General features: G+C 65.4%; 213 protein-coding genes, 3 tRNA genes, 1 other RNA gene, 1 pseudogene and 2 riboswitches (2 of these 220 only partly in view). Of the genes and pseudogenes, 108 read left to right on the top strand and 110 right to left on the bottom strand.

Features of this window, described 5'->3' with window-relative positions:
- The 13 genes from MRB47_RS14145 to gyrA all read right to left on the bottom strand — a co-directional run.
- On the bottom strand, positions 1-278 hold the 5' end (the start) of the coding sequence (locus MRB47_RS14145; protein ID WP_088887029.1) for a monovalent cation/H+ antiporter subunit D. 1,459 nt of this gene lie to the left of the window's left edge; the window shows 278 of its 1,737 coding nt (coding positions 1-278); it begins with the start codon at positions 276-278; its stop codon lies beyond the left edge, outside the window.
- Positions 275-640, bottom strand: a complete 366-nt coding sequence (locus MRB47_RS14140; RefSeq protein ID WP_011805675.1) for a Na+/H+ antiporter subunit C — start codon at positions 638-640, stop codon at positions 275-277. Before MRB47_RS14140 ends, MRB47_RS14145 begins: the two co-directional genes overlap by 4 nt.
- Positions 640-3,594: a monovalent cation/H+ antiporter subunit A gene (locus MRB47_RS14135; RefSeq protein WP_252101000.1), complete on the bottom strand. Its 2,955-nt coding sequence runs from the start codon at positions 3,592-3,594 to the stop codon at positions 640-642. Before MRB47_RS14135 ends, MRB47_RS14140 begins: the two co-directional genes overlap by 1 nt.
- A 111-nt stretch (positions 3,595-3,705) precedes the next feature.
- Positions 3,706-4,050, bottom strand: a complete 345-nt coding sequence (locus MRB47_RS14130) for a ComEA family DNA-binding protein (RefSeq protein WP_252100999.1) — start codon at positions 4,048-4,050, stop codon at positions 3,706-3,708.
- Positions 4,051-4,058: 8 nt separating this feature from the next.
- Positions 4,059-5,216 carry a lipopolysaccharide assembly protein LapB gene (lapB, locus tag MRB47_RS14125; protein WP_252100998.1) on the bottom strand — a complete coding sequence of 386 codons (1,158 nt, stop codon included), beginning with the start codon at positions 5,214-5,216 and terminating at the stop codon, positions 4,059-4,061.
- Entirely contained in the window at positions 5,206-5,532 is a 327-nt protein-coding gene (locus tag MRB47_RS14120) for a lipopolysaccharide assembly LapA domain-containing protein (RefSeq protein ID WP_252100997.1), read from the bottom strand. The genes lapB and MRB47_RS14120 overlap by 11 nt, the downstream gene beginning before the upstream one ends.
- Before the next feature lie 129 nt (positions 5,533-5,661).
- On the bottom strand, positions 5,662-5,973 hold the full coding sequence (locus MRB47_RS14115; protein WP_011805670.1) for an integration host factor subunit beta: 312 nt from the start codon (positions 5,971-5,973) through the stop codon (positions 5,662-5,664).
- A 121-nt stretch (positions 5,974-6,094) separates the two neighbouring features.
- Positions 6,095-7,798 carry a 30S ribosomal protein S1 gene (rpsA, locus tag MRB47_RS14110; protein ID WP_094766865.1) on the bottom strand — a complete coding sequence of 568 codons (1,704 nt, stop codon included), beginning with the start codon at positions 7,796-7,798 and terminating at the stop codon, positions 6,095-6,097.
- Positions 7,799-7,953: 155 nt separating this feature from the next.
- Positions 7,954-9,975 (bottom strand): bifunctional 3-phosphoshikimate 1-carboxyvinyltransferase/cytidylate kinase, encoded by a 2,022-nt coding sequence (locus MRB47_RS14105; RefSeq protein ID WP_252100996.1) that lies wholly within the window; start codon positions 9,973-9,975, stop codon positions 7,954-7,956.
- A complete protein-coding gene (locus MRB47_RS14100) occupies positions 9,975-10,859 on the bottom strand; it encodes a prephenate dehydrogenase (RefSeq protein ID WP_252100995.1) in 885 nt (294 codons plus the stop codon). Before MRB47_RS14100 ends, MRB47_RS14105 begins: the two co-directional genes overlap by 1 nt.
- 9 nt (positions 10,860-10,868) lie before the next feature.
- Entirely contained in the window at positions 10,869-11,984 is a 1,116-nt protein-coding gene (gene pheA, locus MRB47_RS14095; RefSeq protein ID WP_252100994.1) for a prephenate dehydratase, read from the bottom strand.
- A 116-nt stretch (positions 11,985-12,100) separates the two neighbouring features.
- Positions 12,101-13,210, bottom strand: a complete 1,110-nt coding sequence (gene serC, locus MRB47_RS14090) for a 3-phosphoserine/phosphohydroxythreonine transaminase (RefSeq protein ID WP_041838989.1) — start codon at positions 13,208-13,210, stop codon at positions 12,101-12,103.
- Between the two features lie 69 nt (positions 13,211-13,279).
- A complete protein-coding gene (gyrA, locus tag MRB47_RS14085; RefSeq protein ID WP_252100993.1) occupies positions 13,280-15,913 on the bottom strand; it encodes a DNA gyrase subunit A in 2,634 nt (877 codons plus the stop codon).
- 226 nt (positions 15,914-16,139) lie between these two features.
- Between gyrA and ompA the strand changes: the two genes are divergently transcribed.
- Positions 16,140-16,796: an outer membrane protein OmpA gene (ompA, locus tag MRB47_RS14080; protein WP_011805663.1), complete on the top strand. Its 657-nt coding sequence runs from the start codon at positions 16,140-16,142 to the stop codon at positions 16,794-16,796.
- A gap of 563 nt (positions 16,797-17,359) precedes the next feature.
- On the opposite strand, the gene MRB47_RS14075 is transcribed toward ompA, so the two are convergent.
- Complete coding sequence (locus tag MRB47_RS14075) at positions 17,360-19,267, bottom strand: hypothetical protein (protein WP_252100595.1); 1,908 nt, start codon at positions 19,265-19,267, stop codon at positions 17,360-17,362.
- 132 nt (positions 19,268-19,399) lie between these two features.
- Here MRB47_RS14075 and ubiG point away from each other — a divergent pair, with 132 nt between their 5' ends.
- The 3 genes from ubiG (at position 19,400) to ssrA (ending at position 21,179) form a co-directional block, all read left to right on the top strand.
- Positions 19,400-20,113 (top strand): bifunctional 2-polyprenyl-6-hydroxyphenol methylase/3-demethylubiquinol 3-O-methyltransferase UbiG, encoded by a 714-nt coding sequence (gene ubiG, locus MRB47_RS14070; RefSeq protein WP_011805662.1) that lies wholly within the window; start codon positions 19,400-19,402, stop codon positions 20,111-20,113.
- Positions 20,110-20,787: an HAD family hydrolase gene (locus MRB47_RS14065; RefSeq protein WP_252100992.1), complete on the top strand. Its 678-nt coding sequence runs from the start codon at positions 20,110-20,112 to the stop codon at positions 20,785-20,787. Before ubiG ends, MRB47_RS14065 begins: the two co-directional genes overlap by 4 nt.
- A gap of 13 nt (positions 20,788-20,800) precedes the next feature.
- Positions 20,801-21,179, top strand: a transfer-messenger RNA (tmRNA) gene (gene ssrA, locus MRB47_RS14060).
- A gap of 487 nt (positions 21,180-21,666) precedes the next feature.
- Here ssrA and MRB47_RS14055 read toward each other — a convergent pair.
- Positions 21,667-22,623: pseudogene (locus MRB47_RS14055) on the bottom strand (beta-ketoacyl-ACP synthase II); the annotation flags it as partial.
- A gap of 115 nt (positions 22,624-22,738) precedes the next feature.
- Between MRB47_RS14055 and istA the strand changes: the two are divergent.
- The 4 genes from istA (at position 22,739) to MRB47_RS14035 (ending at position 27,335) form a co-directional block, all read left to right on the top strand.
- Positions 22,739-24,283, top strand: coding sequence for an IS21 family transposase (istA, locus tag MRB47_RS14050; protein WP_252100662.1), 1,545 nt, complete (start codon positions 22,739-22,741; stop codon positions 24,281-24,283).
- A 36-nt stretch (positions 24,284-24,319) separates the two neighbouring features.
- Positions 24,320-25,057: an IS21-like element helper ATPase IstB gene (istB, locus tag MRB47_RS14045; protein ID WP_011805003.1), complete on the top strand. Its 738-nt coding sequence runs from the start codon at positions 24,320-24,322 to the stop codon at positions 25,055-25,057.
- 444 nt (positions 25,058-25,501) lie between these two features.
- Positions 25,502-26,521, top strand: coding sequence for an IS30 family transposase (locus tag MRB47_RS14040; protein ID WP_252100635.1), 1,020 nt, complete (start codon positions 25,502-25,504; stop codon positions 26,519-26,521).
- A 661-nt stretch (positions 26,522-27,182) separates the two neighbouring features.
- A complete protein-coding gene (locus tag MRB47_RS14035) occupies positions 27,183-27,335 on the top strand; it encodes a DUF3096 domain-containing protein (RefSeq protein WP_011805007.1) in 153 nt (50 codons plus the stop codon).
- A gap of 6 nt (positions 27,336-27,341) precedes the next feature.
- On the opposite strand, the gene MRB47_RS14030 is transcribed toward MRB47_RS14035, so the two are convergent.
- Together MRB47_RS14030 and gloB are read right to left on the bottom strand one after the other, a co-directional pair.
- Positions 27,342-28,856, bottom strand: coding sequence for a transglycosylase SLT domain-containing protein (locus tag MRB47_RS14030; protein WP_252100991.1), 1,515 nt, complete (start codon positions 28,854-28,856; stop codon positions 27,342-27,344).
- Entirely contained in the window at positions 28,853-29,632 is a 780-nt protein-coding gene (gene gloB / locus MRB47_RS14025) for a hydroxyacylglutathione hydrolase (protein WP_252100990.1), read from the bottom strand. The genes MRB47_RS14030 and gloB overlap by 4 nt, the downstream gene beginning before the upstream one ends.
- Between gloB and MRB47_RS14020 the strand changes: the two genes are divergently transcribed.
- Positions 29,631-30,410: a class I SAM-dependent methyltransferase gene (locus MRB47_RS14020; RefSeq protein ID WP_011805010.1), complete on the top strand. Its 780-nt coding sequence runs from the start codon at positions 29,631-29,633 to the stop codon at positions 30,408-30,410. The genes gloB and MRB47_RS14020 overlap by 2 nt on opposite strands.
- 38 nt (positions 30,411-30,448) lie before the next feature.
- Entirely contained in the window at positions 30,449-30,895 is a 447-nt protein-coding gene (rnhA, locus tag MRB47_RS14015; protein ID WP_015913473.1) for a ribonuclease HI, read from the top strand.
- Between the two features lie 26 nt (positions 30,896-30,921).
- Here the strand turns inward: rnhA and MRB47_RS14010 are convergent, their stop codons facing one another.
- The 4 genes from MRB47_RS14010 to moaA all read right to left on the bottom strand — a co-directional run bounded on the left by MRB47_RS14010 (position 30,922) and on the right by moaA (position 34,556).
- The gene (locus MRB47_RS14010) at positions 30,922-31,257 is read right to left on the bottom strand and encodes a thioredoxin family protein (RefSeq protein WP_011805012.1); all 336 of its coding nucleotides are present in this window, start codon (positions 31,255-31,257) and stop codon (positions 30,922-30,924) included.
- An 82-nt stretch (positions 31,258-31,339) separates the two neighbouring features.
- Positions 31,340-32,698, bottom strand: a complete 1,359-nt coding sequence (gene glp, locus MRB47_RS14005) for a gephyrin-like molybdotransferase Glp (protein WP_252100989.1) — start codon at positions 32,696-32,698, stop codon at positions 31,340-31,342.
- Between the two features lie 26 nt (positions 32,699-32,724).
- On the bottom strand, positions 32,725-33,360 hold the full coding sequence (gene mobA, locus MRB47_RS14000; RefSeq protein WP_252100988.1) for a molybdenum cofactor guanylyltransferase MobA: 636 nt from the start codon (positions 33,358-33,360) through the stop codon (positions 32,725-32,727).
- 59 nt (positions 33,361-33,419) lie between these two features.
- A complete protein-coding gene (gene moaA, locus MRB47_RS13995) occupies positions 33,420-34,556 on the bottom strand; it encodes a GTP 3',8-cyclase MoaA (RefSeq protein WP_252100987.1) in 1,137 nt (378 codons plus the stop codon).
- Between the two features lie 146 nt (positions 34,557-34,702).
- On the opposite strand from moaA, the gene MRB47_RS13990 reads away from it, so the two are divergent.
- Positions 34,703-35,437, top strand: a complete 735-nt coding sequence (locus MRB47_RS13990) for a type IV pili methyl-accepting chemotaxis transducer N-terminal domain-containing protein (protein ID WP_252100986.1) — start codon at positions 34,703-34,705, stop codon at positions 35,435-35,437.
- A gap of 492 nt (positions 35,438-35,929) precedes the next feature.
- Here the strand turns inward: MRB47_RS13990 and MRB47_RS13985 are convergent, their stop codons facing one another.
- Positions 35,930-37,837, bottom strand: a complete 1,908-nt coding sequence (locus MRB47_RS13985) for a hypothetical protein (protein WP_252100595.1) — start codon at positions 37,835-37,837, stop codon at positions 35,930-35,932.
- A gap of 143 nt (positions 37,838-37,980) precedes the next feature.
- Here MRB47_RS13985 and MRB47_RS13980 point away from each other — a divergent pair, with 143 nt between their 5' ends.
- A complete protein-coding gene (locus tag MRB47_RS13980; RefSeq protein ID WP_011804390.1) occupies positions 37,981-40,245 on the top strand; it encodes a RelA/SpoT family protein in 2,265 nt (754 codons plus the stop codon).
- A 13-nt stretch (positions 40,246-40,258) separates the two neighbouring features.
- Here the strand turns inward: MRB47_RS13980 and greB are convergent, their stop codons facing one another.
- The 3 genes from greB to MRB47_RS13965 form a co-directional block, all read right to left on the bottom strand.
- A complete protein-coding gene (gene greB, locus MRB47_RS13975; protein ID WP_252100985.1) occupies positions 40,259-40,819 on the bottom strand; it encodes a transcription elongation factor GreB in 561 nt (186 codons plus the stop codon).
- A 78-nt stretch (positions 40,820-40,897) separates the two neighbouring features.
- Positions 40,898-40,974, bottom strand: a tRNA-Arg gene (locus MRB47_RS13970).
- A gap of 146 nt (positions 40,975-41,120) precedes the next feature.
- The gene (locus MRB47_RS13965; protein WP_252100984.1) at positions 41,121-41,393 is read right to left on the bottom strand and encodes a hypothetical protein; all 273 of its coding nucleotides are present in this window, start codon (positions 41,391-41,393) and stop codon (positions 41,121-41,123) included.
- A gap of 248 nt (positions 41,394-41,641) precedes the next feature.
- Here MRB47_RS13965 and rpsO point away from each other — a divergent pair, with 248 nt between their 5' ends.
- The 22 genes from rpsO (at position 41,642) to MRB47_RS13855 (ending at position 62,110) form a co-directional block, all read left to right on the top strand.
- Positions 41,642-41,908: a 30S ribosomal protein S15 gene (rpsO, locus tag MRB47_RS13960; RefSeq protein ID WP_011804393.1), complete on the top strand. Its 267-nt coding sequence runs from the start codon at positions 41,642-41,644 to the stop codon at positions 41,906-41,908.
- 215 nt (positions 41,909-42,123) lie between these two features.
- Positions 42,124-44,307: a polyribonucleotide nucleotidyltransferase gene (gene pnp, locus MRB47_RS13955; protein WP_135148621.1), complete on the top strand. Its 2,184-nt coding sequence runs from the start codon at positions 42,124-42,126 to the stop codon at positions 44,305-44,307.
- Between the two features lie 99 nt (positions 44,308-44,406).
- Positions 44,407-45,411, top strand: coding sequence for an NAD(P)H-quinone oxidoreductase (locus tag MRB47_RS13950; protein WP_015912607.1), 1,005 nt, complete (start codon positions 44,407-44,409; stop codon positions 45,409-45,411).
- Complete coding sequence (gene tpiA, locus MRB47_RS13945) at positions 45,408-46,160, top strand: triose-phosphate isomerase (protein ID WP_252100983.1); 753 nt, start codon at positions 45,408-45,410, stop codon at positions 46,158-46,160. Before MRB47_RS13950 ends, tpiA begins: the two co-directional genes overlap by 4 nt.
- Positions 46,161-46,198: 38 nt before the next feature.
- Positions 46,199-46,579 carry a preprotein translocase subunit SecG gene (gene secG, locus MRB47_RS13940; RefSeq protein ID WP_015912609.1) on the top strand — a complete coding sequence of 127 codons (381 nt, stop codon included), beginning with the start codon at positions 46,199-46,201 and terminating at the stop codon, positions 46,577-46,579.
- 128 nt (positions 46,580-46,707) lie between these two features.
- A tRNA-Leu gene (locus tag MRB47_RS13935) sits at positions 46,708-46,792 on the top strand.
- Positions 46,793-46,868: 76 nt separating this feature from the next.
- Entirely contained in the window at positions 46,869-47,228 is a 360-nt protein-coding gene (locus tag MRB47_RS13930) for an NADH-quinone oxidoreductase subunit A (RefSeq protein WP_015912610.1), read from the top strand.
- Between the two features lie 24 nt (positions 47,229-47,252).
- Positions 47,253-47,732, top strand: coding sequence for a NuoB/complex I 20 kDa subunit family protein (locus tag MRB47_RS13925; protein WP_011804399.1), 480 nt, complete (start codon positions 47,253-47,255; stop codon positions 47,730-47,732).
- 10 nt (positions 47,733-47,742) lie between these two features.
- Positions 47,743-48,351 (top strand): NADH-quinone oxidoreductase subunit C, encoded by a 609-nt coding sequence (locus tag MRB47_RS13920; RefSeq protein WP_015912611.1) that lies wholly within the window; start codon positions 47,743-47,745, stop codon positions 48,349-48,351.
- 26 nt (positions 48,352-48,377) lie between these two features.
- Positions 48,378-49,631, top strand: coding sequence for an NADH-quinone oxidoreductase subunit D (locus MRB47_RS13915; RefSeq protein WP_011804401.1), 1,254 nt, complete (start codon positions 48,378-48,380; stop codon positions 49,629-49,631).
- Positions 49,628-50,119: an NADH-quinone oxidoreductase subunit NuoE gene (gene nuoE / locus MRB47_RS13910; protein WP_011804402.1), complete on the top strand. Its 492-nt coding sequence runs from the start codon at positions 49,628-49,630 to the stop codon at positions 50,117-50,119. Before MRB47_RS13915 ends, nuoE begins: the two co-directional genes overlap by 4 nt.
- The gene (nuoF, locus tag MRB47_RS13905; RefSeq protein WP_015912612.1) at positions 50,116-51,477 is read left to right on the top strand and encodes an NADH-quinone oxidoreductase subunit NuoF; all 1,362 of its coding nucleotides are present in this window, start codon (positions 50,116-50,118) and stop codon (positions 51,475-51,477) included. The genes nuoE and nuoF overlap by 4 nt, the downstream gene beginning before the upstream one ends.
- A gap of 15 nt (positions 51,478-51,492) precedes the next feature.
- On the top strand, positions 51,493-53,625 hold the full coding sequence (nuoG, locus tag MRB47_RS13900) for an NADH-quinone oxidoreductase subunit NuoG (RefSeq protein WP_252100982.1): 2,133 nt from the start codon (positions 51,493-51,495) through the stop codon (positions 53,623-53,625).
- Positions 53,622-54,698, top strand: coding sequence for an NADH-quinone oxidoreductase subunit NuoH (gene nuoH, locus MRB47_RS13895; protein ID WP_015912614.1), 1,077 nt, complete (start codon positions 53,622-53,624; stop codon positions 54,696-54,698). Before nuoG ends, nuoH begins: the two co-directional genes overlap by 4 nt.
- A gap of 12 nt (positions 54,699-54,710) precedes the next feature.
- Positions 54,711-55,223, top strand: coding sequence for an NADH-quinone oxidoreductase subunit NuoI (gene nuoI / locus MRB47_RS13890; RefSeq protein ID WP_015912615.1), 513 nt, complete (start codon positions 54,711-54,713; stop codon positions 55,221-55,223).
- A gap of 44 nt (positions 55,224-55,267) precedes the next feature.
- Positions 55,268-55,933, top strand: coding sequence for an NADH-quinone oxidoreductase subunit J (locus tag MRB47_RS13885; protein ID WP_015912616.1), 666 nt, complete (start codon positions 55,268-55,270; stop codon positions 55,931-55,933).
- Positions 55,930-56,238, top strand: a complete 309-nt coding sequence (gene nuoK, locus MRB47_RS13880; RefSeq protein ID WP_015912617.1) for an NADH-quinone oxidoreductase subunit NuoK — start codon at positions 55,930-55,932, stop codon at positions 56,236-56,238. Before MRB47_RS13885 ends, nuoK begins: the two co-directional genes overlap by 4 nt.
- Positions 56,239-56,271: 33 nt before the next feature.
- Positions 56,272-58,287 carry an NADH-quinone oxidoreductase subunit L gene (nuoL, locus tag MRB47_RS13875; RefSeq protein ID WP_015912618.1) on the top strand — a complete coding sequence of 672 codons (2,016 nt, stop codon included), beginning with the start codon at positions 56,272-56,274 and terminating at the stop codon, positions 58,285-58,287.
- A 13-nt stretch (positions 58,288-58,300) separates the two neighbouring features.
- On the top strand, positions 58,301-59,776 hold the full coding sequence (locus tag MRB47_RS13870; protein WP_252100981.1) for an NADH-quinone oxidoreductase subunit M: 1,476 nt from the start codon (positions 58,301-58,303) through the stop codon (positions 59,774-59,776).
- Positions 59,777-59,800: 24 nt separating this feature from the next.
- Positions 59,801-61,294 carry an NADH-quinone oxidoreductase subunit NuoN gene (nuoN, locus tag MRB47_RS13865; RefSeq protein ID WP_015912620.1) on the top strand — a complete coding sequence of 498 codons (1,494 nt, stop codon included), beginning with the start codon at positions 59,801-59,803 and terminating at the stop codon, positions 61,292-61,294.
- An 18-nt stretch (positions 61,295-61,312) separates the two neighbouring features.
- On the top strand, positions 61,313-61,636 hold the full coding sequence (locus tag MRB47_RS13860) for a DUF2818 family protein (RefSeq protein ID WP_252100980.1): 324 nt from the start codon (positions 61,313-61,315) through the stop codon (positions 61,634-61,636).
- A gap of 12 nt (positions 61,637-61,648) precedes the next feature.
- Positions 61,649-62,110: a DUF1178 family protein gene (locus MRB47_RS13855; RefSeq protein ID WP_252100979.1), complete on the top strand. Its 462-nt coding sequence runs from the start codon at positions 61,649-61,651 to the stop codon at positions 62,108-62,110.
- 51 nt (positions 62,111-62,161) lie between these two features.
- On the opposite strand, the gene MRB47_RS13850 is transcribed toward MRB47_RS13855, so the two are convergent.
- The gene (locus MRB47_RS13850; protein WP_252100978.1) at positions 62,162-63,964 is read right to left on the bottom strand and encodes an ABC transporter transmembrane domain-containing protein; all 1,803 of its coding nucleotides are present in this window, start codon (positions 63,962-63,964) and stop codon (positions 62,162-62,164) included.
- Between the two features lie 30 nt (positions 63,965-63,994).
- Complete coding sequence (locus tag MRB47_RS13845) at positions 63,995-64,363, bottom strand: hypothetical protein (RefSeq protein ID WP_015912624.1); 369 nt, start codon at positions 64,361-64,363, stop codon at positions 63,995-63,997.
- Positions 64,364-64,411: 48 nt separating this feature from the next.
- Here MRB47_RS13845 and MRB47_RS13840 point away from each other — a divergent pair, with 48 nt between their 5' ends.
- Both MRB47_RS13840 and MRB47_RS13835 read left to right on the top strand, forming a co-directional pair.
- Positions 64,412-65,068, top strand: a complete 657-nt coding sequence (locus tag MRB47_RS13840) for an ATP-binding cassette domain-containing protein (protein ID WP_015912625.1) — start codon at positions 64,412-64,414, stop codon at positions 65,066-65,068.
- 43 nt (positions 65,069-65,111) lie between these two features.
- Positions 65,112-65,741, top strand: a complete 630-nt coding sequence (locus tag MRB47_RS13835; RefSeq protein WP_015912626.1) for a LysE family translocator — start codon at positions 65,112-65,114, stop codon at positions 65,739-65,741.
- Between the two features lie 64 nt (positions 65,742-65,805).
- On the opposite strand, the gene gdhA is transcribed toward MRB47_RS13835, so the two are convergent.
- From gdhA to MRB47_RS13820, 3 genes are all read right to left on the bottom strand, one after another.
- Positions 65,806-67,149, bottom strand: a complete 1,344-nt coding sequence (gdhA, locus tag MRB47_RS13830) for an NADP-specific glutamate dehydrogenase (RefSeq protein ID WP_015912627.1) — start codon at positions 67,147-67,149, stop codon at positions 65,806-65,808.
- A 331-nt stretch (positions 67,150-67,480) separates the two neighbouring features.
- A complete protein-coding gene (gene mutL / locus MRB47_RS13825; protein WP_252100977.1) occupies positions 67,481-69,454 on the bottom strand; it encodes a DNA mismatch repair endonuclease MutL in 1,974 nt (657 codons plus the stop codon).
- 43 nt (positions 69,455-69,497) lie between these two features.
- Positions 69,498-69,749 (bottom strand): glycine zipper domain-containing protein, encoded by a 252-nt coding sequence (locus MRB47_RS13820; RefSeq protein ID WP_011804420.1) that lies wholly within the window; start codon positions 69,747-69,749, stop codon positions 69,498-69,500.
- A gap of 213 nt (positions 69,750-69,962) precedes the next feature.
- Here MRB47_RS13820 and MRB47_RS13815 point away from each other — a divergent pair, with 213 nt between their 5' ends.
- A complete protein-coding gene (locus tag MRB47_RS13815; RefSeq protein WP_015912629.1) occupies positions 69,963-70,625 on the top strand; it encodes a DedA family protein in 663 nt (220 codons plus the stop codon).
- 108 nt (positions 70,626-70,733) lie between these two features.
- Here the strand turns inward: MRB47_RS13815 and MRB47_RS13810 are convergent, their stop codons facing one another.
- From MRB47_RS13810 to tsaE, 4 genes are all read right to left on the bottom strand, one after another.
- Complete coding sequence (locus MRB47_RS13810; RefSeq protein ID WP_015912630.1) at positions 70,734-70,964, bottom strand: glycine zipper domain-containing protein; 231 nt, start codon at positions 70,962-70,964, stop codon at positions 70,734-70,736.
- A gap of 120 nt (positions 70,965-71,084) precedes the next feature.
- Complete coding sequence (locus tag MRB47_RS13805; protein ID WP_252100976.1) at positions 71,085-71,417, bottom strand: cupin domain-containing protein; 333 nt, start codon at positions 71,415-71,417, stop codon at positions 71,085-71,087.
- A gap of 34 nt (positions 71,418-71,451) precedes the next feature.
- Positions 71,452-72,900, bottom strand: a complete 1,449-nt coding sequence (locus tag MRB47_RS13800; protein WP_252100975.1) for an N-acetylmuramoyl-L-alanine amidase — start codon at positions 72,898-72,900, stop codon at positions 71,452-71,454.
- A complete protein-coding gene (gene tsaE / locus MRB47_RS13795; protein ID WP_376748839.1) occupies positions 72,897-73,406 on the bottom strand; it encodes a tRNA (adenosine(37)-N6)-threonylcarbamoyltransferase complex ATPase subunit type 1 TsaE in 510 nt (169 codons plus the stop codon). Before tsaE ends, MRB47_RS13800 begins: the two co-directional genes overlap by 4 nt.
- 12 nt (positions 73,407-73,418) lie before the next feature.
- On the opposite strand from tsaE, the gene queG reads away from it, so the two are divergent.
- Positions 73,419-74,474 carry a tRNA epoxyqueuosine(34) reductase QueG gene (queG, locus tag MRB47_RS13790; RefSeq protein ID WP_252102633.1) on the top strand — a complete coding sequence of 352 codons (1,056 nt, stop codon included), beginning with the start codon at positions 73,419-73,421 and terminating at the stop codon, positions 74,472-74,474.
- A 54-nt stretch (positions 74,475-74,528) separates the two neighbouring features.
- Here the strand turns inward: queG and MRB47_RS13785 are convergent, their stop codons facing one another.
- A complete protein-coding gene (locus tag MRB47_RS13785; RefSeq protein ID WP_011804426.1) occupies positions 74,529-75,446 on the bottom strand; it encodes an AEC family transporter in 918 nt (305 codons plus the stop codon).
- A 152-nt stretch (positions 75,447-75,598) separates the two neighbouring features.
- Here MRB47_RS13785 and MRB47_RS13780 point away from each other — a divergent pair, with 152 nt between their 5' ends.
- Together MRB47_RS13780 and MRB47_RS13775 are read left to right on the top strand one after the other, a co-directional pair.
- Entirely contained in the window at positions 75,599-76,561 is a 963-nt protein-coding gene (locus tag MRB47_RS13780) for a tripartite tricarboxylate transporter substrate binding protein BugE (protein ID WP_047349579.1), read from the top strand.
- Positions 76,562-76,680: 119 nt separating this feature from the next.
- The gene (locus MRB47_RS13775) at positions 76,681-78,588 is read left to right on the top strand and encodes a hypothetical protein (protein WP_252100595.1); all 1,908 of its coding nucleotides are present in this window, start codon (positions 76,681-76,683) and stop codon (positions 78,586-78,588) included.
- Between the two features lie 552 nt (positions 78,589-79,140).
- Here MRB47_RS13775 and asd read toward each other — a convergent pair.
- The 19 genes from asd to grpE all read right to left on the bottom strand — a co-directional run bounded on the left by asd (position 79,141) and on the right by grpE (position 98,264).
- Positions 79,141-80,271, bottom strand: coding sequence for an aspartate-semialdehyde dehydrogenase (gene asd / locus MRB47_RS13770; RefSeq protein ID WP_015913943.1), 1,131 nt, complete (start codon positions 80,269-80,271; stop codon positions 79,141-79,143).
- A 277-nt stretch (positions 80,272-80,548) separates the two neighbouring features.
- Positions 80,549-81,322: an SDR family oxidoreductase gene (locus tag MRB47_RS13765; RefSeq protein ID WP_252100974.1), complete on the bottom strand. Its 774-nt coding sequence runs from the start codon at positions 81,320-81,322 to the stop codon at positions 80,549-80,551.
- 162 nt (positions 81,323-81,484) lie between these two features.
- Positions 81,485-82,558 (bottom strand): 3-isopropylmalate dehydrogenase, encoded by a 1,074-nt coding sequence (leuB, locus tag MRB47_RS13760; protein WP_252100973.1) that lies wholly within the window; start codon positions 82,556-82,558, stop codon positions 81,485-81,487.
- 96 nt (positions 82,559-82,654) lie between these two features.
- The gene (gene leuD / locus MRB47_RS13755; protein WP_252100972.1) at positions 82,655-83,305 is read right to left on the bottom strand and encodes a 3-isopropylmalate dehydratase small subunit; all 651 of its coding nucleotides are present in this window, start codon (positions 83,303-83,305) and stop codon (positions 82,655-82,657) included.
- A gap of 41 nt (positions 83,306-83,346) precedes the next feature.
- On the bottom strand, positions 83,347-83,754 hold the full coding sequence (locus MRB47_RS13750; protein WP_011806352.1) for a hypothetical protein: 408 nt from the start codon (positions 83,752-83,754) through the stop codon (positions 83,347-83,349).
- A gap of 32 nt (positions 83,755-83,786) precedes the next feature.
- Positions 83,787-83,909, bottom strand: a complete 123-nt coding sequence (locus tag MRB47_RS13745) for an entericidin A/B family lipoprotein (protein ID WP_011806351.1) — start codon at positions 83,907-83,909, stop codon at positions 83,787-83,789.
- A gap of 13 nt (positions 83,910-83,922) precedes the next feature.
- Entirely contained in the window at positions 83,923-85,344 is a 1,422-nt protein-coding gene (leuC, locus tag MRB47_RS13740) for a 3-isopropylmalate dehydratase large subunit (RefSeq protein ID WP_011806350.1), read from the bottom strand.
- A 40-nt stretch (positions 85,345-85,384) separates the two neighbouring features.
- Positions 85,385-86,341, bottom strand: coding sequence for a LysR family transcriptional regulator (locus MRB47_RS13735; protein ID WP_047350751.1), 957 nt, complete (start codon positions 86,339-86,341; stop codon positions 85,385-85,387).
- Between the two features lie 187 nt (positions 86,342-86,528).
- Positions 86,529-87,893 (bottom strand): MBL fold metallo-hydrolase, encoded by a 1,365-nt coding sequence (locus tag MRB47_RS13730; protein WP_252100971.1) that lies wholly within the window; start codon positions 87,891-87,893, stop codon positions 86,529-86,531.
- 44 nt (positions 87,894-87,937) lie between these two features.
- A complete protein-coding gene (locus MRB47_RS13725) occupies positions 87,938-89,098 on the bottom strand; it encodes a cytochrome P450 (RefSeq protein WP_047350750.1) in 1,161 nt (386 codons plus the stop codon).
- A 63-nt stretch (positions 89,099-89,161) separates the two neighbouring features.
- A complete protein-coding gene (gene ubiD / locus MRB47_RS13720; RefSeq protein ID WP_252100970.1) occupies positions 89,162-90,646 on the bottom strand; it encodes a 4-hydroxy-3-polyprenylbenzoate decarboxylase in 1,485 nt (494 codons plus the stop codon).
- A 56-nt stretch (positions 90,647-90,702) separates the two neighbouring features.
- On the bottom strand, positions 90,703-91,290 hold the full coding sequence (locus MRB47_RS13715; protein WP_011806345.1) for a UbiX family flavin prenyltransferase: 588 nt from the start codon (positions 91,288-91,290) through the stop codon (positions 90,703-90,705).
- Positions 91,287-91,685 carry a putative zinc-binding protein gene (locus MRB47_RS13710; RefSeq protein WP_015913934.1) on the bottom strand — a complete coding sequence of 133 codons (399 nt, stop codon included), beginning with the start codon at positions 91,683-91,685 and terminating at the stop codon, positions 91,287-91,289. Before MRB47_RS13710 ends, MRB47_RS13715 begins: the two co-directional genes overlap by 4 nt.
- Entirely contained in the window at positions 91,682-92,200 is a 519-nt protein-coding gene (locus MRB47_RS13705; protein ID WP_135148583.1) for an SCP2 domain-containing protein, read from the bottom strand. The genes MRB47_RS13710 and MRB47_RS13705 overlap by 4 nt, the downstream gene beginning before the upstream one ends.
- Positions 92,201-92,225: 25 nt before the next feature.
- Entirely contained in the window at positions 92,226-93,128 is a 903-nt protein-coding gene (locus tag MRB47_RS13700) for a U32 family peptidase (protein ID WP_252100969.1), read from the bottom strand.
- Between the two features lie 108 nt (positions 93,129-93,236).
- Entirely contained in the window at positions 93,237-94,283 is a 1,047-nt protein-coding gene (locus MRB47_RS13695) for a peptidase U32 family protein (protein ID WP_252100968.1), read from the bottom strand.
- A 190-nt stretch (positions 94,284-94,473) separates the two neighbouring features.
- On the bottom strand, positions 94,474-95,604 hold the full coding sequence (gene dnaJ, locus MRB47_RS13690) for a molecular chaperone DnaJ (RefSeq protein WP_015913930.1): 1,131 nt from the start codon (positions 95,602-95,604) through the stop codon (positions 94,474-94,476).
- A 95-nt stretch (positions 95,605-95,699) separates the two neighbouring features.
- Positions 95,700-97,640: a molecular chaperone DnaK gene (gene dnaK, locus MRB47_RS13685; protein WP_252100967.1), complete on the bottom strand. Its 1,941-nt coding sequence runs from the start codon at positions 97,638-97,640 to the stop codon at positions 95,700-95,702.
- Positions 97,641-97,727: 87 nt separating this feature from the next.
- Positions 97,728-98,264: a nucleotide exchange factor GrpE gene (gene grpE / locus MRB47_RS13680; protein ID WP_011806338.1), complete on the bottom strand. Its 537-nt coding sequence runs from the start codon at positions 98,262-98,264 to the stop codon at positions 97,728-97,730.
- A gap of 246 nt (positions 98,265-98,510) precedes the next feature.
- Here grpE and rpsF point away from each other — a divergent pair, with 246 nt between their 5' ends.
- The 5 genes from rpsF (at position 98,511) to dnaB (ending at position 101,571) form a co-directional block, all read left to right on the top strand.
- Positions 98,511-98,888, top strand: coding sequence for a 30S ribosomal protein S6 (rpsF, locus tag MRB47_RS13675; protein ID WP_011806337.1), 378 nt, complete (start codon positions 98,511-98,513; stop codon positions 98,886-98,888).
- Between the two features lie 25 nt (positions 98,889-98,913).
- Positions 98,914-99,204: a primosomal replication protein N gene (gene priB, locus MRB47_RS13670; RefSeq protein WP_011806336.1), complete on the top strand. Its 291-nt coding sequence runs from the start codon at positions 98,914-98,916 to the stop codon at positions 99,202-99,204.
- A gap of 18 nt (positions 99,205-99,222) precedes the next feature.
- On the top strand, positions 99,223-99,504 hold the full coding sequence (gene rpsR / locus MRB47_RS13665; protein WP_011806335.1) for a 30S ribosomal protein S18: 282 nt from the start codon (positions 99,223-99,225) through the stop codon (positions 99,502-99,504).
- A 14-nt stretch (positions 99,505-99,518) separates the two neighbouring features.
- Entirely contained in the window at positions 99,519-99,971 is a 453-nt protein-coding gene (gene rplI / locus MRB47_RS13660) for a 50S ribosomal protein L9 (protein ID WP_011806334.1), read from the top strand.
- 181 nt (positions 99,972-100,152) lie between these two features.
- The gene (gene dnaB / locus MRB47_RS13655) at positions 100,153-101,571 is read left to right on the top strand and encodes a replicative DNA helicase (protein ID WP_252100966.1); all 1,419 of its coding nucleotides are present in this window, start codon (positions 100,153-100,155) and stop codon (positions 101,569-101,571) included.
- Positions 101,572-101,642: 71 nt separating this feature from the next.
- Here the strand turns inward: dnaB and MRB47_RS13650 are convergent, their stop codons facing one another.
- The 4 genes from MRB47_RS13650 to MRB47_RS13635 all read right to left on the bottom strand — a co-directional run bounded on the left by MRB47_RS13650 (position 101,643) and on the right by MRB47_RS13635 (position 104,955).
- A complete protein-coding gene (locus MRB47_RS13650; RefSeq protein WP_015913927.1) occupies positions 101,643-102,008 on the bottom strand; it encodes a hypothetical protein in 366 nt (121 codons plus the stop codon).
- The gene (locus tag MRB47_RS13645; RefSeq protein WP_015913926.1) at positions 102,008-103,771 is read right to left on the bottom strand and encodes a PhoH family protein; all 1,764 of its coding nucleotides are present in this window, start codon (positions 103,769-103,771) and stop codon (positions 102,008-102,010) included. Before MRB47_RS13645 ends, MRB47_RS13650 begins: the two co-directional genes overlap by 1 nt.
- A 155-nt stretch (positions 103,772-103,926) precedes the next feature.
- The gene (locus MRB47_RS13640; RefSeq protein WP_011806330.1) at positions 103,927-104,415 is read right to left on the bottom strand and encodes a peroxiredoxin; all 489 of its coding nucleotides are present in this window, start codon (positions 104,413-104,415) and stop codon (positions 103,927-103,929) included.
- 165 nt (positions 104,416-104,580) lie between these two features.
- Complete coding sequence (locus tag MRB47_RS13635) at positions 104,581-104,955, bottom strand: Mth938-like domain-containing protein (RefSeq protein ID WP_252100965.1); 375 nt, start codon at positions 104,953-104,955, stop codon at positions 104,581-104,583.
- A gap of 152 nt (positions 104,956-105,107) precedes the next feature.
- Between MRB47_RS13635 and MRB47_RS13630 the strand changes: the two genes are divergently transcribed.
- The 6 genes from MRB47_RS13630 to moaD all read left to right on the top strand — a co-directional run bounded on the left by MRB47_RS13630 (position 105,108) and on the right by moaD (position 111,350).
- Positions 105,108-106,340 carry a pyridoxal phosphate-dependent aminotransferase gene (locus MRB47_RS13630; protein WP_015913924.1) on the top strand — a complete coding sequence of 411 codons (1,233 nt, stop codon included), beginning with the start codon at positions 105,108-105,110 and terminating at the stop codon, positions 106,338-106,340.
- Between the two features lie 70 nt (positions 106,341-106,410).
- Positions 106,411-107,772, top strand: a complete 1,362-nt coding sequence (locus tag MRB47_RS13625) for a homoserine dehydrogenase (protein WP_252100964.1) — start codon at positions 106,411-106,413, stop codon at positions 107,770-107,772.
- Between the two features lie 15 nt (positions 107,773-107,787).
- Entirely contained in the window at positions 107,788-109,218 is a 1,431-nt protein-coding gene (thrC, locus tag MRB47_RS13620) for a threonine synthase (RefSeq protein WP_252100963.1), read from the top strand.
- Between the two features lie 79 nt (positions 109,219-109,297).
- Positions 109,298-109,849, top strand: coding sequence for a molybdopterin-guanine dinucleotide biosynthesis protein B (mobB, locus tag MRB47_RS13615; RefSeq protein WP_252100962.1), 552 nt, complete (start codon positions 109,298-109,300; stop codon positions 109,847-109,849).
- Positions 109,846-111,090 (top strand): gephyrin-like molybdotransferase Glp, encoded by a 1,245-nt coding sequence (gene glp, locus MRB47_RS13610; RefSeq protein WP_252100961.1) that lies wholly within the window; start codon positions 109,846-109,848, stop codon positions 111,088-111,090. The genes mobB and glp (MRB47_RS13610) overlap by 4 nt, the downstream gene beginning before the upstream one ends.
- Positions 111,087-111,350, top strand: coding sequence for a molybdopterin converting factor subunit 1 (gene moaD / locus MRB47_RS13605; protein ID WP_047349457.1), 264 nt, complete (start codon positions 111,087-111,089; stop codon positions 111,348-111,350). Before glp (MRB47_RS13610) ends, moaD begins: the two co-directional genes overlap by 4 nt.
- A gap of 6 nt (positions 111,351-111,356) precedes the next feature.
- On the opposite strand, the gene MRB47_RS13600 is transcribed toward moaD, so the two are convergent.
- From MRB47_RS13600 to MRB47_RS13590, 3 genes are all read right to left on the bottom strand, one after another.
- Positions 111,357-111,686 (bottom strand): hypothetical protein, encoded by a 330-nt coding sequence (locus tag MRB47_RS13600; RefSeq protein WP_011806322.1) that lies wholly within the window; start codon positions 111,684-111,686, stop codon positions 111,357-111,359.
- Positions 111,687-111,764: 78 nt separating this feature from the next.
- Positions 111,765-111,905 carry a DUF3149 domain-containing protein gene (locus tag MRB47_RS13595; RefSeq protein ID WP_015913920.1) on the bottom strand — a complete coding sequence of 47 codons (141 nt, stop codon included), beginning with the start codon at positions 111,903-111,905 and terminating at the stop codon, positions 111,765-111,767.
- Positions 111,906-112,015: 110 nt separating this feature from the next.
- Complete coding sequence (locus tag MRB47_RS13590; protein WP_011806321.1) at positions 112,016-112,270, bottom strand: hypothetical protein; 255 nt, start codon at positions 112,268-112,270, stop codon at positions 112,016-112,018.
- A gap of 66 nt (positions 112,271-112,336) precedes the next feature.
- Between MRB47_RS13590 and moaE the strand changes: the two genes are divergently transcribed.
- From moaE to MRB47_RS13575, 3 genes are all read left to right on the top strand, one after another.
- Positions 112,337-112,813, top strand: coding sequence for a molybdopterin synthase catalytic subunit MoaE (moaE, locus tag MRB47_RS13585; protein ID WP_252100960.1), 477 nt, complete (start codon positions 112,337-112,339; stop codon positions 112,811-112,813).
- 68 nt (positions 112,814-112,881) lie between these two features.
- The gene (gene clpB, locus MRB47_RS13580; RefSeq protein WP_252100959.1) at positions 112,882-115,485 is read left to right on the top strand and encodes an ATP-dependent chaperone ClpB; all 2,604 of its coding nucleotides are present in this window, start codon (positions 112,882-112,884) and stop codon (positions 115,483-115,485) included.
- Positions 115,486-115,549: 64 nt separating this feature from the next.
- Positions 115,550-115,855: a hypothetical protein gene (locus MRB47_RS13575; RefSeq protein ID WP_252100958.1), complete on the top strand. Its 306-nt coding sequence runs from the start codon at positions 115,550-115,552 to the stop codon at positions 115,853-115,855.
- Between the two features lie 83 nt (positions 115,856-115,938).
- Here MRB47_RS13575 and MRB47_RS13570 read toward each other — a convergent pair whose 3' ends face one another.
- The gene (locus tag MRB47_RS13570) at positions 115,939-116,343 is read right to left on the bottom strand and encodes a GFA family protein (RefSeq protein ID WP_011806317.1); all 405 of its coding nucleotides are present in this window, start codon (positions 116,341-116,343) and stop codon (positions 115,939-115,941) included.
- Positions 116,344-116,458: 115 nt separating this feature from the next.
- Between MRB47_RS13570 and MRB47_RS13565 the strand changes: the two genes are divergently transcribed.
- From MRB47_RS13565 to MRB47_RS13550, 4 genes are all read left to right on the top strand, one after another.
- Positions 116,459-117,895, top strand: coding sequence for a coniferyl aldehyde dehydrogenase (locus tag MRB47_RS13565; RefSeq protein WP_252100957.1), 1,437 nt, complete (start codon positions 116,459-116,461; stop codon positions 117,893-117,895).
- A gap of 155 nt (positions 117,896-118,050) precedes the next feature.
- Positions 118,051-118,572, top strand: a complete 522-nt coding sequence (locus MRB47_RS13560) for a GNAT family N-acetyltransferase (RefSeq protein WP_015913914.1) — start codon at positions 118,051-118,053, stop codon at positions 118,570-118,572.
- An 8-nt stretch (positions 118,573-118,580) separates the two neighbouring features.
- A complete protein-coding gene (locus MRB47_RS13555) occupies positions 118,581-119,753 on the top strand; it encodes a methyltransferase (protein WP_252100956.1) in 1,173 nt (390 codons plus the stop codon).
- A gap of 95 nt (positions 119,754-119,848) precedes the next feature.
- Positions 119,849-120,859 (top strand): tRNA dihydrouridine synthase, encoded by a 1,011-nt coding sequence (locus tag MRB47_RS13550; protein ID WP_252100955.1) that lies wholly within the window; start codon positions 119,849-119,851, stop codon positions 120,857-120,859.
- Here the strand turns inward: MRB47_RS13550 and MRB47_RS13545 are convergent.
- From MRB47_RS13545 to MRB47_RS13510, 8 genes are all read right to left on the bottom strand, one after another.
- On the bottom strand, positions 120,819-122,489 hold the full coding sequence (locus tag MRB47_RS13545; protein WP_252100954.1) for a phospholipase D-like domain-containing protein: 1,671 nt from the start codon (positions 122,487-122,489) through the stop codon (positions 120,819-120,821). The genes MRB47_RS13550 and MRB47_RS13545 overlap by 41 nt on opposite strands.
- A gap of 182 nt (positions 122,490-122,671) precedes the next feature.
- A complete protein-coding gene (ribD, locus tag MRB47_RS13540) occupies positions 122,672-123,784 on the bottom strand; it encodes a bifunctional diaminohydroxyphosphoribosylaminopyrimidine deaminase/5-amino-6-(5-phosphoribosylamino)uracil reductase RibD (protein WP_252100953.1) in 1,113 nt (370 codons plus the stop codon).
- 31 nt (positions 123,785-123,815) lie between these two features.
- A complete protein-coding gene (locus tag MRB47_RS13535) occupies positions 123,816-124,280 on the bottom strand; it encodes a type IV pilin protein (RefSeq protein WP_411275698.1) in 465 nt (154 codons plus the stop codon).
- A complete protein-coding gene (locus MRB47_RS13530) occupies positions 124,280-127,882 on the bottom strand; it encodes a pilus assembly protein (RefSeq protein WP_252100952.1) in 3,603 nt (1,200 codons plus the stop codon). The genes MRB47_RS13535 and MRB47_RS13530 overlap by 1 nt, the downstream gene beginning before the upstream one ends.
- Before the next feature lie 50 nt (positions 127,883-127,932).
- Positions 127,933-128,742, bottom strand: a complete 810-nt coding sequence (locus MRB47_RS13525) for a PilX N-terminal domain-containing pilus assembly protein (protein ID WP_252100951.1) — start codon at positions 128,740-128,742, stop codon at positions 127,933-127,935.
- Between the two features lie 13 nt (positions 128,743-128,755).
- Positions 128,756-129,652, bottom strand: a complete 897-nt coding sequence (locus tag MRB47_RS13520; protein WP_252100950.1) for a prepilin-type N-terminal cleavage/methylation domain-containing protein — start codon at positions 129,650-129,652, stop codon at positions 128,756-128,758.
- Positions 129,653-129,662: 10 nt separating this feature from the next.
- Positions 129,663-130,349 carry a type IV pilus modification protein PilV gene (gene pilV, locus MRB47_RS13515; RefSeq protein WP_252100949.1) on the bottom strand — a complete coding sequence of 229 codons (687 nt, stop codon included), beginning with the start codon at positions 130,347-130,349 and terminating at the stop codon, positions 129,663-129,665.
- Between the two features lie 2 nt (positions 130,350-130,351).
- Positions 130,352-130,954 carry a GspH/FimT family pseudopilin gene (locus MRB47_RS13510; RefSeq protein ID WP_252100948.1) on the bottom strand — a complete coding sequence of 201 codons (603 nt, stop codon included), beginning with the start codon at positions 130,952-130,954 and terminating at the stop codon, positions 130,352-130,354.
- Positions 130,955-131,081: 127 nt separating this feature from the next.
- Here MRB47_RS13510 and cbiB point away from each other — a divergent pair, with 127 nt between their 5' ends.
- The 3 genes from cbiB to MRB47_RS13495 are packed head-to-tail and all read left to right on the top strand — an operon-like array spanning position 131,082 to position 134,534.
- On the top strand, positions 131,082-132,059 hold the full coding sequence (gene cbiB, locus MRB47_RS13505) for an adenosylcobinamide-phosphate synthase CbiB (RefSeq protein WP_252100947.1): 978 nt from the start codon (positions 131,082-131,084) through the stop codon (positions 132,057-132,059).
- A complete protein-coding gene (locus tag MRB47_RS13500) occupies positions 132,052-133,056 on the top strand; it encodes an aminotransferase class I/II-fold pyridoxal phosphate-dependent enzyme (protein WP_252100946.1) in 1,005 nt (334 codons plus the stop codon). The genes cbiB and MRB47_RS13500 overlap by 8 nt, the downstream gene beginning before the upstream one ends.
- On the top strand, positions 133,053-134,534 hold the full coding sequence (locus tag MRB47_RS13495; protein ID WP_252100945.1) for a cobyric acid synthase: 1,482 nt from the start codon (positions 133,053-133,055) through the stop codon (positions 134,532-134,534). The genes MRB47_RS13500 and MRB47_RS13495 overlap by 4 nt, the downstream gene beginning before the upstream one ends.
- 30 nt (positions 134,535-134,564) lie before the next feature.
- Positions 134,565-134,757, top strand: a riboswitch (cobalamin riboswitch).
- Positions 134,758-134,785: 28 nt separating this feature from the next.
- Here the strand turns inward: MRB47_RS13495 and MRB47_RS13490 are convergent.
- Positions 134,786-135,650 (bottom strand): IS5 family transposase gene (locus MRB47_RS13490; RefSeq protein ID WP_252100767.1). Its coding sequence is split into 2 segments (ribosomal slippage): positions 134,786-135,233 and positions 135,232-135,650, totalling 867 coding nucleotides; the frame shifts between segments, so codons are not numbered across the junction.
- A gap of 85 nt (positions 135,651-135,735) precedes the next feature.
- Here MRB47_RS13490 and bluB point away from each other — a divergent pair.
- Positions 135,736-136,359: a 5,6-dimethylbenzimidazole synthase gene (gene bluB / locus MRB47_RS13485; protein ID WP_252100944.1), complete on the top strand. Its 624-nt coding sequence runs from the start codon at positions 135,736-135,738 to the stop codon at positions 136,357-136,359.
- A gap of 3 nt (positions 136,360-136,362) precedes the next feature.
- Here the strand turns inward: bluB and MRB47_RS13480 are convergent, their stop codons facing one another.
- On the bottom strand, positions 136,363-137,382 hold the full coding sequence (locus MRB47_RS13480) for an IS30 family transposase (RefSeq protein ID WP_252100635.1): 1,020 nt from the start codon (positions 137,380-137,382) through the stop codon (positions 136,363-136,365).
- 40 nt (positions 137,383-137,422) lie between these two features.
- Here MRB47_RS13480 and MRB47_RS13475 point away from each other — a divergent pair, with 40 nt between their 5' ends.
- The 8 genes from MRB47_RS13475 to MRB47_RS13440 all read left to right on the top strand — a co-directional run bounded on the left by MRB47_RS13475 (position 137,423) and on the right by MRB47_RS13440 (position 147,957).
- Positions 137,423-137,611 (top strand): hypothetical protein, encoded by a 189-nt coding sequence (locus MRB47_RS13475; RefSeq protein ID WP_252100943.1) that lies wholly within the window; start codon positions 137,423-137,425, stop codon positions 137,609-137,611.
- A gap of 105 nt (positions 137,612-137,716) precedes the next feature.
- A complete protein-coding gene (gene cobT / locus MRB47_RS13470; RefSeq protein WP_252100942.1) occupies positions 137,717-138,775 on the top strand; it encodes a nicotinate-nucleotide--dimethylbenzimidazole phosphoribosyltransferase in 1,059 nt (352 codons plus the stop codon).
- A 278-nt stretch (positions 138,776-139,053) separates the two neighbouring features.
- Positions 139,054-140,208 carry a non-hydrolyzing UDP-N-acetylglucosamine 2-epimerase gene (wecB, locus tag MRB47_RS13465; protein ID WP_252100941.1) on the top strand — a complete coding sequence of 385 codons (1,155 nt, stop codon included), beginning with the start codon at positions 139,054-139,056 and terminating at the stop codon, positions 140,206-140,208.
- A gap of 12 nt (positions 140,209-140,220) precedes the next feature.
- Positions 140,221-142,434 carry a cyclic di-3',5'-guanylate-activated glycosyltransferase NrfB gene (nrfB, locus tag MRB47_RS13460; protein ID WP_252100940.1) on the top strand — a complete coding sequence of 738 codons (2,214 nt, stop codon included), beginning with the start codon at positions 140,221-140,223 and terminating at the stop codon, positions 142,432-142,434.
- A 13-nt stretch (positions 142,435-142,447) separates the two neighbouring features.
- Entirely contained in the window at positions 142,448-144,145 is a 1,698-nt protein-coding gene (locus MRB47_RS13455; protein ID WP_252100939.1) for a tetratricopeptide repeat protein, read from the top strand.
- 61 nt (positions 144,146-144,206) lie between these two features.
- A complete protein-coding gene (locus MRB47_RS13450) occupies positions 144,207-145,220 on the top strand; it encodes a bacteriophage N4 adsorption protein A (RefSeq protein ID WP_411275754.1) in 1,014 nt (337 codons plus the stop codon).
- A gap of 155 nt (positions 145,221-145,375) precedes the next feature.
- Positions 145,376-147,109 carry a DUF2334 domain-containing protein gene (locus tag MRB47_RS13445; RefSeq protein ID WP_252100938.1) on the top strand — a complete coding sequence of 578 codons (1,734 nt, stop codon included), beginning with the start codon at positions 145,376-145,378 and terminating at the stop codon, positions 147,107-147,109.
- Positions 147,076-147,957: a hypothetical protein gene (locus MRB47_RS13440; protein ID WP_411275697.1), complete on the top strand. Its 882-nt coding sequence runs from the start codon at positions 147,076-147,078 to the stop codon at positions 147,955-147,957. The genes MRB47_RS13445 and MRB47_RS13440 overlap by 34 nt, the downstream gene beginning before the upstream one ends.
- 37 nt (positions 147,958-147,994) lie before the next feature.
- Here the strand turns inward: MRB47_RS13440 and nth are convergent, their stop codons facing one another.
- Entirely contained in the window at positions 147,995-148,645 is a 651-nt protein-coding gene (gene nth / locus MRB47_RS13435) for an endonuclease III (protein ID WP_047349476.1), read from the bottom strand.
- Positions 148,646-148,749: 104 nt separating this feature from the next.
- Between nth and MRB47_RS13430 the strand changes: the two genes are divergently transcribed.
- The 5 genes from MRB47_RS13430 to MRB47_RS13410 all read left to right on the top strand — a co-directional run bounded on the left by MRB47_RS13430 (position 148,750) and on the right by MRB47_RS13410 (position 151,967).
- Positions 148,750-149,952, top strand: a complete 1,203-nt coding sequence (locus MRB47_RS13430) for a PLP-dependent aminotransferase family protein (protein ID WP_252100937.1) — start codon at positions 148,750-148,752, stop codon at positions 149,950-149,952.
- Between the two features lie 5 nt (positions 149,953-149,957).
- The gene (locus MRB47_RS13425; RefSeq protein ID WP_011806292.1) at positions 149,958-150,173 is read left to right on the top strand and encodes a SlyX family protein; all 216 of its coding nucleotides are present in this window, start codon (positions 149,958-149,960) and stop codon (positions 150,171-150,173) included.
- A gap of 76 nt (positions 150,174-150,249) precedes the next feature.
- Positions 150,250-151,251 carry an aldo/keto reductase gene (locus MRB47_RS13420; RefSeq protein ID WP_015913887.1) on the top strand — a complete coding sequence of 334 codons (1,002 nt, stop codon included), beginning with the start codon at positions 150,250-150,252 and terminating at the stop codon, positions 151,249-151,251.
- An 18-nt stretch (positions 151,252-151,269) separates the two neighbouring features.
- Positions 151,270-151,716: a CopD family protein gene (locus MRB47_RS13415; RefSeq protein ID WP_011806290.1), complete on the top strand. Its 447-nt coding sequence runs from the start codon at positions 151,270-151,272 to the stop codon at positions 151,714-151,716.
- A complete protein-coding gene (locus tag MRB47_RS13410) occupies positions 151,716-151,967 on the top strand; it encodes a DUF3820 family protein (RefSeq protein WP_015913885.1) in 252 nt (83 codons plus the stop codon). Before MRB47_RS13415 ends, MRB47_RS13410 begins: the two co-directional genes overlap by 1 nt.
- A 113-nt stretch (positions 151,968-152,080) precedes the next feature.
- Here MRB47_RS13410 and ytfE read toward each other — a convergent pair whose 3' ends face one another.
- Complete coding sequence (gene ytfE, locus MRB47_RS13405; protein WP_252100936.1) at positions 152,081-152,803, bottom strand: iron-sulfur cluster repair protein YtfE; 723 nt, start codon at positions 152,801-152,803, stop codon at positions 152,081-152,083.
- An 89-nt stretch (positions 152,804-152,892) separates the two neighbouring features.
- Between ytfE and MRB47_RS13400 the strand changes: the two genes are divergently transcribed.
- On the top strand, positions 152,893-153,393 hold the full coding sequence (locus tag MRB47_RS13400) for an RrF2 family transcriptional regulator (protein ID WP_252100935.1): 501 nt from the start codon (positions 152,893-152,895) through the stop codon (positions 153,391-153,393).
- A gap of 54 nt (positions 153,394-153,447) precedes the next feature.
- On the opposite strand, the gene MRB47_RS13395 is transcribed toward MRB47_RS13400, so the two are convergent.
- Positions 153,448-154,359, bottom strand: a complete 912-nt coding sequence (locus tag MRB47_RS13395) for an HTH-type transcriptional regulator ArgP (RefSeq protein WP_047349479.1) — start codon at positions 154,357-154,359, stop codon at positions 153,448-153,450.
- Between the two features lie 70 nt (positions 154,360-154,429).
- On the opposite strand from MRB47_RS13395, the gene MRB47_RS13390 reads away from it, so the two are divergent.
- Positions 154,430-155,065, top strand: a complete 636-nt coding sequence (locus tag MRB47_RS13390) for a LysE/ArgO family amino acid transporter (protein ID WP_015913881.1) — start codon at positions 154,430-154,432, stop codon at positions 155,063-155,065.
- A gap of 566 nt (positions 155,066-155,631) precedes the next feature.
- Here MRB47_RS13390 and MRB47_RS13385 read toward each other — a convergent pair.
- A complete protein-coding gene (locus MRB47_RS13385; protein ID WP_252100595.1) occupies positions 155,632-157,539 on the bottom strand; it encodes a hypothetical protein in 1,908 nt (635 codons plus the stop codon).
- A gap of 91 nt (positions 157,540-157,630) precedes the next feature.
- Between MRB47_RS13385 and MRB47_RS13380 the strand changes: the two genes are divergently transcribed.
- Positions 157,631-157,771 carry a hypothetical protein gene (locus MRB47_RS13380; protein ID WP_252100934.1) on the top strand — a complete coding sequence of 47 codons (141 nt, stop codon included), beginning with the start codon at positions 157,631-157,633 and terminating at the stop codon, positions 157,769-157,771.
- 411 nt (positions 157,772-158,182) lie between these two features.
- Here the strand turns inward: MRB47_RS13380 and MRB47_RS13375 are convergent, their stop codons facing one another.
- The 3 genes from MRB47_RS13375 to MRB47_RS13365 form a co-directional block, all read right to left on the bottom strand.
- Entirely contained in the window at positions 158,183-158,743 is a 561-nt protein-coding gene (locus MRB47_RS13375) for a DUF2889 domain-containing protein (RefSeq protein WP_015913468.1), read from the bottom strand.
- 74 nt (positions 158,744-158,817) lie between these two features.
- Positions 158,818-160,251: an aldehyde dehydrogenase family protein gene (locus MRB47_RS13370; protein ID WP_047351344.1), complete on the bottom strand. Its 1,434-nt coding sequence runs from the start codon at positions 160,249-160,251 to the stop codon at positions 158,818-158,820.
- A 107-nt stretch (positions 160,252-160,358) separates the two neighbouring features.
- The gene (locus MRB47_RS13365) at positions 160,359-162,443 is read right to left on the bottom strand and encodes a sodium-translocating pyrophosphatase (protein WP_011805021.1); all 2,085 of its coding nucleotides are present in this window, start codon (positions 162,441-162,443) and stop codon (positions 160,359-160,361) included.
- 238 nt (positions 162,444-162,681) lie between these two features.
- Here MRB47_RS13365 and ppa point away from each other — a divergent pair, with 238 nt between their 5' ends.
- Together ppa and MRB47_RS13355 are read left to right on the top strand one after the other, a co-directional pair.
- A complete protein-coding gene (gene ppa / locus MRB47_RS13360) occupies positions 162,682-163,212 on the top strand; it encodes an inorganic diphosphatase (protein WP_015913465.1) in 531 nt (176 codons plus the stop codon).
- Between the two features lie 214 nt (positions 163,213-163,426).
- Entirely contained in the window at positions 163,427-163,933 is a 507-nt protein-coding gene (locus tag MRB47_RS13355) for a chemotaxis protein CheW (RefSeq protein ID WP_011805023.1), read from the top strand.
- Positions 163,934-164,001: 68 nt separating this feature from the next.
- Here the strand turns inward: MRB47_RS13355 and MRB47_RS13350 are convergent, their stop codons facing one another.
- Positions 164,002-165,222 carry a GNAT family N-acetyltransferase gene (locus tag MRB47_RS13350; protein WP_252100933.1) on the bottom strand — a complete coding sequence of 407 codons (1,221 nt, stop codon included), beginning with the start codon at positions 165,220-165,222 and terminating at the stop codon, positions 164,002-164,004.
- A 305-nt stretch (positions 165,223-165,527) separates the two neighbouring features.
- On the opposite strand from MRB47_RS13350, the gene MRB47_RS13345 reads away from it, so the two are divergent.
- Together MRB47_RS13345 and MRB47_RS13340 are read left to right on the top strand one after the other, a co-directional pair.
- Positions 165,528-167,192 carry an NAD+ synthase gene (locus tag MRB47_RS13345; RefSeq protein ID WP_252100932.1) on the top strand — a complete coding sequence of 555 codons (1,665 nt, stop codon included), beginning with the start codon at positions 165,528-165,530 and terminating at the stop codon, positions 167,190-167,192.
- A gap of 68 nt (positions 167,193-167,260) precedes the next feature.
- Complete coding sequence (locus tag MRB47_RS13340) at positions 167,261-167,599, top strand: P-II family nitrogen regulator (protein ID WP_011805026.1); 339 nt, start codon at positions 167,261-167,263, stop codon at positions 167,597-167,599.
- A 50-nt stretch (positions 167,600-167,649) separates the two neighbouring features.
- Here the strand turns inward: MRB47_RS13340 and MRB47_RS13335 are convergent, their stop codons facing one another.
- The 6 genes from MRB47_RS13335 to MRB47_RS13310 form a co-directional block, all read right to left on the bottom strand.
- Complete coding sequence (locus tag MRB47_RS13335) at positions 167,650-168,243, bottom strand: TIGR00730 family Rossman fold protein (RefSeq protein ID WP_011805027.1); 594 nt, start codon at positions 168,241-168,243, stop codon at positions 167,650-167,652.
- On the bottom strand, positions 168,236-168,637 hold the full coding sequence (locus MRB47_RS13330) for a diacylglycerol kinase (RefSeq protein ID WP_047351338.1): 402 nt from the start codon (positions 168,635-168,637) through the stop codon (positions 168,236-168,238). Before MRB47_RS13330 ends, MRB47_RS13335 begins: the two co-directional genes overlap by 8 nt.
- Positions 168,638-168,733: 96 nt before the next feature.
- Positions 168,734-169,294, bottom strand: a complete 561-nt coding sequence (locus MRB47_RS13325; RefSeq protein WP_252100931.1) for an RDD family protein — start codon at positions 169,292-169,294, stop codon at positions 168,734-168,736.
- A gap of 30 nt (positions 169,295-169,324) precedes the next feature.
- On the bottom strand, positions 169,325-170,149 hold the full coding sequence (locus MRB47_RS13320) for a DUF3106 domain-containing protein (protein ID WP_411275696.1): 825 nt from the start codon (positions 170,147-170,149) through the stop codon (positions 169,325-169,327).
- A gap of 13 nt (positions 170,150-170,162) precedes the next feature.
- The gene (locus tag MRB47_RS13315) at positions 170,163-170,624 is read right to left on the bottom strand and encodes a DUF3619 family protein (RefSeq protein WP_011805031.1); all 462 of its coding nucleotides are present in this window, start codon (positions 170,622-170,624) and stop codon (positions 170,163-170,165) included.
- Positions 170,621-171,187, bottom strand: coding sequence for an RNA polymerase sigma factor (locus MRB47_RS13310; RefSeq protein ID WP_011805032.1), 567 nt, complete (start codon positions 171,185-171,187; stop codon positions 170,621-170,623). The genes MRB47_RS13315 and MRB47_RS13310 overlap by 4 nt, the downstream gene beginning before the upstream one ends.
- 286 nt (positions 171,188-171,473) lie before the next feature.
- Here MRB47_RS13310 and MRB47_RS13305 point away from each other — a divergent pair, with 286 nt between their 5' ends.
- The 7 genes from MRB47_RS13305 to MRB47_RS13275 all read left to right on the top strand — a co-directional run bounded on the left by MRB47_RS13305 (position 171,474) and on the right by MRB47_RS13275 (position 180,651).
- A complete protein-coding gene (locus MRB47_RS13305; RefSeq protein ID WP_011805033.1) occupies positions 171,474-173,270 on the top strand; it encodes an acetolactate synthase 3 catalytic subunit in 1,797 nt (598 codons plus the stop codon).
- Positions 173,271-173,410: 140 nt separating this feature from the next.
- On the top strand, positions 173,411-173,902 hold the full coding sequence (gene ilvN / locus MRB47_RS13300; protein ID WP_011805034.1) for an acetolactate synthase small subunit: 492 nt from the start codon (positions 173,411-173,413) through the stop codon (positions 173,900-173,902).
- A 57-nt stretch (positions 173,903-173,959) separates the two neighbouring features.
- A complete protein-coding gene (gene ilvC / locus MRB47_RS13295) occupies positions 173,960-174,976 on the top strand; it encodes a ketol-acid reductoisomerase (protein ID WP_011805035.1) in 1,017 nt (338 codons plus the stop codon).
- A gap of 175 nt (positions 174,977-175,151) precedes the next feature.
- Complete coding sequence (gene pssA, locus MRB47_RS13290; RefSeq protein WP_015913458.1) at positions 175,152-175,985, top strand: CDP-diacylglycerol--serine O-phosphatidyltransferase; 834 nt, start codon at positions 175,152-175,154, stop codon at positions 175,983-175,985.
- 221 nt (positions 175,986-176,206) lie between these two features.
- A complete protein-coding gene (gene leuA, locus MRB47_RS13285) occupies positions 176,207-177,880 on the top strand; it encodes a 2-isopropylmalate synthase (RefSeq protein WP_252100929.1) in 1,674 nt (557 codons plus the stop codon).
- 35 nt (positions 177,881-177,915) lie between these two features.
- Complete coding sequence (locus tag MRB47_RS13280) at positions 177,916-179,454, top strand: 2-isopropylmalate synthase (protein ID WP_135147787.1); 1,539 nt, start codon at positions 177,916-177,918, stop codon at positions 179,452-179,454.
- A 114-nt stretch (positions 179,455-179,568) separates the two neighbouring features.
- The gene (locus MRB47_RS13275) at positions 179,569-180,651 is read left to right on the top strand and encodes a serine hydrolase (protein ID WP_252100928.1); all 1,083 of its coding nucleotides are present in this window, start codon (positions 179,569-179,571) and stop codon (positions 180,649-180,651) included.
- Between the two features lie 67 nt (positions 180,652-180,718).
- Here MRB47_RS13275 and MRB47_RS13270 read toward each other — a convergent pair whose 3' ends face one another.
- From MRB47_RS13270 to MRB47_RS13245, 6 genes are all read right to left on the bottom strand, one after another.
- On the bottom strand, positions 180,719-181,531 hold the full coding sequence (locus tag MRB47_RS13270) for an IclR family transcriptional regulator (RefSeq protein ID WP_011805040.1): 813 nt from the start codon (positions 181,529-181,531) through the stop codon (positions 180,719-180,721).
- 232 nt (positions 181,532-181,763) lie between these two features.
- Complete coding sequence (locus MRB47_RS13265) at positions 181,764-183,038, bottom strand: acyl-CoA dehydrogenase family protein (RefSeq protein WP_015913454.1); 1,275 nt, start codon at positions 183,036-183,038, stop codon at positions 181,764-181,766.
- A 31-nt stretch (positions 183,039-183,069) separates the two neighbouring features.
- Positions 183,070-184,155 carry a phosphotransferase gene (locus MRB47_RS13260; RefSeq protein WP_252100927.1) on the bottom strand — a complete coding sequence of 362 codons (1,086 nt, stop codon included), beginning with the start codon at positions 184,153-184,155 and terminating at the stop codon, positions 183,070-183,072.
- A 124-nt stretch (positions 184,156-184,279) separates the two neighbouring features.
- Positions 184,280-184,999 carry a Crp/Fnr family transcriptional regulator gene (locus MRB47_RS13255; protein ID WP_011805043.1) on the bottom strand — a complete coding sequence of 240 codons (720 nt, stop codon included), beginning with the start codon at positions 184,997-184,999 and terminating at the stop codon, positions 184,280-184,282.
- A 202-nt stretch (positions 185,000-185,201) separates the two neighbouring features.
- Positions 185,202-185,969: an oxepin-CoA hydrolase, alternative type gene (locus MRB47_RS13250; RefSeq protein WP_252100926.1), complete on the bottom strand. Its 768-nt coding sequence runs from the start codon at positions 185,967-185,969 to the stop codon at positions 185,202-185,204.
- 22 nt (positions 185,970-185,991) lie between these two features.
- Positions 185,992-187,512 carry a 3-hydroxyacyl-CoA dehydrogenase gene (locus tag MRB47_RS13245; RefSeq protein WP_252100925.1) on the bottom strand — a complete coding sequence of 507 codons (1,521 nt, stop codon included), beginning with the start codon at positions 187,510-187,512 and terminating at the stop codon, positions 185,992-185,994.
- 25 nt (positions 187,513-187,537) lie between these two features.
- On the opposite strand from MRB47_RS13245, the gene MRB47_RS13240 reads away from it, so the two are divergent.
- The 3 genes from MRB47_RS13240 (at position 187,538) to MRB47_RS13230 (ending at position 190,823) form a co-directional block, all read left to right on the top strand.
- Entirely contained in the window at positions 187,538-187,897 is a 360-nt protein-coding gene (locus MRB47_RS13240; RefSeq protein WP_252100924.1) for a hypothetical protein, read from the top strand.
- A 157-nt stretch (positions 187,898-188,054) separates the two neighbouring features.
- The gene (locus tag MRB47_RS13235; RefSeq protein ID WP_011804582.1) at positions 188,055-189,017 is read left to right on the top strand and encodes an IS110 family transposase; all 963 of its coding nucleotides are present in this window, start codon (positions 188,055-188,057) and stop codon (positions 189,015-189,017) included.
- 393 nt (positions 189,018-189,410) lie between these two features.
- Complete coding sequence (locus tag MRB47_RS13230) at positions 189,411-190,823, top strand: hypothetical protein (protein WP_252100923.1); 1,413 nt, start codon at positions 189,411-189,413, stop codon at positions 190,821-190,823.
- A 30-nt stretch (positions 190,824-190,853) separates the two neighbouring features.
- Here MRB47_RS13230 and MRB47_RS13225 read toward each other — a convergent pair whose 3' ends face one another.
- From MRB47_RS13225 to MRB47_RS13210, 4 genes are read right to left on the bottom strand one after another with little or no spacing between them, the layout of a single operon-like run.
- Positions 190,854-191,783, bottom strand: coding sequence for a thiamine phosphate synthase (locus MRB47_RS13225; protein WP_252100922.1), 930 nt, complete (start codon positions 191,781-191,783; stop codon positions 190,854-190,856).
- Positions 191,784-191,785: 2 nt separating this feature from the next.
- Positions 191,786-192,598, bottom strand: coding sequence for a thiazole synthase (locus MRB47_RS13220; protein ID WP_252100921.1), 813 nt, complete (start codon positions 192,596-192,598; stop codon positions 191,786-191,788).
- An 11-nt stretch (positions 192,599-192,609) separates the two neighbouring features.
- Positions 192,610-192,807, bottom strand: coding sequence for a sulfur carrier protein ThiS (gene thiS / locus MRB47_RS13215; protein ID WP_011805049.1), 198 nt, complete (start codon positions 192,805-192,807; stop codon positions 192,610-192,612).
- Entirely contained in the window at positions 192,804-193,928 is a 1,125-nt protein-coding gene (locus MRB47_RS13210) for an FAD-dependent oxidoreductase (protein ID WP_252100920.1), read from the bottom strand. The genes thiS and MRB47_RS13210 overlap by 4 nt, the downstream gene beginning before the upstream one ends.
- Before the next feature lie 60 nt (positions 193,929-193,988).
- A riboswitch (TPP riboswitch) is annotated at positions 193,989-194,111 on the bottom strand.
- Between the two features lie 109 nt (positions 194,112-194,220).
- On the opposite strand from MRB47_RS13210, the gene thiD reads away from it, so the two are divergent.
- Positions 194,221-195,072, top strand: coding sequence for a bifunctional hydroxymethylpyrimidine kinase/phosphomethylpyrimidine kinase (thiD, locus tag MRB47_RS13205; RefSeq protein WP_047351324.1), 852 nt, complete (start codon positions 194,221-194,223; stop codon positions 195,070-195,072).
- 67 nt (positions 195,073-195,139) lie between these two features.
- Here the strand turns inward: thiD and MRB47_RS13200 are convergent, their stop codons facing one another.
- The 11 genes from MRB47_RS13200 to MRB47_RS13150 form a co-directional block, all read right to left on the bottom strand.
- The gene (locus tag MRB47_RS13200) at positions 195,140-195,538 is read right to left on the bottom strand and encodes an SH3 domain-containing protein (protein WP_253940149.1); all 399 of its coding nucleotides are present in this window, start codon (positions 195,536-195,538) and stop codon (positions 195,140-195,142) included.
- A 336-nt stretch (positions 195,539-195,874) separates the two neighbouring features.
- Positions 195,875-196,939, bottom strand: a complete 1,065-nt coding sequence (locus tag MRB47_RS13195) for an NAD(P)/FAD-dependent oxidoreductase (RefSeq protein ID WP_252100919.1) — start codon at positions 196,937-196,939, stop codon at positions 195,875-195,877.
- 25 nt (positions 196,940-196,964) lie between these two features.
- A complete protein-coding gene (gene fdxA, locus MRB47_RS13190; protein WP_011805054.1) occupies positions 196,965-197,288 on the bottom strand; it encodes a ferredoxin FdxA in 324 nt (107 codons plus the stop codon).
- A gap of 102 nt (positions 197,289-197,390) precedes the next feature.
- Positions 197,391-198,779 (bottom strand): sulfate adenylyltransferase subunit 1, encoded by a 1,389-nt coding sequence (locus MRB47_RS13185; protein ID WP_252100918.1) that lies wholly within the window; start codon positions 198,777-198,779, stop codon positions 197,391-197,393.
- Positions 198,779-199,711 (bottom strand): sulfate adenylyltransferase subunit CysD, encoded by a 933-nt coding sequence (gene cysD / locus MRB47_RS13180; RefSeq protein WP_252100917.1) that lies wholly within the window; start codon positions 199,709-199,711, stop codon positions 198,779-198,781. The genes MRB47_RS13185 and cysD overlap by 1 nt, the downstream gene beginning before the upstream one ends.
- Before the next feature lie 61 nt (positions 199,712-199,772).
- Positions 199,773-200,414, bottom strand: coding sequence for a phosphoadenosine phosphosulfate reductase family protein (locus MRB47_RS13175; protein ID WP_015913441.1), 642 nt, complete (start codon positions 200,412-200,414; stop codon positions 199,773-199,775).
- On the bottom strand, positions 200,411-200,806 hold the full coding sequence (locus MRB47_RS13170) for a DUF934 domain-containing protein (protein WP_088886600.1): 396 nt from the start codon (positions 200,804-200,806) through the stop codon (positions 200,411-200,413). The genes MRB47_RS13175 and MRB47_RS13170 overlap by 4 nt, the downstream gene beginning before the upstream one ends.
- Positions 200,807-200,831: 25 nt before the next feature.
- Entirely contained in the window at positions 200,832-202,619 is a 1,788-nt protein-coding gene (locus tag MRB47_RS13165) for a nitrite/sulfite reductase (protein ID WP_011805059.1), read from the bottom strand.
- Positions 202,620-202,772: 153 nt separating this feature from the next.
- Positions 202,773-204,692, bottom strand: a complete 1,920-nt coding sequence (gene mnmC, locus MRB47_RS13160; RefSeq protein ID WP_252100916.1) for an FAD-dependent 5-carboxymethylaminomethyl-2-thiouridine(34) oxidoreductase MnmC — start codon at positions 204,690-204,692, stop codon at positions 202,773-202,775.
- A gap of 36 nt (positions 204,693-204,728) precedes the next feature.
- Positions 204,729-205,394 (bottom strand): trimeric intracellular cation channel family protein, encoded by a 666-nt coding sequence (locus tag MRB47_RS13155; protein WP_252100915.1) that lies wholly within the window; start codon positions 205,392-205,394, stop codon positions 204,729-204,731.
- Between the two features lie 220 nt (positions 205,395-205,614).
- Positions 205,615-205,887 (bottom strand): oxidative damage protection protein, encoded by a 273-nt coding sequence (locus MRB47_RS13150; RefSeq protein ID WP_011805062.1) that lies wholly within the window; start codon positions 205,885-205,887, stop codon positions 205,615-205,617.
- A 138-nt stretch (positions 205,888-206,025) separates the two neighbouring features.
- On the opposite strand from MRB47_RS13150, the gene MRB47_RS13145 reads away from it, so the two are divergent.
- From MRB47_RS13145 to MRB47_RS20010, 5 genes are all read left to right on the top strand, one after another.
- Positions 206,026-207,045 (top strand): sulfate ABC transporter substrate-binding protein, encoded by a 1,020-nt coding sequence (locus MRB47_RS13145; RefSeq protein ID WP_252100914.1) that lies wholly within the window; start codon positions 206,026-206,028, stop codon positions 207,043-207,045.
- 210 nt (positions 207,046-207,255) lie between these two features.
- Positions 207,256-207,945 carry a glutathione S-transferase family protein gene (locus MRB47_RS13140; RefSeq protein WP_252100913.1) on the top strand — a complete coding sequence of 230 codons (690 nt, stop codon included), beginning with the start codon at positions 207,256-207,258 and terminating at the stop codon, positions 207,943-207,945.
- A 43-nt stretch (positions 207,946-207,988) separates the two neighbouring features.
- Positions 207,989-209,455, top strand: a complete 1,467-nt coding sequence (locus tag MRB47_RS13135) for a cryptochrome/photolyase family protein (protein WP_252100912.1) — start codon at positions 207,989-207,991, stop codon at positions 209,453-209,455.
- 113 nt (positions 209,456-209,568) lie between these two features.
- Positions 209,569-209,658, top strand: a tRNA-Ser gene (locus tag MRB47_RS13130).
- 113 nt (positions 209,659-209,771) lie between these two features.
- Complete coding sequence (locus MRB47_RS20010; protein ID WP_411275695.1) at positions 209,772-209,987, top strand: DUF6538 domain-containing protein; 216 nt, start codon at positions 209,772-209,774, stop codon at positions 209,985-209,987.
- A 290-nt stretch (positions 209,988-210,277) separates the two neighbouring features.
- On the opposite strand, the gene fabI is transcribed toward MRB47_RS20010, so the two are convergent.
- Positions 210,278-211,078, bottom strand: a complete 801-nt coding sequence (gene fabI / locus MRB47_RS13125) for an enoyl-ACP reductase FabI (RefSeq protein WP_015913435.1) — start codon at positions 211,076-211,078, stop codon at positions 210,278-210,280.
- An 89-nt stretch (positions 211,079-211,167) separates the two neighbouring features.
- Between fabI and MRB47_RS13120 the strand changes: the two genes are divergently transcribed.
- From MRB47_RS13120 to otnI, 6 genes are all read left to right on the top strand, one after another.
- Positions 211,168-213,042, top strand: coding sequence for an extracellular solute-binding protein (locus MRB47_RS13120; protein WP_252100911.1), 1,875 nt, complete (start codon positions 211,168-211,170; stop codon positions 213,040-213,042).
- Between the two features lie 7 nt (positions 213,043-213,049).
- Complete coding sequence (locus tag MRB47_RS13115) at positions 213,050-214,087, top strand: microcin C ABC transporter permease YejB (RefSeq protein ID WP_196995475.1); 1,038 nt, start codon at positions 213,050-213,052, stop codon at positions 214,085-214,087.
- Between the two features lie 3 nt (positions 214,088-214,090).
- Positions 214,091-215,188, top strand: a complete 1,098-nt coding sequence (locus MRB47_RS13110; protein WP_252100910.1) for an ABC transporter permease — start codon at positions 214,091-214,093, stop codon at positions 215,186-215,188.
- A 21-nt stretch (positions 215,189-215,209) separates the two neighbouring features.
- Positions 215,210-216,847 carry an ABC transporter ATP-binding protein gene (locus MRB47_RS13105; protein WP_252100909.1) on the top strand — a complete coding sequence of 546 codons (1,638 nt, stop codon included), beginning with the start codon at positions 215,210-215,212 and terminating at the stop codon, positions 216,845-216,847.
- Positions 216,848-217,177: 330 nt separating this feature from the next.
- A complete protein-coding gene (locus MRB47_RS13100) occupies positions 217,178-218,344 on the top strand; it encodes a DUF4382 domain-containing protein (RefSeq protein WP_252100908.1) in 1,167 nt (388 codons plus the stop codon).
- A 77-nt stretch (positions 218,345-218,421) separates the two neighbouring features.
- Positions 218,422-219,249: a 2-oxo-tetronate isomerase gene (gene otnI / locus MRB47_RS13095; RefSeq protein WP_252100907.1), complete on the top strand. Its 828-nt coding sequence runs from the start codon at positions 218,422-218,424 to the stop codon at positions 219,247-219,249.
- A gap of 117 nt (positions 219,250-219,366) precedes the next feature.
- Here otnI and MRB47_RS13090 read toward each other — a convergent pair whose 3' ends face one another.
- Complete coding sequence (locus MRB47_RS13090) at positions 219,367-220,233, bottom strand: universal stress protein (RefSeq protein ID WP_088888505.1); 867 nt, start codon at positions 220,231-220,233, stop codon at positions 219,367-219,369.
- A gap of 147 nt (positions 220,234-220,380) precedes the next feature.
- The gene (locus MRB47_RS13085; RefSeq protein ID WP_252100906.1) at positions 220,381-221,313 is read right to left on the bottom strand and encodes a LysR family transcriptional regulator; all 933 of its coding nucleotides are present in this window, start codon (positions 221,311-221,313) and stop codon (positions 220,381-220,383) included.
- Positions 221,314-221,409: 96 nt separating this feature from the next.
- On the opposite strand from MRB47_RS13085, the gene MRB47_RS13080 reads away from it, so the two are divergent.
- The 4 genes from MRB47_RS13080 to MRB47_RS13065 all read left to right on the top strand — a co-directional run.
- The gene (locus tag MRB47_RS13080) at positions 221,410-222,762 is read left to right on the top strand and encodes an acyclic terpene utilization AtuA family protein (protein WP_252100905.1); all 1,353 of its coding nucleotides are present in this window, start codon (positions 221,410-221,412) and stop codon (positions 222,760-222,762) included.
- Positions 222,763-222,771: 9 nt separating this feature from the next.
- Positions 222,772-223,134: a hypothetical protein gene (locus MRB47_RS13075; protein WP_011805082.1), complete on the top strand. Its 363-nt coding sequence runs from the start codon at positions 222,772-222,774 to the stop codon at positions 223,132-223,134.
- 198 nt (positions 223,135-223,332) lie between these two features.
- Positions 223,333-224,532: a tyrosine-type recombinase/integrase gene (locus MRB47_RS13070; protein ID WP_003056225.1), complete on the top strand. Its 1,200-nt coding sequence runs from the start codon at positions 223,333-223,335 to the stop codon at positions 224,530-224,532.
- On the top strand, positions 224,529-225,426 hold the 5' portion of the coding sequence (locus MRB47_RS13065) for a YhcG family protein (protein ID WP_003056224.1). The gene runs 239 nt beyond the window's last position; the window shows 898 of its 1,137 coding nt (coding positions 1-898); its start codon is at positions 224,529-224,531; its stop codon lies beyond the right edge, outside the window. The genes MRB47_RS13070 and MRB47_RS13065 overlap by 4 nt, the downstream gene beginning before the upstream one ends.

Here is a 225,426-nt window from a genome sequence, read left to right as displayed (position 1 = left end):
AGCCGGTCCAGCACCAGCACGATGCCGAACGGCGCCGGCCAGTTGCCCGGCAGGTACACACCCATGGTCGCGGGTGCTCCGGATTCGTGCGACCACAGCAGCAGCGCCACGGCCACCAGCAGCCCGAGCAGGGTGGACAGGATGTTCAGGCCCAGCTTCAGGCGCTGCTGCTCTTCCTTCATGGTGAGCAGCAAAGCGGCCGTGAGCATCGGCAGCCCGATGGGCGCCAGCATCAGGTGCGGCATGAGCAGGGAGGTCAGCTCCGCGATGCGGCTCATGGCATCTCCTGCGTTTCACGCGAGTGCGAGCCGTCCACGTGGTCGGTGCCCGACATGCCCCGCGAAGCCAGCAGCACGACGAGGAACAGTGCGGTCATGGCAAAGCCGATCACGATGGCGGTGAGCACCAGCGCCTGGGGCATGGGGTCGGCGTAATGCTGCAGATCCTGCGGCACGCCGGGCACGAGCACGGGCTCCTTGTCCACGGCCAGGCCCAGGCGACCCATGCTGAAGATGAACAGGTTCACGGCATACGACAGCAGCGACAGGCCCATGATGACCTGGAAGGTGCGGGGGCGCAGCAGCAGCCAGACGCCCGAGCCCGTGAGCACGCCGATGGACAGAGCCAGCACGATTTCCATCAGACGGCTCCTTGTGTGGCCGGGACGGCTGCTTGCTCGCTGGCCGCTTGTTGTTCTTCTTCCATGAGACGGGCGTGGTAACGGTGGCTGCGCACCGACTGGTGGGCGATGGCCGTAAGGATGAGCAGCGTGGAGCCGACGACGAGCGCGAACACGCCCATGTCGAAGAACATGGCGCTGGCCACGTGGAGGTCCCCGATCAGCGGCAGGTGCAGGTGCGCGGTGTGGCTGGTAAGGAACGGATAGCCCAGCGCCACTGCGCCCAGTCCGGTGCCCAGCGCCAGCAGCAGGCCGGAGGCAATCCAGCGCCGCGGATACAGGGGCAGGTGCGCCTCGACCCACGATGTGCCCGAAATGATGTACTGGAGCACCAGCCCCACCGAGAACACCAGCCCCGCCACGAAGCCGCCGCCCGGCTGGTTGTGCCCGCGCATGAAGAGGTAGAAGGCCACCAGGGCCGAGAACGGCAGCAGCAGCCGCACCAGCACCGCGGGCACCATCAGGTAACCGATGGCCGTGTCGTTGGCGTTGCGCGGGTTCAGCAGGTCGGTCTGTAGATCGGCCGGCAGGTAGCGCTGCTGCTCGGGCAGGTCCATGGTTTCCACCGCGGGGCGAAAGCGCCGCAACAGCGCATACACCGTGAGCGCCACGATGCCCAGCACCACGATCTCGCCGAAGGTGTCGAACCCGCGGAAGTCCACCAGCATGACGTTGACCACGTTGGTGCCGCCGCCCTCGGTGAGGGCGCGCTCCAGGAAGAACGTGGAGGTGCTCTGCGCGAAGGGCCGGCTCATCATGGCAAATGCCAGCCACGCCATGCCGCCGCCCGCGGCGACGGCCAGCAGCAGGTCGCGTACGCGCCGCGTGCGCGCCAGCGCGGCGCTGGCGGGCGAGGCGGGCAGGCTTTCGTCGCGCTTGGGCAGCCAGCGCAGGCCCAGCAGGATCAGGATGGTGGTGACCAGTTCCACGGCCAGCTGGGTGAGTGCGAGATCGGGCGCAGAGAACCACAGGAAGGTGATGCAGACGCACAGCCCTGCACCGCCCATGAGGGTCAGCGCCGCCAGACGGTGGTACTTGGCCTGCCAGGCCGAGGCCACGGCGCAGACCATGCCCAACGCCCAGATCAGTACGAAAGCGGGCGACAGCGGCAGCGTGCCCCGGTCTCCCAGCTGCAAGCCACGTGTGTACAGCGGCATGGCGGCGCCCACGAGCGTGACGAGCACCAGCCACAGCATCTGCCACTGCAGGCGGCGCGTGGACAGCAGGCGCCGCCCGCTGTGCCCCCAGCGCGTGATCTGCACCAGCACTGCCTCGAACACGCCGCGTCCGCTGACGCGGTGCATCAGTGGGGCGGCGTTGATGCGGCCTTGCTTGCGCTCCCAGCGCAACACCATGTACAGGGCGGTGCCGCCGACCAGCGCCACCAGGCTCATCATGAAGGGCGTGTTGAAGCCGTGCCAGACCGCCAGGCTGAAGGCCGGCAGTTCGCCCCCCACCACCGGCAGCGCCGCGGCATTCAGGTACTGGCCGATCGACCACGCGGGCAGCACGCCCACCACCAGGCAGGCGCAGACCAGCAGCTCCACCGGCACGCGCATCCAGTGCGGCGGCTCATGGGGCTCGTGCGGCAGATCGGTGGCGGGGGGGCCCCAGAACACATCGACGATGAAGCGCAGCGAATAGGCCACGCTGAACATGCCCGCGACGGTGGCCGCGATCGGCAGTATCTGGGCCACGGCCGGCGCAGCGTCGAAGAACACCGTCTCCGCGAAGAACATCTCCTTCGACAGGAAGCCGTTGAGCAGCGGCACGCCCGCCATGGCGGCGCTGGCGACCGTGGCCAGCGTGGCGGTGACGGGCATCATGCGCCGCAGGCCCGAGAGGCGCCGTATGTCCCGCGTGCCGCTTTCGTGGTCGATGATGCCCGCGGCCATGAACAGCGACGCCTTGAACGTGGCGTGGTTCATGATGTGGAACACGGCGGCCACGGCGGCCAGCGGGCTGTTGAGGCCCAGCAGCAGCGTGATCAGGCCCAGATGCGAGATCGTGGAATACGCCAGCAGGCCCTTGAGGTCGTTCTGAAACATGGCCGCGTAGCCGCCGATGAGCAGCGTGGCCAGGCCCGCGCCGCCCACCAGCCAGAACCACGGCTCGGTGCCGCCCATGACGGGCCACAGCCGTGCCAGCAGGAAGACGCCCGCCTTCACCATGGTGGCCGAGTGCAGGTACGACGACACGGGCGTGGGCGCAGCCATGGCGTTGGGCAGCCAGAAGTGGAACGGAAACTGCGCACTCTTGGTGAACGCCCCCAGCAGCACCAGTACCAGCGCCGTGAGGTACATGGGGTGGTCGCGCACCAGCTCGGCTGCGCCCAGCACGCGGTCCAGGTCATAGCTGCCCACGATGTGGCCCAGCACCAGCATGCCGGCCAGCAGGCACAGTCCACCCGCGCCCGTCACGGTGAGGGCCATGCGCGCGCCCCGGCGGGCGTCTTCGCGGTGGTGCCAGTAGCCGATGAGCAGGAACGAGAACAGGCTGGTGAGCTCCCAGAAGAACACCAGCTGGATGATGTTGCCCGACAGCACCACGCCGGCCATGGCGCCCATGAAAGCCAGAAAGAACGAGAAAAAGCGCGGCACCGGGTCCGCCGGCGACATGTAGTAGCGTGCATACAGCACCACCAGCGTACCGATGCCGAACACCAGCATGCTGAACATCCAGGCGAACCCGTCCATGCGGATGACCAGGTTCAGGCCCAGGGCAGGCAACCAGGTGATCTCCTCGCGCAACACGCCCGCTTCGGCGATCTGGGGGAAGTACAGCGCCGTTTGCACCGTGCAAAACAGCGCGACCAGGCCCGCGAGCGTGGACTCGGTATTGCGCGCATTTGCGGGCAGCACGGCCGCCAGCAAGCTGCCCACAAAGGGAAGAAGAATGAGGAGGGTCAGAGGCATCAGCGTCTGATTCTAGGGCGTCGCCCCTTCCTGCATGCTATGAAAACCCGAGCAAGTGGCGGCGAATACGCTGCCGTCCAGCGCGTTATGGCGCGCGGCTGCCGGTGTGCGTCAGCGTGAGAAGGGGCTGTCGCCGGCCCCCGCGCTGGAGGCTGCAGGCGCGCCCGCGGGCGTTGCTACGGTTGGATAGGCGGCGCCATTGACGGTGAGCCCCTGCGCCGACAGCCGGGCGGCGGCCGCGGGGCCGATGCCCTTCACGCGTGCGATCAGGTCGCTCCAGTCCTGAAAGGGCCCGCGTGCCCGCTCTGCCAGGATGCGCGACGACATCGCCGGCCCGATGCCCCTGACGCCATCCAGGTCCGCTTCGCGTGCGTGGTTCACGTCCGCGCCGGCCAGCGCGACGGCGGCATGCAGCAGCACGAGCGCTACGCTCGCATGCCGCAGGGCCGCAGGCATGCGCACGGCTACAGCTCCTCGACGCGCCGTGCCGGATAACTGTCCCAGGTCTGGCAGCCCGGGCATTGCCAGAAGTGCTGGCGTGCCTCGAACCCGCAGGCTGCGCAGCGGTAGCGCGTGAGCGGCTTTGCCGCCTGCTCCAGCGCGCGCTGGATCTGCGGGTGGAACTGCTCATGGGTCAGCGTCTCGCCTGCCAGCCACTTCGTCGCGGCGACCAGGGAGGGCTCGCGCTCCAGGTGGCGCACGTACCATTCGCGCCCAACGGCCGCAGTGTTCGCGTTGGCAGCCTCCAGCGCCACCACCGCTTCCAGCAGATCCAGGGATGGCATGTCCTCGTAGTGGTGCTGCAGCAGCGCCTGGGCCTGCGGCGCTTGTCCCGTGGCGGTGGCGGTCTCCACCAGCAGCGGTGCGGCCAGCGGCAGCGCGGCGGGTGCGGCCTGGGCGAGCACTTGCAGGGTGTCGAAGGCCGCTTCGGGCTGGCCCTGGCGCTGCTGCAGCCGCGCCAGCTCGATGCGCGCGCGCGGCGCCTGGGGCGCCGTGGCCAGGGCCTGCTCCAGCAGCGCCTGGGCGGCGGGCAGTTCGCCATGGGCTGCCAGCGCCAGCGCCTGCTCGCACAGGTAGTGCGCCAGCCGGGTGCTGAAGTCGCCCTGCTGCGCATCGTGCATGCGCCGTGCAATGTCCGACGCCTGTGGCCAGTCGCGCGAACGCTCGTAAATGGCCAGCAGGGCCATGCGTGCCTGGCCCTCGAAGGCGCTGCCCTCCAGGCGGCGCAGTGCGTCTTCCGCGCGGTCGAGCAGGCCTGCCTTGAGGAAGTCCAGCGCCAGTGCATGCTGTGCGCGCTCACGGTCGGCGCGGCTCAGGTCGCCGCGCGACAGCAGGTGCTCGTGTACCCGCACGGCGCGGTTGTACTCGCCGCGGCGGCGAAACAGGTTGCCCAGGGCGAAGTGCAGTTCGGTGGTGTCAGGGTCGTTCTGCACCGCCTCGATGAAGGCATCGATGGCCTGGTCTTGCTGCTCGTTGAGAAGGTAGTTCAGGCCCTTGAAGTAAGCCTTGGGTGCGCGGCGGTTCTCCTCGCGCATCTGCCGCAGGTCGAAACGCGAGGCGAACCACCCCAGCCCGAAGGCCAGCGGCAGCCCCAGGAAGATCCAGCTTAGGTCAAATTCCATGGACGGGTGGCTGCGGCAGGGCGGGGTCGACCGCCGCCGGAGATGCGGCAGGGGACGCGGGGGCGGGCGCGGCGGGGCGCGGCAAGGCCTGGTGCGCGCGGCGCGCAGCGCTGCGGTGGCGCCACCAGCGCGGCACCATGCCCAGCACGCCTACGGCCACGCCAAGCGCGAAGGCCGTCAGCACGATCAGCACGGCCGGTGCCGTCCACTGCGTGCCGAAGAAAAAGTACACCGTGGCGTCCTGCTGGTTGTTCAGCGCGAACGCGAACAGGGTAAAAAAAATGGCTGCCTTGAGCAGCCACAGGAGGTATTTCATGCATCTCCCCAGTGGTGGCGAGATTCTACGGGCAGCGTAGCGGCCTGAGCGGCAGGCGGCAGGCCATCCGTTGGCCTCAAGCCAAAAACGGCTCTAGCGCCCGCCCAGCAAGCGTGAACAGCTATGGTTTTATTGCGCCTGTACGCCCTGCAGTTCAGCGGTGCGCTGGTCCACGGTTTCGCGCAGGGCCTTGCCAGGCTTGAAGTGGGGAACGCGCTTTTCGGGGATATGCACCGCCTCGCCGCTGCGCGGATTGCGGCCCATGCGCGGGGGGCGGCGGTTGACCGAGAAGCTGCCAAAGCCGCGGATCTCGATGCGGTGCCCGCGCACCAGTGCATCGCTCACGGCGTCCAGAATGGTCTTGACGGCGTATTCGGCGTCGCGCTGGGTGAGCTGCCCAAAGCGGGCAGCCAGTTCTTCGACGAGGTCAGATCGGGTCATGGGACGGCATTCGGGCAGAGGTTGATGTGACAGCGGGCGCTACCAGAGCGCCCGCTGTGTGTGGTGTGCCGCCACCCGCAGGTGGAGGCACACCGGCGCCTGCAGGGCAGGCCGCGACGGATTACTTGTCGGAGTTGTCCAGCTTGGCGCGCAGCAGGGCGCCCAGGCTGGTGGTACCGGCGTTTTCCTTCGCGGACTGGGCCGACAGGTGCGCCATGGCTTCCTGTTGGTCAACCATGTCCTTTTGCTTGATGGACAGCTGGATGTTGCGGGTCTTGCGATCCACGTTCACCACCACGGCCGTGACTTCGTCGCCTTCCTTCAGCACGTTGCGGGCATCTTCCACGCGGTCGCGGGAGATTTCCGAAGCGCGCAGGTAGCCCACGATGTCTTCGCCCAGATCGATCTCGGCGCCACGGGCGTCCACGGTCTTGACCTTGCCGGTCACCGTCTGGCCCTTGTCGTTCACCGTCACGAAGGTGGTGAACGGGTCGCCGTCGAGCTGCTTGATGCCAAGGGAGATACGCTCGCGGTCCACGTCCACGGCCAGCACGATCGCCTCGACTTCCTGGCCCTTCTTGTAGTTGCGCACGGCGGATTCGCCGGGCTCGTTCCAGGACAGGTCGGACAGGTGCACCAGGCCGTCGATGCCGGCAGCCAGGCCCACGAACACGCCGAAGTCGGTGATCGACTTGATCGGGCCCTTGACGCGGTCGCCGCGCTTGGTGTCCTGCGCGAATTCTTGCCAGGGGTTGGCCTTGCACTGCTTCATGCCCAGGCTGATGCGGCGCTTGTCTTCGTCGATCTCCAGCACCATGACTTCGACTTCGTCACCCAACGACACGAGCTTGGAAGGAGCCACGTTCTTGTTGGTCCAGTCCATTTCGGAGACGTGCACCAGGCCTTCGATGCCGGGCTCCAGCTCGACGAACGCACCGTAGTCGGCGATGTTCGTGACCTTGCCGAACAGGCGCGTGCCCGAGGGGTAGCGGCGCGATACGCCCAGCCACGGGTCGTCGCCCATTTGCTTGAGGCCCAGCGAGACGCGGTTCTTCTCGGTGTCGAACTTGAGGATCTTGGCCGTGATTTCCTGGCCGGCGGTGACCACCTCGGAGGGGTGGCGCACGCGGCGCCATGCCATGTCGGTGATGTGCAGCAGGCCGTCGATGCCGCCCAGGTCCACGAACGCACCGTATTCGGTGATGTTCTTGACAACGCCGTTGACGATGGCGCCTTCCTTCAGCGTTTCCATCAGCTTGGCGCGCTCTTCGCCCATGGAGGCTTCCACCACGGCGCGGCGGCTCAGCACCACGTTGTTGCGCTTGCGGTCCAGCTTGATGACCTTGAACTCCAGGGTCTTGTTTTCGTACGGAGTCAGGTCCTTGACGGGACGGGTGTCGATCAGCGAACCGGGCAGGAAGGCGCGGATGCCGTTGACCAGCACGGTCAGGCCGCCCTTGACCTTGCCGGAGGTCGTGCCGGTCACGAATTCGCCGGATTCCAGCGCCTTCTCCAGCGACAGCCAGGAGGCCAGACGCTTGGCGGTGTCGCGCGACAGGATGGTGTCGCCGTAGCCGTTTTCGATCGAGCCGATGGCCACGGACACGAAGTCGCCCACTTGGACTTCGATCTCGCCCTGGTCGTTCTTGAACTCGTCGATCGGCACATAGGCTTCCGACTTCAGGCCAGCGTTCACCACGACGAAGTTGTGCTCCACGCGCACGACTTCAGCGGTGATGACTTCGCCGGGACGCATTTCGGTGCGTGTCAACGACTCTTCAAAAAGGGCGGCAAAAGATTCAGACATGTAGTTCCTTGCCCGCATGCAGGTTTCCGACGGCACCATTGCCTTCGTTTCTAAGACTGCCTGCGGAGGTTGTGCGGCATCACACCGCGGGGTTGAGGTTGTAAGAACCACACGGCCAGTGCGCAGTCAGGGCGCGGCGGGAGCCGTGTGGGCCATGTACCGGCCGTCAGCGCTTACGCGCCGAACGGCTGGCGAGCCTGCCACCAGTCAATCACCTGCATCACGGCCTCGTCGATCGTGTGCTCGGAGTTGTCCAGTACCAGGGCGTCCTGCGCGGGCTTCAGGGGCGAGGCACTGCGGTTTGCGTCCCGCGCGTCCCGCGCTTCCAAGTCTGCGCGAAGGTCGGCGATATTAGCCGAAATTCCCTTGGAAATCAACTGCTTATAGCGGCGCTCGGCCCGGCACGCGGCGCTGGCCGTGAGGAAGACCTTGAGCGGGGCCTGCGGGAAGATCACCGTGCCCATGTCGCGCCCGTCGGCCACCAGGCCCGGCAGGCGGCGAAAGCCATGCTGCAGCGCGACCAGGGCGCCGCGCACCGCCGGCAGCGCCGACACGCGCGAGGCGTTCATGCCGGCCTGCTCGGTGCGGATGGCGTCGGTGACGTCTTCCTCGCCCAGCCAGATGCGGTTGCCCGCGAAGCGCACGGGCAGTTGCCGCGCCAGTTCGGCGATGCGCGGCTCGTTGTCGGGGCTGATCTCCAGGCCCGCACGGGTCGCCGCGAGGGCGGTGATGCGGTACAGCGCCCCCGAATCCAGGAAGTGGTAGCCCAGCGCACGCGCCACGGCAGCGGCCACCGTGCCCTTGCCCGAGGCCGTGGGGCCGTCGATGCAGATCACGGGGATGCGGTCCGCGTCGGTCTGCGCCACCTGGAACAGGGCCTCGAAGTAATCCGGGAAGGTCTTGGCGACGCACTTGGGGTCTTCGATGCGCACGGGCAGTCCGGCCGGGTTGAAGGCCGCCAGCGAAAAGCACATGGCCACGCGGTGGTCGTCGTAGGTGTGGATGCTGGCGGCGCGCCAGTCGCCGGACTGGGCGGGTGGCGTGACGCGCAGGTAGTCCGCGCCTTCCTCCACCGTGGCGCCCAGCTTGCGCAGCTCGCAGGTCATGGCGGCAATGCGGTCTGTTTCCTTGACGCGCCAGCTTGCGATGTTGCGCAGCACGGTCGTGCCCTGCGCATACAGCGCCATGACGGCGAGGGTCATCGCTGCATCGGGGATGTGGTTGCAGTCCAGGTCGATCGCCTTGAGCGGCCAGATGTCGCGGGCCACCTCCAGCCAGTTGGGGCCGCCGGTGACGCGTGCGCCCATGGCTTGTGCGGCCTCCACGAAGCGGATGTCGCCCTGGATCGAGTCCAATCCGACGCCCAGGATCTTGATGCCGTTTTGGCCGCTAGCGCCCGCAGCGATTGCGCCAGCAGCTATGAAATAGCTAGCAGATGATGCATCCGCCTCCACATGGATCAGCCCCGGCGATTGGTACCGGCTGCCCGCGGGAATGGTGAAGCGCTGCCACTGCTCATGCCGCACGGCGATGCCAAAGCGCGCCAGCAGCTCCAGCGTGATGTGGATGTAGGGCTTGGAGATCAGCTCACCCACGACTTCGATCACCACGTCCTGCTGCCGGGCCACCAGCGGCAGCGCCATCAGCAGCGCGGTGAGGAACTGGCTGGACACGTCGCCGCGCACGCGGATCGGCGCCTGCAGCTGCAGCGGCGGCAGACCGCCCGCGTGGGCGATGCGCAGCGGTGGAAAGCCGTCGTTGCCCAGGTAGTCGATGCGGCAGCCGAGCTGGCGCAGGGCGTCCACCAGGTCGCCAATGGGACGCTCGTGCATGCGCGGCACGCCCGACAGCTCGTACTCGCCGCCCAGCAGCGCGAGTGCCGCGGTGAGCGGGCGCATGGCCGTGCCGGCGTTGCCCATGAAGAGCTGCGTGGGCGAGGGCGGCGTGGACGATCCCAAACCCGTGATGCGCACGGTGCCGCCTCCGGCTTCGTCGACCGTGCAGCCGAGCTGGCGCAGCGCATCCAGCATCACGCGCGTGTCGTCGGAGGCCAGCAGGTCGCGCACCTCGGTCGTGCCCTGGCTCAACGCGGCCAGCAGCAGCACGCGGTTGGAGATGCTCTTGGAGCCCGGCAGCTGCACGCTGCCCTGCACGCTGGCCAGGGGCGGCAGGTCGAGGAACGCGGTGGAGAACATCAGTGGTCCTTGTGCTTGCGGGGCGCGCCCATGCGCCAGTGCGCGCGGGTGTGACTGGCGAGCGTGATGAGGTCTTCCAGCGCCTGGTCGTTGTCGGCCTGCATGGCCTCCTCCAGCGTCTGCAGTGCCTGCTTGAACACGCGCGACTGGGCCAGCACCTCGTCGCGGTTGGCGCGCAGGATGTCGCGCCACATCTTGGGGTCGCTGGCGGCGATGCGGGTGAAGTCGCGAAAGCCGGGTCCGGCGAGCGCGAGCAGTTCGTCCGCGTTGGGCTGCGCGGTGATGCCCGAGATCATGGCGAACGCGAGCATGTGCGGCAGATGGCTCACTGCCGCGAAGCTGGCGTCGTGCGCCTCGGGCGACATGCTGCTCACGTGGCAGCCCAGGGCGCGCCACACTTCCTCCGCGCGGTGCATCTGGGCGGTGAGGGTGCGCTCGGTGGGGGTCAGGATCACCTGGCGGCCGGTGTACAGATCGACATCGGCATGTTCCACACCCGATACCTCGCGCCCCGTGATCGGGTGCGCCGGCACGAACGAGCCGATCTGGTCACGCAGCGCGCGGCGCGCGGCCTGCACCACGTCGGCCTTGGTGGAGCCCACGTCCATGAGCAGCATCTGCGGCGTAACCAGATGCTTGATGGCCTTCAGGGTGGATTCGGTCGCGGCCACGGGAACGGCCAGCAGCACGATGTCGGCACCCGCGGCGGCCAGCAGCGCGGAGGGCGCCTCAACGTCGATCACGCCGAGCTGGCGCGCCCGATCGGTGGTGGAGGGCGACTTGCTGTAGCCCACGACGCGCTTGACCAGCCCCGCCTTCTTCAATGCCAGGGCGAAGGAGCCGCCCATGAGGCCGCAGCCGATCAGTCCCAGTTGTTCAAACATGCTGCCCCCTCACGCCGGAACGGGGTAGGTGCCCAGCACCTTGTAGAAGGCGCACAGCTGCTGCAGCTCGGCCAGCGCGGCGGCCACGTTGGGCTGGGCGGGGTGGCCTTCGATGTCGATGTAGAAGTAGTACTCCCACTGTCCGGTGCGCGCGGGGCGGGATTCAAAGCGCGTCATGGACACGCCGTGCTTCTTCAAGGGTACCAGCAGGTCGTGCACCGCACCGGGACGGTTGGGCACCGAGATGATGAGGCTGGTGCAGTCCCGCCCCGTGGGCGCGGGCGTGGCCAGCGTGTGCGGCAGGCAGATCACGGCAAAGCGCGTGCGGTTGTAGGCGTCGTCCTGGATGGCGTGGGCCACCACATGCAGGCCGAACTGCTGCGCGGCGCGCTCGCTGGAGATGCCGGCCCACGCCGGGTTGGTGGCGGCCAGGCGTGCGCCTTCGGCATTGCTGGACACGGGCCGGCGCTCGGCGTGGGGCAGGTGCTTGGACAGCCAGCCCTGGCACTGTGCCAGCGCCTGGGGATGGGCCAACACGGCCTCGATGTGCTCGGCGCTGTTGATGGAGCGCAGCAGGTTGTGGCGCACCAGCAGGCTGACCTCTCCGACCACATGGCAGGGGGTGTGCAGGAACATGTCCAGCGAGCGCGTGACCACACCCTCGTTGGAATTCTCCACGCCCACCACGCCGTACTGCGCGCTGCCCGCGGCCGTGGCGTGGAACACCTCGTCGAAGCTGTTGCAGTACATCAGGTCGGCCGCGCCGCCGAAGTACTCGATGGCTGCCTGCTCGCAGAACGTGCCCTCGGGGCCCAGCACGGCCACGCGCTGGGGCGATTCCAGCGCCAGGCAGGCCGACATGATCTCGCGCCAGATGGCGGACACGTGTGCGCCCTTGAGTGGTCCGGGGTTGGCGTTGGTGATCTTCTCGATCACCTGGGCGACGCGGTCGGGGCGGAAGTAGGGCGTGCCCTCGCGCTTCTTCAGCTCGCCCACCTGCTCGGCCACGCGGGCGCGCTGGTTGAGAAGCTGCAGCAGCTGGTGGTCCAGCGAATCGATCTGCACGCGCAGATCGGCCAGCGCGGGGCTGGCCTGGGGTGTGGGGCTTGAAGCGTTGTCTGCCATGGATTTGATAGCTGCCCGCGCTTGTCTGTTCTGTGTTTGAGTGGAGAAACTATCTCAAACCCAGGTACATCAAGCGCGCGCAGCTCACATTTTTATGAAAGGGCCGTGCCGTGGCTTCAGGCAGCGGTGCGTTCGAAGTCCTGCAGATAGTCCACCAGCGCCTGCACGCCCGCCAGAGGCATGGCGTTGTAGATGCTGGCGCGCATGCCGCCCACGGACTTGTGGCCCTTGAGCTGCAGCAGGCCGCGCTCCTTGGCGCCGGCCAGGAAGGCGTCGTTGCGCGACTCGTCGCGCAGGAAGAAAGGAATGTTCATGCGCGAGCGGCAGTTGGCCGCCACCTTGTTCACGTAGAACTGCGACTGGTCGATGAAGTCGTACAGCAGCCGCGCCTTGGCGATGTTGCGCTGCTCCATCGCGGCCACGCCGCTGGCCGCGCCCTCGCGCTGGCGCTTGAGCCACTGGAAGGTGAGGCCGGCCATGTAGATGCCCCAGGTGGGGGGCGTGTTGAACATGGAGTGGTTCTCGGCCACGATCTTGTAATCGAAGGCGCTGGGGCAGGCGGGCAGGGCGTGGCCCAGCAGGTCCTCGCGCACCACCACCAGCGTCAGGCCTGCCGGGCCCAGATTCTTCTGCGCGCCGCCGAAAGCCAGGCCCACGCGGCTCCAGTCGACGGGGCGCGACGCCACGTGCGAGGAGAAATCGATCACCAGTGGCGCATCGCTGCCCAGGGCGCGCAGGTCGGGCAGCTCCTGGAATTCCACGCCGTGGATGGTCTCGTTGCTGCAGATGTGCACGTAGCTGGCGCCGCGGCTCAGCTGCCAGCCGGCCGGGTCGGGCAGGGTGGTGAACTGGCTCTCTTCGCCGGAGGCCGCGGTGCGCACCTCGGCGGCGTATTTGGCTGCCTCCTTGCGCGACTTCTGGCTCCAGCTGCCGGTGACCACGAAGTCCACGGTGGCTGCGCGCGAGAGGTTCAGCGGCACGATGGCGTTCTCCGCCAAGCCACCGCCCTGCATGAACAGGATCTTGAACTCCGGCGGCACCGCCAGCAGCTCGCGCAGGTCGGCTTCGGCCTGCTCGTAGATCGCGATGAACTCCTTGCCGCGGTGACTCATCTCCATCACGCCCATGCCGCTGCCGTGCCAGTCCAGCATCTCGGCGGCGGCCTGCTGCAGCACTTCCTCAGGGATGGCGGCCGGACCGGCCGAGAAGTTGTAAGGGCGATTCATGGTCATGGGTCAAATGTGCTGCCAGCGCTTGTCAGTCAAGCGCTGGCAGCTATCGTTTTGGAAGCGGTTTCAGGCGTCAGCAGGCGGCGGGGCGTCGGCTGCATCGAGATCGGCGGCGTTCGCGTCGTTCTCCACGATGCGCTGCAGTCCGCTGAGCTTGGCGCCTTCGTCCAGCGAGATCAGCGTCACGCCCTGCGTGGCGCGGCCCAGTTCGCGGATCTCGGACACGCGGGTGCGCACCAGCACGCCGGTATCGGTGATCAGCATGATCTCGTCGTCGGCATGCACCAGCGTGGCGGCCACGACCTTGCCGTTGCGCTCGCTTTGCTGGATGGCGATCATGCCCTTGGTGCCGCGCCCATGGCGGGTGTACTCGACGATGCTCGTGCGCTTGCCGTAGCCGTTCTCGGTGGCGGTGAGCACGCTTTGGTTCTCATCCTCAGCCACCAGCATGGCAATCACGCTCTGGCCGTCCTCCAGCATCATGCCGCGCACACCGCGGGCCTGGCGGCCCAGGGGGCGCACATCGTTCTCGTCAAAGCGCACGGCCTTGCCGCCATCGCTGAACAGCATCACGTCGTGCTGGCCGTCGGTCAGCGCCGCGCCGATGAGGTAGTCGCCGTCGTCCAGGTTCACGGCGATGATGCCGCCCTTGCGGGGGTTGCTGAACTCGTCCAGTGCGGTCTTCTTCACAGTGCCCATGCTGGTCGCCATGAACACATAGTGGTCGGCGGGGAAGGTGCGCATGCCGCCCGTCAGGGGCAGCACGACGTTGATTTTTTCGCCCTCGGCCAGCGGGAACATGTTGACGATGGGGCGCCCGCGCGAGTTGCGCGAGCCGGAGGGCACTTCCCACACCTTGAGCCAGTACAGCCGGCCGCGGTTGGAGAAGCACAAGATGTAGTCGTGCGTATTGGCAATGAAGAGCTGGTCGATCCAGTCGTCTTCCTTGGTCGCCGCCGCCTGCTTGCCGCGCCCGCCGCGCTTTTGCGCCCGGTACTCGGACAGCGGCTGGCTCTTGATATAGCCGGTGTGCGACAGCGTGACCACCATGTCGGTGGGCGTGATCAGGTCCTCGGTGGACAGGTCCTGGGCACTGTGCTCGATGGTGCTGCGGCGCGCACCCACCTTGGACTGGCCGAACTCCTGGCGCAGCGTGGAAAGCTCTTCGCCGATGATCGTGGACACGCGCGCGGGCTTGGCCAGGATGTCCAGCAGGTCCTCGATGACCGACATGACGTCCTTGTACTCGGCCACGATCTTGTCCTGCTCCAGGCCCGTCAGGCGCTGCAGGCGCATCTGCAGGATTTCCTGGGCCTGCGTGTCCGACAGGCGGTACAGGCCGCCATCCTGCATGCCGAACTCGCGTTCCAGCCCTTCGGGGCGGTAGTCGTCGGCGTTGACCACGCCGCCATCGGCGCGCGTGCGCGTGAGCATCTCGCGCACCAACTGGCTGTCCCAGGAACGCGCCATCAGTTCGGCCTTGGCCACGGGCGGCGTGGGCGACTCACGGATGATGCGGATGAACTCGTCGATGTTGGCCAGCGCCACGGCCAGGCCTTCCAGCACGTGGCCGCGCTCGCGGGCCTTGCGCAGCTCGAACACCGTGCGGCGCGTGACCACTTCACGGCGGTGCTGCAGGAAGACCTCGATCAGGTCCTTCAGGTTGCACAGCTTGGGCTGGCCGTCCACCAGCGCCACCATGTTCATGCCAAAGGTGTCTTGCAGCTGGGTCTGCTTGTACAGGTTGTTGAGCACCACCTCGGGTACTTCGCCGCGCTTGAGCTCGATCACCAGGCGCATGCCGGATTTGTCCGACTCGTCTTGGATGTGGCTGATGCCTTCGAGCTTCTTCTCGTGCACCAGCTCGGCCATGCACTCCTGTAGCGTCTTCTTGTTGACCTGGTAGGGCAGCTCGTCAACGATGATGGCCTGGCGCTGGCCCTTGTCGATGTCCTCGAAGTGGCACTTGGCGCGCATCACCACCTTGCCGCGGCCTGTGCGGTAGCCTTCCTTGACCCCGTTGATGCCGTAGATGATGCCGGCCGTGGGGAAGTCGGGCGCGGGGATGATCTCCATGAGTTCGTCCACCGTCGCGTCAGGCTGGCGCAGCAGGTGCAAACAGGCATCCACCACCTCATTGAGGTTGTGCGGCGGGATGTTGGTTGCCATGCCCACCGCGATGCCGGCCGATCCGTTGACCAGCAGGTTGGGCAGCTTGCTCGGCAGCACCAGCGGTTCCTTCTCGCTGCCGTCGTAGTTCGGGCCGAAATCGACCGTTTCCTTGTCGATGTCCGCCAGCATCTCGTGCGCTATTTTTGACAGGCGGATTTCGGTATAGCGCATTGCCGCGGCGCTGTCGCCGTCCACTGAGCCGAAGTTGCCCTGACCGTCCACCAGCATGTGGCGCAGAGAGAAGTCTTGCGCCATGCGCACGATCGTGTCGTATACCGCGCTGTCGCCGTGGGGGTGGTACTTACCGATCACGTCACCAACGATACGGGCGGACTTCTTATAAGGCCGGTTCCAATCATTGTTGAGCTCGTGCATGGCAAACAGCACGCGCCGGTGCACAGGCTTCAGGCCATCCCGCGCGTCGGGCAGGGCGCGCCCGACGATCACGCTCATCGCGTAATCCAGGTAACTGCGCCGCATCTCCTCTTCGAGACTGATGGGCAGGGTTTCTTTGGCAAACTGGGTCATGTCGACGGAGGGGTGGCGGCAGGAAGCGGCCATTTTAGGTGCAACGCCCTGTAGTAGCTGAGCAACACATCCCCGGGATTGCGCTTTTGTCCTACGGTTTGCACCTCGTCAAAGCAGCCCCGGCCTTGTTACGTATGGCACAATCATTTCAACGTTTTTGGTGATGGTCACTGACGACGTCCCTGATTCGCAGCGCGGCTGCGGCTTTTTCCCCAAGAGGAGAACCATGAAGAAACTGAACAAAGTGGCGATGTTGTTGGCCTCTGCTGTGCTTGCTACCTCGGCTGTTGCTCAAGTGAAGGCGGCAGACGGCGGTAAGGTCATCGATAACTGGCAAAACGGCTCGGGTGAGCTGGTCTGGAAGAACGGCACGAATGAACTGTGCTGGCGCGACGCCAACTGGACCCCCGCAACCGCTGCCGAAGGTTGCGACGGCGCTCTGGTGAAGGCTGCTGCTCCTGCTCCCGCAGCTGCACCCGCTCCTGCAGCCGCAGCTCCTGCCGCTCCTGCCCCCGCACCTGCTATCGCTAGCAAGGTGACCTATGCAGCCGACGCTTTCTTCGACTTCGACAAGTCCGTCCTCAAGCCCGAAGGCAAGGCCAAGTTGGACGACCTGGTTTCCAAGGTCAAGGGCATCAACCTGGAAGTGATCATTGCCGTGGGTCACACCGACTCCATCGGTACCGACGCATACAACCAGAAGCTGTCCGTGCGTCGCGCTGAAGCCGTGAAGGCTTACTTGGTGTCCAAGGGCATCGAAAAGAACCGCGTCTACACCGAAGGCAAGGGCGAAAAGCAGCCCGTGGCGGACAACAAGACCAAGGAAGGTCGCGCCAAGAACCGCCGTGTGGAAATCGAAGTGGTTGGTACCCGCGCCAACTGATCGATCCATCGGTCACAAAAAAGCCCCGGCAACGGGCTAGCCGTTCCGTTAAGGTGTTGCTAAGCCCTTGATTCAAGCCCCTCTGCTTCGGCACGAGGGGCTTCGTTTCTTTGGTCGCTATAAGGGACATGCTGAATTTCAAGCCCCTTTCCCTAGGCGTCGCGCTCGTGTGTGCCGCCAGCTTCCTCACTGCCTGCAACGACGAGCCCGCTCCGGACTTCAGGGGCAGCACTCCCGTGGCATACGGCAATCGGACTGTCTCTCTGAGCGTTGAGGCTTGGCGAGACAATGGCAGCCAGCCTTGTCGTGTCCTTATCAGAGGCGCTGAAGTAACAAATTGGGTCAAACCAACCGGTATTCTGCCGCGGATGACCCTAGCCCCGGCAGTAGTGCTGGCCTGCACAGGGCGGAGCCCGTACCTTTCCTCGGTGAGCGGCGAGGGTGAAGGGGGTGTAGCCGAATGGGAAGAGTCCTCGGGGCCTGAATCGGGAGCCCCCCTCTCTGTCTACCAAGTGCGAGTGAGCTCCCTGACTGCGGACCAAGCTCACCTCGAACTACGGGTCCTACGCGGCAAGTGACTCGCTTGCGTGAGCCACGGGGCCGGAGGGCTTGAGCGACCGAGCGGCAGGCGCGCGGCGTCTTTCGGGCGGTTCGGGAGTGAAATAGATGATGTCTTCGGGCGCTATGGGTCCGCGCGCCAGCCCCAGCCGCATTGCCGGCGTTTTCCCGTCCCGGCCAACCTCGCAGTAGTTGAAGTACGTCCGGAAGATGCCGAGCACCTTCACCAGGACTTCGGGGTTGTAGGCGCTCTTCCCGAACCAGAGACGTCGGTCGGTGTTGGCGCTGGCCACCGCGCGTTCTGCCAGCGTGAGGCCTCGCCGGACCTGCATAAAGAAGCGGTCGACAGCGGTAAGGGTGGCTTTCAGGTGCAGTAGCGCCTGGTGGCTAAGCTGGAGCCGACGCTTGTCCGGTTCGGTTTCGACCGGGTCGATATCGGTCAGCCAGCAAACGGATTTCTCAGGCTCACGCATCTCCGATATGGGATGGCGGAACCAGCGGTCCCCCCACTTGCCGATGGCAACCATGCGCGCCAGTTCTTCCTCGGCAGCCAGAAGTTCTGCAGCCTCAGGGGTTACCCCGTATTTCTCCGCTAAGCGCGCCAGACGCCGCTTGGTTGCACCAACCAGCGCGCGCTTCATGTCCACTGACATATCTTTGAGCACCTTGACATAGAAAGCGTCAGCCGTCCGGTCCAGAACCCTTTTCGGCACGGCCGTCAGAATGGCCGCACGTATGCCCGACTCCTGGTCTGTGAAGAAGCGAATCTTCTTGGCACGGCAGAGCAGTCGAGTGACAAGCTGGATGTGGGCGTACATCACCACTTGCTCATGCAGCAGCATGCCCTTTACGGGGGCACGGGATGAGTTCGCGGGGCCTTCACCATCTTCTATATCGGGGCGACCTAAGGCTGCGTCGTACGTCTCTTCGATGACCGATTCCATAGGCTTTCGGGAGGTACCTCCGCGAGGCGCCGCCCTCTCAGCCGCAGCATTCCAATCAGCCGGTAGCCAGACTCTCGCGTAGCGGCGAAACGCTCTGGCAAGTGCATGGTCGCCAAAGCGAACCATGTCCTTCTCTACGTCAGCAGAGTCCAGCGCAGGGTCAAAGTTGACGTTGACCCCGAACACATAGCCCGTAGCCTGGTCGGCCGTTGCAATGGACAGCAAAAGTGTGTTCTTTCGCACCTTCTTAGAGTGCCAGTTCACCACCAGCTTTTGCCGGTCAACCGACAGATATCTTGAGCCTAGGTCGTCGCGTCCCATGAGGGTTCGCTCACGCTCGCCGGCGAACATCTGGGCCTGCTCATAGAGGAAGTCGATGCGGTCGTATAGCTGGCTGGGGGAGATATCGAGGACCTTGATGATGCGCCGCAGCGGCATGGCGTTCATCAGATGCACCAAGATATCGCGATTGGAGTGACTGCGACGTTGGCGCTTGGTTGACCGGCCGCCGAAGGAGAACGCCTTCTTGCAGCCGACACACTTGAACCGGGGAGTTCCGTGGGCGTTGGTGCCGAAGCGAGTCACATTCTCAAGGGATGGCGCCCCCTCCGATAGAGAGCAGGCCTCGTTCGGACACTGCGGGAGTACTGGTTCAAGGTACTCCGACATGCGCATAAGCTCCTCGGCAATCGCCAAGTTGCTCTGCATAGGGGTGATTTCCTCGCACAGGCGGCACTTCAGTGCCGGCTGGTCCTTACCGGTAGCGACCACGGTGTAGTCGCCTGGGCCAACGGAAGAAGCTGGAGTACCGGCCCCGCCTCGGGCAACCGCAAGCTTGGGCGGTACGCCGAAGTTACCGCACTTGGGGTTCTTGCAGTGATTGACTTGAATACCCGCCGCGGCCGGCGGAAATCTAGGCGGCCACTTAGTCGGCTTTACTGAAGTTGGATGAGATTTTTCCTTGGACAAAGAAACGCCCTAGTCGTTGACTAGGGCGGAATTTTGAGCCATTACAGCTTTCTTAGCAACACTTTAACAGAACGGCTAGCGGCAACGGGGCTTTTTTTATGCCTTGCTCGTTGCAGATGGGACAATGAAAACATGACTGTTTCTGTAAACGCCGATCCCGCTGAGTTGGCCAAGTTTTCGGAACTGGCCCATCGCTGGTGGGACCCCGACAGCGAATTCCGTCCGCTGCACCAAATCAACCCGTTGCGGCTGGATTGGATCAATCAACTCTCGCCTCTGGAAGGGCGCAAGGTTCTCGACGTGGGGTGCGGCGGGGGAATTCTGTCGGACTCCATGGCCCGCAAGGGGGCAGAAGTCACGGGGATCGACCTGGCGTCCAAGGCATTGCGCGTGGCGCGGCTCCATGCCCTGGAGGCGGAAACGCCGCGCGTACAGTACCGGGAGATCAGCGTCGAGGAGTTGGCAAACGAGTGTCCTGGGTCGTTCGACACGGTCACCTGCATGGAGATGCTGGAGCATGTGCCCGATCCCCAGTCGGTCGTGGCCGCATGCGCGCGCCTCGTCAAGCCAGGCGGATGGGTGTTCTTCTCTACGATCAACCGGAATGCGAAGGCCTTTGCGTTGGCGATCGTGGGGGCGGAATACCTGCTCAAGATGCTGCCCCAGGGAACGCATGAGTACGCCAAATTCATCCGCCCTAGTGAGCTGGCATCCGCATGCCGCCAGGCGGGCCTTGATGTGTTGCATACGCGCGGCATGCAGTACAACCCCGTAACCGGCCGCTATTGGCTGAGCGGGGATACCGATGTGAATTACCTGTTCGCTACCAGGCGACCCACTGCATGAGCGAGGTGTCTTTCACGGCGGTGCGCGGGGTGTTGTTCGACCTGGATGGCACCTTGATCGACAGTGCGCCTGACCTGGGCTTTGCTGCGGACCAGTTGCGGTCCGTCCGCGGGCTCCCTTCGCTGCCGCTGCAGGCCTATCGTCCCCTGGCCGGCGCGGGCGCGAGGGGTATGTTGTCGGTGGCATTTGGTATCACGCCGGACCATCCGGACTTTCCCGGCTTGAGGGAAGAGTTTTTCACCAACTACGAGCAATGCATCCACGATCAAACGGCATTGTTTCCTGGCATCCAGGAATTGGTGGCTACTCTTGAGCATCGTCCGTTGAAATGGGGTGTGGTGACCAATAAAGCGGAGCGTTTTACCTCGCTCATCGCCCAGCGCGTGGCGCTTTTCGCCAATGCAGGGGCTATCGTCAGTGGAGACACCACTGCGTATTCCAAGCCCCACCCAGAGCCTTTGTGGGAGGCTGCACGGCGCCTGGGGCTGGAGCCGCACGAGTGCATTTACGTCGGTGACGACGAAAGAGATATTCAAGCAGGGCAAGCCGCAGGTATGAAAACCGTGGTGGCCATGTACGGCTATCTTGGCTCGGGCGCCTCCCCGAAGAGTTGGGGCGCGGATGCAGAGATTTATTCCCCCCTTGATCTCTTGAAATTGGTGGGCCTGGACTAAAATAGTCTTCCAAGGGGCTGTCCCGGTTTCGACGTGGGTTCGGAATCGGAGCGGTGCATGTCGAGCTTGAGTGACGCTCGTAAATCTCCATTCACTAAACTAACTGCAAACGACGAACGTTTCGCACTCGCCGCTTAAATACCGGTGAGCCTTGCAACAGCACGCTGATGGGCTGGGCAAGGGGGCCGCAAGGCCTCCCGGCTGCAAGGGAATTTACATCAGCTGGTGGCATGCCGGGCACCTTGGCGTGGTACGAGATTCAAGGGTGCTGGCATCTTGCGTAGCGTGTGCCTGCGCGATGTGAGATGTGAGATTCAAAACAGAGCACTAAACATGTAGATCTGCCCGAAGAAGGCTTGCGGACGCGGGTTCAATTCCCGCCAGCTCCACCACTCAAGACACCGCCACACTCTGGAGAACTGTGGCGTAAGGCATAAAGTGGCCATCTGGCCACATTTGACGTTTGGCCAAATTTTGCTTTATGCAAAATTTGTGCTAGGAACCTTGGAAGAAGTTCCGCACGAGGTGGCTACGTGGCTACCTTGTGGATTTGTGGATTGGTTTCGCGTAAATGGATACGCCCGCGAGCGCATGCTCGCGGGCTTTTTTTGCGCAATGTGCGGGAAGTCTTTGGGACGTGCCCCTTGAGACCTCAGGCTGTGCATCAGATCGCTTGTCGCACCGCAAGCGCAAAAAAGGCCGCGAAGAGCGGCCCGGTAACGCTTCAAGCCACGGGGTTCAGCGCGCCATCCCAGGCTTTGGTGATTCAGTGCAATCGTTGCTCCCGGGGACGGAGAGGCACTTACCCAACGTGCTGCAAAACCTCATAGACGTGGCATGTGTGATGTTGTCTATTGAGGCTTCTGGTCAAGATATGGGTCAGGCTGTAAATCGCTTCAGAACCAGAGACGCATTCACACCGCCAAAACCAAATCCGTTGAGCATGGCGTGCTCTATGGCATGGGCACGCGCACTCCCAGCGATCAGATCCAGGCCGTCGGCCAATGGATCTGGATGTTCTAGGTTGAGCACAGGTGGCGCCATTTGGTCGCGCAATGCCAATACGGTAAAGATCGCAGCGGCCCCGCCAGCGGCTCCCAGCATGTGACCCACGGCGGATTTGGTGGCTGTGATGGATGGGCCAGAGCCGGCTCCAAACACTTGTCGAATGGCTGCCAACTCGCCTCGGTCTCCCACGAGAGTGGAGGTCGCGTGCGCATTCAGGTGTTGAATATCCCAAGGCTGCAGCTGTGCCTGGCGCAACGCGGCGCGCATTGATCGTGCGGCGCCAGAGCCATCCTCCGGCCCGGAGGTGACATGGTATGCATCGGCGGAGGTGCCGTAGCCCACAATCTCGGCCAGCGGCGTGGCACCACGCGCCAATGCATGATCCAGGACCTCCAGCACCAACAGACCCGCACCCTCCGCCATGACAAAGCCGTTCCGAGCCAGGTCAAAGGGGCGTGAAGCCTTTGCGGGATCGCCGTCACTGTAGGTCGTTACTGCTTTCGCGGCGGCAAAGCTGCCCAGCGCAACCCGGTCAATGGTGGCTTCGCTGCCGCCGCAGAGCGCCATATCCGCTTCGTCATTGCGAATCAGCCGTGCTGCATCGCCAATGGCTTGAATGCTGGCCGCACAGGCCGTCACCGGAGCACCCAACGGACCCTTCAGCCGGTGCCGGATCGACACCTGTCCGGCCGCCAAATTGGCCAGGAAAGCGGGTACGGTGAAAGGCGACAAGCGTTTTGGCCCCTTGCCATCCGTCGTGCGCACCGCTTCTGCGATGGTGCTAAAGCCGCCCACGCCGGAGCCGATGATGGTCGCCGCACGCTCTTGCTGCGTATTCCACGCGATGGCGGACAGCATTCCAAACTGATGGCGGACACCTGCGGGGTGTTCTGAGTGACCCGAACGCGGCATACGCTGCCCGGTTTTTTGACCGGAACCAGCGATGCCCACACCCAGGGTCACCATGAGCAAACTACGACACACACTGCAACTGCTGCACCGCGGGGCCTTGAGCACCCGTCAAATCGGTGCCGCCCTCGGCATCTCCAAATCCACTGTCAGCGAGATAGCCAGCTACGCGCGCGTGGCCGGCGTGGACTGGGCACTGGCCCAGAGCCTGAACGACGACGAACTCCAGGCCCGGCTCTACAAGCCACCCGTGGCGCGCGAGTCCCGGCACCTTGAACCCGACCACGCCCACATCCACCGCGAACTGCGCCGACCTGGCGTGACGCTGCAGTTGCTTTGGGAGGAATACCAGCAACAGCACAGCGGGCAGGCGTACAAGTACAGCGCCTTCTGCGAGAAGTACAAGGCCTGGGCCCGGCGCCTGCAGCGCTCCATGCGCCAGACCCACACGGGCGGTGACAAGCTCTTTGTGGACTACGCCGGCCAGACCGTTCCCGTGGTGGATGCCGACACTGGCGAGATACGCCAGGCCCAGGTCTTCGTGGCCGTGCTGGGCGCATCGAACTACACCTACGCCTGCGCCACCGCCAGCCAGAAGACCACCGACTGGGTGGCCAGCATCATTAGCGCGCTGGAGTTCATCGGCGGCGTGCCCCGCCTGCTGGTGCCTGACCAGCCGCGCGCCCTCATGGCCCGACCCGACCGTTACGAGCCCACCGCGCACCGCCTGCTCGAAGAGCTCTGTGCGCACTACAGCCTGGCCGTGATGCCCGCGCGCCCGGCCAAGCCACGCGACAAACCCAAGGTGGAGGTCGCTGTGCAGGTGGTCGAGCGCTGGATTCTGGCCAGGCTGCGCCACCAGACCTTCTTCAGCCTGGCCGAGCTCAACCGGGCGATTGCCGCCTTGCTGGTGGACTTGAACCAGCGCGCGTTCAAGAAGCTGCCGGGCAACCGCACTAGCGCCTTCGCCGAACTCGACCGGCCAGCCCTGCGCCCCCTGCCGCCGGTGCGCATGCCCATCGCGCGCTTCAAACCCGCCCGCGTCAACATCGATTACCACGTTGAGCTCGATGGCCACTACTACTCGGTGCCCCACGCCCTGGTGGGTGAGCCGGTGGAGTTGCGCATCACGGCCGGCACGCTCGAAGTCCTGCACGGCAGCAAACGCGTGGCCGCCCACGCCCTCAATCCCCGACGGGGTGCACACACCACCACGCCCGAGCACATGCCGGCCTCGCACCGGGCGCACCTGCAGTGGACGCCGGCCAAGCTCATCGCCTGGGGTGAGCGCGTGGGCGCGGCCACCGCCGCCGTGGTGCGCTGGCAGATGGAGCACCGCCAGCATCCCGAGCAGGGTTACCGCTCCTGTCTGGGCCTCATGCGCCTGGGCCGTGAGTACGGGGCTGACCGGCTGGAGGCCGCCTGTGCGCGGGCGCAGTCGATTCGCTCACCGTCCTACAAGAGCATCGCCTCCATCCTGGGCTGCGGCCTGGACCAGCGGCCGCTGGATGCGCCGATGGCCGCACAGGCGAGCCTGCCGCTGCACGAGAACGTGCGCGGGCCGGGCTACTACCACTGAACTCCAACGTGCAAGCAAACCTAACAAGGAAGAACCATGCTCAACGAACAGACCTTGAACCAACTGCGCGCCCTGCGCCTGGACGGCATGGTGGCCGCCCTCAGCGACGCGGCCACCCACATCACGGCCAGCGAGCTGCCCTTTGAACAACGCCTGGCGCTGCTGGTGCAGCGCGAGGTGGACTGGCGTGACAGCAAGCGCCTGGAGCGCCTGTTGAAGGCGGCCCGCCTGAAGGTCTCCAGTGCCTGCCTGGAGGACATCGACTGGCGCGCCAGCCGGGGCCTGAGCCGAGAGGTCATCACCAGCCTGGCCGGCGGGGACTGGCTGCGCCATGGCCACAACGTGCTGCTCACCGGCGCCACCGGGTGCGGCAAGACGTGGCTCGCCTGCGCACTGGGGCAGCAGGCCGCGCGCCTGGGCTTCTCGGTGCTCTACACCCGCGCGCCACGGCTGCTGCAGGAGCTGCACGTGGCCCACGGCGATGGCAGCCTGGGCAAACGGCTGGCGCAACTGGCGCGGCTGGACCTGCTCATCCTGGACGACTTCGGCATCGCGCCGATTGCCGCGCACGAGCGAAACGACCTGCTGGAATTGCTGGACGACCGGGTGGGCACGCGCTCGACGCTCATCACCAGCCAGTTGCCGGTGACGGCCTGGCACGCCTGGCTGGACGAGCCCACGCTGGCCGACGCCATCCTGGACCGCATCGTGCACGGCTCGCACAAGATAGCCCTCAAGGGCGAGTCGATGCGCAAGCTCACCAAGGCCGTCTGAGCCGGCCGCGCCGACCGCCATTCCACGCTGATGGCGGACACTTCGGCTACGATTTGAGCGTCACTCAGGACACCCGCGCAACGTGTCCGCCATCGCCTGGAACGCTGTCCGCGATGGGAATGGAATCACTGTCCGCCATCAGTGGAATGCGCAGTCAGGGGCTTTGACTGGCGCCGCAAAGGTATGTTTTTGGTCACTCATAAAACGTAGCTCCAACGTAGCTGCAGACAGCAAAATTTAGCTACGCTTGGCACCCGGTGACATGGTGCGTGCGTCTGAAAGCCGTGGTTTAGGACTTGGAAAAAGGGCCGGGTAGCCTCTTTTAATCCGTTGGTCACAAGTTCGAATCTTGTACGTCCTACCAAGTTTCAAAGGCTCTGTAGCGATACAGGGGGCGGTCTCAAATCTGAAGTGCAACACCCTCACCAAGGGTAATGTACGCAAATGGGAACGAGATACGAGCACTTGCAGCCAGAAGACAGAGTGACGCTGGCATCGCTGCGCCAGCAGGGCTGGAGCATCAGGGCCATAGCCCGCCTTCAAGGCCGCAGCCCCAGCACCATCAGCCGTGAGTTGCGGCGCAACGCCTGCCACGGCGGTTACGCCAGCGCGCCTGCGCAGCGTCTGTGCCAGCTGCGGCGCATTCAGGCCAAGCCATACCCCAAGCTGCACAGCTGCGGGGCGTTGTGGACTCTTGTGACCACCATGCTGTGCTGGCTGTGGTCGCCCCAGCAGATTGCACGCACACTCCAGCGCATGTATCCCCAGGACCCAACCATGCATGCCTCGCACGAGAGCATCTACACCGCCATCTATGCATACCCACGCGGTGAGTTGCGCCGCCAGCTCATCGCACTGCTGCGCCAAGGCAAGAGTACACGCCGCCCGCGTTCAGCAGGCTCTGATCGGCGTGGTCAGATTCCAGACATGGTCTCTATCCATGTTCGCCCACCCGAGGTCAATGATCGCGTGATCCCGGGGCATTGGGAGGGGGATCTGATCAAGGGTGCTGGCAACCAATCGGCGGTGGGTGTGCTGGTAGAGCGCTCAACGCGCTTGGTGCTGCTGTGCAAGATGCCTGACGCATCCGCAGACAGTGCGCTGGCCGCGTTCACCAACAAGCTGCGCCAGATCGCACAGCCGATGCGCCAGACGCTCACCTACGACCAGGGCAAGGAGATGGCCCGGCACAAGGAACTCGCCCAAGCCCTTGGCATGCGGGTGTACTTTTGTGATCCGCACAGCCCTTGGCAAAAAGGCAGTTGTGAGAACACGAATGGGCTGCTGCGCCAGTTCATGCCCAAGGGCACAGACCTGAGCATGCATGACCAGGATGCGCTGGACTCCATGGCCGATCTGATGAACAACCGTCCTCGTCAGACTCTCGGCTGGGATTCTCCCTACCAGGCTTTTCAGCGATTCATGGCGGCTATCGCCGAGAAAAGCTCCGCTACCATTCATTGAATATCAACCAGCGGTGTTGCACTTCAGATTTGAGACCGCCGGGCCTTTTTTGTTTTTGCTTGGCCAATTGTGAGGGTAGGGGTGCGCCAACGTTTTGCCCCCCAATAGTTCCATGATCAGCATAGAAGGCACCCATGACCTGACTGCTTACCTTTGTCGCTGTGCTGGCGATGAGTAGTACAGCGTCGTATTACTCCACCGTACGAGTTTCAATCAGTCCGGGAACAACGGGGCGCTTCTAAAATGCCTCGACGTCCATCCACATTTTCAGCCATGAAGACTCTGCTTGCCATTGTGGTTGCTGCATTCACGCTTTCCGGTTGCGCGGTCTATCACGACCATTACGACAACCGTGGAGCGGGTCCCAAGAGCCACCCGCACGGGTGCCCTCCCGGTCAGGCGAAAAAAGGCAACTGCTGATGTGACGCCGCGCTTCGCGCCGTATCGGACTTTTTTTGGGAAAGCTCGGTGTGGCGCAAGAGAGGGCAAAATGCAGGCGCCCCGGCCCTCTGCGGCAGATTACGGCGTGCCCAGGCGTTGGTTCGGTCGGTCAGGGCGCGCCAAGTGCGCCTTGCGACCCGGGATCACCGCTAAAGTGATGGGCTAGGCGGCGCGCTCAGCGCGAGTGCTTTCCTTCCTCCCGCATCCCGGCAAAGTTCCCATGACACTTCACCTCAGCATTGGCCCCCTGGTTTCCCTCATCGCAGGCATCCTGATTCTGATCATGCCCAAACTGCTCAACGTGATCGTTGCGCTGTACCTGATCGTGATGGGCATCCTCGGCCTGTTGGGTATGCACACGCTGCGTTTCTAGCCGGGCTTACCGTTTGCGTTTCGACGGTGTGCCGCCCTTGCGTGTGGGCGCACCGGCCTTTGCCGAGCGGACTGTCGCCCGGCTGATGGGTTGTTTCGCGCTGGTGCGCGCCAGCGAGGTCGCGGCAAGCCGCACGGGCAGGTACATCACGACCTGTTCTCCGGGCTTGAACTTGCTGGAGGTCTTCACGTCGTTCCAGTCGGCAACGTCTGCGGTGCTGACCTTGTAGCGCCGTGCGATGCTGGCCACGGTGTCGCGCTTGCCCGCGCGCACCGTGGTGCGCCGCGTCACGATTTCGGGGGTGAAGCTGACTTGGCCGTTGTCGGCGAGATGACCCGGGACGTCTGCGCGCATGGTGGCTGCGCGGGGCACCATGAGGGCCGAGCCGGCCTTGATCATCATGCGTGGTGGAATGCCATTCACCTGACGCAAATCGTTTTCGCTCATGCCCGTGCGTTGCGCCGCGGTGGAGACGCTCATCGTGTTGGGTACCGTCCATACCGTCCAACTGGCGTATTGGCCTTCGGTGTAGGCCTCCAGGTTCTTGCGGAACACCTGGGCGTTGTCCCAGGGCAGCAGGATCTGCGGCATGCCCGCCGCAAGGATCACGGGCTTGTGCAGCGACGGGTTCAGGGCGCGGAAATCCTCGAGGCGTACGCCGGCGAGACTGGCTACCAGGGTGACGTCCATGTCGCGCGTGATCTCCACGCTCTGGAAGTACGGGTGGTTCTCGATCAGCGGCAGCTCGGTGCTGAACTTGTCGGGATTGGCCACGATGTTCTTCACGGCCTGCAGCTTGGGCACGTACATGCGGGTTTCGGCGGGCATCGTCAACTCGGTGTAGCGCGTGCCCAGACCCTGTTTCTCGTTGCGCGCGATCGCGCGGGCCACGCTGCCTTCTCCCCAGTTGTAGGCGGCCAGGGCCAGATGCCAGTCGCCGAACATGCCGTAGAGCTTCTGCAGGTAGTCCAGTGCCGCGCGCGTGGACGCCAGCACATCGCGCCGGTCGTCGCGGAAGGCGTTCTGCTTCAAGTCGAAATAGGTTCCCGTGGCCGGCATGAACTGCCACATGCCCGCGGCCTTGGCGCTGGACACTGCCTGAGGGTTGAAGGCGCTCTCGATGTAGGGCAGCAGCGCCAGTTCTGTGGGCATGCCCCGGCGTTCCAGCTCTTCGACGATATGGAACAGGTACTTGCTGGAGCGCTCGGTCATGCGCTGCATGTAGTCGGGGCGCGTGGCATACCACTGTTCCCGGTCGCGTACCAGATCGGTGTCCAGGTCGGGCATGGAAAAGCCGCGCCGGATGCGGTCCCACAGATCGGCTGGCGCACTGACGCCAGCCACTGTGTGGCCGCTGGCGGCGCTCGCCGTGATGGGCTGCAATGGTCCCGACGGATACAGCGGCGTATGGCTGGCAGTAGTGGGGTCGGTGGTGGATGCGGCGTTGTCCGTAGGGGCAGTGGTCGCGCAACCGGTCAACCACAGCAGGCTTGCCAGCCCCAGGATGTGCAGAAGTCTCATCGAAATTCGTTTTTCCATTGGCGCAGCGCGGCCAGTACGGCTGCGGGTTCGCGCGGGTCTATGAGGGCGTCGAAGCCGTGGGCGGCTTGGGCTACCGTAGCAACGCGCGTGCGCAGAAAAGGGTTGATGTCGCGCTCGATGGCAATGCGCGACGGCAGTGTGGGCTGATCCGCGCGGCGCCGGGACTCGCATTCGGTGATGTACTGGAGTAGCGCAGCGTTATGGGGTTCCACCGCGCGGGCGAACTTCAGGTTGGACAGCGTGTATTCATGGGCGCAGCATACGCGGGTGTTGCCGGGCAATGCGGCCAGCGTGTCCAGCGAGGCCTGCATTTGCGTGGGCGTGCCTTCGAACAAGCGGCCGCATCCACCCGAGAACAGCGTATCCCCGCACAACAGCAGGGGCTCGCCTTCCATGTCCGCACAGTAGTAAGCGATATGCCCCGCCGTATGCCCCGGCACGTCCAGCACGGAAAACGTGAGGCCTAGCACCTGAAGAGTGTCGCCGCCCGACAGGCGGATGAGGGGCTCGGGCATGGGCTCCGTGGCAGGGCCATACACGGTTGCGCCCGTGGCTTCGCGCAGGGCGTTCACCCCGCCCACGTGGTCGCCATGGTGGTGCGTGACTAGAATCGCTTCCAATGGCAGCCCCATGCTGCGCAGCGCCTGCAACACGGGTTCTGCATCGCCGGGATCCACAACGACCGCACGCTGCGCGTCGTCCATCATCCAGATGTAGTTGTCGGCGAAGGCGGGCAATGGCAGCAAGTTCTTCATGACCGGCGAAATTATAGGTTTGCACCACTGGTTCGATACTGCCCCTGGCCGCTACCTGCTGGCCTGGGAGCAGGAGCGTTACGACGAGCTGGTGGCGGATATCTTCGGCTACCACGCGCTGCAACTGGGCATGCCGGGCCTGCAGGCATTGCGCAGCAACCGCATGCCGCACCGCTGGCTGGCCGTGATGCCGCCGGAGTTGCTGCTAGAGCGTAGCGATGCGCAGGAGCCACCGGCGCTGCTGGCGGATGCGGTCGCGCTGCCGTTTGCCGAGGCCAGCCTGGACCTGCTGGCGCTGCCCCACACCCTGGAGCTGAGCGTGGACCCGCACACGGCGCTGCGCGAGGTGCACCGCGTGCTGGTGCCTGAGGGCAAGGTGGTCATCAGCGGACTCAACCCGCTCAGTCTGTGGGGGTTACGGCAGCGGCGATCGCGCCTGTACCAGCGCTGTGGCGCAGGGGGGCGGCTGTTCCTGCCGGACGTGGGGGAGTTCATTTCGCCCGGGCGCCTGCGCGACTGGCTGCGCCTGCTTGGCTTTGAGCTGGAATCCATGAGCTTCGGCTGCTACCGGCCCGCCGTGGCCGGCGACCGCTGGCTGCAGCGCTACGGCTGGATGGACGCGCTGGGCGCGCGCTGGTGGCCGATCTTCGGGGCCGCGTATGTGATCGTCGCCGTCAAGCGCGTGCAGGGCATGCGCCTGCTGGAGCCTTCGTGGCGCAAGGCGCCGCAGGCGGCTGCCGCGCAGGTGCAGGTAGCGCGGCGCCATGGCCCGGGCTGAGGCGACGGGCCATTTTCTTTATTTCTGGGAGCTATTTTTTGAATCAGGTGGTGATCTATACCGACGGTGCGTGCAAGGGCAATCCGGGCCCCGGCGGTTGGGGGGCAGTGCTACGTTCAGGCACGCTGGAGAAAGAGCTGTTCGGTGGCGAACTGGGAACGACCAACAACCGCATGGAACTGATGGCCGTGATCCAGGCGCTGGGCGCGCTCAAGCGCCCCTGCCAGGTGGCGTTGTACCTGGACAGCCAGTACGTCCGCCAGGGCATCACCGAATGGATTCACGGCTGGAAGAAAAAGGGCTGGCGCACGGCGGCCGGCCAGCCCGTGAAGAACGTGGAGCTGTGGCAGCGCCTGGACGAGCTGGCGCACCAAGCGGGCCACCGCATCGAATGGCACTGGGTGCGCGGCCATGCGGGCGATCCCGGCAACGAGCGCGCCGACATGCTGGCCAACAAGGGTGTGGAGCAGGCGCTGGGCCGCTGAGACCGGGTTCCGTGCCTTGCGGGTGATCAGCCGGTGGTGGCGGTGATGCCCTGCACCGCTTCATGGATGCTCTGTGCCGTCTGTGGGCGCACCAGCCGTGCCGTTTCGCGCCCGTCGCGCAGGAACACGAGCGTGGGCCAGAGTTTCACGCCAAAACTGCGGCCCAGGCGCTGGCCGGGGCCGTCCTCCACCTTGACGTGGCGCACATCGTCCCGGTCTTCGAGGGCCTGCTCGATGAGCGGCTGGGCGCGCTGGCAGTGGCCGCACCAGGGCGTACCGAACTCCAGCACGGTGGGGCCCAGCCACTGGTCCACCGTTTCACGCGAAGGCGGCTGAGCGAGATGGGTGGCGGCAAACGGCATGGCGGCTCCTGCAAGGACGGCGATGGGGGCAGGGTAGGGCTGCGGCGCACGCGGCCAAGCCGGCCGCCGCTGCGCGGGCGTGTCAGATCACGCCGTCAAACATCATCACATCGACCATGTCGCCAGGTGCCACGTTGCCCTGGCCGTGGTGCAGCACGATGAGGCCGTTGGCTTGCACCATGGAACTGAGCACCCCTGAGCCCTGGTTGCCCGTGGTGCGCACCTGCAACGTGCCGTCCGCTGCCGTGGTGACCAGGCCGCGCTGGTATTCGGTGCGGCCGGGTTTCTTGCGCATGGCCTCGGTGCTGACGGCGCGCAGCAGCGGCGGTGCGCTGCGTGTGCAGCCCATCATGCGCAGCAGCGCGGGGCGGACGAAAGCCAGGAAGGTGACCATCACCGCCACCGGATTGCCCGGCAGGCCGAACAGCACGCTGCTGCCGTCTGCACTCTGAATGCTTCCATCTTGATAGCTGTTAACGCTTGATGGACGAGCGTTAGGGCCGGATTTGGCTTGTAATTCGGGCCGAAGGCGGCCCACCGCCATCGGCCGGCCCGGGCGCATGGCGATGCGCCAGAACGCCACGTCGCCCAGCTGCTTCATCATGGTGCGCGTGTGGTCGGCCTCGCCCACGCTCACACCGCCGCTGGTAATGATGGCGTCGGCTTCGGTGGCCGCACGGCGGAAGGCGGCTTCCAGCAGTGTGGGCTCGTCGCGCACCACACCCAGGTCGATCACCTGGACGCCCAGACGTGTCAGCAGGCCAAAGACTGTGTAGCGGTTGCTGTCGTACACCGCGCCCTCCCGCGGTGGCTCGCCCAGGCTGAGGATCTCATCGCCCGTGGAGAAATAGGCCACGCGCACCCGGCGGTACACCGTCACCGTTTTTAGACCCAAACTGGCCACCAGGCCAATAGCAGCAGGCGCTAAAAGCTCTCCTTTTGATAGCGCTACGCGGCCTTGCATGAGGTCTTCCCCCAGCAGGCGGCGGTTGTCGCCCCGGCGCAGCACGTCGGGTGCGATGCGGATGTGGCCGTCGGGCTCGGCGGTGGTGAACTCCTGCGGCACCACGGTGTCCAGCCCTGTCGGCATGATGGCGCCGGTCATGATCTTCACGCACTCGCCTGCGGCCACGGTGCCGGTCCAGGCGGCGCCGGCAAAGGCTGTGGAGCCGACCGGGCGCAGCACCAGCGGTTGGGCGGGCTGCAGTTGGGCGCCGTCGAAGGCGTAGCCGTCCATGGCCGAGTTGTCGTGCGGCGGCACGCTGACGGGCGAGACCACGTCCCGCGCCAGCACGCGGCCCAGGGCGTCGAAGATGCCGACTTCTTCGGTGCGGGTGACGGGCGCGACCAGGCGCTCCAGGAAGGTGTTCACATCCGCGGCGCGCAGTGCCTGCGGGTCGTAGCCCTGCAACTCGGCGGCGATCTGGTCAATGGTTTTCATGCGGTACGGGCAAGGAGGGTTGCAGCTCAGCGGAGGCCCAGGCCTTCCAGGGCGTGCAGCTCGGCCAGGGTGTTGGCGTTGTAGAAAGCATGCGGGTCGTCGCCCGGCTGGTCGAACGCAACCACGGCGCAGGCGTGCTGTTCGGTCCAGCGGTCGATCTTGCGCCCGCCGCCCTGCGTGAAGCGCACCAGGCTCTCCAGCAGCGTCACGCGCAGCAGGCAAAACACCGGCTGGGTGCGCACGCGCACGGTGCCATCGCGCTCGTCGGCCTCGGGTGCCGCTGCCATGGCAATGTCGGCGCCTTCGCGCATGGCGGCCTGGGCCAGGCGTGTGGCAAGGTCTGGCGGGAACAGCGGTGTGTCGCAGGGCACGGTGAGCAGCCAAGGGGTCTCGCAGCGCTCCAGCCCTGTGAGAAAGCCCGCCAGCGGGCCTGCGTAGTCGGCAAGGCCATCAGGCCACACCGGCACTCCGAATGATTCATAGGCCGCCAGGTTGCGGTTGGCGTTGATCATCACGTCGCCCACTTGCGGCTGCAGCCGCATCAGCGTGTGCAGCGCCAGGGGCAGGCCGCGGAAGTTCTGCAGGCCTTTGTCCACACCGCCCATGCGGGAGCCGCGGCCGCCGGCGAGGATGAGACCTGTGATGTCGTGGGTGTCGATCATGAGAAAAAAGAAGGGTGGTTAACGGCGCGCCGGGCAGGTCCCTGCGCCGCGGCGGCGGGTCAGCCGCCGATGTAGCTCATCTCGATGCGCCGCTGGCCGCTGCCCGTCTCGGGTGGCAGGCTGGCACGCAGCTCGGAATAGCGGTCGCCGCGCCCCTGCCAGATGTGGGCGATGGCGGCGCTGATCTGCACGTCGCTGGCATTGCCGCGCAGCAGGCTGCGCAGGTCCCAGCCTTGCGAGGCAAACAGGCACAGGTACAGCCGGCCCTCCATGGACAGGCGCGCGCGGTTGCAGTCGCCGCAGAAGGCCTGCGTGACGCTGCTGATCACGCCCACTTCGCCCAAGCGCGGGTCGTGGCGACCGTCGGGGCCGGCGTAGCCCCAGCGCTTGGCGGTCTCGCCGGCGGACTGCGCGGCCAGCGGCACCAGCGGCAGCTCGGCCTGCAGCTGCGCGATGACTTCGGCGGAGGGCAGCACCTCATCCATGCGCCAGCCGTTGGTGGCGCCCACGTCCATGTATTCGATGAAGCGCAGCGTGATGCCGGTGCCGCGGAAGTGGCGCGCCATCGCCGGGATCTCGTGGTCGTTGGTGCCGCGCTTGACCACCATGTTGACCTTGATGTGCTCCAGGCCCGCCGCCTGCGCGGCCTCGATACCGGCGAGTACGTCGGCCACCGGAAAGTCCACGTCGTTCATGCGGCGGAACACGTCGTCCTGCAGGCTGTCCAGGCTCACGGTGACGCGCCGCAGGCCCGCGGCCTTGAGGGCGCGCGCCTTGCGCGCCAGCAGCGATCCATTGGTGGTCAGCGTGAGGTCGGGCACGCGGCCCTCCAGCGTGCGCAGTTCCGCCAACTGGGCAACCAGGTTCTCCAGGTCCTTGCGCAGCAGCGGCTCGCCGCCGGTGAGGCGGATCTTGCGCACCCCATGCGCCATGCACAGGCGCGCCAGCCGCGTGATCTCTTCAAAGCTCAGCAGGTCGCTGTGCGGCAGGTAGCGGTAGTGCTTGTCGAACACTTCCTTGGGCATGCAGTAGCCGCAGCGGAAGTTGCAGCGGTCCGTCACGCTGATGCGCAGGTCGCGCAAGGGACGGGAGAGCGTGTCCTGCAGCAGTCCGGTAGCGGGTGCCGCGGCCAGGAGCGCAGGGGGCTGCAGCACCTTGCTGCGCTGATCCACGAGGGGAATGACACGTTCAGCCATGGCGAAATTGTGCCCCATCGGCGTCGTAGGGGTATGGCGGCTGCCCGCTAAATTGATGTTGATCAATCTGCTGTCACGGTGGCGACATGAGGTGCCTTTGACCAGTGTCATAGGGGGCGCGGGAGGGCGATTTGAGAATACGGCGCATGCAGAACCAACGCCCAGTCCCCACCCCTTCCTCCGTCGCCACCTGCCGGCGCGGCCGCCGCACCGCTGTGCGCGCGCTGGCCACCGTGTTGCTGGTGCCGGCCCTGCCGCTGTCGGCCCAGGCGCGCATGGCCCTGGCCACGGCCATCAACCGCACGGCGCGCTTTCGGGCGCTGTCCCAGCGCACGGCCAAGGTCTACGGCCAGCTGTACCTGAACGTGGGTGCCGCGCGCGCCCGCGATGCGCTGGAACACACCCGCCGGCAGGTGCATTCCGGCTTTGAGGACATGGACCGCCAGAGCTGGCCGCCCGAGGTGGCGCGGCTGCTGGCGGACGTGCGCCGCAACGCGGACCGCCTGGACGCGCTCACGGCCCAGGCGCCGACGAAGGAGGGCTTTCAGGCCGTGTCGGCCCAGGCCGACCAGATGCTGGCTGCCGCCAACACCACCACCGAGGCCCTCGAGCGCCTGGCCCAGGCGCCCACGGCACGCCTGGTCAACACCGCCGGGCGCCAGCGCATGCTGTCGCAGCGCCTGGCTAAGAACTATGAGCTGTTGGCCGCCGGCCTTGACAGCCGCACGGTGCGCGAGCAGATGACGGGCGACGCCGATGAGTTCCAGCGTGCCCTCGCGCAGTTGAACAAGGCACCCATCTCCACCCCGGCCATCCGCTCGGCACTGGAACTGGGCCAGGCGCAGTCTAGCCGTTCCGTTAAGGTGTTGCTAAGCCCTTGATTCAAGCCCCTCTGCTTCGGCACGAGGGGCTTCGTTTCTTTGGTCGCTATAAGGGACATGCTGAATTTCAAGCCCCTTTCCCTAGGCGTCGCGCTCGTGTGTGCCGCCAGCTTCCTCACTGCCTGCAACGACGAGCCCGCTCCGGACTTCAGGGGCAGCACTCCCGTGGCATACGGCAATCGGACTGTCTCTCTGAGCGTTGAGGCTTGGCGAGACAATGGCAGCCAGCCTTGTCGTGTCCTTATCAGAGGCGCTGAAGTAACAAATTGGGTCAAACCAACCGGTATTCTGCCGCGGATGACCCTAGCCCCGGCAGTAGTGCTGGCCTGCACAGGGCGGAGCCCGTACCTTTCCTCGGTGAGCGGCGAGGGTGAAGGGGGTGTAGCCGAATGGGAAGAGTCCTCGGGGCCTGAATCGGGAGCCCCCCTCTCTGTCTACCAAGTGCGAGTGAGCTCCCTGACTGCGGACCAAGCTCACCTCGAACTACGGGTCCTACGCGGCAAGTGACTCGCTTGCGTGAGCCACGGGGCCGGAGGGCTTGAGCGACCGAGCGGCAGGCGCGCGGCGTCTTTCGGGCGGTTCGGGAGTGAAATAGATGATGTCTTCGGGCGCTATGGGTCCGCGCGCCAGCCCCAGCCGCATTGCCGGCGTTTTCCCGTCCCGGCCAACCTCGCAGTAGTTGAAGTACGTCCGGAAGATGCCGAGCACCTTCACCAGGACTTCGGGGTTGTAGGCGCTCTTCCCGAACCAGAGACGTCGGTCGGTGTTGGCGCTGGCCACCGCGCGTTCTGCCAGCGTGAGGCCTCGCCGGACCTGCATAAAGAAGCGGTCGACAGCGGTAAGGGTGGCTTTCAGGTGCAGTAGCGCCTGGTGGCTAAGCTGGAGCCGACGCTTGTCCGGTTCGGTTTCGACCGGGTCGATATCGGTCAGCCAGCAAACGGATTTCTCAGGCTCACGCATCTCCGATATGGGATGGCGGAACCAGCGGTCCCCCCACTTGCCGATGGCAACCATGCGCGCCAGTTCTTCCTCGGCAGCCAGAAGTTCTGCAGCCTCAGGGGTTACCCCGTATTTCTCCGCTAAGCGCGCCAGACGCCGCTTGGTTGCACCAACCAGCGCGCGCTTCATGTCCACTGACATATCTTTGAGCACCTTGACATAGAAAGCGTCAGCCGTCCGGTCCAGAACCCTTTTCGGCACGGCCGTCAGAATGGCCGCACGTATGCCCGACTCCTGGTCTGTGAAGAAGCGAATCTTCTTGGCACGGCAGAGCAGTCGAGTGACAAGCTGGATGTGGGCGTACATCACCACTTGCTCATGCAGCAGCATGCCCTTTACGGGGGCACGGGATGAGTTCGCGGGGCCTTCACCATCTTCTATATCGGGGCGACCTAAGGCTGCGTCGTACGTCTCTTCGATGACCGATTCCATAGGCTTTCGGGAGGTACCTCCGCGAGGCGCCGCCCTCTCAGCCGCAGCATTCCAATCAGCCGGTAGCCAGACTCTCGCGTAGCGGCGAAACGCTCTGGCAAGTGCATGGTCGCCAAAGCGAACCATGTCCTTCTCTACGTCAGCAGAGTCCAGCGCAGGGTCAAAGTTGACGTTGACCCCGAACACATAGCCCGTAGCCTGGTCGGCCGTTGCAATGGACAGCAAAAGTGTGTTCTTTCGCACCTTCTTAGAGTGCCAGTTCACCACCAGCTTTTGCCGGTCAACCGACAGATATCTTGAGCCTAGGTCGTCGCGTCCCATGAGGGTTCGCTCACGCTCGCCGGCGAACATCTGGGCCTGCTCATAGAGGAAGTCGATGCGGTCGTATAGCTGGCTGGGGGAGATATCGAGGACCTTGATGATGCGCCGCAGCGGCATGGCGTTCATCAGATGCACCAAGATATCGCGATTGGAGTGACTGCGACGTTGGCGCTTGGTTGACCGGCCGCCGAAGGAGAACGCCTTCTTGCAGCCGACACACTTGAACCGGGGAGTTCCGTGGGCGTTGGTGCCGAAGCGAGTCACATTCTCAAGGGATGGCGCCCCCTCCGATAGAGAGCAGGCCTCGTTCGGACACTGCGGGAGTACTGGTTCAAGGTACTCCGACATGCGCATAAGCTCCTCGGCAATCGCCAAGTTGCTCTGCATAGGGGTGATTTCCTCGCACAGGCGGCACTTCAGTGCCGGCTGGTCCTTACCGGTAGCGACCACGGTGTAGTCGCCTGGGCCAACGGAAGAAGCTGGAGTACCGGCCCCGCCTCGGGCAACCGCAAGCTTGGGCGGTACGCCGAAGTTACCGCACTTGGGGTTCTTGCAGTGATTGACTTGAATACCCGCCGCGGCCGGCGGAAATCTAGGCGGCCACTTAGTCGGCTTTACTGAAGTTGGATGAGATTTTTCCTTGGACAAAGAAACGCCCTAGTCGTTGACTAGGGCGGAATTTTGAGCCATTACAGCTTTCTTAGCAACACTTTAACAGAACGGCTAGCCGCGTGGCGGTGCTTTTTTTTGCCTGCGCTTGCCGCTCGGGCGGGGCGCGCTACATTTAAGCCATGAACGTCGTGTTGAACAAGGCAGCTGTTGACAATCCGCAGGCCGTCCCTGTGGCGGTTGACAGTTCTTCTGCTGCGGCCGCCAACGCCGCGGCGGCGAGCTTTGCTGCGCTGCTGGAAAAACTCGACTACCTTGACGAAGCCAGCGTCGAGCAGGTGCGCCAAGCGTACCGTTACGCCGATGAAGCGCACTTGGGGCAGTTGCGCAGCAGTGGCGAGCCCTACATCACGCACCCGATTGCCGTGGCGGCGCTGTGCGCGAGCTGGAAGTTGGATGTCCAGGCCCTCATGGCAGCCTTGCTGCACGACGCCATGGAAGATTGCGGCATCACCAAGTCCGATCTCATCGACCGGTTTGGTGCGCCTGTTGCGGAACTGGTGGATGGTCTCACCAAACTCGATAAGCTGCAGTTCAATACCCGTGAGGAGAACCAGGCCGAGTCGTTTCGCAAGATGCTGCTGGCCATGGCGCGCGACGTGCGCGTCATCCTCATCAAGCTGGCGGACCGCACGCACAATATGCGCACGCTCTCCGACATGCCGCGCAGCAAGTGGGGCCGCATTTCGTCGGAGACGCTGGAGATCTATGCCCCCATCGCGCATCGGTTGGGGCTGAACCAGACCTACCGCGAACTGCAGGACCTCGCCTTTCGCCACCTGCATCCATGGCGCTATGCCACGCTGTCCAAAGCGGTCACGAAGTCGCGCAACCGACGCCGCGACATCGTGCAGAAGGTGCAGACGGAAGTGGATGCTGCATTTGCGCGGCTGGGCATGCACGTGCGGCTGGCGGGGCGTGAGAAGACACTCTTTGCGATCTACCAGAAGATGATCACCAAGCACCTGAGCTTTGCGCAGGTGACGGATCTCTATGGCTTCCGTGTCATCGTGCATTCGGTGACGGACTGCTATACCGCCTTGGGTGTGTTGCACCAGATGTACAAACCGGTGCCCGGCAAGTTCAAGGATCACATCGCCATTGGCAAGCTCAACGGCTATCAGTCGCTGCATACGACGCTGGTGGGACCTGCTGGCCTGAATATCGAGTTTCAGGTTCGCACGGAGGAAATGCACATCGTGGCGGAAGCGGGTGTGGCGGCGCACTGGCTCTACAAGGCGAAAGATGCGGATGGCGCGGTGGCAGAACGCCTGGGCACCAAATGGCTGCAGTCCTTGCTCGACATCCAGAATGAAACGCGCGACGCAGCCGAATTCTGGGACCACGTCAAGGTGGACCTATTCCCAGATGCCGTCTATGTCTTCACGCCCAAGAGCCAGATCATGGCCTTGCCCCGCGGAGCCACTGCGGTGGACTTTGCCTATGCGATCCACAGCGACGTGGGCGACCGCACCACGGCGGCGCGCATCAACAACGAACAGGTGCCCCTGCGCACCGAACTCAAGAACGGGGATGTGGTGGAAATCGTTACCACACAGGGCGCCCGGCCCAACCCGGCTTGGCTGGGGTTCGTGCGCACAGGGCGCGCGCGTTCCAAGATTCGCCACTATCTCAAGACGCTAGCGCAGAACGAGTCGGCGGGCCTGGGCGAGAAACTGCTGACCCAGGCGCTGCGCGCCGAGGGCATCGAACAACTGCCTGACGTGCAGACCCAAGCGCCCATTTGGGAAAAACTGCTGCGCTTTACGGGCAATCGCAGCCGCGCGGAACTCATGACCGATGTGGGACTGGGCAAGCGCATTGCCGGCATCGTGGCCAAGCGCCTGGTCGTGTTGCTATCGGAAGATGGCCAGCGGCCTGATGCATTGCTGCTGACCCGCGAGCGCTACAGCTCCCATGAAACAGTCTCGCAAGGGAGCATCACCCTCGACGGCAGCGAGAATGCATCTGTTCAATATGCAGCGTGTTGCCGCCCGGTGCCGGGCGATCCCATCGTGGGATACCTGGGCCGCGGCGAGGGCTTGGTGGTCCATCACGCGCAATGCGGGGTTGCCAAGAAATTGCAACACAAAGATGGCGAGCGCTTCATTGCCGTCGACTGGTCCGATGAGCCTACCCGCCAATTCGAGACCGGTATCACCGTGACCGTGACCAATGGCAAGGGGGTACTGGCTCGCATCGCATCCGAATTTGCCAACTCAGAGGCAGATATCGTCCGTGTGGACATGGACGATGCGATGGACACCACTGATCTGCGTTTTGTGGCAGCGGTGCGTGATCAACACCATGTAGAGGCCGTGTTGCGCAATCTGCGCCGCACGCATTCCGTATTGCGAGCGTTCCGCGTGCTTCCCCAGCCCGCTTGATGGCCTGGCCTCGTCACCGAGGCGCCGCGACGGGGTATTCGACGCGCAGGATTTCCAGGGTACGTAGGCCGGCGGGAGTCTGCAGGGTCACTTCGTCTCCCTCCCGGGCTTTGAGCAGCGCGCGCGCCACGGGAGAAATCCAGCTGATCTGCTGCAGGCTGTTGTCGGCTTCGTCAATGCCCAGAATCGTCACCGTGCGCTCCATGCCGTCCTCCTCGGCGTAGGTGACCGTGGCGCCGAAAAAGACTTGGTCACTGCCCGTGTGTACCGATGGGTCCACGACATCCGCGATTTCCAGCCGTTTCGTCAGGAAACGGATGCGCCTGTCGATCTCGCGCAGCCTTTTCTTGCCGTACAGGTAGTCGCCGTTCTCCGAGCGATCTCCGTTGCTGGCAGCCCAATGGACAATTTCTACCACCTTGGGGCGCTCATCATCGATAAGGCCCAGCAACTCGCGGCGAAGGCGCGCATATCCCTGGGGTGTGATGTAGTTCTTGCCGGCCCCCACGGGCGCCTGCGGGGGGGGGGACGGTTCGTCGTCGGTGTCTGTTTCCTTGGTGAATGCCTTGCTCATATGCTTATCGTGCCTGAAAGGGAGCAAATGCCAAAAACGAAAAAGCCCTGGAACCTTGCAGTTCCAGGGCTTACCGTTTGGTGCGGCTGGCAGGAATCGAACCCACGACCCCTTGGTTCGTAGCCAAGTACTCTATCCAGCTGAGCTACAGCCGCTAAGCTTTGAATTATAGCACGAAGTTTTCAAGCTATATCAAAAATCGTCACTGGCTAATTAACTAACTCAGTCGATCAGCGCATTGTGACGATGGCGTGATTGTAGCGGAGTTTTCGCCCGGTTTTGCGAAATCGCTCGATGTTGCTCACTTGCGTGTGTAGCCCAGGCAGGCGCCTGCGTTGGGCATGCCCTTGCACTCCCGGTAGAGGCGCCGGTCGCGCTCTGCCTGGCTTTCGCCGGAATGGTTCTGCGTGTGCTTGATCCGGATGGCTTTGGACCTCTTCGAAGCGCTGGCTGCCTTATCGGGTGTGGCTGCGGCATGGCTGTGAAGTGACGCAAAGGACAACAAGAGCGCGGCCACGCCGACACCCACTGGCAGGGAAAGAGGCCGGCGGACAAACGTATCCATGAAGCGCATAGTGGTCTTTCAAAAGGGCGTTGCAACGTTTTGCAGTACGGTTTGCATCATGCCCGAAAGCCCGTTGCACAGGGGTTGGACGGCGGCGAAGAAGTGGGGAAAAGCGCAGCGGTATAATCGCAAGGTTTTGCATGGTGCAAGACGCACGCTGTCGACCCTTCCAGTCGCGGCGCAAGTACAACCAGAGCCATAGGCAGTCGGTGCAGCAATGCGGCTGCCTGCTTGGGCTCTTCTATCAAGGAAAAAACATGATCGCATCATCCGTCAAGGCCGAAGTCGTCAAGGCCAATGCCCGTTCCGCCAACGATACGGGCAGCCCGGAAGTCCAGGTGGCACTGCTCACCGCCCGCATCAACGAGCTGACTCCTCACTTCAAGCAGCACGCCAAGGACCATCATGGCCGCCGTGGTCTGCTGCGCATGGTGAGCCGTCGTCGCAAGCTGCTGGACTACCTCAAGGCCAAGGACGCCGACCGTTACACGGCACTGATCGCCAAGCTGGGCCTGCGCAAGTAAGCGCGCCGGCATGCCGAGACGCCTGGGTTAGCTCTGTCTAGCTCAGGCGTTTTTTACTTCGGAGACGCAACTGCAGAGCGAAGCTGTGTCATTCCAGGGGCCTTGCCTTCCGATGGGCAGGGCAGGGCCGCTGGAATGGCATCGTGTTCTGAATTGCGCTCCAAGCCTTGCTGGTACCGCGCTGCCAGCTATTATTTTGAGAGCAAGGAGTCATTATGAGCATTTTTAACAAGGTCACCAAGTCGTTTCAGTGGGGTGACAAGACCGTTGTCATGGAAACGGGTGAGATCGCCCGCCAGGCCTCAGGCGCCGTGCTGGTGAACATTGACGACACCGTAGTGCTCGCTACCGTGGTGGGGTCCAAGCAGGCCAAGCCTGGCCAGGACTTCTTCCCGCTGACGGTGGACTACATCGAGAAGACCTACGCCGCCGGCAAGATCCCCGGCAGCTTCTTCAAGCGCGAGGCCAAGCCCAGCGAGTTGGAGACGCTGACCAGCCGCCTGATCGATCGCCCGATCCGCCCGCTGTTCCCCGAGGGCTTCTACAACGAGGTGCATGTGGTCATCCACACCATCTCGCTCAACCCCGAAGTGGACGCTGACATCGCCGCCATGATCGCCGTGAGCGCAGCGCTGTCCGTTTCCGGTATTCCGTTCAATGGCCCCATCGGCGCCGCACGCGTGGGCTACGTCAATGGCGAATACGTGCTGAACCCCGGGCAGACCGCGCGCAAGAGCTCGCAGCTGGACCTGGTGGTGGCGGGCACCGAGGCCGCTGTGCTGATGGTGGAGTCCGAAGCGCAGCAGCTGTCCGAAGAGATCATGCTGGGCGCCGTGGTGTTCGGCCACGAGCAGGGCAAGGTGGCGATCAACGCCATCCATGAGCTGGTGCGCGACGCTGGCAAGCCCGTGTGGGACTGGCAGCCGCCTGCCAAGGATGAGACTTTCATCGCCAAGGTCACGGCCCTGGCAGAGGACAAGCTGCGCGCGGCTTACCAGATCCGCAGCAAGCAGGCCCGCACCCAGGCCTTGCGCGAGGCATCGGCCTCGGTGCTGGAATCGCTGAAGGGCGAGGGCGTGGAGTTCGACGCCGTGAAGGTCGAGGCCCTGCTGTTCGACATCGAAGCCAAGATCGTGCGCAGCCAGATCCTGGCCGGCGAGCCCCGCATCGACGGCCGCGACACGCGCACCGTGCGCCCCATCGAGATCCGCAACTCCGTGCTGCCGCGCACCCACGGCTCCGCCCTGTTCACGCGTGGCGAGACCCAGGCGCTGGTGGTGTCCACGCTGGGCACCGAGCGCGATGCGCAGCGCATCGACGCACTGGCCGGCGAGTTCGAAGACCGTTTCATCTTCCACTACAACATGCCTCCCTTCGCCACGGGTGAAGTGGGCCGCATGGGCTCGACCAAGCGCCGCGAAATCGGCCACGGCCGCCTGGCCAAGCGCGCCCTGGTGGCCTGCCTGCCGAGCAAGGACGAGTTCCCCTACACCATCCGCGTGGTGTCGGAGATCACCGAATCCAACGGCTCCTCGTCCATGGCATCGGTCTGCGGTGGCTGCCTGTCGCTGATGGATGCCGGCGTGCCCATGAAGGCGCATGTGGCCGGTATCGCCATGGGCCTGATCAAGGAAGACAACCGCTTCGCCGTGCTGACCGACATCCTGGGCGATGAGGACCACCTGGGCGACATGGACTTCAAGGTGGCCGGTACGACCAACGGCATCACCGCCCTGCAGATGGACATCAAGATCCAGGGCATCACTAAGGAAATCATGCAGGTCGCCCTGGCGCAGGCCAAGGAAGCACGTATGCACATCCTGGGCAAGATGCAGGAAGCCATGGGTGAAGCCAAGACCGAGATTTCGTCCTTCGCGCCCAAGCTCTACACGATGAAGATCAACCCCGAGAAGATCCGCGACGTGATCGGCAAGGGCGGCGCCACGATCCGTGCCCTGACGGACGAGACCGGCTGCCAGATCAACATCGAGGAAGACGGCACCATCACCATTGCAGCCACCGAGGCTGCCAAGGCCGATGAAGCCAAGCGCCGCATCGAAGAGATCACGGCCGAGGTTGAAGTGGGCAAGGTCTACGAAGGCCCTGTCACCAAGATCCTGGACTTCGGCGCGTTGATCAACCTGCTGCCAGGCAAGGACGGCCTGCTGCACATCAGCCAGATCGCCCACGAGCGTGTGGAAAAGGTGGGCGACTACCTGCAGGAAGGTCAGATCGTGAAGGTCAAGGTGCTGGAGACCGACGACAAGGGCCGCGTCAAGCTGTCTATGAAGGCGTTGGCTGACCGCCCCGCTGGCGACAGCGGCCGTCCCGCCCCTGCGGAGCGGGGCGAGCGTCGTGAGCGCCGTGATGGCGGTGCTTCCGAGCAACAGCAGCAGTAAGCCGGGGGTGTTCCTTCGGGAACGCCTGTTTGCTATTGAAATGAGAGCTGCTAACGCCCGATGGACGGGTGCTAGCGGCTCAAATGATTCAAAACTGCCATGAATGACGTGATGCAGGCCGTAGAGATTGCGGCGTTTGGCCCGCCTGAGGGGCTGCGTCTCGCCGAGCGCCCGGTGCCGCAGCCGGGAGACGGCGAGTTGTTGATCCGCGTGGCGGCCAGCGGGGTGAACCGCCCCGACGTGCTGCAGCGCAAGGGCAACTACGCGCCGCCCGCGGGCGTCTCCGATCTGCCCGGGCTGGAAGTGGCGGGCGTTGTCGAGTCCGGCGATGCCGCCGCCATGGCGCAGGCGGGCCTTCGCGTGGGCGACCGGGTGTGCGCTTTGGTTGCGGGCGGCGGTTATGCGCAGTGGTGCGTCGCGCCTGTTGCGCAATGCCTGCCGGTGCCGCAGGGCTTGAGCGACGTGGAGGCGGCCTCGCTGCCGGAAACCTTCTTTACCGTCTGGAGCAATGTGTTCGACCGCGGCCGCCTGCAGGCGGGAGAGGTCCTGCTGGTGCAGGGCGGCAGTAGCGGCATTGGCGTTACGGCTATTCAGTTGGCGCGTGCACGCGGCGCCACGGTCATCGTCACGGCGGGTTCGGACGAAAAGTGCGCAGCCTGCCTGGCGCTGGGTGCGCACCACGCGATCAACTACAAGACGCAGGATTTCGTGGCCGAGGCGCGGCGCCTTACCGATGGGCGCGGCGTGGACGTAGTGCTGGACATGGTGGCCGGCTCCTACGTGGCGCGCGAGGTTGAGTGCCTGGCCGAGGACGGCCGCGTGGTCATCATCGCGGTGCAGGGCGGGCTGGATGCGCAGTTCAATGCGGGGCTGGTGCTGCGCAGGCGGCTGACCATCACGGGCTCCACGCTGAGGCCGCGTCCCGTGGCGTTCAAGGGCGCCATTGCGCAGGCATTGCGTGAGCATGTCTGGCCGCTGCTGGCGTCGGGCGCGGTGAAGCCGGTCATCCACAGCACCTTCCCGGCCGCGCAGGCCGCGCAGGCGCATGCGCTGATGGAATCCAACCAGCACGTGGGCAAGATTGTTTTGACATGGACGACATGACACAGAAAAAGAAACTCATTGCCGGCAACTGGAAGATGAACGGTAGCCTGCAGGCGAATGCGGCGCTGCTGCAGGCGTTGCGTGATGGCTTGGGCGCGCCCGGCTGTGGCGTGGCGGTGGCCGTGCCAGCGCCCTACCTGGCGCAGGTGCAGGCCTTGGTCGCGGGCAGCGAAATCGCTCTGGCTGCCCAGGATGTGTCGCAACATGAAATAGGCGCGTTCACCGGCGAGGTCTCCGTGGGCATGTTGCGCGACTTTGGTGCACGCTACGCGCTTGTGGGGCACTCCGAGCGTCGCCAATACCATGGCGAAACCGATGCCGTGGTGGCGGCCAAGGCCCAGCGGGCGCTCTCGGGCGGCGTCACGCCGATCGTATGCGTGGGGGAAACCCTGGCGGAGCGCGAGGCGGGCCAGACCGAGACCGTCGTCAAGCGCCAACTGGCGGCTGTGATCCATGCCGTGGGGCACTGCGTGAGCGAGATCGTGGTGGCCTACGAGCCTGTCTGGGCCATCGGCACCGGCCGCACGGCAACGCCAGAGCAGGCGCAGCAGGTGCATGCGGTACTGCGCGCTCAGCTCGCCGCCGCGACCGAGAGCGCGGATCGCGTGCTCATCCTGTATGGCGGCAGCATGAATGCTGCCAACGCAGCCGAACTGCTGGCGCAGCCGGATATCGATGGGGGCCTGGTGGGCGGTGCGTCGCTCAAGGCCGCGGATTTCTTGAAAATTATCGCTGCAGCGCATAGCTGACAAGCGCTGGTAGCTATTAAATTAGGAGTGATGGGATTATGGGACTGGTTGTGAACGTGATTCTGGCGGTGCAGATGCTGACCGCCCTCGGGATGATTGGGTTGATCCTGATCCAGCACGGTAAGGGTGCGGACATGGGGGCAGCCTTCGGTAGTGGCAGTTCCGGCAGCTTGTTTGGGGCCAGCGGCAGCGCCAACTTCCTTTCGCGCACCACGGCGGTCCTGGCGACGGTGTTCTTCGTGGCAACCCTGGCATTGGCATACTTTGGCAACCAGCGTCCGGTGAGCACTGGTAGTGTTCTGGAGACGCCAGCAGCGGCCGTCCCCGCCTCGACGGCGCCTGCGGTCGATGCCTCTGCGGCAGCTCCAGCACCGGCGGTGGAGCCTGCCTCCGGCGCCGCTCAGATCCCGACCAAGTGAACGTTTGAGGCGTCGCAAAAAAACGCCTCATCCGTTTGTGACAGGGTTTTTCCGGGGTAGAATCCCGGATTGTCTGGAAAGCCAAAACCGTTATTTCCGGTCCTCATGCCATCCAGATGCATACAGCAGCCGTCGTGGTGAAATTGGTAGACACGCTATCTTGAGGGGGTAGTGGCGAAAGCTGTGCGAGTTCGAGTCTCGCCGACGGCACCAATCACAAGAAGCCGCCTCCCTGGTCCGCGTTGCGGGGCATGCGAGGCGGTTTTTCAGCGGTGAGCACATCTGCCAGATGAACCTCGATCAATACCTCCCTGTCCTATTGTTCATTCTGGTCGGCATCGGTGTCGGTGTGGTGCCGCTTCTTCTGGGCTATGTGCTTGGCCCCAATCGCCCGGACGCGGCGAAAAACTCCCCCTATGAATGCGGCTTCGAGGCATTTGAAGACGCGCGTATGAAGTTCGACGTGCGCTACTACCTGGTGGCCATCCTCTTCATTCTGTTCGACCTGGAAATTGCCTTCCTCTTCCCTTGGGCGGTGACTCTGCAAGAGGTGGGGGTGACGGGCTTTGTCGCTGTGCTGGTTTTCCTGGCCATCCTCGTGGTGGGCTTTGCCTACGAATGGAAAAAAGGCGCCCTCAACTGGGAATGAGCCGCCGCTCAAAGGAATGACGCAATGATTGAAGGTGTGATGAAGGAAGGCTTCATCACCACGAGTTATGACTCCGTGGTGAACTGGGCCAAGACCGGATCCCTTTGGCCCATGACCTTCGGACTGGCCTGCTGCGCTGTCGAGATGATGCATGCTGCCGCCGCACGTTATGACCTGGGGCGTTTTGGCGCGGAAGTGTTCCGGGCGAGCCCGCGACAGTCGGACCTGATGATCGTGGCCGGCACGCTGTGCAACAAGATGGCGCCCGCTCTGCGCAAGGTGTACGACCAAATGGCCGAGCCGCGCTGGGTCATCTCCATGGGCTCTTGTGCCAACGGCGGGGGTTACTACCACTACAGCTATTCGGTGGTGCGTGGCTGTGATCGCATCGTCCCTGTGGATGTGTACGTTCCCGGTTGTCCTCCGACGGCCGAGGCGCTGATCTACGGGATCATTCAGCTGCAGCAGAAGATCCGCCGCACCCACACCATTGCGCGCGCCTGAAGGGACGAAGATGACTGCTATTGCCATTCACCCCGAGAGCCTGCGGGACGTGGTTGCCTCCGCTCTGGGTGACCGCGTGCGCCAGATCTCGGTGGCGCTGGATGAGGTGACCGTGGTGGTGTCCGCTGCGCGCTATCTCGAAGCCATGCAAATCCTGCGCGATGCGCCCGATTGCAAGTTCGAGCAATTGATTGATCTGTGCGGCGTCGACTATTCTGCCTATGGCGCCACGGGCTCGGAAGGACCGCGCTACGCCGTGGTTTCCCATTTGCTCTCCGTTTCCCTCAACCAGCGGTTGCGCGTGAAGGTGTTCTGCTCCGACGACGACTTTCCCATCGTCGCCTCGGTTACCGACATCTGGAACTCGGCCAACTGGTTTGAGCGCGAGGCATTCGATCTGTTCGGCATCGTGTTTGACGGGCACAACGATCTGCGCCGCATCCTGACCGATTACGGATTCATCGGCCACCCGTTCCGCAAGGACTTCCCCTTGTCCGGCCATGTCGAGATGCGCTATGACGCCGACCAGCGTCGCGTGATCTATGAGCCCGTGACCATCGAGCCGCGCGAAGTGACGCCGCGCATCATCCGCGAAGACAAGTACGGAGGCCTGCACTGAGGCGGCGTGCCGCTTGGTGATCGACCATGGCTGAAATCAAGAACTACTCCCTGAACTTCGGACCGCAGCACCCGGCAGCGCACGGCGTGCTGCGCTTGGTGCTGGAACTGGATGGCGAGGTCGTACAACGGGCCGACCCGCACATCGGGCTGTTGCACCGTGCCACCGAAAAGCTGGCAGAGCACAAGACCTACATCCAATCCTTGCCCTACATGGACCGTCTCGATTACGTGTCCATGATGTGCAACGAGCAGGCCTACTGCTTGGCCATCGAGAAGATGCTGGGCATCGAGGTCCCACTGCGCGCGAAGTACATCCGAACGATGTTCGGCGAAATCACGCGCCTGCTGAACCACCTGATGTGGCTGGGTTCGCACGGTAACGACTGCGGCAGCTCCACGATCCTCATCTATACCTTCCGTGAGCGGGAGGATTTGTTCGACATGTACGAGGCCGTTTCTGGCGCTCGCATGCACGCGGCCTACTTCCGTCCGGGAGGCGTGTACCGGGATCTGCCGGACAGCATGGCCCAGTACAAGGTCAGCAAGATCAAAAACGCCAAGGCTATCGAGGAGCTCAACCGTAACCGTCAGGGTTCGCTGCTGGATTTCATCGACGATTTCACGCAGCGCTTCCCCAAGTGCGTAGACGAGTATGAGACCCTGCTGACGGACAACCGGATCTGGAAGCAGCGTACGGTGGGCATCGGCGTAGTGCCGGCTGAGCGCGCCTTGAACCTGGGCATGACCGGTCCGATGCTGCGCGGCTCGGGCATTGCGTGGGACCTGCGCAAGAAGCAACCCTACGACGCCTATGACCGCGTGGACTTCGATGTGCCGGTCGGGGTCACGGGCGATAGCTATGACCGCTATCTCGTTCGCGTGCAAGAGATGCGCGAGTCCAATCGCATCATCAAGCAGTGCGTCGATTGGCTCAGGGCCAACCCCGGCCCCGTCATCACGGACAACCACAAGATCGCGCCGCCCTCACGCGAGGCCATGAAGTCCAACATGGAAGAGCTGATCCACCATTTCAAGCTCTTCACGGAAGGCTTCCGCGTGCCGGCGGGCGAGGCTTACGCGGCCGTTGAGCACCCCAAGGGGGAGTTCGGTATCTACATGGTGAGCGACGGTGCGAACAAGCCCTACCGCCTGAAGATCCGCGCACCCGGGTTCGCGCATCTGGCCACACTCGACGAAATGGCGCGGGGTCACATGCTGGCCGACGCCGTGGCCATCATCGGCACCATGGATATCGTGTTCGGAGAGATTGACCGATGATTACCGAAGCGACCAAGCAACGTTTTGCCCGTGAAGTGGCGAAATACCCCGCAGACCAGAAACAGTCGGCGGTGATGGCGTGCCTGTCCATCGTCCAGCAGGAACAGGGCTGGGTCAGCGCCGAGAGCGAGGCCGTGATCGCCGAGTACCTGGGCATGCCCCAGATCGCCGTGCATGAGGTCACCACGTTCTACAACATGTACAACCAGCAGCCGGTGGGCAAGTACAAGCTGGCCGTCTGCACCAATCTGCCATGTCAGCTGCGCCGTGGGCAGGATGCGCTGCACCACCTTGAGAAGAAGCTGGGCATTTCCATGGGCGAAACCACCGCCGATGGCCTTTTCACCTTGCAGCAATGCGAATGCCTGGGGGCCTGCGCCGACGCGCCCGTGATGCTGGTCAATGACCGCAACATGTGCAGTTTCATGGACGACGACAAGCTCGACCAGATGGTGGATGGCCTGCGCGCTGCGGAGGGCAAACAATGACCACGGCTGCACAAGTGCTGTCGCAATTTCAGGCGACGGGCGTACAGACCTGCTTCCATGACCGCCATATCAATCCGCAGATCTATGCGGGCTTGAACGGCAGCAACTGGAGCCTCAAGGATTACGAGGCCCGGGGAGGCTACCAGGCCCTGCGCAAGCTGCTGGGCAAGGATGGTGGTGAAGGCCTGACCCAGGACCAGGTGATCGCCACCATGAAGGAATCCGGTCTGCGCGGCCGTGGTGGCGCGGGCTTCCCGACTGGCCTGAAGTGGAGCTTCATGCCGCGTCAGTTCCCTGGCCAGAAATACTTGGTCTGCAATTCCGACGAGGGGGAGCCGGGCACGTGCAAGGATCGCGACATCCTGATGTACAACCCGCACATCGTGATCGAGGGCATGATCATCGCGGCCTACGCGATGGGCATCTCTGTGGGCTACAACTACATCCACGGCGAGATCTTCCAGGTCTACGAGCGTTTTGAAGCGGCGTTGGAAGAGGCGCGCGCTGCAGGCTATCTGGGTGACAACATCCTGGGCAGCAGCTTCAGCTTCCAACTGCATGCGCACCATGGCTTTGGGGCGTATATTTGCGGTGAGGAAACCGCGTTGCTGGAATCGCTGGAAGGCAAGAAGGGCCAGCCGCGCTTCAAGCCGCCATTCCCGGCCAGCTTTGGCCTGTACGGCAAACCCACCACGATCAACAACACCGAGACGTTCGCCGCGGTGCCGTGGATCATCCGCAATGGTGGTCAGGCTTACCTTGAGTGCGGCAAGCCCAACAACGGCGGCACCAAGATCTTCTCGGTGTCCGGCGACGTAGAGCGTCCAGGCAACTATGAAGTTCCCTTGGGCACGCCATTTGCCAAGCTGCTGGAACTGGCGGGTGGCGTGCGCAAGGGTCGCCAGCTCAAGGCGGTGATTCCGGGCGGTTCTTCCGCTCCCGTGTTGCCGGCGTCCATCATCATGGAATGCACGATGGACTACGACTCCATCGCCAAGGCCGGCTCCATGCTGGGCTCGGGCGCCGTGATCGTGATGGACGATTCCCGCAACATGGTGGAGAGCCTGCTGCGCCTGTCGTATTTCTACGCGCATGAATCCTGCGGTCAGTGCACACCCTGCCGCGAAGGCACGGGCTGGATGTGGCGCGTGATCAATCGTATCCAGCACGAAGCCGGGCGGGAGAGCGATCTGGACCTGCTCAATTCCGTCGCGGACAACATTCAGGGCCGGACCATCTGCGCGCTGGGCGATGCGGCAGCCATGCCGGTGCGCGCCATGCTCAAGCATTTCCGTCCTGAGTTTGAAGCGCTGATCCGAAACGCCCACCCATCGGGTTCCACCCCCGCCAGCGCCTGAACGCGAGTACAGCATATGGTTGAAATCGAACTGGACGGGAAGAAGGTAGAAGTCACCGAAGGCTGCATGGTGATGCATGCGGCCGAGAAGGTGGGTACCTACATTCCCCATTTCTGCTACCACAAGAAGCTTTCCATTGCCGCCAATTGCCGCATGTGCCTGGTGGAGGTGGAGAAGGCCCCCAAACCCCTGCCAGCATGCGCCACACCCGTGACGCAGGGCATGATCGTGCGCACCAAGAGCGACAAGGCGATCAAGGCCCAGCAATCGGTGATGGAGTTTCTGCTCATCAATCACCCGCTGGACTGCCCCATCTGCGACCAGGGCGGCGAATGCCAGTTGCAGGATCTGGCCGTAGGTTATGGCGGCGATTCCTCGCGCTACGGCGAGGAAAAGCGCGTGGTGGCGCACAAGGACGTGGGCCCACTGATCTCCATGGAAGAGATGACCCGCTGCATCCATTGCACGCGTTGCGTTCGTTTCGGCCAGGAAATCGCAGGCGTGATGGAACTCGGCATGGTGAACCGCGGCGAGCATTCGGAGATCACGACCGTGATCGGCGATACCGTCGACTCGGAACTGTCGGGCAACATGATCGACCTGTGCCCGGTGGGGGCGCTGACCAGCAAGCCCTTCCGCTACAGCGCCCGCACGTGGGAACTGTCTCGCCGCAAATCCGTGAGTCCGCACGACTCCACGGGCGCCAATCTCATTGTGCAGGTCAAGAACCACAAGGTCATGCGCGTCGTCCCGTTCGAGAACGAGGATGTCAACGAGTGCTGGATTGCTGATCGCGACCGTTTTTCCTATGAGGCATTGAATTCCCCCGACCGCCTGACACGTCCGATGCTCAAACAGGGCGGGGAGTGGAAGGAAGTCGATTGGCAGACGGCTCTGGAATATGTGGCCAACGGTCTGCGGTGCGTCAAAACCGAGCACGGCGCCCAGAGCATCGGAGCGCTGGTAAGCCCGCACAGCACAGTAGAAGAGTTGTTCCTGGCCGGCGCGCTGATGCGCGGGTTGGGTAGCGACAACATCGACCACCGTCTGCGCCATGCGGAGTTCGGCAAGGCCGAAGGTGTGCGCTGGCTGGGGACGTCCATCGCATCCCTGAGCACGCTGCAGTCCGTGTTGGTCGTTGGCTCGAATCTGCGCAAGGACCATCCCTTGTTTGCACAGCGAATTCGGCAGGCAGCGCGCCATGGGTGCGCGGTAAACGCTATTAATTCAGTAGCAAATGATTGGGCTATTCCGAATGTCCGCACCAAGCTGGCCCCAGCGGCCGGCTGGAGCACGGCGCTGGCGGAAGTCGCAGCCGCCATCGCTGCAGAGAAGGGCGTGGCTGCCCCCGTGCAAGGGGCTGCCACCAGCGAAGAAGCCCGGGCCATTGCTGCTGCATTGCTGACGGGGGAGCGCAAAGCCATTCTGCTGGGCAATGGTGCTGCCCATCATGCCCAAGCGTCGAGCCTGCTGGCGCTGGCGCAGTGGATCGGTGCCCAGACCGGAGCGACGGTGGGTTACCTGACGGAGGCCGCCAATACGGTCGGTGCGCAGTTCGTGGGTGCGCAACCCCAAGAGGGCGGGCTGAACGCTGCACAAATGCTGGATGGCCGCCTGAAGGCAGCCCTGCTGCTGAATGTGGAGCCTGAGCACGACTCCGCCCTGGGTGCTGCAGCGGCTCAGGCTTTGGCGCAGACCGACATGGTCGTCACGCTGAGCCCGTTCAAGACCAACCTCGAGTTCAGCGACGTGCTGCTGCCGATCGCTCCGTTCTCCGAGACCTCGGGCAGTTTCGTCAACGCCGAAGGGCGCCTGCAGAGCTTCCATGCCGTGGTCAAGCCGGCCGGTGAGGCGCGTCCTGCGTGGAAGGTATTGCGCGTGCTGGGCAATCTGCTCGGCCTGGAAGGCATGGACTACGAGACGTCCCAGGACGTGCTGGTCCGTGCGACCGGCAAGCCCGCAGGTGAGTGCACGCAGCTGCCGGCGGAGCGCCTGAGCAACGCCACATCGGCCGAGCCGAAGCTGGGCGGCGAGTGTGCTGAACCCGTCGTGGCAGCCATCTATCAGCTCGACAGCCTGGTGCGCCGCGCACCGTCGCTGCAACTGACTGCCGACGCGCGCGCGGCACGTGAAGGAGTCGCCGCATGATCGATGCAATCTACAACGGCGGCCTCAATCTGGTTGCGGCCGGATGGTGGACCGGGGTGGCTTGGCCCGTACTCTGGATCCTGGTCAAGATCGTCTGCATCGTGGGTCCCCTGATGGGTGCCGTGGCCTATCTGACGCTGTGGGAGCGCAAGCTGCTGGGCTTCATGCAGGTGCGCATGGGGCCCAACCGCGTGGGCCCCTTCGGTTTGCTGCAACCTCTGGCTGACGGTCTGAAATTGCTCTCGAAGGAGTTGATCCAGCCCACGGCCGCGGCCAAGGGCTTGTTCTACCTCGGCCCGGTCATGGCCATCATGCCTGCCCTGGCGGCCTGGGTGGCGATTCCCTTCGGACCCGATGTAGCGCTTGCCAACGTCAATGCGGGTCTGTTGCTGATCATGGCCATCACCTCCATCGAGGTCTACGGCGTGATCATTGCGGGGTGGGCGTCCAACTCCAAGTACGCCTTTCTGGGCGCGCTGCGTGCGTCTGCGCAGATGGTGAGCTACGAAATTGCCATGGGTTTCTGCTTCCTGGTCGTCATCATGGTATCGGGCAGCATGAACCTGACCGAGATCGTGCTGGGCCAAGGGCAGGGCACGATGGCGGCCATGGGCCTGAACTTCCTGTCGTGGAATTGGCTGCCCCTGCTGCCCATCTTCTTGGTCTACCTGATCTCGGGCGTGGCCGAAGTGAACCGCCACCCGTTTGACGTGGTGGAAGGTGAGGCGGAAATCGTCGCCGGTCACATGGTCGAGTATTCAGGCATGGGTTTCGCCATCTTCTTCCTGGCCGAATACGCCAGCATGTGGCTGGTTTCCATCCTGGCGGTGGTGATGTTCCTGGGCGGCTGGCTGCCGCCGATCGAAGCCCTGGGCTTCGTTCCGGGCTGGATCTGGCTGGGCATCAAGACGTTCCTGGTGGTATCCATGTTCATCTGGATTCGCGCCACGTTCCCGCGCTTCCGCTATGACCAGATCATGCGTCTGGGTTGGAAGATCTTTATTCCGGTCACGCTGGTATGGCTGTTGATCGTGGGCGCCTGGTTGCTGTCGCCCTGGAACATCTGGAAATAAGCGGGGACATCCATGGCTGCTGTTGCTGCTCCTGCATCCTTTTCAATCAAGGATTTCTTCAAGAGCTTCATGCTCTGGGAACTGGCGAAGGGCATGGCCCTGACCGGTCGCTATACCTTCCGTCGCAAGGTCACTGTGCAGTTCCCCGAGGAGAAGACACCGTTGTCGCCGCGCTTTCGCGGCCTGCACGCGCTGCGCCGTTATGACAACGGCGAAGAGCGCTGCATTGCCTGCAAGCTGTGCGAAGCGGTGTGCCCGGCGCTGGCGATCACCATCGAGTCCGACGTGCGTGAGGACGGTTCGCGCCGTACCACCCGTTATGACATCGACCTGACCAAGTGCATTTTTTGTGGCTTTTGCGAAGAGAGCTGCCCGGTGGATTCCATCGTGGAGACGCAGATCTTCGAATACCACGGCGAGAAGCGCGGTGATCTGTACTTCACCAAGGACATGCTGCTGGCCGTGGGCGACCGCTACGAGCCCGAGATCGCAGCCGCCAAGGCGGCGGACGCCAAGTACCGTTGATCGGGTTGCCTCACCGCACCTGACTTTTTGAAAAGACCCGATTCATGGACGCCAAAACCGGTTTCTTCTACTTGTTCTCGGTAGTGCTGCTGTACGCGGCCTTCCGGGTCATCACGGCGCGCAACCCCGTGCATGCCGTGCTGCATCTGATTCTTGCCTTCTCGCAGGCCGCCGGCGTGTGGTTTCTGCTGAAGGCGGAATTCCTCGCCATCACGCTGGTGCTCGTCTACCTGGGCGCCGTGATGGTGCTGTTCCTCTTTGTCGTGATGATGCTGGACATCCGCATCGATACCGTGCGACGCGGTTTCTGGAAGCACTTTCCTTTGGCGGCATTCATCGGTGCCCTGGTGGCATTCGAGATGGCCGCTGTGCTCATGACTGGTTTTCGCGGCATCGAAGAGCCCAAGGCCGTTGAAGTGCTGGTGAATGCTGCGGGGCAGGTGGTGCCTTACTCGAACACCAAAGCCTTGGGCAAACTGCTCTACACAGAGTACCTGTACCCCGTTGAAGTGGCTGCGGTGATCCTGCTGGTGGCCATGATTGCAGCCATCGCCCTGACCTTGCGCCAGCGCAAGGACTCCAAGGCCATTGACCCTTCGGAGCAGGTGCGCGTGCGTGCCCGTGATCGCCTTGTCATGGTCCAGTTGCCCGTCACGCAGCAGGCCGCTGCGCCAGCAGTCCCCGAGTCTGCAGAGGAGAAGAAGCAATGACATTGACTCTGGGTCACTTTCTCTCGCTAGGCGCCATGCTGTTCGCCCTGGCGGTGATTGGCATCTTCCTGAACCGTAAGAACCTCATCGTCCTGCTCATGGCGATCGAGCTGATGCTGCTCGCGGTCAACATCAACTTCGTGGCGTTTTCTCATTACCTGGGCGATATGCACGGTCAGGTATTCGTGTTCTTCATCCTCACGGTGGCGGCTGCTGAGTCCGCCATTGGCCTGGCCATCCTGGTGCTGCTGTTCCGTAACAAGACCAGCATTGATGCGGAAGATCTCAACACCCTCAAGGGTTGATGGGTCGCCCCGGTACTTGCAAGGTTCTCAAGAATGAGTCAAACCCTTTCTGCTTCGACGCTGCTGGCGGTGCCCCTGGCGCCGCTCGTCGGCTCCGTGCTTGCGGGCATCTTTGGCACGGCCTTCGGCGGCAACTGGTTCGGTCGCCGTGCTTCCCATTCGCTCACCATCCTGGGGGTGTTGGTCGCCTTCGTGCTCTCGGCGATGACGCTCAAGAGCGTGGCTGTGGATGGCGCCCGTTTCAACGAGACCATCTATACGTGGATGGTGGTGGGCGGTCTGAAGATGGAGGTGGGCTTCCTCATCGACAGCCTTACCGCCATGATGATGTGCGTGGTGACCTTCGTCTCCTTGATGGTGCACATCTACACCATCGGCTACATGGAGGAGGACGAAGGCTATAACCGTTTCTTTGCCTACATCTCGCTGTTCACGTTCTCCATGCTCATGCTTGTCATGAGCAACAACCTGCTGCAACTGTTTTTTGGCTGGGAGGCGGTGGGCTTGGTGTCCTACCTGCTGATCGGCTTCTGGTTCAACAAACAGTCGGCGATCTTCGCCAACATGAAGGCCTTTCTGGTCAACCGCGTCGGCGACTTCGGCTTCATCCTTGGCATTGGCTTGATCGCTGCCTACGCGGGCACCTTCAACTACAGCGAGATCTTCGCCAAGTCGGGCGAACTGGGCGCGATTGGCTTCCCCGGCACCGACTGGATGCTGATCACCGTGATCTGCATCTGCCTGTTCATCGGCGCGATGGGCAAGTCTGCTCAGTTCCCGCTGCACGTGTGGCTGCCCGACTCGATGGAAGGCCCGACACCGATTTCGGCGCTGATTCACGCGGCCACCATGGTGACGGCCGGCATTTTCATGGTGTCGCGCATGTCGCCGCTGTTTGAGTTGTCGGATACCGCGCTGAACTTCATTCTGGTGATCGGCGCGATCACCGCACTGTTCATGGGTTTCCTGGGCATCATCCAGAACGACATCAAGCGGGTGGTGGCGTATTCCACGCTGTCGCAGCTGGGTTACATGACCGTCGCCCTGGGCGCATCGGCCTATTCGGTGGCCGTCTTCCACCTGATGACGCATGCGTTCTTCAAGGCCTTGCTGTTCCTGGGCGCCGGCTCGGTGATCATGGGCATGCACCACAACCAGGACATCCGCTGGATGGGAGGCGTGCGCAAATACATGCCTATCACTTGGATTACCTCGCTGTTGGGATCTCTGGCCCTGATCGGCACGCCGCTGTTCTCAGGCTTCTATTCCAAGGACAGCATCATCGAGGCGGTGCATGCCAGCACGCTGCCGGCTGCGGGCTTCGCCCATTTCGCCGTACTGGCCGGCGTGTTCGTGACGGCGTTCTACTCCTTCCGTATGTATTTCCTTGTGTTCCACGGCAAGGAACGCTACGACCAGAATCCCGATGCGCACCACGGCGACCACCATGGCCACGATGACCATCATGAGCCGCATGAGTCCCCGTGGGTGGTGACCGTGCCGCTGATTCTGTTGGCCATTCCCTCCGTACTGATCGGCTTCATGACCATCCAGCCGATGCTGTTTGGCGATTTCTTCAAGGACGTGATCTTCGTGGACGCCGCCAAGCACCCCGCGATGGCGGAACTGGCGGAGATCTTCCACGGTCCGTTGGCCATGGCTCTGCACGGCCTGCAGACGGCACCGTTCTGGCTGGCACTGGCTGGCGTCGCGATGGCGTACTACATGTACATGGTCAACCCGGCGCTGCCCGCGGCCATCAAGCGTATGTTCCAGCCGATCTATACCTTGTTCGAAAACAAGTACTACCTCGACTGGATCAACGAGAACATCATCGCGCGTGGTGCCCGCGGCTTGGGCATTGCCCTGTGGAAGGGCGGCGACCAAGGCGTGATCGACGGGGCCCTCGTGAACGGCTCGTGGAAGCTCGTGGGACGTATCGCAGGCCTGGTGCGCTGGCTCCAGTCGGGCTATGTCTACCACTATGCGCTGGTGATGATCCTGGGTGTGTTCGCGCTCATGACTTATTTCGTCTGGCTCAACAAGTAGGAGAAAAAAGAAAATGGGTTTGTTGAGTCTTGCCATCTGGGTGCCCATTGCCTTCGGCACCCTCCTGCTGGCCTTGGGGCGCGACGAGCATGCACGCATGGTCCGCTGGCTGGCGCTCATCGGCGCGCTGCTGGGTTTGGCTGTCACGCTCCCGCTCATGGGCGGCTTCGACAACGGCAGCGCGGCTGCGCAGTTTGTCGAAAAGTCCATGTGGATCGAGCGCTTCAACGTCTACTACCACCTGGGTGTGGACGGCATCGCTTTCTGGTTCGTGCCGCTGACGGCGTTCATCACCGTCATCGTCGTGATTGCCTCCTGGGAATCGATCACCGAGCGGGTGAATCAGTACATGGGCGCGTTCCTGATCCTTTCGGGTCTGATGGTCGGCGTCTTCAGCGCCATGGACGGCATGTTGTTCTACGTGTTCTTCGAGGCCACGCTGATCCCGATGTACCTGATCATCGGTATCTGGGGCGGGCCGAACAAGATTTACGCGGCTTTCAAGTTTTTCCTGTACACGCTGCTGGGCTCGCTGCTCACGCTGATTGCGTTCATCTACCTGTACAACCAGTCCGGCGGCAGCTTTGACATCGCTACGTGGCACAAGCTGCCCCTGTCGGCGACCGCGCAGACCCTGCTCTTCTTCGCCTTCTTCGCGGCATTTGCCGTGAAGGTGCCAATGTGGCCGGTGCATACCTGGCTGCCCGATGTGCACGTGGAAGCGCCCACGGGCGGCTCCGCAGTGCTGGCCGCCATCATGCTGAAGCTGGGCGCGTATGGTTTCCTGCGCTTCTCGCTGCCGATCGCGCCGGACGCTTCGCGCGAATGGGCGTGGCTGATGATCACCCTGTCGCTGGTGGCTGTGATCTACGTGGGGCTGGTGGCCATGGTGCAAAAGGACATGAAGAAACTCGTGGCCTACTCGTCGGTTGCGCACATGGGCTTTGTCACGCTGGGCTTCTTCGTCTTCAATGACATGGGTGTGTCGGGCGGCCTGGTCCAGATGATTGCGCACGGCTTCGTGTCCGGCGCTATGTTCCTGTGCATTGGCGTGCTGTACGACCGCGTGCATTCGCGCGAGATCGCTTCCTATGGCGGCGTGGTCAACACCATGCCCAAGTTCGCGGCCTTTGCGCTGCTGTTCACCATGGCCAATTGCGGGCTGCCGGCTACGGCGGGCTTCGTCGGTGAATGGATGGTCATCATCGCCGCCGTGAAGTTCGACTTTTGGGTCGGTCTTGGTGCGGCGTTGGCGTTGATCCTGGGCGCCAGCTATTCGCTATGGATGTACAAGCGCGTCTACCTGGGCCCCGTCACGAACGACAACGTGCGCGGCCTGACGGATATTGGCAGACGGGAATTCCTTGTGCTGGGATTGCTGGCGATTGCCGTGCTGTACATGGGCGTCTATCCCAAGCCCTTCACGGACGTGATGGATGTGTCCGTGGCAGAGTTGCTCAAGCATGTGGCGCAATCCAAGCTCAACTGACCAGACTGAACCGAGAGATACGAGATGATTGACAACATCAGCTGGCTGGCGATTTATCCCGAGATCGTGCTGCTGGTCATGGCTTGCGTGATTGCCCTGGTGGATCTGGGCGTCAGCAGCGCGCGCCGCACGGGAACCTACGTGCTCACCATGCTCACCCTGGCGGTGGTGGCGGCGCTCCAGGCCATGTACGCGAGCAGTGGCAACACCTTCTATGCCTGGGGCAACATGGTGGTCAGCGATGCCATGGGCAATTGGCTCAAGTGCTTCGCGACCGTGGCTGTGATGGTCCTGCTCGTTTATGGCCGTCCCTATGCCGCGGACCGCGACATGCTGCGTGGTGGTGAGTTGTTTACTCTGACCATGCTCGCTCTGCTGGGGATGTTCGTGCTGATCTCGGCCAACAACTTCCTGCTGATCTATCTGGGCCTGGAACTGCTCACGCTCTCCAGCTATGCCCTGGTGGCCCTGCGGCGCGACAACACCACGGCCACCGAGGCCGCGATGAAGTATTTCGTACTGGGCGCCATGGCCAGCGGCTTCCTGCTGTATGGCCTGTCCATGCTCTACGGCGCCACCGGTTCGCTGGACATCGGCCAGGTATTCAAGGCCATTAACGCGGGGCAGATCCGTCACCAGGTACTGGTGTTCGGTCTGGTGTTCGTGGTCGCCGGGCTGGCTTTCAAGATGGGCGTGGTTCCGTTCCATATGTGGGTGCCTGACGTGTACCAGGGCGCGCCGACGGCCGTGACGCTGTTCATCGGTAGCGCCCCCAAGCTGGCCGCGTTCGCCATGACCATCCGCCTGCTGGTGGACGGCCTGTTGCCGCTGGCCATCGACTGGCAGCAGATGCTCGCGGTACTGGCCATCGGGTCGCTGCTGGTGGGTAACCTGGCTGCGATCATGCAGACCAATCTCAAGCGCATGCTGGCGTACTCGACGATCTCGCAGATGGCATTCGTGCTACTGGGCCTGATGTCGGGTGTGGTGCATGGCAACGTGGACGCCACCGCTGTGGAGAACGCCTACAGCTCCGCCATGTTCTACGTGGTGACCTATGTGCTCACCACGTTGGCGGCCTTCGGTGTGATCCTGCTGTTGGCGCGCGAAGGTTTTGAAAGCGAAGAAATTTCCGACCTGGCCGGTCTGAACCAGCGCAGCCCGCTGTACGCAGGCGTGATGGCCGTGTGTCTGTTCTCGATGGCCGGCATTCCGCCGCTGGTCGGTTTCTATGCCAAGCTGGCCGTGCTGCAAGCGCTGGTCGCGTCCGGGCAGGTACTGCACATCGCCTTGGCGGTATTCGCCGTCATGATGTCGTTGATCGGCGCGTTCTACTACCTGCGCGTGGTGAAGGTGATGTACTTCGACGCACCATTGACTGCTACCAGCGTGTCCGCACCGTTGGACGTGCGTGTGGTGCTGACCATCAATGGCGCTCTGGTCCTGGTCCTGGGACTGCTGCCGGGTGGGCTCATGGCCCTGTGCGCCGATGCCATCGTGCGCGCCCTCGCCACCTGACCGGGCGTCGCGGATGCCATGACCCAGACGGGGGCCATCTGGCTGGTAATTTTGGCCGCCCTTGTGGCGGCCAATCTCCCTTTCATCAATGACCGGTGGCTGGTCGTCGGCGCGCGCGCCCGGGAAGGCAAACCCTTCTTCGTCCGCGCGCTGGAATTGGTGTTGCTGTACTTCCTGGTCGGTGGTCTGGCGTTGGCGCTCGAAAAACGGGCGGGGCAGATTTCGCCCCAGGGCTGGGAGTTCTACGCGGTCACCGGGGCGTTGTTCGTGACGCTGGCATTTCCGGGGTTCGTCTACCGCTACCTGATGCGTCGCCGCGACCGCAGCGCCGCCGAGGACTGATGAGGGTTGGCCTTGAAGGTACTCGACCTGCTGTGTTCGCTCGACCACACGTTTGAAGGCTGGTTTGCGAGTGAGGGCGTCTTTCACAGCCAGCAGGCCCGTGGCCTGGTGCAGTGTCCGATGTGCGGAGACTCGCAGGTGCGCAAGGGGGTCAGCGCTCCCCGGTTGAACCTGAGCACCGGGGCCTCCACATCGCGGGAAGCCGCTGCGACGGCTCCCGCTCCCGTTCCGCCAGAGGGGGTATCCGCTGCCTTTCAGGCCGCATGGCTTGCCATGGCGCGCCGGGTCATGGCGCAGACCGAGGACGTGGGAGACCGCTTCGCATCCGAGGCACGCCGCATGCACTACGGCGAGACGGAAGAGCGCGGCATACGCGGCCAAGCGACGCCCCAGGAAACCGCCGAGCTGCTGGATGAGGGTATTGCAGTGCTGCCGCTGGCGTTGCCGCAGGCAGCGAAAGAGCCTCTGCACTAGGGTTCTGGCTCTGGCTGGCTCTAGCGCGTCGGCGCCGCCCCCAATGACCCTTCAACGCGAGAACTGCAGCGCTGCCAAGCGGGCATAGACGCCGCCCTGATGCAGCAAGCCCTCATGCCGCCCCTGCTCGACCATGCTTCCATGGTCCATGACCACAATGCGGTCCGCATGCTGGACGGTGGCCAGCCGGTGGGCGATGACCAGGGTAATACGTTGGCGGGAATGCTGGCGAAGCGCGGTGTCCAGCGCAAGCTGCACGGCACGCTCGCTGTGCGCGTCCAGGGCGCTTGTGGCCTCGTCCAGGAGCAGTACGGGGGCGTTCTTCAGCAGCGCGCGGGCTATGGCAATGCGCTGGCGTTGGCCTCCTGAGAGGCGCACGCCATGCTCGCCGAGAAAGGTGTCGTACCCCTGCGGCAGCGCGTCGATGAATTCATGGGCAAATGCGGCGCGTGCCGCTGCTTCCACCGCGTGCCGGCTCGCCTGCGGATCGCCATAGCGGATATTGTCCAGGGCCGATGCGGAAAAAATCTCGGCGTCTTGCGGAACCACGCCAATGTGGCTTCGCAGCACCTGCGGGTCCATGTCGCGCAAATCCACGCCACCCAACGTGATGCGGCCCTCGCTCACGTCGTAGAAGCGTTGCAGCAATTGAAAGACGGTGGACTTGCCGGCGCCGCTGCTGCCCACCAACGCAACGGTTTCTCCTGGCAGCAGGCGCAGGTCGAAGTGGCGCAGCGCGGGTGGCACGGGGCGCGAGGGATAGGAGAAGCCTACGCCCGTGAACTCGATCGAAAGGTCTGTGGCCCGCGGCATGGCGGGCCGGGATGGTGCGGCAAGCGTGGGGCGTGTTGCGAGCAGTTCCATCAGCCGCTCCATCGCACCCGCGGCGCGCAACAGGTCGCCATAGACCTCGCCCAGCACGGCTACGGCACCCGCGAGAAACATCGCATAGAGAATGGTCTGCCCCAGTTGCCCGGCCGAGAGCGTCCCTGCAAGGACCGCCTGGGCTCCGAGATACAACCCCCACAGCAACAGCGCGGCGCTGGCAATGATGATGAAGGCCATCAGCGCTGCACGGGCGCCGCTGCGGCGCAGGGCTGCACGCAGCGCACTCTCCGTAGCCGCCGCGAAGCGGGCGGCCTCGCGCGCTTCTGCGGTGTAGCTTTGCACCACGGGAATGGCGCCCAACACCTCTGCGGCGATGGCGCTGGCATCTGCCACGCGGTCCTGGCTTGCGCGTGACAGACGCCGTACACGCCGTCCGATCCACATCGACGGCAGCACGATGGCGACGATGGCCCCGAAGGCGAGCGCCATCACGTAGGGTGTGCTCCAGATCAGCATGCCCAGCGCCCCGGCGCCCAGCACGGCATTGCGCAGCCCCATGGACAGCGATGAGCCCACGACGGTCTGCACCAGTGTCGTGTCGGCCGTGAGGCGCGACAGCACTTCCCCCGTTTGCGTGGTTTCAAAGAACTCCGGGCTCTGCCGCAGCACGTGTGCGTAGACGGCGTTGCGCAGATCTGCCGTGACGCGTTCGCCCAGCCAGCTCATGAGGTAGTAGCGTGCGGCCGACGCCAATCCAAGTGCCACGGCGACCGCGAACAGCACTGCAAAGTGCGTGCGCAAGGCCGGTGCGCCGACGCCCTTTCCCCCCGGGGTGGCAGCGCTAATCGCACCATCGATCAATTGACGCAGGGCCGTGGGAAAGGCCAGCGTTGCCAAGGCGGCGAGCAGCAGAAACGCCATCGCGCCAGCGAGGTGTATCCGATAGGGACGCAGGAACGGCGCCAGTTCCCTCATCAGGTGGCGCATGTCCTGGGGTTTTTTCTGAGCGTTGGTGGACCTTGCCATGCGCCAGTGTAGGGCGGAAGAGTCGCTGGGTTACGCGGCGCCGAAGCGGTCCACGAACGCCGCTGCAAAGGCCGGGCCACCACTGAGGGTCAGCGTCAAGGTCACCCACGCCTGGGGCTGGGATTGTGGTCGTGGATGAATTTGCCGTTCGTGGATGTCGAACCCCAGCGCCAGCAAGGGCAACCCGTCGCGCTCGCAATGCAGGTCGTAGTCCCACAGTCCTCCCGTCTCGACCGGGCCGCGCAGAGCGCCGAACTCGGTGTGCGCCCAGTCCAGCAGCGCTGTAATCTCCGCTAGCAGCTCGGGCAGGCGATCCGTGGGCACGCTGGCCACGGCATCCCAGGTGGCCGTGCCTTCCTCATCCTCGCTGTAGTCAAAATCCAGAAAATGCAAAGTCATGCGACAACCCAGCCCTGTGATGCGGGCGCTGTTTCTTCAGGAGAAATCATGCTGAAGTGCCCCGAGCCTATTGCATCCCCGCCCGCGTTGCGGGCCGACGGGATCTGCTTCGGCTTTGCGCAACGGCCCTTGTTCCAGCATTGGAGCGCGGATTTTCCCGCAGGCCTGGTGCTGGTGCAGGGTGGGGACGGGGCGGGCAAGACCAGCCTGTTGCGCCTGATGGCCGGAGAGTGGGCGCCGCAGGCCGGGCGGATGCTGCTGCATGGCACGAGCGCGACGCAGAATCCTGCGCAATACCGGGCACAGGTCTTTTGGCGCGACCCGCGCGCGCCGTGGCCGCAGGCGATGACGGCGCGGGACTGGGCCGCCGGGCTGCGCACGGTCCATGCGCGCTGGTCCGAGGAGGACTGGCACGCCCACGTCGTGGGCTGGGGCATTGCCGGGCATTTGCACAAGGCCATGCACCAGCTTTCCGCAGGCAGCCAGCGCAAGGTGCTGATGGCCGGTGAACTGGCCAGCGGCGCCCCACTGACATTGCTGGATGAGCCGCTGGCCGGCCTGGACAAGGCGTCCATTGCCTACCTGCTGCAGGCGCTGCAGCGGGAGGCAAGTGCACCCCGCACCGCTGGGCGCGTGTTAGTAGTGGCGCATTACGATGCGTTGGGCGATCTGCCCTGGCGCCACCGGGTGGTACTGCCGGAATAAACTGGCGCACCTTTTTCCGCGCCTGCTGGCGCAAGGAGTTGTCGTGGAAGCCCTGCTGTTTGCCCCCGCCGCCGTTGCCATTGCGCTCACGCCCGGCCCCAACAATTTCTGCGGGCTCAACAACGGCATCCGCGCCGGTGTCGCGGCCGCGCTGATCGCGACCGTGGGGCGGGTGGCCGCATTCGCCATTTTCCTCAGTGTCTCGGCCGTGGGATTGGGGGCCATGCTGCTGGCTTCGGAGGCCGCATTCACGGCCGTCAAATGGGCCGGCGCCGTTTATCTGTTCTGGATTGGCTGGCGCGCATGGCGCAGCCGGGAGTTCGGTGGCGCGGCGCTGGTCGAAGGAGATGAGGCACCCGCACCCGCGCGCGCCTCGGTGCGCGCCCTGATGGCACAGGAGTTCCTGCTGGGCATCACCAACCCCAAGGCCATCATCCTCTTTGCGGCCATCTTCCCGCAGTTCATCGATCCGGCACAGCCCGCGGCGCGGCAGTTCTTGGTGCTGGGCAGCATCTACCTGATGGCGGAATTCGTGGCCACAGCGGTGTATGCCACGTGCGGGCGGCAGATCCGCCGCGTGATTCGCACGCAGCGCGGCGTGGTGCGGCTGAACCGTGCCACAGGTGGCTTCTTCATGGGAGCAGGCGGCTTGTTGCTGACGGCCAAGCGCTAAAAAAAAGCCGGCCCAGGGGCCGGCTTGCGCGGTGTGCCGCAGGCGCGGGGCCTGCGCAGGAGTATCAGACCACGCCTTGCGCCAGCATGGCGTCGGCCACCTTCACGAAGCCAGCCACGTTGGCACCGTTGATGTAGCTCACGCTGCCATCGGCGCGCTTGCCGTATTGCAGGCAGGCGGCGTGGATGCCCTGCATGATCTGGAGCAGGCGCGCATCCACTTCGTCGCGGGTCCACGACAGACGCATCGCGTTCTGGCTCATTTCCAGGCCCGAGGTGGCCACGCCACCGGCGTTGCTGGCCTTGCCCGGTGCGTACAGCACGCCCGCCTGCTCGAACAGCTTGGCTGCCTCGTTGGTCGAAGGCATGTTGGCGCCTTCAGCCACGCACAGCACGCCGTTCTTGATGAGGGTGTTGGCGTCGTTCTCGTCCAGTTCGTTCTGCGTAGCGCAGGGCAGAGCCACGTCCACCTTGACATGCCAGGGACGCACGCCGGCTTCGAACTTCACACCGGTGCGGGCGGCGTAGTCGCTCACGCGGCCGTAATGGTGGTTCTTTACGTCCATCAGGATGGCCAGCTTCTCGGGGGTGAAGCCGTCTTCGTCGATGATGGTGCCGCTGGAGTCCGACACGGTGATGACCTTGGCGCCGAGTTGCATGGCCTTTTCCACGGCGTACTGGGCCACGTTGCCCGAGCCGGACACGGACACGCGCAGGCCGTCGAAGCTGCGGCCGCGGGTCTTGAGCATCTCGTCGGCGAAGTACACCGTGCCGTAGCCGGTGGCCTCGGGGCGGATCAGCGAGCCGCCGAAGGCCAGGCCCTTGCCCGTGAACACGCTGGCGGCGTTGTTGGCCAGCTTCTTGTACATGCCCGCCATGAAACCGACCTCACGGCCGCCCACCCCGATATCACCCGCGGGCACGTCGGTGTCGGGACCCACGTGGCGGAACAGCTCCGTCACGAAGGCCTGGCAAAAGCGCATGACTTCGGCCGGGCTCTTGCCCTTGGGGTCGAAGTCCGAGCCACCCTTGCCGCCGCCCATGGGCAGCGTGGTCAGCGCGTTCTTGAAGGTCTGCTCGAAGGCCAGGAACTTCAGCACCGACAGGTTGACCGAGGGGTGAAAGCGCAGGCCGCCCTTGTAAGGGCCGATCGCCATGCTGTGCTGGATGCGATAGCCGCGGTTGATATGCACATTGCCGTGATCGTCGAACCAGGACACGCGGAACATCACCACCCGCTCGGGCTCCACCAGGCGCTCCAGCAGGCCTTGCTCGGCATAGCGCGGGTTCTTTTCGATGAACGGCCACAGGCTTTCCATGACCTCGGTCACGGCTTGCAGGTATTCAGGCTGGCCGGGGTTGCGCTGTGCAACCTGTTCAAGGAAATGGCCCACGGATTGGTGCTTCATAAGGACTTTCTGCTCAAGGGAAATTTAGCGATGCGGCAATGCAGCATCGAATTATGTCAAAAAGACATGTGGTTATGCACCATTTTGGATTTGATGCCTCGCAATGGGACAGGTTTTCGGGGTTGTCGCGCGTTGCTGGTGCGTTTTCTTGCGCGCTTTTGGTGCGAAGTCAGTGGCGAATGCCCTGTTGCGCGGGATTGCGCAACGGTTTGACCTGGGGCACGGCTGCGCCGCCCTGGGCACCGCCAAAGCAGCGCTGGCAGTGCAAGGCAGTCGGGGGAGAAGGGAATGCCGCTGGGTGGTAGCGGCGTGAGAGGGTGTGTGGATGCGCTCAGCGCCCGCGCAGGAACAGCGCGTCCAGCTCTTTCATGCTGAGCTGGCGCCAGGTGGGGCGGCCGTGGTTGCACTGGTCGGAGCGATCGGTGACTTCCATCTGGCGCAGCAGGGCGTTCATCTCGTCCAGCGTCAGCCGGCGATTGGCCCGCACGGCGCCATGGCAGGCCATGGTGGCAAGGATCTCGCTCTGCGCGCGCTGCACCACGGTGCTGGCGTCATGGGTGGCCAGCTCAGCCAGCACGCTGCGCGCCAGCTCCACGGGGTTGCCCTGGGCCAGCGTGGTGGGCACGGCGCGCACGGCCAGGGTGCGCGGCGAGAACGGCACGACCTCCAGTCCCAGCCGGGCCAACGTGTCGGCATGCGCCTCGGCGGTCGCCACCTCTTCGGGGGTGGCGGCAAAGGTGGCGGGGATGAGCAGTGGCTGGCTGGCGATGCGTGCACCTTGGTCCACCTGGGCCTTGAGCCGCTCGTACACGATGCGTTCGTGCGCCGCATGCATGTCCACCACCACCAAGCCCTGCGCGCTTTCGGCCAGGATATACACGCCATGGACCTGCGCCAAGGCGCGGCCCAGCGGCCAGGTGTGTCCATCCTCGACGTGCGCAGTCGCCATGTCGACGGCAGCCAATGGAGCCGCGCTGGCGGGCGAGAAGGACGGCGCCGTGGGCGCGCCTGGAGCGACCGGTGCCATGGCGGTGGTTGCCGGCATACCGGGCGGTGGCGCAGCCGTGGATGTGCCCCATAGAGCTTGCAGGTCAGAGACCTTGTGGCCTGCGCGCTCTTCAAATTTGATAGCTGATTGCGCTTGCCAATAGGGGGGATGAGCCGGGTTTCTATCTGAATCGCCCACGGATGGAGCGGCAGGCGCTACAGAAGTTGAAGCGGCGGCAGCCGCCAGCGCCTGCGCGCGCGGCGCCGCCAGAGCGTTCTCCACCGCGTGGCGCACGGCCTGGTGCACCTCGCGGCTGTCGCGAAAGCGCACCTCGATCTTGGTCGGGTGCACGTTCACGTCCACACGCTGCGGGTCGATCTGTATGTACAGTGCGTACACCGGCTGCTTGTGGCCGTGCAGCACGTCCTCGTAGGCGCTGCGCGCAGCATGCGTGAGCACCTTGTCGCGCACGAAGCGGCCGTTCACGTAGCAGAACTGCTGGTCTGCACGCGAACGGGCCGCGTCGGGCAGCCCGGCGCGGCCCGTCACCGTGACCGCGCCCAGGCGCAGGTGCACAGGTACGGAGTCGCGAATGAAGTCCTCGCCCAGCACGTCGCTCAGGCGCTGCTGCAGGGCCTGCTGGCGTTCGCCCTCGTCCGCAGTGGCAGCGGGAGCCAGTGTGGCGCGCCACTGCTCCACCAGCTTGCCTTCGTGCCAGATGGCAAAGCCCACATCGGGCCGCGCCAGCGCATGGCGGCGTACGGCCTCGATGCAGTGGGCGAGCTCGGTCGCGTCGGTCTTGAGGAATTTGCGCCGCGCGGGCGTGGAGAAGAACAACTCCTTGACCTCCACGGTCGTGCCACGGCTGCGTGCCGCGGGGCGCAGTTCGCCGCTGCGCGCATCCAGCAGAAAGGCGCTGGCCTGCTGCGCGGTGCGCGACAGCAGCGCCATCTCGGACACCGACGCGATGGCGGCCAGCGCCTCGCCGCGAAAACCCATGGTGGCGACCGATTCCAGGTCGTGCAGATTGGTGATCTTGCTGGTGGCGTGGCGGCGCAGGGCCACCGGCAGCTCATCCTGCGGGATGCCGCTGCCGTCGTCCTCCACGGCGATCAGGCGCACGCCGCCGGCCAGCAGGCGCACGGTGATCTGGGTGGCGCCCGCATCCAGGGCGTTGTCCACCAGTTCGCGCACGGCAGACGCGGGGCGCTCCACCACTTCGCCCGCGGCGATCTGGCTGATGAGCTCGTCGGGCAGGTCGCGGATGGGGCGCCGGGGCGCGGGGGCGAGGGCGGTGTCGGAAGGCTGTGCGGTCACGCGGGGATTTTAGGTGGCGATGCGACCGCGGGTGCTGTAAGGGTCAGTGGCGGTGGCGGTAGCCGCGGTCGTTGTTGCGGCCGACCTCGTTGCCGATCAGCGCGCCGGCGGCGGCGCCGCCCACGGTACCCAGCGTGGAGCCGAACACCGCGCTGCCCACCAGGCCGCCGGCCACGGCGCCGACGCCCGTGCCGATCTGTGCGTTGCTGGGCCGGTGGGCGCAGCCGCCCAGTGCAAGGGCGCCCGTGAGCAGTGCGGCAGTGGCGATCAGGCGGCTGTGGCGGAGGACGGTCATGGCGGTTCCTTTCGGGAAAATGGTCTTGTAATGAGGTGCGGCGCGGTGCGCACGCCGTGGGTGCACTATGGCGCGGCAGTGTGAAGTGTGCCCCGCGGTTTGTTTGCCATTTGCCAACAAGTGTGAGCAATTGCCAATGGTGGTGTGGTGCAACCAGGGGCATTGGGGGCGCGGGTACATTACGGCGCACTTCGCCAACGGGAGGTTTGTGTTTTGGAAGTCTTTGCGTTCCTGATCGATTTCATCCTGCATGTGGACAAGCATCTCGCCGCCTTCGTGGCCAGCTATGGCCCCTGGGTGTACGCGCTGCTGTTCATCATCGTGTTCGTGGAGACGGGCGTGGTGGTCATGCCCTTTCTGCCGGGTGACTCGCTGCTATTCGTGGTGGGGGCGCTCAGCGGTGCAGGGCTGATGAATTTCCCGCTGGCCTGCGCGGTTCTGCTGGCTGCGGCGATCCTGGGCGACCAGTGCAACTACAGCATCGGGCGCTATTTCGGACCCAAGGTATTCCAGTGGGAAAGCTCGCGCTGGTTCAACAAGAAGGCCTTCGACCAGGCCCATGCGTTCTATGAGCGCTATGGCGGCATCACCATCGTGCTGGCGCGCTTCATGCCCTTCATCCGCACGTTCGCTCCCTTCGTGGGCGGCGTGGCGGCCATGGGGCGGGGCAAGTTCACGGCCTACAACGTCGGTGGTGCGGTACTGTGGGTCGTGGGCATCTGCACCGCGGGGTACTTCTTTGGAAACATGGCCTGGGTGCAGCGGCATCTGGACAAGATCATCTGGGCCATGATCTTCATCCCCGGCCTGATTGCCATCTTTGGCGCATGGCGCGCCGGGCGCAAGGCTCAAGGAACTGCGGTTGCTATTGAATAGATAGCTAGTGGCGCTTGCTAGAAGCGCGTTAGGGCCATATTCCATATAAAACGCCACCGCCTCGCGAGAGGGGTGGCGTTCTGCATGGTGAGGCTCTCAGGCGGGCCGTCAACGGCGGCGATCGCGGTCCCGGTCTTCACCCAGTTCGTGGCCGATCAGCGCGCCGGCAGCGGCGCCGCCAATGGTGGCGGCCGTGCCGCCCACGGCGCTACCGAGTGCGCCGCCAGCCACGGCGCCGACACCGGTGCCGATCTGGGCGTTGGTGGGATTGGACGAGCAGCCCACCAGGCCCAGGGCGGCTGCGCAGGCGGCGGCGGAGAGAAGGTGGCGGTATTGCATGGTGGCTCCTTATGGTCAACAGACCCCGGTGTGGGGCCGTGACTCAACTGTCACCCCGCCGGCCCTGCGCCGGTGTAGGCCCGTCTTGCCGGCGCGTGTAGGACGCGGCGGCCCTCGGCCTTAACCCGGCGCGAGACAGATCGTCACCAGCAGCGAGGCGTCCTGCAGCGCCCGCAGCACATGCGGAATGCGCGGCACCAGGTGCAGGAAGTCGCCTTCGCGCAGGGTGTGCGACTGCGCGCCGGCCTGGAAAAGCACCTCGCCCTCCAGGCACAGCAGCGTGATTTCGCCCGGTGCGTCGTGCTGGTGCTGCTCTTTACCGGCGGGCAGCACCACGCGGATCACTTCCAGCTGGCCGGCCTTGATGAGGGCGCTGGTGGGCGTGTCGTGCAGGCGCGGCCCCAGGGGCCGGAGGCTGACGACTTCGCAGGACTGGGCGTGGGACAGTGCCATGGCGGTCTCCTGGCCGCCGGCACGGCCGCGCTGCTCAGACGGTGCGGCTGCGCGCCAGCGGCGGGTTTTTCGCGAAGTATCGGACGATGCCGCGCATCAGCGCGTCGGCCAACTGCTCTTGATACGCGGCGGACCGCAGCTTGGACTCTTCCTCGGGGTTGCTGATGAAGGCCGTCTCCACCAGCACGCTGGGAATGTCGGGCGCCTTGAGCACGGCAAAGCCCGCCTGCTCCACGCGCGGCTTGTGCAGCTTGGCCATGCCGCCGATCTCGCCCAGCAGCACGCTGCCGAGCTTCAGGCTGTCGTTGATCTGCGCCGTGGTGCTCATGTCCAGCAGCGCGCGCTGCACATGGCGGTCCTGTTGTGCGCCCAGGTTCACGCCGCCGATCAGGTCGGCCTCATTCTCCTTGTTGGCCAGCCAGCGCGCGGCCGAGCTGGACGCGCCGCCCTGGCTCAGCGCGAACACGCTGGCGCCGCGTGCCGACGGGGTGGTGAAGGCGTCGGCGTGGATGGACACGAACAGGTCCGCTTGCACGCGCCGCGCCTTGTCCACGCGCGCCGCCAGCGGCACGAAGAAGTCACCGTCGCGCGTGAGAAAGGCGCGCATGGGGTTGCCGCCCACCTGCGTGGCATTGATGCGGTCGCGCAGCAGGTGCGCCACTTTCAGCACCACGTCCTTTTCGCGCGTGCCGCGCGGTCCGATGGCGCCCGGGTCTTCGCCGCCGTGGCCGGGGTCCAGCGCGATGATGATGAGGCGGTCGGTGGAATACGCCGCGCGGGCCGTCGTAGGCGGGGTGGCGGGCGCGGCAGGGCGCGCCGGGGCGGCGGGTGCCGGCGCCACGGGTGCGGTTGCCACCGCCGTGCCCGGCACGTGCAGGGCAGGGGGCATGGCCTGCGGTGCGGAATGCCGTGCAATCAGGTCACCCAGCGGGTCCGTCAATGGGGTGGCTGCCATGGCGCGCCCTGTACCCGCGCTGCCGGGCAGCGGCGCGGTGGCGTCGCGCAGCCGCTCGGCGATCAGTGCCTCCAGCGGGTCGGGCGGCTGCGCGGGATACAGGTCGAACACCAGCCGGTGCTGGTACGCGGCCACGGGCTGCAGCGTGAAGACCTGCGGTCGCGCCGCCTGCTTCAGGTCCACCACCAGGCGCACCACGCCGGGCGCGTTCTGGCCCACGCGGATGCCGGCGATGTTGGGGTCGTCTGCGCGCACCTTGGCGACCAGTTCGCGCAGCGAGGGGTTGAGGTCGATGCCCTCGATGTCCACCGCCAGGCGCGGCGGCGTGTCCACGAAGGTCTGGCGGGCCGTGAGCGCGCGGTCCGATTCGATGGTCACCCGTGAATAGTCGGGCGCGGGCCAGACACGCACCGCGACGATGGTGGCGCCGCGCGCGATCTGCTGCGTGCCCAGCAGCAGTACCAGGCTACCCGCGCGCAGCAGGGTGCGGCGGCTGTGAAGGGGGGAAGGGCGGCGGGCATCGCTCATGGGGTGTCCAGTCCTTGCAGTATGGCGCTGCCATGGGGCGTGTGGGCTCGCAGCGTCACGTGCCGGGCTGAATCATCCTCCGCTTCAATGTGAATAGCAATATCCGCAGGCGGGATGAGGGTTCCTGCATGGCCAGGCCACTCGGCCAGCTTCAGGCCGGGGCTGGCGAAGATGTCGCGAAAGCCTGCGTCTTCCCACTCGCGCGGGTCGCTGAAACGGTAGAAGTCGAAGTGCCAGATGTTCAGTCCTGGTGCCTGGTGCGGCTCGACCACGGCGTAGGTCGGGCTCTTGATGCGCCCCTGCACGCCCAGGGCGCGCAGCAGGTGGCGCACCAGCGTGGTCTTGCCTGCGCCCAGGTCGCCGTGCAGGGCGATGAAGGCATTGCGCAGGCCGGGCTGCGCGGCCAGGCGCACGGCGAAGCGTGCCGTGTCCTCCTCGTCCTTCCATTGCAGCGACAGGCAGTGCGGCGTTTCTACAATCGGGTGTTGATGGTGTGCAGCAGTCAACTCGTTCCTCAAATACAAGGCTGGGCCCGCGAGCTGGGATTTTCCCAAATCAAGGTGGCCGGCGTGGACTTGTCCTCCGCCGAGCCCGGATTGATGCAATGGCTGGCCCAAGGGTTCCATGGCGAGATGCATTACATGGCGGCGCATGGCCTGAAGCGTGCCCGCCCGGCGGAGCTGGTGCCCGGCACCGTGAGCGTGATCACCGCGCGCATGGACTACCTGCCGCGCGCGATGGCGCTGGAAGCCTCCGAAGGCTGGCAGGCCATTGAACTTGGCCGGCTGGCGCGACCCACCGAGGCGGTGGTTTCCGTCTACGCCCGGGGACGCGACTACCACAAGGTGCTGCGCGCGCGGCTGCAAAAGCTCAGCGACCGCGTCGCCGAGGCAGTAGGGCCCTTTGGCCACCGCGTGTTCACCGACTCGGCGCCGGTGCTGGAGGCCGAGCTTGCGCGCCGCAGCGGCCAGGGCTGGCGCGGCAAGCACACGCTGGTGCTGAGCCGCGAGGCCGGCTCGATGTTCTTTCTGGGCGAGATCTATGTGGACATGCCCCTCGAACCCACCGAGCCCGTCACCCACCACTGCGGCAGTTGCCAGGCATGTATCGATGTCTGCCCCACGCAGGCCATCATCGCGCCGTACCGCCTGGATGCGCGCCGCTGCATCTCCTACCTCACCATCGAGCACGCCGGGCCCATTCCGCTGGAGTTGCGTCCGCTCATGGGCAACCGCATCTATGGCTGCGACGACTGCCAGCTCATCTGCCCGTGGAACAAGTTCGCGCAGACCAGCAGCCTGCCCGATTTCGATGTGCGCGCGGGGCTGGTGGGGCAGCAGCTCGTGCATCTGTTTACATGGGACGAGGAAACCTTCCTGCGCATGACCGAGGGCGGCCCGATCCGTCGCATCGGCCATGAGCGCTGGCTGCGCAACATCGCCGTGGCGCTGGGCAACGCGTTGCGCGCGACCCGCGACCCTGTCGTTCGCGCGGCGCTGGCCGCACGCGCCGATGACCCGAGCCCGCTGGTGCGCGAGCATGTGGCCTGGGCGCTGGCACAGGAAAATGAATAGAAATGGCCTGCAACGCTTGCAGAACAAGCGCGAGTAGCTATTAATTAAATAGCGTCAACGCAACAAGCCCAGAGCGAAGGGCAGGCTCACCACCCCCAGCACGGTGGACAGCGTGACCAGGCCTGCGACATACGCGCCGTTGTAGCCCATGCGTGCGGCGAGTACATAGCAGGTGGATGCGGTGGACACGGCGCAGAACGCCATCAGCACCGAGGTCTGTATGGCGTCCAGCCCCAGCAGATGCGCGAACCCCCAGGCGATCAGCGGCTGCGCGAGGTGGCGAATGGTCAACACCGACACGGACAGCAGCTTGCTGCGCGTGAGCAGGCCGAACTGCATGCCCGCGCCCGCCGCCATGAGCCCCAGCGCCAGCGACGCGGCGCTGATGCGACCCACCGTGGGCTCCAGCCACGGCGGGATGCGAAAGCCCAGCAGGTTGGCCGCCAGCCCCGTCGCCGTGGCGATGATCAGCGGGTTGCGCAGCAGTTCGCGCACGAAGCCCTGCTGGCCGCCGCGCGCCATGGGCCACACGGCGGCCACGTTCAGCAGCGGTACGCACACGCCAATCAGCACCGCCACCATGAGCAGGCCTTGCGCACCCGCCAGGCGCTCGGCCAGGGCCAGCACGATGAAGGAGTTGAAGCGGAAAGCCACCTGCGCCGCCGCCGCGTGGTCGCGCCGGTCGATGTGCCTGCCCAGCCAGGGCAGGTGCGGCAGGCTGTAGGCCAGCACCACGCCGCACAGGCCCGTGCCCACGCCGGCCACCACCAGGCCGGTGGCCTCGCCCACGTTGATGGGGCTCTTGACGATGGACTGGAACAGCAGCACCGGGAACAGCAGGTAATACACCAGGCTTTCCACCGGCTGCCAGACGGAGCGGTTGAGGGGCGTGTAGCGGCACAGCAGGTAGCCGAACAGGATCAGCGAGAAATCCGGGAGAAGAAGCTGCACATAACTCACGGCGCGCAGCATACCGTGGCGCTGTAGGCCGGCGGCGCGAATGATTGGGGAAACTCCCAACAAATCAGCGCGGCGCCCGCGGTGGTCAAAGCGGCATGGCACCGTAGGATCGCCGCCTACCCCCTGTTTTTTCCACCAAACACAATTTGATGAGGAGATTTCGCATGCAACGTCGCAACCTGCTGGCTTTGGCGCTGGCGGCCACCGCGGGCACCGCCTTCGCCCAGGGCTACCCCAACAAGCCCGTCAAGCTGCTAGTGCCCTTCGCGCCCGGCGGCACCACCGACATCATCGCCCGCGTGATCGCCGACCCACTGTCGCGCGCGCTCGGCCAGTCGGTGGTGGTGGAGAACCGGGGCGGCGGCGGCGGCGTGATTGGCGCGCAGGAAACGGCGCGCGCAGCACCCGATGGGTACAACCTGGGCGTGGCCACCGTGTCCACCACGGCGGCCAATCCGGCCATCAACTCCAAGATCCCGTACAACCCGATCACGGACTTCACGCCCATCATCAACATCGCGGCCACGCCCAACATCATCGCGGTGCACCCCAGCTTCCCGGCCAAGGACTACAAGTCCTTCCTGGCGGAGATCCAGAAGAACCCCGGCAAGTACTCGTACGCGTCCTCGGGCACAGGCGGCATCGGCCACCTGCTGATGGAGCTGTACAAGAGCCTCACCAACAGCTTCGTCACGCATATTCCCTACCGCGGCGCGGGTCCGGCACTCAACGACACCGTGGCGGGTCAGGTGCCCATCATCTTCGACAACCTGCCCTCGGCGCTGCCCTTCATCAAGAGCGGCAAGCTCGTGCCCATCGTGGTGTCCGCGCCGCAGCGCGTGGCGGCACTGCCCAATGTGCCCACCTTCAAGGAAGTGGGCCTGGAGCCGGTGAACCGCATGGCCTACTACGGCATTCTGGGTCCCAAGAACCTGCCCAAGGAGGTGGTGGACAAGATCAACGGCGGCGTGAAGAAGGCGCTGGAAGATGCCGCCGTACGCAAGCGCATCGAGGACACCGACTCGATCATCGTCGCCAACACGCCCGAGCAGTTCGCCGAGCAGATCAAGGCCGAGTTCGGCGTGTACAAGCAGGTGGTGCAAAAGCAGAAGCTCACGCTGGAATAAGCGCGCCCCCAGCCCTCTGAAAAACGCCCGCCTGCCGCGGCTAGCCGTTCTGTTAAAGTGTTGCTAAGAAAGCTGTAATGGCTCAAAATTCCGCCCTAGTCAACGACTAGGGCGTTTCTTTGTCCAAGGAAAAATCTCATCCAACTTCAGTAAAGCCGACTAAGTGGCCGCCTAGATTTCCGCCGGCCGCGGCGGGTATTCAAGTCAATCACTGCAAGAACCCCAAGTGCGGTAACTTCGGCGTACCGCCCAAGCTTGCGGTTGCCCGAGGCGGGGCCGGTACTCCAGCTTCTTCCGTTGGCCCAGGCGACTACACCGTGGTCGCTACCGGTAAGGACCAGCCGGCACTGAAGTGCCGCCTGTGCGAGGAAATCACCCCTATGCAGAGCAACTTGGCGATTGCCGAGGAGCTTATGCGCATGTCGGAGTACCTTGAACCAGTACTCCCGCAGTGTCCGAACGAGGCCTGCTCTCTATCGGAGGGGGCGCCATCCCTTGAGAATGTGACTCGCTTCGGCACCAACGCCCACGGAACTCCCCGGTTCAAGTGTGTCGGCTGCAAGAAGGCGTTCTCCTTCGGCGGCCGGTCAACCAAGCGCCAACGTCGCAGTCACTCCAATCGCGATATCTTGGTGCATCTGATGAACGCCATGCCGCTGCGGCGCATCATCAAGGTCCTCGATATCTCCCCCAGCCAGCTATACGACCGCATCGACTTCCTCTATGAGCAGGCCCAGATGTTCGCCGGCGAGCGTGAGCGAACCCTCATGGGACGCGACGACCTAGGCTCAAGATATCTGTCGGTTGACCGGCAAAAGCTGGTGGTGAACTGGCACTCTAAGAAGGTGCGAAAGAACACACTTTTGCTGTCCATTGCAACGGCCGACCAGGCTACGGGCTATGTGTTCGGGGTCAACGTCAACTTTGACCCTGCGCTGGACTCTGCTGACGTAGAGAAGGACATGGTTCGCTTTGGCGACCATGCACTTGCCAGAGCGTTTCGCCGCTACGCGAGAGTCTGGCTACCGGCTGATTGGAATGCTGCGGCTGAGAGGGCGGCGCCTCGCGGAGGTACCTCCCGAAAGCCTATGGAATCGGTCATCGAAGAGACGTACGACGCAGCCTTAGGTCGCCCCGATATAGAAGATGGTGAAGGCCCCGCGAACTCATCCCGTGCCCCCGTAAAGGGCATGCTGCTGCATGAGCAAGTGGTGATGTACGCCCACATCCAGCTTGTCACTCGACTGCTCTGCCGTGCCAAGAAGATTCGCTTCTTCACAGACCAGGAGTCGGGCATACGTGCGGCCATTCTGACGGCCGTGCCGAAAAGGGTTCTGGACCGGACGGCTGACGCTTTCTATGTCAAGGTGCTCAAAGATATGTCAGTGGACATGAAGCGCGCGCTGGTTGGTGCAACCAAGCGGCGTCTGGCGCGCTTAGCGGAGAAATACGGGGTAACCCCTGAGGCTGCAGAACTTCTGGCTGCCGAGGAAGAACTGGCGCGCATGGTTGCCATCGGCAAGTGGGGGGACCGCTGGTTCCGCCATCCCATATCGGAGATGCGTGAGCCTGAGAAATCCGTTTGCTGGCTGACCGATATCGACCCGGTCGAAACCGAACCGGACAAGCGTCGGCTCCAGCTTAGCCACCAGGCGCTACTGCACCTGAAAGCCACCCTTACCGCTGTCGACCGCTTCTTTATGCAGGTCCGGCGAGGCCTCACGCTGGCAGAACGCGCGGTGGCCAGCGCCAACACCGACCGACGTCTCTGGTTCGGGAAGAGCGCCTACAACCCCGAAGTCCTGGTGAAGGTGCTCGGCATCTTCCGGACGTACTTCAACTACTGCGAGGTTGGCCGGGACGGGAAAACGCCGGCAATGCGGCTGGGGCTGGCGCGCGGACCCATAGCGCCCGAAGACATCATCTATTTCACTCCCGAACCGCCCGAAAGACGCCGCGCGCCTGCCGCTCGGTCGCTCAAGCCCTCCGGCCCCGTGGCTCACGCAAGCGAGTCACTTGCCGCGTAGGACCCGTAGTTCGAGGTGAGCTTGGTCCGCAGTCAGGGAGCTCACTCGCACTTGGTAGACAGAGAGGGGGGCTCCCGATTCAGGCCCCGAGGACTCTTCCCATTCGGCTACACCCCCTTCACCCTCGCCGCTCACCGAGGAAAGGTACGGGCTCCGCCCTGTGCAGGCCAGCACTACTGCCGGGGCTAGGGTCATCCGCGGCAGAATACCGGTTGGTTTGACCCAATTTGTTACTTCAGCGCCTCTGATAAGGACACGACAAGGCTGGCTGCCATTGTCTCGCCAAGCCTCAACGCTCAGAGAGACAGTCCGATTGCCGTATGCCACGGGAGTGCTGCCCCTGAAGTCCGGAGCGGGCTCGTCGTTGCAGGCAGTGAGGAAGCTGGCGGCACACACGAGCGCGACGCCTAGGGAAAGGGGCTTGAAATTCAGCATGTCCCTTATAGCGACCAAAGAAACGAAGCCCCTCGTGCCGAAGCAGAGGGGCTTGAATCAAGGGCTTAGCAACACCTTAACGGAACGGCTAGACCCGAAGGTGGCGTTGAATCTGCGTCAGGCGTCTAGCAGGATGCGCAGCATGCGGCGCAGCGGCTCGGCGGCGCCCCACAGCAACTGGTCGCCGATGGTGAACGCGCCCACATACTCCGGACCCATGGCCAGCTTGCGGATGCGGCCGACGGGAATGGTCATGGTGCCGGTGACGGCCACGGGAGTCAGGTCCTTCAGCGTCGCCTCACGCGTATTGGGAACCACCTTCACCCAGTCGTTGTCGGCAGCGATCATGGCTTCGATGTCGGCCACGGGCACATCCTTCTTGAGCTTGAAGGTCAGTGCTTGGCTGTGGCAGCGCATGGCGCCTACGCGCACGCAGAAACCGTCCACCGGCACTGCGGCGGTGTTGAAGCCTTCCCCCTGGCCCAGGATCTTGTTGGTCTCGGCCATGCCCTTCCACTCTTCCTTGGACATGCCGTTGCCCAGGTCCTTGTCGATCCACGGGATGAGTGAGCCGCCCAGCGGCACGCCGAAATTGGCCGTCTCCGCGCCCGACAGGCTGCGCTGCTTGGCGATGACCTTGCGGTCGATTTCCAGAATGGCGCTCTTGGGATCGTCGAGCAGGGCCTTCACCTCGGCATTCAGCGTGCCGTACTGCGTCAGCAGTTCGCGCATGTGCTGCGCGCCGCCGCCGCTGGCCGCCTGGTAGGTCTGGGTGCTCATCCACTCGACGAGCCCGGCCTTGTACAGCGCACCCACGCCCATCAGCATGCAGGACACGGTGCAGTTGCCGCCAATCCAATCCTTGCCGCCGTTCGCCAGTGCGTTCTTGATGACGGGCATGTTCACCGGGTCGAGCACGATGACCGCGTTCTTTTCCATGCGCAGGGCAGAGGCGGCGTCGATCCAGTGGCCGTTCCAGCCGGCCGCGCGCAGCTTGGGGTACACCTCGTTGGTGTAGTCGCCGCCCTGTGCGGTGAGGATGATGTCGCAGCGCTTGAGCTGTTCGATGTCGAACGCGTCCTGCAGCGTGGTCTCGTTCTTGGCCTGGGCGGGCGCCTTGCCGCCTGCGTTCGAGGTGGAGAAGAACAGGGGCTCGATCAGATCGAAGTCCTTTTCCTGCGCCATGCGGTCCATCAGGACCGAGCCGACCATGCCGCGCCAGCCGACCAAACCTACCAACTTGCTCATTTCATCGCCCTTTCAAAGTAAAAAACAGTACGCACGCGACCGGTGGCTGCTTTCTTCCGCCCCCGGCTCGTCTAGGCCAGGGAGGGCGCACGACGATGCCGGAGCTGGATCAGCCCGTAATGGTCGTGGTTTTGGTGATTGCGCGCGCAGCCTTGCGTGCCTTGGCGGCAGAGGCGGTGTTCAGGGCGAACGGGCGGGCGGCAAACATAGCTGGGCATTGTAGCGGAACCCATGCAGGCCCATGGCTGGGCATGCCGCCATCACCGCTGCGCTGCGGTCATCCCCGCTGGATGGACACCCCGCCATCCACCAGCATGGCTGTTCCGGTGACGAACGTTGCCGCGTCGGACGCCAGGTACAACGCGGCCTGGGCAATCTCCCGGGGCTGCGCCAGGCGCTTGAGTGCATGCAGTTGGGCGACCTGGGACAGCGCCTCGGGTGTTCCGTTCATGGCGCGCGCCATGGGGGTGAGGGTGCCGCCGGGCAGCAAGGCATTCACACGGATGGCCTTCGCTCCGAACTCCGTGGCCAGTGCCTGGGTCAGGCCGATCAGGCCGGCCTTGCTCGCGGCATACGCGGCCGTGCCCGCAAATGCGGCGGTATACCCCACGAAGGTGGAGGTGAGGATGATTGAACCACCTCCGCGCGCCAGCATTGCGGGAATCTGGTGCTTGGCGCCCAGGAAGGCACTGGTGAGGTTGGTCTCCAGGGTGTCGCGCCAATCGCTCGACTGCACGTCCGGCGTGGGTTGCAGCGGCCCCATGGTGCCCGCATTGTTGAAGGCGATATCGAGGCCGCCAAAACGCTCCACGGCAGTGGCGACGAGCGCTTGTGCGTAGGCCTCGTCGCGCACGTCGCCGGCCACTGCCGCAGCCGACCCTCCCTGCTGGGTGATGGCAGCGACGAGTTGGTCCAGCTCCGCTTGGCGCCGTGCGCCCACGACGACGGCCGCACCGGCCTCCGCGAAAAGCAGGGCCGCTGCGCGGCCGATGCCGGAGCTGGCGCCGGTGACGATGGCGACGCGCTGGGAGAGGGACGGTTGGTGGGACATGGGACGCTCCTTCGGGTTGGGTGAAGGAAGAGTCTCCCGGCCCGTGGGCGATGCGTCTGGCCGGATCCGGACTTGCGATGCCGCGTGGCCGCTGGTGCTGCTTGCGCGCCACGAAAAAGCGGCCCCGAAGGGCCGCTGTCGCGTTGTGCGGGAGGCTGCCCGTCAGGCAGCGAGGGCCTTCACCACGGCATCGCCCATCTGTGCCGTGCCCACCTTGGTGGTGCCGTCGCTGTAGATGTCAGGCGTGCGCAGGCCTTGGGCCAGCACCTGCTGCACCGCGGCTTCGATGCGGCGCGCGGCTTCTTCCTGGTTCAGGCTGAAGCGCAGCATCATGGCGGCGCTGAGGATGGTGGCCAGGGGGTTGGCTACGCCCTTGCCGGCGATGTCCGGGGCGCTGCCGTGGCTGGGCTCGTACAGGCCTTGCTTCTTATCGTTCAGGCTGGCCGAGGGCAGCATGCCGATGGAGCCGGTGAGCATGGAGGCTTCGTCGGAGAGGATGTCGCCGAACATGTTGCCGGTGACGATCACGTCGAACGCCTTGGGCGCTTTCACGAGCTGCATGGCCGCGTTGTCCACGTACATGTGCTGCAGCTCCACGTCGGGATAGTCCTTGTGTACCTCGGTCACGACGTCCTTCCAGAACTGGAAGGTTTCCAGCACGTTGGCCTTGTCCACGCTGGTGACCTTCTTGTTGCGCTTGCGCGCGGCCTCGAACGCGACGCGGGCGATGCGCTCGATCTCGGGCTTGCTGTAGCGCATGGTGTCGAATGCTTCCTCGGCGCCGGGGAAGTGGCCGTCGGCGGCGGTGCGACGCCCGCGCGGCTGGCCGAAGTAGATGTCGCCGGTCAGCTCGCGGATGATGAGGATGTCCAGGCCAGCCACCAGCTCGGGCTTGAGGCTGGAGGCGTGCGTGAGCTGCTCGTAGCAGATCGCGGGACGGAAGTTGGCGAACAGGCCCAGGTGCTTGCGCAGGCCCAGGATGGCCTGCTCGGGGCGCAGCGGGCGCGCCAACGTGTCGTACTTCCAGTCGCCCACGGCGCCGAACAGGATGGCGTCGGCACTCTTGGCAAGATTCAACGTGGACTCCGGCAGCGGGTGGCCCGCGGCCTCGTAGGCGGCGCCGCCCACGGGTGCAATCTCCATCTCCAGCTTCAGGTCCAGGGCTTCGAGCACCTTGACGGCCTCGGCGACGATCTCGGGGCCAATGCCGTCACCCGGCAGAACTGCGATTTTCATGGTCATTCACTTCTGTTTTGATAGCTATTGGCGCTTGATAGGCAAGCGCTAGAGGCTGATTTTGCTTGTAATCAATCGGTCAGGGCCGGTGGTGGGTCACGCGGCCATGGTGTGGCTCAGCCACGGCTTGCTGGCCAGGCGTGCGGCTTCGAACGCGCGAATCTTGTCGGCATGGCGCAGCGTCAGGCCGATGTCGTCAAAGCCGTTGAGCAAGCAGTACTTGCGAAACGGCACCACGTCGAAGGGGGTCTCCTCGCCCTGGGGACGCACCACCACCTGGCGCTCCAGGTCCACGGTGAGCTGGTAGCCGGGGAAGGCGGCCGCTTCGTTGAACAGCTGGTCCACCGTGGCTTCGGGCAGCACGATGGGCAGCAGGCCATTCTTGAAGCAGTTGTTGAAGAAGATGTCGGCGAAGCTTGGCGCGATGATGGCGCGAAAACCGTATTGGTCCAGCGCCCAGGGCGCGTGCTCGCGGCTGGAGCCGCAGCCGAAGTTCTTGCGCGCCAACAGGATGCTCGCGCCCTGGTAGCGCGGCTGGTTCAGCACGAAGTCGGGGTTGGGCTTGCGCTGGGATTCGGGCACGCCCGGCTCTCCCTTGTCGAGGTAGCGCCATTCGTCGAACAGGTTGGGGCCGAAGCCCGTCTTCTTGATCGACTTGAGGAACTGCTTGGGGATGATGGCGTCGGTATCGACGTTCTCGCGGTCCATGGGGGCGACGAGGCCCTTGTGGAGGGTGAATTTCTGCATGGTGGTGTGTCCGGAAAGAAGTGGCGTTGGGGCCCGCGGGCTTACTGGCCGTTGGTCCAAGTGCCGGCCTTGATCTGTGCGCTGGAGGTTTCGCAGGCCTTGCGCTTGTCCTGCAGCGCATCGGCGGTCAGGTTGTAGTAGTAGGCATCCACGGGCTGACCCATCAGCCCCTTGCAGGCGCCGCTGGCCGGGCGCGGGCACTGCGGCAGGTAGCTCACCTTGCCGGGCTTGCCGCCCAGTTGGGCGGACATCTGCGCCAGGCCGCCGCAGCTGCCCTTGATCTGGTCGTCGGGCACGCCGGCGGCGAATTCCATGCAGTCCTTGACCTGCGTGGTCTTGCCACTGAAGGTGATGCTGCCTTCGATGACGCAGGCGCGGTTGGCGGCCCACGACAGGGCGGGGCTGGCCAGCAGCAGCGTGGTGGCGAGGCAGGCGAGGGCTTTCTTCATGCGGAGCTCCTGGGATGGCGGTGTGGAGGGGCCTACTTGGCGGCGCGTTCGATGGCGCTGCCGGCGCGCTGCACGTCCTGGCCCATGCCCTTGACGGTGTTGCAGCCGGCCAGCACGAAGGCCAGCGCGAGCAGGGCGGCGAGAGACTTGTTCATGGTGGGAGGCTCCTTAAGCGAACTGGCGGATGTCCACGAAGTGGCCATGGATGGCGGCGGCCGCGGCCATGGCGGGGCTCACGAGGTGCGTGCGCCCGCCCGCGCCCTGGCGGCCTTCGAAGTTGCGGTTGGACGTGGAAGCGCAGCGCTCGCCGGGCTCCAGGCGGTCGGCATTCATGGCCAGGCACATGGAGCAACCGGGCTCGCGCCATTCAAAGCCCGCGGCCTTGAAAATCGCATCCAGCCCCTCGCGTTCGGCCTGTTCCTTCACCAGGCCCGAGCCAGGTACCACCATGGCCAGCTTGATGTTCTTGGCGACCTTCTGGCCGAGCTTCTTCACCACGGCGGCGGCTTCGCGCATGTCCTCGATGCGGCTGTTGGTGCACGAGCCGATGAACACCTTGTCCACGAAGATGTCATCCATCGGCTTGCCGGGCTGCAGACCCATGTAGGTCAGCGCACGCTCGATGGCGCCGCGCTTGGACGGGTCCTTCTCCTTGTCCGGGTCGGGCACCACGGCGTCGATGCCCAGCACCATCTCGGGGCTGGTGCCCCAGGTGACCTGCGGCACGATCTCGGCGGCGTTCAACTCCACCACCGCGTCGAACTTGGCGTCCGCGTCCGAGTGCAGCGTCTTCCAGTACGCCACGGCCTGGTCCCACTCCACGCCCGTGGGTGCGAGCGGGCGGCCCTTCACGTAGTTGATCGTCTTGTCGTCCACTGCCACCAGGCCCGCGCGCGCGCCGGCTTCGATGGCCATGTTGCACACGGTCATGCGGCCTTCCATGCTTAGGTCGCGGATGGCTTCACCGGCAAATTCAATCGTGTAACCCGTGCCGCCGGCGGTGCCGATCTTGCCGATGATGGCCAGCACGATGTCCTTGGCCGTGATGCCAGGGGCGACCTTGCCATTCACTTTGACCAGCATGTTCTTGGCCTTCTTGGCCAGCAGGGTCTGCGTGGCCATCACGTGCTCGACCTCGCTGGTGCCGATGCCGTGGGCCAGCGCGCCGAACGCGCCGTGGGTGCTGGTGTGGCTGTCGCCGCAGACCACGGTCATGCCCGGGAGGGTGGCGCCGTTCTCGGGGCCGATCACGTGCACGATGCCCTGGCGCTTGGACAGGAACGGGAAGAACGCCGCCGCACCGGACTCCTGGATGTTCTTGTCCAGCGTGACGATCTGCTCCTTGCTGATGGGGTCGGCAATGCCGTCGTAGCCGCGCTCCCAACCGGTGGTGGGAGTGTTGTGGTCGGCCGTGGCCACGATGGAGCTCACGCGCCAGACCTTGCGGCCCGCCTCGCGCAGACCCTCGAAGGCCTGCGGGCTGGTCACCTCATGCACCAGGTGGCGGTCGATGTAGAGCACGGCGGTGCCGTCCTCTTCCGTGTGGACGACGTGCTCGTCGAAGATCTTGTCGTACAGGGTGCGTCCCATGGCAGTCTCGTTTCTTGGGTTCAGTGGGGTGGTGAGAATTCTAGGTGGGGGTGTCGCCGTCCTCGGCGGGCGTCGCGGCAGGCGCGGGCGCCAGGTGTTCGACCAGCAGCCGTGCCGTGACGGGCAGGGCCTCGAAGTCGCGCGCCACCAGGCGCAGCGCGCGCCGGGCCCAGGGCTCGTCCAGCGGCACGGCGGCCAGTTGCCCCACGCCGCGCATCAGCGAAAACGCCCGGTCGGGCAGCAGGCCCACGCCCAGGCCGTTGTCGATCATGCGGCACATCGCGTCCAGGCTGGTGACCTGGATGCGCTGGCGCAGCGGGCGCGCGGCCTGCGCGGCGGCCTGGCGCATGGCCAGGCTGATGCTGCTGCCCGCGTGCAGCCCGACGATGTCCCAGTCCAGCACTTCCTCAAAGCGGATCGATGCGCGGGTCGACAGGGCGTGCGTCTGGGGCACGACCAGCACCAGCCGGTCGCTGCGGTAGGGGCGGCTTTGCAGGCCTTCGTGGGCGGCCGTGGCGGGTACGTTGCAGATCCCCAGATCCGCCGCGCCTTCGTGCACGGCCTGCAGCACGTCGGGCGAAAGGTGCTCCTGCAGATCGATCTTGATCTGGCTGTGTGCCTGGGCGAACGCGCCCAGGTCCTCGGGCAGGAACTGCACGATGGCCGAGATGTTGGCGTGCATGCGCACATGGCCGCGCACGCCGTCGGCGTACTCGGAAAGCTCACCCTGCATGCGCTCCAGTCCGAACAGCACGTTGCGCGCGTGGTGCAGCAGGCTTTCGCCGGCGGGGGTCAGCGTCACGCCGCGGCTGTGGCGGTACAGCAGGGCCGTGTCGACCGCAGCCTCCAGGTCGGACAGGCGCTTGCTCACCGCCGAGGCGGCGATGAACTCCCGCTCGGCCGCGCGGCCGATGCTGCCCAGTTCGCAGACGGCCACGAACAGTTGCAGCGAGGTGAGGTCAATGCGGCGCGCAAAGCTGCGCTCTGAGCTTTTCATCGGGGGGTGGAGCGACTTCTCGTTTGACGAGGTGATTCCCCTATTTTCCCCTGTATATCCGCCGGTTGTCATCGCGATACGCGATGGCTCACATGCCGCTGGATGGGGCATAGCGGCGGATTTGCTATGAAAAATATAGCATCCAGCGCTCATCAGATAAGCGCTGGAGGCTGTTCTGGCTCTTGTTTTAGAGCGTTACGCTGTCGCCATGCTCGGGAACCTCCACGGGCCAGCCCAGCGCGTGGTCGATGCGCTGGCGCAGCATGTCGGCCGCAGCCATCTCCCCATGCACCACGTAAACCTGCCGGGGTGTGGAGGGCATGGAGCGCAGCCAGGCCACCAATTGGTCGCCATCGGCGTGGGCCGAGGCCGTGGCCAATTGCACCACCTCGGCACGGATGGCCACGTCGCGCCCGTGGATGCGGATGGTTTTTTCGCCCGCGGCGATGCGGGCGCCGCGCGTGCCGCCCGCCTGGTGCCCGGTGAGGATGATCATGTTGCGATGGTCGCCCGCGTGCAGCGCCAAATGGTGCAGCACGCGCCCGCCGGTGGCCATGCCGCTGGCCGACAGGATCACGCGCGGCCCGTGCAGGCGGGCCAGCGCCTTGGACTCGTCCACGCTGTGCACCAGCGTCGTGCCGCGCGCCATGGCGTGCAGTTCGGAGCGGTTGATCCGGGTCTCGCTCAGGTGGTTCTGGAACAGCTCCGTGGCGCTCACGGCCATGGGGCTGTCCAGGTACACGCGCAGTCCGGAAGGCACTTCGCCGCGGGCCTTCAACTGGGCGATGGCGTACATCACCGTCTGCGCGCGCCCCACGGCGAATACCGGCACCACCGCCACGCCGCCACGCGCGGCCAAGCGTGCCAGCGCGGGCCCCAGCTCGTCCAGCACCGTGCCGGGCGGGTGGCTGCGGTCGCCGTAGGTGGACTCGATGAGCACGGTGTCGGCCGCGGGCGGGGCGTCGGGCGCATGCATCAGCAGGTCGTCCGGGCGGCCCAGGTCGCCCGAGAACAGGATGCGCCGCCCTCCCACCTCCAGCAGCACGCTGGCCGCACCCATGATGTGGCCTGCATTCTGGAAGGTGGCGCGCCAGCCGCGCATGGGCTCGAAGGTCTGGTGCGTGGGCTGCACTTGCAGCAGCGACAGGCAGTGCTGCGCGTCCAGGCGCGTGTACAGCGGCAGGGCGGGTTCGTGCTTGCTGAGCTTGTGCCGGTTGAGGAAAGCCGCGTCTTCTTCCTGCAGATGGCCGCTGTCGGGCAGCAGGATGGCGCATAGATCGCGCGTGCCGGCCGTGCAGAACACCGGCCCGCCAAAGCCGTCCTTGGCCAGCAGCGGCAGGTAGCCTGAGTGGTCCAGGTGGGCATGGGTGAGCAGCACGGCGTCAATGTCCTGCGGCGCCACCGGCAGCGGGTTCCAGTTGCGCAGGCGCAGCGGCTTGTAGCCCTGGAACAGGCCGCAGTCCACGAGCAGCGCCTGGCCGCCGTGGCGTACGAGGTATTTGGAGCCGGTGACGGTGCCGGCCCCGCCGAGGAAAGTGATGCTGACGGACATGGAATGGCTTTGTGAAGTGACGACCGTCAGCGTAGCAGGCGGCGCTACGCGGGTGTTTGATGCAAACGCACCCGCAACGCGGCGTAGCCGGCGTCCGGGGCTGTGGCCCGCGTAGGCGCATGGCCTGCGGGCAGTGCGATGGCGCTGGTGCGCGCCAGCAACTCCTCCATCAGCACCCGCAGTTCCAGCCGCGCCAGCGGCGCGCCGGGGCAGACGTGGATGCCTGCGCCATACAGCAGGTTGAGCGCGGGATCGCGGTCCATGCGGAACTCATCCGGGTCGCCGAACACGCGCGGGTCGCGGTTGGCAGCGATCCAGTGGATGGACAGGCGCTCGCCCATCGGCACGGGGCAGCCGCCCAGCGTCACGTCGCGGGTGGTGATGCGGCGGTTGGCCACGAGCGGGCCGTCGATGCGCAGCACCTCGTCGATGGCCGTGGGCAAGAGGCCGGGCTGCGCGCGCAGGCGTTGCTGCCAGTCGGGGTGGCTCGCCAGCCAGTGCAGCAGGATGCCGATGGAGGCGGCAATCGTGCCGACCTCGCCCACCGTCCAGTTGCGCAGCACGCTGGCAAGCTCGCGCAGGTCCAGCAGACGGCCCTCCACACGGGTGTGCATCAGTTCGCTGGTGATGTCCTGCGTGGGCGGCGCCTCCAGGCGGGCCTGGCGCACGCGCCCGACCAGGTCTTCGAACTCCTGCGCCACGGCCGAGGTCTGCGTGCGGTCGCCCGAGCGGGTGGCGGCCTGGCTGCGGCGCAGCCAGCCGAGCAGCTCGTCTTGCAGCAGCGTGGGCCAGCCGAGGAACGCGGACTGCACGCGTACCGCGAAGGGCAGGGCGAACTCGTGGGTGATCTCCAGCTCGCCGCCCAGGGCCAGGGCCTCCTGCACCGTGGCGGCCGACAGCGCGCGACACACGGGCTCGAAGTGCGCCATGCGCTCGGGGGCGAAGAACGGGTCAAGCGCGCGGCGGTACTGCGTGTGCAGGGGCTGGTCGTAGCCGTTGGGCACGGCCGGGTGGGCCGACACCGCGCTGCTGAAGGTGGCGTGATCCTGCAGCACCTGCATGACCTCGGCGTGGCGCAGCACGGACCAGTGCTGCGCGTCGCTGTGCGCCAGCGGGCAGCGCTCGCGCAGCTGGTCGTAGGCGGCGCGCTGGTCGCGCAGGACTTCGGGGGCTTGCGGGTCCCAGCGGGGCGGTGTCGTGGTCATGGGGGTCTCCTTGGAAGGCTTCCTGCGGCTTCGCCCACCCGGCGAGGCGATCGCAGACGGGTTCTACAGTCCCAGCGCGTCGGCCAGCGCGTTCATGCGCTGGCTCACGCCGGCATCCATAGCCATGGGACGGCCCCATTCGCGCTGGGTCTCCCCGGGCCATTTGTTGGTGGCGTCCAGTCCCATCTTGCTGCCCAGGCCTGCCACGGGTGAAGCGAAGTCCAGGTAGTCGATGGGCGTGTGCTCGATCAACAGGGTGTCGCGCGCCGGGTCCATGCGTGTGGTCAGGGCCCAGATGACTTCCTTCCAGTCGCGCGCGTCCACGTCTTCGTCCACCACCACGATGAACTTGGTGTAGAGGAACTGGCGCAGGTGGCTCCACACGCCCATCATCACGCGCCGCGCGTGGCCCGCATAGGCCTTGCGGATGCGCACCACGGCCATGCGATAGCTGCAGGCCTCGGGCGGCAGGTAGAAGTCGATGATCTCCGGGAAGGCGCGCTGCAGCAGCGGCACGAACAGTTCGTTCAGCGCCAGGCCCAGCATGGCCGGCTCGTCGGGCGGCTTGCCCGTGTAGGTGCTGTGGTACAGGGCGTCCTGGCGCTGCGTGATGCGCTCGACGGTGAACACGGGGAACTCGGCGCACTCGTTGTAGTAGCCAGTGTGGTCGCCGTAGGGGCCTTCCAGCGCGTGCTGCCAGCCGCTCTTGTGGTTGGCATCGGGATGGATGTGGCCTTCCAGCACGATCTCGGCGCTGGCCGGTACCGACAGCGGCACGCCTAAAGCGGGCGCCACTTCGGTGCGCGCGCCGCGCAGCAACCCGGCGAACTGGTATTCCGACAGCGTGTCGGGCACAGGCGTGACGGCGCCCAGGATGGTGGCCGGGTCGGCCCCGATGGCCACGGCCACCGGGTAGGGCTGGCCGGGGTTGAGCCGGCAGTGGTCGGCAAAGTCCAGCGCACCGCCGCGGTGCGACAGCCAGCGCATGATGAGCTGGTTCTTGCCCAGCAGCTGCTGGCGGTATATCCCTAAGTTCTGGCGTGCCTTGCGCGGCCCGCGCGTGATGGTGAGGCCCCAGGTGACCAATGGCGCCACGTCGCCAGGCCAGCAGTGCTGGATGGGCAGGCGGGTCAGGTCGACGTCGCTGCCCTCCCACACCACCTCCTGGCAGGGCGGGCGGCGCACGGTGGCCGGGGCCATGCTCCACAGCGTCTTGAGCAGATCGCGCTTGCCCCACAGGTCCTTCATGCCGCGCGGCGGCTCGGGCTCCTTGAGCTGTGCCAGCACCTCGCCGAAGGCGCGGATCTCCGGCAGCCCCGCCACGCCCAGTGCGCGGGCCACGCGCCCGGGCGCGCCGAACAGGTTGGCGAGCACCGGCATGGCATGGCCCGTGGGGTGCTCGAACAGCAATGCGGGGCCGCCCGCGCGCAGTACGCGATCGGCCAGCGCGGTCATTTCCAGGTGAGGGGATACGGGCTCGGCAATGCGGCGCAATTCGCCCGCGGCCTCCAGCTGGGCCATGAAGTCGCGCAGGTCGCGGTAATGCATTCTTTGAATGAAATCAGGCTCCAGCGCTTATCCAGCAAGCGCTAGCAGCTATTGTTTCAGGAGTCCAACGGCAGGCCCTGCCATTGCGGCGCCAGGGCGTGCTCCAGCCCCAGCAGGTCCAGCACGCGGGCCACGCTGTGGTCCACGATCTCGCCCACGCTGGTGGGGCGCTGGTAGAACGCGGGCATGGGCGGGCACACGATGCCGCCCATCTCGGTCACCGTCGCCATGTTGCGCAGGTGCACCAGGTGCAGAGGGGATTCGCGCACCATCAGCACCAGGCGGCGCCGCTCCTTGAGCACCACGTCGGCCGCGCGCGTGAGCAGGTTGTCCGCCAGGCCGTGGGCCACGGCCGCCAGCGTGCGCATGGAGCAGGGCGCCACCACCATGCCGTGCGCGGCGAACGAGCCGCTGGCAATGCTGGCGCCCACGTTGGCGAGGTCGTGCACCACGTCCGCCAGCGCCTCGACGCTGGCGCGGTCCATGTCCAGCTCGTGGCGCAGGTTGCGCCAGCCGGCGTCGGAGACGACCAGGTGCGATTCCACGTTGGGCATGTCTTGCAGCGCCTGCAGCAGGCGTGCGCCATACACGGCGCCGCTGGCGCCCGAGATGCCCACGATCACGCGGCGGGGCGGCTGGCTCATGCGGCGGCCTTGGAGCGCAGGGGATGGTCGTGCAGGTCGGCCTGGATGCGCGCCAGCACCTGGGCGGCCTCGGCCGGGTCGAAATCCTGGTGGTTGCGCTTCTTCACGCCGTATTCATGCAACTGGAAGTGGCGTGCCGGCGTAATGCCGTGGCGCGCCAGGCTGCTTTTCACGCACACCAGGGGGCAGCCGTCGAGCGCGATGATGGGACGGCCCGAGCGCGCCAGCTTGACCAGCTTGGGCACGTCGCCCCCTACGCCAGCGATGCACGACATCTCCGCCACGCCCTCACGATCCAGCCGCACGGCGACATGGTTGGCCAGCTGCGCGGCGCTGGAGCAGCCGGAGCAGGAATAGACCAGCGGGTGGACATCGCAAGGGGCAGGTTCCGTCACGAACGACCTCCAAAGAAGGGCGGAAGAGGCGGCAATTGTCGCGCAAGCTGCGGGGCCCAGCGCGAGAGCACGGCGCGCGGCGCCCAGTGGCGCGGGTCGAGCACGGGCAGGTCGATGGCGTCCAGCGCGTTCTTGACCACCAGGCCCAGCTCGGTGTCGCCCTCCATCACCAGGCGGCGGTTGAAGAACAGCGTGTCCGGGTCCTGGCGGCGTTGCGCCAGCAGCACGAAGTCCTGCGCATTGGCGCTGATCGCGAGGTCCGGGTTGGCCTGCGGCGCGCTGGGCGCAAAGCGCTGGCCGTTCCAGGTGAAGTCGAAGGCCACGCGCGCGTCGCGCACGCGGATGGACAGGCGCTTGTCCTTGAGCAGGTCCTTCACGTCCTGCGGCAGGTGGCGCGACAGGGCCAGGTTGATGGCCGTAACCAGCAGGACCGAGCCCGGATAGGCGGGCAGACGCGAGAGCACGGCGCCCACGGGGCGCGGCAGGGTGAACGGTGCGGGTGGGGTAGCGGTCATGGCTTGAAGGAGTAAGTGCGGTGGCTCAGGATGTCACGGCGGGCTGCACCAGATCCAGCCCGGGCTTGCCGTGCCAGTAACCGTTGCAGGGGGCCTCGGGCATCAGGGGGCGCATGCGGTCAAGGGCACCTGCATCGGGTTGGGGCGCCTTGCGGGCCGCGTCGAAGGCGGCGATGACCTCTGCCATGTGCTGCGATTGGGGGGACAGGCGCAGCAGTTCCACGCCCAGCGCGCGCAGCGCAGGTACGTCCTGGATGAGGTTGTGCACGCGCGCCGACTGGGTCTGGATGCCGTTGAGCACCAGGAAGCCCTCGCCTTCGCGGGTGGCCAGCAGCTGGCCGTCCGGGTGCTCGATGCAGCGAAAACCGCAGTCGTCCTTGGGCAGGTTGTAGTGGCGTGCCGTGAAGCAGCGCGCCGAGAACGCCAAGGGCATGCGGCCGTAGGCGAAGACTTCGGTCTCCAGCCCCGCGGGTTTGTGCTGCTGCAGCACGGCCAGGTCGGCCTGGCGCATCTCCAATGGCATGACCCAGCGGCTGGCGCCCAGGCCGACCATCCAGTTCAGCGAATCGGCATTGAACAGGTTGAGCTGGGGGCCGGCGACGAAGGCGCGCTTGCCTGCGAGCTGGTGCACGGCGCCCATGTCGTTCGCCTCGATGAGGAATTCCTCGTCCTGGGCGATCTTGTGCATGGCGGATACGTCGGAGGTGGACTCCAGCAGCACCATGGTGGAGAGCACCGGCTGCTTGCCGGCGTCGCGCAGCATGCGAGCGATGTCGATCCAGTCGCTCTGGCGCAGCTCGCGGCGGCGCGAGCACACGGCTTCGCCAAGGTAGACGACGTCCACCGGCGTCTCGGCCATGGCCTGGTAAAAATCAAAAACGGTATCGCGCGGCCAGTAGTACTGCAGCGGGCCCAGGGCTAGTTTCATCTTGATGCTCTCAGTTCTTCAGGGGGCCAAGCGCAGTCCCCGCCGCATAAATCGGCGTGACCCAGGCCAAGGCTGCCGGGCAACGGCACAGGGGGTGTTCTTCGCACTTCATTTCCAGGGGCGGTGGTAGGCGCCCAGCGTGTGCTGCTGGCCCTCGGCCACCTGGTCCAGGCTGGCCATCCAGGCGGTCTTGGGGCTGTACAGGTGGCCTTGCGCCATGCAGTGGTCGATGGCTTCGCGCCAGACCTTGGTCACCTGGGCCACGTACGCGGGGCTGCGCTGACGGCCCTCGATCTTGAAGGCACGCACGCCCATCTTCACAAGCTTGGGCAGCAGTTCCAGCGTGTTGAGGCTGGTGGGTTCCTCCAGCGCGTAGTAGTTGCTCTCGTCGCCCACGTCGAAGCGGCCCTTGCAGAGCGTGGGGTAGCCGGCGTTCTCGCCGTTGCCGTAGCGATCGATGAGCACGCCATTCAGGCGCGACTCCAGGCCCTGGGGCGTCTCCTGCCAGCGCACGAACTTCGCGGGTGAGCACACGCCGTGCGTGTTGGGCGATTCACCCGTGGCATAAGACGACAGCGCGCAGCGCCCTTCGACCATCACGCACAGGCTGCCGAAGGCGAACACCTCGATCTCCACCGGCGTGCGGTCGATCACCTGGCGCACCTGCTCCAGCGAGAGCACGCGCGGCAGCACGGCGCGCTGGATGCCGAACTGCTGGTGGTAGAAGTTGATGGCGTCGTGGTTGGTGGCCGATCCCTGCACCGACAGGTGCAGCCGCAGCTGCGGATGGTGGCGCATGGCGTATTGCATGAGGCCGGGATCGGCCATGATCACGGCGTCGATCCCCCAGGCGGCCGCGCGGTCCAGGGCGGCGCGCCAGGGGGCGGGGTTGGCGGCCTGCGGGTAGGTGTTGAGTGCCAGCAGCACCTTGCGCCCGCGCGCATGTGCGTAGGCAATGCCGTTCTGGATGGCCGCCTCATCGAAATTCAGACCCGCGAAATTGCGTGCATTCGTCGCGTCGCGCAGGCCGAGGTAGACGCAGTCGGCTCCGCCGTCAACGGCCGCCTTGAGTGCAGGCAGGCTGCCGGCGGGGCAGACCAGTTCGGGTGCGGAAGGGATGTCGGGGGAAGTCGGTTGGCGGGCTGGGTCGGTCACGGGGGCGCTCTTTCGGCTGGCTTGTGCGCGGATCGTCTGATCCTGCGCAGGCTGCGTACCTTAGGTCGCGGTGAATACCCATAACCTGATTTTTGTCAACGATGGGCCGGTCGTTCCTGAATAAACAGATCGGGATTGACCAAAGTCCAGGCAAAAAAAGGCCCGCTGTCCGCGGGCCTTGTCCAGGGGGTCAGCTGAAGAAGCTCTTGAGCCGGTCGGTCCAGCTCTCGGTGGACGGCGAATGCTTGGCACCGCCCTTTTTGAGCGACTCGTCCAGTTCCTTGAGCAGCTTGCGCTGGTGCTCGGTGAGCTTGACCGGGGTTTCCACGATGATGTGGCAGTACAGATCGCCGGGGTAGCTGGCGCGCACCCCCTTGATGCCCTTGCCCCGCAGGCGAAACTGTTTGCCGGCCTGTGTGCCTTCGGGGATATCGATGGCCGCCTTGCCCTGCAGCGTGGGCACCTCGATCTCTCCACCCAGCGCCGCGGTGATGAAGCTCACCGGAACCTGGCAGTGCAGATCGTCGCCGTCGCGCTCGAAGATGTCGTGCTTCCTGATGCGGATCTCGATGTACAGATCGCCCGGCGGCCCGCCATTGGTGCCCGGTTCCCCGTTGCCGGTGGAGCGGATGCGCATGCCGTCGTCGATGCCGGCGGGTATCTTCACCTCCAGCGTCTTTTGTTTCTTGACCCGGCCCTGGCCGTGGCAGGCCGTGCAGGGCTCGGGAATGATCTTGCCCGTGCCGCGGCAGTGGGGGCAGGTCTGCTGCACGCTGAAGAAACCCTGGCGCATCTGCACCGTGCCAGAGCCCTGGCAGGTGCCGCAGGTCTTGGCGCTGGTGCCGGGTTTGGCGCCGCTGCCGTGGCAGGTCTCGCAGCTTTCCCAACTGGGAATGCGGATCTGCGCTTCCTTGCCCTTGGCAGCCTCTTCGAGCGTGACGTCCATGGCGTAGGACAGGTCGTTGCCGCGGTACACCTGCCGGCCGCCGCGCCCGCGCGCGCCGCCGAACATGTCGCCGAAGATGTCTCCGAAGGCTTCGGCAAAGCCACCAAAGCCCTCGGCGCCACCCATGCCGCCACGCATGTTGGGGTCTACGCCCGCGTGGCCGTACTGGTCGTAGGCGGCGCGTTTCTGTGCGTCGGACAGGATCTCGTAGGCCTCCTTGGCCTCCTTGAATTTCTCCTCGGCGGGCTTGGCAGCGTCACCCTGGTTGCGGTCAGGGTGGTACTTCATGGCGAGCTTGCGATAGGCTTTCTTGAGCTCGTCGTCCGAGGCGTTCTTGGGAACGCCAAGGACCTCGTAAAAATCTCTCTTGGACATGGGCAATCTTCAGGCCGGTTGGGAGCACGAACGCCGCGCGAACCCCGGCTGGCGGGGCCCGACGCGGCGGCTAGGCACGGGATGCGCTGGCGCGATCAGCCCTTCTTGACTTCCTTGACCTCGGCATCCACCACGTTGTCGTCCTGCGCGGCGGCGCCGGCGGAGCCACTGGCGGCAGCTTGCGCACCGGCAGCCTCGGCCCCTTGAGCGGCCTGCGCATCGCCGTACATCTTCTCGCCGAGCTTCTGGCTGGCAGCCATCAGTGCGGTGGTCTTCTCGTCGATGGCGGCCTTGTCCTCGGTCTTGAGGGCAGCTTCCAGGTCCTTCACGGCGGCCTCGATCTTTTCCTTCTCACCGGCGTCCAGCTTGTCGCCGTGCTCGGACAGGCTCTTGTTCACCGTGTGCACGGCGGCCTCACCCTGGTTGCGGGCCTGCACCAGCTCCAGCTTCTTCTTGTCGTCGGCGGCGTTGAGCTCGGCGTCCTTCACCATCTTCTGGATCTCGTCCTCGGACAGGCCGGAGTTGGCCTTGATGGTGATCTTGTTCTCCTTGCCCGTGCCCTTGTCCTTGGCGCCCACGTGCAGGATGCCGTTGGCGTCGATGTCAAAGGTCACTTCGATCTGGGGCGTGCCGCGCGACGCCGGGGGAATGCCTTCCAGGTTGAACTCGCCCAGCAGCTTGTTGGCGCTGGCAATCTCGCGCTCGCCCTGGAACACCTTGATCGTCACGGCGGGCTGGTTGTCCTCGGCCGTCGAGAAGGTCTGCGCGAACTTCGTCGGGATCGTGGTGTTCTTCGTGATCATCTTGGTCATCACGCCGCCCAGGGTCTCGATGCCCAGCGACAGCGGCGTCACGTCCAGCAGCAGCACGTCCTTGCGGTCGCCCGACAGCACCTGGCCCTGGATGGCTGCGCCCACGGCCACGGCTTCGTCGGGGTTCACGTCCTTGCGGGGTTCCTTGCCGAAGAATTCCTTGACCTTTTCCTGCACCTTGGGCATGCGGGTCATGCCGCCGACCAGGATCACGTCGTCGATGTCGGACACGGAGATGCCGGCGTCCTTGATGGCCGTGCGGCAGGGCGCGATGGTGCGCTCGATCAGCTCGTCCACCAGCGATTCCAGCTTGGCGCGGGTCAGCTTGATGTTCAGGTGCTTGGGACCCGAGGCATCGGCCGTGATGTAGGGCAGGTTGATGTCGGTCTGCGAGGAGTTCGACAGCTCGATCTTGGCCTTCTCGGCGGCTTCCTTCAGGCGCTGCAAGGCCAGCACGTCCTTGGACAGGTCCACGCCCTGTTCCTTTTTGAACTCGCCGATGATGTAGTCGATGATGCGCTGGTCGAAGTCCTCGCCGCCCAGGAAAGTGTCGCCGTTGGTGGACAGCACTTCGAACTGCTTTTCGCCATCGACGTCGGCGATCTCGATGATGGACACGTCGAACGTGCCGCCACCCAGGTCATACACGGCGATCTTGCGGTCGCCCTTGTCCTGCTTGTCCAGGCCGAAAGCCAGCGCGGCGGCGGTAGGCTCATTGATGATGCGCTTCACATCCAGGCCCGCGATACGGCCGGCGTCCTTGGTGGCCTGGCGCTGGGCGTCGTTGAAGTACGCGGGAACCGTGATCACGGCCTCGGTCACCGGCTCGCCCAAGAAGTCCTCCGCGGTCTTCTTCATCTTGCGCAGCACTTCCGCGGAGATCTGCGGGGGGGCCAGCTTCTGGCCGCGCACTTCCACCCAGGCATCGCCGTTGTCGGCGCGGGTGATGGTGAAGGGCATCAGGTCGATGTCCTTCTGCACTTCCTTTTCCTCGAACTTGCGGCCGATCAGGCGCTTGGCGGCGTAGATCGTGTTCTTGGGGTTGGTCACGGCCTGGCGCTTGGCCGAGGCGCCGACCAGAATCTCACCGTCTTCCTGGTACGCGATGATGGACGGCGTGGTGCGCGCGCCTTCGCTGTTCTCGATCACGCGCGTGTTGTTGCCTTCCATGATGGCCACGCAGCTGTTGGTGGTGCCCAGGTCAATACCGATGATTTTTCCCATGTTTTTCTCCGTGATGTCTGAAATGGCTGGATAGCCAGTAACTTGTGGATAACTTGCCCGTCTTCAAGCGGCGGTGCTGAGATTTATTTACTTGGGCGCGGCCACCGTGACCAGCGCAGGGCGCAGGACGCGGTCAAAGATCAGATAGCCCTTTTGCAGCACGCTCACGACGGTGTTGGCTTCCTGGTCGGCGGGCACCATGCTGATGGCCTGGTGCTGGTGCGGGTCGAACTTGGTGCCGGCCTCGGGGTTCACGATGACCACCTTGTTGCGCTCCAGCGCCGACATCAGCTGGCGCAGGGTGGCGTCCGACCCCTCGCGCAGTTGCTCGGCCGTGGCGTTCTCGATGGCCAGGGCGGCGTCCAGGCTGTCGCAGACAGGCAGCAGGCTTTCGGCGAAGCTCTCGATGCCGAACTTGCGGGCCTTGGCTACCTCATCCTCCGCACGCCGTCGGGCGTTCTCGGCCTCGGCCTTGGCGCGCAAAAATTGATCGGCCAGGTCGGCGCTCTTGGCTTTGAGTTCGGCCAGTTCGCCCTGCAGGCGGTTCAGTTCGTCGGCGGCATTGGCGGACATCGCCGCTTCAATCTCTTCAGGAGAGGGAGGGGGATTCTGGTTCTCGGACATGTCGACTCGGGTTGAATTGGAATGTGGAATGCTTGTGCGCGCCAGTTAGGGGCGCATCCGCGGTTTTCAAGCGCGAATGGTGCAAATGGCGTTCTTTGCGTGCAACGCGGGGGCTTTGGCGTGCCGCGTGCAGGAGTGTGGACGGTGCGCAGTGTACAAGGTGAGCGCGCGTTGCTATAATCTCGCGCTTTGCCTTGCCACACCGCTACACGACGCGGCGGGTGGTGTCATCCAAAAGGAGTTTGCATGCGTCACTACGAAATCATTTTGTTGATCCATCCGGATCAGAGCGAACAGGTTCCGGCCATGCTGGAGCGCTACAAGGGCATGATCGTTGCCGGCGGCGGCCAGGTGCACCGTGTGGAAGATTGGGGTCGCCGTCAACTGGCTTACCTGATCAACAAGCTGGCCAAGGCCCACTACCTGTGCCTGAACATCGAAGCCGACCAGGCTGTGATGGCCGAACTCGAGCACGCCTTCAAGTTCAACGACGCCGTGCTGCGTCACCTGACGGTGCAGAAGAAGAAGGCCGAAACGGGCGCGTCCTCCATGATGAAGACCGTCGAGCGCGAAGAAGCACGCAAGGCCAGCCAGGCCGAGTTTGCCGCTTCGAACGAGCGCTGATCGACCAGCCTGTCAGCCAGGAGGTGTGAACAACCATTGGGTCCTGACAGCCTGTATCGCCGAGGTCCAGCCTCTGCGCTACACGCCCGCCGGCCTGCCGGCGCTGGATATACGACTCGAGCACGAGTCGCTCCAGCGGGAAGCCGGGGCGGATCGGCAGGTCAAGGCCAGCGTGAAAGCCCTCGCATTTGGCGCTCTTGCGGAGCGCCTGGCCCGGCAAGCGCTGGGAAGCGTCTGGAGGTTCCAGGGCTTCTTGGCCACGGGGCGCGGCGGCAAGGGATTGGTGTTCCACATCCAGGATATTCAACAAGATTAATTTTCAAGAGGTCCGAAAATGGCCACGTTCAAGAAATTCAACAAGGACAAGCGCCCGAAGCGCAACACCCAGTCGCTGCTGTTCAAGCGCAAGCGCTTCTGCCGCTTCACGGTCGCAGGCGTCGAAGAAATCGACTACAAGGATGTCGACACCCTGCGTGACTTCATCGCCGAGAACGGCAAGATCATCCCCGCGCGCCTGACCGGCACGCGCGCGATCTACCAGCGCCAGCTCAACACCGCCATCAAGCGCGCCCGCTTCCTGGCCCTGTTGCCCTACAGCGACCAGCACAAGATCTAAGGAGCACGATTACCATGCAAATCATCCTGCTCGACAAGGTCGTGAACCTCGGTAACCTCGGCGAGATCGTCAAGGTCAAGGACGGTTACGCCCGCAACTTCCTGATCCCCACGGGTCGCGCCCGCCGCGCCACCGAAGCCGCCAAGGCCGAGTTCGAGGCCAAGCGCGCCGAACTTGAAAAGGCCGCCGCCGAGAAGCTGGCTGCCGCCCAGGCACAAGGCGAAAAGCTGGCCGGCACCACCGTCAAGCTGACGCAGAAGGCTGGCGTGGACGGCCGTCTGTTTGGCTCCGTGACCAACCATGACATCGCCGAAGAGCTGAACAAGCAAGGCTACAACGTGGTGAAGTCGCAAGTCCGCCTGCCCAACGGCCCGATCAAGGTCGTGGGCGACAACACCGTCACGGTGGCCCTGCACACCGACGTGGCCGTTGAAGTCACCGTGTCCGTCTACGGCGAAACGGCCTGATCGGTTCACACCCTGGCTCTGCCATACAAAGCCGCCCTTGGGCGGCTTTTGTTTTTTCACCCGCACCTGTGCACCTGCTGCCCACTGCCTTTGCACGCCTTATCCACAGAGTTGTGCAATGACGGGCGTGGCACCGCCCGCTAGCATCGTCTGCTTGCCCTCCTGAAAGCCCCTGAGTCCCATGTCTGCCGTTGTGCCCACCCTTCCTGACAGTTATGTCGTCCCATCGCTGGATCGCGAGGTGGCCCAGTTGCGCGTTCCGCCCCATTCCATCGAGGCAGAGTCCAGCGTGCTGGGCGGCCTGTTGCTGGACAACATGGCGTGGGACCGCGTGGGTGACCTGCTGGTGGATGGCGATTTCTACCGCCACGAGCACCAGCAGATCTACGCCGCCATCGGCGCGCTGATCAACGCCAGCAAGCCCGCGGACGTGATCACGGTCTACGAGCATCTGCAGGGCATGGGCAAGGCCGAGGAGATCGGCGGGCTGGCCTATCTGAACAGCCTGGCGCAGTACGTGCCCAGCGCCAGCAACATCCGCCGCTACGCAGAGATCGTGCGCGAGCGCGCCATCCTGCGCAAGCTGGTGACCGCCAGCGACGACATCGCCACCAACGCCTTCAATCCCCAGGGCCGGCCGGTGGAGCGCATCCTGGACGAGGCTGAGCAGAAGATCTTCGCCATCGGCGAAGAGGGCTCGCGGATGAAGCAGGGCTTCCAGTCGCTCGACTCGCTCGTGATCGACCTGCTGGACCGCGTACAGGAGATGGCCGACAACCCCATGGACGTGACCGGCGTGCCCACGGGCTTCGCCGACCTGGACCGCATGACCAGCGGTCTGCAGGCAGGCGACTTGGTGGTGCTCGCGGCACGCCCCTCCATGGGCAAGACCTCGTTCGCCGTGAACATTGCCGAGCATGTGGCGCTCAACGAGGGCCTGCCGGTGGCCATCTTCTCGATGGAAATGGGCGCCGCCCAGCTGGCGGTGCGTATCGTGGGCTCGATCGGGCGCGTGAATCAGGGCAACCTGCGCACCGGCAAGCTCAGCGACGAGGAGTGGCCGCGCCTGACCGAAGCCATCGAGCGGCTGCGCACCGTGAGCCTGCACATCGACGAAACGCCGGGCCTGACCCCATCCGAGCTGCGCGCCAACGCGCGCCGCCTGGCGCGCCAGTGCGGCAAGCTCGGCCTGATCGTGGTCGACTATCTGCAGCTCATGAGCGGCTCGGGCAGCAACAGCTCCGACAACCGCGCCACCGAGCTGGGCGAGATCTCGCGGGGCCTGAAGATGCTGGCCAAGGAGCTGCAGTGCCCGGTGATCGCACTGTCGCAGCTCAACCGTTCGGTGGAGCAGCGCACCGACAAGCGTCCCATGATGAGCGATCTGCGGGAATCCGGCGCCATCGAACAGGACGCGGACATCATCATGTTCATCTACCGCGACGACTACTACAACAAGGAGTCCAAGGAGCCGAACATTGCCGAAGTCATCATCGGCAAGCAGCGTAACGGCCCCACGGGCACGGTGAAGCTGTTCTTCCAGAAGAACCAGACGCGCTTTGAGAACCTGGCGGTGGGCGCAGGTGACGATTACTATTAAGAGTCAAAAATGGCTCTAGCGCTTACTGGGTAAGCGCTAGCAGCTATTTATTTAGTAGTGATTGAGCGGTCTCAACGCGACAGTGCCCAGGCGAGCAGCGCCAGCGTGCATACGCCGAGCCCGCAGACGGCGAGCAGCAGGTGCAGGCTGCGCCGGCGCAACCCATCGACGGCGCGCACCAGTTGGGCGTTCTGCTCGGCCAGCGATTCGATCAGCGCGGCGGACGCGCGCTGGTCTTCCTCCAACTGGGCCATCCGCGCTTGCAGTACTGCCAGTTGATCGGGCGTGCTGTCGATCCGCTGCGCGGGCGCCTCGGGCGGCGGCGCCTTGCGCGTGTTGCTGATGAGTTTGCGCGCGGCCTGCATGATCTGGGGCGTGGCCTCGATCACGTCGCCCCAGGGCACAAGCTTCAGCGCGGACATCCAGCCCACGGCCATCAGAGCACCTCGCTGGCGAAGTCGGCCAGGCGCGAGCGCTCGCCGCGCGCGAGCAGGATGTGCCCGCTGTGCGGCCAGCCCTTGAACCGGTCCACCGCATAGGTCAGGCCGGAGGAGCCTTCCGTGAGGTAGGGCGTGTCGATCTGTGCCAGGTTGCCCATGCAGATGATTTTGGTGCCGGGGCCCGCGCGGGTGACCAGCGTCTTCATCTGCTTGGGCGTCAGATTCTGCGCCTCGTCGATGATGACGTACTTGTTCAGAAAGGTACGCCCGCGCATGAAGTTCATGCTCTTGATCTTGATGCGGCTGCGGATCAGCTCGTTGGTGGCCGCGCGACCCCACTCGCCAGCATTGCCCCCGTCGCCCTTGGCAAGAAATTCCAGGTTGTCGTCCAGCGCGCCCATCCAGGGGCCCATCTTTTCTTCCTCCGTACCGGGCAGGAAGCCGATGTCCTCGCCCACGCTCACCGTGGCGCGGGTCATGATGATCTCGGTATAGCGGCGCTCGTCCAGCACCTGGGTCAGGCCCGCGGCCAGCGCCATCAGCGTTTTGCCGGTGCCGGCCGTGCCGGTCAGCGTCACGAAGTCCACGTCGGGGTCCATGAGCAGGTTCATGGCGAAGTTCTGCTCGCGGTTGCGGGTGTTCACACCCCAGACCGTATTCTTGGACGAGCCGTAGTCCTTGAGCGTCTCCAGCACCGCCGTCTTGTCCCGGATCTCGGTCACGCGCGCATACAGGCTGGGCTCGCCCGGCGCCTCGAAATACACAAACTGGTTGATCATCAGCTGCGCCACCACGGGGCCGCTGATGCGGTAGTACATGTGCACGCCGCTCTGCCAGCTTTCGACGTTCTTGCCGGCCTTGGTCCAGAAGTCCGTCGGCAGTGCAAGGCTGCCCGAATAGAGCAGGTCGCCGTCTTCCAGCGTCTTGTCGTTCTGGTAATCCTCCGCGACCAGGCCCAGGGCGCGCGCCTTCACGCGCATGTTGATGTCCTTGGACACCAGCACCACCTCGCGCGGCGCATGCAGCTTGCGCAGCGCTTCCACCACGCCCAGGATCTGGTTGTCGGCCTTGCCCTGCGGCAGGCTGGAGGGCAACTGGTAGTTCAGCGGGGCAGTCTGGAAATACAGGCAACCGCCGGCGGCGCGCTGGCCCGTGGAATCCAGGCGCAGGCCCAAGGCCATGTCGGCGCTGCCATGGGCTGCCGCCAGCGCATCCAGCGTGCGGCTGGCCTGGCGGCCATTGCGGGCCACCTCGGTCATGCCCTTCTTGTGGCCGTCGAGTTCCTCCAGCACGATCATTGGCAGGAAGATGTCGTGTTCTTCGAAGCGGAACAGGCTCGTGGGATCGTGCAGCAGCACGTTGGTGTCGAGCACGAACATCTTCTTCGGCCCGGCAGCACGCTTCTTGCGAGGTGCAGCGTCCGGTGCGGCGCGCGGTGCGGCAGCCGGGGGCACTGCGGTGACGGCGGGCCTCATGCGCACTGCGCCCTCATCCGCAGGGCGTGCGCGCGAATGGGCGGGTGCAGCAGATACCCCTGCTTTGGTCGAGCGGCCTGCACCGGATGGGATGGCGGTATCAGGTGCGGCGGCTTTCTTGGCGGCGCTGGTCTTGGTGGCCGCGCGCTTGCGAGTGGGAGCGGCCGCTGTAGCGGGCGGGGCCGCGGAAGCCTCCGCGGCCTCGTCATCCTCGAAAACCGTCATGCGATAGGCGTCTGGTTTGAGCAGGGCGGCGCGCTGGGTCGGGGCGGGGGGCAGGGGCATTGCAGGGAGCCTTGAGGAAAGTAACGTTCAAAAAGCACAAAGCCGCCTAGGAGACCGAGGCGGCTTTGGATTGCGGGGAGCGTGTTGCGTTTCTCAGCAGCATTGACCCATTATGCATGCTCCCCGTGACGGCCCACGGTAGAGCCGTCAGGTGTTCAGGCGGCTTTCTTGACAGGGGCTTTGATCGCCTTCACGGCCTTCAATACCTCGTCCACATGGCCGGGTACCTTCAGGCCGCGCCATTCCTGCACCAGAATGCCTTCGGGATTGACGAGGAAGGTGCTGCGCTCGATGCCCTTGACCTTCTTGCCGTACATGATTTTGTTCTTCACTACGCCGAACATGTGGCACATCTTCTCTTCGGTGTCCGCGATCAGCTCGAAGGGCAGCTCCAGCTTTTCCTTGAAGTCGTCATGCGACTTCATGTTGTCGCGCGACACGCCGAAGACCACGGCACCGGCCTTCTCGAAATCCTTGAACTTGTCGCGGAACTGCATGGCCTCGGTGGTGCAGCCCGGGGTGTTGTCCTTCGGGTAGAAATACAGAATCAGAATCTGGCCCTGGTGCGAGACGTTGGAAACCTTGATTCCGCCAGTCGCGTTGGCTTCAAATTCAGGAAGGGGTTTGTTGACAACGATCGCCATGGCACTTCTATCTCTCACGAATTAGTCGAAGAAAAGCCGGGGGAGTGGGGGTGTACTCTTTTTTGGGTGGTGCCCCCGACCGCAACAGGCTATTTTACCCCGAAACCCCCTCCAGGAGAAACGGCCGCCCTGGCACCCGGATACGGCGACAGGGGAAATCTGCCGTTACTCGGTTTCCAACAGCAGGGCCGCGACCACGTTGCGCCCTTCGCCCGCCAGGACGTTGTAGGTCCGGCAGGCGGCCTGGGTGTCCATGGTTTCCAGGCCGATGCGCCGCGCCATCAGTGGCTGCAACCAGGCGGGCGGTGGAAAGCGGTTGCGCAGGCCGCTGCCGAAGATCACCACCTCGGCGTCCAGTTCGGCGAGTTGCGCGAAGTGCGCGGCAGTCAGGTCCTCGAAGCGGCGGCAGTCCCAGGCGATGCGCTGGCCGCGCGCACCGATGATGACGCTCTCGGTCACCCGATCGGCGTCCACGCCGATCCAGTCCGGCCCGTAGGCGGTGATGGACTGGGTATCGGGGCGTTCGGGCTGGAGTTTCATGGGCGTTGCGGAGGCTGCCCGCACCCTGCGCGGTTGTGGGGCGGCCGGGGCCGTGGGTGGAACTGTGGTCAAATTATAGGTTTCACCGAGGCGCCTTGCGCCCGGCGGGGCCGCAGCCCCACTTGTGCCCCTCTCCTCACGCCTGCCCGCACATGAAGCCCATCCGCAAATCCGCCAAGCTCAACAATGTTCTCTACGATGTCCGCGGCCCCATCGTGGACGCGGCCAAGCAGATGGAGGACGAGGGGCAGAAGATCATCAAGCTGAACATCGGCAACATGGCGCCGTTCGGTTTTGATGCGCCCGAGGAAGTGCAGCAGGACATGATCCGCAACCTGCCCAACTCGGCGGGCTACTCGGACAGCAAGGGCATCTTCGCCGCGCGCAAGGCGGTGATGCACTACACCCAGCAGCTCGGCATCGCGGGCGTGACGCTGGACGATATCTACCTGGGCAACGGTGCCAGCGAACTGATCGTGATGGCCACGAACGCGCTGCTGGACGACGGCGACGAGCTGCTGGTGCCCATGCCCGACTACCCGCTGTGGACTGCCGCGACCTCGCTTTCAGGGGGTACGCCGGTGCACTATCGCTGCGACGAGGATGCAGGCTGGCTGCCCGACCTGGACGACATGCGCGCCAAGATCACGCCACGCACGCGCGGCATCGTGGTCATTAATCCGAATAACCCAACGGGCGTGCTCTACCCCGTGGAAATACTCAAGGGCATCATCCAGATCGCACGCGAGCACGGCCTGGTGCTGCTGGTGGACGAGGTGTACGACAAGGTGCTGTACGACGGCGTGAAGTTCACCTCGATGGCGAGCCTGTCGACCGACGTGCTTACGCTGACGTTCAACTCGCTGTCCAAGGCCTACCGCTCCTGCGGCTACCGTGCGGGCTGGATGGTGCTCTCCGGCCCCAAGGCGGACGCGCGCGACTACATCGAAGGCCTGAACATGCTGGCCAACCTCAAGCTCGGCTCCAACGTGCCGGGCCAGTGGGCCATCCAGACCGCCCTGGGCGGCTACCAAAGCATCAACGATCTGGTCAAACCCGGTGGGCGCCTGTGCCGCCAGCGTGACCTGGCCTACGAGCTGATCACCGCCATCCCCGGCGTCACCTGCGTCAAGCCGCAGGCGGCGCTGTACATGTTCCCCCGCCTGGACCCCGAGATGTACCCCATCGCGGACGACCGCCAGTTCTTTATGGAAGTGCTGCGCGCCACGCGGGTCATGCTGGTGCAGGGATCGGGCTTCAATTACCCCGACAACCAGCACTTTCGCATCGTGTTCCTGCCGCACGAAGACGACCTGCGCGAGGCCATCGGCCGGCTGGCGGGCTTCCTGGCCGCCTACCGGCAGCGCCACGCCAAGGCGGCGTGAACTTCATTTTTGATAGCTGCTGGCGCCCGTCAATAGGGCGCTGGAGCCTTTTTTGACGGGTAACCCTGATATGAAACCGATCCAAGTGGGCCTGCTGGGCATTGGCACCGTGGGCAGCGGCGTGTTCAACGTCCTGTCGCGCAACCAGGAAGAAATCCGCCGCCGCGCCGGCCGCGGCATCGAGATTGCTTGTGTGGCCGACCTGGACACCGCCCGCGCACGCGCCATCGTGGGCGAGAACGCCCGCGTGGTGGGCGATACGCGCGAAGTGATCGCCAACCCTGAGATCGACATCGTGGTCGAGCTGATCGGCGGCTACGGCATCGCCAAGCAGCTGGTGCTGGAGGCGATCGCCGCCGGCAAGCATGTCGTGACGGCCAACAAGGCCCTGCTGGCCGTGCATGGCACGGAGATCTTCAAGGCCGCGGCCGAGAAGGGTGTGGTGGTCGCCTTCGAGGCGGCGGTGGCCGGCGGCATCCCGATCATCAAGGCGCTCCGCGAAGGCCTGGCGGCCAACCAGATCCAGTGGGTGGCCGGCATCATCAACGGCACCACCAATTTCATCCTGTCCGAGATGCGCGACAAGGGCTTGGACTTCGACGTGGTGCTCAAGGAAGCGCAAGCGTTGGGCTACGCCGAGGCCGACCCCACCTTCGACATCGAGGGCGTGGACGCCGCGCACAAGGCCACCATCATGAGCGCCATCGCCTTCGGCATTCCGGTGCAGTTCGACAAGGCCTACGTTGAGGGCATCACCAAGTTGTCCGCCGTCGACATCCGCTATGCCGAGCAACTGGGCTACCGCATCAAGCTGCTGGGGATCGCCAAGCGCCGCCAGGGCGACGCGACCAAGCGCACGCCCGATGGCGTGGAGCTGCGCGTGCACCCCGCGCTGGTGCCTGCCAAGCGCCTGATCGCCAATGTCGAAGGCGCGATGAACGCCGTGGTGGTGCACGGGGACGCCGTGGGCACCACGCTGTACTACGGCAAGGGTGCGGGCAGCGAGCCCACCGCCAGCGCCGTGATCGCCGACCTGGTGGACATCACCCGCCTGATCGAGGCCGACCCCGCGCACCGCGTGCCGCCGCTGGCCTTCCAGAGCCACACGCTGCGCGAGGCGGGGCAGGAGCTGCCCGTGCTGCCCATGGCCGACGTGGTCACCAGCTACTACCTGCGCATCCGCGTGGCCGACGAGGCCGGCGTGCTGGCCAAGATCACCGGCATCCTGGCCGGCGCGGGCATCAGCATCGACGCCGTGCTGCAGCGCGAGGCCGACGAAGTGGGCGGCGAAGGCAGTACGCAGACCGACCTGATCATCCTCACGCACGACACGCGCGAGGGCGACATGGACGCCGCGCTCGCCCAAATCCAGGGCCTGCCCACGGTGCTGGCCAGCATCACGCGCATCCGCAAGGAAGAGCTCAACAACTAAGAGGGGCTGCACGCCATGCTGTACCTGTCCACCCGCGGCCACGCGGACCGCAAGCATTTCTGCGACATCCTGCTCGAAGGCCTGGCGCCCGACGGCGGCCTGTACCTGCCCGAGCGCTACCCGCAGATCAGCGACGCCGAGCTGACCGCGCTGCGTACCGCCTATCACACGCAAGGCTATGCCGAGCTGGCCTTCCGCATCCTGTCGCTGTACATCGACGACATCCCGCCCGCGGACCTGAAGCGCCTGTGCGAGAAAACGTACACCGCCGAAGTGTTCGGCACGGGCGAGATCGTGCCGCTGCGCCACCTGGAAGACGGCCTGTGGATCGAGGCCCTGTCCAACGGCCCTACGCTGGCCTTCAAGGACATGGCCATGCAACTGCTGGGCAACCTGTTCGAGTACGAACTGGCCCGCCGTGGCGAGCAGCTCAACATCCTGGGCGCCACCAGCGGCGACACCGGCAGCGCGGCCGAGTACGCCATGCGCGGCAAGCAGGGCGTGCGCGTGTTCATGACCAGCCCGCACGGTCGCATGAGCCCGTTCCAGCAAGCGCAGATGTTCAGCCTGCAGGACGCGAACATCCACAACCTGGCCATCGAAGGCGTATTCGACGACTGCCAGGACATCGTCAAGGCCGTCTCCAACGACCACGCCTTCAAGGCCCAGTACAAGATCGGCACCGTCAACTCCATCAACTGGGCGCGCCTGCTGGCGCAGGTGGTGTACTACTTCGCGGGCTACATCCAGGCGACGGAGACGAACGGCCAGAAGGTCAGCTTCACCGTGCCCAGCGGCAACTTCGGCAACATCTGCGCCGGCCACGTGGCGCGCCAGATGGGCCTGCCCATCGACCGCCTGATCGTTGCCACCAACGAGAACGACGTGCTCGACGAGTTCTTCCGCACCGGCGCCTACCGCGTGCGCGGCAGCGCGCAGACCTACGAGACCTCCAGCCCATCCATGGACATTTCCAAGGCCAGCAACTTCGAACGCTTCGTGTTCGACCTGCTGGGGCGCAATGCAGAGCGCACGCGCGAGCTGTTCGCCGAGGGCGTGGCCAAACAGGGCTTCTTCGACCTGGGGGCCGACCCCGTGTTCCGAGACGCACGCGCCAAGTACGGCTTCGAGAGCGGCAAGAGCACGCACGCCGACCGCCTGGCCACCATCCGCGACACGTACGAGCGCTTCGGCCAGATCATCGATACCCACACCGCCGACGGCGTGAAGGTGGCGCGCGAGCACCGTGGCGATCCCGCTGTGCCCATGATCGTGCTGGAGACGGCCCTGCCCATCAAGTTCGCCGAGACCATCCAGGAAGCCCTGGGCCGCGCGCCCGAGCGCCCGGCCAGGTTCGAGGGCATCGAGCAATTGCCCAAGCGCCTGCAGGTGCTGGCGGCCGATGCCGAGCAGGTCAAGGCCTATATCGCAGCCCATTGCGATTAGGGATCAAATCGGCCTCTGGCGCTTATCCATCAAGCGCTGGTAGCTATTAATAGAAGAGTGAAACTGAAGGAGTGTCGGGATGAAGGTGGTTGGCTTTGCCGGCTATTCAGGCAGCGGCAAGACCACGCTGGTGGAGCAGCTGATTCCCGAACTGCGCCTGCATGGCCTGCGCGTGTCGGTGGTCAAGCATGCGCACCACAAGTTCGACATCGACCATGTGGGCAAGGACACCTGGCGCCACCGCGAGGCCGGCGCCTACGAAGTGGCCGTGGCCTCCGACCGGCGCATGGCGCTGATGCGCGAATTCGAGCAGGAGCACACGCCCAGCGTGCACGAACTGCTGGCCGAGCTGGATCCGCGCGTGGACTGGGTGCTGGTGGAAGGCTTCAAGGAAAGCGACCTGCCCAAGATCGAGATCTGGCGCGCCGCATCACCCGATTACCGCGAACGGCCCGCACTCTATCCGCACGATCCCTGCATCGTCGCCGTGGCCACCGACGCGCCGCTGCCGCCGGTGCCCACCGCGCTGCCGCTGCTCAACCTGGACGACCCTCACGCCGTGGTGCAATGGCTGCTGGCACGGGGCGCGCGTTTTGACTATGTGCCCGACCGGGCGGAGGCCTGCGAATGAAACCCCAAGCGCGTGCACCCCTCAAGCCACTGGACGAAGCCCTGGCCGAACTGCTGGCGCAGGCCGCCCCGCTGGCAGGCACCGACACCGTCAACACCTTCGACGCCGACGGTCGCGTGCTCGCGCAGGCCGCCACCTCGCCGCTGCAGGTGCCGCCCAACGACAACAGCTCGATGGACGGCTACGCCGTGCGCTGTGCCGACGTGCCGGCAGCGGGGGTGGAGTTGCCGGTGGCGCAGCGTATTCCCGCGGGCGCCTTCGGCGTGCCGCTGGCGGCGGGTACGGCGGCGCGCATTTTCACGGGCGCGCCGGTGCCCGAGGGGGCCGATGCCATCGTGATGCAGGAAGACTGCGAGGCGCTCGACGGGGATCGCGTGCGCGTGAATGCCGTACCGGCCCAGGGTCAGTGGATTCGGCGCGCGGGCGAGGACATCACCCGGGGTGCTGAGGTGCTGGCCGCTGGCACGCGCCTCACCCCCGCAGAGCTGGGCCTGGCTGCCAGTATCGGCTTGGGCACCCTGCAGGTGGCGCGCCGGCCCCGCGTGGCGCTTTTTTCCACGGGCGACGAACTCGTCATGCCGGGTGATGTGCCGCCCGCGCAGATGAAGCCCGGCGCCATCTACAACAGCAACCGTTTCTTCCTGCGCGCCATGCTGCTGCGCCTGGGCTGCGAGGTGAGCGACTTAGGGATAGTGCCCGACCGGCGCGAGGCCACCGTGGCCGCGCTGCGCGATGCTGCCCAGGGACATGACCTGATCCTGACCAGCGGCGGCGTGAGTGTGGGCGAGGAAGACCACATCAAGCCGGCGGTGGAGCGCTTGGGCACGCTGCAGCTCTGGCAGATCGCCATGAAGCCGGGCAAGCCCTTTGCTTATGGCCAGATTCCCCATGCGGGCGGCAGAGCGCACTTCATGGGCCTGCCGGGCAACCCCGTGTCCAGCTTCGTCACCTTCGGCCTGCTGGTGCGTCCCTTCCTGTTGCGCCTGCAGGGCGTGCGTGATGTTGCTCCTAAAGCGATAGCTGCTACGGCTGGATTCAACTGGCCCCGGGCCGATAAACGCCGTGAATTCCTGCGCGTGCGCCAGGGCGCCGATGGCACGCTGGAACTGTTTCCCAACCAAAGCTCGGGCGTGCTTACCTCGGCCGCCTGGGCGGACGGCGTGGTGGACAACCCCGCCGGCCAGACCATTGCGCGCGGCGACACCGTGCGCTTCCTGCCATTTGCGGAGTTGCTGTCATGACCACGCCCTTCACGATCACGGTGCGCTACTTCGCCTCCATCCGCGAGGCCGTGGGCACGGGGCAGGAGACGGTGCAGACCGGCGCCACCACGCTGGGCGCCTTGCGCGATGAACTCATCGCCCGTGGCGAGCCCTGGGCCACCTGCCTCTCGCGCGGGCGCGCCGTGCGCGTGGCCCTCGACCAGACCATGGCGCATGACGCCACGCCGCTGGCGGCAGGCGCCGAGGCGGCGTTCTTTCCACCCGTCACGGGCGGCTGACGGCGTTCAAGGCTGCTGCACCGCCAGGGCGGGCAGCTCGGGGCTGCGCCACCCCAGCAACTCGGCCAGGCGCAGCGTGATCCAGCGCGCCTCGGCCGGGGTCACGCCCGCGTCCGGACCGGCCAGGCCGGCGTGGATGCCCAGCAGCACCCCTTCTTCCGACCGCGCACCGCCGTGGTACAGCTGCTGCGCCTGTTCCACCAAGTGGCAGGCCAGGTCCTCGCACCACTCGTAGCGCGCCCGCACCTCGGCGGCAGGCGCCTGCAGGCGTGCGCGTGTGTCGCTGTACAGCGCGATGAAGGAGGGCGGGACCAGGATCTGGTTGTCGTCGTGCATCCGCCTATTGTCTGGCACGGCGCAAAAACAAAGGCGCCGCTCCTGCCGGAGACGGCGCCCGCGCGGGTCTGGAGCGGATCAGCGCTTTTGCTGTGCCGGGGGCGCATCGTTGCGCGTGAACAGCCAGACGAAAAAGCCCCCCATACACAGCATGAAACCGATGCCTATGGCGCTGAACAGGCCCACCTCGGTGGTGAAGAGTTGCTTGAGCAGTTGCATGGCATTTCCTCCGTCGTTATGTGATGGAGCCATTGCAGCGCAGCCCGGCGGAAGCCCCTTTGAGACAAGTCAAAAATCCGGGTATACCCCACTATTGTCGTCAAGTACCTTCAATCAGGCACGAACAGGCGCTCAAAGCGCTGCTGGTCGCCTTCCAGCTCGAAGGTCACGAGCTGGCCCATCTTCGCGTCAGCCTTACGGTGGGCGGAGAACAGGCTGTAGCGGCCCGCCAGGTCGAAGCTGGGCAGATCGATCAAGGCATAGGGGTGGGGCACGAACGTCTGGAACTCAAACACCACACGGTGCGCATTGCGCGGCGAGGGGTAGAGCAGGTAGTCGTCGGTGGTGATGGTCTGCAGGGCCATGGTGTGCAAGTGTGGGGTGGGCGTTAAAGTGCCGTCAATTCCGCAATTCTGCCGCTGACCACTGCCATGCACCGCGTTTCCATCCAGACCCATGACTTCGACGTTTCCACCGAGCTGGCGGCGCTGCGTGCGCGGGACGCGCGCGTGGGGGCGGTGTGCTGCTTCGTGGGCACGGTGCGCGACCGCAACGAAGGGGACAGCGTGGCCTCCATGGAGCTGGAGCACTACCCGGGCATGACCGAGAAATCCATCGAGGCCATGGTGGATGCGGCGTTTGCACGTTTTGACCTCTATGGGGTGCGCGTGATCCACCGCGTGGGGCTGCTCGCGCCCATGGACCAGATCGTGATGGTGGCCGTGACCTCGGCGCACCGCGGCGAGAGCTTTCAGGCCTGCGAGTTCGTCATGGACTACCTCAAGACCCAGGCGCCGTTCTGGAAGAAGGAGCAGACGCCGGAGGGTGCGCGCTGGGTGGATGCGCGCGTGAGCGACGATGCGGCGCTGGCGCGCTGGGGCATCGCCGCGCCGCCCCAGGTGGGCTGACTTTTATCGTCCGGCGGCTTGAAATCGAGGCCCCGGAGCCCTAGCTAGCGACAAGTTGGAGGTTTCACATGCGTCTCGATAAATTCACCACGAAGTTCCAAGAAGCGCTGTCCGATGCGCAGTCGCTGGCCCTGGGGCATGACAACGCCTACATAGAGCCCGTGCACATGCTGGTGGCCATGCTGCGCCAGGATGAAGGCCCGCGCGCGCTGCTGCAGCGTGCCGGCGCCAATGTGCCGGGCCTGCTGGCCGCGGCCGAGGCCGCCGTCAAGCGCCTGCCCCAGGTGCAGGGCCAGGACCAGGTGCAGGGCAGCCCCGAGCTGGGCCGTGTGCTGCAGGCCACCGAGAAGGAGGCCATCAAGCGCGGCGACCAGTTCATCGCCAGCGAATTGTTTTTGCTGGCGCTGGTCGACAGCAAGGGCGAGGCCGCGCAGCTGGCCAAGGACAACGGCGTGACCCGCAAGAGCCTGGAGGCGGCCATCGACGCCGTGCGTGGCGGCCAGAAGGTGGACAGCGCCGAAGCCGAGGGGCAGCGCGAGGCGCTGAAGAAATACACGCTGGACCTGACCGAGCGCGCCCGCCAGGGCAAGCTGGACCCGGTGATCGGCCGCGACGACGAGATCCGCCGCGTCATCCAGGTGCTGCAGCGGCGCAGCAAGAACAACCCCGTGCTGATCGGCGAGCCCGGCGTGGGCAAGACCGCCATCGTCGAGGGGCTGGCCCAGCGCATCGTCGAGGGCGAGGTGCCCGAGACGCTGAAGAACAAGCGCGTGCTGGTGCTGGACATGGCCGGCCTGCTGGCGGGTGCCAAGTACCGCGGCGAGTTCGAGGAGCGTCTGAAGTCCGTGCTGAAAGAAGTGGCGCACGAGGAAGGCCGCATCATCCTCTTCATCGACGAGATCCACACCATGGTCGGCGCCGGCAAGGCCGAAGGCGCCATGGACGCGGGCAACATGCTGAAACCCGCACTGGCGCGCGGCGAGCTGCACTGCATCGGCGCGACCACGCTGGACGAGTACCGCAAGTACATCGAGAAGGATGCGGCGCTGGAGCGGCGCTTTCAGAAGGTGCTGGTGGACGAGCCCAGCGTGGAAGACACCATCGCCATCCTGCGCGGCCTGCAGGTGCGCTACGAGGCGCACCACGGCGTGGACATCACCGACCCGGCCATCGTGGCCGCGGCCGAGCTGTCGCACCGCTACATCACCGACCGTTTTTTGCCCGACAAGGCCATCGACCTGATCGACGAGGCCGCGGCCAAGATCAAGATCGAGATCGACTCCAAGCCCGAGTCGATGGACAAGCTCGAGCGCCGCATGATCCAGCTCAAGATCGAGCGCGAGGCGATGAAGAAAGAGACCGATGAGGCCTCGCAAAAACGCCTGCAGCTCATCGAGGAAGAGTTGGGCAATGTGGAGCGCGAGTACGCCGATCTGGAAGAGGTCTGGAAGGCCGAGAAGGCCAGCGCTCAGGGTTCCGAGCAGATCCGCAAGGAGATCGACGCCATCCGCACGCAGATCGACGACCTGAAGCGCAAGGGCGACTTCAACAAGGTCGCCGAGCTGCAGTACGGCAAGCTGCCCGAACTGGAAAAGCGCTTGAAGGAAGCGCAGGACAGCGAGGCCGGCGGCACCGGCGGCAAGCACAAGCTGCTGCGCACCCAGGTGGGTGCCGAGGAAATCGCCGAGGTGGTCAGCCGCGCCACCGGCATTCCCGTGGCCAAGATGATGCAGGGCGAGAAGGACAAGCTGCTGCACATGGAGGAAAAGCTGCACGAGCGCGTGGTGGGCCAGGACGAGGCGATCTCCGCCGTGGCCAATGCCATCCGCCGCTCGCGCTCGGGCCTATCAGACCCCAACCGGCCGCTGGGCAGCTTCCTGTTCCTGGGGCCCACGGGCGTGGGCAAGACCGAGCTGTGCAAGGCGCTGGCCGGGTTTCTCTTCGACAGTGAAGAGCATCTGGTGCGCATCGACATGAGCGAGTTTATGGAAAAGCATAGCGTCGCGCGCTTGATTGGTGCGCCTCCCGGCTATGTGGGCTATGAAGAGGGCGGCTACCTGACCGAGGCTGTGCGCCGCAAGCCCTACAGCGTGCTGCTGCTGGATGAGGTGGAAAAGGCCCACCCCGACGTGTTCAACGTGCTGCTCCAGGTGCTGGACGATGGCCGCCTGACCGATGGCCAGGGGCGCACCGTGGATTTCAAGAACACGGTGATCGTGATGACCAGCAACATTGGCTCGCACCTGATCCAGGCCATGGTGGGCCAGGATGCCGAGGACATCAAGGAAGCCGTGTGGGGGGAACTCAAGGGCCATTTCCGACCCGAATTCCTCAACCGCATCGACGAGACGGTGGTGTTCCACGGGCTGGATGCCAAGCACATCGAAGCGATTGCACGCATTCAGTTGCGTCTGCTGGAGGCGCGGCTGGCCAAAATGGACCTGGCCCTGCAGGTGTCGCCGGCCGCGATGGGCGAACTGGCCAAGGTGGGGTTCGATCCGGTGTTCGGGGCGCGTCCGCTCAAGCGGGCCATCCAGCAGCGCATCGAGAACCCGCTGTCCAAGCTGCTGCTGGAGGGCCGCTACCCGCCCAAGAGCGTGATTCCGGTGGATGTCGATCCTGTGACAGACCCAGGGGTATTCCACTTCGGCGAGGCCCGCCCCGCGGGGTGAGGTCTACCATTGAACGAGGGCGCGGGCCTTTCCCGCGCCCTCATCTGCCAGAAAGGGGCATGGTTTGAACGAAATTGTGGCCGGCGCGATCCGGTGGACGTTGCGGCTCGTGGTCGTCGCCATGGGTGCGCTTTTTTTCCTGAGTCTGCTGGCCGCGGCCGCCGTTCTGGCACTCGTGTGGGGTGCACGCGCGTTGTGGGCGCGCCTCACGGGCCGCCCGGTCATGCCCTGGGCGATGCGCATGAACCCGCGCGAGGGGTGGAGCACCGTGTACCGCAGCACGGCGCGCTGGACGGCGCCCAGCCCGACGGCGCATGCCCCGCAGCGCAGCACGGACGTCACCGACGTCGTGCCGCGCGAAGTGCATTGATTGCTATTGAAATATGAGCTGCTGGCGCTTGCTGGATAAGCGCTGGAGGCTTAAAAGGCTATAGCACTCTTTGCCCCGCGCATTCAGCCGTTGGGCGGCCCGTATTGCGCGATCACCTGTTGCTCGGTGAGCGTCGGCGTCTGGTTCGCGAAGGCGTAGTACGCGGGCTTCTTGTCGATGTAGATCTGGCTGGCCAGTTCGAAGTCCTGCGTCTCGAAGGCCCCGGCGGGAATGAAATATTCGCCCGTCGCCAGCAGCTTGTAGTACAGGTGTGTTCCGCAGCGCGTGCAGAAGGCCCGCTGTGCCCAATCAGAGGACGCATACACGCCGATATGCTCCTCACCCGTGAACTCCACCTCCGGCCCGCAATGCACGGCCAGCAGCGGCCCGCCACCCCAGCGGCGGCAGAAGCCGCAATGGCAGGCGCCGATTTCCTTGGCCGCGGGGGACGTGAAGTGGACTGCGCCGCAAAGACAATGACCGTTCATCTCGTGTTCCTTTCAAGCGGAAGGGAAGGGGCGCATCTTACGGGGGCAGGGCGGCAACACAATGTCACGCGCGGCTCGGTCTGGCGGTGGGGCGGCGAGCCCTATCATGCACGGCATGAGCCCTGATGACATCCGCCACCTGTTCGACCTCCAACGCCAAGCCAGCCGCGCCCACCCCGATGTGCCCTTGATGGTGCGTCGAGAGCGCTTGCTGCGGCTGTCCAAGATGCTGGACGAACATGGGCCGGTGCTGGCGGCGGCGGTGCAAGCGGACTTTGGCATGCGCTCACAGCGCCTGACGGAGGTGGCAGACCTCTTCGTGCTGCGCGCGGAACTGGGACACACGCTCAGGCATCTGGCGCGCTGGAGCCGGCGCACCAAGGTGCGCACACCGCTGTTCCTGCAGCCCGCACGCGGCTGGATAGAGCGTCAGCCGCTGGGCGTGGTGGGCATCATCTCGCCGTGGAACTACCCGGTGCAACTGGCGCTGGGGCCGGCCATTGGTGCGCTGGCCGCGGGCAACCGGGTGATGCTCAAGCCGAGTGAGCTTACGCCCCACACGTCGGCCCAACTGGCCGCGCTGGTGGCACAGTTCTTCGCGCCCGAAGAGTTCTGCGTGGTGCAGGGCGATGCGGCCACGGCCGCGCTCGTGGCATCGCTGCCGTTCGACCATCTGGTGTTCACCGGCTCCACCGCCGTGGGGCGCAAGGTGGCGCAGGCGGCGGCGGCCAATCTCACGCCGACCACGCTGGAGCTGGGCGGCAAGTCGCCGTGCATCATCGATGCGGACTGCGACATGCAGGAGGCCGCGCTCAAGATCGCCCATGGCAAGCTGCTCAACGCGGGCCAGACCTGCATCGCACCCGACTACGTGCTGCTGCCGCGTGGCAACGAGGCGGCCTTTGCCGAAGCGTTCCGCGTGGCGGTGGCGCGGCTGTTTCCGTACTTCGAGGGCAACCCGGACTACGCCTCCATCATCAGCACGCGCCACCTCGCGCGGCTGCGCACCATGCTGCAGCAGGCCCAGACGCAAGGGGCGGAGGTACACGTGCTGCAACCCGTGCCGGGCGCACCCCCGCCACCGCCTCCGGGTATCGGCGACGGGGTAGGGCGGCAGATGGCGCCAACGCTGGTGTTCGGTGCCAGCCCGAACATGCAGCTCATGCAGGAAGAGATCTTCGGGCCCGTGCTGCCCGTGCTCAGCTACGAGCGCCTGGACGATGCCATTGCCCACATCAACGCCCACCCGCGTCCGTTGGCGCTGTATTGGTTCGGGCGCAGCGAGGCGGTGCGCGACGATGTGCTGCGGCGCACCGTGAGCGGCGGCGTCTCGGTGAACGACACGCTGATGCACATCGCGCACGACGCGCTGCCTTTTGGCGGCGTGGGCGACAGCGGCTGGGGCGCCTACCATGGCGAGGCGGGCTTTCTGCGCTTTTGCCACCAGAAGTCGGTGCTGGCGCAGTCGCGCTGGTCGCTGGGACACCTGCTATACCCGCCCTATGGCGCGCGTTTCGACCAGGTGATGGCGCTGCTGCGCCGCCTGATGTAGCGCGGCGTGGCCGTGGCATGTGCGCTATGCCACAGATGGCCGCGTTTGCGTGCAATGGCGGGGTTGGCAAGGTGGAAACTGCGGGGCATGAGAGGCGAAGCGGCATTTGCGCGAAAATGCTGGGTTTTTCGCTTTTCACCTGCTTTCGTTTTCCCATGTCCAGTATCCAGGTTCGTCCCGCCACCCTTCGCGATGCCAAAGCCATTGCCCAGGTTCATACCTCCGCCGCGTTGGAAGCTTACCGAGGGCTGCTGCCTGACGATCAGTTGAAGTCCATGTCGTCCGTCGAGAAGCGCCAAGCCTACTGGCGCGAGGCGATCGAGTACTGCGAGCCCCAGGTCCAGGTGGCCGTGGACGGCGACAAGATCGTCGGTTTCGTCGGCTTCGACCGCTCGCGTGATGAAAAGACGCGCAACACCACCGGTGAAATCTGGGCCATCTACGCGGCCCCCTCGCATTGGAACAAGGGTGTGGGCGTGGCCCTGTGGGACGCCGCGCGCGACGGCCTGCACGAAGAGGGTTGCACCACCGTGACGGCCTGGGTGCCGTTGCGCAATGAGCGTGCCCTGCGCTTTCATGAACTTGCCGGCTTCAAGCGCGAGATGACGACCGCCAAGACCGCTGTGGTCGGCGGCGTGAAGATCGAGGAAGTGCGCCTCAAGCGCCCGATCAACTGAGCCCCGCCATGATCCATTGGAGCGAACACGGCGAGGACCGCAGCGCGCCGTGGCGCTCCGAAAGCGGCGCCAGCGCGCCGCGCCGGGTGGTGTTGGCTGACGACACGCTGGCTGCCGATGCGGCCTATCGCCTGGTATGCGAAGGCACGGCCCTGCTGTGGCGCGGCGACTTTCAGAACGCGCGCCATCTGCTGGACGCGCTCAAGCGCCGTATCGAACGTCCGCGCAAGAGCGGCAAAGGCGGTCGGAACAGCGCCGTGCCCGCGGCGGAGTTCCCGCACGCCTTTCATTTGCATCGCCAGGCGCAGGCACAGCGCGCCCGCCTGCTGGGGCTGCTGCTGATCGAGCTGCAGCCCGACTGGAGCATCGCCCTGCGCCGCGCGCCCGACTGGCGCGCGGCCTGCGCCGAGGCCTGGGGCCCGGCGCTGCAGGAGCCCACCGTTGTCTCGCTGCGCGAGTTGCTGGGCGCCGTGGGGGCACACGAATGGCGCTGCAAGGGCGTGGATGTGCCCGCTCTGGGTGCACGCATTTACCCGCATTACGGCGTGTTTTCGCCCGTGCGGGGCGAGTATGTGGACCTGGTCGCCCAGGCCCCGCTGCCGCCGGGCGCGGATGCGCTCGCTTTCGAGATCGGCACCGGCACCGGCGTGCTGGCCGCCGTGCTGGCACGGCGTGGCGTGGCCCGCGTGGTGGCGACCGAGTTGGACACGCGTGCCCTGGCCTGCGCGCGGGACAACCTGACGCGGCTGGGCCTGGAGGACCGCGTGCAGCTGCTGCAGACCGATCTGTTCCCGCCCGCGACCACCTTCGGGCGGGCGCCACTCATCGTCTGCAACCCGCCCTGGCTGCCGGCCAAGGCCAGCGCGCCCATCGAGCGCGCGGTGTATGACGAAGACAGTCGCATGCTGCGTGGTTTTCTGACGGGGTTGCCTGCGCACCTGGCGCCGCACGGCGAGGGATGGCTCATCCTGTCGGATCTGGCGGAGCATTTGCGCCTGCGCACCCGCGATGCACTGCTGGGCTGGATTGGCACCGCGGGGTTGCGGGTGCTGGACCGCCACGACATCCGCCCGCGCCACGCCAAGGCCACCGCCGGTGGCGATGCACTGGCCGGCGCGCGCGCGGCCGAGGTCACGTCGCTGTGGCGCCTGGGTTTGGCGAGTCCGACGCAACAGTCCTGAATCGCATGCGCTCGTGTGGTATGACGCTCTTATTTTTATAGCTTACAGCGCTTGAACAGTAAGCGCTAGAGGCTTGTTTGACCCATAAACTGCTGATGAGCACGCCCGCACCACTGCTGCTCGCCCCCATGGAAGGGCTGCTCGACTTCGTGCTGCGCGACGTGCTCACACGGGTGGGCGGGGTGGACCGCTGTGTGTCCGAGTTCATCCGCGTCACCGGCAGCCTGCTGCCGGACAAGGTGTTCCTGCGTTACATACCCGAGCTGAACCACGGCGGCCGCACGCTGGCAGGGGTGCCCGTGCGGGCGCAACTGCTGGGATCGGACCCGGTCAGCATGGCCGAGAACGCGGCCCGGCTGGCAGAGCTGGGTCCGGAAGGCATTGACCTGAATTTCGGTTGCCCCGCCAAGACGGTGAACCGCCATGGGGGTGGCGCGGCCCTGTTGCGCGAACCCGAGCGCATCGCGGCGGTGGTGGAGGCGGTGCGCCGCGCCGTGCCCGCGCATGTACCGGTGTCCGCCAAGATGCGCCTGGGCTACGACGATGCTGGCCTGGCGCGTGAATGCGCGCAGGCCATGGCACGCGGCGGCGCCTGCGAGCTGGTGGTGCATGCGCGCACGAAGGCCGACGGTTACCGCCCGCCCGCGTACTGGGAGCAGATCCCCGCGATTCGGGAGGCGGTGGGCATTCCGGTGGTGGCCAACGGCGAGATCTGGACCGTGCAGGACGCACTGCGGTGCCGCAGCGTGTCGGGCTGCGACGCTCTTATGCTGGGCCGCGGCATCGTGGCAGACCCGGGCCTGGCACTGTCTATCCGCGCGCACGACCGCGGTGCGCCTGCACAGGGCCTGCCCTGGGAAGACCTGCTGCCGCACATGGCGCGCTTCTGGCATCTGGTGTGCGAAGACCTGGAGCCGCGCCAGCGCGCCGGCCGGCTCAAGCAGTGGCTGAACCTGCTGCGCCGCCGTTACCCGCAGGCGCAAGCGGCGTTCGACGAGGTGCGCGTGATGACCGACCAGCAGGCCATTACCGCCTGGGTGGCGCGCGTCTGTGCTGGGGCATCTGTCACAGCAGGTGGTCGGGCGCCAGCGGCCCCAGCAGCTTGAGCAACAGCCGCAAGGCCAGGCTGCTGTCGGGGTCGGTGTGCGCATCCTCCAGGCCGCTGCCCTGCGGCGCGCGCCAGACCAGGTCACCGTCGGCGCTGCGTTGCAGGTGCCACGCCCCCTCGCGCATGGCGGTGTCGATCTGCTGCGCTGCTTCGGCGGCCAGGGCGCGGCTGCGAATCAGCAGGGCGATCTCGGTGTTGTGCAGCTGGGAGCGCAGATCCAGGTTCATGGAGCCGACCACCACCATGCGGCCGTCCACGACCATGACCTTCGAATGCAGCATGGAGCGCGAAGCCCCCGCCGCGCTGGCGCCCGAACTGCCAAAGGCCGAGCGCAGGCCGGCCTGCTCGCTGCGCAGTTCGTACAGCTCCACACCCATGGCCAACAGGTCTTCGCGGTGGCGGGCATAGCCCACGTGGGCAATGGGCGCGTCATTGGACGCTAGCGAATTGGTGAGCAACCGCACACGCACGCCGCGCTGGCGCGCACGTGCAAAGGCGCGCTTCATGTCGTCGCCTGGAACGAAGTAGGGTGAGATGATGAGCAGCTCGCGCCGTGTACGGTCCATGAGGGTGAGCAGCCCGTCCACCACCGTGTCCCCGCTGGACACGGGCGCTGCGGGCGCCGGCGGTGCCTGGGGCGTGTCGCTGGCTTCCGGATGGGCGCCCGGCGTTGTGCCCACGCGTATCGCGGCGGACGGTGCCGGTTCGTCACCCTCCAGCGGAATCTTGGTCGGCTCGTCCACCAGCATGGCGGCGGGCGCCCATATGAAATCGACGGTGCGCAGGTCCATGGGCTGCGTGTCCCACTGGGGCGATGAGGCGAGGGAGCGGTCTGCAGGGGCGGTGGAGCCGGGCGAGCCGGCTTCCGCGCCTGCCTTCTCGCCACTGCTGCGCACCTGCGCACGCAAACGGTCCAGCTCTTCTCGGCTGACGAGCGACTGCACGGGATAGGCGCGCGGGTTGTTCCAGTAGCTGTCAAAACTGCGCGACATGTCGGCCACGATGGGGCCGACGGCCAGCACGTCCAGGTCAACAAAATTCTCGGCCTCTGCCTTGCCGAAGTACGCGTCGCCCAGATTGCGCCCTCCGGTCACGCCCATCATGTTGTCGGCCAGGAACAGCTTGTTGTGCATGCGCTGCTGCACACGCGAAAAATCGCTGACCGCGCCCCACATCCGGCCCAGGAATGATGCGCGGGGCCCCGCCACCGGGTTGAACATGCGCATTTCGATGTTCGGCTCGAACGCCATGCGCATGACCAGTGCGTTGCGCCCCGTGCTGTGGAAGTCGTCGAGCAGGATGCGCACGCGTACGCCGCGCCGCGCTGCGTTCACCACGCTGCGCAGCAGGTGCGCGGAACTGGCATCGGCATGGATGGCGTAGTACTGCAGGTCCAACGTCTTCTGGGCCGACTGCACCAGCGCGAGCCGGCTGCCATAGGCCTCCTGCGGGCCGCTCAAGAGGGAGAATCCTGACGCATGGCGAGCGCCTGCCTTCTGGCGCAGCTGTTGCACCATGGTGGCTAGCTCCGTAGGCTCGCCCGCCGTGTCCAACGCCGTGGACACGGGCCGGTCCACATCCTTGGGCAACCCACCGCAACCGCCGAAGGCCAGGACCAGCAAAGCCATGATTGGCCAGCGCGACCAGGTGGGGTGGCGAAGGTGGCGGAGCAGGTCTATGAAGGACATCGAACGCAATAAAGTGAGGTAACGACAGGGGTATAGCGCGAAACTCGGCAGCCCGACTGTCGGACAACGGCATGCAAGCACGCGGGCGTGTGGCGCATCGCCTGGACCGCGCAGGGCGGGGTTCAGAAGTCCGCGCGCCCTGCGATGCGGGCCACCACCCGTAGATCGGGCCCCACCTGCTGCACGGTTTGGAATTGCATCGGAATCCCGTCGGCCAGCGTCTGCAACGGCCCCCAGTTGGACAGGCCCTGGGCTCCCTGGCCTAGCATGATCGGGGCCAGATAGAGCAGCAACTCATCCACGAGCCCTTCCCGCAGGAAGGAGCCGTTGAGCTTGTGACCGGCCTCCAGGTGCAGTTCATTCACGCCTTCGCGGGCCAGGTTGCGCAACAGGGCGGGCAGATCCACCTTGCCCTGGTCATTGGGCAGTTCGATGACCGTGGCGCCGCGTGCCCGCAGCGCCGCGGCGCCAGCGGCATCTGGCCGGGCGGTGTAGATCAGTACACGCCGGTCGGCAACGTCGAAAAGCCGGGCATTCGCAGGCGTCTGCAGCAGGCTGTCGACAATCACCAGATGCGGCTGGCGTGGGGTGGCGATCTCCCGCACATCCAGGCGCGGATCATCCGCCAACACGGTGCCGATGCCTGTCAACACGGCGCAGGCGCGGGCACGCCAGGCATGCCCGTCGGCACGGGCCGCCGGGGATGTGATCCATTGACTGGTGCCGTTGGCTAATGCGGTCACGCCATCGAGCGAGGCCGCGGCCTTCATGCGCACCCAGGGGATGCCGCGCACCATGCGGCTGAAGAAGCCGATATTCAGTTCGCGCGATTGCGTACCACCGGGGCCCACCTCTACCTGCACTCCCGCAGCCCTCAGCCGCGCGAACCCTTGACCCGCCACCAGCGGATTGGGGTCGGCGATGGATGCCACTACGCGTGCAATCCCGGCCTGAATGAGCGCATCGCAACAGGGGCCGGTGCGCCCCTGGTGTGCGCACGGCTCCAGCGTGACGTATGCGGTGGCGCCGCGCACGTCGCATCCCCGCGCGGCTGCGTCACGCAAAGCCATCACCTCGGCATGGGGTGCCCCTGCGCGCTGGGTAAAGCCCTGGCCCAGCATGTTGCCGTTAACGTCGGTGATGACGCATCCCACGCGGGGGTTGGGATTGGAAAGAAAAAGCGCCTGGGCGGCGAGCCCAAGCGCTTGGTTCATGGAGGGAGAAATCTCAGTCATGGCGCCGCGATGGTAGCGCCCTGGGCTGAATTTATTTGCCCCAGCAGTCAGGGTCGTAACCGCTCTCTCCGGACTTCTTGCCGGCGGCTCCTCGCACGCCGGTATTGCTGAGGGTATAGGTACCGCATTTGTCCCCTGTCTGTGCGCCTTTGGGTGTCGCCGTCAATACATAGGCTGCGGTGGTATTGCCTGCTTGAAAGGCAATGTTGTAGCGCTTGGTGTTATCGGCGGTCCACGTGAGGGCGCTTGGCAGGCTGGTGGGGTAGGTCCCCGTGGCAGTGGCTGCCCGTTCCAGCCATTGTTGTACCTGTAATAGCCCTGCGCGCGCATCAGCGCGATGACCACGTCGTACATATTCTGTATAGCTGGGGTAGGCAATAGCCGAAAGGATTCCTACCACAGCCACCACAATCATTAATTCAATGAGCGTAAAACCTTGAGCCGAACGCCTGTTGAAAGGGTGCCTAGAACCATTTGCCATATCGTATCTTTCCATCACTTCAGTTGTCGCCAGCCGGGTCGCAGCGTCAGCTCAGGTAACTTGGCGAGTTTATCTACTTTGCCATCATTACCCTGCCGGATCTGTTTGTCTTTGGTAGCGAACCGCAGTTCCTTGCTCGAGGCTGTCATGCGTGCATAGCCTCCATCATTTGCGGCGGTATAGGCTCCATCTCCATTCACATCCATGATGGGTGGTTTAGCCGACGAGCCAGTTGCAATATTAATGAGCGTGCGAAAGGGTTGAGCGGCCTGAGGCTGCGGCGCACAAACTTCCTCGCCGCTGGCAGTGGCGCTGCCAGACGCGGGCTTTTCACTGATGATTTCCAGTATGTTACTGCCGTCGTAAAAATCGAAGCCGGAGGTCACCCGCTCGCCAGCTACGGGCAGATCCATGTACCAGCCTTTCTTGGCTGTGCAACTGCCGCTCACACCTTCGCAAGAGTAAATGACTTCTGTATTGGAGAGTTTCCAGAACGACCTACCTGCGCTGACACCTGTGCCTGCAGTGCCGCTGCCGGTGCCATTCGTGACGGATTCTGCTTGCAGGTCGCTGCGTCCCCCTACCGTGCTCGGTGTGGGATCGGACGTTTTCACTTTGACCTTACCCTTGTTTGTGCCCGTGCTTTCAACTTCATAGCGAGTGTTGTCCAGTATGGAATACACCGTTTGTGTGGAAGTGTCTGTGCGATCAAATTCGGTCAAGTTCTGGCCGGTTCCAAATGCCACCATCAGGCCACCAATGGAGCGGTTCGGCCGCAGTACAGGGGGTGCCGTAATGGGTTGCCGGCTAGAACTTCCAGTTGAATTTGTGTAAGTAGCTCTGAAAAGAGGGTTGCCACTGAACGCGACGTGCCAGTCGTTAGCCGATCCGCTCGAAATGTCAAATTTCCACATGTTGCCACGCAGATCGCCGGCATAAACGAAATCTGGCGTTCCGTCCCCATTTACATCCAGGAATTGGGGCGTGGATAGCCCATTGCCCACTGCCTCATCTGCGTGCACGGTAGGGGTGGAATCCTTGTCGGCCGCGATGATTTTCTTAAGAGACTTGTCTCCATCCAGGTATTGAATGAGCAATACGGGACGCTCATTGATGCTGTTATAACCATTGCCAGTAATAAGTGCCCACCGACCATTATTGGTTCGGGTGATCTGCAATGCACGTTGCTGATTGCTTTCGGCAACCACAGGACTGCCAAAAATATGACCAATGTCAGGGTCGGCATTCGAGTCTGCAGGTTTGCTGGGTGGCAACGCATCCGTGGATGGGGCGGCTGTCTTGTCCATCACTACCAGGTCTGCGGCATTTTCTTCCTTGAAATTGGTTGCCGGCGCGGCAGTACCTGTATAGGCGGAGTCTGGACCCGATCGGGTCACGTCGAGCACAAAGTAGCCCCGACCGCCAGCACCTAAGGTACCGACAAGATAGGTGCGCCAATCTGCAGTGGTTGAGCCTATATCAACATCACCCGTAAAAGGAGAGCCGTCTACGTAATACCTATGAGCGTAATTCGGATCTGCTAATGCAGCCAGGTTCTGCACAACACCATGGGGTACATAAGCGATTTTTTCGGTTCCATCTTTGGCGGAAAAGCCATGCAACATTCCATCGTTGCCGCCCACATATACCATGGGCAAGCGACCCCGCTGGGTGTTTGCAAAGGCTTTATAACTGGAAGTCGCATATCCATTGGCAGGAGCGCCTACATACCAGATTGACGAATTGACAATGTCGCCCTGACGGCTTTTCCGATTACGAAACTCTCCGCCGCTTTGCCGAGCTTCTTTGGTACGGTCGCCACGGATGAAGTTAAGTCGGCTTTCACCCTTGCCGTCCCCGGCAATGGCCGTGGCAATCTGCGTGGTTGTTCCTGTACCTACGGTACCCTTGTTGAGCCACATACGCTGTGATGGCCCAGTTGTGGAGTCAGCCAGGTTGGACCATTTGAAGGAAACTCCCCCGGGGGTGGCGCTGTACTTGTCGTAGGTTAATATCAGACGATTATTGAGATTAGACGCGGAAATGGCATCAAGCTTGTCGGCGGTTGTAATATGCTTGTTGGTACCCGAGTGGGTGCCCCACTCCGCATTGGGAACAGAGGCGCCGGAGGTGGAAATGGAACTGGAGGTTACGTATCCATACCAACGATTATCATTAGAGTTTGCCTCGTCTGCGGCCGTGTAGCTCGTTTGATACGACTGCGTACCCACGCGACTTACTGAACCAGACGCAGAGGTAAATCCACTGATGGGTGCTGTCGTATCCGCGATGATGTCATCGAAAATATCGGCAAAAACACTGGTGAGATCGCCCCCTGAGACCGGATAGAATTTGCCACGACTATTAATAGCCATATGCCACATTTCCTGTGGACGATAGTCGTCGTAGTGCGAATCAGCGGCCGTGGATGTGGGGTCATCCCAGGTGGTCTTGCCTGTAATCAGATCAGAAAAACCGGAGCTGTACATGCCGTACGTGCCGCCTGTAAATTGAGGCGACGTGTCAACCAATTTTTTTAGATTACTGGCGGCAGAGCCGTAGCCAATGGTGTACTGAATCAGGTGCTGCCATGTGGCAGGATTATTTTTCGGGTTCCAATACTCGTCAATGGTTACGGATTTTTGCGAGCCATTGGTAAGCGTGGATGTGAAGGTCTCCTGGCCTGATTTTCTTATCTTCTTGATGACTCCATCCGATATGCCTGGCTGCAAATCCGTTGCCCAATGATAAAATGCCATATCGGCCAAGGTGGGGTATGCGTAGTCGGTTTTGTCGCTTTTGTTGTTTATGACTCTATTGCCGCCATAGTTGTCCCTGTAAATCTGGGTTTGCGCGTTGGCGCTTGTGACGGTATAACTGGTGCCGTCGGGGAAGGTTGCAGCCTTTCCATCGGCATTTTGCATTGCCTGGGCCAACGGATCGGTGGCTTTTATTTTGGTATTGAACGAAAATCCATCTGCGGCCCCGGCCTTGCTGGGCGGATTGGATGGGTAATAAGTGGCAGGGGTGCTGTAATTCCAGCCGCCATCAGTCAGGAAGATGTGATAGGCTCGCCGGCAGGTCAATGGGTTGTTGTCTGTTGTTCCTGGGTCGGTATTCCATGGGCTGTTGCTGCCTGTGGTTTTTAAATATTCTCCAGCATTCCAGACGACCATATGAGATGGTGTATTGGTTGTGCCGGGGGATGTGCCTGTCTTAAGTTTGGATACCCACGTTCCAAAATCGGTCTTGTGGGTGCCGGAGAATTTTCCAATGGCATTCTTCCCGTCGCAATTTCCGTTATTCGATGGGATGTCGTTGCAGGTAAAAGACTGCCACGCCAGTCGCAATTGATCGTCATATTTCGAACTATTGACCAGTGTTCCCTGGAGTCCTTCTATCACATAGGCGAGGCGGCTCTTGCTCTGCCCTGAGTCCGTGGTTCCCATGCTTCCTGAGGTATCAACGGTCAGGATGACGTTCGGAATCGGTGCTTTATATGCTGTGCCTGCTGGGTATGGAACCAGGTTAAGGGGGGCTGCGGATAGTGTCGGAGCCCATATTGCTGCCATCAGGATGACGAGGGCTTTTCGTTGTGGGTGTTGATTAATTCGCATCGCGAGACTCCAGTGTAATTATGGGTAAATATGTGGATAATATTCGCTTATTACTCTGCAACCTGAAGCGATAGGGTAGATTGCAATACGACTTCGCTGCCGGCTTTATTGCCTCGGGCAAAAGCAGTAATTCGATAGACGAATAATTTCTTGCGGGATGGGGCAAAACGTTCCACATTGGAGCCGGGAGGCATGCCTGCAATCAGGGAAATGTTTGGATCGACGTAGGGCATGATTTCTACCCAATACCAAGCTCCTCTGCCAGCATTCCTGTCGGCAAGGATAGGGTTGGCGGTGGCTTCAGCGCTGGCTCCTGTAAATTGGCCATATCGTGCCCCCACGCCGTCGGCAAGCATGGCGTTCAAAGTGGTGCTGTCGTTCCAAAAATCTTGCGCACCGGCACGTTTCTGGCAAATGCCCTTGTAGCACTTGATCGTTGGCTGCTTTATTTCGATCGTGGATAGCAGGTTTTCGAGGTCTTTGGTTTCAATGTCGAAATAGACTTCAGCGGCGGGCGTATCTGGAACTGGTGGCGTAGCGCTGGGGTCCCCTGGCTGCAAGGCAGGGCGGCAAAGATCGGAGTTGCCCCGTGTCGGAATGCATGCTCCCCCATCAGGGGTAACACCTCGAATATCGAATTCCGCATCTTGCAGCATAGCCTGTGCAGCCTCGAACGCACGGCGGTAATCGGCGTCATTGCCCACGACAATTTCGTTGAACAACGCACTGCGTGCGGCCCAAAGTGCCAGCAACATGGACAGCAGAACCAACACGATGACGACATACAAGGCTATACCGCGCTGGCGCTGACGCTGGCCGCGCAGGCTTAAGCGCAAGGGAAGGGTAGAAATGGTTTGCATGGCGACAGCTTTCCTAGACCTGCCCTTGGCTTCGAATTTGGTAGACAGTACGGAAAATCATCTTGAGTCGGTTGCCGTAGGCTGTGTCGGCGCCGCTGCAATTCTTGTATGTAGCGTCTGGGGTGGAGACGGGTTCGTTGCCAGTAAGTTCAAGGCATACCTCTATCGCATAGATGTTGGTCCAACTGCTCGGGAGCGTATTTGCAGGTAGATACTTCAGGGTGGTTGTTCCTGGAGCCTGCTCCACGTAGCGAACTTGCATGTCCGTGACATTGCCCATAATGGTCTGCTTGCCGCCACCGCCAGCGCCACTGCATACAAGTTCGTTTTTGGTGGTGTCGCGCTCAAATTGGCTTGTAAGAACAGGGGTGTCCCCCAAGCTGCCGCTGGCACCAAGCGCGGGGTTTTGTCCCAGACAATCGCGCAGCAGCGACGTGTCGGACGCCGCTACGGTAGCTTCGGTGTAGTTCTGGTAGCCCACCGTAAAGCTGAGGGGCGTGGCTGTTCCCGTCAACGTACTGGACGCGCGTACGAATGGAGGCCGCACTCCAGTGGGATCGGGCGCATCGAAGGCGACGGGACTCATGGCGGGATTGGCTCCCGACGCGGGGGAGAGGGCGATGCTGGGATTGAGATTCAACTCCATGCTGCCGGCCTGTCGGATCTGTTGGCCTATCACGCGGAAAGCATAAGCAGCTTGTTGCTGTAGGGACGTCGCCTCTGATACCGTTCCTGTGATACCGCGCGATACCATCAGTGCGCCCAATGCGACGGCCACAACCAGTAGGCCGATGGCTATACCCACCAGTAGTTCGAGCAATGTCACGCCTTGCTGGCTAATAGCAAGACGGATGCGTCTTCTATGCGCGTTAGATAGCACGGTCTTCGAGGGGGCGAAATCGTATTTCATATAGGCACGCTCAATTGGGGCAGTACAAGGTGCCGCCACCTACACCCCATGGTGTGCAGCGCTGGGTGGGCTGGATGTACTGCAGGTGGCAGATGAGCCCTTTGGTTTTGTCCGCGTTATTGGGGTCATCTGGGTCAACGCACCGCACTGGGTTGTCATCAGCATCCGTGGCCAGTGTCGGGCTGGTGGTGGTGGCATCGGAGGCGCCTAAGATGCGGTTTCTTATTGCCGTTGTGTCGGCGTCTGAGAAACTCTGGCCGTTTTGGTTGTAGCGGTTTTCGTTCCACGCAATTAAAACGCCCAGTTGACGCGGACCGCCTTTGGGGATGAACGTAATGGCCTTGCCGTTGGGCAATGTTTCGCCCACGCTGGAATGCCATTGTTTGATGTCATAGGTGGCCAGCCGGTCGGGTGCACAGGCCCCGCTTGCGCAGTCGTCGCTGCTCGTGGGCTTTTCTGTGTACTTGCTCAGGTTGCCTAGCGCGTCGGGATTGTTCTGCAGGCGTTCGCCCAGATCCTCAATCAGCCGAATGGCTTGCGCACGCCGGACGCCTCCTTGGGTGTCGGTGAGCGTGCGCATTTGCACTCCCAGGATGCCCAGAATTCCCAGAGCCATGACCACGATCGCGACCAGCGATTCGATCAAGGTGATGCCGCGTTGATGGGCGAATGGGGAGATGGCAGCGTTGTGTGTCATGGTCAGTTGCAGTTGACTTCGCCAGACAGGATGCGGATCCGTCCGCCTGCGTTTAGGCATAAGGTGGTGACGGCAGGGGAACTCACCCCGGTTGCCGCAGGTGAGAGGACAAAGCGCAAGGTGTTATTGCCGTTTGCCATGCCGTAACGGTCGATCTTGATAGAGTTGCCACCGGGATGCCGTGTGACGTTGACATTACCTTCCAACTGCATCTCCCGTAACTTCGGCTCTTGCGGGGTGGAGCTTTTCCAAGTGCCATTGCTGTCCAGGTCTTCAAAGATGATCCAACCGCAACCCCAGTCCTGGGTCGTTCCAGCGTTTTGACAGCCACCAGAGGTGTTGGCCAGCTTTTGTATGGCGACGCGCCCGCCTCGTTTGAGGGCCTCGGAGCGTGCGTAATACAAGGTGGATTGCAATTCCTCCGCTGCTTGGCGTACGCGCCAGCGCTCAATGAGCGGTGTAAAGCTGGGACCAGCCAGCGCGGCCAGTACGCCCAGAATAGCCACGGTGACCAACAACTCGATGGCTGTGAAACCCCGAGCGGAGTGTCTTGGGTGATAGGGCTGAGCGGGCCGTGAGGAGCGAGGGGAGTGCAAGGGTCGCATGCTCAACATGCTATGAATGACACGCTTACTAGGCATCATTTGGATGGATGGGTGGAGCGACGACCCAGACGAACGGTAAGCAGGGACACTAATCGGTGAGCATCTGTATTCACGTTAGGCTCGCCCCATGCCGCTCTGGACTCTGGATCCTTTCCTCCTGGCTTGCGCCCTGCTGCTGGCGCTGGCCATCGACGGCCGCTGGGGCGAGCCCCCCGCTGCCTTTCATCCCGTCGTGTGGATGGGGCGGGCGCTGGGGTGGGCAGGGATGCGCATCGCGCCGCTGCAGGCCACAGGTCGGGATATACGGTCTTTTTGCGCTGCAGCGCTTGTCTGGTGCGCGCTGGCAGCTATCGTTTTAATAGTATCCGGCGCTTTGCAGTGGGTCGCCATCACGTTGCTTCCCGTCTGGGGTGCAGCGCTCGTAGTGGGATTGCTGCTGAAACCTTTGCTGGCCTGGCGCATGCTGCGCGGGGAAGTGCTGGCGGTGGAAGATGCGCTGGCGCAGTCGCTAGATGCGGGGCGCGAGCGACTGTCCTGGCTGGTCAGCCGTGATGTGCAAGGGCTCGATGCGGCGGCCGTGCGCGAGAGCGCCATTGAATCCCTGGCCGAGAATCTCAGCGACTCCGTGGTTGCGCCGCTGTTCTGGTTCGTGCTGCTGGGCCTGCCCGGTGCGGCGCTTTACCGCTTTGCCAATACGGCCGACGCGATGTGGGGATACCCCGGCATGCGCGGTGGGCGCTACTGGAAATGGGCGGGCAAGTGGGCGGCGCGTGCGGACGATGTGCTGTCCTGGCTGCCCGCGCGCATCACGGCGGTGCTGTTGTGGGGTGTGTCGCGTGGCAACGGCGCCCGCTTGACTGATCTGCGCGCGCAGTCGCGTCTCACGCCGTCGCCCAACGGCGGGTGGCCCATGGGGGCGATGGCGCTGGCGTTGGGGGTGCGCCTTTCCAAACCAGGTGTGTACGTGTTGAACGCCCCCGGGCGTGCGCCCCAGGCCGCGGACACGCAGCGTGCGGTGCATTTGGCATCAAAAACACTGCTAGCGCTTGTAGCGCTTGCGGTAACAGCTCTGTTATTGATAGCTATAGTGCACACCCATGTCTGACCATGCGCCACAGCACGGCGGCCCGGATGCGCTGGGCGTGCCGCTGCATGACTTCTCCACCAACGCCAACGCCTGCGGTCCTTGTCCGCAGGCCATCGCGGCGCTCCGGCAGAGTGACTTCATCCACTACCCCGACCCGGCCTACACCGCGCTGCGCGCGCAGATTGCCACGTTCCACGGCGTGGCGGTGCAGCGCGTGGTGCTCGCCGCCAGCGCCAGCGAGTTCATTCATCGCATCACCGCGCACGCGGCACGCAGCGGCGTGCGCCAGGTCGTTGTGCCCGCGCATGGCTACGGCGACTACACCCGCGCGGCCCAGGTGTGGGGGCTGGACTGCCGCCACACACCTTCTTCTGAGCCGGCGCTGCACTGGGCGTGCGAGCCCGCCAGCCCGTTGGGAACGACCGATGCCGCACTGACGGCGTGGTGCGCCCCGGCCCCTGTCGGCGTGTTGCGCATACTGGACTGCGCCTATGCACCCCTGCGCCTGGAGGGAGCCGCCGCCGTAGCGCCTGATGTCGCCTGGCAGATGTGGACGCCCAACAAGGCGCTGGGCCTGACCGGCGTACGCGCGGCCTATGCCATTGCGCCGAGTGCCGCGGTCGCCGATGGCAATGTCGCCGCTGTGCAGGCGCTGGCGGCCTCCTGGCCAGTCGGTACCGACGGTGTTGCCCTGTTGGCGGCCTGGGTCCGGCCGGATACGCAGGCATGGCTCGCGCAATCGCTGGCGACCCTGCGCGAATGGAAGGCCGCGCAACTGGCGCTGTGCGCGGCCCTGGGCTGGGCCGTTGCGCCGGGCAGTCTCGCCAACTTCTTCACGGCATGTCCGCCGGTGCAGGATGTGGGGACCTTCCTGCAATGGCTGCGCGCGCGTGGCGTCAAGCTGCGCGACTGCACCTCGTTTGGCCTGCCCGGGCATGTGCGCCTGGGCGTGCTGCCACCGCAGTCGCAGCGGGCGCTGGAGATATCGTGGCGCCTCTACAAGGAATCGCAATGAACAAGACCCGACCCGGGCCGGCGCGCTGCGTCATGGTGCTGGGCACCACCAGCGGCGCGGGCAAGAGCTGGCTGGCCACCGCGCTGTGCCGCTACTACAGCAACCAGGGCCTGAAGGTGGCGCCTTTCAAGGCGCAGAACATGAGCAACAACGCGCGCGTGGTGGCTGCACCGGGCGAGCAGTTCGGCGAGATTGGCAGTGCCCAGTATTTCCAGGCGCTGGCGGCGCGGGCCGTGCCCGACGTGCGCATGAACCCGCTGCTGCTCAAGCCAGAAGCCGACACGAAGAGCCAGGTGGTGCTGCTGGGACAGGTGAGCGATGAGCTTTCGCAACTGCCATGGCGCGGCCGTAGCCAGCGTGTGTGGCCGCAGATCGCGGCGGCGCTGGACGCACTGCGGGCAGAGAACGACGTGGTGGTCATCGAAGGCGCGGGCTCGCCGGCAGAGATCAATCTGCACGCCAGCGACGTGGTCAACATGCGCGTGGCGCGCCATGCTGAGGCGCGCTGCCTGCTGGTGACGGATATCGACCGCGGTGGCGCCTTTGCGCACCTGTTTGGCACATGGGCGTTGCTGCCCGAGGAAGAACGCGCGCTCATCGCAGGCTTCGTGCTCAACAAGTTCCGAGGCGACGAGGCACTGCTGGCGCCCGCGCCGCAAATGCTGCAGGACAAGACCGGCGTACCCGTCGTCGCCACTATTCCGATGCAGTGGAACCACGGCCTGCCCGAGGAGGACGGCGTGTTCGACATGCGCTCCACCGCCGTCGGTGCCGTGCATACGCGCATCGCCGTGGTGGCGTATCCGCGCATCAGCAATCTGGACGAATTTCAGCCGCTCAAAAATGTGCCGGGTGTGCGTCTGTCCTGGGCGTGCAGCCCCGCGGATGTGGAGGGCGCCGACTGGATCGTCCTGCCCGGCAGCAAGGCCACGGCGGCTGACCTGGCCTGGCTGCGCGCACAGGGGTTGGACGCGGCGATTGCTGCGCATGCGGCACGCGGTGGCCGTGTGCTGGGAGTCTGCGGTGGACTGCAGATGCTCGGCGAGGCGTTGATCGACACCGTGGGGGTGGACGGCAATGGCCCCGGCCTGGGCCTGCTGCCGTTGGTGACGAGCTTCGAGGCCACCAAGACCGTGCGGTCCACGCGCCAGTGCTTCGGCGCCGTACAAGGCGCCTGGCGGCATCTCGCCGGCGTGGCTGTGCAAGGCTACGAAATCCACCACGGCCAGACTGCTCAGCACCCGGCCATGGCAGCCAGCGGCGATGTGGCGCGCGAACTCATTCCCGGGTTGGCGTGGCAGAACCCGGGGGGCAATGTGCTGGGCCTGTACCTGCACGGCCTGTTCGAGGACGCAGCCGTGCTGCGGGCGCTGTTCGGTGCCGATGCTCCGACGCTGGATGCGGTGTTTGACAGGCTGGCCACCGGCATCGCACGGCACTTCGAGCCTGGGGTGTTGGATGCCCTCGCTGTGCAGTAAAGGACGATAACTGCGGTTGAACTGCGGTTGTTATCATCCCCGTCCTCAGGTGCCCGCTGCCGCAAGGCAAAGGGAGAATCGGGAAGGCGGTTGGAGTCCGCCGCGTGCCCAACGCTGTAAGGAAGATGACCCCCGCTCAATGCCACTGGCCGCCAAGGCCGGGAAGGCGCGGCGGATCAGATGAATCCAAGCCAGAAGACCGGCCTGAACGTTCATCGCGCTGCAAGGCCAGGCAGCGTGCGACTTAGGATTTATCCGTAAATAATATTGACAGGTAGACTGATCTTTCGCAAGGTGATGATGGCAGCGGCCAGATGGTTAAGCGCGAGAAACGTGTGCTCCAGCTTTTCGTAGCGCACGAGCAGCTTGCGGAATCTGTTGAACCACCCATGGCATGCCTCCACTACCCAGCGGCGCGCCTTCTTCTGCGGATTGCGTTTCTTGCGCTCTGCCTCGCTCTTGCGGCCCACTACATGCGGGATATAGCCGTGGGCCAGGATGATCTTCATGGCGTTCTTTCCCCGGTAGCCGGCATCAGCGCATAGGTGCTTGCTGCGTCGCTGCTTGGGTGTGGGGCGCTTGATCATGCAGGACGCCAGCACGGCCTCAAGTTGCGTCACGTCGTGCGCGTTGGCCCCGGTCACGACGAGTGACAACGGGACGCCACGCCCGTCCACCAGCAGGTGACGCTTGCTGCCTTTTTTTCCCCCGATCCGTCGGGTTGCGCCCCACAGCCTCTTGCGCCAGTGGCGCCTTGAACATGGCCCCATCAATGCTTTGCCAGCGCCAGGCAACGCCTTCGAAATCATCGTACTCAGCAAGACCTGCACGCCACAGGTTCTCAAAGAACCCGGCCTTGGACCACAGCATGAACTTCTGATGGATCGCGCTGGCGCTGCCGAAGCGCTCAGCAGGCAATGCCTTCCATTGGCAGCCAGTGCGCAGCACATACATGATGGCCTCGAACACCAGCCGTGGCGGTTTGCTCGGGCGGCCCGCTCCGGCTGCGCGCTTGTACTGCTTGTCAGGATCGCGCGCAGGCTGCGGCACCAGCGGCTCCACCCGGCTCCAGAACTCGTCCGTCACTTCCCACGAATTGGCATGCACCTTGGCCATCTACATCTCCTGCGCCGCATCACGGGCGACTCAGGAACATAGTTTAATTTGCGGATAGATCCTTATTCACGCACAGGGGACTGCCATGAATACCGCGCAGGCGCAAGCCACGCAAAGCGTTCACGCCTTTACGCAAGAGGCCCGCGACGCCATTTACCACACCATCTTTTCACGCCGTGATGTGCGCGGGCAGTTTCTGCCCACCCCGGTACCAGACGAGGTGCTCAGCCGCATCCTGACCGCGGCGCACTATGCGCCTTCCGTAGGCTTCATGCAGCCATGGAACTTCCTGGTGGTGCGTTCGCAGGACACCAAGCGCCGGGTGCATGATGCCTTCGCCAAGGCCCATGCCGAAGCGGCCGGTATGTTCGAGGGCGACAAGCGCGCGGTGTACCAGCGTCTCAAGCTCGAGGGCATTCTGGAGTCGCCCATCGGCATCTGCATCACGTGCGACCGCGAGCGCACCGGTCCGGTGGTGGTAGGGCGTACCCACATGAAAACCATGGACCTGTACAGCAGCGTCTGTGCCGTGCAAAACCTGTGGCTCGCCGCGCGCGCCGAGGGGCTTGGGGTGGGATGGGTGAGCATCTTTCACCAGGCCGACCTGCAGCAGGCGCTGGGTATTCCCAAGGGCATCACCCCCATCGCCTACCTGTGTGTCGGCTATGTCAGGGCGGTCTCAAATCTGAAGTGCAACACCGCTGGTTGATATTCAATGAATGGTAGCGGAGCTTTTCTCGGCGATAGCCGCCATGAATCGCTGAAAAGCCTGGTAGGGAGAATCCCAGCCGAGAGTCTGACGAGGACGGTTGTTCATCAGATCGGCCATGGAGTCCAGCGCATCCTGGTCATGCATGCTCAGGTCTGTGCCCTTGGGCATGAACTGGCGCAGCAGCCCATTCGTGTTCTCACAACTGCCTTTTTGCCAAGGGCTGTGCGGATCACAAAAGTACACCCGCATGCCAAGGGCTTGGGCGAGTTCCTTGTGCCGGGCCATCTCCTTGCCCTGGTCGTAGGTGAGCGTCTGGCGCATCGGCTGTGCGATCTGGCGCAGCTTGTTGGTGAACGCGGCCAGCGCACTGTCTGCGGATGCGTCAGGCATCTTGCACAGCAGCACCAAGCGCGTTGAGCGCTCTACCAGCACACCCACCGCCGATTGGTTGCCAGCACCCTTGATCAGATCCCCCTCCCAATGCCCCGGGATCACGCGATCATTGACCTCGGGTGGGCGAACATGGATAGAGACCATGTCTGGAATCTGACCACGCCGATCAGAGCCTGCTGAACGCGGGCGGCGTGTACTCTTGCCTTGGCGCAGCAGTGCGATGAGCTGGCGGCGCAACTCACCGCGTGGGTATGCATAGATGGCGGTGTAGATGCTCTCGTGCGAGGCATGCATGGTTGGGTCCTGGGGATACATGCGCTGGAGTGTGCGTGCAATCTGCTGGGGCGACCACAGCCAGCACAGCATGGTGGTCACAAGAGTCCACAACGCCCCGCAGCTGTGCAGCTTGGGGTATGGCTTGGCCTGAATGCGCCGCAGCTGGCACAGACGCTGCGCAGGCGCGCTGGCGTAACCGCCGTGGCAGGCGTTGCGCCGCAACTCACGGCTGATGGTGCTGGGGCTGCGGCCTTGAAGGCGGGCTATGGCCCTGATGCTCCAGCCCTGCTGGCGCAGCGATGCCAGCGTCACTCTGTCTTCTGGCTGCAAGTGCTCGTATCTCGTTCCCATTTGCGTACATTACCCTTGGTGAGGGTGTTGCACTTCAGATTTGAGACCGCCCAGCCACTTCCATGCCAAGCCCGAACTGGAAACCGCTGGCTGGCTTCCGCGCCTGCCCGTGGAAGACCTGGTGTACTTCGAGCAATGGGGGCAGCGCGACGACCAGCAGCCGCTCATCGCGCATCTGCGGTGCGACCAGGCTGCGGCGCAGTGCAGTCGCCAGACCGCACCGGCATAAGCCAGCCACAACGCATGGGGCCCGCCCCGCAATACGGCCACCTCTTGATGTGCGCCCCGTGAGTCGGGGCCGCGCTGGACCTTTTTTTGACAATCGAAACACGCCATGATCATCGACCTGCCTTTCGTTGCTGACCTCACCGATCTGCCACTGACGCAGGCCCTGCAACACAAGCTGGACAACAAGACCAAACCACTGGGTGCGTTGGGGCGCCTGGAGCAGCTTGCCCTCCGTCTGGGCCAGACCCAAGGTACCGAATCACCCATGCTGCAGGCGCCGCAGATGCTGGTGTGCGCGGGCGACCATGGCCTGGCGGCCAAAGGCGTATCGGCCTATCCGAGCGACGTGACCTGGCAGATGGTCGAGAACTTTCTGGCAGGCGGCGCAGCCGTGAGCGTGCTGGCGCGCCAGCACGGCCTTCAGCTCACCGTGGCCGACTGCGGCGTGGCGCGCGAAGTACCCGCGCGCGACGCCGTTCCCGGTGCGCCGCGCCTGGTGCACTGCCGCGTGGCGGCGGGCACGCAGGACGCGAGCGTCGGCCCTGCGATGACCGAGGCGCAGTGCGCCCAGGCGCTGCGCAACGGCATGGATATCGTGCGCGCCATGCCCGGCAACGCGCTGCTGCTGGGCGAGATGGGTATTGGCAACACGTCCGTGGCGTCGCTGCTGTTGGCGCGTCTGGCGGGCGTGCCGCTGGCCGAGTGCACGGGTGCCGGTACGGGACTGGATGCGGCAGGCATCGCGCGCAAGCAGGCCGTGCTGGAGCAGGCGCTGGCGGCCAACGCCGGTGCTACGCAGCCCTTGGAGGCCCTGGCCGCCCTGGGTGGTTTTGAAGTCGCCACGCTCACCGGCGCCGTGCTGCAGGCCGCCGCCGAGCGTCGTGTGATCGTGGTCGACGGCTTCATCACCTGCGCGGCTGTGCTGGTGGCCGTGCGCCTGGCGCCTGCCGTGCTGCAGCGCTGTGTGTTTGCCCATCGCTCCGGCGAACGGGGCCATGGCCACATGCTGCAGGCTTTGCAGGCGCAGCCGCTGCTGGACCTGGGGCTGCGCCTGGGAGAAGGCTCAGGTGCTGCTCTGGCTTGGCCGTTGCTGGAGTCGGCATGCCGCGTGCTGCGCGAGATGGCGAGTTTTCAAGCGGCCGGGGTGGACGGAGCGATGCGCTAAGTGTCTTGCCGGCACTTGCCATCTTCAGGATGGGCGCATGAGGAATTCGAAGGGGCTGTGCAACCAGAAGCCGTCCTATCACGCACCGGGTAAATAGTTAAATACTATCGATCGAATTTGCCAATTGATGAAAAAGTAGTAAGAATCTTCTCTACCAAGTGACCTATTGAAACCCTGGTAAGGGTGCGTGAAAATCACGGCGCGTGATGCCAGCGGCTACGCGGCAGTGGCCCCCAGAGGCTGCTGATCGATAGGTTGAAGGGGAAGAGAGGCACCTTATGACTTGCATCGATGAACAGCCCGCTCCCGTCCTGATCATTTCCGGCACGCGCCCCGAGATCATCAAGCTGGCACCGGTATATCACGCCCTGCGAGGCGCGCAAAGTGTTCGCCCCGTGTGGCTGCACACCGGCCAGCACAGCGACATGGCCGTGCAGATGCTGGACTGCTTCGATATCCGGCCCGACCATGTGCTCGAGCGCCAGGGAAGCACGCTCCTGGATTTCAGCCTCGGGTGCCGCCGCCAACTGGAAGGCGTGATGGGGCAGCAGCCCTGGAGCGCCGTCATCGTGCAGGGCGACACCGAAAGCGCGTTCCAGGGAGCGCTGGCGGGTTTCTCCCATGGCCTGCCGGTGTTGCATGTCGAGGCTGGGCTGCGCACCTACAACCTGCGCCGCCCGTTCCCCGAGGAAGGCCTGCGGCAGATGATCAGCCGCATCAGCCGCCTGCACTTCGCGCCCACTTTGCGTGCAGCGCAGGCGCTGGAGCGTGAGGGGATCGCCTCGCGCGACATCCTGGTGACCGGCAATACGGTGGTGGACGCGCAATTGTGGGTGTGCGAGCGCCACCACATCCGCCGTCGTGTGCAAGGTCGCGGCCATATCCTCGTCACCATGCACCGGCGCGAGAACTGGGGGCCTGACATCGACAACGTGTGCGCGGCCATTGCCGACATCGCCCGCGAGTTCCCGTGGATGACCGTGCTGTTCCCGGTGCACCTCAATCCCGTGGTACGCGAGCCCGTGCACCGGCACCTGGGCGCGCTGCCCAATGTGCGCCTGACGGCGCCGCTGGACTACCTGGCCATGCAGCAGGCGATCGCCGATGCCTGGCTGCTGCTCACGGACTCGGGTGGTCTGCAGGAAGAGGCGCCGACCTTCAAGGTGCCGCTACTGGTACTGCGTGAAGAAACCGAGCGGCCGGAGGTCATCGATGCGGGCTGCGCCGCGCTGGTCGGGGCCGACCGCCAGTTGATCGTGCACTCCGTGCGCCATCTGATGGACGACGGAGAGGCTTACGGCCGCATGCAGGCCGCAGCCAACCCCTTTGGGGATGGCCAGGCGTCCCAGCGCATCGTGGCACGGCTGGAGCAGATGCTGGCGCCCGCGCCCGCACATGCGGCTGCGCCCGCGGTTGCGGCCCTGAGTGTCTAGAGGAGCCGCACCATGTCCTGGATAGATGTTTTTACCGCCTATCTCTACCTGCTCAAGATGGTGGCGATCGGGGTGGCTGTCGTCATCTTCATCAGCAGCCTGGATGACCTGTTCATCGATATCGCCTACTGGGTCCGCCGCGTCTGGCGCGCCTTCACGGTGTACGCACGCCACGCGCCGCTGAACTACAAGACGCTCTACGACGCCGAGGAGAAGCCGCTGGCCATCATGGTGCCCGCCTGGCAGGAGCACGGCGTGATTGGCCAGATGGCGCAACTGGCCGCCACCACGCTGGACTACGAGAACTACCACATCTTCATCGGCACTTATCCCAACGACCCGCAAACGCATGCCGACGTGGAGCAGGTGCGTGCACGCTTTCCCAACGTGCACACGGTGGTCTGCGCGCGTCCCGGACCGACCAGCAAGGCCGATTGCCTGAACAATGTGGTGGACGCCATCCTGCAGTTCGAGAAGCGTTCTGGCGTGCGCTTTGCCGGCTTCATCCTGCACGATGCCGAGGACGTGCTCTCCAAGCTGGAACTGCGGCTGTTCAACTACCTGGTCAACCGCAAGGACCTCATCCAGCTGCCCGTGTACCCGCTGGAGCGGCCCTGGAACGATTTCACCGGCGGGCACTACCTTGACGAGTTTGCGGAGCTGCACGGCAAGGACATCGTGGTGCGCGAGGCCCTGGTGGGCCAGGTGCCAAGCGCGGGCGTAGGGACGTGCTTCAGCCGTCGCGCCATCATGGCCCTGCTGCAACAGGGCGATGGCATTGCCTTTGACACGCAGAGCCTGACCGAGGACTACGACATCGGCTTTCGCCTCAAGCAGCTGGGCATGCAGGAGGTGTTCGTGCGCTTTCCCGTCGAGGAGGACGATCACATTGGTCGCGCGCCCTCGCCGGAGCGCGTGCCCCTGCGCAGCGAACGCGAGGCCAGCGTCATCTCCGTGCGCGAATTTTTCCCTGACACCGTGGCCGCCGCCGTCCGGCAGAAGTCCCGCTGGATCACGGGCATCGTCATCCAGGGTTTTCGTACGCTGCGCTGGACGCACAGTGCCGTGCTGAACTACTTCCTCTGGCGCGACCGCAAGGGAATCATCACCAATTTCGCCAGCTTCACGGCCACGCTGCTGGCCATGCAGCTGATCGGCATCTGGCTCTACCAGCGACTGGTGCCGGATGCCTACCGGTTCCTCTCGGTCTTCGAAGGCGACTGGTGGTTCTATGCACTGCTCTTGGCCAACCTGGTGCTCATGTTCAACCGCATCGTGCAGCGCGTGTTCTTCGTCACCAGCTACTACGGCGTGGTGCAGGGATTGCTGTCGGTGCCTCGGCTGCTGTGGGGCAACTTCATCAACTTCCTTGCCGCCTGGCGGGCGCTGGCCCAGGCATGGCGCGCCAAGGACCTGCGGCGCATGGCCTGGGTCAAGACGGACCACGAGTTTCCCCTCCTGGGCGAAGGGCCGCGTCAGCATCGCGCACTGGGGCAGATCCTGGTCCACCAAGGCGCCCTGACCGAAGCGCAACTGCTTGATGCGCTGGAGCATCCCGTGCGCGGACTGCGTCTGGGCGCAGCGCTGGTGCACCGTGACGTCATCACGCCCCAGCAGTTGGCTGCGGCGGTTGCCGAGCAGGCCGGTGTGCCATGGGAAACCCTGGGAGGGCAGGCCGTGGACAGCGACCTGGCGGCACTGGTGCCTGCGGCCGTGGCGCTGCGCTATAGCGTCGTGCCGCTGCGCCAGCAGGGGCGGGTCCTGGTGGTGGCCAGCGAGGCGGCGATCGACCCGGTGTCGCTGGCCGCCATCGAGCGCAAGCTGGGACGTACCGTGCGCTACGTCATCGTGCCCAAGGGCGAGGTCACCGTGGAACTGCGGCGCCTGTATGCACACCACGGCACAGAACCCGCACGCGACCTGCTGGCGCAGGCCGTGCAGCAGCAGCGCGTTACCGCCGAAGAGGCGCGGGGCATCTGGGCCCGCTATCTCTCGCGCCAGTTGCTGCTGGGCGACGTGCTTCTGGCCGTGGGCAAGATTGACCAGGCGGTGCTGGGTGCCCTGCTGCTGCAAAAGGAGAAGTCCGATGCCAGCCTGGGCGCCTTCCTCGTGGAGCATGGCGTTCTGACGGAGTCGGCCGTGCAGGAGGCGCTGCAGCTGCAGGTCACCATGGAGCAACTGCTGTGCCGCGCCAATGCGCAGCCCATCGTCCGGGCCATTGCTTGAGAAGGCCGTCATCATGAATTTCGCCCCCCGCATTCTTGCCCTCGCCGTCATGCTGGCCTCCACGGGCGCCCCGGCGCAGACCCTGGACCTGGGCCCCGACATCAGTCCGCTGAAGCGGTTCCAGGTCTATCCCCACATCGACAAGGCCTTCGATGCGATGGCCCGCGGCGACGGCACGCGCGCGATTGCCGAGCTGGAACATGCCCACCGGCTCGCTCCAGAGAACACCGCGATTGCGCTGCACCTGGCCCAGGCGTACCAGCGCTTTGGCCAGCCCGCGCGTGCCGCGGCGTTGCTGCGGGCCCAGCGGTCACGCCATCCGGGCGATGCGCGCATTGCCCAGGCACTGCGTGAATTGCAGCCCCCACCCGCACCCGTGCAGGAAAGCGCCACGGTCGTCGCGCAGCCCGAGGCAGCACCCGCCGCACCAGTGCTCGCCGCTGCGCCTTCCGCGACTGCGCCTGAACCCGCGTCGGAACACGGCACGCCTGCGGCTCCGGCCGTTGCGGCGCCGCCCGATCAGCTTGCCAAGCCTGCGCCTGCGGTGCGTGCGCAACGGCGCATGGCGCAGGTGCCACGGCCTCGGCGGGCCGACGGCGCCCCGGGTTATGCCGCTGCCAGCCGTGCCTACGAAGCGGTGGAGCGTGCAGAGTTGCCCGCCGCTCTGGCGTGGGCGCGCGAGGCCGCGCAGGCCGCCCCTGCCAATGCCGACTACCAGCGCCTGCTGACCTACCTGCTCATCGAGAACGGGTTGTACGAGGAGGCGCAGGCCAAGGCACGGGAGGCGGAATTGACTTTCGCCCCGCAAGGCGATACGCAATGGCAGGCGTTGGGCGACACCGCGCGGCAGCGCCACGCCTATGCGCAGTTCGAAGCCGCATCGCAAGCGCAGCGGCAGGGCCGCGCCAGCGATGCCCTTGCCCATGCGCAGGCGGCAGCGGAACAGGCCCCGGGTGTGCCGGCGTATCGCCTGCAGTGGGTAGGCCTGCTGCTGGCCGCGGGCCGCCATGCGCAGGCGCAGCAGGTGGCCGAGCAGGGCCTGGCCCAGGGCGATGGCGCGGCACTGCAGGTTCTGCGCGGCGCGGCGTTGCAGGCGCAGGGGCAGACGGACGATGCGGCGCGGGTTTTCGACGGTGTGATTGGCAGGCCGGATCTCGCGCCGCACGAGCAGCAGAACTACCGGGTGATCGCCGCCGATACGGCGCTCGCGGCGCGCCAGCCCGAACGCGCTAAAGCCCTGCTGCAGCCGCTGGCGCAAGGCGGCGCCGTGGATGTGTCGGGGCGAGAGGCCGAGATACGGGCCGCCACGCGCCGGCCGATCTCGGCCGCATCCGTGCAGACGTTCTCCCTGCGCTTGCCGGTTGTCAATTGCTTTGGCAGCGCCCAGGCGCCCGGCTGCGAAGTGTGGCCCGGGCGCGTTCCGCGCCTATACCGAGCGCGACTATGGGCTGGCCGCGGCCAAGGCCGAGGAAGCCGCGCGGCTGCAGCCTGCGCATTTGCCGTACCGCCTGTTGCGGCTGCAGGCCTTGGTGGCCGCGGGCCAGGTGGAGCAGGCTCTGCGCGAGGCCGGCGACACCCTGCAGTCGCGCGCCGACGGGGCGGAGGTGCTGGCCCTGCGCAGCCGGGTGTACCACGACCTGGGGCGGCGCGAGCAGGCCTCTGCCGATGCGCGCGCGGCCCTGCAGGCAGGTGGCCTGTCCCTGTCGAGTGAAATCAACCTGCTGCTGCAGGAAGGCCGGCGCGACGAGGCCGTGCAGCAGTTCGCACACGCGATGGCGGGGCCGGATTTCGCGGGCAGCGCAGACCCCGATCTGGCCTACCTCGCTGCCCGGGTGGGCGACGACCGCACCGCGCTGGCCGTGTTCGACCGCGCGCACGCCAACGACGCGCTGCCGGCCGCCGCGTTGCCTGACGGCGCCTACACCGCGAGCCGCCTGGCCGAGAACGACCGCGCCATCTACTACCTGCAGCAGACCATCGATGCGGTGGAGGCGGGACGGCTGGAGCAGACGCCCCGCCAGCAGTTCGCCACCCGGCGCGAGCTGGCAGACCGTACCCGCACCTGGGGCATCAATGCGTTGCTGGGTTACCGGGGCATGTCTCCCGGCTCCATCTCGCCTGTGCCCGGGCTGTACCGGGATGCCGCCCAACTGGTGGGTGAGGCCTATTGGCGCCCGCAGGGCTATCGCGACGGCAGCTTCTGGGAAATCTATGGCGGCGTGGTGCAGACGGTCTACAGCCGCCACGGCGGCACGAGCGGCAGCGACACCACGCAAGGCGCGCTGGGCGTGCGCGCCAAGCCTTTGCGCGACCACAACCTCGTGTTGTCCGCCGAGCGGCGCATCCGCATCGGCTCGTTGTCCTTCAGCGACTGGCTGCTGCGCGCCGGTTATTCCTACGGTGTGGGCACCGACCTGCGCGTGGACGTTCCGGACTGGTTCACGTTCAACGTCTATGCCGAGGCGGGGCGGTTCCTGCAGCGCAAGCAGGACTACGTGACCTTCGAGGCGCAGGCCGGGCGCAGCTTCCGCATGGGGGATGCGGACTCGCGCCTGGTGCTGTTCCCGCACGCGGTGGTGGGCGTGGACTACAACTCCGCACGCACGGCCGCAGGCTACAACGGCGCTGCGGGCGCGGGCGTGGGCATTGCGCTGCGCCGCTGGTTCCGCGAGGACCGCTACAACGCGCCGCGTTCGTACCTGGACCTGTCGCTGCAGTACCGCGCACGCCTTGCGGGGGACGAGCGGGGCAAGGGCGTGTTCCTGCGCGCTGCGCTGGTCTTCTGACGGCAGCGATCGATAGTTTTTATTTTGCTTCAATAAATATAGCTAGGAGCCCTTTATCCAAAACGGTTTCAAGGTGTTTTACGCATGAAACCTTTGATGGAAGAGCGCGAGCTGCTATTCGTTTTGTTCAACCTTGGCTGCCGCGGGAGGAGACCATGAACCGACTGTTGCGATACACCCTTGTGGTACTGGGCGCCCTCGCGCTGCACGCGTGTGGTGGCGGAAGTGATCCGTTTTACAGCGCGCCGAGCGTGCCGCTATCGCCGTTTGGCACCAACGACCCCGTCCGGCGCGACCCCATCGCCTCGATGCCGGCGCCCGTGCGCGCGCAGCCGGCCGGGCCGCGGGTGCTGGTGCTCTACGACCAGCCGCCTGGCAGCCCCTTCGCCAAGATGGGGGTGGGCTACGCGATCATGCTGCAGAACCTGCTGGGACATTTCGATGCGGCGGTGGACATGCGGCCCGTGGAGCAATACGCGGCGCAAAGCCTGGCGGGCTACCAGGCCACGTTCTACATCGGCTGGGCCGAAAGCGACAGCATTCCCGCAGCGTTCTTGCAGGACGTGGCCGCGGCCAGCCAGCGCGTGATCTGGCTGGGTCGCAACCTGCAGCAACTGGCGGATGAGCAGGGCGCGGCATTCGTGAGCCAACGCGGCTTTCAGCCCGTGGGGCCGCGCACGAAGGACAACGCACCGGCCGGCGTGGAGCCGAGCTTTTTCAGCGATGTTTACTACCGCAAGCACCCGGACCTGTTGTTCCAGAAGGCAGTCAAGACGATCAACGGGGAGCCTGCCGCCGCGTGGGACATGTTCATGACCCAGGTGACCGACGGCGCCAAGGCGCTCGTGCATGCGGACATCATCAACCCGGCATCGAACGAGCGGGGGCCCTATGTGCTGCAGTCGGGCAACTTCTGGTTCGTGGCCGATACGCCCTTCGATTACGCGGGTCCGCGCGACCGGTACGTGATCTTCTCGGACTTGCTGCACGACATGCTGGGCATCGACCATGCCGAGAACCACCAGGCGATGATGCGTTTCGAGGATGCGGACGCGAAGGTGAACCCGGTCGCCTTCAAGCGGGTGGTGGACCTGGCGTTTGAGCGCAAGGTACCCTTCTCGGTGGGGGTGGTACCGCACTACAAGGACCCGCTGGGCGCCCAAAGCGCGGGCGTGCCCACCGACATTCCCATGGCGAACGCCCTCAACCTGCGGCTGGCGCTGGACTACGCGCTGGCACGTGGCGGCGAGATCCTGCAGCACGGCACCACGCACCAGACCGAGGGCATGATCAACAACGCATCGGGTGCCACGGGCATCGACTACGAGTTCTGGGACACCGTCAACGACCGCCCGCTGCCCGGTGATTCCGTGGACTGGGCGAAGAACCGCATCAACAACGGCCTGCGCCAGATGCTGGACCTGGGCTATATGCCCGTGGCGTGGGAGACGCCGCACTACGTGGGCTCGCCGTCCACGCTGCAGGCCGTGGCGCAGATCTACGAGATGGGCTACCAGCGGCACACGTACTACACGTCCGACCAGCCCGACCTCCAGGCCGGGGACTACATGGTGGACCAGTTCTTCCCCTTCGTCATCGAGCGCGACCGCTACGGCCTGCGCGTGCTGCCGGAGAACCTGGGCAACCTGCAGTATTTCGAGTTCGGGGCGGACGAGGAGCTGACATCCAAGGAGGTGCTGGAAAACGCGCGCTACCAGAAGGTTGTGCGTGACGGCTTTGCCTCGTTCTTCTTCCACCCCTTCCTGGCGGTTGAGTCCCAGGCGCAGAAGTATGACGGGCGCGGTTATACGCACCTGAAGGAAATCGTGGATGGCCTGACGGCCATGGGCTACACGTGGACCTCACCCAGCCGCCAGCGCAAGCGCTGACCCTGACACGGCGCGCGGCCATGGCGGCCATGCTGCCGTGCGCGGTGTCTTGGCCGCCGTCGTCCGGCGCGCCATTGCGCCACCTTGGCGGCATGGTGTGGCAGCCCAGCCTGCGCACGCTGCGCCCCCAGGGCAACTGGGCGCAACTGGGCGTTCGCCGCCTGTTGGTGCAATGGACGGCGGTGGATTCACAGGCTTTCGTGCCGGGCACCGGCTTGCCTCCGATCGCGGCTGAGCTACCCGACTGGGAGCGCATCGCCGCCGAGCCCTGGGCCCAGCAGGTGATCGTGGGCCTGGCGGCCATGCATGGCGAGGCGCAGGCACGTGCCTCGGTGGCGCTGCTGGTGGAGCAGGCGCACGCCCTGGTGCCCATCGTGCAGCGGCTCCCGCTGAAGCTGGGTGGCTGGTATTTCCCCGTGGAGGTGGATCCCACCTGGCTGCCGGGGCCAGAGTGGTCCCAGGGCCTGGCGCAGTTGCCACGCCCGCTGTGGATCAGCGCCTATGACAGTGCCAACCTTGGCCCGCACGCGCTGGCGGACTGGATCGAGCGCTGGCTGCCGGCCGATGTAGGGGTGTTCTTCCAGGACGGCGTGGGCGTGCATGCGCGCAGTCCGGAGGTTGCGCTGAAGTACTTGCAGGTGCTGACCTACCGTCTGGGGCAGGCGCGCGTGCAGATGATTGCCGAGGCTTTTCGCCCCGCGCCAGAAGGCGGGTTTCGCAGCGCCACGGCGGCGGAGTTCCTGCCGCAGATCGATGCCTACAAGGGGTGGGAGGTGCTGGCCTTCGACGGCCCGCACTACCTGGGAGAGCCGCTGGTGGCTGAGCTGGTGGCGCAGGGCGTGCGCTGATGCCGGCGGCTGCCGCGGCAGCACCCCGCAAGGTTGATCAACCCGCGTTGAACGGCGCCGGCGTCTTCGGCTCGTAGTCGCACCAGGGTGCGACCACGCATTCCCAGCAGCGCGGTTTGCGTGCCTGGCACACGTAGCGGCCCAGCAGAATCAACCAGTGGTGGGCGTCCACCAGATACTGCGGTGGCACGCGCTGCAGCAGCTGCATCTCCACGGCCAGCGGGTTCTTGCCGGGCGCCAGGCCGGTGCGGTTGCCCACGCGGAAGATGTGCGTGTCCACCGCCATGGTGGGCTGGCCGAACGCCACGTTCAGCACCACGTTGGCGGTCTTGCGGCCCACGCCGGGCAGGGCTTGCAGCGCCTCGCGCGTGCGCGGCACCTGGCCGCCGTGCTGCTCCACCAGGATGCGGCAGGTCTGCATCAGGTTCTTCGCCTTGGTGCGGTACAGGCCGATGGTCTTGATATAGCCCTCCAGGCCGTCCAGGCCCAGCTCCAGAACGGCCTGCGGCGTATTGGCGACGGGAAACAGCCGGCGCGTGGCCTTGTTCACACCCACGTCGGTGGCCTGCGCCGACAGCAGCACGGCGGCCAGCAGCTCGAATACGTTGGTGTATTCCAGCTCGGTGTTGGGCTGCGGGTTGGCGGCCTGCAGCGCCGCGAAGAAGGGCTCGATGTCCTGGGGCTTCATGGGCGGCGATTGTCGCCGGCTACGGGGCGCGCCGCAGGAAAGCTGCGCGGCAATTGGCGACAATGGGGGCTACCGTCTTTCACCCATCCACCCGATTGCCGTCCATGCCGCTTGCCTTTGCCGACCGCCTGAATAACGTTGAAACCTCCGCCATCCGCGAGCTGTTCAAGCTGCTGGGCAAGCCCGGCATCATCAGTTTTGCGGGCGGCTTCCCGGACAGCGCCATGTTCGACGTGGCCGGCATCCGCGCCGCCAGCGAGCGCGTGCTGGCCGAGGAGCCCGGCGCCGCGCTGCAGTACGGCGCCACCGAGGGCTACCAGCCGCTGCGCGAGCAACTGGCCACCTTCATGCAAGGCAAGGGCGTGGCGGGGCTGGCGCCCGAGCAGCTCATCGTCACCACGGGCAGCCAGCAGGCGCTGGACCTGCTCGGCAAGACCATGATCGACCCCGGCGACAAGGTGATCGTCGAGGGCCCCACCTTTCTTGCGACCATCCAGTGCTTTCGCCTCTATGGCGCCGAGGTGATCAGCGCGCCCGTGGACGGCGAGGGCGTGCAGCCCGATGCGCTGGAGCGGCTGATCGTCGAGCACCGCCCCAAGCTCGTCTACCTGATTCCTACCTTTGGCAACCCCAGCGGCGCCACCTTGAGCCTGGAGCGCCGCAAGCGCGTGCTGGAGCTGGCCGCGCGGCATCAGGTACTGGTGGTGGAGGACGACCCCTATGGTGACCTGTACTTCGGCGAGGCGCCGCCGGCCAGCCTGCTGGCGCTCTCGGCCCAGGTGCCGGGCAGTCGCGAGTGGCTGGCGCACTGCGGCAGCCTGAGCAAGGTGCTGTCCCCCGGCCTGCGCGTGGGCTGGCTGATCGCACCGCCCGAGCTGTTGGCGCGCGCCGTGATGTGCAAGCAGTTCAGCGATGCGCATACCAGCACCTTTGCCCAGGCCACGGCCGCGCAGTACCTCAAGAGCGGCGCCATGCCCGCGACGCTGGCCCATGTGCGCACCGTGTATGCCGAGCGCGCGCAGGCCATGGGCGATGCGCTGCGTGCGGAACTGGGCGACGCGGTGGAGTTCGTGCAGCCGCGCGGCGGCCTGTTCCTGTGGGTGCGCCTGACAGGGGCGTGCGGGCAGGAGCGTGATGCCGGCGCATTGGCCAAGCGCGCGATCGACAAGGGTGTGGCCTTCGTGCCCGGCACGCCGTTCTTCAGCCAGAACCCCGATGTGGCCACGCTGCGCCTGTCGTTCGCCACGGCCGATGTGGCCAAGATCCGCGAAGGCGTGGCGCGCCTCGGGCAGGCGCTCAAGGGTTGATGGCGATGGTGGACGCACGCACGCAGGAGCGGGTGGAGGCGCTGGAGGTCAAGGCCGCCTTCACCGAAGACCTGCTGGACCAGCTCAACTTGACCATCTACCGCCAGCAGCAACAGATCGACGAGCTGGCGCGCACCGTGGCGCAGTTGCGCCAGCAGGTGCCCGAGGGGGGCGGCGCCACCGTGCGCAGCCTGCGCGACGAACTGCCGCCGCATTACTGAGGTTTACGTTAAATTGGCCGCTAGCGCCCGTCCATCAAGCGCTAGCAGCTCTTATTTCAATAGCGAAGGCTGCCCCATGCAATACCGCTTTCTTGGCAAGAGCCAGCTCCAGGTGTCCACGCTGTGCCTGGGCACGATGATGTTCGGCGACCAGACGGATAAGGCCGAGGCCGCTTCTATCGTGGCCCACGCGCGTGCGCATGGCGTGAACTATATGGACACGGCCGACGTGTACACCAAGGGCGCGTCGGAGCGCATGCTGGGCACGCTGCTGCAGGGCCAGCGCCACGACTGGGTGCTGGCCACCAAGCTGGGCAACAAGATGTCTGAACGGCCCAACGAGGGCCGCTACTCCCGCGCCTGGATGCTGCGCGAGGTGGAAGCCAGCCTGACGCGGCTGCAGACGGACCATGTGGACATCCTCTACCTGCACCGCGACTACGAGGGCATGGACCTGGAAGAGCCGCTGTTCGCCATCGATGCGCTGCTGCGCGCGGGCAAGATCCGCTACTGGGGCGTGTCCAATTTCCGCGGCTGGCGTATTGCCGAGTTGGTGCACGGTGCGCGCCGCATCGGCATGCCCGGCCCCGTCGTGTGCCAGCCGTACTACAACCTGCTCAACCGCATGCCCGAGGTGGAGATCCTGCCGGCCTGCCAGCATTACGGGCTGGGCGTGACGCCCTATAGCCCTGTGGCGCGCGGTGTGTTGACCGGCAAGTACCTGCCCGGCCAGGCACCCCAGCAAGGCACACGTGCCGGGCGCGGCGACCGCCGCATGGGCGAGACCGAGTTTCGCGAGGAGTCGCTCCAGATTGCCCAGCAGCTCAAGCTGCATGCCGAGGCCCGGGGCATCACGCTTGCGCAGTTCGCCACGGCCTGGGTGCTGGCGCACCGCGGTGTCAGCTCCGTCATCGCCGGGCCGCGCACGCTGGCGCAGTGGCAGGACTACCTGCCGGCGCTCGACTATGGAGTCACGCCCGAGGACGAGGCGCTCATCGACAGCCTGGTGGCCCCCGGCCATCCGTCGACGCCGGGCTTTACCGACCCGGCCTATCCGCTGCAGGCGCGCCGCGCCTGACGCCCGAGGACCGGCGCCATGTATCCCTACGTCTTTGCATTGCACCTGCTGGCCGCCACCGTCTGGACCGGCGGCCATCTGGTGCTGGCATTCACCGTGCTGCCGCGCGCGCTGCGCCAGCGGTCGCCCCAGGCGCTGCTGGACTTCGAGCAGGGCTACGAACACGTGGGTATGCCCGCGCTGCTCATCCAGGTTGCCACCGGGCTGTGGATGGCCTTGCAACTCGTGCCCGACTGGGGGCAGTGGTTCAGCCCTGATGCGCCACTGGAACGCGCCGTATCGCTCAAGCTCGCGCTGCTGGCCGCCACGCTGTTGGTGGCCGCCCATGCGCGGTTGCGCGTCATTCCCACGCTGAGCGCACGCACGCTACCGCTGATGGCGTGGCACGTGGCGGCCGTCACGCTGCTGTCGGTGGGCTTCGTGCTCACGGGCATCGCGTTCCGCTACGGCGGACTGGGAATGTGATGGAAGGGGCGGGCCCTGCGGTGCCGGGCTGCGATGCGCGGCGCCTGCAGTTGCTGCTGACGCGCGAGATGCCGTTTGGCAAGCACCGTGGCACGGTGATCGCCGATCTGCCCGCCAACTACCTGCATTGGTTCGCCCGCGAGGGGTTTCCGCGCGGCGAGATCGGCCAGCTTCTCGCTCTGATGTACGAGCTGGACCATAACGGCTTGCGCGATCTGCTGGCCCCGCTGCGCGCTGCGCCAGGGCGGTGAGCGGCAGTCGCGGGCCGCTTTCACGCTTTTTACGCAAGGGCGCGGAGCGCCGCCATGCGGGCCCCGTCCGCGCCTACCGGCTCACGCCCGTTGGCGCGCGCCGCTGAAGGGCATCAGGCGCCGCTGCACGAACATGCCGAGCCGCTGCCGCAGCCTTGCGAGGCGCCGGCCTCGAACTGCGGGAACAGCACGTTGTTCTCCAGGTGGATGTGGTTCACCAGGTCGTCGCTGAGCTGCGCGAGGCCCGCATACAGCGCGCGCCAGGTGTTGCAGGCGCCCATGGGCGGGGTGATGTCGTTGGTCAGGCGCGCGATCTGCTCCAGTGCCTCGCCGTGGTCCACGTGCTCGCTGCGCATCATGCCGATGGGCTGGGTCACGAAGGCGTTGCCGCCGCTGCGCAGCATGGGGAACAGGATGGCTTCCTCCTTGTGCATATGGGTCAGCAGCTCCTGCTGCATCTCTTCCAGCGCGTCGGCCAGGCCGTGCGGGGTGTTGGGGTTGTCGCGGTGCACGGCTTCCACGCGGCGCGCCATGCGCACCAGCTCGGGCAACTGGGCGCGGTGCACCTCGTGGTAGCGCGCGACGATGTGGTCGATCAGTTCCGTGGGTGTGCCCGCGTCGGGCAGTTCGTTGGGGCGTTGCAGGGCGGAAAGCTCATCCACCACGGCCTGCAGGTCCAGGCCTTTGTCCGCGGCCGCCTGCTCCAGCGGCACTTGGCCGCCGCAGCAGAAGTCCAGCTTCAGGCGGCGGAACACGGCGGTCGCGCCAGGTAGTTCAACGGCAATCTGGCCGATGGCCTGGCGAGGGTCGAGGGAGGGAGAGGTGGCGGTATTCATGGGGCTTCCTTAAAGGTTCACTTGTGATGAATATTTTATTCATTAAAATCCACATAGAGTGAATCTTTGTGTGAACCCTTGGTGCAACCATGCGACTGACCCAGTGGACCGACTACACGCTGCGCGTGCTCATGTACTGCGCCGCCTGCCAGGAGCGCGAGCAGCCCGTGACCATCAGCGAGGTGGCCGAGGCGCACGGCATCTCGCGCAGCCATCTCACGAAGATCGTGCAGCAACTCGCGGCCCAGGGGCTGCTGGACACCACGCGCGGGCGTGGCGGCGGCATGCGCTTGATGAAGCCGGCCAGCGAGATCAACCTGGGCCAGATCGTGCGCATGACGGAGACCGACTTCGACATGGTCGAGTGCTTCAATGCCGAGTTGAACCAGTGCCGCATGAGCAGCCACTGCCGTCTGCAAGCCGTGCTGTCCGACGCCACGCGGGCCTACCTTGCAGTGCTGGACAGCCTCACCGTGGCCGATCTGGTCACCCCGTCCATCGCTGCGCAGCGGCAGGGCGGAGCGGCGCTGGTGCAGTCCATGCGCTGGGTGCCAGGGTTGCCGATTGCCCGCCCCGAGACATTGGCATAGAAACGGGCTCCAGCGCTTTACCTGCAAGCGCAAAGCGCTCTACTTTTTGATGATTCAGGCCGCCAGCGGCGGCTCCAGCCACTGGCGCGCCGCCGCCATCACGCACTGGGTGAGGCGCTCCAGCGCCACCTGCGCCGTGCGCGGGTGGGCCCAGTACAGCGGCACGTCCATGGCGGTGTTCGGCAGCAACTGCACCAAACGGCCCTCGGCCAGTTGCTGGCCGATCAGCGTCAGCGGGTGCATGCCCCACCCCATGCCCACCTCGCAGGCGCGCACGTAGCCAAAGTTGGACGGCAGGAAGTGCCTGGGTGCATGCGTGCGCGACGTGAGGCCGTGCGCCTGCATCCATTGGTCTTGCAGACGGTCCTTGCGGTCGAAGGTCATGATCGGCGCGCGCGCCAGCGTGGCGGCCGTCACACCGTCGGCAAAGTGCCGCGCAATGAACCCGGGGCTGGCTGCGGCCACATAGCGCATGGTGCCCAGCGGCCAGGTGTTGCAGCCGGCGATGGCCGTGCCCGTGGCGGTGACGGCGGCGATCACTTCGCCCTGGCGCAGCCGCTCGCCCGTGTGTTCCTGGTCGTCGATGCGCAGGTCCAGCAATTCGTTGCCGCCCGCGGTGAAGGCGGCCATGGCGTCCATGAACCAGGTGGACAGAGAATCCGCGTTGACGGCCAGCTTGAGCGTTGGTGCCGGCGCGGGCATGTCGGGCAGCAGGTCGGGGTTGGTACGGCGCAACTGGTTTTCCAGCAGCGCCACCTGTTCCAGGTGCAGGCACAGCCGGCGTCCGGCGTCGGTGCCGGTGCAGGGGCTGCCGCGCTGCACCAGCACCTGTCCCACGCGCTCCTCCAACTGCTTGATGCGTTGCGACACGGCCGATGGCGTTACGTGCAGGCGGCGCGCTGCCCGCTCGAAGCTGCCTTCGCGCACCACGGCGGCCAATGCTTCCAGTCCAGCGTAGTCCAGCATTCAGTTTTACTTAATATCGGTTAGAAGTTTGAAGTGTACTTAAATGAATGCGCGGCCTACCATCGGGCGCATGTTCACTCAACACGCCGCCGCTTCCTCCTGGCTCACTGGCTTCACCGTGTGCCTGTCGCTCATCGTCTCCATCGGAGCGCAGAACCTGTACGTGCTGCGCCAGGCCGTGCAGGGTCAACACGTGCGCGCCTGCGTGGCGTGGTGCGTGGCCAGCGACGCGCTGCTGGTGGCGCTGGGCGTGGCGGGCATGGCGCAGGTGCTGGGCCGTTCGCCCACGCTGGCGCATGCGCTGCAACTGGGCGGGGCGCTGTTCCTGTTGGCCTACGGCTTGTTTGCCTGGCATCGCGCCTTCTTCGCACCGGATGCGGGGCTGAACGCCTCGGGCGGCGAACGCGTGGCGCGCGGGGTGCTGGGGGTGCTCAGCGGCCTGGCCGTCATTACCCTGCTCAATCCGCATGTGTACCTGGACACGGTGGTGCTGATCGGCTCCATCGGTGCGCGCCAGGATGGTTGGCTCAAGTGGGTGTTCGTGCTGGGGGCAGCGTCGGCCAGCCTGACCTGGTTCGTGGTGCTGGCCTTCGCCGGGCGGCGCCTGCAGGGCGTGTTTGCCAACCCGCGCGCCTGGCGCGTGCTGGACACGCTGACGGGCGCGATGATGTTCGTGCTGGCCTGGTGGGTGTGGCAGGGCGCCTGACGTCGTGCCCGCACCCATGAAAAAAGCGCTGCCGCGGTGCTAGCCGTTCCGTTAAGGTGTTGCTAAGCCCTTGATTCAAGCCCCTCTGCTTCGGCACGAGGGGCTTCGTTTCTTTGGTCGCTATAAGGGACATGCTGAATTTCAAGCCCCTTTCCCTAGGCGTCGCGCTCGTGTGTGCCGCCAGCTTCCTCACTGCCTGCAACGACGAGCCCGCTCCGGACTTCAGGGGCAGCACTCCCGTGGCATACGGCAATCGGACTGTCTCTCTGAGCGTTGAGGCTTGGCGAGACAATGGCAGCCAGCCTTGTCGTGTCCTTATCAGAGGCGCTGAAGTAACAAATTGGGTCAAACCAACCGGTATTCTGCCGCGGATGACCCTAGCCCCGGCAGTAGTGCTGGCCTGCACAGGGCGGAGCCCGTACCTTTCCTCGGTGAGCGGCGAGGGTGAAGGGGGTGTAGCCGAATGGGAAGAGTCCTCGGGGCCTGAATCGGGAGCCCCCCTCTCTGTCTACCAAGTGCGAGTGAGCTCCCTGACTGCGGACCAAGCTCACCTCGAACTACGGGTCCTACGCGGCAAGTGACTCGCTTGCGTGAGCCACGGGGCCGGAGGGCTTGAGCGACCGAGCGGCAGGCGCGCGGCGTCTTTCGGGCGGTTCGGGAGTGAAATAGATGATGTCTTCGGGCGCTATGGGTCCGCGCGCCAGCCCCAGCCGCATTGCCGGCGTTTTCCCGTCCCGGCCAACCTCGCAGTAGTTGAAGTACGTCCGGAAGATGCCGAGCACCTTCACCAGGACTTCGGGGTTGTAGGCGCTCTTCCCGAACCAGAGACGTCGGTCGGTGTTGGCGCTGGCCACCGCGCGTTCTGCCAGCGTGAGGCCTCGCCGGACCTGCATAAAGAAGCGGTCGACAGCGGTAAGGGTGGCTTTCAGGTGCAGTAGCGCCTGGTGGCTAAGCTGGAGCCGACGCTTGTCCGGTTCGGTTTCGACCGGGTCGATATCGGTCAGCCAGCAAACGGATTTCTCAGGCTCACGCATCTCCGATATGGGATGGCGGAACCAGCGGTCCCCCCACTTGCCGATGGCAACCATGCGCGCCAGTTCTTCCTCGGCAGCCAGAAGTTCTGCAGCCTCAGGGGTTACCCCGTATTTCTCCGCTAAGCGCGCCAGACGCCGCTTGGTTGCACCAACCAGCGCGCGCTTCATGTCCACTGACATATCTTTGAGCACCTTGACATAGAAAGCGTCAGCCGTCCGGTCCAGAACCCTTTTCGGCACGGCCGTCAGAATGGCCGCACGTATGCCCGACTCCTGGTCTGTGAAGAAGCGAATCTTCTTGGCACGGCAGAGCAGTCGAGTGACAAGCTGGATGTGGGCGTACATCACCACTTGCTCATGCAGCAGCATGCCCTTTACGGGGGCACGGGATGAGTTCGCGGGGCCTTCACCATCTTCTATATCGGGGCGACCTAAGGCTGCGTCGTACGTCTCTTCGATGACCGATTCCATAGGCTTTCGGGAGGTACCTCCGCGAGGCGCCGCCCTCTCAGCCGCAGCATTCCAATCAGCCGGTAGCCAGACTCTCGCGTAGCGGCGAAACGCTCTGGCAAGTGCATGGTCGCCAAAGCGAACCATGTCCTTCTCTACGTCAGCAGAGTCCAGCGCAGGGTCAAAGTTGACGTTGACCCCGAACACATAGCCCGTAGCCTGGTCGGCCGTTGCAATGGACAGCAAAAGTGTGTTCTTTCGCACCTTCTTAGAGTGCCAGTTCACCACCAGCTTTTGCCGGTCAACCGACAGATATCTTGAGCCTAGGTCGTCGCGTCCCATGAGGGTTCGCTCACGCTCGCCGGCGAACATCTGGGCCTGCTCATAGAGGAAGTCGATGCGGTCGTATAGCTGGCTGGGGGAGATATCGAGGACCTTGATGATGCGCCGCAGCGGCATGGCGTTCATCAGATGCACCAAGATATCGCGATTGGAGTGACTGCGACGTTGGCGCTTGGTTGACCGGCCGCCGAAGGAGAACGCCTTCTTGCAGCCGACACACTTGAACCGGGGAGTTCCGTGGGCGTTGGTGCCGAAGCGAGTCACATTCTCAAGGGATGGCGCCCCCTCCGATAGAGAGCAGGCCTCGTTCGGACACTGCGGGAGTACTGGTTCAAGGTACTCCGACATGCGCATAAGCTCCTCGGCAATCGCCAAGTTGCTCTGCATAGGGGTGATTTCCTCGCACAGGCGGCACTTCAGTGCCGGCTGGTCCTTACCGGTAGCGACCACGGTGTAGTCGCCTGGGCCAACGGAAGAAGCTGGAGTACCGGCCCCGCCTCGGGCAACCGCAAGCTTGGGCGGTACGCCGAAGTTACCGCACTTGGGGTTCTTGCAGTGATTGACTTGAATACCCGCCGCGGCCGGCGGAAATCTAGGCGGCCACTTAGTCGGCTTTACTGAAGTTGGATGAGATTTTTCCTTGGACAAAGAAACGCCCTAGTCGTTGACTAGGGCGGAATTTTGAGCCATTACAGCTTTCTTAGCAACACTTTAACAGAACGGCTAGCAGGCGCAGTGGGTGTTTTTCGAGGCCGCCCTCAAGCGCCAGCCAGACCCGCGCGGCCTGGAAAACGTGGCCACCACCAGCGAGCGCCTGCTGGAGGTTACGGACAGCTTGACTTCGCTGTACGAGGTGGCCCTGCAGGACGTGCTGGGCTGACCCCTGCGGCCACAAGAGCAACTGCGTGTCTCATCGGCGCGGCGCCCGGCTGCGCCGCCTTTCCCGGGGGAGGGAAGGCCGACGTGGCTGGGCTGGTTGCCCTGCTGGGCAGCAGCTGTGGCGCGCGGGACACGGCCTTGGCTCGACCGCCCAGTCGCGAGTCCCCTGCGGATGTGCCACGCCACTCTCCACTCGCTCTACTAACCAGGGGCTGGCTAACCAGGGGTTGGCGCAGGCCGTCCGTCGGGCCGAGCCGTTCAAGCGCTATTCATCCTCCGCGAGTGGCCGGATGGTGAACCTGAGCTGGGCGCCAGCACATGCTGTCGATCTAAATCAGGCATATGGGCAAAAAGTGCCTCTAGCGCCCGTGCAGAAAGCGCGGGCAGCTATTGAATCGGGAGCGGTTGCCGATCAGGCTGCCTTCGGCGTGCGCGGCGCGCGGCCGTAGAACTGCGGGTAGTGCTCCTTCACTCCCTGACCGCTGAAGTCCCAACCCGTGCACTGGCCCAAGTGGCGCGGCGGCTCGTCGCCTTCGTTCTGGAATGCGGCGTGAATCGTCTGGAACGTGGCCGTGGCCAGGTTGAACAGCAGTTCCCGCAGATGGGTGCAACCGGCCACGCCGCCCAGGTGGGTCTGGATGGACTGGCGCCAGCCGCGCGCCATGCTGCAGCCCACCATCGCCTGCAGGGCGCGCTGCGCTTGTGTGCAGCCCGCCAGGGGGTGGGCATCCATGGCGGATTCGATGGCGCGCACCACCAGGTCGCGGTCCACGGTGACGCGCAGCCACAGGTGGTGGATGGGTTCGCCCGCGCGGCGCACGCCGTCCGGGTAGCGCAGCGACGGCAGGTCCTGCGGCTTGCTGTCGTGCAGCTCGCCCTCGATGTCCCAGAGCCCGTCCTCGCGCTCGTAACCCTGGTAGGTGACGCGTCGGACATGGCGGGCAGTGCGGGGGGCAGGGGATGACAGAGGCATGGATCGAGATGGGAAACGTATCAGCGGGCAAGCGAGCACTGGGAAGGCACCGCAGGGCACGCGGCTCGCAGGGATCAGCCGTGGCGGATGGCCACGGTCTTGAGGGTGGTGAAGCCGTAGAGCGCCTCGAAACCCTTCTCGCGTCCGTGTCCGCTGGACTTCACGCCGCCAAACGGCAATTCGACGCCGCCGGCCGCGCCGTAGTTGTTGATGAACACCTGGCCGCTGGCAATGCGCCGCGCCATGCGGAACTGGCGCGCGCCATCGCGCGTCCACACCCCCGCCACCAGGCCAAAGGGCGTGCCGTTGGCGAGCTCCACGGCGTGGTCTTCGTCGTCGAAGGGCATGGCGGCCAGCACGGGTCCGAAGATTTCCTCCTGCGCCAGGCGGTGCTGCGCCGGTACGTCGCGCAGCAGGGTGGGTGCCTGGTAGAAGCCCGTGTCGGGCGCTTCGTCCACCACGGTGCCCTGCGCGGCCAGGGGAATGCCAGCCACCTGCGCATCGGACAGGTAATCCCACACGCGCTGTTGCTGGCTCTGGCGGATCAGCGGCCCCAGGTCCAGGTCCATGGCGGCGGGGCCCACGCGCAGCGCCTCGAAGGCCTTTGACAGGCGCTCCAGCAGCGGTTCGTAGATCAGGGAATCGATCAGCACGCGCGAGCCGGCCGAGCAGGTTTGCCCGGCGTTCTGCACGATGGCGTTCACGAGCACGGGCACGGCGGCGTCCAGGTCGGCGTCGGCAAAGACGATCTGCGGGCTCTTGCCGCCCAGCTCCAGCGTGACCGGGCAGTGGCGCTCGGCGGCGGCCTGCTGGATCAGCGTGCCCACCTTGGGGCTGCCGGTGAAGCTGATGTGCTGGATGCCGGGGTGGCGCGCCAGCGCGTCGCCGACCTCGTGGCCGTAGCCGGTCACGAGGTTCAGCGCGCCGGCAGGGAAGCCCACCTCGACCGCCAACTGGGCCACGCGCAGCAGGGACAGGCAGGCGTCCTCGGCCGGCTTGACCACGCACACGTTGCCGGCCGCCAATGCGGCGCCCACGCAGCGCCCGAAGATCTGCATGGGGTAGTTCCAGGGCACGATGTGGCCGGTCACGCCATGCGGCTCGCGCCAGGTCAACACGCTGAAGCCGTCGGGGTAGGGAATGGTCTCGCCGTGCAGCTTGTCGCAGGCGCCTGCGTAGAACTCGAAGTAGCGCGCCAGGGCGTGTGCGTCGGCCCGTGCCTGCCGGGTGGGCTTGCCGCAGTCGCGTTGCTCGATGGCGGCCAACTCCTCGGCATGCTCGGTGATCTTGGCCGACAGCCGCATCAGCAGCCTGCCACGCTCGGCCGGGGCCAGCTTGCGCCACACGCTGTGGTAGCACTGCTGCGCCGCATGCACGGCGGCATCGATGTCCTCTGCCGTGCCGCGCTGGATTTCGTCGTACGGCTGGCCGTCGGAGGGGTCGATCACGGCAATGGTGCGGCCCGAAGTCGAGGCCACGCCGGCGTTGGCGATGTGGTGGAGCTGCATGGGCCTGATTGTGCGGCAGGCGCGCGCAGCGTGCTGGGCTACGAGCCGGAATGCCGTCCAGCGCCCAAGGGACGGGCGCTGGCAGCTTCTCTTTTGATAGTGCCGGGTCAGCCGGCGTGGAACTTCACCACCAGCGGCACGATGAGCAGCGCCACGATGTTGATGATCTTGATGAGCGGGTTGACCGCCGGGCCGGCGGTGTCCTTGTAGGGGTCTCCCACGGTGTCGCCGGTGACGGCGGCCTTGTGCGCGTCGCTGCCCTTGCCGCCGTGGTGGCCGTCCTCGATGAACTTTTTGGCGTTGTCCCAGGCGCCACCGCCGGTGCACATGCTGATGGCCACGAACAGGCCCGTGACGATGGTGCCCATGAGCAGGCCGCCCAGCGCCTTCGGCCCCAGCGCCAGGCCCACGATGATGGGCACGGCCACGGGCAGCAGGCTGGGGATGATCATCTCCTTGATGGCGGCGCTGGTCAGCATGTCCACCGCGCGGCCGTACTCGGGCTTGGCCGTGCCTTCCATGATGCCTGGGATCTCGCTGAACTGGCGACGCACCTCCACTACCACGCTGCCGGCGGCGCGGCCCACGGCCTCCATGGCCATGGCGGCGAACAGGTAGGGAATGAGCCCGCCGATGAACAGGCCCACGATGACCATCGGGTCGCTCAGGTCGAAGCGGATCGCCTGGCCGAAGCTCTCCAGCTTGTGCGTGTAGTCGGCGAACAGCACCAGTGCTGCCAGGCCCGCCGAGCCGATGGCGTAGCCCTTGGTCACGGCCTTGGTGGTGTTGCCCACGGCGTCCAGCGGGTCGGTGATGTCGCGCACGCTGCTGGGCAGCTCGGCCATCTCGGCAATGCCGCCAGCGTTGTCGGTGATGGGGCCGTAGGCGTCCAGCGCCACCACGATGCCCGCCATGCTGAGCATGGACATGGCGGCCACGGCCACGCCGTACAGGCCCGCCAGCGTGTACGACACGATGATGGCTGCACACACGAAGATCACCGGCCAGGCCGTGGAGCGCATGGACACGCCCAGACCCGCGATGATGTTGGTGCCGTGGCCCGTGGTGGACGCCTGCGCGATGTGGCGCACGGGGGAATACTGCGTGCCGGTGTAGAACTCCGTGATCCACACCAGCGCCGCCGTCAGTACCAGGCCGGTGGCGCAGGCGCCGAACAGCCGCATCTGCGCGCCCGTGCCGCCCAGCGCGTTGTCGGGGATGACCCAGGCCGTGACGAACCAGAAGGCGACGAGCGACAACACGCCCGCGATGGCCAGCCCGCGGTACAGCGCGGGCATCACGTTGCGCATGCCCGGGCCGGCTTGCACGAAGAAGCAGCCGATGATGGAGGCGATGATGGAGACGGCCCCCAGCGCCAGCGGGTAGGTCACGGCCGCGACGGGCGCAGCACCCACCAGCAGCGCGCCCAGCACCATCGTGGCGATGAGGGTGACGGCATAGGTCTCGAACAGGTCGGCCGCCATACCGGCGCAGTCGCCGACGTTGTCGCCCACGTTGTCGGCGATCACGGCGGGGTTGCGAGGGTCGTCCTCGGGGATGCCGGCCTCCACCTTGCCGACCAGGTCCGCGCCCACGTCGGCACCCTTGGTGAAGATGCCCCCGCCCAGGCGGGCAAAGATGGAAATCAGCGACGAGCCGAACGCAAAGCCGATCAGCGGGTTGAGCAGCGCCGGCAGGCTGGCCGTGGGGGTGAGCCGGCCATTGCCAACCAAGAACCACGCGAAGGCGGTCACGCCCAGCAGGCCCAGGCCCACCACCAGCATGCCCGTGATGGCCCCGCCGCGGAAGGCAACCTGCAGCGCCGGGCCCATGCCCTGCGTGGCAGCCTGGGCCGTGCGCACGTTGGCGCGCACCGAGACGTTCATGCCGATGAAGCCGCAGGCGCCGGAGAGTACCGCGCCGATGACGAAGCCCACGGCGGTGGTGCCGTCCAGGAACGCCGCAATGAGGATGGCCAGCACGATGCCGACGAAGGCGATGGTCTTGTATTGCCGTGCGAGGTAGGCCGCCGCGCCCATCTGGATGGCGCCGGCGATCTCCTGCATGCGGGCGTTGCCCGCGTCCTTGGAAAGGATCCAGCTGCGTGCCCACAGTCCGTAGGCCACAGCAATCAGTCCGCAAACCAGAGCCAGGATGAGAGGGGCAGTCAGCGCCGAGGTGGAACCAGCCATTCGTTATCTCCATCGGTTGTCAGTTGCACGGAGGGGGAAGCGCAACGCATGGGGAAGTGCTTCCGCTGCGTTGCTTCCTCGTGCCCCGGTGGCGGAGACGATTGGCCAACGCAGCCATTTAACGCGAAACCCCCGGTGCAAGCAAGCTGCAAGGGGCGTGCGCCTAAAATCACGGGCCGCCTTGCGCACCGCCCCCGGGGCGAAGGCCGTGTCATTCCAACCACTCAACCCCCAAACCATGTCGCTGAACAACGTCAAGCCCGGCAAGAACATTCCCGAAACCTTCAATGTGGTGATCGAGATCCCGGCGGAATCCGATCCCATCAAGTACGAAGTGGACAAGGAGTCGGGTGCCGTCTTCGTGGACCGTTTCCTGACCACGGCCATGTACTACCCCTGCAACTACGGCTACGTGCCCCAGACCCTGTCGGGCGACGGCGACCCGGTGGACGTGTTGGTGATCACCCCGTACCCGCTGCACCCCGGCGTGGTGGTGCCCTGCCGCGCGCTGGGCATCCTGAAGATGGAAGACGAGGCCGGCGTGGACGGCAAGGTGCTGGCCGTGCCCACCACCAAGATCCTCAAGATGTACGAGCCCTGGAAGACCGTGGAGGATGTGAACCCCATGCGCCTGAAGGCCATCAGCCATTTCTTCGAGCACTACAAGGACCTGGAAGAAGGCAAGTGGGTCAAGGTGCTGGGCTGGGAAGGCATCGACGCCGCCCACAAGGAAATCCTGGACGGCGTGGAAAACTACAAGAAAGCCTGATGGTGGCGGGGTGCGGCCCGCATCGCGCCCACTCCCTCATCCAGCCCGCTGGCACATGCCCGCGGGCTTTTTTCTTGCAGGGATTTCGGCTTCTGGCAAAATTGTCAGCATAAGTAACCGATGACTGCTATGCTGCCAGGGCGTGCGCGACGCTGGTGTGGCCGGCGGTGCTCGACCTGCGCGCAAGCGCGAGAACATTTCCCTAGGAGTTGCCATGTCGTCTTCCATCGCCCAGCGTCCTTCGTACGGCAACGCCAACGCCAGCGGTGCCGCGGAATACCTGACCTTCCGCCTGGGTGAGGAGGAGTACGGCATCGACATCCTGCGCGTGCAGGAAATCCGCTCCTACGAGCAACCCACCCGCATGGCGCACGCGCCTGAGTTCATCAAGGGCGTGATCGATCTGCGCGGCGTGATCGTGCCGATCGTCGACCTGCGCCTGAAGCTGCACTGCGCCAGCGCCGACTACACCGACTTCACCGTGGTCATCATCCTCAACGTGGGCGGCACGGTGCTGGGCGCTGTGGTGGATGCGGTGGCCGACGTGGTGGCTCTGCCGGCCGATGCCATCAAGCCCGCACCGCAGTTCCAGGGGCAGGTGGATTCGTCCTTTGTGCGTGGCATCGCGACCGTGGGCGAGCGCATGCTGATCGTGGTGGACATCGAATCGCTGCTCAGCAGTTCTGAGATGGGATTGGTGCAGTCGGTCGCGACGGCCTGAGGGCCTTCTCGCTGTATCTCTGCCAAGCGCGCCCATGGGCGCGCTTTTTCATGGCCGCGTCCAGCCCGTCAGCCTGCCCGACGGAAGGGGTTGCGCGCGTGCAGATCCTCCAGGTAGTGCTCCACGCCTTCGCCTTCACGCGCCAGGAACCGGTCCACGGCTTCGGCAAACGCCGGGTGCGCCAGCCAGTGGGCGCTCTGCGCGCGCACGGGCAGGAGGGCGCGGGCCATCTTGTGTTCGCCCTGCGCACCGCCTTCGAAACGGTGCACACCCTGCGCGATGCACCACTCGATGGGCTGGTAGTAGCAGGCCTCGAAATGCAGGCAGTCCACCCGTTCTAGCGCACCCCAGTAGCGGCCATAGGCCACGGATTGCATGTCATTTGGGGTGTTTACGCAGTTGGGATAAGCGCCAACAGCTATCAAACTGGTAGCAATGGGGCGGCCCGCGCGCTCCGCCACGAAAAGCACCCAGGCCTCGGGCATGTGCTGCTGCATGGCGTGGAAGAAGGCCCGCGTCAGGTAGGGCGGATTGCCGTGCTCCAGGTAGGTGCGCTCGTAGCAGCGGTAGAAGAAGTCCCAGTCTGCTGTGGTGATCTGCGTGCCCCGCAGCACGCGAAAGCACACCCCCGCCTGGGCCACGCGCCGGCGCTCCTGGCGGATCTTCTTGCGCTTGTCCTGGTTCAGGGAGGCGAGGAAGTCCTCGAAATCCGCGAACCTTGCACCGTCCATGGGCCGCCGGTTGTGCCAGTGGAACTGCACGGTGCTGCGCAGCAGCATCCCCGCCTGGTGCGCTGCAGCCAGATCCTGCTGCGCGCCGAACAGCAGGTGCAGGGACGACAGCTCCGCCTGCTTCGCCCAGTCCAGCACGGCGCGCAGCAGGGCGTCCCGCGCGGCATCGTCGCAGGCCATCAGCCGGGTGCCGGGCACCGGCGTGAACGGCACGGCGGCCACGGCCTTGGGGTAGTACGCCAGCCCGTGGCGGGCGTAGGCATCGGCCCAGGCCCAATCGAACACGTACTCACCGTACGAGTGCGCCTTGGCGTACACGATGCAGGCTGCCTGCAGGTCCGTGCCCGCCCACAGGGTGAACACGACGGGCGTCCAGCCCCGGGCGGGCGTGGCGCTGCCGCTGTCTTCGAGCGCGCACAGGTAGGCATGGCGCAGGAAGGGCGTGGGGTGGGGCTGGTGCGCCAGCAGTGCGTCCCATGCATCGGCGCCCACGCGATGGATCGAGTCGTGCAGGTGCAATGCGTAAGCAGGCGTGCTGGCAGGGCAGGGTGTGGTCATGCAGTGGGCGGTGCCGCAATCAGGGCAGAGCGCATCATGTCCCCAAAGCCCGGACCGCGTGGCCGTGGGGATTTCTCCGCGGTGGCGCAGCCTGCTTAAAAATGAGGCGGTGCAGGGGCGGGCGTTATGAATCAACCACTTAAGCCGCATGTGCCCGCCTCGCCCGCAGCTTATCCACAGGTCTGTCCCTGGCCTGTGGGGACAAGCGCGCAGCCGGGGCGTGCCGCAGGGGCAAGGCGCGGCTCGGGGCGGCGCCAGGGCCCGGGTGACATAATCGTCCGAGACCAACCCGCCCCGCTATTCCCATGCCGTTCGTCATCAGCATCGCCCAACTCAACTTCGTGGTGGGCGACGTGCCGGGCAATGCCCAGAAGATTCTTGCGGCCGCGCGCGATGCCCATGCTGCCGGCGCCCGGCTGCTCCTTACGCCCGAACTGGCGCTGTGCGGCTACGCGGCCGAGGATCTGTACCTGCGGCCAGCCTTCGTGCAGGCGTGCGAGCAGGCACTGGAAGGGTTGGCGGCCGCTACGGCGGATTGGCCGGGGCTGACGGTGGTCGTGGGGCACCCGCGGCGCGTGGCGCACGGGGTGGGCGAGGGGGGGCGCGGCCTGTGCCACAACGCGGCCAGCGTGCTGCGCGCGGGGCGTATCGAGCACACCTACGCCAAGCAGTACCTGCCCAACTACGAAGTCTTCGACGAACGCCGCTATTTCGTCCCCGGGGATGAGAACTGCGTGTTCGAGGTCGATGGCGTGCGCATGGGCCTGCTGATCTGCGAGGACGCGTGGTACCCCGGGCCGGCGCGCAGCGCGCGGGAGGCGGGCGCGCAGGTGCTGGTCACGCTCAATGCGTCGCCCTACCACCTGGGCAAGGCTGTCGAGCGCGAACAGGTGATGCGCGAGCGCGTGCAGGAAACCGGCCTGCCCCTGGTCTATGCGCACTTGGTCGGCGGGCAGGACGAGGTGGTTTTCGAGGGCCGGTCCTTCGCGCTGAATGCCGATGGCAGCGTGGCGGCTCGTGCGCCAGGATTTGAAGAAAAAACGCTGTTGATCAAGGTGCAGCAAGCGCAAGCAGCTATTGTTTTGGAAGCGCCAGTGGCGCCACACGAGGGCTGGGAGGCGGAGCTGTGGTCCGCGCTGGTGCTGGGCGTGCGCGACTACGTGGGCAAGAATGGCTTCCCCGGCGTGCTGCTGGGCCTGTCGGGGGGCATGGACTCGGCGCTGGTGCTGGCCATTGCCGTGGACGCGCTGGGCGCCGACAAGGTGCGCACAGTGATGATGCCCTCGCCCTACACGGCCGACATCAGCTGGATCGACGCGCGCGACATGGCCGGGCGGCTGGGGGTGCGCTATGACGAAATCGCCATCGCCCCGCAGTTCGAGGCTTTCAAGACTGCGCTGGCGCCGCAGTTCGCCGGCCTGCCCGAGGACACGACGGAAGAGAATCTGCAAGCGCGCATCCGCGGCATGCTGCTGATGGCGCTGTCGAACAAGTTCGGCAGCCTGGTGCTGACCACGGGCAACAAGAGCGAACTGGCCACGGGCTACTGCACGCTTTACGGCGACATGGCCGGCGGCTTTGCCGTGATCAAGGACGTGGTCAAGACGCGCGTGTTCGCACTGGCCCGCTGGCGCAACGCCAATGACCCGTATGGCACCGGCGCGAATCCCATTCCCGAGCGCATCATCACTCGTCCGCCCAGTGCCGAACTGCGTCCCGACCAGAAAGACCAGGACAGTCTGCCGCCCTACGAGGTACTGGACGCCATCGTCGAGCGCTACATGGAAAATGACGAGCCTCTGGAAGACATCGTGCGCGCCGGCTTTGAACGTGCCGATGTCGAACGTGTGACCCGGCTCATCAAGCTCAACGAATACAAGCGCCGCCAGGCGCCTGTGGGCGTGCGCGTCACGCGCCGCAGCTTCGGCAAGGATTGGCGCTACCCCATCACCAACCGATTCAGGGCCTGAGCCCCCTGTGGCGGCCGCTGGGTCGCCGTGCCGTGCCCACCGCTTTTTAGATATTTGAGGAGTTCCCCATGCAAATGATCACCGCCGTCATCAAGCCCTTCAAACTGGAGGAAGTCCGCGAGGCCTTGGCCGAATGCGGGGTGACGGGGCTGACGGTGACCGAGGTGAAGGGCTTCGGCCGGCAAAAGGGCCACACCGAGCTGTACCGTGGTGCCGAGTACGTGGTGGACTTCCTGCCCAAGGTCAAGATCGAGGTGGTGGTGCGCACCGAAGACGTGGACCGCTGCGTGGACGCGATCGTAGGCGCGGCGCGCACCGGCAAGATCGGCGACGGCAAGATTTTCGTCACCGCCGTGGAGCGCGTGGTGCGCATCCGCACAGGCGACCTGGACGACGCCGCGGTGTAACGAACGGCACGTCTGCCAATCCCGCGCACGCCAGCGCGGTGGGACAGCTGTCAGATCACGCTGCGCAGGGGGATGGCGCTGGCATTCGCGCCTGCGTCCTGTACCAGCGCGGTGAGCAGGGCATCGGGCTCCGTACCCACGCGGATCAGGCCCATCTGCCATTCCCCCATGAGCCCGCCATGTACCGCATGCTGCAGGAAGCCCAGCATGCCGCCGTAGTAGCCGTCGGTGTCCAACAGGCCGATAGGCTTGTCGTGGTAGCCCAGCTGGCGCCAGGTCCAGACTTCGAACAGCTCTTCCAGTGTGCCGATGCCGCCCGGCAGGGCGACGAAGGCATCGCTGCGCTCGGCCATCATGGCCTTGCGCTCGTGCATGGTCTGCACGATGTGCAGCTCATCGCAGAAGTGGTTGGCCAGTTCCTTGTCCACGAGAGCCTGCGGAATGATGCCCACGACCCGGCCGCCTGCCACGCGCGTGGCCTCCGCCACCGTGCCCATGAGGCCGCTGCGGCCGCCGCCGTAGACCAACTGGCCGCCGTGGCGGCCTATCCAGTGGCCCACGGCCGTGGCCGCTTCTGTGAACAAGGGGTTGTTGCCCGGGCGAGAGCCCAGGTACACGCAGATCGAAAAAGCGACATCAGCCATGTAGGAACCTTTGGTAGAGCGCGGCCGCCCACACGGCTGCGCACAGCAGCAGGCTGAGCAGCACCGCTGCGCTGCCCAAGTCCTTGGCGCGCTTGGACAGCGGATGCAGTTCATGCCCGACGCGATCGATGGCGGCCTCGATGCCAGAGTTGAGCAACTCGGTGATCAGCACCAACACCACCACCGCCGCCAGTACAGCGGTCTGCATCCAGTCCCGACCGACGTAAAAGGACGAGGGCAGCAGCAGGGCTGCCAGGCACACCTCCTGGCGAAACGCCTTTTCTTCCCAGCCTGACCGCAGGCCCGTCAGGGAGTAGCCCGTGGCATGCCACAGCCGGCGCAAGCCGGTGCGTTGCTTGTGGGGGTGTGGTGCGGAGGACGTGGGATCAGGCATTCGGACGGTGATTGTCGCGCTATGGGAAGGCGAACTGCAGGGGTTGTGCGCATAGCTTGCGCGTCAGATGCACACGTGCGTGGCCCAGTCCGCCCCTCAACCCTTGCGGCGGGGCGGCACTTCGTAATGCACCAGGCGGGTACCGGCGAGTGCGTCGTGCCAGAACTGGCGTTGCGGGTGAAATCGGCTGAGCAGGGCCCATACCGCGACCCAGCCCGCCACGATGACGGTCGCTTCGCCCGCGGACAGTTGAAAGGGCGCGATCACCGCCAATGGGGGCAGGAACCACAGCCAGCACAACAAGTAGCGCAGCAGCGCCCGTGGTTGCGAGAGGGAGCGCCCCTGCTGGTCTTCCACCCGGATGTGCCAGGTCTTCATGGCAAGCGTGTGTCCCTGGGACCAGAACCAGACGAAATAGATGCCGAACACCACGAACAGAAAGGCCTGCAGCGCGTGGCGGTTGTCCAGCCCATGCCGTGTCTGTGTCAGGGTGCCGAACAGGTAGCCCGCGATGAACACCACCCCGAACATCAACATGCCCTCATACAACCAGCAGGCCATGCGGCGCCGCAGCGGAGGGGCGATCGCGCAGGATGCCGCCGGGGCGGCAGCGTCGGAAGGGTGGGGGGTCTGCGGATTGGCGCGCGAGGCAGTCATGCGGGACGGCGAACGGAGGTCATGCACCGATCATTGCGGCGGATGCAGGGGGGTCAGGTCCACTGGCGGTTCCGGAGCGGGTTCGGGAGCCGAGGCGGGCGCAAGGGGGGGGAGCGGCGCAGGCAGTGCGGACGGGATCGTGACCGGCGATGTTTCCACGACCACGGGGGGCGGCACCGGCAGGGCCTGGGGCGAATGGAATTCCGCTGGCGGCTGGATTTTCGGAGGGTTGGGGACGGCCGGCGGCGCATTGGTGGCTGCAGGGACGCGGGCCAGCTTCTTGGGGGAAACCGGGCGTACCGTGGTGGCTGCGCCGGTCGGCCGCGGCGCCGCCTTGGCCGCCAGGCGCTTCTTCTCTTCCGCACTCAGCGCCTGGTATGCCTCCCATCGGGCACGCCGGCTGTCGGCCGGGAGCCTGCTGGCGGCGGCATAGTTCAGTCGCGCCTGGCTGCGCTGCTGGGTGCTGAGGCTGGCCCAATCGGTAATGCGTGCGAGCATCTTCGCCTGCTCGTCCTCAGAGAGTGCGTGAAAGCCCGCTGCCAGGTTGAGCCAGTTGCGCTTTTGCCCTTCGCTGAGCACGCTCCAGCGGTCTGCAAGGGGGTAGAGCGCTTCTTTCTGAGGAGTGCTCAGGTCTGTCCAGCGGGGGCCGGCCTCGGCTTGCGGAGCCTGCCGGGGCTCGCTGTAGATTTTGTGCCTGCCATCTCCCAGCGCCTCGGCCGGGACAGGGGTACTGGGCGCCACCCGCACATAGGCAGCCATCCACCACCCTGTCGTCGCCAACGCACCCAGCAAGACAAAAGCCAGCAAGAATGCTGGCAGGTGGGGGCGTGGGGCGTGCGGGGACGGCTCGTGCATGCAGGCAGTGATCTTATTGCGTCGTATTGGCTGTCTTGAGGTATTGCAGGAAGCCGGGGTCAGCATAGGCCGACGGGGGAAGATCGTCGGTCAGAAGCGCAGCGTCGACTTCGGCGATTTCGGTGGCCACCGTCTCGTCCTGCGCCATGTTGATGAAGACCAGCCCCACCACCAGCGCCGTCAGCGGCACGGCGGATACCAGGGCGCGCCACCAGTTGCCACCTTCGCTGCCCCAGCCGCTGAGCGTGGCGGTGGAGCCTTGCGAAGACACGTGCGTGGCCGCGGCTGTCTGACGGGCAGACTGTACGGCGGGGCGCTTGCGCTGCGCCAATGCCTGCATGCGGGCGGCGCGCAGGCGCTCGGTGATGTCGTAGGGAAGGCTGGCATTGCCTTCGCTCAGGCGCGCCGTAAGGCGGCGGGCGAACGCATCCGCGGCCTGGGTGATTTCCGGCGGGTATTCTGGAGGGCGGTTCATAGCACGATTCCTTTGGCCTTCAGTGCCTTGCTGAGGGTTTGGATGGCCCGAAAGCAGTGTGTCTTGACGCTGCCTTCGGAGCAACCCATGGCGGCTGCGGTTTCTGCGACATCCATTTCTTCCCAGTAACGCATCAAAAATGCCTCCCGTTGACGCGGGGGCAGTTCTTGGATCTCGGCATCGATATCGCGCAGTACCTGGGCGCGACGCACGGAATCCTCGGCACTCTGTGCCATTTCGCCATTGGCAGCGGCGTGTACCTCGAGAAAATCAAAATCTGAACCATCGTCCGACGGGCCCTCGAAGTCGCTCAGGCTGGAAAAAAGCGCATTGCGTGTCTTCTGTCGCCGGAACCAATCCAGCATGCAGTTGGTGAGGATGCGCTGGAAGAGCATGGGTAGCTCGGCCGGCGGTTTGTCGCCATAGTGCTCGGCCAGCTTGAGCATGCTGTCCTGAACGATGTCCAACGCGGCCTCCTCATTACGCACATGGTAAAGCGTGCGCTTGAAAGCACGCTTGTCCACGCTTTTGAGGAAGTCGGAGAGCTCTTGTTCAGTAGCCAAAGGCAAAAACCCAAGGAGGGCGAAAGCGGAGTGCGCGCGCAGGTGCGTGCGGCAAGCTGCGAAAGGCGGATTATCGCATTGCCGCGTATTTTTTATGCCGTGCTGCGCCAACTGCATGTGTGCAGTGCAATAATGTGTACTGCAATTCAAAAAGGCAAACGGGTCCCGGTCCGGCGCAACACTCATGGCGCCCATGGCCGAGGCCTCAAGTCCCAAGTCGGCTTCACAAGAGTTCGTACAAGGGGCACCCAAGGTTTTTCGTTAGAGAAATTCGCAAAGGTTGATCATGGAAATCTCCAAGGCCGAACTCACGTCGGCGGCTGCGGCCTCTCGCGGCGGCAACTCCTCATCTTCTCCCGGCGCCCAGGACCTCATGGGGTCCGAGATCCTTGTCAAGGCTCTGCAGGCCGAGAATGTCCAGTACATCTGGGGCTACCCCGGCGGCGCCGTGCTGTACATCTACGACGCGCTGTACAAGCAGGACACCATTCAGCACGTGCTGGTGCGCCACGAACAGGCGGCGGTGCACGCGGCCGACGGTTATGCCCGCGCGACGGGCGAGGTCGGGGTGGCGCTGGTGACTTCCGGCCCCGGATTGACGAATGCCGTGACGGGCATCGCCACGGCGTATATGGATTCGATCCCCATGGTGATCATCTCCGGCCAGGTGCCCACGCCCGCGATCGGGCTGGATGCCTTCCAGGAGTGCGACACCGTGGGCATCACGCGTCCCATCGTCAAGCACAACTTCCTGGTCAAAGACGTGCGCGACCTGGCGGTGACGCTCAAAAAAGCCTTCCATATCGCGCGCACCGGCCGTCCCGGCCCCGTGGTGGTGGATATCCCGAAGGATGTGTCGTTCAAGAAGACGGCTTTCCATGGTTATCCGCAGAGCGTGGAAATGCGCTCTTACAACCCCGTCAAGAAGGGGCATGGCGGCCAGATCCGCAAGGCGCTGCAACTGCTGCTGGCCGCGAAACGACCTTATATCTACACCGGCGGCGGCGTGCTGCTGGGCAATGCGGTGCCTGAGCTGCGCACGCTGGTCGACATGCTGGGCTATCCGGTCACCCACACACTGATGGGTCTGGGTGCCTACCCGGCCACCGACCGCAAATTCCTGGGCATGCTAGGCATGCACGGCACGATCGAGGCCAACAATGCCATGCAGAACTGCGACGTGCTGCTGGCCGTGGGCGCGCGCTTTGATGACCGCGTGATCGGCAATCCCAAGCATTTCGCGCAGAACGAGCGCAAGATCATCCATATCGATATCGACCCGTCGAGCATTTCCAAGCGCGTGAAGGTGGACATTCCGATCGTGGGCGATGTCAAGGACGTGTTGACTGAGCTGATCTCTATGATCCGCGAGACCACGACACGCCCCGACGCTGGCGCGCTGTCGGCGTGGTGGGATCAGATCGAGGCTTGGCGCGGCCGCGACTGCCTGAAGTACGACCGCGGGAACACCGAGGTGATCAAGCCGCAGTACGTGATCGAGACGCTGTGGAATATGACCCGCGATGCGGACGCCTACGTCACCTCCGATGTGGGCCAGCATCAGATGTGGGCCGCCCAGTTTTACAAATTCGACGAGCCGCGCCGCTGGATCAACTCCGGCGGCCTGGGCACCATGGGCGTGGGCATTCCCTATGCCATGGGCATCAAGCTGGCCAAGCCCGAGTCTGAGGTGTTCTGTGTGACGGGCGAAGGCTCGGTGCAGATGAACATCCAGGAGCTCTCCACCTGCCTGCAGTACAACACCCCTATCAAGGTGCTGTCGCTCAACAACCGCTACCTGGGCATGGTGCGCCAGTGGCAAGAAATTGAGTACTCCGGCCGCTACAGCCACAGCTACATGGACGCGCTGCCCAACTTCGTGAAGCTGGCCGAGGCCTATGGCCACGTGGGCATGCTCATCGAGCGCCCGCAGGACGTGGAGCCGGCGCTGCGCGAAGCGCGCAAGCTCAAGGACCGCACGGTGTTCCTGGACTTCCGGACCGACCCCACCGAGAACGTGTTCCCGATGGTGCAGGCTGGCAAAGGCATCACCGAGATGCTGCTGGGGTCGGAAGACCTTTAAGCATAAAAAAGGCCTGTAACGCTTGTCTGGCAAGCGCTAATAGCTATTTATTTAATAGCGTTTTCTGACGAATCTATTGTCTGCCAAGCCTGGCGCTTACCGGCGCCAGGGGAGGGCAGCGAGAAGAGGAAGCTCATCCCATGAAACACATCATCGCCGTCCTGCTGGAGAACGAACCGGGTGCGCTGTCGCGCGTCGTTGGCCTGTTTTCCGCGCGGGGCTACAACATCGAATCGCTGACCGTGGCGCCCACCGAGGACGCGTCCCTGTCGCGCATGACCATCCAGACCCATGGATCGGAAGACGTGATCGAGCAGATCACCAAGCACCTGAACCGCCTCATCGAGGTGGTCAAGGTGGTTGACCTGACCGAAGGCGCCTACACCGAGCGCGAACTCATGATGGTGAAGGTGCGCGCCGTGGGCAAGGAGCGCGAAGAGATGAAGCGCATGGCCGACATCTTTCGCGGACGCATCATCGACGTGACCGAAAAGAGCTACACGATCGAGCTGACCGGCGACCAGTCCAAGAACGACGCTTTCCTGCAGGCCATCGACCGTACCGCCATTTTGGAGACGGTGCGCACGGGCGCCAGCGGCATCGGCCGTGGCGAACGCATCCTGCGTGTGTAAGTACGACAATCCCCCCGTTTTCCTTTCCCCCTGAACAGAATCCCAACCGGAGCGACCATGAAAGTTTTCTACGACAAAGACTGTGATCTGAGCCTCATCAAGGGCAAGACCGTGGCCATCATCGGCTATGGCAGCCAAGGCCACGCCCATGCCCAAAACCTCAACGACAGCGGCGTGAAGGTCGTGGTCGGCTTGCGCAAGGGCGGCGCTTCGTGGGACAAGGTCGGCAAGGCCGGCCTGACGGTCAAGGAAGTGAACGACGCCGTGAAGGAAGCCGACGTCGTCATGATCCTGCTGCCCGACGAGCAGATCGCCGAGGTCTACAAGAACAACGTTGAGCCCCATATCAAGCAGGGCGCCTCGCTGGCCTTCGCCCACGGCTTCAACGTGCACTACAACCAGGTCGTGCCCCGCGCCGATCTGGACGTGTGGATGGTGGCGCCCAAGGCCCCCGGCCACACCGTGCGCAACACCTACACCCAGGGCGGCGGCGTGCCCCACCTGGTGGCCGTGCACCAGGACAAGTCCGGCAAGGCGCGTGACCTGGCGCTGTCCTACGCCATGGCCAATGGCGGCGGCAAGGCCGGCATCATCGAGACCAACTTCAAGGAAGAGACCGAGACCGACCTGTTCGGCGAGCAGGCCGTGCTGTGCGGTGGCGCTGTCGAGCTGATCAAGATGGGCTACGAAACGCTGGTGGAAGCCGGCTACGCCCCCGAGATGGCCTACTTCGAGTGCCTGCACGAGCTCAAGCTCATCGTGGACCTGATCTACGAAGGCGGCATCGCCAACATGAACTACTCGATCTCGAACAACGCCGAGTTCGGCGAGTACGTGACCGGCCCCGAAGTGATCAACGAGCAGTCGCGCGCCGCCATGCGCAATGCCTTGAAGCGCATCCAGAACGGCGACTACGCCAAGATGTTCATCCAGGAAGGCCGCCTGAACTACCCGAGCATGACGGCCCGCCGCCGCAACACCGCCGACCACAGCATCGAAGTGGTGGGTGCCCAACTGCGTGCGATGATGCCCTGGATCGCCAAGAACAAGCTGGTGGACCAGACGCGCAACTGATGCGCGAGCGCGGCCGGGCCGCGCTGGCGTCTTTCCCCAAGGCCACCCCGGTGGCCTTTTTTGCGTGCGGGGCAGCGGCTACACTGCGTCCTTTTCCGCACGCGTGTGCGGAATAAAAATACTATTGATTTAATAGCTGTTGGCGCTTGCTGGATGGGCGCTGGAGGTCGATTGAATGCATGATGGCAACGACGCCGCCGAAAACACGGGCGTGATGGTGCGCAAGCGCCGCAAGGGCATCTACATCCTGCCCAACCTGTTCACGCTGGCAGCGTTGTTTGGCGGGTTCTACGCCATTGTCATGGCCATGAATGGCCGCTTCGACTATGCGGCGGTGGGGGTGTTCTGCGCCATGGTGCTGGACAGCCTGGATGGGCGCGTGGCGCGCATGACCAACACGCAAAGCGCGTTCGGCGAGCAGATGGACTCGCTGTCGGACATGGTGTCCTTCGGCGTGGCGCCTGCACTGATCGCCTACGAGTGGGCCCTCAGCGGCCTGGGGCGCTGGGGCTGGATCGCGGCCTTCGTCTACTGTTCATGCGCTGCCCTGCGGCTGGCGCGCTTCAACGTCAACACCGGCACCGTGGACAAGCGCTGGTTCCAGGGGCTTCCATCTCCGGCCGCGGCGGCGCTGGTGACGGGCTTCATCTGGCTGCTGTCCGACTCGGGTGTGCAGCGCGGGCAGGACGGCCTGCTGACCTGGAGCCAGCTCACCTGGGTGATGTTCGGGCTGACGCTGTACGCCGGGCTCACCATGGTGACCAATGCGCCGTTCTATAGCTTCAAGGACTTGCACCTCAAGCGCAGCGTGCCCTTTACGGCCATCGTGCTCATCGTGCTGGGGATTGCCATCATCAACATCCATGCGCCCACGGTGCTGTTCAGCATTTTCGTGGCTTATGGATTGAGCGGGTACGGCGTGTATGCATGGCGGCGTGCCAAGGGGTATCGGGCCAGTGTGATCAGCACCTCCAAGGACGAGCCCGAGGAGCGCGGGTTGCACGAGTAGCCCTGCGTGTCGCCGTGTGTTTTTTGTGCTAGAGTCGTTCGCATGCATTTCCTGTCGCTAGCACTACTACTGAACTTGTCCCTCGGGCAGGCATAGTAGCGCGCGCGTACACACCTACTTCCCACGGCCCGTGAGCACCAGCGACGGGCCGTTTTTGTTTTTCCGGGGTCGCTGGAGCACAGGTCAGACACCTACCTTGTTCCACGAAAGAGAGAATTCCGATGCTGCAGAACCCCGCCGCCAAATACCGTCCCTTTGCCCCCGTGCGCTTGACGGACCGCACCTGGCCCGACGCGGTGATCGACCGCGCGCCCATCTGGTGCAGTGTGGACCTGCGCGACGGCAACCAGGCGTTGATCGAGCCCATGGACATCGCGCGCAAGATGCGCATGTTCGAGCAACTGGTGAAGATCGGATTCAAGGAGATCGAGGTAGGCTTCCCGTCGGCCTCCCAGGTCGAGTTCGACTTCGTGCGCAAGCTCATCGAGGAAGACCGCATTCCTGACGACGTGACCATTCAGGTGCTGACCCAGGCGCGCGACCATCTGATCCGTCGCACGTTCGAGGCTTTGGAAGGCGCGCCCCGCGCCATCGTCCACCTCTATAACGCCACCGCGCCTGTGATGCGCCGCGTGGTGCTGGACATGAGCGAGGACGAAATCGTGGAACTGGCCCGTGGCAACGCGCAGATGTTCAAGGACATCGCTGCCCAGTACCCCCTTACCGACTGGACGTTCCAGTATTCGCCTGAGATGTACTCGGACACCGAACTGGAGTTTTCCAAGCGTGTGATCGATGCGGTGACCGACGTGTGGCAGCCGACACCCCAGAAGAAGTGCATCATCAATCTGCCGACCACGGTGGAGCACTCCACGCCGAACATCTTCGCGGACATGGTCGAGTGGACGCACCGCCACATCCAGCGCCGCGACTGCGTGGTGCTGTCGGTGCACCCGCACAACGACCGCGGCACCGGCACGGCAACGGCGGAGCTGGCCTTGATGGCGGGCGCCGACCGGCTGGAGGGCTGCCTCTTCGGCAACGGCGAACGTACGGGTAACCTGGACGTGGTGAACGTGGCCCTCAACATGTACACGCAAGGCGTGCATCCGGGGCTGGACTTTTCGGACATCGACGGCATCCGCAGCACCGTGGAGTATTGCAACCAGTTACCCGTGCACCCGCGCCATCCGTACGTAGGCGATCTGGTCTATACCTCGTTCTCCGGCTCCCATCAGGACGCCATCAAGAAAGCATTTGCCGCCCGGCGCGAGGGCGACATCTGGGAGATGCCCTACCTGCCGATCGATCCCAAGGATCTGGGGCGCAGTTATGAAGCCATCATTCGCGTCAACAGCCAGTCCGGCAAGGGCGGCATCGCGTATCTGTTGGAGAGTGAATACGGCGTGCAACTGCCGCGGCGCTTGCAGATCGAGTTCAGCCAGGCAGTGCAGCGCGAAATGGACGCCAGCGGCAAGGAGCTCACGGCCGCCGATCTGTGGAGTTTGTTCGAGCGCGAATACCGTCTGGACGAGGCCGCGACGCCGGTATACCGTATGGAAGGCGAGAACGGCACGGTTGCATTGCGCGGACAACTGCCCTGGCAAGGCCAGACGCTGCAGATTGAAGGCGAAGGCACAGGCCCGATCGACGCATTCGTACAGGCCGTGGCCGCTGCGCTGGACTGCGATGTGCGCGTGCTGGACTACAACGAACATGCCATCAGCGAAGGCGCCCACGCCAAGGCCGTGGCCTATGTCGAGATGCGCATCGATGATCGCCACACCGTATATGGGGTGGGCATGGATGCCAACATCGTGTCAGCCTCGATCCGTGCCATTCTTTCGGGGCTGCAGCGTGCTCCGCAAATACAAGCCCAGGTGATGGTTGCCTGATTCCCTATCCCCACAACGACCTCAAGAGACGATCCATGACCGACAAGCTCATCATCTTCGACACCACCTTGCGCGACGGCGAGCAGTCGCCGGGAGCTTCCATGACGCGCGATGAAAAGCTGCGCATTGCCCGTCAACTGGAGCGGCTGCGTGTGGATGTGATCGAGGCGGGTTTTGCCGCCAGTTCCAACGGCGACTTCGAATCGGTGCAGGCCATTGCGCGCGCAGTGAAGGACTCCACGGTCTGCTCGCTGGCACGTGCCAACGACCGGGACATCGCCCGTGCTGCCGAGGCGCTCAAAGAGGCGAGCCGCGCGCGCATCCACACGTTCATCGCCACCAGCGCGCTGCACATGGAAAAGAAGCTGCGCATGACGCCCGAGCAGGTGCTGGAGCAAGCCAGGCAGGCGGTGCGTTTTGCACGCAACCTGGTGGAGGACATCGAATTCAGCCCCGAGGATGGCTACCGCAGCGACCCGGACTTCCTGTGCCGCGTGATCGAGACGGTGATCGCGGAGGGCGCCACCACGATCAACGTGCCCGACACCGTGGGTTACGCCATTCCCGAGCTGTACGGTAACTTCATCAAGAACCTTCGCGAGCGCATTCCCAACAGTGACAAGGCCATCTGGTCCGTGCACTGCCACAACGATCTGGGCATGGCGGTCGCCAACTCGCTGGCGGGTGTGAAGATCGGTGGGGCACGCCAGGTGGAGTGCACCATCAACGGCCTGGGCGAGCGTGCGGGCAATTGTTCGCTGGAGGAGGTGGTGATGGCCGTGAAGACGCGGCGCGACTACTTCGGCCTGGACGTCGGCATCGATACCCAGCACATCGTGGCCGCCAGCCGCATGGTCAGCCAGACCACCGGCTTTGTGGTGCAGCCCAACAAGGCCGTGGTGGGCGCCAATGCGTTCGCCCACGCCTCGGGCATCCACCAGGACGGCGTGCTCAAGGCGCGCGACACGTACGAGATCATGCGCGCCGAGGACGTGGGCTGGAGCGCCAACAAGATCGTGCTGGGCAAACTCAGCGGCCGCAATGCGTTCAAGCAACGTCTGCAGGAACTGGGCGTCCAGTTGGAGAGCGAAGGCGAAATCAACGTGGCGTTTGCCAAATTCAAGGAACTCGCCGACCGCAAGAGCGAGATCTTTGACGAGGACATCCTGGCACTCGTGAGCGACGAAAGCGTGACCAGCGAGAAGGAGCAGTTCGGCTTCGTGTCCCTGGCGCAGCACAGCGAAACGGGCGAGCGGCCCGAGGCGACCATCGTGTTCACCGTCGACGGCAAGGAAGTCCGCAGCTCCTCGGAGGGCAACGGCCCGGTCGATGCCTCGATGAAGGCCATCGAGGCGCATGTGCGCAGCGGTGCCGAGATGGTGCTGTACTCGGTGAATGCCATCAGTGGCTCCACCGAAAGCCAGGGCGAAGTCACCGTGCGGTTGCAGAGCGCCGGCCGCGTGGTGAATGGCGTAGGGGCCGACCCCGACATCGTGGTGGCATCGGCCAAGGCCTACCTCAGTGCCCTGAATAAATTACAAAGTAAAGCTGAGCGCGTGGCAGCGCAGGGGTGATACCGCATCCTATAATTCAGGCACTTTCTAAAAGAGTCGCGCAAGGTATTGATCTTGCGCGACTTTTTTTGATTTTGTACACTGCCATACAGTTTTTGCTGCTTGGAGCATTTGATGCATATGCGCGCTCGCATCGTCTCCCGTATCTCTCAGGGATTGGCCCTTCTGGTGATGGGCATCGCACTGGCCTCGCCGGGCGTGCATGCGGCCGAACGCAAGAAGGCGGTGGCAAAAAAAGCCGCGTCCACCACGGTTGCCAAACGCACCCCCGCTAAATCGTCGGCCAAGGCGCCCCGCCGGACCGTGGCCGTGAAGGCGGCGCGCGCGTCTGCGGTGAGTGCCCGTGCGCCCGTGCGCGTAGCCGCGGAGCCCGCGCGCCTCTCATTCGGGCAGTTGGCAGGGCTGCACGATGTGAGCGATCCGCTGGACCTGAAGTCGAGCGTGGCGCTGGTGATCGATCAGGACACGAAGGAAGTTCTGCTCAGCAAGAATGACCATGCCGTGCTGCCCATCGCCTCGTTGACCAAGCTGATGACCGGCTTGCTGGTTTCCGAGGCGCACTTGCCCATGGATGAGCTCATCACGATCACGCAGGACGACGTGGATACGGAAAAGGGCAGCGGCTCGCGGCTTGCGGTGGGAACGACACTCTCGCGCGGTGAACTACTGCATCTGGCCCTCATGTCCAGTGAGAATCGCGCCGCCCATGCGCTGGGACGCACGTTCCCGGGCGGGCTGGATACGTTCGTGGCGCGCATGAATGCCAAGGCGAAGCTGCTGGGCATGGCGGATACGCGCTTTGTCGAGCCCACCGGCCTGTCCAGCCGCAACCAGTCCAGCGCGCACGATCTGGCGACGCTCGTGAATGTGGCGCATGGCGACGCATTGCTGCGTGAACTCTCCACGTCTCCAAGCCACGAGGTCGCCGTTGGCCGGCGCACCCTGCAATACAACAACACCAACCGGCTGGTGAAGAGCCCTTCGTGGGATATCGGCCTGCAGAAGACCGGCTACATCTCGGAAGCGGGCCGCTGCCTGGTGATGCAGGCCGAGGTGGCGGGCCGCAAGTTGATCATGGTGTTCCTCGATTCGGCAGGAAAGTTCAGCCGTCTGGGCGACGCGGAGCGCGTGCGCTCCTGGGTCGAGAAGACCCACCCCAGCGCCGGCGCCATCCTGCACGCAGGAACCAACGGTTAGCCGCGGTTGTGGCCACGGGCCGCATGCGTCTTGCGACCCACCCGCCAAACGGCTGGCGTCAGGCCGTTCAGGTCTTGAGCGGGCCGTCCAGGGCTGTGCGCTGCCCCGCCGTATAACCCAGCGCCTGGGAGATTTCATCGGCGGTGGACTGGAGCTTGGGCAGCCATCCGTCATCCAATCTGTCGGCGGGCGCTGAAATTGACAGGCCTGCCACGAGCTGGCCCTGGTCGTCAAAGACCCCCGCCGCGATGCAGCGCACCCCGAGTTCCAACTCCTCGTTGTCCCGCGCAATGCCGTATTGGCGCGCCTTGCCCAGTTCACGTTCCAGGATGGGCAACTGGGTGATGCTGTTGCGCGTGTGGCCTGGCAGGCCGGTACGCGTGGCGTACGCGCGCACGCGCTGCGGATCGTCGGCCGCAAGGAAGAGCTTGCCCGTAGAGGTGAGGTGCAGGGGGGCGTGGCCGCCAATGGCGCGCACCACCTGCATGCCCGAACGCTCGCTGTAGGCGCGTTCCACGTACACGATCTCGTCCCCCTGGCGCACGCTGAGGTTCACCGGCTGCTGGATCTGCTTGTGCAATTGCCGCATGGGTGCCATCGCGGCGTCGCGCACGCTCAGGCGCCCCTTCACCAGATTGCCCAGCTCCAACAGGCGCATGCCCAGGCGGTAGCTGCCCGACTCAGGACGGTCCACGAAACGGCCGATGGTCAGGTCATTGAGGATGCGGTGGGTGGTGGACGGATGCAGGCCCGTCTTCTCGCTGATCTCCTTCAGCGAGATGGCTTCCTCGCGCGAAGCGAGTACGTCAATCAACTGGAACATGCGCTCCAGCACCTGGACACTGGGTTTGGCGGGCGCGTCCGGCGAGTGTTTCTTCATGAGGCAGGGCAGAACCAAGGAACCGGTGATTTTATCTTGTGAAATGCCGCGCTGCTTTTACTCACTGGCTGTCTGGCCGGTCCGTGCCTTCCTCCGTGCGGCGCCAGGCCTCGTGCAGGGAGCTGCAGCGAAGACTTGAACGCAGGCTGATAAAAACTTGCGGCCTAGCCACCCCAATGGGTAGGCCAGGCCGGGACCGGATCTTCAACTGCGGAGCAAGGTCCCGCTGCGCTCAAGCGCCGCGGGTGACCGGTTGGGCCGCACCACGACCGTAGGTGCCGTACTTGCCCAGTTCCCATTTGGCAATGGCGTTGCGGTGCACCTCATCCGGGCCGTCGGCGAAGCGCAGGGTGCGCGCGTTGGCATAGGCGTAGGCCAGCGGGAAATCGTCGCTCACGCCGCCGCCACCATGCACCTGCATGGCCCAGTCGATCACCTGGCAGGCCATGCTGGGGGCGACGACCTTGATCATGGCGATCTCGGTCTTGGCGACCTTATTGCCCACGGTGTCCATCATCCAGGCGGCCTTGAGCGTGAGCAGGCGCGCCATGTCGATCTTGCAGCGGGCTTCGGCAATGCGCTCCTGGGTCACGCTCTGTTGTGCCAGCGTCTTGCCGAAGGCCACCCGGCTGCTGGCGCGGCGGCACATCAGTTCCAGCGCGCGCTCGGCCTGGCCGATCAGGCGCATGCAGTGGTGGATGCGCCCGGGGCCCAGGCGTCCCTGGGCGATCTCGAACCCACGGCCTTCGCCCAGCAGGATGTTGTCCACCGGCACGCGCACGTTCTCGAAGAGGACTTCGGCGTGGCCGTGCGGCGCATCGTCATAACCGAACACGTTGAGTGCACGCACCACCGTGATGCCTGGCGTATCGGCTGGCACCACGATCATGCTTTGTTGCGAGTGCTTGGGCGCCTCGGGGTCGGTCTTGCCCATGGTGATGAACACCTTGCAGCGCGGGTCGTTGGCGCCGCTGGTCCACCACTTGCGCCCATTGATCACGTAATGGTCGCCCTGGCGCTCGATGCGCGTTTCGATGTTGGTGGCGTCGCTGGAGGCGACATCGGGCTCGGTCATGGCAAAGGCCGAGCGCATGCGCCCTTCCAGCAGCGGCTTGAGCCACTGGGCCTTGATGGCCTCGGACCCATAACGCGCGATGGTCTCCATGTTGCCCGTGTCGGGGGCCGAGCAGTTGAACACTTCGCTCGACCACAGCACGCGGCCCATGATCTCCGCCAGCGGCGCGTACTCGGCGTTGGTCAACCCGGCGCCTTCGTAGCCCGATGCTTGGGCGGTGTCCACCGGCAGGAACAGGTTCCACAGCCCCGCGGCCTGCGCCTTGGGTTTCAGGTTTTCGATGGTTTGCAGTGGTGTCCAGCGCCTGCCCGCGGCGGTGTTGGCTGCCATTTCCTCGGCATAGGCCTTCTCGGCGGGGTAGATGTGGTCGTCCATGAACTGGATCAGGCGCGCCTGCAGTTCCTTGGTCTTGGGCGAGTAATCGAAGTCCATGGGGTGCTTTCTCGTCAGTGGGGAAGGGGGATCAACTCTTTTGTGCGAAGGACCACGCCAGCTGCGCCATGGGCCGTGCGGTGGCGCCAGCGGCCTTGGCCTGTGCGCTGGCGGCCGTGCCGGCCTCCACGCGTTTGGCAATGCCTTGCAGGATGGCGGCGATGCGGAACATGTTGTAGGCCAGGTAGAAGTTCCAGTCCCGGTGCAGCGCATCCACGTCGGTGATGCCGCTGCGTTCGCAGTAGCGCTGGATGTAGTCGCGCTCGCACGGGATGCCCAGCGCCGCCAGGTCCAGCCCGCCGATGCCCCGGCTCAGCGATGCGGGGATGTGCCAGCTCATGCAGTGGTAGGCAAAGTCCGCGAGCGGATGGCCCAGGGTGGACAGCTCCCAGTCCAGCACCGCGATCACACGTGGCTCGTTGGGGTGAAACACGAGGTTGTCCAGCCGATAGTCGCCATGCACGATGGACACGCGGGTTGCGTCGCGCGCGCTGTCGGGCATGTGCGCGGGCAGCCATTGCATCAGTGCGTCCATCTCGGCGATGGGCTGGGTGACCGAGGCGGTGTACTGCTTGCTCCAGCGCGAGATCTGGCGTTCGAAGTAATTGCCCGGCTTGCCGTAGTCCGCCAGGCCGCGCGCCGTGAAGTCCACCCGGTGCAGGGCGGCGATCACGCGGTTCATCTCGTCGTAGATCGCCGCGCGTTCGGCCGGCTGCATGCCAGGCAGCGACTGGTCCCACAGCACGCGGCCTTGCATGAACTCCATCAGATAAAACGCGCGCCCGATGACGGACTCGTCCTCGCACAGCGCAATCATGCGCGGCACGGGCACGTCAGTGCCGGCGAGCCCGCGCATGACCGCGTATTCGCGCTCGATGGCGTGTGCCGACGGCAGCAGCTTGGCCACGGGGCCGGGCTTGGCGCGCATCACATAGCTGCGCGTGGGGGTCACGAGCTTGTAGGTGGGGTTGGACTGGCCGCCTTTGAACATCTCCACCGTCAGCGGTCCGGCAAACCCTTCCACATGCTGCGACAGCCAGGCAGTGAGCGCGTTGGTGTCGAAGGCATGCTGCTCGGAGACGGGGCGTGTGCCGATGAAGTGCTCGAAGTTGCTCATGGGGATGGAGGGTTCTTTCAAAAAAGTGAGCTGCTTGCGCTTGTCAGCTATGGAATTCAAAGGCTTTTCACATGGAAACCATTGCGGGACAAGCGCTGGAAGCTATGGTTTTTGTAAACCTGGCTCATTGGTTGGCTTCGGAGATGCGCATCAGCGCATCCCGGTCGCGTATCACGAGGCCGCCGGGCTCGATGCGGATGGCGTCCTCGCGCTCCATGGCCTTTAGCTCCTGGTTCACGCGCTGGCGTGACGCACCCAGCAACTGCGCCAGTTCTTCCTGGGCCAGTTGCAGGCTGATGCGCACTTCGTTGCCGTCGGACAGGCTGGGCACGCCATAGCTGCGCACCAGGTGCAGCAACTGCTTGGCCAGCCGCGAGCGCAGGGGCAGGGTGTTGAGGTCTTCCACCAACCCGAAGAGCTGGCGGATGCGCCGTGCATGCAGGCGCAGCATGGCTTCGTAGAGCTCGGTGTGCTGCGCGAGGATCTTGCGGAAGTCTGCCCGCGCCACGCAGACGATGGTGGTGTCCCCATGCGCATAGGCGTCGTGCGTGCGCCGGTCGCCGTCGAAGATCGCCACGTCGCCGAACCAGATGCCCGGCTCCACGTAGGTCAGCGTGATCTGCTTGCCGGAGATCGAGGTGGAGCTCACGCGCACGGCGCCGCGTGCGCAGGCAATCCATTCCTCGGGCGGGTCGCCGCGTGCTGCGATGAGTGCGCCATCCTTGAAGCGTTTGACGTAGGAACATCGCAGTATGTCGTGGCGCAAAGAAGGAGAGAGGGAAGAAAACCAGCGACCTGAGTTGATCGCCTCGCGTTCATCGATGGTAAGAATCGGATCGTCCATGGTCTGTCGTTTGCGTGACTGGGTTGCAGTCCATTGTCGCGTGAGGGACCGGGGCGCGGGGAGTGGGCTGTCACATGGGCGTCCGCGGGCGCGCGCGTGCTGGCGCCGCTGCCGCGGAGCCAGCAATGCCATGGATGGGTTTGAATGAGACAAGCCGCCGGCGCTTGACCGTCAAGCGTTAGCAGCTATAAAAATAGTAGCTTTAAGCGCGTGGGTCGGCAGAAGCCGCCCGGGTTTCGCCCGCCGGGGCATGCTGGAGGTTGCGCACGAAGTGGCTGCGCTCCAGCGCGAGCTGTTCGGTGAAGCTGTGGTGCCGCGCCTCGCTCACCAGTTCCTTGATGCTCGCCAGCGCATGGGGCGGGCCATCGTTCAGGCGCTGGGCCAGCGCCAGCGCCTCATGCAGGGCGCGGCCGGGATCGGCCAGCCGGTTGACCATGCCCAGGGACTGCAGTCGTGCGGCGTCGATGCGGTCGCCGCACATCAGGATCTCATGCGCTAGCGCGCGGGGCAGCATTTGCGCCAGGCTCCAGCTGGCGCCGCCATCGGGCGACAGGCCCGCGTGGATATGGTTCATGGCAAACACCGCGTTGCGCGCGGCCACCATCAGGTCGCATGCCAGCGCGAGTGAAAACCCCGCGCCCTTGGCTTCGCCCTCCACGGCGGCGATCACGGGCTTGGGATGGGTGCGTATCGCCTCGATCCAGTGGTGCAGCAGATCCAGGCCATGCACTTGCGCTGGCGCGCTCTGATGCCGCAACGCCTGCAGCCGCTGGGGGCTGCTGCCGGCGCTGAACAGGCCGTCCGCGCCCGTGATGACCACGCAGCGCACGTCGGGATTGCGCTCCGCCACGTTCAGGGCCTCGATGCCCGCTGCGCAGATCGCCGGCTCCAGGGCATTGCGCAGCTCGGGGTGGCGAAGGGTCAGGACCAGGGTCTGGCCCTGGCTGGTGCTTTGCAGTTCGGCGGGCATGGCGGCGCGGGTGGTTGCAAGGTCAGGGTTCTTCGTGCGTCAGGCTCAGGCCGATGGCGCCGCGCCGGCGCAGCCAGGGGCTGGGGCGGTAGCGCGGGTCGCCGTACACGGTCTGCATGTTGAAGAGCACTTCCAGGATGTTGGTGGGGCCCCAGCGGTCGCCCATGGCCAGCGGGCCCAGCGGGTAGCCCAGGCCCAGGGTCACGGCGGTCTCCAGGTCCTTGGGACTGCAGATGCGCTGCTGGCAGATGTCCGCGGCGATGTTGACGATGTTGGCCACGACGCGCTGTGTGACGAAGCCGCCGCTGTCGCGGATCACGCTCACTGGCTTGCCGTCGCGCGCGAACAGCGCGTGCGCGGCGTCGCGCATGTCTTCGCGCGTGGCGGGGTTGGTCGCCAGCACGCGCCGGCGGGTGGCCGCGTCGTCGATCAACATGTCGATGCCGATGGTGCGCGCGGGGTCCAGGCGCTCCACCACGGCCACGGTGGTCACGTCAAAGCCGAGTGGCGCGACCAGCGTGAGCGCCTGGGCCGAGGGCGAGGTGCCCGTCTCGATCGTTGCCCCCAGGTCCTTGAGCAACTGGTACAGCTCGGCGCGGCGGGCGGCGCGCGTGGAGACCCAGACCGGCGGCAGGCCCGATACCTCGGGCACCGGCGGCTCGGCCGGCAGCTCGGGCGCACCGTCCACGTAGCGGTAAAAGCCCTCGCCGGACTTGCGGCCCAGCAGGCCGCCGCTCAAGCGCTGCGCCGTGATCACGCTGGGGCGAAAGCGCGGCTCGTCGTAGTACTGGCGGTAGATCGATTCCATGACCGGGTGCGACACATCGAGCGCGGTGAGGTCCAGCAACTCGAAGGGGCCGAGCTTGAAACCCACCTGGTCGCGCAGGATGCGGTCCACGGTGGCGAAATCGGCCACGCCCTCGCTCACGATGCGCAGCGCCTCGGTGCCATAGCCCCGCCCCGCATGGTTGACGATGAAGCCCGGCGTGTCCTGCGCCATCACCGGGGTGTGGCCCATGGCGCGCGCATAGCCGGCCAAGCGGGTGCAGACATGGGGGTCCGTGCGCAGGCCGGCCACGACCTCGACCACCTTCATCAGCGGCACCGGGTTGAAGAAGTGAAAGCCTGCCATGCGCTGCGGCCGCTGCAGCGGTGCGGCCACGGCGGTGATGGACAGCGATGACGTGTTGCTGGCCAGCACGGCTTCGGGCGAGACGATGGCTTCGAGCTGTTTGAGCAGTTCCTGCTTGGCATCCAGTCGCTCGACGATGGCTTCCACCACCAATTCGCAAGCCGCGAAGTCGTGCAGCGACGTGACGGGAACCAGCCGCTGCACCAGAGCCGGCAACAGGCTCTCGTCCAGCCGACCCTTGTCCACCAGACGCTGCCACTGCTGTTGGATGTGGGTGCGGGCGGCGTCGGCGGCGCCGCCATGGGTGTCGTAGAGGTAGACCGTGCTGCCTGCCTGGGCGGCGATCTGCGCGATGCCGCGGCCCATGGCGCCAGTGCCCACGATGCCGATTGAAGTGAAGACCGTTTGCATGGCGGCAATTATCTAGCGCTATCGGATGCGGCAGGGTTATGGCAAAATTTATAAACAAATTGAAACCATTGTGTTTATGCGTAACCTACTTGTCGGCGCCTGGATCTATGCCGCAGCGTTTGGGGCCAGCGCGCTTTCGCTTGGCGGCAGCCACGGCACAGTGGTTCTGGGGTCCACGATCGATCTCACCTTCGAGGTACGGCCTGATCCCGGCAAGACCGTCGCGTCTTCCTGCCTCGGGGCGCGGCTGGTCTTAGGCGCAACCACTGTCCCCGAAACGCGTGTGCATGTCACTCCCCTGGAAGGAGGCGCCATTCCGATGGTGCGCGTGCAGGCGCTTGTATCTTTAAACCAGACCAGCGCGGTAGAGTCTGAACGCCGTTGAGGCGGCCAGACCGGCCCGTGCAGTTTGGTAGGCGCTGGGGTGATAGAGCCCGTGACTGAGTACAGAACGCATGGCCGCCGCGCTGGTCTTCGTGAAGCCCGAACGGTTACGCGCGCCTTGATTGAGCGCGCATGCACAAGCAAGGGATCTGAAGATCATGTCTGTTACCTCAGTGACGGTGGGCATCGACGTGGCCAAGGCGCACGTGGATGTCTGTGTGCTGGGTGCCAAGAGCAGCGCCCAGCGGTTTGACAACGATGCCGAAGGCCACTCGGCGCTGGCGGCTGCCCTGCAGCCCCTGGACGTGGGTCTGGTGGTGATGGAGGCCACCGGCGGCTACGAGGCCGCGTTAGCGTGTGCCCTGCAGGCCACAGGCCTGCCCGTGGCGGTCATCAACCCGCGCCAGGCGCGCGACTTCGCCAAATCCATGGGACGCCTGGCCAAGACCGACGCGGTGGATGCGCGCACGCTGGCCGAGCTGGCAGCGGTGCTGCTGCGCCGCGACGATCTGCAGCGCTTCTTGCGCCCCCTGGCCGATGAGCGCCAGCAGTGGCTCGCGGCCCTGGTCACGCGCAGGCGCCAGTTGCTGACCATGCTCCATTCGGAGCGCCAACGGCTGCAGATCACGCCCAAGAAGCTGCACGCCAGCATCGAGGCCATCGAGGCGGCGATCAAGGCGCAGCTCGATGAGATCGAAGAGCAGATGGTCACGCATGTGCGCGAGCACTTTGGGGAGCTCGACACGCTGCTGCAGTCGGCTGCGGGAGTCGGCCCGGTGGCCAGTGCCACGATGATTGCCGAGCTGCCAGAGCTGGGCCGGCTGAACCGGCGCGAGATCGCTGCATTGGTGGGCGTGGCGCCCATGGCCAATGACTCCGGCGGCAGCAAGGGCAGGCGGCGCGTACAAGGCGGGCGCTTCGAGATCCGCCGCGTGCTGTACATGGCAACGCTCACGGCCACCCGCTACAACCCGGCCATCAAGGCCTTCTACGAGCGTCTGAAGGCCGCTGGCAAGTTGCCCAAGGTCGCCCTGGTCGCTTGCATGCGCAAGTTGCTCACCACGCTCAACGCCATGGTGCGCACTGGAAAACCTTGGGACAAGTCGCTTCATTGCGCTTGACTTCGAAGACGGTTACTCATTCCCGTGGATGAGCCGGTGCTGACTGCCACGCTCACCGCCGGCTGCGAAGGGCGTGTGTCGCGCACCTACACGTTCTTGGCAGACCCGCCCGGCACTGCACCCCCAGCGGCACGGCAGCCCATCGATTTGTCGCGCCTGGCGGTGCCCGCACCACGCGCTACGCCGCAAGTGCGGAATGCATTGGGCGGCGAGGGGGAGGGCGCACGCACGGTCCGGCGGCCTCGTGCGCAGCCGCGTGTTCCCGCGGCGTCCACGCATGCCCCGGCCGAGCGGGCGACACGCCCATCGCGGGCAGCTAAGACCGCCACGACGCTGCGCACCAGCGCCAAAGCCTCGCCGCCCGCGGCTGCGGCGGCTCCCTCCCGCCTGGTAATGGAACCCCTGGATTTGGGTCCTGACAATGCGTCCGCGCTGCAGCTCACGCGCGAGCCGCCCCAGATGTCGCCGCGCCCCAGCGAGGCCTTGCGTGCGGAGTCGGCCGCGTGGTGGCAGGCGCTGGACACTTCGACGGCCCAAACACAGCTGTTTGAAGAGCGGCTCAAGAGGCTCGAGGCTGATGCGGCCGCGCAGGGCCAGCTGGTGGAGCGCGAGCGCGCAACGGCGGCTGAGCTGCGCGAGCGCCTGGCGCAGGTGGACTCGCAGGGGTTCCCCGCGACCGTGGTGTACATGCTCGCGGGGCTGCTGGTGCTCGCGCTGGCCTGCATTGCCTGGCTGCTGCGCCGCACCCGGCGCGAGGCGCTGCAGGCATGGCGTGACTCGGTGGCACTCAGCGGTGGCCTGCGGGACGGGGCCGTGGCCGCGGAAGGCCCTGATGGCAAGCTCCGGCTGCAGGTGGAGCCGGATGCGCGCGATGTCTGGCAGCCGACAGCGCCACCGCCGCAAGGGCCGGACAGTGGGCCGCCTCCGCTCACGCCTACCGCCGCGCCAGTGAGTGCACCCGCGGCGGCTCCAGGCCCCGCGGTGGCGGCGCCGGCTGTGGAGCCCTTGCAGGCAAGGGCCCAGTCCGGTGTGCAGCCCGAGTCGCTGTTCGATCTGCAACAGCAGGCCGAATTTTTCACCTCGGTGGGCGAGCACGAGCAGGCGATCCATGTGCTGCGCCAATACATCGCGCAGCACGGCGAAGACTCGCCGCTGGCGCATCTCGAACTGCTGCGCCTGTACCACCAACTGGGGCGAACCGACAGCTTCGACGGCCTGCGTGCGCAGGTCGAGGAGCGGTTCAACGTACGCGTGCCTCCATTTGCGCAGTTCCAGCAACTGGGCCGGAGCCTGGAAGACCACCCCGAGGCGCTGGCACGGGTCGAGGCGGCGTGGTCCTCGCCCGAGGTGCTGGCCGTGCTGGAGGGCCTCTTATTTCACCGGGGACAGACGCAGGGCGAGGGGCCCTTCGACCTGGCGGCGCTGGACGATCTGCTGCTGCTGCTGTCCATCGCCCAGACCACGCCCGCACATTTGCGCGGTGCGCCGCCGCCCCGCGCGCGCACCACCCCGCATGCCACGCCAGCGCTCCACCCGATGGGCGCGCAGGATGGGACGGGCCGGTCGTTGGACTCGATGGCGGCCGGCCTGGCGCTGCTGCCGGTGGATGACGGCTCGCCAGCATCCACTTGCGCCGCCGCGGTGGACGTGGACGAGTCCGGGCCGCCTCACATCACCCTCAGCGATCTACCGCCCGTGCCCGTCACCCCAGCGCCCGCGCAAGGGCAGGCCGTGGGTTTTGGCATGGAAAACGACAAGCTGGAGTTGCGCTTCGAACTGGAGCAGTCGCAAAAGAACCGCTTCTGAAGCGCGAACGCCCGCCGTGCGCGGACGGGGCTATCGCCTGCCGGCGTCCATGGCCCGCATGAGCTGCGCCGCAGCGGCTTCCGGCTGATCGGCCGCCACCACGGCGCGCACCACGGCGATCGACCCCACTCCGGTGGCCAGCACTTGCGGGAACTGGGCCAGGCCAATGCCGCCGATGGCAACCAGCGGATAGCCGCGCATCAGCCGGGCATAGCCCGTCAGCCGTGCCACGCCCTGGGGCACTGTGGCCATTTTCTTGAGCGTGGTGGGGAACACCGCGCCCATGGCGATGTAGCTGGGGCTGGCCGCGTCAGCGCGCACCATCTCGGCATAGCCATGCGTGCTCACGCCCAGGCGCACCCCGGACTCGCGCAGCGTGCGCAGCTCTTCGGGGCTCAGCGCATCCAGATCCTCCTGGCCCAGGTGCACGCCATAGGCCCCGGCCGCGATGGCCTGGCGCCAATGGTCGTTGATGAACAGCAGCGAAGCGGTGCCTTGCACGGCCTGCACTGCGGCGCGTACCTCGCGCGTGATGGCCGCAGGGTCGTCACTTTTGAAGCGCAGCTGCACCGTCGGCACGCCGGCCTGCGCCATGCGGCCCACCCATTGGGCATCGGGCAATACGGCGTAGAGACCCAGGTTCTGTGGGCAGGCTTTAAAGGGGTGCGCATGGGGGCGCGGCTGCAGTCCGAAGTCTGCGGGCTCGTCGGGCCACTGCGCCGGGTCGAAGCGGCCGGTGCGCCGCGTCTGCGCAGCCCAGGCACGGGCCAGGCAGTCTGCGTCATGGGCGATGAAACCCAGGGCGCAGCAGGCCGCAAGGGCTGCGCGGTACACGGGGTCTTCCACGGTTGTCGCCGGCATCGGCTGGGGCGGGAAGCCCGCGAACGCCGACGCATGGTGCTGGCGGATGGCTTGCTCCATGGCGGCTGCAGAAGGCAATGGCGCGGCGGCTTGCGGCATGCTCAGCCCTGCGCGTGGTGCCAGAACGGCGTGCCCAGCACGGGCGTGCTGGGTTGCGCCGCCTCCTGCGGCGTCATCGCGCCGGCCATGCGGGCGGCGCGGCCTGCGGCGACGGCATCGGCAAAGGCGCCGGCCATCTGCACGGGGTCGGTCGCCAGGGCCACGGCCGTGTTGAGCAGCACGCCGTCGTAACCCCATTCCATCACCTGGCAGGCGTGGGACGGCAGGCCGAGGCCGGCGTCCACGAGCAGCGGCACGTCCAGGCGCTCGCGCAGCAGCTGCAGGCCATAGGGGTTCACCGGGCCGCGGCCCGTGCCGATGGGCGCCGCCCACGGCATGACGGCTTGGCAGCCCACGTCCACCAGGCGCTGGCACAGCACCAGGTCTTCAGTGCAGTAGGGCAGCACGTAGAAGCCTTCGCGGACCAGTTGCTCGGCTGCCTGCACCAGGTTCAGCGTATCGGGCTGCAGCGTGTAGTCGTCGCCGATCAGCTCCAGCTTGATCCAGGGGGTCTCGAAGACTGCACGCGCCATATGGGCGGTGGTGATGGCTTCCTGCAGGCTATGGCAGCCGGCGGTGTTGGGCAGCACCGGCACCTGCAGGCGCTTGAGCAGCTCCCAGAAGCTGCTGCCGGATTCGGCCGGGTTGCTGCCCTGGCGGCGCAGCGATGCGGTGAGCATCGCGGGCCGCGCGCGCTGCACGGCGGCCTCCAGCACGGCGGGAGACGGGTAGCGCGCGGTGCCCAGCAGCAGGCGGCTCTGGAACGCCTGGCCGTAGAGCACCAGCGTGTCGGGGGAGGATGTAGGACTGTTCATGAGCAATGGTTTCAACCGCCGGTGACCGGCGCAATGATTTCGATCTGGTCGCCGGACTGCAGGGCGTGCGCGGCATAGCGGGCACTGGGCACGAACTGCAGGTTCACGGCCACGGCAAACGGTGGCTGGGGGGCCAGGTGGGCCACGGCGTCGGCGACGGTGGCGCCATCGGGCAGTTGCACGGCGTTTTGGTTGATGAATACGTTCATGTGTGCAGCGCAGCTTCGCGGTCGAGCTGCAGCGAGAGGTCGAATCCAGGGGCGAGCTCGGATTGTCCCGTGTTCAGCACCTGCATGACTACATCGAGCATGGCCGGCGCGATCATGAAGCCGTGGCGGTACAAACCGTTGACCTCCAGCACGCGATCCTGCACTACGCGCACCGCGGGCAGGTTGTCGGGCAGGGTGGGGCGGCAGTGGGTGGAGATCTCTAGGATACGCGCCTCGGCAAAGCCCGGATGTACGGCGTAGGCGGCGCTCAGCAGCTCCAGCGTGGAGCGCACGCTGGCGGGCGACATGTCGTCGGATTCGATCTCGGTCGCGCCGATGACGAACACGTGGTTCTCCTTCGGTGCGATGTAGATCGGGTAGCGGGGGTGCACGATGCGCGTGGGGCGCTGCAGCGTCACGTCGGGCGCGTGCAGGCGTACCACCTCGCCGCGCAGCCCGCGCAGTTGCGGCCATTGCGCACGCGCGCCCAGGCCCCGGCAGTCCAGCACCCAGTCGGGCTGGCCGGCCTGGCCGGGAGTGAAGTCGGCCGGCCGGCGCGCGCTGCCCCAATGCGTGACCACGCCCAACTGGTCCATGGTGGCGGCCAGCGCGGCCAGTGCCTGGCGGTTGTCCAATTGGCCCTCGCCGGGCAGGTACAGGCCCTGGTGGAAGCGCTGTGCGGCCGTGGGTTCCAGTGCAGCCACGCCGGCGCTGTCCAGCGCCTGCATGCGCGGCAGTCCGGGCACCAGGCCTTGGGTCTGCTCGAACTTCAGGCGCATGCGCGCGGCTTCGGGTGCGTCCTGGCGGTGCCACAGGATCAGCGTGCCGTCATGTTGGAAGTACACCGGTGCGGCCAGCGGTGCCAGCAGCTCAGGCCAGCGCGCCAGCGAGTGCACGCCCATGCGCACCACGCCGGGCTCGGCCACGATGGATTCGGCCAGGGGGGCCACCATGGCGGCGGCCACGTAGGCTGCGGCGCCTTCGGCGGCGCGGGTGCCTGCCTCGTGCACCTCAACGGCGTGGCCCTGGCGGGCGAGTTCGACGGCCAGCAGGCGGCCCATGAGGCCCGCGCCCAAGATGGTGACGCGGGAGGAGGAGCGAAGGGTGGGGAAAGTGTGCATCGTGTCCGTGATGAAAGGCCAGGCCAAACAACCAAAGGACAAAACGGGAGCGCGCGGCGCGCCGATGCTGTTGAAACTCCCCACGCCAGCATGACCTGGATCGGGTGCTTAGGGTATTTCTCAGTCGCCTGCCGCTTTCGTCAACACGTTCTTAGTGCGGCGGGGACACCCCTGTTTCGTCCGTGGCCGGCATTACAGCACAGGGGTGGTGCCCCTGTTGTTGACGTGGCGCAGGCTCTGGCGTTGCCGCGGCTGCGTTGAATGCGCTGCGGCTTGGCCGATAATTTTTGCCATGAACCAAGAGACACAGACGCCCGGCGGTGGCCGGCGCTATGCGCGCGTGTTGACCATCGCGGGCTCGGACAGCGGCGGCGGCGCGGGCATACAGGCCGACCTGAAGACCTTCAGTGCCCTGGGCTGCTACGGCATGACCGCGATCACCGCCATCACCGCGCAGAACACGCGCGGCGTGACGGGCATCCACGGCATTCCGCCCGAGATGCTGCGCGCACAGATCGACGCCGTGGTCGAGGACATCGGCGTGGATGCGGTGAAGATCGGCATGCTGCATTCGCCCGAGGTGGTGCAGGTGGTGGCCGACGCGATTCTTCGCCATGGCTTGCCCAACGTGGTGCTGGACCCGGTGATGGTCGCCACCAGCGGCGACCGGCTGATTGCCGAGGAGACCGTGGGCACGCTGGTGCGCGCGCTGTTCCCGCTGGCCGCCGTGGTCACCCCCAACCTGGACGAGGCCGGCTGGCTGCTGGGCCGCGCCATTGCCGACGAAAGCGCGCTGGACGCGGCCGCCACCGACCTGCTGGCGCTGGGCGCGCGCGCGGTGCTGCTCAAGGGCGGGCACCTGCCGGGCGACCGGGTGGTGGATGTGCTGGCCCTGCCTGGCGACGAGCGCCACCGCCTGGAAGCTGCGCGCATCGTCACGCACAACGGCCACGGCACGGGCTGCACCTTGTCGTCGGCGATCGCTGCGCACCTCGCATTGGGCCAGCCGCTGGCGCAGGCGGTGCGGTTGGCTCGCCAGTACATTCTGGGCGCGATCGCTGCCGGGGCCGATGTGCGCACCGGTCACGGCCACGGGCCGCTCAACCATGGCTATGCGCCGGTGGCGCAGCGTGTGATCGAGTAACGGGCGGCTGAGGGAGCGCCGGGCACCGCGCGCGCCACAGGCCCACACCGCCGCGGCACCCGAAATATCACCAGCCCCAGGTCAGGCGCCGGGCCACCCAGCCCTTTTGCCCGTCTTCGCGCTGCACCCGGGCCCAGCTACCCGACTGGCCCAGGCTGCGCACCACCTCATGCTGCTGCAGCTTGCCCACGGTCTTGTGCTGCTGGCCGGGGCCGGCGCGCAGGTTGGCGACGCGTGCCGTCACCACGCGGTGCGGCGTCTTGCTGGTCAGCGGCGCATACACCCAGCCGAGCGGCTCCTCGAAATCCCGCACTTGGAGCCACCGGCCCTTGCGCTGCTGCACCTGCAGCGGATAGCCCCGACCCAGCTCCCACAGCGTCGCCGAGCGGGTGCTGGGCTTCTCGCGTACGTTGACCGCATTGCCCTTGATGCTGACGAAATCGCGCGCCTGCACGCCGGCGGGCATGAGCAGGGGCAGGGCCAGCGTGGCGGCGGCCAGGGCTTTGGACAGGATGCGATGCGGCAGGGGCAGTGCGAAGGGCACGGGGTGATCTCCTTGGAGTTGGAACTGAGGGATGACAACCCCCAGGTGGAGGGCCGCCCGCGTGCGAAGTTCCGGCCGTTTCAGGCGCGAACCGATGGCCGAAACGTCAATTGCTATGAAAAATATAGCTGCCAGCGCACTATACAAGCTATTCTGAGACAGTTTTCTATTTGGAAACAAGGCAGAAAGAGCGCTGCAAGCTCCTGCTTCAATAGCGCCCCGCGCATGCCGCAGGGCGCGCCGCGCCGTCGCCGCAGGTCAGCGGGCCGGGGCGACGCCCAGCCGGGCTTGCAGCCGTTCGCTGCTGGTGGTGTATTCCAGGGGCAGCTTGTGGCCCGCCTGCCGTTCAGCCTCGGCGAAGGCGGCGAGGGTGGCTTCGTGGAAGCCGCACAGGATCAGCTTGCGCTTGCCGGGGTAGGTGTTGATGTCGCCGACGGCGTAGATGCCGGGGACGCTGGTGGCGAAAGTGGCCGTGTCCACGGTCAGCTGCTTGCGGTCCATCGCCAGGCCCCAGTCGGCAATGGGCCCCAGGCGGGGAGAGATGCCCAGGTAGGCCAGCAACAGGTCCAGCGGCTGGCGCTGTGGCTCGCCTTGCGGGTCCAGCAGGGCCAGCGCCTGCAGGGTGCCGTCGGGCGCGGTCTCCACGCCCGTGATCTGGCCGATCACGACCTGGATGCGGCCCGCCTCGCGCAGTGCCTGCAGTTGCGCCAGCAGCGCGGGCGCGGCCTGGAAGGCATCGCGCCGGTGCAGCAGCAGCACCTGCGCGGCAGCGTCCACGCAGTCCAGCGCCGCCTGCACGGCCGCCTCGTCGCCGCCATGTACCACCACGCGCTTGCCGGTCGCGGCACGGGTGGCCGTAGCGGCGTCAGGGTGGTAGAGCAACTGGCCGGGGGCCAGCGCCTCTACCCCCTCGGCCTTGATGGCGCGCGGCACGAAGGCGCCCACGCCCGCGGCAATGAAGATGCTGCGCGCCAGCAGCGCGGTGCCGGCGGTGGTGGTGAGCAGAATACGTCCGTCGGCCTGCGCGGCCAGCGCGTGGACCTGCTGGCCCAGGTGCAGCGTGGGGGCGAAAGGGGCGATCTGCCGCTGCAGCAGTTCCACGAGCCCCAGGCCCGTGCACACAGGGATGCCGGGAATGTCGTAGATGGGTTTGTCGGGATACAGCTCGGCGCACTGGCCACCCACATGGGGCAGCGCATCAACCAGGTGCGCCGCGATGCCCTGCAGCCCGAGCTGGAAGACCTGGAACAGCCCCACCGGCCCGGCGCCGATCACCACGGCGTCCGCGGCCTGGGGCGTCGGGCTGCTGGGGGATGGGTGCATGCGGGGCGTGGCGGGAGCGCGGGAGTCAGCGCTCCAGCTGGTCCAGCTTGCCGGGCTTGCCGTTCCAGTCGTCAGCGTCAGGCAGCGCTGCCTTGCGCTTGGTGATGCTCTTGAACTTGGGCGTCAGCTCGGCGTTGATCTTGATGAAGGCCAGCTGGTCGCTGGGCAGGTCTTCCTCGGCAAAGATGGCGTTGGCCGGGCATTCAGGGATGCACACGGCGCAGTCGATGCACTCGTCGGGGTCGATCACGAGGAAGTTGGGGCCTTCGCGGAAGCAGTCCACGGGGCACACATCCACGCAATCGGTGTATTTGCACTTGATGCAGTTTTCGGTGACGACGTGAGTCATGAGTAGTTGTGTTCTGGTATGGGGTTAGCCCGCGATTTTAGGCCGACCGCCGCCTCAGCAGGCCAGCCAACCATGCCTGAGGCGCGGAAACCTTAACGTTGATCAAGCTTTTGGGGCCGGTGCGTTCACCAGCACGGCGCCCGCCGTCTTGTGGCTGGCGGTGTCGACCAGGATGAGCGAACCGAGCACGCGGCTGCGCGCGAACGGCGCCGCGGGCAGGGGTTCCTGCAGCAGCAGCTCCACATGGCCGATGGCATTGGGCTCCAGCTGGGTGGCGTCTTCCTCGGCCAGGGTGTTGATGTCCAGGCGGTGAACCACGCGGCGCACCTTGACCTTGACCCAGCGGTGGCCGTGCAGCGCCCAGTACACGCGGCCCGCCACCAGCGGCTCGTCGTCCATCCACGCGACGGTGGCGGTGATCTCGCGCTGGCCGGGCCATGCGGGCACGGCGGCGGGGGTGTCGAAGTCGTCCTCGGCCGCGGCAGCGGGTGCAGGCGCAGCCACGATCCAGTCGCCGCGCGAGACGTCCACCTCGCGGTCGAGGGTGATGCCCGCGCTCTGGCCCGCGGCCACGCCGGTGGCGCGGCGCGCATGGTCCAGGACCTGCGCCACCTGCGCCAGCTGGCCGCTGGGGAAGATGGCGACCTGCGCACCCGGCTGCACGCGGCCCGTGCCCACCCGGCCCCAGAACACGCGGCGCCCCTGCGAAGTGTCGGACGAGGAAGAAAATTTCTCCACCCACTGCACCGGGAAGGCCAGGGGCAGGCCGGCGTCGGGCGGGGTGTTGGGCAGCCGCTCCAGGATCTGCAGCAGGCTCGGGCCCGCGTAGTCGCACCAGCCGGGCTTGGCGTCTACCACGTTCCAGCCCTTGAGCGCCGACACCGGCACCACGCCCGCCACGGCGATGCCCGCGTGCCGGGCGAACTGCTCCAGCGCGGCACGGATGTGGCGGTAGGCGAGCTGTGGGTCCGCCACCGCGTCGAGCTTGTTCACAGCGAACACCAGCGAATGCACGCGCAGCAGATGCACCAGCAGGCTGTGGCGGCGCGTTTGCGGCAGCAGCGTCAGCTGGGGGTTCTGCCAGTCGAGCTTGGTAGCGTCCACCAGCACTACGGCGGCGTCGGCCTGGGAGGCGGCGGTGACCATGTTGCGCGTGTACTGCTCGTGGCCGGGCGCGTCGCCGATGATGAACTTGCGCGCCTCGGTGGCGAAGTAGCGGTAGGCCACGTCGATGGTGATGCCCTGCTCGCGCTCGGCACTGAGGCCGTCGGTCAGCAGCGCCAGGTCGGTCTCTCCGCCGCGCTGCACGCCGGCCAGGTGGTCCTGCAGCACGGCGCGGCTGTCCACCAGCAGGCGGCCGATCAGCGTGCTCTTGCCATCGTCCACGCTGCCGCAGGTGATGAAGCGCAGCGCGGAAATGTGATCATTTGTGCCGCTAGCGCTTTCTGGTTGTGCGCTGGAAGCTATTGAATTGATAGTGGCGGTGGTCATCAGAAATACCCGTCTTTCTTGCGCTTTTCCATCGAGGCGTCGCTGGTCTTGTCGTCCATGCGCGTGGCGCCGCGCTCGCTGACCTCGGCGGCCAGGGTCTCGATCACGATTTCGCCAGCCGTGGCGGCCAGGCTTTCCACCGGGCAGGTGCAGGTGATGTCGCCCACGGTGCGAAAGCGCACGGTGCGCGTCTGCACCGCTTCGCCGTCCTTCGGGGGCGTGAGCGGCGTGACGGGCACCAGCAGGCCGCGGCGCTCCACCACTTCACGCGGGTGGGCGTAGTACAGCGATGGCAGGGCGACCTGCTCGCGCTCGATGTACTGCCACACGTCCAGCTCGGTCCAGTTGCTGATGGGAAAGACGCGGAAATGCTCGCCGGGGGTCAGGCGGGTGTTGAACAGCGTCCACAGCTCGGGGCGCTGCGCCTTGGGCTGCCATTGGCCGAAGCTGTCGCGGTGGGAAAAGATGCGCTCCTTGGCGCGCGCCTTCTCCTCGTCCCGGCGCGCACCGCCGATCAAGGCGTCGAAGCGAAACTCCTCAATCGCTTCGAGCAGCGTGACGGACTGGTGCACGTTGCGCGATTCGCCGGGGTGGGCCAGGCGCACGGTGCCGCGCGCCATCGAATCCTCGACGCTGCGCACGATGAGTTCGGCGCCCAGTTCCTTCGCGCGGAAGTCGCGGAAGTCGGTCACCTCGGGGAAGTTGTGCCCCGTGTCGATCATCAGCAGCGGGTAGGGAATGCGGCCCGCGCCGAAGGCCTTCTCGGCGCACTTGAGCATGACCAGCGAGTCCTTGCCGCCCGAGAACAGCAGGGCGGGGCGCTCGAAGGCCGCGGCCACCTCGCGCAGGATGAAGATGGTTTCTTCTTCCAGCGCGTCCAGGTGGCGGTTGCTGAGCTGGTTGAGCACTTGGGAGTCAACACGGGCGTTCATTCGATGTTCCAGTCAAATCTGGCTCCAGCGCTTGTGGGGCAAGCGCAGGCAGCTATCGTTTTTAGTGGGCCAGGTGCAGGCCGCATTCGCGGTTGTCTTCGCCCTTGGTGGGGTCCACGTAGTCAAAGTTGTTGGGCAGGCCGTGCTGCTGGCAGTACTCGTGCAGCTGTTTGGACGACCAGTGCAATAGCGGCGCGACCTTGATCAGGCCGTCGGGGTTGATGCTCACGGGCTCCATCTGCGCGCGCACGGCGGTGTCGGTGGCGCGCAGCGCGGTGAACCACACCCGGGGTGCCGTTTCGCGCAGGGCGCGGGCGAAGGGTTCGAGCTTCACCTCTTCGGTGAACGCGGCGTGGCGCGGGTCGTCCAGCGCGGGCGTCGGGCCTTCGACGGCCTCGCGGTGGGCGCGCGAGCGGCGCGGCAGGTAGATCTTCAGGTTGAGCCCCAGCTGCTTCGTCACCGCGTCGGCAAAGCGGTAGGTGGCCTCGGTGTTGTAGCCGTTGTCCATCCAGACCACGGGCACGCCCGGCTGCACGCGGGTGACCAGGTGCAGGATCACGGCCTCGAATGGGCGGAAGTTGGTGGTGACGATGGGTGTCTGGCCCAAGCCCAGCGCCCAGGCCACCAGCGCGGCGGCATCGTGGCCGTGCTCGGCGTTGACGCGGGCGAGTTCGGCGGCGCTGACCGCCGTAGCGGTGCTCATGCGGCCTCCCGGGCGAACAGCGGGCGCGGCTCCAGCACGTCGCCCTGGTAGAAGGCGGCATAGCGCGCGAACTGGCGCTCGGCCGCGGCCGGGTCCACGCCGGGCGCCAGCACCGCGCTGCTGAAGCCGCTGCGGTGCATGTGCACCAGCTGGTCGATCAGTACGTCGCCCGTGGCGCGGATGTCGCCCGCAAAGCGGTAGCGGCGGCGCAGCAGCAGGGCCTGGCTGTAGGCGCGGCCGTCGGTGAACTTGGGGAACTGCAGCTCGATGCGCTGCACGCCCTCCAGCGCGCCTTCGGCGGCCAGCGCGGCCAGGTCGGCGTCGTTGGTGATCTGCAGGGTTTTGAGGTCGTCAGCGCCCAGGGATAAAGCGCCAGCAGCTATGATTTTCATAGTATTCAAGGTCTTTCGGGTGGGGTCAGGCCACGGCCTCTTCAGCCGCCTTGGGGTGGCGCGCACCATTGGCGGCGGCCTTGAAGGGGTCCTGGCCCACGCGGCGCAGGGTGTCGATGAACAGCTCGTTGCCCTTGCGCAGCGCGCGGTAGGTGTCCAGCAGCGCCTCGATCACGTCGGGCACTTCGGCGGCCGAGAACGACGGGCCGACCACCTTGCCGCCGATGGCCGGGCCGGACAGCTGCGTGCCGTCGGAGCCGCCCAGCGTGATCTGGTACCACTCCTTGCCGTCCTTGTCCACGCCCAGGATGCCGATGTGGCCGCTGTGGTGGTGGCCGCAGCTGTTGATGCAGCCGCTCATGTGCAGGTCGATGGGGCCGATGTCGAACAGCTCGTCCAGGTCCTGGTAGCGCTCGGTGATGGCCGCGGCGATGGGCAGCGAACGCGCGTTGGCCAGCGAGCAGAAGTCGCCGCCCGGGCAGGCGATCATGTCCGTCAGCAGGCCGATGTTGGGCTGCGCCAGGCCCAGCTTGCGCGCGGCCTCGTACAGCGCGGGCAGGTCGGCTTCGTGCACCCAGGGCAGCAGCAGGTTCTGCTCGTGCGTCAGGCGCGCCTCGCCGGCGCTGAACTGGTCGGCCAGTTGGGCCAGGGCGTCCAGCGTGTCGCCGTCGGCGTCGCCGGGCGCAAAGCCCACGCGCTTGAACGACAGTGTCACCGCCTTCAGCCCCGCCATGCGGTGGCCGCGCACGTTCTGCTGCAGCCAGCGCTGGTACAGCTGGCCGGAGGTGTTCACGCCATGCGGGCGGCCGGCGGGCCGCAGCGGTGGCACGACGAAATGGCCGGTCACGCGGTCCAGCTCGGCCTGGGTGATGGTGTGCGGGGCGCCGTCCTGCTCCAGGATGGCGCGGTATTCGGCCTCCACCGCGTCGATGAACTGCTGGCCTTCGCTCTTGACCAGGATCTTGATGCGCGCCTTCCACTTGTTGTCGCGGCGGCCGTAGCTGTTGTACACGCGCACGATGGCTTCGATGTAGTTCAGCAGCTGGTCCCACGGTAGAAATTCACGCACCACGGTGCCGATGACGGGCGTGCGCCCCATGCCGCCGCCCACCTTGACGGCAAAGCCCACCTCGCCAGCCGCGTTCTTCAGCGCTTGCAGGCCGATGTCATACCAGCCGGTGGCGGCACGGTCTTCCGCGGCGCCGTTGAAGGCGATCTTGAACTTGCGCGGCAGGTAGGTGAACTCGGGGTGCAGCGAACTCCACTGGCGCGTGATCTCGGCGAATGGCCGGGTGTCCACGATCTCGTCCTCGGCGATGCCGGCGTAGGCCTCGCAGGTGATGTTGCGGATGTCGTTGCCGCTGGTCTGGATGCCGTGCATGTGCACGCTGGCCAGCAGGTCCATCACGTCGGCCGCGCGGGTGATGGGAATCCAGTTGAACTGCACGTTGGTGCGCGTGGTGAAGTGGCCGTAGCCGTAGCGCAGCGGGGGCGCGGCCAGTGTCAGGCCCGGCTGGGCAGCCTGCAGCTGGTCCTGCGTGGCCTGGGCATGGGCCAGCAGCTCGGGCGTGGGGCGGTCGTATTCGCGGGCGATGTGGGCCAGCATGCGCAGCTGGGTGCTATTGATATCGCCATAGGGCACGGCGATGCGGGCCATGGGCGCGTAGCGCTGGATGTACCAGCCGTTTTGCAGCCGCAGGGGCAGCAGTTGCTCGTCGGTCAACTCGCCGCGCTGCCAGCGTTCGAGCTGATCGCGGAATTGCTGGGCGCGCAGGTGGACGAACTGGCGGTCGAATTCGGTGTACTGGTACATGGCAGGGCCGTGGGCGTTTCAACACAGGTGCCGCCGGGCCCCGAATGGCGCCCGCAGCATCGATGGGCGCACTTTAAAAGTCTGTCTTATAAAGACAAACTATTTTTTAATGCTTCATATATTCCGTTATTTGTATATGAAATGCGTGTCGGTTCACTGTGGCTCATACCCTAGCCAGCGCTCGCTGCTCAACGCGCGCGCCAGAGGGGCGTCCAGCGGCAGGGGCTCACTGTGCAGCCGCGCGGCGATCAGTTCGCCGCACAGCAATGACAGCGTGAGCCCGCGCGCGCCCATGGCAGTGCACAGCCACAGGCCGGGCTGGCGCACCGGGTCCACCGGCCCCACGATGGGGCGGCGGTCCAGCGCGCCGCAGCGCACGGCCGCCCAGGTGCGCACGGGGCCGTCCGGCGCGGTGGCGGCCTGGGTGAAGGCGGCGTCCATGGCAGCGCCCAGGGGGGGCAGCAGCGCGTGCAGTTTGGCCTGATTGGTGGCCAAGCCCTTGGTGTGGTCGTCAGGGCTGGGGGGCAGGGCGGTCTTCAGGCGCTCGAACGTGGAGCCCAGCACCCAGCCTGCGCCGCCCTGCAGCGGCACACGGGGCACCAGGTTGCCGTTGCCATTGAGCGGCTGGGGCGGCCAGGGGGCGCCCGCGGGGGCCTGGGCATGCAGGCCCCAGGCCAACTGGCCGCGCAGCGGATTCATGGGCCAATGCGCGTGCGTGAGCGGGCCGGTGTGGTGCCCGGCGCAAACCACGGCAAGTTCCGCCTCGGCCAGGACGCGCCCTTCGGCGTCCAGTGCCTGCCAGAGGGGCTGGCCGTCGACGGTGGTGCGGCGCAACTCCGCCACCGCCGCGCTGCCGCGCCAGCGGATGGCCGGGTCGTTCAGCAGGTGGGCGATGAGCTGGGGCGGGCGTACCCAGCCCGCGTGCTCGTGCCAGCAGGCCACCGTGTCTGCCGATAAGCCGTTGGCCTGCAGTTGTGCGGGTGTTGCGGGGCGACTCCAGTCCAGGCCAGGCCCGTCGCTCCAGGCCAATCCTGTGGTGCCGTCCACACGGTGCTCCAGCGTGCCGCACGCGCTCCAGTCGGTGCCGCGCGTCTCGGCTGGAAGCTGCGCCAGCGTATTCAGCGTGGTGCGTACCCCCGCGCGCGACAGGCGCGAGATCAAGTTGTCGTCCTGCGAGACATTGGGCGCGAACACCCCCGCCGGCAGGCCGGATGCACCGGCGGCAGGGTGATCGGCCCGGTCCAGCACCTGGACCTGCCAGCCACGGTGCGCCAGGCTGGCCGCCACGGCGGCGCCCGCCAGTCCTGCGCCCACCACCAGGCAGCGGGCCGGGGCGGCCACCGTGGCGTCTGGCAGCACGGGCTGGCCGGCGCGTGGCTCCCAACGGGGCGCGTAGGTGGCCTGCAGGTTGTCGCGCTTGGGGCGGACACCCGGCACCTTCTGCACCTCGAAGCCGCACTGCACCAGCCCGTCCCGCACGCCGCGCGCCACCGTCCACGTCGCCAGGCGGGTGCCGCGACGGCAGCAGCGCGCCACGGCCTTGAGGGTGTGGATGTCCCACATTTGCGGGTTGTGCTGGGGGTCGAAGCCGTCCAGGTACACCGAATCCGCCGTGGGCTGCTGCTGCCTCAGCAGGGCTTGCGCGTCACCGATGTACAGCGTGAGCAGCACCTGCCCGCCGTCGAACGAGAGCCGGTGCACGCCCGGCAGCAAGCCCCAGTACTGCGCCGCCAACTGCTGGGCCAGCGATTGCAGTGTGGAATCGATGGGCGCGGCGCGCAGCAGATCGGCCGCGCTCACGGGCCAGGCCTCGCAAGAAACGAAGTGCAGCCGCTGTGGCCGGTGGGGGTCGGCGCGCCAGGCAGCCCAGGTCACGAGGAAATTCAGGCCCAGGCCGAAGCCGGTTTCCAGCACGCGCCACTGCGGCTGGTTCTGCCAGGCCTGGGGCAGGCCGCAGCCGGCGAGAAATGTGCCGCGGGCTTGTTCCAGGCCGCCTTGCTCGCTGTGGTACCGGTCTGAGAAGCGCGGGCTGTAGGGCGTGCCGTCTTCCAGCCATTCAATCGGTTCGGACATGGTGTTGGGAGGCGCGAAAAGATTACAGAAACAGTGTCATTCCCAGCGCTGCTGGTACGAGAACACCGGCAGGCGCCAGTGGTAGTGCAGTGCCAGCAGCCGCAGCGCCAGGCCGACGGCGAAACACACCAAAGTGCTGAGGTTGTTTTCCACTTCCATCGTGCGCAGTCCCAGGAACAGCAGGCACACGGCCAGGGATACGCTGGCGTACAGCTCGCGCCGAAAGACCACGGGCACCTGGTTGCACAGCACGTCGCGCAGGATGCCGCCGCTGATGCCCGTGAGCATGCCGGACATCACCACCACCACGGGCGGGTAGCCCAGTTCCAGGGCCACGTTGCATCCGATCAGCGAGAACGCGATCAGCCCCATGGCGTCCAGCAGCAGGAACACGCGCTTGATCCGGTGCAGGTAGCGCGCCACCACCGTCGTCAGCAGGCCTGCGGAGATCACCAGGTACACGTATTCCGGGTGCTGTGTCCAGCCGATCGGGTAGTGGCCCAGCACCATGTCACGGATGGTGCCGCCGCCCAGCGCGGTCACAAAGGCGATCACGCTGACACCGAAGATGTCCATGTTGCGCCGGCCTGCGGCCAGCGCGCCAGACATGGCCTCGGCCGTGATGGCCACAAGGTAGATCACCAGCAGGGTGGTGAACTGTGAGAACTGGAACGAGTCCAGCAATGACACCGACGGCAACATGAATATCTCCTCAGGGAGCCGGGCCTGGGCCGCCTGCCAGGCGCCGTGGGCTACAACGGCAACGCCCCCGCCACAGTGATGCGACGGGGGCGACTGCAAAGAGGCGCTGCTTCAGCGCAGCGCTGCGTTATGCGCCGGGCGGGACGCAGCCAGCCTCAGCGTCTGCGCCGCGCCAAAGAAGTGGCTTTAGCGAAACCGCTTCTTGCAGCGCTGCACTGCGTTACGCGCTGGGCGGCACATAACCCGCCGCAGCGTCTGCGCCGCTGCCGAAGAAGTGGTTTTCCATCTGGCGGGCGAGGTATTGGCGGGCGCGCGCGTCGGCCAGGTTCAGGCGGTTCTCGTTGACCAGCATGGTCTGGTGCTTGATCCAGTCGGCCCAGGCTTGCTTGCTAACGTTGTCATAGATGCGTTTGCCCAGATCACCGGGGTAGGGCGCAAAGTCGAGGCCTTCGGCTTCCTTGCCGAGCTTGATGCAGTGGACGGTACGTGCCATGGAGCGATTCCTTGCTGAAACTTCAGACGTCAATGGAATAACGAACTGAAATCTTATTGGTTTGGATTTTGAAGGGCGACTTCCAGAATGCCTTGCATCGGTGAACCGCACCGACGCACCCTGCAACGAAAGCCCTTCATGAACAATCGCCGCGACTTTATCAAGTTTCCCCTGGCCACCTCCCTGACGGCGGTCATGTCCCTGACGTCTTTGCCGTCGTTCGCCCAGCCCGCGCAGTTCCTCAACGTGTCCTACGACCCCACGCGTGAACTCTATGTGGCCTACAACCAGGCCTTCGCGCGCCACTGGAAGGCCAAGACGGGGCAGGAAGTGCAGTTCAAACAGTCGCACGGCGGCTCGGGCAAGCAGGCGCGTTCGATCATCGATGGTATCGACGCCGACGTGGCTACGCTGGCCCTGGGCGGAGACGTGGATGCGCTAGCCCAGCACGGCCTGCTGGCACCCGCCTGGCAAAAGCGCCTCCCGCACAACTCGGCGCCCTATACCTCCACCATCGTGTTCTTGGTGAAGAAGGGCAACCCCAAGGGCGTGAAGGATTGGGATGACTTGGTCAAGCCCGGCGTGCAAGTCATCACACCCAACCCCAAGACCAGCGGCGGGGCGCGCTGGAACTATCTTGCTGCCTGGGAATTCGCCAAGCGCAAGTACGGCAGCGACACTCAAGCCAAGGATTTCGTGTCCAAGCTCTACAAGAACGTGCCGGTACTCGACACGGGGGCCCGCGGCTCGACCATCACCTTCGTGCAGCGCGGTGTGGGCGACGTGCTGCTGGCCTGGGAGAACGAGGCGTTTCTTGCGCTCAAGGAGTTCGGCAAGGACAAGTTCGAGATCGTCGTGCCATCGCTGTCCATCCTGGCCGAACCCACAGTGGCGGTGGTGGACAAGGTGGTGGATAAAAAGGGCACGCGCGCGCTGGCGGAGGAGTACCTTGCCTACCTCTATTCCGACGAGGGGCAGGACATTGCTGGAAAGAACTTCTACCGTCCAACCAGCGAGAAGGCCAAGGCCCAGTACGACAAGCAATTCCCCAAGCTCACACTGGCCACCATCGACCAGGCTTTCGGTGGCTGGGCCAAGGCCAATCGGGAGCATTTTGCGGACGGCGCACTGTTTGACCAGATCTACAGCCGGCGTTGATCCGTCTTTGGATGAAAATCGGCGCTAAGCGTTGATGAGTAAGCGCTATAAGCTATCAAAAATATAGTTTGCAAAGCGCCCCGCGCTCCTTTGGCGAAGTGAGGGACGTGGGTCCGGGCCTCGGCGCGAGGGACAGCACACCCATGGCGGGGCACGCCGTGCCGCGGCAGGCGCCAACCCTTCGCGCGCGACTGCACTACCATGCCGCCCATGCTGACCGTTCACCACCTGGAAACCTCGCGCTCCCAGCGCATTCTGTGGCTGCTGGAAGAACTGGGCGTGCCCTACGACATCCGCCGTTACTCGCGTGACCCCGCGACCAAGCTGGCGCCCCCAGAGCTCAAGCGGGTGCACCCGCTGGGCAAGTCGCCCGTCATCACCGAAGGCGACATGGTGGTGGCCGAATCTGGCGCCATCATCGAGTATCTGGCCGAGCGCTACGGCGCACAGGCGCCGGCGGATCTGGCCCATCTGGAACCCGCGCGCGGCACGGCAGAACATCGCCAGTGCAGGTTCTGGATGCACTACGCCGAGGGGTCCCTGATGAATTGGCTGGTGATGAAGCTGGTGTTCGACACCATTGCGCGCCAGCCCATGCCGTTTTTTGTGCGCCCCATCGCGCGCACCCTGTGCGCCAAAGTGCAGCAAAGACTCATCGGCCCGAACGTGCAAACCGCCCTGGCCTTCATGGATGCGCACCTGGCCCAGCACGACTGGTTCGCCGGGGGCCACCTGACCATGGCCGACTTTCAGATGAGCTTTGCCGTGGAGGCGGCCCTCGCGCGCGGGGGCGACGAAACGGCCTGGCCGCACCTGGTGGCCTACCGCCAGCGGATGCGGGCGCGTCCGGCCTACCAGCGGGCGCTGGAGCAGGGCGGCCCCGTGGTGATGCAGGCCTGAGGGGCACTGCCGCGCCGTCAGCCAGACCAGTCCTTCCCGTCCCATGCCAGCCAGCGCCCTTGTGTGGCTGCGGCGCGATCTGCGCTGCCATGACCACGCCGCCCTGTACCACGCACTGCGCCGTTTCGAACGCGTGTACTGCGTCTTCGTCTTTGACACCGACATCCTTGATGCGCTGCCGACCCGGTGCGACCGGCGCGTGGAGTTCATTCACGCCAGCGTGTGCGCATTGGATGAGGACCTGCGCGCGCTGGCGGCGCGCAGCGGCGCCCCCGGTGGCGGCCTGATCGTGCGCCACGGTACAGCGGTGCAGTGCATCGTGCAATTGGCCCGCAGCCTGGGCGTGCGCGAAGTGCTGGCCAATCGCGACTACGAACCTGCAGCCCTGGCCCGCGACCGACGGGTGGCAGACGGCCTGGCGGCGTGTGGCATCGCGTTCAGCGACTACAAGGACCAGGTGCTGCTGGAGCAGGGCGAGGTGCTGAACCAGCAGGGCCAGCCCTACAGCGTCTTCACGCCATACAAACGCACTTGGCTGCAGAAGCTGGATGCCTTCCAGACCAAGCCTTATCCCGTGGAGCGCCACGCACAGCACCTGGCCGTACCCCCGGCGGGGGAGCGGCTGCCCACGCTGGCGGACCTGGGTTTCGTGCCCACCAACCTGGCTGATTTGCAGTTGCCTGTGGGTTCGCGTGGCGCGCAGCAGTTGCTGCAGGATTTCCTGCCGCGCATGGCGGCTTACAAGCTGGCGCGCGACTTTCCTGGGCGCAAAGGCGTGTCCTACCTGTCGGTGCATCTGCGCTTTGGCACCGTGTCCATCCGCCAACTGGCCTCACTGGCTGCGCGACAGGCCGCGCAAGGCTGCGAAGGCGCGCAGACCTGGCTGTCCGAACTGGCGTGGCGCGACTTCTATTTCATGATTCTGTGGCACCACCCGCACGTGGTCACCCAGGCATTTCGCCCCGAGTACGACCGCGTCCAGTGGGATGACGCGCCTGAGTACTGGCAGGCATGGTGCACGGCGCGCACTGGCTATCCGGTGGTCGACGCCGCCATGCGCCAACTGCTGCAGACGGGCTACATGCACAACCGGCTGCGCATGGTGGTGGCGAGCTTTTTGACCAAGGATTTGGGTATCGATTGGCGCCGTGGCGAGCGCTTCTTTGCCCAGCACCTGAACGACTACGACCTGGCTGCCAACAATGGCGGCTGGCAATGGGCGGCGTCAACCGGCTGCGACGCTCAGCCCTGGTTTCGCATCTTCAATCCGGTCGCGCAGTCGCAGAAGTTTGACCCCGACGGCAGGTTTATCCGCCGCTATCTCCCAGAGCTGGCGTGTGTTCCTGATAAGCACCTCCATTTCCCTGCAGGCATGAAGCCGCTGGAATTGCAGGCCTGTGGGTTGCGTTTAGGCATCGACTATCCAGTGCCGGTAGTGGACCATGCCAGAGCACGGGAGCGTGCTCTGATGCGGTTCCATTTCTTAGGTCGCCCGCGAGAGGCATCCTGAAAGGCGGGGAACCGGGATGTCCCATCTTGGGATCCATGAGGAAGCATGTTTTTTCGAGGGAACAGTCAGATCTTTGAAAAAGTGTCTGTGCATCATCTATAATGGAGGGCTTCGGAGAGGTGGATGAGCGGTTTAAGTCGCACGCCTGGAAAGCGTGTGTGGGCTAATCCCCACCGCGGGTTCGAATCCCGCCCTCTCCGCCAGTCGTTCCAAGGGTTAGCAGGTACTCATCTGCTAACCCTTTTTCGTTGCGGCTCCTCTGAGAACGAGCCCCGCAGCAGAGGTAGCGCCCCGGCAAACCGTGTAAGGTTACCGTGTGAACCAAGCTACCGTGACCCGATTCCCCGGTGTACATCGCCGCGCCGATTCCGGCATCTACCAATTCGGCCTCCGTGCCCCGCAAGACCTACTCGCCCACTTCCCCAGTGGGTGGGCGATCCGTGCCTCGCTCAAGACCTCTGACCTCAAGGAGGCCAACGCCAAAGCAAAAGCGCTCCATGCCGAATGGAGTGGCATGTGCAACTCAAGCTGAACAATCTGTTCGACCACCGCTATATCGTGGCGGGCATGGCAGTTCGCCGAACTTGAACCTGCCGTGTGCCCCGCGTTCGGCGCAGGTGGTGGCACGCTACCGATTTTGAGATCCAGGCCCCGGGGCCATGCCCGCAGGAGTCTTGGCGCGCCGACGAAGGCTCGATCATGGGCAACCAGCGGTCCTGAAAGTCCGCGCACAGACCGAAACGAACAACGGGCCTTGCAGGCCCGTTGGTTCTTCAAGCAAGGGCGGTGTGGCGCACCCACTCCGCAGTCATTGCCGCAGGCTCACACCTGGTCTGCCGAAAGCCCGGCGGTTTGGCTGAAGCCGCCGTCCACATAGGTGATCTCGGCGGTCACGCCGCTGGCCAGGTCGGACAGCAGGAACGCGGCCACGTTGCCCACGTCTTCGATCGTCACGTTGCGACGCAGCGGGGCGGCGTCAGCCACGCGGCCCAGCAGCTTGCCGAAGTCCTTGATGCCGCTGGCGGCCAGGGTCTTGATGGGGCCCGCGCTGATGCCGTTGGCACGGATGCAGCGGCCGTCTTCAGTGCGGCCCACGGCTTCGGCCAGGTAGCGCACGCTAGCTTCCAGGCTCGCCTTGGCCAGGCCCATGGTGTTGTAGTTGGGAATGGAGCGCAGGGCGCCCAGGTACGACAGCGTCAGCAGCGACGATTTGTCGTTCAGATAGGGCAGGGCCGCCTTGGCCATGGCCGGGAAGCTGTAGGCACTGATGTCGTGGGCCACCTTGAAGGCTTCGCGAGAGAGGCCTTCCAGGAAGTTGCCGGCGATGGCCTCGCGCGGAGCAAAGCCGATGGAGTGCACGAAGCCGTCGAACTTGCCCCAGGCGGCGCCGATGTCGGCAAACAATTTGTCGATCTGCGCGTCGTCGGCCACGTCGCAGTCAAAGACCAGCTTGGAGTCGAATTCGGCGGCGAACTCGGTGATGCGGTCCTTGAAGCGCTCGCCCACGTAGCTGAAGGCCAGTTCCGCGCCTTGTTGGTGGCAGGCCCTGGCGATGCCGTACGCGATCGAGCGATTGGACAGCACGCCCGTGATGAGCAGCTTCTTGCCGGCGAGAAAACCCATTGTTGTTCTCCTGAAATGCGATGTGCGAAGGGAAATGGCAAGCGTGGCGCGGGGGCTTGCGGGCCGCTTGCGTGGTGCAGAATTGTCGCATGCGGTTCTGGCGTATCTGTTTATTGATCGGTTGGCTGGGAGGGAGCAGCGTGGCGGGCGGGGCGGCCTGGGCCGCGCATGCCTACGCGATGTGGGGGGCGCCCGCGCTGGCGGCCGACTTCGCGCACTTCCCCTACGTCAACCCACAGGCGCCCAAGGGCGGCGAACTGCGCCTGGTGAGCAATCTGCGCACCTCCACCTTCGACAAGTACAACCCATTCACGATCCGCGGCAACGCGCCGGCCTACCTGTCGGCGCTGATGTTCGACTCGCTGCTCACCGGCTCGCTGGACGAAACGGCCACCGGCTATGGACTGCTGGCCGAGGATGTGGCGGTGGCGCCGGATGGCCTGTCGGCCACCTTCAGGCTGCGGCCCGAGGCGCGCTTTCACAACGGCAAGCCGGTGCTGGCCCAGGATGTAAAGCACAGTTTCGACACCCTGATGGGCCCTTACACCTCACCGGGCTACAAAACACTGCTGATCGAAGTGGCTGGTGTGGATGTGCTGGACGACCGCACCGTGCGCTACCGCTTCAAGGCGCCCAACCGCGAACTGCCGCTCACCGTCGGGGGGCTACCCGTGTTCAGCCGCGACTGGGGGCTGGGCGCCGACGGCAAGCCCAAGCCCTTCGACCAGGTGGTGATGGACATCCCCATCGGCAGCGGACCGTACAAGATCGGCCCCGTCAACTTCGGCAAGGACATCACCTATGTGCGCGACCCCCAGTATTGGGCGCGCGACCTGCCCGTGCGCAAGGGGACGGCCAACTTTGACCGTGTGCTGGTCAAGATCTACAAGGACAACACTGCGCGGCTGGAGGCGCTGAAGGCCGGCGAGTTCGATCTGATGCGGTTTTTCAGTGCGGGCGACTGGGCGCGGCGGGTCAACGGCCGCAAGTTCGACACGGGTGAGCTGGTCAAGGGCGAGTTCGCCAACAAGCTGCCCTCGGGCTTCCAGAGCTACGTATTGAACACGCGCCGCCCGCTGCTGCAGGACCCCCGCGTTAGAGAGGCCCTGGGGCTGGCGTTCGACTTTGAGTGGATGAGTCGCCAGCTTTTCTATGGTGCTTATCAGCGCGTGCGCGGCATCTTCGGCAACACCATGTGCGAGACCCACGGCATGCCCACGCCGCAGGAGCTGGCGCTGCTGGAGCCCTGGCGCAAGGATCTGCCCCCCGCGGTCTTCGGCCCCATGTTCGAGCCGCCCACCACCGACGGCGCCACCACGCTGCGCGACAACCTGCGTCGCGCACAGGCGCTGCTCCAGGAGGCGGGCTGGCAGGTGCAGGATGGCGTGCTGCGCAACGCCAGGGGCCAGGCCATGGTGCTGGAATACATGGACAGCAGCGAAGGCGGCGTGCGCACGTTGTCCTCGTGGATGCGCAACCTGCAAAAGCTCGGCATCACCCTCAAGTTCCGCTCGGTGGACTTCGCGCTGTACCAGCAGCGCCTGCAGAAGTTCGACTTCGACATCACCACCATTGCCTACCAGGGCACCAACAACCCGGGGCAGGAGTTTGCCGACCTGTTCGGCAGCGCGGCGGCAGACCAGGAAGACTCGGGCAATTTCCCCGGCGTAAAGAGCCCGGCCGTGGACGCAATGATCCGTGCCATGGTCTCCGCCAAGACGCAGGAACAGATGTTGCCCGCGTGCCATGCGCTGGACCGCATCATTGCGCACGGCCACTACCTCATTCCGCAGTGGTCCGCGGGCACCCATCGCATGGTCTACAACGCCTGGCGCCTGGACCGGCCCGAAGTGGTGCCGCCGTATTCGACCGGAGAGATGTGGGCGGTGGATACGTGGTGGGCCCGTTCGCCTGCGTTGACCGCCGAGACCGCGCCCAAGGCCGCGACGCCGCGCAAGGACTGAAACCGCCATGTTCGCCTACATCCTCAAGCGCATCCTGCTCATGCTGCCCACGCTGTTGGGCGTGTTGCTGTTGACCTTTGTCGTGATCCAGTTCGTGCCGGGCGGTCCGGTGGAGCAGTACCTGGCCGAGGCCAAGGCCGGCGCTGCCGGCATGGGCGGGGGCGGCGAGGGCGGCGGCATGGCCTATCGCGGCGCGCAGGGCGTCGATCCCAAGCGGCTGGAGCAGATCAAGCAGCTCTATGGCTTTGACAAGCCGGCGCATGAGCGCTTCTTCCAGATGCTGGGCCAGTTCGCGCGCTTCGACCTGGGGCGCAGCTTCTTTCAGAACAAGGACGTGTGGCAACTCGTGAAGGAGAAGCTGCCCGTGTCCGTCAGCCTGGGGTTGTGGACCTTCTTCATCAGCTACCTCGTGGCGGTGCCGCTGGGTGTGGCCAAGGCGGTGCGCGCCGGCTCGCGCTTTGACTTCGTCACCACGCTCATCATCCTGGTGGGCTACGCGATTCCGGGTTTCGTACTCGGCGTGGCGCTGCTGGTGATCTTTGGCGGGCAGTTGCAATGGTTCCCGCTGCGCGGGCTGACCTCGGCCAACTGGGACGAGCTGGGCCTGTGGGCCAAGGTGACGGACTATCTGTGGCATATCGCGCTGCCCGTCACGGCCATGGTGGCCGGCAGCTTTGCGGTGACCGCGATGCTGACCAAGAACGCCTTCCTGGAAGAGATCCGCAAGCAATATGTGCTCACCGCGCGTGCCAAGGGATTGACCGACCGGCAGGTGCTCTACAAGCACGTGTTTCGCAATGCGCTGATTCCCATCATCACGGGCTTTCCATCCGCCTTCATCGGCGCGTTCTTCGCGGGCTCGCTGCTCATAGAGACGCTGTTCTCGCTCGACGGCCTGGGCCTTCTGTCCTATGAGAGCGTGATCCGTCGCGACTACCCCGTGGTGTTGGGCACGCTGTACCTGTTCACGCTGATCGGGCTGGTGACCAAGCTCATCAGCGACCTGTGCTACGTGTGGGTGGATCCCCGCGTCAAGTTTGATTGAAAAATGGCTCCAACGCCCGACCATCAAGCGCTAGCAGCTATTGATTCGGTAGCTAATGGGGCGCCTGCAGCGTCCGTTGCCGCCTCGGCGTCACCCAGTCGGCGCGCTTGGCAGCGCTTTCGTGCCAACCGCCTGGGGTTCTGGAGCCTGCTGGTGTTCTGCGCGCTGGTCGTGGTCAGCCTGGGGGCAGAACTGGTCAGCAACGACCGGCCCCTGGTCGTGCGCTATGAGGGGCAGACGTATTTCCCGTTGTTCAACGATTACCCCGAGACGACTTTCGGCGGAGACTTCCAGACGCCCACCGACTACCTCGACCCCTTCATTCGCGAGCGGCTGTCCCAGGGGGATAACTGGGCGCTGTACACGCTCAACCGCTACGGGCCCGACACCCTGAACTACTTCGCGAAGGAACCCAACCCCTCGGGCCCGTCGCGCGACAACTGGCTGGGCACGGACGACCGCGGGCGTGACCTGCTGGCGCAACTGATCTACGGCTTTCGCGTGAGCGTGTTGTTCGGTATTGCCCTCACCGTGGTGGGCGTGGCACTGGGCGTGGCGGCGGGGGCGGTACAGGGCTTCTTCGGCGGCAAGACCGACCTGGCTTTCCAGCGCTTCATCGAGATCTGGGGCTCCATGCCCGAGCTGTACCTGCTCATCATCTTCAGCGCCGTGTTCGCGCCCAGCATCGGGTTGCTGCTGGTATTGCTCAGCCTGTTCGGCTGGATGGGGCTGTCGGACTATGTGCGCGCCGAATTCCTGCGCAACCGGCAACTGGACTATGTGAAGGCCGCGCGGGCGCTGGGCGTGTCCAACGGCCAGATCATCCGCCGCCACATCCTGCCCAACAGCATGACGCCGGTGGTGACCTTTCTGCCGTTTCGCATGGGTGCGGCGATCCTGGCGCTGACGTCGCTGGACTTCCTGGGCCTGGGCGTTCCGCCCGGCACCCCCAGCCTGGGCGAGCTGCTATCGCAGGGCAAGAACAACATCGACGCGTGGTGGATCTCCATCTTCACCTTCGGGGTGCTGGTCACCACGCTGCTGCTGCTCACCTTCATGGGCGATGCGCTGCGCGACGCGCTGGACCCCCGCAAGAACTGAGGCATCGTGAACCCTTCTGCCATGCGCGCTGCGCCCCCCCTGTCTCCCTCGTCCGCGCCGCTGCTGCAGGTGCGGGACCTGCGGGTGCGCTTCGGCGCCAAGCAGGTGGTGCATGGGGTGAGCTTCGACATGGCCCCGGGCGAAAAGCTCGCGCTGGTGGGTGAATCCGGCTCGGGCAAAACAGTGACCGCGCTGGCGCTGCTGCGCCTGACGGGCGATGCGCAATTGGAGGGGAGCGCGCTGATGCACGGGCGCGACCTGCTCCAACTGCCTGAGCGCGAACTGCGCGGCGTGCGCGGCGGCGATATCGCCATGGTGTTCCAGGAGCCCATGACGGCGCTGAACCCGCTGATGACGATTGGCGACCAGGTGGCCGAGGTCTTGGTGCTAAAACAGGCCCTGAGCAAGGCGCAGAGCGCGCAAGCAGCTATCGAACTGCTAGCGAGTACCGGCATCCCCGAGCCGGCGCGGCGCGCGGGCAGTTTTCCGCACCAGCTTTCGGGCGGGCAGCGCCAGCGCGCCATGATCGCCATGGCCCTGGCCAGCCGACCGAAGCTGTTGTTGGCCGACGAGCCCACCACCGCGCTGGACGTGACGCTGCGCGGCCAGATTCTGGACCTGCTGTCCGACCTGCAGCGCCAGACGGGCATGGCCGTGCTGCTCATCACGCACGACCTGCTGCTGGTGCGCCGCTTTGCCGATCGCGTGGCCGTCATGGAGCAGGGCGCCGTGGTGGAGCAGGGTACCGTCGCCCAGGTGTTCGACGCACCGCAGCATGCCTACACGCGCAAGCTGATCGGCAGTACGCCGCGGCGGGACGTGGTGGAAGGCGATGCCGACGGCGACGCCGTGCCCGCCGCGCAGGCAAGCGGCCTGCGCGTGGCCTACCCCGTGCCGGTGCCGGGCATCCGCGGCTGGTTTGCCAAGGGCGAATTCGTGGCCGTGAAGGATGCGGGCTTTCGCATTGCGCAGGCGCGCACGCTGGGGGTCGTGGGCGAATCGGGCTCGGGCAAGTCCACGCTGGCCCAGGCGCTGCTGGGCCTGCTGCCGTCGCGCGGTGACCTGCAGGTGGCTGGCCAGGCCTGGCAGCAGCCCGCCCACCGCAACACCGCGCACAACCAGCAGCTGCGCCGGCAGGTGCAGGTGGTGTTCCAGGACCCGTTCTCGTCCCTGTCGCCGCGCATGACCGTGGAGGAGATCGTGGGCGAGGGCCTGCGCGTGCACATGCCTGCGCTGGACGTGGCCGCGCGCCGCACGCGCGTGGCCGCCATGCTGGCCGAGGTGGGCCTGACGGACGCGCAATTCCCCGGCCTGCTGGCGCGCTACCCGCATGAATTCTCGGGCGGCCAGCGCCAGCGCCTGGCCATTGCGCGCGCGCTCATCGTCGAGCCGCAGGTGCTGGTGCTGGACGAGCCCACCAGCGCGCTTGACGTCACCATCCAGCAGCAGGTGCTGAGCCTGCTGCAGCGCCTGCAGAAGGAGCGGGCGCTGTCGTACCTGCTCATCACGCACGACGTGGCGGTGGTGCGCGCCATGGCGCATGAGGTCATCGTCATGAAGGACGGCGAGGTGGTGGAAAGCGGCAGCGTGCACCAGGTGCTGGATGCCCCGCGCCACGCCTACACGCAACGGCTGGTGCAGGCCGCGCAGCCGGTCTGACCTGCCCGGCGGCGGGTCGCGCAGCAGGGTGTGCGGGGCCGTGGGCGACTACCGCGTTTGGTGTAGGACACGGGCGCGATCTGCTTGCATGTCCGTTGGCCGGTAGCTCTGCTATTCATAGCGTTGAATTTCGATTTCATGTGCCTGTCCGGTGTTTTGCAGCGCACATGGCGGCTCCCGCTTTTCTGGCGATTTCATACATCAGGCAACACACCTGACACTTGGCTGCCAGGTGCCGCGGGGTGCCGCTCTCACAATGCGCCCCGGGGCGGTCAGGCTGGTCTGACGGCACCTTCCTCGGCAAGAAAAACCCCGGAGGCGATGAACATCATGCGCACGAAAACCCTCTCCTGTTGCAAGTATCTGGCTGGCGCCACCGCGCTGGCTGCCCTGGTCGCCTGTGGCGGCGGCGGTGGTGATGGCGGTGACGGTAGCGGCACCGGCACGCTGAAGCTGGCGCTGACCGATGCCCCCAGTTGCGGCTATGACGCGGTGAACGTCACCGTGCAGAAAATACGCGTGCACCAAAGCGCTACGGCGGCGGATGACGCTTCCGGCTGGCATGAGCTCACGCTGAACCCCGCGCGCCGCGTGGACCTGCTGTCGCTGACCAACGGCGTGCTGGAGGAACTGGGCGAGCTGCCGCTGCCCACGGGCAAATACACCCAGATGCGTCTGGTGCTGGCGGGCAATGGCGGAGCGGCCCCCTTCGCCAACTCCGTCGTGCCCACAGGGTCGGGCGAAGTAGCGCTGACCACGCCCAGCGGCCAGCAAAGTGGCGTGAAGATGAACGTGAACATCGACATCGCCGCCAACCAGATGGCGGACTTCGTGCTCGACTTCGACGCCTGCAAGTCCGTCGTGACGGCCGGCGCATCGGGCCGCTACCTGCTCAAGCCCGTGGTGGCGGTGATTCCGCGCCTGGTCTCTGGTGTGCAGGGCTTCGTCGAACCCGTTGCTGGCGCTACGGTGACGCTGCAGTCCCAAGGCGAGGTGGTGCGCGCCACCGTGCCGGACGCCTCGGGCCGCTACCTGCTGCGGCCGGTGGTGCCGGGCAGCTACACGCTGGTGCTGACGGCACCCGGCCGCACCACGGCCGTGGTGACCCAGGTGCCGGTGCAGTCCGAGCTGGTCACCTCCGTCGGCACGTCCACGCAGGCCGTAGCGCTGCCAGCATCGCCCGTTGCCACCGTGAACGGCACCACTTCGGCGGATGCCTGGGTGCGGACCCTGCAGCCGCTGGCAGCCGCTGGCACGGTGCAAGTGTCGGCCAAGCCCGTGGACGGCGTGACCGGCGCCTACAGCTTCACGCTGCCCACGGCCGCCCCGCTGGTGGCGCCGTATGCCGCGGCGCCCACTCCGCTCGTGTTCACGGCCGATGCCGGAGCCGCAGGGCGCTACACCCTCCAGGCGCGCCTGGCGGGGCAGGCCGACAAGCAGCAGGCCCTGACGCTGGGCGCGGGAACGACCCAGACGGTGAACTTCACGTTCCCCTGAAGCCCGCCACGCGTTCCTAGAATGAAGGGCGCCAGTCCGCGACTGGCGCCCTTTTTTGTGCGAACGCCCTTCCTGTCATGCCTCGCCTCGCTGCCAACCTCTCCATGCTCTACGCCGAGCATGCCTTCCTGGACCGTTTTGCCGCTGCCGCGCGCGACGGCTTCCGGGGGGTGGAATACCTCTTTCCCTACGACCATCCTGCGGAGCAGATCGCGCAGCGCCTGGCCGAACATGGACTGACGCAGGTACTGTTCAATGCCCCGCCGGGGGACTGGGCGGCGGGCGAGCGCGGTCTGGCCTGTCTGCCGGGGCGCGAGGCGCAATTCCAGGAGGGGCTGCAACAGGCGCTGCACTATGCGCAGGCGCTGCGCTGCGAGCGCCTGCACGTGATGGCTGGCGTAGTGCCGCCCGGGCTGGCGCACGCCGACGCACGCGCCTGCTACCTGCGCAACCTGCGCTGGGCCGCCGGCCAGGCCGGGCGCCAGGGCGTGCGGCTGATGATCGAGCCCATCAACGGGCGCGACATGCCCGGCTACTTCCTGCAGCGCCAGCAGGACGCCCATGCCGTGCTGCAGGAACTGGGCGCTTCCAACGTGCAGGTGCAGTTCGACCTGTACCACTGCCAGATCATGGAGGGCGACGTGGCCACGAAGATCCACCACTACCTGCCCACGGGACGGGTGGGGCATTTCCAGATCGCCGGCGTACCCGAGCGGCACGAGCCCGACCAGGGAGAGCTGCAGGTCGATTACCTGCTGGGCGTGATCGACGAGGTGGGGGCCACCTGCGGCTTCGACGGCTGGGTGGGCTGTGAATACCGTCCGGCGATTGCGGGCCCGGGCGGCACGTCGCAGGGGCTGGCCTGGGCGCGGCGCTGGGGTGTCGTGCCGCGCGGCGCGGATTGAGGGCGTTCGCCCCGGCGCGGGGCGGGGGCTAGCGTGGGGACGTCACAGTTCAGATAAAAAAGGCCTGAAGCGCTTATGCAGTAAGCGCTAGCAGCTATTGAATCGATAGTGAACCCGTCAGCGCAGCACCAGCACCGGCACGCTGCACAGCCGCAGCAGCGCGGTGGTGGTGCTGCCGACGATGAGCTGGCGGATGCGCGAGTGTCCGTAGGCGCCCAGTACCAGCAGTACGTTGCCGTGCGACTGCAGCAGGGCCGGCAGCGCCTCCTCCGGCACGCCCGGCACGATCTGCGTGGTGATGTCGAAGCCTGCGGCCTCCAGGTGTGACTGGGCGCTTTGCAGCGCTTCCAGCATCTCCAGCGTGGGCTCGCCGGCCAGGGCCAACAGGCCGGGCATGCCGCGCAGCAGCGGGCTGCGGCCCACGGCCTCTACGGCGCGGCGCGCGGTGGCGCTGCCGTCAAAGGCCACGACGAAGCCCGCCGGCGCCACGAACTCCGGCATGGTCACCACCATCACCGGCTGGCGCACGTTGCGCACCACGCCTTCCACACGGTAATCCAGCCGCAGCTTGCGCGCGGCGGTGGCGCGGTGCTGGCGCCCCAGCACGAACAGGCGCGCGCTGGGTTCGTGCTCCAGCAGCACGTCGGTCAGCTCGCCCTGGCGCAGCAGCGCCTGCAGCGAAGGCACGCGGGCGGCATCTACGCGCGCCTGGGCCTCGGCCAGCATGCGGCGCGCGGCCTCCTGAGCGACGTGGCTGCGCTCTTCATCGAGGGTATTCAGGCGCTGCAGCAGCAGGTCCTGCGCGCCCATGCCGATGACGCCGCTGTAGTCGCCCACGGGCGGCATGGGTTCAGGCCGCTCCAGTGCGTGCAGCAGCGCCAGGGGGGCCTGCAGGCGCTGCGCGGCCCACAGGGCCCCGTCCACCACGGCGTGGGTGGTGGCCAGCCCGTCGATGCAGGCATACACGGTGTCGTGGGTGTTCATTGCTTCCTCCTGCGCACGCATGTGATGGCCCGAGTGTGGCATCGCAGAGCGTGCAGTGCCACCGGGGTGCCCCGCAGGCCGTGGGCGCGGGTGAACGCAAGTTTCAGGGAAATCGGGCTCCAGCGCTTGTCCGTCAAGTGCTGCCAGCTATTGTTTTGATGGCATTTCGGGATGCATCGGCCGCTGCTGCATCACCCGTGCGTACAGCGCCTGCGCGGCCACCGACAGGCCCCGGTCGCGCCGGCGCACCAGGTAGATCTGCCGCGTGAGCCCGGGCAGGGCCAGCGGCCGGGTGGCCAGGCCCTCCTGCTGGAAGTGGAACAGCGTGAGCGTGGGCACCACGCTGATGCCCAGCCCGGCCCGCACCATGCCCATGACGGTGGCCAACTGCTCCACCTCCATCAGCGTGCGCATGGCATGGGGATGGAAGGCCGCCTCCAGGTACTGGCGCACGCTGCTGTGCCGCGCGAGATGGATGAATGGCCACTCGGCCAGGGCGCGCCATTGCGCGGCGGCGCTGCGCCGGCCGGCGGGCAAGGGCTGCCGGGCGAGCGGATGGTCCGCGCGGCAGACCAGGTGAAAGCCGTCCTCGCAGAAGGGCTCGGCCTGCAGCTCGGGCGTGTCCGCGCGGATGGCGGCCAGCGCGAAGTCGGCCTTGCCCGTGGCCACGCGCTCGATGCAAGGCTCGGACAGCACGTCGGCAATGTCCAGTTCCACGCCCGGGTGCTGTGCGCGAAAGCCGGCCAGCACACCGGGCAGCCACCCTGCGGCCAGCGAGGGCAGCAGCGCGACGGACACGCGCCCGCGCCGCAGCAGTGCGGCGTCGCGCAGCGTGGCCAGCGCGGCATCCACCTCGGCGCGAATGCGCAGCGCCGACGCATGGAAGTTCTCGCCCTCGGCCGTCAGGCTCACATGGCGCGTGCTGCGGTCGAACAGGCGCAGACCCAGGTCGTCCTCCAACGCGCGGATGAGCGCGCTGAAGGCCGGTTGCGACAAGTGGCACTGCGCCGCGGCGCGCGTGAAGCTGCGCTGCGCCGCCAGGGCAAGGAAGGCGTCGACCTGCCGTGTGGAGATATTCATTTGATATCCAGATGAATTGATCTTGACAATCTATTTCACAGAATAACCTGCCGTGCCTACAGTGCGCCCTGGAGACATTCCCCAAGGACCCCTGTAATGGCGAACCCCTCACCCCTGCTCATCGGCTGTGCGGCCGGCTTCTCGGGCGACCGCCTGGATGCTGCCGCACCCGTGGTGCAGGCGCTGGTGGACAGCGGCCGGCCCGGCGTGCTGATCTTCGAGACCCTGGCCGAGCGCACGCTGGCGCTGGCCCAGCTGGCGCGCCGCGCCAATCCCGATGCGGGCTATGAGCCGCTGCTGGATGAGCTGCTGCGGCCGGTGCTCGCGCAATGCGTTCAACACGGCGTGCGCATCGTGAGCAACTTTGGCGCGGCCAATCCGCGGGGCGCTGCGCTGCGTATCCAGCAACTGGCGGCCGAGCTGGGCGCGCGCCGCCCGCGCGTGGCGGTGGTGCACGGCGACGACCTGAGCGGCGCACAGCACCGCGCCGTGCTGGAACGGGCGCTGGGCCCGTCCATGCCCGCGCAGCCCATCGTGAGCGCCAATGCCTACATTGGCGCGGAACCCATCGCCCAGGCGCTGCGCGCGGGGGCCGACATCGTGGTCTGCGGCCGCGTGGCCGACCCTGCGCTGGTGCTGGGCCCGGCGCTGGCGCACTACGGCTGGTGCATGGACGACTGGGACCGCCTGGCGCGCGCCACCATGGCGGGCCACTTGCTGGAATGCGGCGCGCAGGTCACGGGCGGCTACTTTGCCGACCCGGGCTACAAGGACGTGCCGGGCCTGGCCTGGCTGGGCTACCCGATCGCCGAGATCGACGCCGACGGCCATTGCACCCTCACCAAGCCGCCGGGCACGGGCGGGCGCGTGGACGAGCGCACGGTCAAGGAGCAGCTGCTGTACGAACTGCACGACCCCGCCGCCTACCTGACGCCCGACGTGGTGGCCGACATCACCCAGGCGAGCGTGGCGCAGGTTGGCAGCGACCGCGTGCACCTGCAGGGCGTGCGCGGCCATGCGCGGCCGCCGTCGCTGAAGGTGAATGTGTGTTTCGAGTCCGGCTGGTTTGCCGAGGGCGAGATTTCGTATGCCGGCGCGCGCGCCGAGGAGCGCGCCCGCCTGGCGGGCGACGTGCTGCGCGAGCGGCTTGCGAGCGTGGCACCGCTGCGCGTGGACCTGATCGGCGTGGCCAGCGTTTGGGGTGACGACGCAGGGCGGTGGCTGGCGGCGCAGGCAAGCCAGGGCGCGCAGGACGTACGCCTGCGCGTGGCGCTGCAGCACCGCGACCATGCCAGCGCGCAGCGCCTGGTGCGCGAGGTGACGGCGCTGTACTGCTGCGGCCCGGCGGGGGGCGGCGGTGTGCGCACGGCCATGCGCCCGCGCCTGGGCACCGTTTCCTGCCTCGTGCCGCGCGAGGCGGTCAATCCTGGCTACACGCTGCTGGACTGAAGGACCACGATGAACCCTACCGATCTCACGGTTCCCCTGTACCGCCTGGCGCACGGCCGCACGGGTGACAAGGGTGACCGCTCCAACATCAGCGTGATCGCCTGGCACCCGGCCCTGTGGGACGTGCTGGTGCAGCAGGTTACCGAGGAGGCCGTGGCGCGCCAGTTCGCGGCGCGGGGGCCCACGCGCGTCACGCGCTATCTGCTGCCCCAACTGCAGGCGATGAATTTCGTGCTGGATGGCGTGCTGGACGGCGGCGTGAACGACGCGCTCAACCTCGACAGCCATGGCAAGGCGCTGTCCTTTCTGTTGCTGGACCTGCCGGTGCGGATGCCGGCGGCGCTTGTACACCACCTGGCCGGAGCGCATTGACGCGCGCCGGCGGCATTTTTCATTTCACCATGACTCCAGCACCGAACTTTGCTGGACTACGCCGAAGCCCGATACAGCAGGTTTATCAATAACTTAGGCGAGTCCAACATATGCCGGTGCTTTCCGAAACCTGACCCGGCTTCCCCTCTGATGGCCCCTACATGGCTCTTGGGAATCGGGTCTTTCCGAGGAGTCATCGTGGCAAAACTCAAGCTCACCAAGTCCGCAGTCGATGCGGCACAACCCCAGGCGCAGGCCGTCGAACTCCGGGACACGCTGGTGCCCGGCTTCCTGTGCAAGGTTACACCAGCGGGCCGCAAGGTGTTCATGCTCCAGTACCGCACGAACGCTGGCGAGCGGCGCAAGCCCGCCCTGGGCCTGTACGGGGAACTGACCGTCGAGCAGGCCCGCTCGCTGGCCCAGGAATGGCTGGCCGAGGTGCGCCGGGGCGGCGACCCCAGCGCGGCCAAGGCCGCCGCCCGTTCAGCCCCCACGGTCAAGGAGCTGTGTACCAAGTTCATGGAGGATTACTCCAAGCAGCGCAACAAGCCCAGCACCCAGCGCGGGTATCAGGCCGTCATCGACCGCTGCATCGTTCCGATGCTGGGCCGTTTGAAGGTCCAGGACGTGAAGCGCCCGGACGTGGCCACGGCGATGAAGAAGATGGCGCACAAGCCGGCCGAGGCCAACCGTGCTTTCAGCGTGATGCGCAAGATGTTCAACCTGGCCGAGGTGTGGGGCCACCGGCCTGACGGCACCAACCCCTGCCGCCACGTCCCGATGTACCCCAACGGCAAGGCCACCCACCTCATCAGCGACGAGGACATGGGCAAGCTGTTTCGGCGACTGGAGCACATCGAAGCCGAGGGTCTGGAGAACTACGTCATCCCGCTGGCGATCCGCCTTCAATTCGAGTTCGCCGGCCGCCGCTCCGAAATCGTGACGCTCCGATGGGATTGGGTGGACCTGGACAACCGCCGCGTGGTCTGGCCGGACAGCAAGACGGGCGGCATGTCCAAGCCCATGAGCGAGGAAGCCTATCGACTGCTCTCGACGGCGCCACGGCAGGAAGGCACTCCCTATGTGCTGCCGTCTCCAAGCCATCCCGGCAAGCACCTGACCACGGGCGAGTATTACGGCGGCTGGAGCCGCGCCCTCAAGGCGGCGGGCGCCACGCACGTCGGCACGCATGGCATCCGCCACCGCTCCGCGACCGACATTGCCAACTCGGGCATCCCGGTCAAGGTCGGCATGGCGCTGACGGCGCACAAGACCGTGGCGATGTTCATGCGCTACGTCCACACCGAGGACGATCCGGTGCGCAAGGCGGCCGAGCTGGTGGCGAACCGGCGCAAGACGATCACCGAGGCGCAGCGGCCTGCGGAGGTGGCTGCATGACCAAGAAGGCGCCTGCGATGGCGGGAGTCGCACCCGCCGCCGTGCCTGCCGGCTACGCCGGCATCCACGGCGGCATCGTGGATCTGCTCGATGCCGCGCGCCAGACGGCAGCGCGCAGCGTCAATGCGCTGATGACGGCCAGCTACTGGGAGATTGGCCGCCGCATCGTGGAGGCCGAGCAACAGGGCAAGCGGCGCGCGGGTTATGGCGAGCAGTTGATCGAGCGGCTGGCAAGCGACCTCACCCAGCAGTTCGGCCGTGGCTTCAGCCGTCAGAACCTGCAGCAGATGCGGTCGTTTTTTCTGACCCGGCCAATTCGCCAGACAGTGTCTGGCGAATCTTCCCCGGAGCCAGTGCGGCCTTGGCGGCTGGACGAGCTGGCGCAGGTCTTCACGCTGCCGTGGTCGGCCTATGTGCGGCTGTTGTCGGTCAAGGACGAGCATGCGCGCCAGTTCTATGAAGCCGAGGCCTTGCGCGGCGGCTGGAGCGTGCGCCAGTTGGATCGGCAGATCGGCAGCCAGTTCTACGAGCGCACGGCGCTGTCGAAAAACAAGGCGGCGATGCTGGCCAAGGGCGCGGTGGCCAAGCCCGAAGATGCCGTCGCGCCCGGCGATGCCATCAAAGACCCCTATGTGCTGGAGTTCCTCGACCTCAAGGACGAGTATTCGGAGTCCGATCTGGAGGCCGCCTTGATCCGGCGGCTGGAAGACTTCCTGCTCGAATTGGGTGAAGGGTTCACCTTCATTGGACGGCAGCGGCGCTTGCGCATCGACCAGACCTGGTATCGGGTGGACTTGCTGCTGTTCCATCGCAAGTTACGCTGCCTGGTCATCATCGACCTGAAGCTGGGGAGTCTGACGCATGCGGACGTGGGCCAGATGCACATGTACTGCA

It is taken from the genome of Diaphorobacter sp. LI3 (genome assembly GCF_022807955.1).
Classification (GTDB): Bacteria; Pseudomonadota; Gammaproteobacteria; order Burkholderiales; family Burkholderiaceae_C; genus Diaphorobacter; species Diaphorobacter nitroreducens.
Note: the sequence above shows the minus strand (reverse complement) of the source record. Positions and strands in the feature narration are given on the sequence as shown.

Bases quoted from the DNA above. Each gene is read 5' to 3' on its own strand.
- MRB47_RS13705 (WP_135148583.1), bottom strand. From the start codon at position 92,200: ATGACCGCTACCCCACCCGCACCGTTCACCCTGCCGCGCCCCGTGGGC.
- MRB47_RS13320 (WP_411275696.1), bottom strand. From the start codon at position 170,149: ATGCACGAGCCGTCCCCGCACGCCCCACGCCCCCACCTGCCAGCATTC.
- MRB47_RS13210 (WP_252100920.1), bottom strand. From the start codon at position 193,928: ATGCACACTTTCCCCACCCTTCGCTCCTCCTCCCGCGTCACCATCTTG.
- rpsF (WP_011806337.1), top strand. From the start codon at position 98,511: ATGCGTCACTACGAAATCATTTTGTTGATCCATCCGGATCAGAGCGAA.
- rplI (WP_011806334.1), top strand. From the start codon at position 99,519: ATGCAAATCATCCTGCTCGACAAGGTCGTGAACCTCGGTAACCTCGGC.
- thiD (WP_047351324.1), top strand. From the start codon at position 194,221: ATGAACCAAGAGACACAGACGCCCGGCGGTGGCCGGCGCTATGCGCGC.
- MRB47_RS13335 (WP_011805027.1), bottom strand. From the start codon at position 168,243: ATGGCTGATGTCGCTTTTTCGATCTGCGTGTACCTGGGCTCTCGCCCG.
- MRB47_RS13735 (WP_047350751.1), bottom strand. From the start codon at position 86,341: ATGAAAAGCTCAGAGCGCAGCTTTGCGCGCCGCATTGACCTCACCTCG.
- nth (WP_047349476.1), bottom strand. From the start codon at position 148,645: ATGAAGCCCCAGGACATCGAGCCCTTCTTCGCGGCGCTGCAGGCCGCC.
- fdxA (WP_011805054.1), bottom strand. From the start codon at position 197,288: ATGACTCACGTCGTCACCGAAAACTGCATCAAGTGCAAATACACCGAT.
- MRB47_RS13315 (WP_011805031.1), bottom strand. From the start codon at position 170,624: ATGAACCGCCCTCCAGAATACCCGCCGGAAATCACCCAGGCCGCGGAT.
- moaD (WP_047349457.1), top strand. From the start codon at position 111,087: ATGACCACGCCCTTCACGATCACGGTGCGCTACTTCGCCTCCATCCGC.
- MRB47_RS13730 (WP_252100971.1), bottom strand. From the start codon at position 87,893: ATGTCCGTCAGCATCACTTTCCTCGGCGGGGCCGGCACCGTCACCGGC.
- MRB47_RS14120 (WP_252100997.1), bottom strand. From the start codon at position 5,532: ATGAAATACCTCCTGTGGCTGCTCAAGGCAGCCATTTTTTTTACCCTG.
- tpiA (WP_252100983.1), top strand. From the start codon at position 45,408: ATGACACAGAAAAAGAAACTCATTGCCGGCAACTGGAAGATGAACGGT.
- leuB (WP_252100973.1), bottom strand. From the start codon at position 82,558: ATGAAAATCGCAGTTCTGCCGGGTGACGGCATTGGCCCCGAGATCGTC.
- nuoN (WP_015912620.1), top strand. From the start codon at position 59,801: ATGATTGACAACATCAGCTGGCTGGCGATTTATCCCGAGATCGTGCTG.
- MRB47_RS14135 (WP_252101000.1), bottom strand. From the start codon at position 3,594: ATGCCTCTGACCCTCCTCATTCTTCTTCCCTTTGTGGGCAGCTTGCTG.
- ribD (WP_252100953.1), bottom strand. From the start codon at position 123,784: ATGACTGAGATTTCTCCCTCCATGAACCAAGCGCTTGGGCTCGCCGCC.
- MRB47_RS13185 (WP_252100918.1), bottom strand. From the start codon at position 198,779: ATGACCACCGCCACTATCAATTCAATAGCTTCCAGCGCACAACCAGAA.
- MRB47_RS13170 (WP_088886600.1), bottom strand. From the start codon at position 200,806: ATGAAAATCATAGCTGCTGGCGCTTTATCCCTGGGCGCTGACGACCTC.
- serC (WP_041838989.1), bottom strand. From the start codon at position 13,210: ATGAATCGCCCTTACAACTTCTCGGCCGGTCCGGCCGCCATCCCTGAG.
- mobA (WP_252100988.1), bottom strand. From the start codon at position 33,360: ATGATCGACACCCACGACATCACAGGTCTCATCCTCGCCGGCGGCCGC.
- MRB47_RS13715 (WP_011806345.1), bottom strand. From the start codon at position 91,290: ATGAGCCAGCCGCCCCGCCGCGTGATCGTGGGCATCTCGGGCGCCAGC.
- MRB47_RS14130 (WP_252100999.1), bottom strand. From the start codon at position 4,050: ATGCCTGCGGCCCTGCGGCATGCGAGCGTAGCGCTCGTGCTGCTGCAT.
- MRB47_RS13355 (WP_011805023.1), top strand. From the start codon at position 163,427: ATGTCGTCTTCCATCGCCCAGCGTCCTTCGTACGGCAACGCCAACGCC.
- nuoG (WP_252100982.1), top strand. From the start codon at position 51,493: ATGGTTGAAATCGAACTGGACGGGAAGAAGGTAGAAGTCACCGAAGGC.
- MRB47_RS13250 (WP_252100926.1), bottom strand. From the start codon at position 185,969: ATGCCCGCCGAACTGCAAAGCACCAGCCAGGGCCAGACCCTGGTCCTG.
- dnaB (WP_252100966.1), top strand. From the start codon at position 100,153: ATGTCTGCCGTTGTGCCCACCCTTCCTGACAGTTATGTCGTCCCATCG.
- MRB47_RS13885 (WP_015912616.1), top strand. From the start codon at position 55,268: ATGGACGCCAAAACCGGTTTCTTCTACTTGTTCTCGGTAGTGCTGCTG.
- dnaK (WP_252100967.1), bottom strand. From the start codon at position 97,640: ATGGGAAAAATCATCGGTATTGACCTGGGCACCACCAACAGCTGCGTG.
- pnp (WP_135148621.1), top strand. From the start codon at position 42,124: ATGAGCATTTTTAACAAGGTCACCAAGTCGTTTCAGTGGGGTGACAAG.
- MRB47_RS13850 (WP_252100978.1), bottom strand. From the start codon at position 63,964: ATGGCAAGGTCCACCAACGCTCAGAAAAAACCCCAGGACATGCGCCAC.
- MRB47_RS13565 (WP_252100957.1), top strand. From the start codon at position 116,459: ATGAGCCCTGATGACATCCGCCACCTGTTCGACCTCCAACGCCAAGCC.
- MRB47_RS13980 (WP_011804390.1), top strand. From the start codon at position 37,981: ATGAACGTCGTGTTGAACAAGGCAGCTGTTGACAATCCGCAGGCCGTC.
- MRB47_RS13455 (WP_252100939.1), top strand. From the start codon at position 142,448: ATGAATTTCGCCCCCCGCATTCTTGCCCTCGCCGTCATGCTGGCCTCC.
- MRB47_RS13930 (WP_015912610.1), top strand. From the start codon at position 46,869: ATGAACCTCGATCAATACCTCCCTGTCCTATTGTTCATTCTGGTCGGC.
- MRB47_RS13305 (WP_011805033.1), top strand. From the start codon at position 171,474: ATGGAAATCTCCAAGGCCGAACTCACGTCGGCGGCTGCGGCCTCTCGC.
- MRB47_RS13430 (WP_252100937.1), top strand. From the start codon at position 148,750: ATGCCGCTTGCCTTTGCCGACCGCCTGAATAACGTTGAAACCTCCGCC.
- nuoL (WP_015912618.1), top strand. From the start codon at position 56,272: ATGAGTCAAACCCTTTCTGCTTCGACGCTGCTGGCGGTGCCCCTGGCG.
- MRB47_RS13645 (WP_015913926.1), bottom strand. From the start codon at position 103,771: ATGCCCCTGCCCCCCGCCCCGACCCAGCGCGCCGCCCTGCTCAAACCA.
- greB (WP_252100985.1), bottom strand. From the start codon at position 40,819: ATGAGCAAGGCATTCACCAAGGAAACAGACACCGACGACGAACCGTCC.
- cobT (WP_252100942.1), top strand. From the start codon at position 137,717: ATGATCATCGACCTGCCTTTCGTTGCTGACCTCACCGATCTGCCACTG.
- pilV (WP_252100949.1), bottom strand. From the start codon at position 130,349: ATGACACACAACGCTGCCATCTCCCCATTCGCCCATCAACGCGGCATC.
- MRB47_RS13400 (WP_252100935.1), top strand. From the start codon at position 152,893: ATGCGACTGACCCAGTGGACCGACTACACGCTGCGCGTGCTCATGTAC.
- MRB47_RS13090 (WP_088888505.1), bottom strand. From the start codon at position 220,233: ATGAACACCCACGACACCGTGTATGCCTGCATCGACGGGCTGGCCACC.
- MRB47_RS14065 (WP_252100992.1), top strand. From the start codon at position 20,110: ATGAGCGAGGTGTCTTTCACGGCGGTGCGCGGGGTGTTGTTCGACCTG.
- MRB47_RS13595 (WP_015913920.1), bottom strand. From the start codon at position 111,905: ATGCAACTGCTCAAGCAACTCTTCACCACCGAGGTGGGCCTGTTCAGC.
- nrfB (WP_252100940.1), top strand. From the start codon at position 140,221: ATGTCCTGGATAGATGTTTTTACCGCCTATCTCTACCTGCTCAAGATG.
- MRB47_RS13195 (WP_252100919.1), bottom strand. From the start codon at position 196,939: ATGCACCCATCCCCCAGCAGCCCGACGCCCCAGGCCGCGGACGCCGTG.
- MRB47_RS13220 (WP_252100921.1), bottom strand. From the start codon at position 192,598: ATGAACAGTCCTACATCCTCCCCCGACACGCTGGTGCTCTACGGCCAG.
- MRB47_RS13175 (WP_015913441.1), bottom strand. From the start codon at position 200,414: ATGAGCACCGCTACGGCGGTCAGCGCCGCCGAACTCGCCCGCGTCAAC.
- MRB47_RS13390 (WP_015913881.1), top strand. From the start codon at position 154,430: ATGTTCACTCAACACGCCGCCGCTTCCTCCTGGCTCACTGGCTTCACC.
- MRB47_RS13745 (WP_011806351.1), bottom strand. From the start codon at position 83,909: ATGAACAAGTCTCTCGCCGCCCTGCTCGCGCTGGCCTTCGTGCTGGCC.
- MRB47_RS13925 (WP_011804399.1), top strand. From the start codon at position 47,253: ATGATTGAAGGTGTGATGAAGGAAGGCTTCATCACCACGAGTTATGAC.
- nuoF (WP_015912612.1), top strand. From the start codon at position 50,116: ATGACCACGGCTGCACAAGTGCTGTCGCAATTTCAGGCGACGGGCGTA.
- glp (WP_252100961.1), top strand. From the start codon at position 109,846: ATGAAACCCCAAGCGCGTGCACCCCTCAAGCCACTGGACGAAGCCCTG.
- clpB (WP_252100959.1), top strand. From the start codon at position 112,882: ATGCGTCTCGATAAATTCACCACGAAGTTCCAAGAAGCGCTGTCCGAT.
- MRB47_RS13165 (WP_011805059.1), bottom strand. From the start codon at position 202,619: ATGTACCAGTACACCGAATTCGACCGCCAGTTCGTCCACCTGCGCGCC.
- MRB47_RS14115 (WP_011805670.1), bottom strand. From the start codon at position 5,973: ATGACCCGATCTGACCTCGTCGAAGAACTGGCTGCCCGCTTTGGGCAG.
- secG (WP_015912609.1), top strand. From the start codon at position 46,199: ATGGGACTGGTTGTGAACGTGATTCTGGCGGTGCAGATGCTGACCGCC.
- MRB47_RS13445 (WP_252100938.1), top strand. From the start codon at position 145,376: ATGAACCGACTGTTGCGATACACCCTTGTGGTACTGGGCGCCCTCGCG.
- MRB47_RS13555 (WP_252100956.1), top strand. From the start codon at position 118,581: ATGATCCATTGGAGCGAACACGGCGAGGACCGCAGCGCGCCGTGGCGC.
- nuoI (WP_015912615.1), top strand. From the start codon at position 54,711: ATGGCTGCTGTTGCTGCTCCTGCATCCTTTTCAATCAAGGATTTCTTC.
- ppa (WP_015913465.1), top strand. From the start codon at position 162,682: ATGTCGCTGAACAACGTCAAGCCCGGCAAGAACATTCCCGAAACCTTC.
- MRB47_RS13500 (WP_252100946.1), top strand. From the start codon at position 132,052: ATGTCTGACCATGCGCCACAGCACGGCGGCCCGGATGCGCTGGGCGTG.
- rpsR (WP_011806335.1), top strand. From the start codon at position 99,223: ATGGCCACGTTCAAGAAATTCAACAAGGACAAGCGCCCGAAGCGCAAC.
- MRB47_RS13495 (WP_252100945.1), top strand. From the start codon at position 133,053: ATGAACAAGACCCGACCCGGGCCGGCGCGCTGCGTCATGGTGCTGGGC.
- MRB47_RS13545 (WP_252100954.1), bottom strand. From the start codon at position 122,489: ATGGCTTTGCTGGTCCTGGCCTTCGGCGGTTGCGGTGGGTTGCCCAAG.
- MRB47_RS13075 (WP_011805082.1), top strand. From the start codon at position 222,772: ATGAACCCTACCGATCTCACGGTTCCCCTGTACCGCCTGGCGCACGGC.
- mnmC (WP_252100916.1), bottom strand. From the start codon at position 204,692: ATGTCCGAACCGATTGAATGGCTGGAAGACGGCACGCCCTACAGCCCG.
- MRB47_RS13480 (WP_252100635.1), bottom strand. From the start codon at position 137,382: ATGGGAACGAGATACGAGCACTTGCAGCCAGAAGACAGAGTGACGCTG.
- pssA (WP_015913458.1), top strand. From the start codon at position 175,152: ATGCATGATGGCAACGACGCCGCCGAAAACACGGGCGTGATGGTGCGC.
- MRB47_RS13560 (WP_015913914.1), top strand. From the start codon at position 118,051: ATGTCCAGTATCCAGGTTCGTCCCGCCACCCTTCGCGATGCCAAAGCC.
- MRB47_RS13765 (WP_252100974.1), bottom strand. From the start codon at position 81,322: ATGTCCCACCAACCGTCCCTCTCCCAGCGCGTCGCCATCGTCACCGGC.
- MRB47_RS13570 (WP_011806317.1), bottom strand. From the start codon at position 116,343: ATGAACGGTCATTGTCTTTGCGGCGCAGTCCACTTCACGTCCCCCGCG.
- MRB47_RS14020 (WP_011805010.1), top strand. From the start codon at position 29,631: ATGACCGGCGAAATTATAGGTTTGCACCACTGGTTCGATACTGCCCCT.
- ilvC (WP_011805035.1), top strand. From the start codon at position 173,960: ATGAAAGTTTTCTACGACAAAGACTGTGATCTGAGCCTCATCAAGGGC.
- MRB47_RS13845 (WP_015912624.1), bottom strand. From the start codon at position 64,363: ATGACTTTGCATTTTCTGGATTTTGACTACAGCGAGGATGAGGAAGGC.
- MRB47_RS13085 (WP_252100906.1), bottom strand. From the start codon at position 221,313: ATGAATATCTCCACACGGCAGGTCGACGCCTTCCTTGCCCTGGCGGCG.
- MRB47_RS13535 (WP_411275698.1), bottom strand. From the start codon at position 124,280: ATGGAAAGATACGATATGGCAAATGGTTCTAGGCACCCTTTCAACAGG.
- MRB47_RS13860 (WP_252100980.1), top strand. From the start codon at position 61,313: ATGACCCAGACGGGGGCCATCTGGCTGGTAATTTTGGCCGCCCTTGTG.
- gloB (WP_252100990.1), bottom strand. From the start codon at position 29,632: ATGAAGAACTTGCTGCCATTGCCCGCCTTCGCCGACAACTACATCTGG.
- MRB47_RS13415 (WP_011806290.1), top strand. From the start codon at position 151,270: ATGTATCCCTACGTCTTTGCATTGCACCTGCTGGCCGCCACCGTCTGG.
- MRB47_RS13105 (WP_252100909.1), top strand. From the start codon at position 215,210: ATGCGCGCTGCGCCCCCCCTGTCTCCCTCGTCCGCGCCGCTGCTGCAG.
- nuoK (WP_015912617.1), top strand. From the start codon at position 55,930: ATGACATTGACTCTGGGTCACTTTCTCTCGCTAGGCGCCATGCTGTTC.
- otnI (WP_252100907.1), top strand. From the start codon at position 218,422: ATGCCTCGCCTCGCTGCCAACCTCTCCATGCTCTACGCCGAGCATGCC.
- MRB47_RS13100 (WP_252100908.1), top strand. From the start codon at position 217,178: ATGCGCACGAAAACCCTCTCCTGTTGCAAGTATCTGGCTGGCGCCACC.
- MRB47_RS13530 (WP_252100952.1), bottom strand. From the start codon at position 127,882: ATGCGAATTAATCAACACCCACAACGAAAAGCCCTCGTCATCCTGATG.
- MRB47_RS13145 (WP_252100914.1), top strand. From the start codon at position 206,026: ATGAACAATCGCCGCGACTTTATCAAGTTTCCCCTGGCCACCTCCCTG.
- MRB47_RS13255 (WP_011805043.1), bottom strand. From the start codon at position 184,999: ATGGACGATCCGATTCTTACCATCGATGAACGCGAGGCGATCAACTCA.
- MRB47_RS13370 (WP_047351344.1), bottom strand. From the start codon at position 160,251: ATGCAGCTCCACCACATCGCCAACGCCGGCGTGGCCTCGACTTCGGGC.
- MRB47_RS13395 (WP_047349479.1), bottom strand. From the start codon at position 154,359: ATGCTGGACTACGCTGGACTGGAAGCATTGGCCGCCGTGGTGCGCGAA.
- MRB47_RS13350 (WP_252100933.1), bottom strand. From the start codon at position 165,222: ATGACCACACCCTGCCCTGCCAGCACGCCTGCTTACGCATTGCACCTG.
- MRB47_RS13810 (WP_015912630.1), bottom strand. From the start codon at position 70,964: ATGCAATACCGCCACCTTCTCTCCGCCGCCGCCTGCGCAGCCGCCCTG.
- MRB47_RS13115 (WP_196995475.1), top strand. From the start codon at position 213,050: ATGTTCGCCTACATCCTCAAGCGCATCCTGCTCATGCTGCCCACGCTG.
- moaA (WP_252100987.1), bottom strand. From the start codon at position 34,556: ATGGCTGAACGTGTCATTCCCCTCGTGGATCAGCGCAGCAAGGTGCTG.
- MRB47_RS13330 (WP_047351338.1), bottom strand. From the start codon at position 168,637: ATGCCTGATCCCACGTCCTCCGCACCACACCCCCACAAGCAACGCACC.
- MRB47_RS13750 (WP_011806352.1), bottom strand. From the start codon at position 83,754: ATGAAGAAAGCCCTCGCCTGCCTCGCCACCACGCTGCTGCTGGCCAGC.
- MRB47_RS13270 (WP_011805040.1), bottom strand. From the start codon at position 181,531: ATGAAGAAACACTCGCCGGACGCGCCCGCCAAACCCAGTGTCCAGGTG.
- MRB47_RS13780 (WP_047349579.1), top strand. From the start codon at position 75,599: ATGCAACGTCGCAACCTGCTGGCTTTGGCGCTGGCGGCCACCGCGGGC.
- MRB47_RS13375 (WP_015913468.1), bottom strand. From the start codon at position 158,743: ATGCCTCTGTCATCCCCTGCCCCCCGCACTGCCCGCCATGTCCGACGC.
- MRB47_RS13140 (WP_252100913.1), top strand. From the start codon at position 207,256: ATGCTGACCGTTCACCACCTGGAAACCTCGCGCTCCCAGCGCATTCTG.
- MRB47_RS13265 (WP_015913454.1), bottom strand. From the start codon at position 183,038: ATGGACTTCGATTACTCGCCCAAGACCAAGGAACTGCAGGCGCGCCTG.
- MRB47_RS13520 (WP_252100950.1), bottom strand. From the start codon at position 129,652: ATGAAATACGATTTCGCCCCCTCGAAGACCGTGCTATCTAACGCGCAT.
- MRB47_RS13625 (WP_252100964.1), top strand. From the start codon at position 106,411: ATGAAACCGATCCAAGTGGGCCTGCTGGGCATTGGCACCGTGGGCAGC.
- MRB47_RS13325 (WP_252100931.1), bottom strand. From the start codon at position 169,294: ATGACTGCCTCGCGCGCCAATCCGCAGACCCCCCACCCTTCCGACGCT.
- MRB47_RS13080 (WP_252100905.1), top strand. From the start codon at position 221,410: ATGGCGAACCCCTCACCCCTGCTCATCGGCTGTGCGGCCGGCTTCTCG.
- leuA (WP_252100929.1), top strand. From the start codon at position 176,207: ATGCTGCAGAACCCCGCCGCCAAATACCGTCCCTTTGCCCCCGTGCGC.
- bluB (WP_252100944.1), top strand. From the start codon at position 135,736: ATGAATACCGCGCAGGCGCAAGCCACGCAAAGCGTTCACGCCTTTACG.
- MRB47_RS13915 (WP_011804401.1), top strand. From the start codon at position 48,378: ATGGCTGAAATCAAGAACTACTCCCTGAACTTCGGACCGCAGCACCCG.
- ilvN (WP_011805034.1), top strand. From the start codon at position 173,411: ATGAAACACATCATCGCCGTCCTGCTGGAGAACGAACCGGGTGCGCTG.
- MRB47_RS13650 (WP_015913927.1), bottom strand. From the start codon at position 102,008: ATGGCCGTGGGCTGGATGTCCGCGCTGAAGCTTGTGCCCTGGGGCGAC.
- gyrA (WP_252100993.1), bottom strand. From the start codon at position 15,913: ATGACCCAGTTTGCCAAAGAAACCCTGCCCATCAGTCTCGAAGAGGAG.
- ytfE (WP_252100936.1), bottom strand. From the start codon at position 152,803: ATGAATACCGCCACCTCTCCCTCCCTCGACCCTCGCCAGGCCATCGGC.
- MRB47_RS13225 (WP_252100922.1), bottom strand. From the start codon at position 191,783: ATGCCGCAAGCCGCCGCGCCATTGCCTTCTGCAGCCGCCATGGAGCAA.
- grpE (WP_011806338.1), bottom strand. From the start codon at position 98,264: ATGTCCGAGAACCAGAATCCCCCTCCCTCTCCTGAAGAGATTGAAGCG.
- MRB47_RS13550 (WP_252100955.1), top strand. From the start codon at position 119,849: ATGAGCACGCCCGCACCACTGCTGCTCGCCCCCATGGAAGGGCTGCTC.
- MRB47_RS13150 (WP_011805062.1), bottom strand. From the start codon at position 205,887: ATGGCACGTACCGTCCACTGCATCAAGCTCGGCAAGGAAGCCGAAGGC.
- cbiB (WP_252100947.1), top strand. From the start codon at position 131,082: ATGCCGCTCTGGACTCTGGATCCTTTCCTCCTGGCTTGCGCCCTGCTG.
- MRB47_RS13410 (WP_015913885.1), top strand. From the start codon at position 151,716: ATGGAAGGGGCGGGCCCTGCGGTGCCGGGCTGCGATGCGCGGCGCCTG.
- MRB47_RS13280 (WP_135147787.1), top strand. From the start codon at position 177,916: ATGACCGACAAGCTCATCATCTTCGACACCACCTTGCGCGACGGCGAG.
- istA (WP_252100662.1), top strand. From the start codon at position 22,739: ATGCCCACACCCAGGGTCACCATGAGCAAACTACGACACACACTGCAA.
- ubiG (WP_011805662.1), top strand. From the start codon at position 19,400: ATGACTGTTTCTGTAAACGCCGATCCCGCTGAGTTGGCCAAGTTTTCG.
- MRB47_RS13340 (WP_011805026.1), top strand. From the start codon at position 167,261: ATGCAAATGATCACCGCCGTCATCAAGCCCTTCAAACTGGAGGAAGTC.
- MRB47_RS14040 (WP_252100635.1), top strand. From the start codon at position 25,502: ATGGGAACGAGATACGAGCACTTGCAGCCAGAAGACAGAGTGACGCTG.
- MRB47_RS13155 (WP_252100915.1), bottom strand. From the start codon at position 205,394: ATGTTGCCGTCGGTGTCATTGCTGGACTCGTTCCAGTTCTCACAGTTC.
- thiS (WP_011805049.1), bottom strand. From the start codon at position 192,807: ATGAACGTATTCATCAACCAAAACGCCGTGCAACTGCCCGATGGCGCC.
- rpsA (WP_094766865.1), bottom strand. From the start codon at position 7,798: ATGCGGGCAAGGAACTACATGTCTGAATCTTTTGCCGCCCTTTTTGAA.
- MRB47_RS14105 (WP_252100996.1), bottom strand. From the start codon at position 9,975: ATGTTCTCCACCGCGTTCCTCGACCTGCCGCCCCTGGCCAGCGTGCAG.
- istB (WP_011805003.1), top strand. From the start codon at position 24,320: ATGCTCAACGAACAGACCTTGAACCAACTGCGCGCCCTGCGCCTGGAC.
- cysD (WP_252100917.1), bottom strand. From the start codon at position 199,711: ATGAACGCCCGTGTTGACTCCCAAGTGCTCAACCAGCTCAGCAACCGC.
- MRB47_RS13235 (WP_011804582.1), top strand. From the start codon at position 188,055: ATGTCTGTTACCTCAGTGACGGTGGGCATCGACGTGGCCAAGGCGCAC.
- MRB47_RS14030 (WP_252100991.1), bottom strand. From the start codon at position 28,856: ATGAGACTTCTGCACATCCTGGGGCTGGCAAGCCTGCTGTGGTTGACC.
- MRB47_RS13965 (WP_252100984.1), bottom strand. From the start codon at position 41,393: ATGCGCTTCATGGATACGTTTGTCCGCCGGCCTCTTTCCCTGCCAGTG.
- MRB47_RS13635 (WP_252100965.1), bottom strand. From the start codon at position 104,955: ATGAAACTCCAGCCCGAACGCCCCGATACCCAGTCCATCACCGCCTAC.
- MRB47_RS13120 (WP_252100911.1), top strand. From the start codon at position 211,168: ATGCGGTTCTGGCGTATCTGTTTATTGATCGGTTGGCTGGGAGGGAGC.
- MRB47_RS13805 (WP_252100976.1), bottom strand. From the start codon at position 71,417: ATGGCACTGTCCCACGCCCAGTCCTGCGAAGTCGTCAGCCTCCGGCCC.
- MRB47_RS14100 (WP_252100995.1), bottom strand. From the start codon at position 10,859: ATGTTTGAACAACTGGGACTGATCGGCTGCGGCCTCATGGGCGGCTCC.
- MRB47_RS13245 (WP_252100925.1), bottom strand. From the start codon at position 187,512: ATGCAAACGGTCTTCACTTCAATCGGCATCGTGGGCACTGGCGCCATG.
- gdhA (WP_015912627.1), bottom strand. From the start codon at position 67,149: ATGAAGCACCAATCCGTGGGCCATTTCCTTGAACAGGTTGCACAGCGC.
- MRB47_RS13700 (WP_252100969.1), bottom strand. From the start codon at position 93,128: ATGAAACTAGCCCTGGGCCCGCTGCAGTACTACTGGCCGCGCGATACC.
- wecB (WP_252100941.1), top strand. From the start codon at position 139,054: ATGACTTGCATCGATGAACAGCCCGCTCCCGTCCTGATCATTTCCGGC.
- MRB47_RS13510 (WP_252100948.1), bottom strand. From the start codon at position 130,954: ATGCGACCCTTGCACTCCCCTCGCTCCTCACGGCCCGCTCAGCCCTAT.
- MRB47_RS13800 (WP_252100975.1), bottom strand. From the start codon at position 72,900: ATGAGCGATGCCCGCCGCCCTTCCCCCCTTCACAGCCGCCGCACCCTG.
- MRB47_RS13600 (WP_011806322.1), bottom strand. From the start codon at position 111,686: ATGCACGACGACAACCAGATCCTGGTCCCGCCCTCCTTCATCGCGCTG.
- MRB47_RS14010 (WP_011805012.1), bottom strand. From the start codon at position 31,257: ATGCCGTTTGCCGCCACCCATCTCGCTCAGCCGCCTTCGCGTGAAACG.
- lapB (WP_252100998.1), bottom strand. From the start codon at position 5,216: ATGGAATTTGACCTAAGCTGGATCTTCCTGGGGCTGCCGCTGGCCTTC.
- ompA (WP_011805663.1), top strand. From the start codon at position 16,140: ATGAAGAAACTGAACAAAGTGGCGATGTTGTTGGCCTCTGCTGTGCTT.
- MRB47_RS13870 (WP_252100981.1), top strand. From the start codon at position 58,301: ATGGGTTTGTTGAGTCTTGCCATCTGGGTGCCCATTGCCTTCGGCACC.
- MRB47_RS13450 (WP_411275754.1), top strand. From the start codon at position 144,207: ATGGCGGGGCCGGATTTCGCGGGCAGCGCAGACCCCGATCTGGCCTAC.
- MRB47_RS13260 (WP_252100927.1), bottom strand. From the start codon at position 184,155: ATGAGCAACTTCGAGCACTTCATCGGCACACGCCCCGTCTCCGAGCAG.
- MRB47_RS13920 (WP_015912611.1), top strand. From the start codon at position 47,743: ATGACTGCTATTGCCATTCACCCCGAGAGCCTGCGGGACGTGGTTGCC.
- MRB47_RS13840 (WP_015912625.1), top strand. From the start codon at position 64,412: ATGCTGAAGTGCCCCGAGCCTATTGCATCCCCGCCCGCGTTGCGGGCC.
- MRB47_RS13365 (WP_011805021.1), bottom strand. From the start codon at position 162,443: ATGGCTGGTTCCACCTCGGCGCTGACTGCCCCTCTCATCCTGGCTCTG.
- MRB47_RS13525 (WP_252100951.1), bottom strand. From the start codon at position 128,742: ATGCAAACCATTTCTACCCTTCCCTTGCGCTTAAGCCTGCGCGGCCAG.
- MRB47_RS13725 (WP_047350750.1), bottom strand. From the start codon at position 89,098: ATGACCACGACACCGCCCCGCTGGGACCCGCAAGCCCCCGAAGTCCTG.
- leuC (WP_011806350.1), bottom strand. From the start codon at position 85,344: ATGGGACGCACCCTGTACGACAAGATCTTCGACGAGCACGTCGTCCAC.
- MRB47_RS13425 (WP_011806292.1), top strand. From the start codon at position 149,958: ATGGTGGACGCACGCACGCAGGAGCGGGTGGAGGCGCTGGAGGTCAAG.
- nuoE (WP_011804402.1), top strand. From the start codon at position 49,628: ATGATTACCGAAGCGACCAAGCAACGTTTTGCCCGTGAAGTGGCGAAA.
- glp (WP_252100989.1), bottom strand. From the start codon at position 32,698: ATGAAAACCATTGACCAGATCGCCGCCGAGTTGCAGGGCTACGACCCG.
- MRB47_RS13820 (WP_011804420.1), bottom strand. From the start codon at position 69,749: ATGACCGTCCTCCGCCACAGCCGCCTGATCGCCACTGCCGCACTGCTC.
- MRB47_RS13630 (WP_015913924.1), top strand. From the start codon at position 105,108: ATGAAGCCCATCCGCAAATCCGCCAAGCTCAACAATGTTCTCTACGAT.
- pheA (WP_252100994.1), bottom strand. From the start codon at position 11,984: ATGGCAGACAACGCTTCAAGCCCCACACCCCAGGCCAGCCCCGCGCTG.
- ubiD (WP_252100970.1), bottom strand. From the start codon at position 90,646: ATGCATTACCGCGACCTGCGCGACTTCATGGCCCAGCTGGAGGCCGCG.
- leuD (WP_252100972.1), bottom strand. From the start codon at position 83,305: ATGCAGAAATTCACCCTCCACAAGGGCCTCGTCGCCCCCATGGACCGC.
- MRB47_RS13230 (WP_252100923.1), top strand. From the start codon at position 189,411: ATGGAACCCCTGGATTTGGGTCCTGACAATGCGTCCGCGCTGCAGCTC.
- MRB47_RS13785 (WP_011804426.1), bottom strand. From the start codon at position 75,446: ATGCTGCGCGCCGTGAGTTATGTGCAGCTTCTTCTCCCGGATTTCTCG.
- fabI (WP_015913435.1), bottom strand. From the start codon at position 211,078: ATGGGTTTTCTCGCCGGCAAGAAGCTGCTCATCACGGGCGTGCTGTCC.
- nuoH (WP_015912614.1), top strand. From the start codon at position 53,622: ATGATCGATGCAATCTACAACGGCGGCCTCAATCTGGTTGCGGCCGGA.
- MRB47_RS13420 (WP_015913887.1), top strand. From the start codon at position 150,250: ATGCAATACCGCTTTCTTGGCAAGAGCCAGCTCCAGGTGTCCACGCTG.
- MRB47_RS13200 (WP_253940149.1), bottom strand. From the start codon at position 195,538: ATGCCCGCCGGCGTGCAGGCGCGCGATTTCGTCAGCATCAAGGGCAAT.
- MRB47_RS13990 (WP_252100986.1), top strand. From the start codon at position 34,703: ATGCAGAACCAACGCCCAGTCCCCACCCCTTCCTCCGTCGCCACCTGC.
- MRB47_RS13275 (WP_252100928.1), top strand. From the start codon at position 179,569: ATGCATATGCGCGCTCGCATCGTCTCCCGTATCTCTCAGGGATTGGCC.
- MRB47_RS14035 (WP_011805007.1), top strand. From the start codon at position 27,183: ATGACACTTCACCTCAGCATTGGCCCCCTGGTTTCCCTCATCGCAGGC.
- MRB47_RS13135 (WP_252100912.1), top strand. From the start codon at position 207,989: ATGCCAGCCAGCGCCCTTGTGTGGCTGCGGCGCGATCTGCGCTGCCAT.
- moaE (WP_252100960.1), top strand. From the start codon at position 112,337: ATGCACCGCGTTTCCATCCAGACCCATGACTTCGACGTTTCCACCGAG.
- rpsO (WP_011804393.1), top strand. From the start codon at position 41,642: ATGATCGCATCATCCGTCAAGGCCGAAGTCGTCAAGGCCAATGCCCGT.
- asd (WP_015913943.1), bottom strand. From the start codon at position 80,271: ATGAGCAAGTTGGTAGGTTTGGTCGGCTGGCGCGGCATGGTCGGCTCG.
- MRB47_RS13240 (WP_252100924.1), top strand. From the start codon at position 187,538: ATGCGGCAGGGTTATGGCAAAATTTATAAACAAATTGAAACCATTGTG.
- dnaJ (WP_015913930.1), bottom strand. From the start codon at position 95,604: ATGTCCAAGAGAGATTTTTACGAGGTCCTTGGCGTTCCCAAGAACGCC.
- thrC (WP_252100963.1), top strand. From the start codon at position 107,788: ATGCTGTACCTGTCCACCCGCGGCCACGCGGACCGCAAGCATTTCTGC.
- MRB47_RS13590 (WP_011806321.1), bottom strand. From the start codon at position 112,270: ATGGCCCTGCAGACCATCACCACCGACGACTACCTGCTCTACCCCTCG.
- mobB (WP_252100962.1), top strand. From the start codon at position 109,298: ATGAAGGTGGTTGGCTTTGCCGGCTATTCAGGCAGCGGCAAGACCACG.
- MRB47_RS13110 (WP_252100910.1), top strand. From the start codon at position 214,091: ATGGCTCCAACGCCCGACCATCAAGCGCTAGCAGCTATTGATTCGGTA.
- MRB47_RS13640 (WP_011806330.1), bottom strand. From the start codon at position 104,415: ATGGCGATCGTTGTCAACAAACCCCTTCCTGAATTTGAAGCCAACGCG.
- MRB47_RS13950 (WP_015912607.1), top strand. From the start codon at position 44,407: ATGAATGACGTGATGCAGGCCGTAGAGATTGCGGCGTTTGGCCCGCCT.
- MRB47_RS13345 (WP_252100932.1), top strand. From the start codon at position 165,528: ATGCCGTTCGTCATCAGCATCGCCCAACTCAACTTCGTGGTGGGCGAC.
- MRB47_RS14140 (WP_011805675.1), bottom strand. From the start codon at position 640: ATGGAAATCGTGCTGGCTCTGTCCATCGGCGTGCTCACGGGCTCGGGC.